The sequence below is a fragment of the Erysipelotrichaceae bacterium 66202529 genome, assembly GCA_017161075.1.
In the GTDB taxonomy this organism is placed as follows: Bacteria; Bacillota_I; Bacilli_A; order Erysipelotrichales; family Erysipelotrichaceae; genus Clostridium_AQ.
Genome location: CP046174.1, coordinates 980,415 through 1,211,100, shown reverse-complemented (window position 1 = coordinate 1,211,100; position 230,686 = coordinate 980,415). Strand labels below are relative to the sequence as shown.

The 230,686-nt window shown below is 43.7% G+C and carries 194 protein-coding genes, 2 tRNA genes, 23 pseudogenes, 1 riboswitch and 1 other annotated feature (1 of these 221 running past the window's edge); of the genes and pseudogenes, 65 read left to right on the top strand and 154 right to left on the bottom strand.

Annotated elements, in window-relative coordinates:
* The 6 genes in view from dat to GKZ87_05725 are tightly spaced (at most 25 nt apart) and all read right to left on the bottom strand, a layout consistent with a single transcriptional unit that may run on beyond the window.
* A protein-coding gene (gene dat / locus GKZ87_05750; protein ID QSI25020.1) for a D-amino-acid transaminase crosses the window boundary here: on the bottom strand, positions 1 to 351 show its start. 537 nt of this gene lie to the left of the window's left edge; the window shows 351 of its 888 coding nt (coding positions 1-351); it begins with the start codon at positions 349 to 351; its stop codon lies off the left edge, out of view.
* Positions 352 to 367: 16 nt separating this feature from the next.
* On the bottom strand, positions 368 to 793 hold the full coding sequence (locus GKZ87_05745; protein QSI25019.1) for a PTS N-acetylglucosamine transporter subunit IIC: 426 nt from the start codon (positions 791 to 793) through the stop codon (positions 368 to 370).
* A 13-nt stretch (positions 794 to 806) separates the two neighbouring features.
* Complete coding sequence (locus GKZ87_05740; protein QSI25018.1) at positions 807 to 1,283, bottom strand: PTS mannose/fructose/sorbose transporter subunit IIB; 477 nt, start codon at positions 1,281 to 1,283, stop codon at positions 807 to 809.
* A gap of 1 nt (position 1,284) precedes the next feature.
* Entirely contained in the window at positions 1,285 to 1,941 is a 657-nt protein-coding gene (locus tag GKZ87_05735; protein QSI25017.1) for a 2-dehydro-3-deoxyphosphogluconate aldolase, read from the bottom strand.
* A 25-nt stretch (positions 1,942 to 1,966) separates the two neighbouring features.
* On the bottom strand, positions 1,967 to 2,815 hold the full coding sequence (locus GKZ87_05730) for a PTS system mannose/fructose/sorbose family transporter subunit IID (GenBank protein QSI25016.1): 849 nt from the start codon (positions 2,813 to 2,815) through the stop codon (positions 1,967 to 1,969).
* Positions 2,816 to 2,818: 3 nt separating this feature from the next.
* A complete protein-coding gene (locus GKZ87_05725; protein ID QSI25015.1) occupies positions 2,819 to 3,586 on the bottom strand; it encodes a PTS sugar transporter subunit IIC in 768 nt (255 codons plus the stop codon).
* Between the two features lie 360 nt (positions 3,587 to 3,946).
* Here GKZ87_05725 and GKZ87_05720 point away from each other — a divergent pair, with 360 nt between their 5' ends.
* Positions 3,947 to 6,292, top strand: a complete 2,346-nt coding sequence (locus GKZ87_05720) for a PRD domain-containing protein (GenBank protein QSI25014.1) — start codon at positions 3,947 to 3,949, stop codon at positions 6,290 to 6,292.
* A 77-nt stretch (positions 6,293 to 6,369) separates the two neighbouring features.
* On the opposite strand, the gene GKZ87_05715 is transcribed toward GKZ87_05720, so the two are convergent.
* The 5 genes and pseudogenes from GKZ87_05715 to GKZ87_05695 all read right to left on the bottom strand — a co-directional run bounded on the left by GKZ87_05715 (position 6,370) and on the right by GKZ87_05695 (position 11,003).
* On the bottom strand, positions 6,370 to 7,830 hold the full coding sequence (locus tag GKZ87_05715) for a glutamate--tRNA ligase (GenBank protein ID QSI25013.1): 1,461 nt from the start codon (positions 7,828 to 7,830) through the stop codon (positions 6,370 to 6,372).
* A 123-nt stretch (positions 7,831 to 7,953) separates the two neighbouring features.
* Positions 7,954 to 8,029 (bottom strand) — tRNA-Gln (locus tag GKZ87_05710).
* A gap of 140 nt (positions 8,030 to 8,169) precedes the next feature.
* A pseudogene (locus GKZ87_05705) lies at positions 8,170 to 8,595 on the bottom strand (transposase).
* 77 nt (positions 8,596 to 8,672) lie between these two features.
* Positions 8,673 to 9,170 carry a hypothetical protein gene (locus tag GKZ87_05700; protein QSI25012.1) on the bottom strand — a complete coding sequence of 166 codons (498 nt, stop codon included), beginning with the start codon at positions 9,168 to 9,170 and terminating at the stop codon, positions 8,673 to 8,675.
* Positions 9,171 to 9,290: 120 nt separating this feature from the next.
* Positions 9,291 to 11,003: a diguanylate cyclase gene (locus GKZ87_05695; GenBank protein ID QSI25011.1), complete on the bottom strand. Its 1,713-nt coding sequence runs from the start codon at positions 11,001 to 11,003 to the stop codon at positions 9,291 to 9,293.
* 496 nt (positions 11,004 to 11,499) lie between these two features.
* Here GKZ87_05695 and GKZ87_05690 point away from each other — a divergent pair, with 496 nt between their 5' ends.
* Positions 11,500 to 14,733, top strand: a complete 3,234-nt coding sequence (locus GKZ87_05690) for a helicase SNF (GenBank protein ID QSI25010.1) — start codon at positions 11,500 to 11,502, stop codon at positions 14,731 to 14,733.
* A gap of 333 nt (positions 14,734 to 15,066) precedes the next feature.
* On the opposite strand, the gene GKZ87_05685 is transcribed toward GKZ87_05690, so the two are convergent.
* From GKZ87_05685 to GKZ87_05665, 5 genes and pseudogenes are all read right to left on the bottom strand, one after another.
* Entirely contained in the window at positions 15,067 to 16,443 is a 1,377-nt protein-coding gene (locus GKZ87_05685) for an aminopeptidase (protein ID QSI25009.1), read from the bottom strand.
* 78 nt (positions 16,444 to 16,521) lie between these two features.
* Positions 16,522 to 17,301: a glutamate racemase gene (gene murI, locus GKZ87_05680; protein ID QSI25008.1), complete on the bottom strand. Its 780-nt coding sequence runs from the start codon at positions 17,299 to 17,301 to the stop codon at positions 16,522 to 16,524.
* Between the two features lie 232 nt (positions 17,302 to 17,533).
* Positions 17,534 to 18,040: a hypothetical protein gene (locus tag GKZ87_05675; protein QSI25007.1), complete on the bottom strand. Its 507-nt coding sequence runs from the start codon at positions 18,038 to 18,040 to the stop codon at positions 17,534 to 17,536.
* 29 nt (positions 18,041 to 18,069) lie between these two features.
* Positions 18,070 to 18,763, bottom strand: a pseudogene (locus tag GKZ87_05670) (AAA family ATPase).
* Positions 18,764 to 19,068: 305 nt separating this feature from the next.
* Positions 19,069 to 19,278: an AAA family ATPase gene (locus tag GKZ87_05665; protein ID QSI25006.1), complete on the bottom strand. Its 210-nt coding sequence runs from the start codon at positions 19,276 to 19,278 to the stop codon at positions 19,069 to 19,071.
* A gap of 473 nt (positions 19,279 to 19,751) precedes the next feature.
* Here GKZ87_05665 and GKZ87_05660 point away from each other — a divergent pair, with 473 nt between their 5' ends.
* Complete coding sequence (locus GKZ87_05660; protein ID QSI25005.1) at positions 19,752 to 21,629, top strand: iron hydrogenase; 1,878 nt, start codon at positions 19,752 to 19,754, stop codon at positions 21,627 to 21,629.
* Between the two features lie 574 nt (positions 21,630 to 22,203).
* Here GKZ87_05660 and GKZ87_05655 read toward each other — a convergent pair.
* From GKZ87_05655 to GKZ87_05410, 50 genes and pseudogenes are all read right to left on the bottom strand, one after another.
* Positions 22,204 to 23,121, bottom strand: a complete 918-nt coding sequence (locus tag GKZ87_05655; protein QSI25004.1) for an exopolyphosphatase — start codon at positions 23,119 to 23,121, stop codon at positions 22,204 to 22,206.
* Positions 23,122 to 23,633: 512 nt separating this feature from the next.
* The gene (locus GKZ87_05650; GenBank protein ID QSI25003.1) at positions 23,634 to 24,884 is read right to left on the bottom strand and encodes an alcohol dehydrogenase catalytic domain-containing protein; all 1,251 of its coding nucleotides are present in this window, start codon (positions 24,882 to 24,884) and stop codon (positions 23,634 to 23,636) included.
* 1 nt (position 24,885) lies between these two features.
* Positions 24,886 to 25,824 carry a 1-phosphofructokinase gene (gene pfkB, locus GKZ87_05645; GenBank protein QSI25002.1) on the bottom strand — a complete coding sequence of 313 codons (939 nt, stop codon included), beginning with the start codon at positions 25,822 to 25,824 and terminating at the stop codon, positions 24,886 to 24,888.
* On the bottom strand, positions 25,821 to 26,588 hold the full coding sequence (locus tag GKZ87_05640; protein QSI25001.1) for a PTS mannose transporter subunit IIA: 768 nt from the start codon (positions 26,586 to 26,588) through the stop codon (positions 25,821 to 25,823). Before GKZ87_05640 ends, pfkB begins: the two co-directional genes overlap by 4 nt.
* A 12-nt stretch (positions 26,589 to 26,600) precedes the next feature.
* On the bottom strand, positions 26,601 to 28,688 hold the full coding sequence (locus tag GKZ87_05635; GenBank protein ID QSI25000.1) for a PRD domain-containing protein: 2,088 nt from the start codon (positions 28,686 to 28,688) through the stop codon (positions 26,601 to 26,603).
* Between the two features lie 27 nt (positions 28,689 to 28,715).
* Complete coding sequence (locus GKZ87_05630) at positions 28,716 to 30,080, bottom strand: PTS mannitol transporter subunit IICBA (GenBank protein QSI24999.1); 1,365 nt, start codon at positions 30,078 to 30,080, stop codon at positions 28,716 to 28,718.
* Between the two features lie 354 nt (positions 30,081 to 30,434).
* Positions 30,435 to 31,862, bottom strand: coding sequence for an MATE family efflux transporter (locus GKZ87_05625; GenBank protein QSI24998.1), 1,428 nt, complete (start codon positions 31,860 to 31,862; stop codon positions 30,435 to 30,437).
* A 16-nt stretch (positions 31,863 to 31,878) separates the two neighbouring features.
* Positions 31,879 to 32,304, bottom strand: coding sequence for a MarR family transcriptional regulator (locus GKZ87_05620; protein QSI24997.1), 426 nt, complete (start codon positions 32,302 to 32,304; stop codon positions 31,879 to 31,881).
* Between the two features lie 507 nt (positions 32,305 to 32,811).
* Entirely contained in the window at positions 32,812 to 33,294 is a 483-nt protein-coding gene (locus GKZ87_05615) for a hypothetical protein (protein ID QSI24996.1), read from the bottom strand.
* A gap of 726 nt (positions 33,295 to 34,020) precedes the next feature.
* The gene (gene thiC / locus GKZ87_05610; GenBank protein ID QSI24995.1) at positions 34,021 to 35,340 is read right to left on the bottom strand and encodes a phosphomethylpyrimidine synthase ThiC; all 1,320 of its coding nucleotides are present in this window, start codon (positions 35,338 to 35,340) and stop codon (positions 34,021 to 34,023) included.
* Positions 35,341 to 35,442: 102 nt separating this feature from the next.
* Positions 35,443 to 35,549, bottom strand: a riboswitch (TPP riboswitch).
* A gap of 268 nt (positions 35,550 to 35,817) precedes the next feature.
* A complete protein-coding gene (locus GKZ87_05605; protein ID QSI24994.1) occupies positions 35,818 to 37,383 on the bottom strand; it encodes an ATP-binding cassette domain-containing protein in 1,566 nt (521 codons plus the stop codon).
* Positions 37,384 to 37,900: 517 nt separating this feature from the next.
* Positions 37,901 to 38,458, bottom strand: a complete 558-nt coding sequence (locus GKZ87_05600) for a GNAT family N-acetyltransferase (protein ID QSI24993.1) — start codon at positions 38,456 to 38,458, stop codon at positions 37,901 to 37,903.
* A gap of 325 nt (positions 38,459 to 38,783) precedes the next feature.
* A complete protein-coding gene (locus GKZ87_05595; GenBank protein ID QSI27896.1) occupies positions 38,784 to 39,344 on the bottom strand; it encodes a GNAT family N-acetyltransferase in 561 nt (186 codons plus the stop codon).
* A 281-nt stretch (positions 39,345 to 39,625) separates the two neighbouring features.
* Positions 39,626 to 40,447, bottom strand: coding sequence for a pyrroline-5-carboxylate reductase (gene proC, locus GKZ87_05590; protein QSI24992.1), 822 nt, complete (start codon positions 40,445 to 40,447; stop codon positions 39,626 to 39,628).
* Positions 40,448 to 40,512: 65 nt separating this feature from the next.
* Positions 40,513 to 40,776, bottom strand: a complete 264-nt coding sequence (locus GKZ87_05585; GenBank protein ID QSI24991.1) for a transcriptional regulator — start codon at positions 40,774 to 40,776, stop codon at positions 40,513 to 40,515.
* A gap of 409 nt (positions 40,777 to 41,185) precedes the next feature.
* Positions 41,186 to 43,678, bottom strand: a complete 2,493-nt coding sequence (locus GKZ87_05580; GenBank protein ID QSI27895.1) for a diguanylate cyclase — start codon at positions 43,676 to 43,678, stop codon at positions 41,186 to 41,188.
* 422 nt (positions 43,679 to 44,100) lie between these two features.
* Positions 44,101 to 44,955 carry an ABC transporter permease gene (locus tag GKZ87_05575; GenBank protein QSI24990.1) on the bottom strand — a complete coding sequence of 285 codons (855 nt, stop codon included), beginning with the start codon at positions 44,953 to 44,955 and terminating at the stop codon, positions 44,101 to 44,103.
* Positions 44,952 to 45,863 carry an ATP-binding cassette domain-containing protein gene (locus GKZ87_05570; protein QSI24989.1) on the bottom strand — a complete coding sequence of 304 codons (912 nt, stop codon included), beginning with the start codon at positions 45,861 to 45,863 and terminating at the stop codon, positions 44,952 to 44,954. Before GKZ87_05570 ends, GKZ87_05575 begins: the two co-directional genes overlap by 4 nt.
* A 429-nt stretch (positions 45,864 to 46,292) precedes the next feature.
* Positions 46,293 to 46,496 (bottom strand): hypothetical protein, encoded by a 204-nt coding sequence (locus GKZ87_05565; protein ID QSI24988.1) that lies wholly within the window; start codon positions 46,494 to 46,496, stop codon positions 46,293 to 46,295.
* Positions 46,497 to 46,580: 84 nt separating this feature from the next.
* A pseudogene (locus GKZ87_05560) lies at positions 46,581 to 47,560 on the bottom strand (DUF1016 family protein).
* 382 nt (positions 47,561 to 47,942) lie between these two features.
* A pseudogene (locus GKZ87_05555) lies at positions 47,943 to 48,749 on the bottom strand (DUF1016 family protein).
* Positions 48,750 to 48,764: 15 nt separating this feature from the next.
* Positions 48,765 to 49,087: pseudogene (locus GKZ87_05550) on the bottom strand (type IV secretory system conjugative DNA transfer family protein).
* Entirely contained in the window at positions 49,074 to 49,271 is a 198-nt protein-coding gene (locus tag GKZ87_05545) for a hypothetical protein (protein ID QSI24987.1), read from the bottom strand. Before GKZ87_05545 ends, GKZ87_05550 begins: the two are co-directional and overlap by 14 nt.
* Before the next feature lie 15 nt (positions 49,272 to 49,286).
* Positions 49,287 to 50,150, bottom strand: a pseudogene (locus GKZ87_05540) (hypothetical protein).
* Between the two features lie 5 nt (positions 50,151 to 50,155).
* Positions 50,156 to 50,967, bottom strand: a pseudogene (locus GKZ87_05535) (DUF3801 domain-containing protein).
* Positions 50,930 to 52,015, bottom strand: a pseudogene (locus GKZ87_05530) (relaxase/mobilization nuclease domain-containing protein). The pseudogenes GKZ87_05535 and GKZ87_05530 overlap by 38 nt, the downstream one beginning before the upstream one ends.
* A 137-nt stretch (positions 52,016 to 52,152) precedes the next feature.
* Positions 52,153 to 53,424, bottom strand: a complete 1,272-nt coding sequence (gene ltrA, locus GKZ87_05525) for a group II intron reverse transcriptase/maturase (protein QSI24986.1) — start codon at positions 53,422 to 53,424, stop codon at positions 52,153 to 52,155.
* A gap of 528 nt (positions 53,425 to 53,952) precedes the next feature.
* Positions 53,953 to 54,276, bottom strand: a pseudogene (locus GKZ87_05520) (relaxase/mobilization nuclease domain-containing protein).
* Positions 54,276 to 54,604, bottom strand: a pseudogene (locus GKZ87_05515) (ribbon-helix-helix protein, CopG family). Before GKZ87_05515 ends, GKZ87_05520 begins: the two co-directional pseudogenes overlap by 1 nt.
* Entirely contained in the window at positions 54,567 to 54,716 is a 150-nt protein-coding gene (locus tag GKZ87_05510) for a DUF3789 domain-containing protein (GenBank protein QSI24985.1), read from the bottom strand. The pseudogene GKZ87_05515 and the gene GKZ87_05510 overlap by 38 nt, the downstream one beginning before the upstream one ends.
* 145 nt (positions 54,717 to 54,861) lie before the next feature.
* Positions 54,862 to 55,158, bottom strand: a pseudogene (locus GKZ87_05505) (hypothetical protein).
* Between the two features lie 73 nt (positions 55,159 to 55,231).
* On the bottom strand, positions 55,232 to 56,215 hold the full coding sequence (locus GKZ87_05500; protein ID QSI24984.1) for a DUF3991 domain-containing protein: 984 nt from the start codon (positions 56,213 to 56,215) through the stop codon (positions 55,232 to 55,234).
* Between the two features lie 88 nt (positions 56,216 to 56,303).
* The gene (locus GKZ87_05495; GenBank protein QSI24983.1) at positions 56,304 to 57,773 is read right to left on the bottom strand and encodes a hypothetical protein; all 1,470 of its coding nucleotides are present in this window, start codon (positions 57,771 to 57,773) and stop codon (positions 56,304 to 56,306) included.
* On the bottom strand, positions 57,770 to 59,092 hold the full coding sequence (locus tag GKZ87_05490) for a hypothetical protein (protein ID QSI24982.1): 1,323 nt from the start codon (positions 59,090 to 59,092) through the stop codon (positions 57,770 to 57,772). Before GKZ87_05490 ends, GKZ87_05495 begins: the two co-directional genes overlap by 4 nt.
* 20 nt (positions 59,093 to 59,112) lie before the next feature.
* Positions 59,113 to 61,311, bottom strand: a complete 2,199-nt coding sequence (locus tag GKZ87_05485) for an N-6 DNA methylase (GenBank protein QSI24981.1) — start codon at positions 61,309 to 61,311, stop codon at positions 59,113 to 59,115.
* Positions 61,312 to 61,521, bottom strand: coding sequence for a helix-turn-helix domain-containing protein (locus GKZ87_05480; GenBank protein QSI24980.1), 210 nt, complete (start codon positions 61,519 to 61,521; stop codon positions 61,312 to 61,314).
* Positions 61,522 to 61,707: 186 nt separating this feature from the next.
* Positions 61,708 to 62,037 (bottom strand): hypothetical protein, encoded by a 330-nt coding sequence (locus GKZ87_05475; GenBank protein ID QSI24979.1) that lies wholly within the window; start codon positions 62,035 to 62,037, stop codon positions 61,708 to 61,710.
* Positions 62,038 to 62,114: 77 nt separating this feature from the next.
* A pseudogene (locus tag GKZ87_05470) lies at positions 62,115 to 63,013 on the bottom strand (helicase).
* Complete coding sequence (locus GKZ87_05465; GenBank protein QSI24978.1) at positions 62,980 to 64,911, bottom strand: DUF4368 domain-containing protein; 1,932 nt, start codon at positions 64,909 to 64,911, stop codon at positions 62,980 to 62,982. Before GKZ87_05465 ends, GKZ87_05470 begins: the two are co-directional and overlap by 34 nt.
* 54 nt (positions 64,912 to 64,965) lie before the next feature.
* Positions 64,966 to 65,157, bottom strand: coding sequence for a stage II sporulation protein R (locus GKZ87_05460; protein QSI24977.1), 192 nt, complete (start codon positions 65,155 to 65,157; stop codon positions 64,966 to 64,968).
* A 70-nt stretch (positions 65,158 to 65,227) separates the two neighbouring features.
* A complete protein-coding gene (locus GKZ87_05455) occupies positions 65,228 to 65,458 on the bottom strand; it encodes a hypothetical protein (GenBank protein ID QSI24976.1) in 231 nt (76 codons plus the stop codon).
* Between the two features lie 45 nt (positions 65,459 to 65,503).
* Positions 65,504 to 66,358, bottom strand: coding sequence for a ParB/RepB/Spo0J family partition protein (locus tag GKZ87_05450; protein ID QSI24975.1), 855 nt, complete (start codon positions 66,356 to 66,358; stop codon positions 65,504 to 65,506).
* Positions 66,359 to 66,366: 8 nt separating this feature from the next.
* A complete protein-coding gene (locus GKZ87_05445) occupies positions 66,367 to 67,332 on the bottom strand; it encodes a plasmid recombination protein (protein ID QSI24974.1) in 966 nt (321 codons plus the stop codon).
* Positions 67,333 to 67,338: 6 nt separating this feature from the next.
* A complete protein-coding gene (locus GKZ87_05440; GenBank protein ID QSI24973.1) occupies positions 67,339 to 67,518 on the bottom strand; it encodes a hypothetical protein in 180 nt (59 codons plus the stop codon).
* Entirely contained in the window at positions 67,430 to 67,816 is a 387-nt protein-coding gene (locus GKZ87_05435; protein QSI24972.1) for a hypothetical protein, read from the bottom strand. The genes GKZ87_05440 and GKZ87_05435 overlap by 89 nt, the downstream gene beginning before the upstream one ends.
* Before the next feature lie 32 nt (positions 67,817 to 67,848).
* The gene (locus GKZ87_05430; protein QSI24971.1) at positions 67,849 to 68,880 is read right to left on the bottom strand and encodes an AAA family ATPase; all 1,032 of its coding nucleotides are present in this window, start codon (positions 68,878 to 68,880) and stop codon (positions 67,849 to 67,851) included.
* A gap of 155 nt (positions 68,881 to 69,035) precedes the next feature.
* Positions 69,036 to 69,509 carry a sigma-70 family RNA polymerase sigma factor gene (locus GKZ87_05425; GenBank protein ID QSI24970.1) on the bottom strand — a complete coding sequence of 158 codons (474 nt, stop codon included), beginning with the start codon at positions 69,507 to 69,509 and terminating at the stop codon, positions 69,036 to 69,038.
* A gap of 76 nt (positions 69,510 to 69,585) precedes the next feature.
* Positions 69,586 to 70,017 carry a sigma-70 family RNA polymerase sigma factor gene (locus GKZ87_05420; GenBank protein QSI24969.1) on the bottom strand — a complete coding sequence of 144 codons (432 nt, stop codon included), beginning with the start codon at positions 70,015 to 70,017 and terminating at the stop codon, positions 69,586 to 69,588.
* Between the two features lie 95 nt (positions 70,018 to 70,112).
* Positions 70,113 to 70,622 carry a sigma-70 family RNA polymerase sigma factor gene (locus tag GKZ87_05415; GenBank protein ID QSI24968.1) on the bottom strand — a complete coding sequence of 170 codons (510 nt, stop codon included), beginning with the start codon at positions 70,620 to 70,622 and terminating at the stop codon, positions 70,113 to 70,115.
* Positions 70,619 to 70,819, bottom strand: a complete 201-nt coding sequence (locus GKZ87_05410) for a hypothetical protein (GenBank protein ID QSI24967.1) — start codon at positions 70,817 to 70,819, stop codon at positions 70,619 to 70,621. The genes GKZ87_05415 and GKZ87_05410 overlap by 4 nt, the downstream gene beginning before the upstream one ends.
* 71 nt (positions 70,820 to 70,890) lie before the next feature.
* On the opposite strand from GKZ87_05410, the pseudogene GKZ87_05405 reads away from it, so the two are divergent.
* Positions 70,891 to 71,116 (top strand): annotated as a pseudogene (locus GKZ87_05405) (hypothetical protein).
* Here GKZ87_05405 and GKZ87_05400 read toward each other — a convergent pair.
* The 11 genes and pseudogenes from GKZ87_05400 to GKZ87_05350 form a co-directional block, all read right to left on the bottom strand.
* The gene (locus GKZ87_05400) at positions 71,113 to 71,286 is read right to left on the bottom strand and encodes a conjugal transfer protein (GenBank protein QSI24966.1); all 174 of its coding nucleotides are present in this window, start codon (positions 71,284 to 71,286) and stop codon (positions 71,113 to 71,115) included. The pseudogene GKZ87_05405 and the gene GKZ87_05400 overlap by 4 nt on opposite strands.
* Positions 71,287 to 71,337: 51 nt before the next feature.
* Positions 71,338 to 73,257, bottom strand: coding sequence for a tetracycline resistance ribosomal protection protein Tet(O) (tet(O), locus tag GKZ87_05395; GenBank protein ID QSI24965.1), 1,920 nt, complete (start codon positions 73,255 to 73,257; stop codon positions 71,338 to 71,340).
* A 366-nt stretch (positions 73,258 to 73,623) separates the two neighbouring features.
* Positions 73,624 to 73,998 carry a TnpV protein gene (locus tag GKZ87_05390; GenBank protein QSI24964.1) on the bottom strand — a complete coding sequence of 125 codons (375 nt, stop codon included), beginning with the start codon at positions 73,996 to 73,998 and terminating at the stop codon, positions 73,624 to 73,626.
* Positions 73,979 to 76,213, bottom strand: a pseudogene (locus GKZ87_05385) (DNA helicase). Before GKZ87_05385 ends, GKZ87_05390 begins: the two are co-directional and overlap by 20 nt.
* Positions 76,214 to 76,223: 10 nt before the next feature.
* Positions 76,224 to 76,448 (bottom strand): annotated as a pseudogene (locus GKZ87_05380) (AAA family ATPase).
* Between the two features lie 120 nt (positions 76,449 to 76,568).
* Entirely contained in the window at positions 76,569 to 76,904 is a 336-nt protein-coding gene (locus GKZ87_05375) for a hypothetical protein (GenBank protein QSI24963.1), read from the bottom strand.
* Entirely contained in the window at positions 76,897 to 77,091 is a 195-nt protein-coding gene (locus GKZ87_05370) for a hypothetical protein (protein QSI27894.1), read from the bottom strand. Before GKZ87_05370 ends, GKZ87_05375 begins: the two co-directional genes overlap by 8 nt.
* Positions 77,092 to 77,698: 607 nt before the next feature.
* Entirely contained in the window at positions 77,699 to 77,947 is a 249-nt protein-coding gene (locus GKZ87_05365; GenBank protein ID QSI27893.1) for a winged helix-turn-helix transcriptional regulator, read from the bottom strand.
* Positions 77,948 to 78,060: 113 nt separating this feature from the next.
* Positions 78,061 to 79,038, bottom strand: coding sequence for a cell filamentation protein Fic (locus tag GKZ87_05360; protein QSI24962.1), 978 nt, complete (start codon positions 79,036 to 79,038; stop codon positions 78,061 to 78,063).
* 23 nt (positions 79,039 to 79,061) lie between these two features.
* On the bottom strand, positions 79,062 to 80,861 hold the full coding sequence (locus GKZ87_05355) for a DUF262 domain-containing protein (protein QSI24961.1): 1,800 nt from the start codon (positions 80,859 to 80,861) through the stop codon (positions 79,062 to 79,064).
* Positions 80,862 to 80,917: 56 nt separating this feature from the next.
* On the bottom strand, positions 80,918 to 81,130 hold the full coding sequence (locus GKZ87_05350) for a helix-turn-helix domain-containing protein (GenBank protein ID QSI24960.1): 213 nt from the start codon (positions 81,128 to 81,130) through the stop codon (positions 80,918 to 80,920).
* A 196-nt stretch (positions 81,131 to 81,326) separates the two neighbouring features.
* Between GKZ87_05350 and GKZ87_05345 the strand changes: the two genes are divergently transcribed.
* The 49 genes and pseudogenes from GKZ87_05345 to GKZ87_05105 all read left to right on the top strand — a co-directional run bounded on the left by GKZ87_05345 (position 81,327) and on the right by GKZ87_05105 (position 132,613).
* Entirely contained in the window at positions 81,327 to 82,934 is a 1,608-nt protein-coding gene (locus tag GKZ87_05345; GenBank protein QSI24959.1) for an N-6 DNA methylase, read from the top strand.
* 64 nt (positions 82,935 to 82,998) lie between these two features.
* Positions 82,999 to 85,914: an HsdR family type I site-specific deoxyribonuclease gene (locus GKZ87_05340; protein ID QSI27892.1), complete on the top strand. Its 2,916-nt coding sequence runs from the start codon at positions 82,999 to 83,001 to the stop codon at positions 85,912 to 85,914.
* Between the two features lie 27 nt (positions 85,915 to 85,941).
* A complete protein-coding gene (locus GKZ87_05335) occupies positions 85,942 to 88,359 on the top strand; it encodes an N-6 DNA methylase (GenBank protein ID QSI24958.1) in 2,418 nt (805 codons plus the stop codon).
* The gene (locus tag GKZ87_05330; protein ID QSI24957.1) at positions 88,352 to 89,851 is read left to right on the top strand and encodes an N-6 DNA methylase; all 1,500 of its coding nucleotides are present in this window, start codon (positions 88,352 to 88,354) and stop codon (positions 89,849 to 89,851) included. Before GKZ87_05335 ends, GKZ87_05330 begins: the two co-directional genes overlap by 8 nt.
* The gene (locus GKZ87_05325) at positions 89,844 to 90,923 is read left to right on the top strand and encodes a restriction endonuclease subunit S (protein QSI24956.1); all 1,080 of its coding nucleotides are present in this window, start codon (positions 89,844 to 89,846) and stop codon (positions 90,921 to 90,923) included. The genes GKZ87_05330 and GKZ87_05325 overlap by 8 nt, the downstream gene beginning before the upstream one ends.
* Before the next feature lie 73 nt (positions 90,924 to 90,996).
* On the top strand, positions 90,997 to 91,974 hold the full coding sequence (locus tag GKZ87_05320) for a tyrosine-type recombinase/integrase (GenBank protein QSI24955.1): 978 nt from the start codon (positions 90,997 to 90,999) through the stop codon (positions 91,972 to 91,974).
* A 30-nt stretch (positions 91,975 to 92,004) separates the two neighbouring features.
* Positions 92,005 to 92,625 carry a hypothetical protein gene (locus GKZ87_05315; protein ID QSI24954.1) on the top strand — a complete coding sequence of 207 codons (621 nt, stop codon included), beginning with the start codon at positions 92,005 to 92,007 and terminating at the stop codon, positions 92,623 to 92,625.
* A 13-nt stretch (positions 92,626 to 92,638) separates the two neighbouring features.
* On the top strand, positions 92,639 to 95,716 hold the full coding sequence (locus GKZ87_05310; protein ID QSI24953.1) for a hypothetical protein: 3,078 nt from the start codon (positions 92,639 to 92,641) through the stop codon (positions 95,714 to 95,716).
* 392 nt (positions 95,717 to 96,108) lie between these two features.
* Positions 96,109 to 96,615 (top strand): sigma-70 family RNA polymerase sigma factor, encoded by a 507-nt coding sequence (locus tag GKZ87_05305; protein ID QSI24952.1) that lies wholly within the window; start codon positions 96,109 to 96,111, stop codon positions 96,613 to 96,615.
* A gap of 290 nt (positions 96,616 to 96,905) precedes the next feature.
* Positions 96,906 to 97,232 carry a DNA ligase gene (locus tag GKZ87_05300; protein QSI24951.1) on the top strand — a complete coding sequence of 109 codons (327 nt, stop codon included), beginning with the start codon at positions 96,906 to 96,908 and terminating at the stop codon, positions 97,230 to 97,232.
* Positions 97,222 to 98,364: pseudogene (locus GKZ87_05295) on the top strand (DUF2800 domain-containing protein). Before GKZ87_05300 ends, GKZ87_05295 begins: the two are co-directional and overlap by 11 nt.
* Positions 98,357 to 98,929, top strand: a complete 573-nt coding sequence (locus GKZ87_05290; protein ID QSI24950.1) for a DUF2815 family protein — start codon at positions 98,357 to 98,359, stop codon at positions 98,927 to 98,929. The pseudogene GKZ87_05295 and the gene GKZ87_05290 overlap by 8 nt, the downstream one beginning before the upstream one ends.
* Positions 98,930 to 99,006: 77 nt before the next feature.
* Positions 99,007 to 100,947 carry a hypothetical protein gene (locus tag GKZ87_05285; GenBank protein ID QSI24949.1) on the top strand — a complete coding sequence of 647 codons (1,941 nt, stop codon included), beginning with the start codon at positions 99,007 to 99,009 and terminating at the stop codon, positions 100,945 to 100,947.
* A 124-nt stretch (positions 100,948 to 101,071) separates the two neighbouring features.
* Positions 101,072 to 101,509: a hypothetical protein gene (locus tag GKZ87_05280; GenBank protein ID QSI27891.1), complete on the top strand. Its 438-nt coding sequence runs from the start codon at positions 101,072 to 101,074 to the stop codon at positions 101,507 to 101,509.
* 4 nt (positions 101,510 to 101,513) lie between these two features.
* Positions 101,514 to 101,846, top strand: a complete 333-nt coding sequence (locus tag GKZ87_05275; protein ID QSI24948.1) for a hypothetical protein — start codon at positions 101,514 to 101,516, stop codon at positions 101,844 to 101,846.
* On the top strand, positions 101,846 to 104,119 hold the full coding sequence (locus tag GKZ87_05270; protein ID QSI24947.1) for a DNA primase: 2,274 nt from the start codon (positions 101,846 to 101,848) through the stop codon (positions 104,117 to 104,119). The genes GKZ87_05275 and GKZ87_05270 overlap by 1 nt, the downstream gene beginning before the upstream one ends.
* A 139-nt stretch (positions 104,120 to 104,258) precedes the next feature.
* Positions 104,259 to 104,540 carry a VRR-NUC domain-containing protein gene (locus GKZ87_05265; protein QSI24946.1) on the top strand — a complete coding sequence of 94 codons (282 nt, stop codon included), beginning with the start codon at positions 104,259 to 104,261 and terminating at the stop codon, positions 104,538 to 104,540.
* Positions 104,521 to 105,864: an ATP-dependent helicase gene (locus GKZ87_05260; protein QSI24945.1), complete on the top strand. Its 1,344-nt coding sequence runs from the start codon at positions 104,521 to 104,523 to the stop codon at positions 105,862 to 105,864. The genes GKZ87_05265 and GKZ87_05260 overlap by 20 nt, the downstream gene beginning before the upstream one ends.
* Positions 105,865 to 105,909: 45 nt before the next feature.
* Positions 105,910 to 106,329: a DUF1492 domain-containing protein gene (locus tag GKZ87_05255; GenBank protein ID QSI24944.1), complete on the top strand. Its 420-nt coding sequence runs from the start codon at positions 105,910 to 105,912 to the stop codon at positions 106,327 to 106,329.
* Positions 106,330 to 106,453: 124 nt separating this feature from the next.
* Entirely contained in the window at positions 106,454 to 106,813 is a 360-nt protein-coding gene (locus GKZ87_05250; GenBank protein QSI24943.1) for an HNH endonuclease, read from the top strand.
* A gap of 110 nt (positions 106,814 to 106,923) precedes the next feature.
* Positions 106,924 to 107,478 carry a terminase gene (locus GKZ87_05245; protein ID QSI24942.1) on the top strand — a complete coding sequence of 185 codons (555 nt, stop codon included), beginning with the start codon at positions 106,924 to 106,926 and terminating at the stop codon, positions 107,476 to 107,478.
* A gap of 1 nt (position 107,479) precedes the next feature.
* Positions 107,480 to 108,660: pseudogene (locus GKZ87_05240) on the top strand (methionine adenosyltransferase).
* Positions 108,644 to 109,879, top strand: coding sequence for a DNA modification methylase (locus GKZ87_05235; protein ID QSI24941.1), 1,236 nt, complete (start codon positions 108,644 to 108,646; stop codon positions 109,877 to 109,879). The pseudogene GKZ87_05240 and the gene GKZ87_05235 overlap by 17 nt, the downstream one beginning before the upstream one ends.
* Before the next feature lie 122 nt (positions 109,880 to 110,001).
* Positions 110,002 to 110,721, top strand: a complete 720-nt coding sequence (locus tag GKZ87_05230; GenBank protein ID QSI24940.1) for a virulence protein — start codon at positions 110,002 to 110,004, stop codon at positions 110,719 to 110,721.
* Positions 110,705 to 110,938, top strand: a complete 234-nt coding sequence (locus GKZ87_05225) for a DUF4314 domain-containing protein (protein ID QSI24939.1) — start codon at positions 110,705 to 110,707, stop codon at positions 110,936 to 110,938. The genes GKZ87_05230 and GKZ87_05225 overlap by 17 nt, the downstream gene beginning before the upstream one ends.
* Positions 110,931 to 111,107 (top strand): DUF5049 domain-containing protein, encoded by a 177-nt coding sequence (locus GKZ87_05220; protein QSI24938.1) that lies wholly within the window; start codon positions 110,931 to 110,933, stop codon positions 111,105 to 111,107. The genes GKZ87_05225 and GKZ87_05220 overlap by 8 nt, the downstream gene beginning before the upstream one ends.
* Positions 111,108 to 111,239: 132 nt before the next feature.
* On the top strand, positions 111,240 to 111,584 hold the full coding sequence (locus tag GKZ87_05215; protein ID QSI24937.1) for a hypothetical protein: 345 nt from the start codon (positions 111,240 to 111,242) through the stop codon (positions 111,582 to 111,584).
* Between the two features lie 13 nt (positions 111,585 to 111,597).
* Positions 111,598 to 111,840: a hypothetical protein gene (locus tag GKZ87_05210; protein ID QSI24936.1), complete on the top strand. Its 243-nt coding sequence runs from the start codon at positions 111,598 to 111,600 to the stop codon at positions 111,838 to 111,840.
* A gap of 140 nt (positions 111,841 to 111,980) precedes the next feature.
* Positions 111,981 to 113,546, top strand: a complete 1,566-nt coding sequence (locus GKZ87_05205; protein ID QSI27890.1) for a terminase large subunit — start codon at positions 111,981 to 111,983, stop codon at positions 113,544 to 113,546.
* Positions 113,547 to 113,562: 16 nt separating this feature from the next.
* Positions 113,563 to 114,936 carry a phage portal protein gene (locus tag GKZ87_05200; protein ID QSI27889.1) on the top strand — a complete coding sequence of 458 codons (1,374 nt, stop codon included), beginning with the start codon at positions 113,563 to 113,565 and terminating at the stop codon, positions 114,934 to 114,936.
* On the top strand, positions 114,821 to 115,567 hold the full coding sequence (locus GKZ87_05195; GenBank protein ID QSI24935.1) for a Clp protease ClpP: 747 nt from the start codon (positions 114,821 to 114,823) through the stop codon (positions 115,565 to 115,567). The genes GKZ87_05200 and GKZ87_05195 overlap by 116 nt, the downstream gene beginning before the upstream one ends.
* 15 nt (positions 115,568 to 115,582) lie before the next feature.
* Complete coding sequence (locus GKZ87_05190; GenBank protein QSI24934.1) at positions 115,583 to 116,758, top strand: phage major capsid protein; 1,176 nt, start codon at positions 115,583 to 115,585, stop codon at positions 116,756 to 116,758.
* A 75-nt stretch (positions 116,759 to 116,833) separates the two neighbouring features.
* Positions 116,834 to 117,109, top strand: a complete 276-nt coding sequence (locus tag GKZ87_05185) for a phage gp6-like head-tail connector protein (GenBank protein ID QSI24933.1) — start codon at positions 116,834 to 116,836, stop codon at positions 117,107 to 117,109.
* Entirely contained in the window at positions 117,109 to 117,441 is a 333-nt protein-coding gene (locus GKZ87_05180; GenBank protein ID QSI24932.1) for a phage head closure protein, read from the top strand. Before GKZ87_05185 ends, GKZ87_05180 begins: the two co-directional genes overlap by 1 nt.
* Positions 117,441 to 117,824 (top strand): HK97 gp10 family phage protein, encoded by a 384-nt coding sequence (locus GKZ87_05175; protein QSI27888.1) that lies wholly within the window; start codon positions 117,441 to 117,443, stop codon positions 117,822 to 117,824. Before GKZ87_05180 ends, GKZ87_05175 begins: the two co-directional genes overlap by 1 nt.
* Complete coding sequence (locus GKZ87_05170) at positions 117,817 to 118,134, top strand: hypothetical protein (GenBank protein ID QSI24931.1); 318 nt, start codon at positions 117,817 to 117,819, stop codon at positions 118,132 to 118,134. The genes GKZ87_05175 and GKZ87_05170 overlap by 8 nt, the downstream gene beginning before the upstream one ends.
* A 3-nt stretch (positions 118,135 to 118,137) precedes the next feature.
* Positions 118,138 to 118,737 carry a phage tail protein gene (locus GKZ87_05165; protein QSI24930.1) on the top strand — a complete coding sequence of 200 codons (600 nt, stop codon included), beginning with the start codon at positions 118,138 to 118,140 and terminating at the stop codon, positions 118,735 to 118,737.
* Between the two features lie 2 nt (positions 118,738 to 118,739).
* Complete coding sequence (locus tag GKZ87_05160) at positions 118,740 to 119,117, top strand: hypothetical protein (GenBank protein ID QSI24929.1); 378 nt, start codon at positions 118,740 to 118,742, stop codon at positions 119,115 to 119,117.
* 221 nt (positions 119,118 to 119,338) lie between these two features.
* Positions 119,339 to 121,861, top strand: a complete 2,523-nt coding sequence (locus GKZ87_05155; protein ID QSI24928.1) for a phage tail tape measure protein — start codon at positions 119,339 to 119,341, stop codon at positions 121,859 to 121,861.
* Positions 121,862 to 121,863: 2 nt separating this feature from the next.
* A complete protein-coding gene (locus GKZ87_05150; protein ID QSI24927.1) occupies positions 121,864 to 122,226 on the top strand; it encodes a hypothetical protein in 363 nt (120 codons plus the stop codon).
* Between the two features lie 13 nt (positions 122,227 to 122,239).
* Positions 122,240 to 124,258: a hypothetical protein gene (locus GKZ87_05145; GenBank protein QSI24926.1), complete on the top strand. Its 2,019-nt coding sequence runs from the start codon at positions 122,240 to 122,242 to the stop codon at positions 124,256 to 124,258.
* Positions 124,252 to 125,784, top strand: coding sequence for a hypothetical protein (locus tag GKZ87_05140; GenBank protein QSI24925.1), 1,533 nt, complete (start codon positions 124,252 to 124,254; stop codon positions 125,782 to 125,784). Before GKZ87_05145 ends, GKZ87_05140 begins: the two co-directional genes overlap by 7 nt.
* 14 nt (positions 125,785 to 125,798) lie before the next feature.
* Positions 125,799 to 127,202 carry a hypothetical protein gene (locus tag GKZ87_05135; protein QSI24924.1) on the top strand — a complete coding sequence of 468 codons (1,404 nt, stop codon included), beginning with the start codon at positions 125,799 to 125,801 and terminating at the stop codon, positions 127,200 to 127,202.
* A gap of 85 nt (positions 127,203 to 127,287) precedes the next feature.
* A pseudogene (locus GKZ87_05130) lies at positions 127,288 to 127,702 on the top strand (holin).
* Between the two features lie 2 nt (positions 127,703 to 127,704).
* The gene (locus GKZ87_05125; GenBank protein ID QSI24923.1) at positions 127,705 to 128,652 is read left to right on the top strand and encodes an N-acetylmuramoyl-L-alanine amidase; all 948 of its coding nucleotides are present in this window, start codon (positions 127,705 to 127,707) and stop codon (positions 128,650 to 128,652) included.
* A 171-nt stretch (positions 128,653 to 128,823) separates the two neighbouring features.
* Positions 128,824 to 129,018: a hypothetical protein gene (locus GKZ87_05120; GenBank protein QSI27887.1), complete on the top strand. Its 195-nt coding sequence runs from the start codon at positions 128,824 to 128,826 to the stop codon at positions 129,016 to 129,018.
* A gap of 47 nt (positions 129,019 to 129,065) precedes the next feature.
* Positions 129,066 to 130,622: a recombinase family protein gene (locus GKZ87_05115; GenBank protein ID QSI24922.1), complete on the top strand. Its 1,557-nt coding sequence runs from the start codon at positions 129,066 to 129,068 to the stop codon at positions 130,620 to 130,622.
* Positions 130,623 to 130,626: 4 nt separating this feature from the next.
* Positions 130,627 to 131,058, top strand: a complete 432-nt coding sequence (locus GKZ87_05110; protein QSI24921.1) for an integrase — start codon at positions 130,627 to 130,629, stop codon at positions 131,056 to 131,058.
* A 4-nt stretch (positions 131,059 to 131,062) separates the two neighbouring features.
* Complete coding sequence (locus GKZ87_05105) at positions 131,063 to 132,613, top strand: recombinase family protein (protein ID QSI27886.1); 1,551 nt, start codon at positions 131,063 to 131,065, stop codon at positions 132,611 to 132,613.
* 52 nt (positions 132,614 to 132,665) lie between these two features.
* Here GKZ87_05105 and GKZ87_05100 read toward each other — a convergent pair whose 3' ends face one another.
* The 9 genes from GKZ87_05100 to GKZ87_05060 all read right to left on the bottom strand — a co-directional run bounded on the left by GKZ87_05100 (position 132,666) and on the right by GKZ87_05060 (position 144,964).
* Positions 132,666 to 134,063 (bottom strand): hypothetical protein, encoded by a 1,398-nt coding sequence (locus tag GKZ87_05100; GenBank protein ID QSI24920.1) that lies wholly within the window; start codon positions 134,061 to 134,063, stop codon positions 132,666 to 132,668.
* Between the two features lie 227 nt (positions 134,064 to 134,290).
* Entirely contained in the window at positions 134,291 to 135,619 is a 1,329-nt protein-coding gene (gene rlmD / locus GKZ87_05095; protein QSI24919.1) for a 23S rRNA (uracil(1939)-C(5))-methyltransferase RlmD, read from the bottom strand.
* Positions 135,620 to 135,655: 36 nt separating this feature from the next.
* Positions 135,656 to 136,252 carry a hypothetical protein gene (locus GKZ87_05090; protein ID QSI24918.1) on the bottom strand — a complete coding sequence of 199 codons (597 nt, stop codon included), beginning with the start codon at positions 136,250 to 136,252 and terminating at the stop codon, positions 135,656 to 135,658.
* A 148-nt stretch (positions 136,253 to 136,400) separates the two neighbouring features.
* Positions 136,401 to 137,825 carry an Asp-tRNA(Asn)/Glu-tRNA(Gln) amidotransferase subunit GatB gene (gene gatB / locus GKZ87_05085; GenBank protein QSI24917.1) on the bottom strand — a complete coding sequence of 475 codons (1,425 nt, stop codon included), beginning with the start codon at positions 137,823 to 137,825 and terminating at the stop codon, positions 136,401 to 136,403.
* A complete protein-coding gene (gatA, locus tag GKZ87_05080; protein QSI24916.1) occupies positions 137,822 to 139,243 on the bottom strand; it encodes an Asp-tRNA(Asn)/Glu-tRNA(Gln) amidotransferase subunit GatA in 1,422 nt (473 codons plus the stop codon). Before gatA ends, gatB begins: the two co-directional genes overlap by 4 nt.
* 1 nt (position 139,244) lies before the next feature.
* Positions 139,245 to 139,538: an Asp-tRNA(Asn)/Glu-tRNA(Gln) amidotransferase subunit GatC gene (gene gatC / locus GKZ87_05075; protein ID QSI24915.1), complete on the bottom strand. Its 294-nt coding sequence runs from the start codon at positions 139,536 to 139,538 to the stop codon at positions 139,245 to 139,247.
* Positions 139,539 to 139,556: 18 nt separating this feature from the next.
* Complete coding sequence (locus GKZ87_05070) at positions 139,557 to 140,681, bottom strand: CamS family sex pheromone protein (protein QSI24914.1); 1,125 nt, start codon at positions 140,679 to 140,681, stop codon at positions 139,557 to 139,559.
* A complete protein-coding gene (gene ligA, locus GKZ87_05065) occupies positions 140,665 to 142,662 on the bottom strand; it encodes an NAD-dependent DNA ligase LigA (GenBank protein QSI24913.1) in 1,998 nt (665 codons plus the stop codon). The genes GKZ87_05070 and ligA overlap by 17 nt, the downstream gene beginning before the upstream one ends.
* Positions 142,663 to 142,672: 10 nt before the next feature.
* Positions 142,673 to 144,964, bottom strand: coding sequence for an AAA family ATPase (locus tag GKZ87_05060; protein ID QSI24912.1), 2,292 nt, complete (start codon positions 144,962 to 144,964; stop codon positions 142,673 to 142,675).
* A 192-nt stretch (positions 144,965 to 145,156) separates the two neighbouring features.
* Between GKZ87_05060 and GKZ87_05055 the strand changes: the two genes are divergently transcribed.
* Both GKZ87_05055 and GKZ87_05050 read left to right on the top strand, forming a co-directional pair.
* Positions 145,157 to 146,740, top strand: coding sequence for a transcriptional regulator (locus GKZ87_05055; protein QSI24911.1), 1,584 nt, complete (start codon positions 145,157 to 145,159; stop codon positions 146,738 to 146,740).
* Between the two features lie 293 nt (positions 146,741 to 147,033).
* Positions 147,034 to 147,192, top strand: coding sequence for a hypothetical protein (locus GKZ87_05050; GenBank protein ID QSI24910.1), 159 nt, complete (start codon positions 147,034 to 147,036; stop codon positions 147,190 to 147,192).
* Between the two features lie 332 nt (positions 147,193 to 147,524).
* On the opposite strand, the gene GKZ87_05045 is transcribed toward GKZ87_05050, so the two are convergent.
* From GKZ87_05045 to GKZ87_05010, 8 genes are all read right to left on the bottom strand, one after another.
* The gene (locus GKZ87_05045; protein QSI24909.1) at positions 147,525 to 148,835 is read right to left on the bottom strand and encodes a hypothetical protein; all 1,311 of its coding nucleotides are present in this window, start codon (positions 148,833 to 148,835) and stop codon (positions 147,525 to 147,527) included.
* A 6-nt stretch (positions 148,836 to 148,841) separates the two neighbouring features.
* On the bottom strand, positions 148,842 to 149,738 hold the full coding sequence (locus GKZ87_05040; GenBank protein ID QSI24908.1) for an aldose 1-epimerase family protein: 897 nt from the start codon (positions 149,736 to 149,738) through the stop codon (positions 148,842 to 148,844).
* A gap of 91 nt (positions 149,739 to 149,829) precedes the next feature.
* Positions 149,830 to 150,840: a gfo/Idh/MocA family oxidoreductase gene (locus GKZ87_05035; GenBank protein QSI24907.1), complete on the bottom strand. Its 1,011-nt coding sequence runs from the start codon at positions 150,838 to 150,840 to the stop codon at positions 149,830 to 149,832.
* Positions 150,841 to 150,946: 106 nt separating this feature from the next.
* Entirely contained in the window at positions 150,947 to 152,338 is a 1,392-nt protein-coding gene (locus tag GKZ87_05030) for a PTS galactitol transporter subunit IIC (protein ID QSI24906.1), read from the bottom strand.
* A gap of 35 nt (positions 152,339 to 152,373) precedes the next feature.
* Positions 152,374 to 152,649, bottom strand: coding sequence for a PTS galactitol transporter subunit IIB (locus tag GKZ87_05025; GenBank protein QSI24905.1), 276 nt, complete (start codon positions 152,647 to 152,649; stop codon positions 152,374 to 152,376).
* Positions 152,650 to 152,667: 18 nt separating this feature from the next.
* A complete protein-coding gene (locus GKZ87_05020) occupies positions 152,668 to 153,138 on the bottom strand; it encodes a PTS sugar transporter subunit IIA (protein ID QSI24904.1) in 471 nt (156 codons plus the stop codon).
* Positions 153,107 to 153,598 carry a PTS sugar transporter subunit IIA gene (locus tag GKZ87_05015; protein ID QSI24903.1) on the bottom strand — a complete coding sequence of 164 codons (492 nt, stop codon included), beginning with the start codon at positions 153,596 to 153,598 and terminating at the stop codon, positions 153,107 to 153,109. The genes GKZ87_05020 and GKZ87_05015 overlap by 32 nt, the downstream gene beginning before the upstream one ends.
* Before the next feature lie 244 nt (positions 153,599 to 153,842).
* A complete protein-coding gene (locus GKZ87_05010) occupies positions 153,843 to 155,870 on the bottom strand; it encodes a PRD domain-containing protein (protein QSI24902.1) in 2,028 nt (675 codons plus the stop codon).
* Positions 155,871 to 156,071: 201 nt separating this feature from the next.
* On the opposite strand from GKZ87_05010, the gene GKZ87_05005 reads away from it, so the two are divergent.
* A complete protein-coding gene (locus GKZ87_05005; protein QSI24901.1) occupies positions 156,072 to 157,673 on the top strand; it encodes a transcriptional regulator in 1,602 nt (533 codons plus the stop codon).
* 246 nt (positions 157,674 to 157,919) lie between these two features.
* On the opposite strand, the gene GKZ87_05000 is transcribed toward GKZ87_05005, so the two are convergent.
* The 3 genes from GKZ87_05000 to GKZ87_04990 are packed head-to-tail and all read right to left on the bottom strand — an operon-like array spanning position 157,920 to position 161,073.
* The gene (locus tag GKZ87_05000) at positions 157,920 to 159,155 is read right to left on the bottom strand and encodes a hypothetical protein (protein QSI24900.1); all 1,236 of its coding nucleotides are present in this window, start codon (positions 159,153 to 159,155) and stop codon (positions 157,920 to 157,922) included.
* A gap of 40 nt (positions 159,156 to 159,195) precedes the next feature.
* Entirely contained in the window at positions 159,196 to 159,876 is a 681-nt protein-coding gene (locus GKZ87_04995; GenBank protein ID QSI24899.1) for a ferrichrome ABC transporter substrate-binding protein, read from the bottom strand.
* A gap of 39 nt (positions 159,877 to 159,915) precedes the next feature.
* Positions 159,916 to 161,073: a hypothetical protein gene (locus GKZ87_04990; GenBank protein QSI24898.1), complete on the bottom strand. Its 1,158-nt coding sequence runs from the start codon at positions 161,071 to 161,073 to the stop codon at positions 159,916 to 159,918.
* 124 nt (positions 161,074 to 161,197) lie between these two features.
* Here GKZ87_04990 and GKZ87_04985 point away from each other — a divergent pair, with 124 nt between their 5' ends.
* A complete protein-coding gene (locus GKZ87_04985) occupies positions 161,198 to 162,079 on the top strand; it encodes an SAM-dependent methyltransferase (GenBank protein ID QSI24897.1) in 882 nt (293 codons plus the stop codon).
* A gap of 413 nt (positions 162,080 to 162,492) precedes the next feature.
* Here GKZ87_04985 and GKZ87_04980 read toward each other — a convergent pair whose 3' ends face one another.
* Positions 162,493 to 164,397, bottom strand: coding sequence for a diguanylate cyclase (locus GKZ87_04980; protein QSI24896.1), 1,905 nt, complete (start codon positions 164,395 to 164,397; stop codon positions 162,493 to 162,495).
* A gap of 201 nt (positions 164,398 to 164,598) precedes the next feature.
* Positions 164,599 to 165,597: a linear amide C-N hydrolase gene (locus tag GKZ87_04975; protein ID QSI24895.1), complete on the bottom strand. Its 999-nt coding sequence runs from the start codon at positions 165,595 to 165,597 to the stop codon at positions 164,599 to 164,601.
* Between the two features lie 489 nt (positions 165,598 to 166,086).
* Here GKZ87_04975 and GKZ87_04970 point away from each other — a divergent pair, with 489 nt between their 5' ends.
* Positions 166,087 to 167,403: an EAL domain-containing protein gene (locus GKZ87_04970; GenBank protein ID QSI24894.1), complete on the top strand. Its 1,317-nt coding sequence runs from the start codon at positions 166,087 to 166,089 to the stop codon at positions 167,401 to 167,403.
* Positions 167,404 to 167,546: 143 nt separating this feature from the next.
* Here the strand turns inward: GKZ87_04970 and GKZ87_04965 are convergent, their stop codons facing one another.
* The 14 genes and pseudogenes from GKZ87_04965 to GKZ87_04900 all read right to left on the bottom strand — a co-directional run bounded on the left by GKZ87_04965 (position 167,547) and on the right by GKZ87_04900 (position 183,834).
* Positions 167,547 to 168,029, bottom strand: coding sequence for a nucleoside-diphosphate kinase (locus GKZ87_04965; protein ID QSI24893.1), 483 nt, complete (start codon positions 168,027 to 168,029; stop codon positions 167,547 to 167,549).
* A gap of 66 nt (positions 168,030 to 168,095) precedes the next feature.
* Positions 168,096 to 169,886 carry a bifunctional homocysteine S-methyltransferase/methylenetetrahydrofolate reductase gene (locus GKZ87_04960; GenBank protein ID QSI24892.1) on the bottom strand — a complete coding sequence of 597 codons (1,791 nt, stop codon included), beginning with the start codon at positions 169,884 to 169,886 and terminating at the stop codon, positions 168,096 to 168,098.
* A complete protein-coding gene (locus GKZ87_04955; GenBank protein ID QSI24891.1) occupies positions 169,883 to 172,240 on the bottom strand; it encodes a homocysteine methyltransferase in 2,358 nt (785 codons plus the stop codon). Before GKZ87_04955 ends, GKZ87_04960 begins: the two co-directional genes overlap by 4 nt.
* On the bottom strand, positions 172,230 to 172,889 hold the full coding sequence (locus GKZ87_04950) for a 5-methyltetrahydrofolate--homocysteine methyltransferase (protein QSI24890.1): 660 nt from the start codon (positions 172,887 to 172,889) through the stop codon (positions 172,230 to 172,232). The genes GKZ87_04955 and GKZ87_04950 overlap by 11 nt, the downstream gene beginning before the upstream one ends.
* A gap of 36 nt (positions 172,890 to 172,925) precedes the next feature.
* Positions 172,926 to 173,175 (bottom strand) — a binding site (T-box leader).
* A 73-nt stretch (positions 173,176 to 173,248) separates the two neighbouring features.
* The gene (locus GKZ87_04945) at positions 173,249 to 174,106 is read right to left on the bottom strand and encodes a patatin family protein (protein ID QSI24889.1); all 858 of its coding nucleotides are present in this window, start codon (positions 174,104 to 174,106) and stop codon (positions 173,249 to 173,251) included.
* Positions 174,107 to 174,750: 644 nt separating this feature from the next.
* A complete protein-coding gene (locus tag GKZ87_04940) occupies positions 174,751 to 175,143 on the bottom strand; it encodes a hypothetical protein (GenBank protein QSI24888.1) in 393 nt (130 codons plus the stop codon).
* A gap of 291 nt (positions 175,144 to 175,434) precedes the next feature.
* Entirely contained in the window at positions 175,435 to 177,450 is a 2,016-nt protein-coding gene (locus GKZ87_04935; GenBank protein QSI27885.1) for a hypothetical protein, read from the bottom strand.
* Positions 177,451 to 177,456: 6 nt separating this feature from the next.
* A pseudogene (locus GKZ87_04930) lies at positions 177,457 to 177,879 on the bottom strand (2',3'-cyclic-nucleotide 2'-phosphodiesterase).
* An 87-nt stretch (positions 177,880 to 177,966) separates the two neighbouring features.
* Positions 177,967 to 178,389 (bottom strand): annotated as a pseudogene (locus tag GKZ87_04925) (2',3'-cyclic-nucleotide 2'-phosphodiesterase).
* Between the two features lie 87 nt (positions 178,390 to 178,476).
* Positions 178,477 to 178,857, bottom strand: a pseudogene (locus tag GKZ87_04920) (2',3'-cyclic-nucleotide 2'-phosphodiesterase).
* Between the two features lie 1,467 nt (positions 178,858 to 180,324).
* Positions 180,325 to 180,834, bottom strand: a pseudogene (locus GKZ87_04915) (hypothetical protein).
* Between the two features lie 157 nt (positions 180,835 to 180,991).
* On the bottom strand, positions 180,992 to 182,158 hold the full coding sequence (locus tag GKZ87_04910) for a transcriptional regulator (GenBank protein QSI24887.1): 1,167 nt from the start codon (positions 182,156 to 182,158) through the stop codon (positions 180,992 to 180,994).
* A 185-nt stretch (positions 182,159 to 182,343) separates the two neighbouring features.
* A complete protein-coding gene (locus GKZ87_04905) occupies positions 182,344 to 183,348 on the bottom strand; it encodes a diguanylate cyclase (GenBank protein QSI24886.1) in 1,005 nt (334 codons plus the stop codon).
* A 147-nt stretch (positions 183,349 to 183,495) separates the two neighbouring features.
* Complete coding sequence (locus GKZ87_04900) at positions 183,496 to 183,834, bottom strand: hypothetical protein (GenBank protein QSI24885.1); 339 nt, start codon at positions 183,832 to 183,834, stop codon at positions 183,496 to 183,498.
* Between the two features lie 171 nt (positions 183,835 to 184,005).
* Between GKZ87_04900 and GKZ87_04895 the strand changes: the two genes are divergently transcribed.
* Positions 184,006 to 184,731 (top strand): response regulator, encoded by a 726-nt coding sequence (locus GKZ87_04895; protein ID QSI24884.1) that lies wholly within the window; start codon positions 184,006 to 184,008, stop codon positions 184,729 to 184,731.
* Entirely contained in the window at positions 184,728 to 186,134 is a 1,407-nt protein-coding gene (locus tag GKZ87_04890) for a GHKL domain-containing protein (GenBank protein QSI24883.1), read from the top strand. The genes GKZ87_04895 and GKZ87_04890 overlap by 4 nt, the downstream gene beginning before the upstream one ends.
* A gap of 640 nt (positions 186,135 to 186,774) precedes the next feature.
* Here GKZ87_04890 and GKZ87_04885 read toward each other — a convergent pair.
* The 28 genes and pseudogenes from GKZ87_04885 to GKZ87_04750 all read right to left on the bottom strand — a co-directional run bounded on the left by GKZ87_04885 (position 186,775) and on the right by GKZ87_04750 (position 218,098).
* Complete coding sequence (locus GKZ87_04885; protein ID QSI24882.1) at positions 186,775 to 187,758, bottom strand: response regulator; 984 nt, start codon at positions 187,756 to 187,758, stop codon at positions 186,775 to 186,777.
* A gap of 125 nt (positions 187,759 to 187,883) precedes the next feature.
* A complete protein-coding gene (locus GKZ87_04880; protein QSI24881.1) occupies positions 187,884 to 188,600 on the bottom strand; it encodes a response regulator in 717 nt (238 codons plus the stop codon).
* Positions 188,593 to 190,533: a histidine kinase gene (locus tag GKZ87_04875; protein ID QSI24880.1), complete on the bottom strand. Its 1,941-nt coding sequence runs from the start codon at positions 190,531 to 190,533 to the stop codon at positions 188,593 to 188,595. The genes GKZ87_04880 and GKZ87_04875 overlap by 8 nt, the downstream gene beginning before the upstream one ends.
* A gap of 337 nt (positions 190,534 to 190,870) precedes the next feature.
* On the bottom strand, positions 190,871 to 192,409 hold the full coding sequence (cls, locus tag GKZ87_04870; protein QSI24879.1) for a cardiolipin synthase: 1,539 nt from the start codon (positions 192,407 to 192,409) through the stop codon (positions 190,871 to 190,873).
* 17 nt (positions 192,410 to 192,426) lie between these two features.
* Complete coding sequence (locus GKZ87_04865) at positions 192,427 to 193,380, bottom strand: hypothetical protein (protein QSI24878.1); 954 nt, start codon at positions 193,378 to 193,380, stop codon at positions 192,427 to 192,429.
* 111 nt (positions 193,381 to 193,491) lie between these two features.
* A complete protein-coding gene (locus tag GKZ87_04860; protein QSI24877.1) occupies positions 193,492 to 194,181 on the bottom strand; it encodes a response regulator in 690 nt (229 codons plus the stop codon).
* A gap of 202 nt (positions 194,182 to 194,383) precedes the next feature.
* Positions 194,384 to 198,979 (bottom strand): DUF1080 domain-containing protein, encoded by a 4,596-nt coding sequence (locus GKZ87_04855; protein ID QSI27884.1) that lies wholly within the window; start codon positions 198,977 to 198,979, stop codon positions 194,384 to 194,386.
* Between the two features lie 1,416 nt (positions 198,980 to 200,395).
* The gene (locus tag GKZ87_04850; protein ID QSI24876.1) at positions 200,396 to 201,058 is read right to left on the bottom strand and encodes a GntR family transcriptional regulator; all 663 of its coding nucleotides are present in this window, start codon (positions 201,056 to 201,058) and stop codon (positions 200,396 to 200,398) included.
* 21 nt (positions 201,059 to 201,079) lie between these two features.
* Positions 201,080 to 202,165, bottom strand: coding sequence for a DUF871 family protein (locus GKZ87_04845; GenBank protein QSI24875.1), 1,086 nt, complete (start codon positions 202,163 to 202,165; stop codon positions 201,080 to 201,082).
* A 34-nt stretch (positions 202,166 to 202,199) separates the two neighbouring features.
* On the bottom strand, positions 202,200 to 202,670 hold the full coding sequence (locus tag GKZ87_04840) for a DUF3284 domain-containing protein (GenBank protein ID QSI24874.1): 471 nt from the start codon (positions 202,668 to 202,670) through the stop codon (positions 202,200 to 202,202).
* A gap of 224 nt (positions 202,671 to 202,894) precedes the next feature.
* Positions 202,895 to 203,116 carry a hypothetical protein gene (locus tag GKZ87_04835; GenBank protein ID QSI24873.1) on the bottom strand — a complete coding sequence of 74 codons (222 nt, stop codon included), beginning with the start codon at positions 203,114 to 203,116 and terminating at the stop codon, positions 202,895 to 202,897.
* A 32-nt stretch (positions 203,117 to 203,148) separates the two neighbouring features.
* The gene (locus GKZ87_04830) at positions 203,149 to 203,460 is read right to left on the bottom strand and encodes a PTS lactose/cellobiose transporter subunit IIA (protein ID QSI24872.1); all 312 of its coding nucleotides are present in this window, start codon (positions 203,458 to 203,460) and stop codon (positions 203,149 to 203,151) included.
* A gap of 76 nt (positions 203,461 to 203,536) precedes the next feature.
* Entirely contained in the window at positions 203,537 to 204,958 is a 1,422-nt protein-coding gene (locus GKZ87_04825; GenBank protein QSI24871.1) for a PTS sugar transporter subunit IIC, read from the bottom strand.
* 92 nt (positions 204,959 to 205,050) lie between these two features.
* Positions 205,051 to 205,353, bottom strand: coding sequence for a PTS sugar transporter subunit IIB (locus GKZ87_04820; protein ID QSI24870.1), 303 nt, complete (start codon positions 205,351 to 205,353; stop codon positions 205,051 to 205,053).
* A gap of 577 nt (positions 205,354 to 205,930) precedes the next feature.
* Positions 205,931 to 206,425, bottom strand: a complete 495-nt coding sequence (locus tag GKZ87_04815; protein QSI24869.1) for a methylated DNA-protein cysteine methyltransferase — start codon at positions 206,423 to 206,425, stop codon at positions 205,931 to 205,933.
* A gap of 75 nt (positions 206,426 to 206,500) precedes the next feature.
* Positions 206,501 to 207,274 (bottom strand): hypothetical protein, encoded by a 774-nt coding sequence (locus GKZ87_04810; protein QSI24868.1) that lies wholly within the window; start codon positions 207,272 to 207,274, stop codon positions 206,501 to 206,503.
* A complete protein-coding gene (locus GKZ87_04805) occupies positions 207,271 to 207,837 on the bottom strand; it encodes a TetR family transcriptional regulator (GenBank protein ID QSI24867.1) in 567 nt (188 codons plus the stop codon). The genes GKZ87_04810 and GKZ87_04805 overlap by 4 nt, the downstream gene beginning before the upstream one ends.
* A 262-nt stretch (positions 207,838 to 208,099) precedes the next feature.
* Entirely contained in the window at positions 208,100 to 208,744 is a 645-nt protein-coding gene (gene dhaL, locus GKZ87_04800) for a dihydroxyacetone kinase subunit L (protein QSI24866.1), read from the bottom strand.
* A gap of 5 nt (positions 208,745 to 208,749) precedes the next feature.
* Positions 208,750 to 209,757 carry a dihydroxyacetone kinase gene (locus GKZ87_04795; protein QSI24865.1) on the bottom strand — a complete coding sequence of 336 codons (1,008 nt, stop codon included), beginning with the start codon at positions 209,755 to 209,757 and terminating at the stop codon, positions 208,750 to 208,752.
* A 14-nt stretch (positions 209,758 to 209,771) separates the two neighbouring features.
* Positions 209,772 to 210,221, bottom strand: a complete 450-nt coding sequence (locus tag GKZ87_04790; GenBank protein ID QSI24864.1) for an RpiB/LacA/LacB family sugar-phosphate isomerase — start codon at positions 210,219 to 210,221, stop codon at positions 209,772 to 209,774.
* Positions 210,222 to 210,372: 151 nt separating this feature from the next.
* A complete protein-coding gene (locus GKZ87_04785; protein QSI24863.1) occupies positions 210,373 to 211,287 on the bottom strand; it encodes a cupin domain-containing protein in 915 nt (304 codons plus the stop codon).
* A gap of 16 nt (positions 211,288 to 211,303) precedes the next feature.
* Positions 211,304 to 212,326: pseudogene (locus tag GKZ87_04780) on the bottom strand (PTS sugar transporter).
* A 37-nt stretch (positions 212,327 to 212,363) separates the two neighbouring features.
* A complete protein-coding gene (locus GKZ87_04775; GenBank protein ID QSI24862.1) occupies positions 212,364 to 212,666 on the bottom strand; it encodes a PTS fructose transporter subunit IIB in 303 nt (100 codons plus the stop codon).
* Positions 212,667 to 212,701: 35 nt separating this feature from the next.
* Positions 212,702 to 213,184, bottom strand: a complete 483-nt coding sequence (locus tag GKZ87_04770; GenBank protein ID QSI24861.1) for a PTS sugar transporter subunit IIA — start codon at positions 213,182 to 213,184, stop codon at positions 212,702 to 212,704.
* A 21-nt stretch (positions 213,185 to 213,205) separates the two neighbouring features.
* On the bottom strand, positions 213,206 to 214,078 hold the full coding sequence (locus GKZ87_04765; GenBank protein ID QSI24860.1) for a ketose-bisphosphate aldolase: 873 nt from the start codon (positions 214,076 to 214,078) through the stop codon (positions 213,206 to 213,208).
* A gap of 31 nt (positions 214,079 to 214,109) precedes the next feature.
* Positions 214,110 to 214,970: a TIM barrel protein gene (locus GKZ87_04760; GenBank protein ID QSI24859.1), complete on the bottom strand. Its 861-nt coding sequence runs from the start codon at positions 214,968 to 214,970 to the stop codon at positions 214,110 to 214,112.
* A gap of 15 nt (positions 214,971 to 214,985) precedes the next feature.
* Positions 214,986 to 216,944, bottom strand: a complete 1,959-nt coding sequence (locus GKZ87_04755) for a PRD domain-containing protein (GenBank protein ID QSI24858.1) — start codon at positions 216,942 to 216,944, stop codon at positions 214,986 to 214,988.
* 743 nt (positions 216,945 to 217,687) lie between these two features.
* Positions 217,688 to 218,098 (bottom strand): hypothetical protein, encoded by a 411-nt coding sequence (locus GKZ87_04750; protein QSI24857.1) that lies wholly within the window; start codon positions 218,096 to 218,098, stop codon positions 217,688 to 217,690.
* A 386-nt stretch (positions 218,099 to 218,484) separates the two neighbouring features.
* On the opposite strand from GKZ87_04750, the gene GKZ87_04745 reads away from it, so the two are divergent.
* Positions 218,485 to 218,697, top strand: a complete 213-nt coding sequence (locus GKZ87_04745; protein ID QSI24856.1) for a DNA-binding protein — start codon at positions 218,485 to 218,487, stop codon at positions 218,695 to 218,697.
* Positions 218,698 to 218,765: 68 nt separating this feature from the next.
* Here the strand turns inward: GKZ87_04745 and GKZ87_04740 are convergent, their stop codons facing one another.
* From GKZ87_04740 to GKZ87_04730, 3 genes are all read right to left on the bottom strand, one after another.
* Positions 218,766 to 219,539: a DUF2812 domain-containing protein gene (locus GKZ87_04740; protein ID QSI24855.1), complete on the bottom strand. Its 774-nt coding sequence runs from the start codon at positions 219,537 to 219,539 to the stop codon at positions 218,766 to 218,768.
* A gap of 39 nt (positions 219,540 to 219,578) precedes the next feature.
* Complete coding sequence (locus tag GKZ87_04735; protein ID QSI24854.1) at positions 219,579 to 220,235, bottom strand: HAD-IA family hydrolase; 657 nt, start codon at positions 220,233 to 220,235, stop codon at positions 219,579 to 219,581.
* A 70-nt stretch (positions 220,236 to 220,305) separates the two neighbouring features.
* Complete coding sequence (locus GKZ87_04730; GenBank protein ID QSI24853.1) at positions 220,306 to 220,776, bottom strand: hypothetical protein; 471 nt, start codon at positions 220,774 to 220,776, stop codon at positions 220,306 to 220,308.
* 493 nt (positions 220,777 to 221,269) lie between these two features.
* Here GKZ87_04730 and GKZ87_04725 point away from each other — a divergent pair.
* Positions 221,270 to 221,360 (top strand) — tRNA-Ser (locus GKZ87_04725).
* A 514-nt stretch (positions 221,361 to 221,874) separates the two neighbouring features.
* Here the strand turns inward: GKZ87_04725 and cysK are convergent.
* Positions 221,875 to 222,819, bottom strand: a complete 945-nt coding sequence (gene cysK, locus GKZ87_04720; GenBank protein ID QSI24852.1) for a cysteine synthase A — start codon at positions 222,817 to 222,819, stop codon at positions 221,875 to 221,877.
* Between the two features lie 276 nt (positions 222,820 to 223,095).
* Here cysK and GKZ87_04715 point away from each other — a divergent pair, with 276 nt between their 5' ends.
* Together GKZ87_04715 and GKZ87_04710 are read left to right on the top strand one after the other, a co-directional pair.
* Positions 223,096 to 223,509 carry an Rrf2 family transcriptional regulator gene (locus tag GKZ87_04715; GenBank protein ID QSI27883.1) on the top strand — a complete coding sequence of 138 codons (414 nt, stop codon included), beginning with the start codon at positions 223,096 to 223,098 and terminating at the stop codon, positions 223,507 to 223,509.
* Entirely contained in the window at positions 223,506 to 223,898 is a 393-nt protein-coding gene (locus tag GKZ87_04710; protein ID QSI24851.1) for an Rrf2 family transcriptional regulator, read from the top strand. Before GKZ87_04715 ends, GKZ87_04710 begins: the two co-directional genes overlap by 4 nt.
* 248 nt (positions 223,899 to 224,146) lie before the next feature.
* Here GKZ87_04710 and GKZ87_04705 read toward each other — a convergent pair whose 3' ends face one another.
* The 6 genes from GKZ87_04705 to GKZ87_04680 all read right to left on the bottom strand — a co-directional run bounded on the left by GKZ87_04705 (position 224,147) and on the right by GKZ87_04680 (position 228,706).
* On the bottom strand, positions 224,147 to 224,533 hold the full coding sequence (locus GKZ87_04705; GenBank protein QSI24850.1) for a hypothetical protein: 387 nt from the start codon (positions 224,531 to 224,533) through the stop codon (positions 224,147 to 224,149).
* Between the two features lie 185 nt (positions 224,534 to 224,718).
* A complete protein-coding gene (locus GKZ87_04700) occupies positions 224,719 to 225,531 on the bottom strand; it encodes a zinc-ribbon domain-containing protein (GenBank protein ID QSI24849.1) in 813 nt (270 codons plus the stop codon).
* An 83-nt stretch (positions 225,532 to 225,614) separates the two neighbouring features.
* Positions 225,615 to 226,394, bottom strand: a complete 780-nt coding sequence (locus tag GKZ87_04695; GenBank protein ID QSI24848.1) for a hypothetical protein — start codon at positions 226,392 to 226,394, stop codon at positions 225,615 to 225,617.
* A gap of 3 nt (positions 226,395 to 226,397) precedes the next feature.
* Positions 226,398 to 227,168 (bottom strand): zinc-ribbon domain-containing protein, encoded by a 771-nt coding sequence (locus GKZ87_04690; GenBank protein QSI24847.1) that lies wholly within the window; start codon positions 227,166 to 227,168, stop codon positions 226,398 to 226,400.
* Between the two features lie 120 nt (positions 227,169 to 227,288).
* Positions 227,289 to 228,107 carry a hypothetical protein gene (locus GKZ87_04685; protein ID QSI24846.1) on the bottom strand — a complete coding sequence of 273 codons (819 nt, stop codon included), beginning with the start codon at positions 228,105 to 228,107 and terminating at the stop codon, positions 227,289 to 227,291.
* Positions 228,108 to 228,154: 47 nt separating this feature from the next.
* Positions 228,155 to 228,706, bottom strand: coding sequence for a hypothetical protein (locus GKZ87_04680; protein ID QSI24845.1), 552 nt, complete (start codon positions 228,704 to 228,706; stop codon positions 228,155 to 228,157).
* 152 nt (positions 228,707 to 228,858) lie between these two features.
* Here GKZ87_04680 and GKZ87_04675 point away from each other — a divergent pair, with 152 nt between their 5' ends.
* Entirely contained in the window at positions 228,859 to 229,179 is a 321-nt protein-coding gene (locus tag GKZ87_04675; protein ID QSI24844.1) for a helix-turn-helix domain-containing protein, read from the top strand.
* 6 nt (positions 229,180 to 229,185) lie between these two features.
* Here GKZ87_04675 and GKZ87_04670 read toward each other — a convergent pair whose 3' ends face one another.
* The 3 genes from GKZ87_04670 to GKZ87_04660 form a co-directional block, all read right to left on the bottom strand.
* The gene (locus GKZ87_04670) at positions 229,186 to 229,497 is read right to left on the bottom strand and encodes a hypothetical protein (GenBank protein QSI24843.1); all 312 of its coding nucleotides are present in this window, start codon (positions 229,495 to 229,497) and stop codon (positions 229,186 to 229,188) included.
* 42 nt (positions 229,498 to 229,539) lie between these two features.
* Positions 229,540 to 229,881 carry a hypothetical protein gene (locus GKZ87_04665; GenBank protein ID QSI27882.1) on the bottom strand — a complete coding sequence of 114 codons (342 nt, stop codon included), beginning with the start codon at positions 229,879 to 229,881 and terminating at the stop codon, positions 229,540 to 229,542.
* Positions 229,882 to 230,118: 237 nt separating this feature from the next.
* Positions 230,119 to 230,505, bottom strand: coding sequence for a hypothetical protein (locus GKZ87_04660; protein ID QSI24842.1), 387 nt, complete (start codon positions 230,503 to 230,505; stop codon positions 230,119 to 230,121).
* Between the last annotated feature and the right edge of the window lie 181 nt (positions 230,506 to 230,686).

Sequence of the window (230,686 nt, the reverse complement as noted above, 5' to 3'; positions counted from 1 at the left end):
GTTTTCCAGCTCAGGAAATAAATGATTCCGGACTCCCTCATCCCCTCTTGTCAGCTGCATATACACATAGCCGCTAATCAGCTGATTTTCCTCTACCAGCTGTTGGAAAAAGCGGCAGAATTCCTCCCTAGAATAATGCAGATTAAACTGCAGGATTTCTGCCCCCTGAAACAGTCGGTCAAGATGGCGGCTCAAGCCAAACAGCTTCCCGTTGTATACACGGACAACCTCATACAGGCCGTCTCCAAACACATAGCCACGATCCTGCAGAGAAATATGGATATCCTCCTCCCTGACGATTGCACCCTTCCATAAATATAGATCCCCTACACCTTTTTTTTCTATTTCCATTCTTATACCCTTCTTTCTATTCCTCACATGCGGAATACCTGATTTTAGAGCTCAGCACACCATACGTATCCTGAAATATCTTTTCCATATGCTCCTTCAGCTGATCGAAATCCATAAAGCTGCGCGATGTGACTGCTTCCAGAAAAATTGGAAGATTGATTCCATAAAAGCATTCCAGCTTTCTGTCCTTATACAGACTGCCAATCGCCCTTGCACTGACATTGCAGGGGGAGCCTCCTAACAAATCTGTCAGTACGATGACGCCATCTCCCTCATCCGTCTGTTCGATTGCCCTGCGTATCTTTATTTCAAATTGCTCTATGCTGTCACCGTGGAATAATCCAAGCTGTACTACGTTCCCTATATTTCCAACAATCAGCCTTCCACTGTCGACAAATGCCTCTGCCAAAGACCCATGTGTGGCAACCACTAACCCTATCATACTGCTCCCCCTTCTAGGCAGCGTCTTTAATTTCGACCCGCTTATCATCCGGTACGACTCGAATATAGACGTCCATGCCTTTGCTTTGCATAGCTTTGATACTGTTCATTTCTTCTTCATTTACTGCGATATTCCGATATAGCTTTCGACGGTCTGCCCTGGCTCCGATCCCGCCGATTCCAACTTCCTGTATAGGAACTCCTGCATCATGCAGATCCATAAATACCATCGGTGTCTTGGCCAGTAAGAAGATTCGTTCATCCTCTCTGCCCTCCTCCTTCAAATATGAAATCGCGCTGCTTACGGAGAGAACCTCAAGCTCCAGATTGCTTGGCATTGCGGATTTCATAATCATTTTCATGAAGGAATCCCTGGCAGCCTTATCATCAACGATAATTACCTTACTGGCTCTGGTATGTAAGACCCAGGCAGTCATCACCTGACCATGTACGAGACGATCATCAACGCGCGCATAAACAATATGTTTCATACTACTCTACCTTTCCCTTCTGCAATCGTGCAAGGAATACCTCTGCGCGATGCTGTAATTCCTCAAAGTTTCCTTCCGCTATAACATGCTTGTCCATCAAGCGGCCGCTGATTCCATAGCCTGTACAGCCAACATTCGCAAATTCTGTTATGTTATCCTCATGAATACCCGCTGTGGCAATAAATTTCACATGCGGCATCGGCCCCATGAGATCCTTGATATACGCAGCCTTCATTCTGGCAGCCGGAAACAGCTTTACATAATCTGCACCACAATCATGTGCATTCAGCACCTCCGTAGGACTGAGTGCCCCGGGAATAGATACCATACCCAGTTCCTTAGTTTTGCGAATAACCTTCTCATTTACATTCGGTGAAATGATATAGGCGGCCTGTGCCTGATGAGCCAGCTCAACTTGCTGTTCATTAACCACAGTGCCTGCCCCGATTGCCATCCTTCCGCAGAAATGCTCATTCAACATCCGAATGGAATCCAGCGTATCCGTATAATCGTCACTTCGCTGATCGAAGGTGACCTCGGCTAGGCGAATCCCTCCCTTATATAATGCTTCCATCGTTTTGAGGAGGGTGTCATTGTAGACACCCCTGCATATCACAATAATTTTGTGCTCCTCTATCATAGCTTTGATTGTATCCATATCCGTTTTCTCCTTATCGTACAGCCTAGAAAAATCCAATCAATACACCGATGACGGCGATTGCGATCAGAATCAGTATAATTTTTGAGGTTGAGAATTTCTTCTGTAGCAGGAAGTAGGAAAGAAAGACAAAGCCCACAGGCAGCAGTCCCTTAAAGATGGCATCAAAGATTGTTTCCTGAAGAACCATATCCGAGCTTCCCAAATGCAGAACCGTGGAGGATGTTACCGTAACGGTGGTAGCCGCAAGACCGCCAAGCGTGATGGCACCTACAGCAGTAGCCAGGGTCATAAACCGTTCCAGCTTTCCGCTTGCGAACAAGCCGTTGACAGCCTCCTTTCCTTTTTTATAGGAGGTTTGAAACATCCAATAGCAGGGTACCATGACATACAGCACCGTGACGATCATATAGAAAATCGGGCCAAAGAAATTACCATCCATTCCCATACCGATAGCAATGGAGGCGACGATCGGGATAGCAGTTCCCTGCCGCAGGGCATCAAACACCCCTGCAAGCGGCCCCATCAGCCCGGTTTTAATCGCACTGATATCCTCCCCCTCAATCGGCAATCCGTTGGCACGTTCCTCTTCCAGTGAGCAAACCAGCCCCATAATAATAGAACCGCCGTAATATCCTGCTGTATTGAAGAATTCCATGTGTCGCTGACAGGCATTTACAAATTCCTCTTTATCATCCCCGTACAGCCGCTTCAATACCGGCCCCAGACATCCAAGGACGCCGGGAGCCTGCAATCGCTCATAGCTCAGGGTTGCTTCCCCAAGCAGATGCCAGAGAAGAAAGCATTTATTCAGATCCGTTTTGGTTAGCTTTTTTTCCGCCAGAGCCTGGTTATCTGTTATCTGATGTTCCATCGTCTACACCTCTTCCTTTACTTTATGAAATTTCAAATCTGCATACAGGGACGCAATAATGAAGGCGACCACTGCAATGACGATCATCGGTACATTGCCATAAATGGATAATACAAAGCCAAGCATGAACAGCTGGATAATATTGGGACGGTTTGATAAAAGCCGCAAAATAATCGCAATTCCCATCGCCGGCAGAATTTGTCCGATAACGGTTAGAATCTGCATCGGTGTTCCTTTTAAAGCATCCAGTACCTGTGTTGCCACATCAGTTCCGAAATACAGGATACCAAATACCGGAACCGCCGAAATACAGAAGGTGGCAATCTGTGCCAGTACAAACTGAACGAAATATATTTTTCTCATATCCCCCTGTGCAGCCGCCTTATCCACCATATGTACAAATACGGAATTGATCGTACTGCGCAGATTCCAGACGATCGTTCCAACGAGTCCAAAGGAAACCGCAATTGTGACAGCCACCTCCGGTGTTGCGCCTGTGGCGATGGCCAGCGATGTTCCAACAACTCCCGCTATTCCGGGATCACTTGGGATTGCCCCTCCGACATTCAGAAAGCCTAGTACAACGGTGTTGATCGTCGCACCGATAATGAGTCCGTTTTGCGGATCCCCCAGAATCAAACCGACAATCGTGCCCGATACCAGTGGCTGACGTATAGATACATGTACGATGCCTGTGAGCCAGGGTGGTGAGCATAACGTCATATAATACAAAATCCCAATGAGTGCTGCCTGTAAAAAGTTAATTTCCATGTTTTTTCTCCTCTCAGATTTGTGAAACTAAGTAGCTACTGTCTGTTTACACCTCTACTATAAACGCTCGGAAAATGTACGTCAAATTATGAGAAATCACGTTTTTTTCTACATTCGTGTCATCATAAATGGCATAACTGCAGGCAGATATTTCCATTTTTTTCTAATTCTACCGTTTTCATCCTATGTGTGCTTTTTTTCTCAGCAATTTCATATCCGTGTTATAATAAGTGTGCAAAGTCAGAATAAGCGTGTATTCTGTATCCTCATTTTTCAGCACCAAAAAGTATGAAAAATAAATAAAGGCAGATATTTCTGCCAGCACCTTTACAGGATATACAGCTATGGAATGGAGGATTTATGAAAAAGGCACCGCGTACAAAGGATATTCAAAATCTCATTGCCAGCTATACCGCAAACGGGATTACCGCACACACCTATGATTTCAGTGGCTGTAATGCCCACGACATCGCCCTGATTCTGAAAATAGACCGCACAAATGTGTCCCGTGTTCTCAATCAGCTGCATCGTGAAAACCGCCTCATTAAGCTGCAGGGACGTCCCACACTGTATCTGGATGCCGGGGTGATCCATTCCTTTTCTACAGAGCCGGTTCCGTATACGCTGCCGGTAGGGAGAGGAATTCATGAATATCTGAACCAGGATAAGCCTTTACGGATACAGACAGAAAATAAAAACCGTAAAAAGCTGACCTACACAGGAATTCAGGCCAATGAATCACTCTATCCGCTCTATCAGGAGCTATTGGGAATTCTCCTGTATCCACAGACCTTTCAAAGCATTTCCCTGCATGCGGCCTATGGTGAGGGAAAGCATCATTTTCTGAGATTCTTTATAGAAAAGGCTAAGGAGCTTCAGCTGCTGGGAAACTATACGCAGGTGTTGGAATATATGGTAACGGATGAGCTGTCGGATAACGAACAGGAGCTCCTTCATGAGGTACATCCGGATAACACCACCATCTTTCTTATAGATGTCCAATGCAGTAACAGGTACAGGCTTTTTCAGCTGCATCAAAAATTGCAGCAGCGTCATGCGGGATTGCACAGCAGCTGGATACTCTGTTATCTGTTTTCTGATCAGGACAGTATAAAAGACCCTGTCCTGCAGCGGTTTATAGAATATCCGCTGCAATTTCCAAGCTATGAGCATCGTACGCTGAAAGAGCGCCTGGAGCTTATTTTCTCAGAAATTCAGAAGCAGTCCGATATTCTCAACGAAACCATCTGTCTGAATAAAAATGTAGTTACCTGTATCGCTCTGGCAGACAGCGCCTATACAACACAGGCCTTGCTGCGGGAGCTGCGCCATTCCATCATCCGTGCTCATCACAGCTTTGTACAGCGTAGAGCCAATATCATTGATATCACCTTTGAGCATCTTTCTGACGGTATGTTAAACAGCATACAGGATGTTTCCTCCCGTTTTTCCGAGCTGCACAGCATTCTGGATATGTTTGACGGTGATGTATTATATTTTATTGCGCAGACCACCTGCAGATTTTTCAATACCCTGCATACCGCAACACTGAACGAGCAGTATTTAATAGATAACCACGATAATGAGCAGATCATATCTATCTGCAATGCTATGCTGAAGAAAACGGAAAAGATTGAAATCAACACCATTCGCTCGATTTTTGTAAAGGAGCTTTATGATCTGATGTTCCCCCTGTTGTCAGCCACTCCCCTGAAGCAGAAGGAAACCATGATCTTTGTTTTATTTGAATATTTGCAAAAGCTCATTACCGAGCTGAAAAACAACACCTATCACTGCAGCTTTGCACAGTCTCGCGGACTAGGCACAAAACGTACAGATGCGATTTGTGATAATATTGCACAGATTATTGAATCGAAATTACAGGTTACCCTTCCAAAGGCAGAACGCACACTGATCAGCACCTATCTGCAGCTAGCTATGCAGAAGCTGGAAGCAAAGACGCCGATGCTGTTTCTCTGTCATGGAGAGGATATAGCCGCAAATTATGAAAAATATATACGCTCTGCCAATCTATATGAAAACTGTCGTTCGATAGATTATTCAGAAGCATGGAGAAAAAAGGAATTCCGTTTTTTTCTAGATTACGTATGCGATATCATCCAGCAGATCGACAATCATGAGACTCTGTTTATTTTCAGTGATATAGCACCGCTGACAGAAATCGGTGAACAGATCAGCAGCCGTCTCCATATCGACGTGCAAAGCTTTGCCCCTATATCCCTGCCATTGATTCTCAATACGATTACAGCTATGAATCACGGACAGCAGATGGAATACAGCCTTACACAAACGCCCAGCCTTCCCGCTGCCTCTCTCAGTGAAAATTCCCGCAGTCTGATTGATCGGATATCCCAACAGATTTTACAGCAATCCCTGGTATTCCTTGATGCAAACAAGGCCTCCTCCTCACTTATGGTCGTATTATTAAACATTCTGAAGCGCCTGAAGCTCAATTACAGTGATGAAATTACGATACGCTTTATCATTCATGGCGCATTTGTCATTGAACGGGCTGTGCGCAGCGATCCTCTGCCAAATAAAAAAACACGGGAAATTATCAATTCCCATGCAGATATATACAACACGATCAGTGAGGAGCTTGATGCGTTAAACAACATTTTCAATATCACGATTTCCAAGGCAGAAATTGCGACCATCACACAGATTTTTCTGGAATATATGTAAAACGCATTTTCTTCTACATACAAAAAAAGTGGACAGTCACACACACGGTGTTGTTATCCACTTTTTATTTATATCCTTTAAGCCAGCTCTTTCTTTAGCTTTTCGATTCCCTTGGCAATACGCTTCAGCGTTTCCTCTTTTCCAAGAATGTGCGCAATCTCAATAGCACCGCCAGGTGTGAACTGCTTTCCTGTAATTGCCGTACGAACCGGCCACAGAATTTGTCCGTTTTTCATTTCCATCTGCTTAGGCAGAGCCAGCAGAAGCTCATGCAGGGTTTCCTCACTTGACCAGTCATTCAGCTCTGTTAAGGCTTCCTGTGCTGCCTGTAATGCCTTTAATGCAATTTCATAGGTTGTCTTCATTTTCTTATGAATATACATTGCATTATCATATTCCGGCAGCTCATCAATGAAATCCAGGCTTTCTGGAATGGAGGTCAGAATATCGCATCGAGGCTGCAAAATACGGGCAACCGCCATCATATCCACCGCTCTGTGTACAGACTGTTCGATATAAGGCTTTGCAAGCTCACAGAACTGCTCTGTGCTCATGGCACGCAGATACATCCCATTCATCCATGTCAGCTTGTCAATATCAAAAATTGCCGGAGATTTGGAAATCCGTTTGATATCAAACACCCTGATCAATTCCTCCAGCGTGTAGATTTCCTGCTCAGTTTCCGGAGACCAGCCAAGCAAAGCGATGTAATTCAGGATAGCTTCCGGCAGATATCCCTTTTTCACCAGATCCTGAAAGCTCGCATCACCGTTTCGCTTACTCAGCTTATGCTGCTCATCCTTCATGACAGGCGGCACATGTACATAGGTTGGAATATCCCACCCAAAGGACTGATAGATCAGATTATATTTTGGTGTAGAGGACAGGTACTCATTTCCGCGTACAACATGTGTGATACCCATCTGGTGATCATCCACAATATTCGCAAAGTTATATGTAGGATAGCCGTCGCTTTTTAAAAGTACGGATTCATCCAGAATGCTGTTATCCACCTCGATGCGTCCATACACCTCATCATCGAAATACGTTTCACCGCCATGACGGATGGTCTGGCGAACAACATACTTCTCCCCGTTCGCGATACGCTCTCTTGCTTCTTCCACGGATACGTGCTTGCAAGGATCATCATATTTGAAAGAGATTCCAAGGCTTTCGGCCTCTTTTCTCTGCTTTTCAATTTCTTCCTCACCGCAGAAGCAGTAATGAGCGCCTCCAAGATCAACCAGCCGGTCTGCATATTCTTTATACATCGGCAGACGTTCAGACTGTACATACGGGCCGAAATCTCCTCCGACATCCGGGCCTTCATCGTGGCGCAGACCAACTTCCTTTAAGGTATCATATATGATTTCCACAGCGCCATCCACGTAACGCTCCTGATCGGTGTCCTCGATACGCAGAATGAAATCCCCATCCTCATGCTTGGCAATCAGATATTCAAATAATGCAGTTCTCAGATTTCCGATATGCATATACCCGGTAGGACTTGGTGCAAATCTTGTTCTTACTTTTTTCATACGGGCCTTCCTTTCCATTTTTATGGTTTTATGTATTGGCAGCAGCTTGGCATTTCCCGAAATGCTTCGGGAACGTACCCTCTGATAAACAAAAAAGTCGCCGAAGCGACTCTCGTTTTTTATTGGCTGGGGTACTTGGATTCGAACCAAGGAAATGCCAGATTCAGAGTCTGGTGCCTTACCGCTTGGCTATACCCCAATCTCTCAGCGGCAACGATGTTATTCTACTCGTTTTCCGTGCATTTGTCAATAGATTCTTAAAAAAATTCCAGGAAAATTCAAAAAGCTGGTAACTATTCAACGATAAGGATTAGATGTTAGAATGCCAAAGCCATCCTTTTATGATAGAAGGATGGCTTTGATTTCTTCAAGTGTATTTTTACCTTGTAAGGAACAGGTCTGTATTACTGTATGCATTGCCGCAAAATTATTTGCTGTTTCAAGGCTGAGACTCTGACCGCTGATCTTCTTTGCTTTCGTCGGACGCATTTGTCTTTCTGCTATGTTATTATCTGAAGATACAGTGAAATCTTTGATGAATCTTAGATGTTATTCTTTATACTCAACCATCCTTCTCATCAGTTTTATATATCCTAGTACATATTTTGCTTTTACTTTTTTTGAATGCTCAGCCGCATACTTTTCCAATTCTTGATTCAAGATATCTAGATATCTCTTTTCATATGACCAGATCTGTTTTTCATCCATCTTCATGATCCCTTGTCTGATCAATTCTTTCTTTTCATGGATCATGCTTTGGATCATCATATGCTTAACATCCTTTTCCATAAAGATATTATAATATACGTTTTTATACAGCTTTGTTTTGCCCTTTACATCGCTTATTCCTCTATGCTGAGCTTTTTTCTTATATAATCATCAGCTTCTTCCACACTGATCTGTGCACCAAATGCGATTTCCTCCAAAAGCTGCTGCTGTGCCTGTTCAAAAATGGAATGATCCGTGTAGGATAACTGCTTCCTGTTTCGCGCTTTTTCCTCCTTCACAGCATAAATTGTTTTCATAACCCGCACCAGCGCAATACAGTCCCCGCAGCGCAAGGCATTGCGAAACTCCTCCTCACGCTTTTTCTTATCCATAATCCAGTTTGTCTCAATGTCCGGCATTTTCGTGATCAGGCTGTCAATATCCTCCATGCTCAGCACCTTACGCAGCCCCGGATTATCCACCGGTGTCTCAATTCTCGTCTTAACCTGCTGGACTCCATATAGTACATAGCAGTCCTTCACAACACCGTTTTTGATTGTTTTTTGTATTTTATCAACAATTTGAAACAGACCAAAAGAGCCGTAACGAACATAATCATGAATCTCAAACATGATATCACCTCCGAAAATAAGAAAACGTGTCTCCCTGACAACTGGACTTACATCACCAGGAACACACGTTGCTTCGTTTCTATTTTATCACGATTTTCTAGCTCTCGTAAGTAATTTTTTTTACGTTTCGTGGACGGCCGTCTGATTTCTACCCTTGCGTTTTGCTTCATACATGGCCATATCAGCCCGCATAAACAAATCCTGATAGGAATCTGTTGGACGGCTGTATGCAATTCCGATACTCAGCGTCAGCTGATAATTATGCAGTCTGATACCGCGCGCTTTTTCATGAAGCTGCTGGGCATAGAGCTTTGCCTGTGCAATATGCGAATGCTCAACCAATAATAAAAATTCATCACCGCCAATTCGTGCAGTAAATATTTCGCTTCCCAAATCCTTTAGAATGCCGGTCATTGATAACAGCATTTCATTTCCAGACAGGTGTCCAAAGCTGTCATTGACAGTTTTAAAATTGTCAATATCTATAATCAGCAGCGCACAATCCCGTTGACATGCCAGTACCTCACTGATATGCTCCTGCGCACTGCTTTGATTATACAGATGTGTCAGAGCATCGCGTTTGCTGATGTCAATCAGAGAATCCATTCGCAGCTTTTCTTCCGTAATATCTTTCCATATTCCGATACAGCGTACAATTTCATCCCCCTCATAAATATAGCTGCACTGCACCTGAACCCATTTCCATTCGTCCTGAAGCCGCAGACGGATATCGATGCTTTCTGCCTGCAGCTTCGCAAGCATATAAGCCTTCAGCGTTCCGATATCATCCAGATGTACGCTGCCATCCTCCTCCATATGCTCTAAATAGGAGGCGATATGAATTTTTTCCACCGGATTTTGCTTATCATAATCGCGGCGCTCATATTTCACCAGTGCATCCTCTCGTAAATCATACTCAAACATAACATCGGTGATGTTCTCCAAAGCTATGCGGTAGCGCTCACGCTCCACCTGCCGGTCAAATTCCGCCTGCTTCATAGCGGTGATATCTGTCAGAATGCTGTTGATTTTTGTTTCTCCAAACGCATCGACGCTCTTTCTCCCGGTATCCAGCATCCATACAAGAGAGCCGTCTTTTTTACGAATCCGGTATTCTGCAGAATAGCTTGCGCCGTTCGCAAAGCAGCGTGCACAGGCCTGCAATGCTCCTTCCAGATCCGGTGGATAAACTGCGCCAACCGCCGTACCGTTACTCATTTCCATAAATTCATCATACGTATATCCCAGAAATTTACACAGTCCCTCACTCACATAAAAATAAGAAAACTGCTCATCATCATTACTTCCCTTTAATCCGCCATTGATATTGGCGCTGATCATATCAATGACCTCCGTTTTTTCACGCAGAAGCTCCTGCATATAATCATATGTCAGCTTCCCGACGGTTGTGGGGAAATATTCATCTGTTTCCTGCATTTCCTGATATATATTCGAAGTGTGCAGGTGTCTTACAAGCCAGCGCCCCTGATGCAGTTCAAACAGAAAGCTGCACCGCTGCCTGGCTTCGACGATAATGCTGTCTTCTCCCCGTGTACGAACAGTATAGGTTCCTGTAACGACGGCATGCGTATCATCCGTAATATCCTGATAATACGCGGTATCCTCCAGCAGACAGGAAGGAACCTCAGAACTGCCACTATAAAAATAATCGGATATCGCCTGCTTGCCTCGGAAAAATTCGTGCTCACAAGGTCCAATCCAGGTAATATCATCCAGAAACTGATTCAGCACAAAGTCAATATCGCGCTCTGCATAAAATGCCCGTATAATGGCTTCTGCAATTTTTACCGGCTCAATGCCCTGATTGTACATACGCACACACACCTTCCATTGTCTTAAATTCAGTATAATCCTTTTTCTTTTTTTTGTCTCCTTTTTTCACAAACGATTTTACGTACCTTTATCACAAATGCTTATACGTACTTTTTTTAGAAGTCTTTTCATAAAAAGCACCGTCATATGGCATCCTATATCTATAAGCTTCTCTTAATTCATTTCTAAACCGTTTACCCTTATCTATTTCCAAACCGTCAAAAGGGAAAAAGGTTCATACTGGCTTCATATTTCTTCATCACATGAATCATCCAATATGGTATAATCGGCTACCTGCAAGCCTATATGAAATTGATTGCTGTTCTCATGTACGGATTACGAATTATCCCTTTGTTTTGTCAGGTATTCGCATAGCCTAAATAGCGGTTTCATAATTCTGTGGTAAAAAAACACAGAAAGCGAATCAAAAGCAACTGTCATACTTTCGAACACGTATGTTTTCTGATACAATAACAGAAGAAACAGGAGGGGTCTCATGAAGATACTAGATTCTGAAATACAGCGTTATTTCAACACAAAAAACTGGAAGATCGCGCTGCGTTATCATGACCAGGATGTTGTGGATGAAATTGTAATAAGGGAAACAGTGCCCGGTGAGCTATATGATATAGATGCTGTTGTGACTGTTTACGGTTATAAGAATCGCTGCTCCATCGTTCTGAATGCGGAGGGCATACTGACGGATTTTTCCTGTGAGTGCCCGTATTGCGAGGATCATGAGATTGCCTGCGGACATATCGGTGTAGTTCTGCTTATCGTATATGAATTGAAGCCAAAGACCTTTCCCTTTACCTATAGCCCGCTTGAACAAAGACAGGATGCCTTTCGCCGTTATCTGGAGCAACAGATGCTGGAGCGTTCCCGTTCCTTTATCGACCGGTATGCCAGAAAGGATCTGGCTAAATTTCAGGCCAATACGCTTCTTGACAAGGTACAGCTGCGTGCGCATGCCACCTTTGATCAGGAGCTGACACTGGATTACAAGGTTGGAATCCAACGGTATTATGTTGTTCGCAGTATTATCAATTTCCTGGATGCCATTGACAGGCAGCAGGAGGTGGATTACGGCAGACAGTTGAAATTCACACACCATATCCAGGCCTTCGATGAGGCTGCGCAGGCACAAATTTACTTTCTCAGACAGTATGTCAAGGAGCATGAGTCTCAGTATTCCTATGGCTATGGCTCCAGCCGTAAGCAGATTACGATTGATAAAAAGTCTATGGATGAGTTTTATGAGCTATACAGCAATGATGCCTTGGATTGCATTGATTTGCAGTTTGCGGATGAGGACAGTCAGGAAATAGGCCTTCGCATTGATATGCAGGATGATTTTTTCGTTATTACCTCTTTGCTTTCCCTGGATCAGCTATTGCAGGGAGAATCCCGCTGGTATTATATGGAGAATGGTATCCTCCGACGTTTTTCTGCAGAGCTTAGTGAACAAATGCGGGATCTGTTAGAGGAGCTTTGTGCAGACCGGCAGATTCTTATTCATAAGGATGATATGATTCGTTTCTGTTCCTATGTCATTCCCGCAATTCGTGAGTATGTGCATTTTGAAGGTATCTCTCTGGAAACCTTCATGCCGTATCCGATGGAGATTGACTGCTATGTGGATGTTGAAGATCATGGCGATATTTCCATACGGCTTTTATATCATTATGAGGACAGCCCTTCCCAATATGCCTTTGCCCCGCATGCGGATTCCTCTCTGGAGCTGGATCATATCCGAGAGTTTGTTAAAACCTACGCCTCACGCATTGACGCAGACAGCCATATTGCCTATATAGAGGAACAGGCTCCCTATGCACAGAATTTTCTCAAGCAGGGTCTGGATTATATGAACCAGCTGTGTAATGTGTATATCAGTGATGCAATCAGGCAGATGGAGACACCAAAGAAGGTGCATATGAATGTTGGTGTGCGCATGAAAAACCGTCTGCTGGAGCTGGATGTAACAAGCATTGATATTCCAAAGGATGAGCTATACAGCGTTATGCGTTCCTATCGCAAAAAGAAGAAGTTCCATCGCTTGAAAAACGGTGATCTCATCTATCTGCAATCTGAGGGACTGCAAGAAACCGATGAGCTGCTGCAGCAGCTGCATCTGACACCGCAGGATTTGAAGAGCAAAACACTGGAGGTCGATGCCTACCACGCATTTCAGCTGGACGATTTCGCTGAACACAGCAGCCATGTCGATGTCAGTCGGGAAACAGCATTTACTGCGATGATGGAACAGCTGCGCCATGTGGAGGCTGTGCAGTATCCTCTTGATCCGCATTATGAGGCAATCCTGCGTGATTATCAGAAAATTGGCTATCAGTGGCTGAAAACGATGAGTGCCTATGGCTTTGGCGGCATTTTAGCGGATGATATGGGGCTTGGAAAAACATTGCAGGTAATCGCTATGCTGGAAAGTCTGCATGGCGGTCATGACATCCCCTGCTCTATTGTCATATGTCCGGCATCTCTGATTTATAACTGGAAGGATGAGATACAAAAATTTTCGCTTGATCTTCATGCGCTGTGTGTACAGGGAACCAATACACAGAGGATACAGAAGCTTCAGGAGCTGGATAAGTATGATGTCATCATTACCAGCTATGACTATATCCGCAGGGATTATGAACACTATGCCTCTCATAGCTTTACTGCAATTTTACTGGATGAAGCACAATATATTAAAAATCACACAACGAAAAATGCCATGGCTGTAAAACAGCTAAAGGGAAGCTACCGTTTTGCCCTAACTGGAACACCGATTGAAAATTCTCTTGCTGAATTGTGGAGTATCTTTGATTTTCTGATGCCCGGTTATCTATATAATTATCACCGCTTTCGTGAGCTCTTTGAACGGGAAATCATAAAAAACGGGAATGAGAAGGCACAGACGCAGCTGAAGCGAATGGTCGAGCCGTTTATCCTACGCCGTATAAAAAAGGATGTGCTGCAGGATCTTCCGGACAAAATGGAACAGGTGTATTTTCAGGAATTCAGTGCTGAGGAAAAGAAAATCTATTATGCCAATCTGGTATCGATCAATCAGGATCTTCAGAAGAAAATGCAGATGGAGGAGGTTGATAAATTTCAGGTGCTGGCAATGATGACCCGGCTGCGTGAAATCTGCTGTGATGCACGGCTACTGTATGAAAATGTCACCCTTCCTTCCACCAAGCTGAAGGGCTGCATGGATTTGCTGTTATCCGCAAGAAACAGCGGACGCCGTGTTCTTCTGTTTTCCAGCTTCACCTCCATGCTGGGGCTGATTGAAGAACAGCTGCGAACAGAGAATATCCGGTATCTGAAGCTGACAGGTGAAACAAAAAAAGAGCTGCGGCACGCCTACGTGGAGCAGTTTCAAAACGGGGAAGCAGATGTCTTTTTAATCTCCTTAAAAGCCGGCGGTACCGGCTTAAATCTGACAAATGCGGAAATCGTAATCCATTATGACCCATGGTGGAATCTGTCTGCACAAAACCAGGCAACCGATCGTGCCTACCGCATTGGACAAACAAAGGATGTTCAGGTGTATAAGCTGATTATGAAGGATTCCATTGAGGAAAAAATCATGAAGCTGCAGGAGCGCAAGCATATTCTGAGTGACACCTTTATCAATAGCAGTGAAACAAGCATAACCAGCATGAGTAAGGATGAAATCATGGATTTGTTTACCATGGAGCCGTTTGAGAAAGAGGCTTTGTAGGTATTGGTCACGCTTGTGATAGAAAAGATTGATTCGGATTTATCCAATACATAGTTTTGCTTCACCTCTTATACAGTATAAAGCAAGCCGTCTGTAGCCTCAGGTGGCTTTTCTGATACGCAGAATCACTGTCAATACAGTTTTATTATTGGGCTTAACTTTGTGTATTTTTGTAGTTTTATAATTGAGAGTGCATTTTTGTAAGTTCATCTTTGCGAGTGTATTTTTTGGGATTGATCTTTTGACTTTTTCTTTATGGCTTTATCCTTAGTTTTTATTCATAACGAAAAAGCTGCACAGATATTCACATTCTGTACAGCCTCTTTTCTTTGCTTATGCGTGTTTTAGGAAGGCTTTATAGCCCTTTGTTGCTTCCCAGATATCAATTTTGCTGGCAATTTCCCATGGTGCATGCATATTGTGCAATGCGATACCACTGTCAATTACCTCCATATTGTACTGTGCCAGGATATAAGCAATAGTTCCTCCACCGCCCTGGTCAACCTTGCCAAGCTCTGCTGTCTGGAAGGTTACATTCTCAGAATCCATAATATTTCTCAGCTCTGCCATATATTCAGCATTGGCATCATTGCAGCCCCCCTTGCCGCGGGAGCCTGTATATTTATTGAAAACCAGACCGTGTCCCATAAAGGCGGAGTTCTTCTCCTCATTTACAGCCGCATAGTTTGGATCGAATGCCGCAGATACATCACTGCTCAGCATCTTGGAATTTTTCAAAGCGCGGCGAACATTCAGCTCACTGTATTCTCCCAGACGATCCATAACCTCAGCTACCGTATTCTCAAAAAAGCGGGAGTGCTGTCCGGTAGCGCCTATGCTACCAACCTCTTCCTTGTCAACCAGCAGAGTTACAGCGGTACGCTTTACCGCTTCTGTTTCCAGCTGTGCCATCATAGAGGTGTATGCGCAGATACGATCATCATGTCCATAGCCAGCAATCATACTGCGATCAAGACCGTAATCTCTGGCTTTTCCGGCAGGTACAACTTCAATTTCCGCAGATACGAAATCATCCTCCTCAAAATCATAGGTTTCCTTTAACAGCTTCAAAATATTCGCCTTTACAGCATCCTTTTCCTCACCGTTCAGCGGCATACTTCCCAGCGTCACATTCAGGTCTTCTCCCTCAATGACATTGCTTGCCTTTTTGCTCATCTGATCTGCGGATAAATGTACAAGCAAATCGCTGATTCCAACAATTGGATCGTTATCATCTTCACCGATATTGAGTGTAATCATTGTACCGTCTTTCTTTACGACAACACCATGCAGTGCCAGCGGCAGTGTCACCCACTGATACTTTTTAATACCGCCATAATAATGTGTATCCAGCATAGCGAATTCCTTATCCTCATATAAAGGATTCTGTTTGATATCCAGACGCGGGGAATCCACATGCGCTCCCAGGATATTGCATCCATTGCTCATTGGTTCCTCACCAATCAGAAACAGCGCGAGTCCCTTCCCCATATTGTTGGCATAAACCTTGTCACCGCTTTTCAGCGTTTCCTTATTTCTGATGACATCCTCCAGATTGCGATAGCCATAAGCTTGCGCAATACGGATACTTTCACTTACACATTCACGTTCTGTTTTACAGTCGGAAATATATTTCTTGTATCCTTCACAATAGTTGAATACTTCCTTTAATCCGGCTTCGTCATACTTTTTCCAAGCATTTTCTCTCATAATCTACCTCCGTTATATACTGTCTTTTATTATAAGTCGTATCTCTGATAAAGACAACTCCTGTGCCATTGTTTTTCCTTATCTTTCCAAAAGCTCCCAGGACAGCTTCAAAATTCTATCCTCCTTCGAGGAATTGTATATGTGTATGCTTCCAACAGGTGCAGCTTTTGATTTTGCTTCCCAGCGTTCTTCCAGCAGCTGTCGTACATGCTTCGCTGTACCGGCATTACCGTCCACAAGCGCGATATGATCACCAATCAGCTGACGGATCCGGTCACGATAGAATACAAAGTGTGTACAGCCCAGGACGATACTATCCATGGTTTCCTTTTCATAGGGTGCCAGATATTCCATGAGTGCATGATCCACTGCCGCTACATCATCCAGTTTTCCGGCCTCCACAAGCTCTACCAGCTTTGGGCAGGGCTGACGGTAAATTGTATTATCCTTATCAAATTGGGACATCAGCTGTTCAAATTTTTTTTCTTTTAATGTAAACCTTGTTGCCAAAACAAGTACGCTTTGCTGATGTTTTCCGTTGACAGCAGGCTTCAATGCCGGCTCCATACCAATAATCGGAAGCTGTGGATACAGGGCGCGTAGCTCTTTCACGCAGGCACTGGTGGCTGTGTTGCAGGCGATCACGACTGCTTTTACACCCTTATTGATAAAAAACTCACAGATGTTACGGCAGCGCGCAGTGATTTCCTCTTTCGTTTTTACACCATAGGGCGCATAGCTGGAATCACCAAAGTAGAGATAATTCTCCTGCGGCATAAGAGATCGCAGCTCCTTTAACACACTGATTCCACCCAGGCCCGAGTCAAAGACTCCAATCGCCTTATCTATGTTGGACATATGTATCAACCTCCAAAATCATATACAATAAACATTATACCCTTTTTTTGGAAAGCTTGCATCTGTTTTAAAGAAAATGCATAAAAGGCCGTAATCCGATGTTACGTTAAGCTATTACAGTCAAATCTTTTGTAATATATATCGTCAAAATGCCGTATCCTTTTGATACGGCATCTCACGAATTTATATTCTTTCAATCAATGGACTTTATAATCCATTTATTATAAATCTTTCATGATTCACACAGACAAGCTGCCAATTCCAGTTCCTTACCGCGATGTGCAAGTCCGATTTTCAGTACGGGCAGGCTAAGCTCTGCTGCATAATTCTTATCATCAATCTGCTTTAATGCTATTTCTGCTAATTCCTTTAGATTCTGATTTTTATCCTTTGTATACTTAAATTCCATCAGCACGTGTAACTGATTTGCTCTACGTGCTTTTAAACAGATATCACTTCTACCGTTCCCGGCCTCTCGATTACTCAGTACCTCATAATCCTCATACAAAAATGCACACATACCCAGCATCATCATGTGATAGCTGTTCTCCCGTTGAAGATCAAAACTGGAAGGAAGCTTTAATAACATTTGACGATAAAACATCTCAAATTCACTCAGCTTTCCCTGAACCAATGCATTAAGCATAGTGATAATATCATTTTCTCCAACCTCCAAGAAGGCTGATACAATGCTTTTAAATTCCATGCGTACCTCTTCGTTCGGTATTTTCAATCGCATTTCATCTCCACGTAGGACACGCTCTATTTTCAAATAACCTGCATTAAGGCATTGCCCGCCGGTGGTGCAAACAATCCCCACAGACTCTCATCCGCCTCTTCTTCATAAAAGGAAGACTGCATCTTTGTATAAGCATCTACATATCCGTTTTCAATCAGATTTTGAAAATATATGCTAAACCCTAAGCCCCGTTTTCGTATAGAACTTCGTATCATTTTATTTTCACTGGTATTGACCCAGTATGCCTCCAGCCGTTTGGTACTTGCGTAATTGATAATTGACCAGGGATTGTATATTTCTATAGAACCAAATTGATATCCGTCACGCCATGGGTGGGCACCGCCTACATTGCTTTCACATGTTCATTAAGAGTTAAATCATAATCCTTTAATAGATGCTTCGTTTCCTCTGTTGTAAAACCAAAATATTTTGCATACTCTTCATCTTTGACAGTACAAACAAACAAATTATTAAGACCTGAAAAAAGGCTAAAGCCCGCCGGTGGTGTGTTCTCTTTCGCGATTCGCTGAATCCCTGTCATCATTGCTTTATTCAGATATGGATTTCCCTTTAAAGATTTAGACAGCATGGAAGAAAAAGTATCCTTCACCTCACTATAATAACCATGGATATGCGATTCAATAAATGGTGTATCACACCAGAGGCGGGCAATGCCTATTCATCCAGTATCAGATACACAGTCTTACCTGACACATTATATATCCGCTGCATCTGAAAGCTTAATGTATCATCCAGTCCGAAGACATCCTCATCCATGCAATCATAAAGTCTCGGCATCAAAAAATCATATAGGGATTGTTCCAGTCTGTTCATATCCTCACGTTTTAATACATCCTTATAACGTTCAAATTCGCGGGCGATTTCCAGCTTCATGTTTTTCACAAGATTCTGCTTACTTCCCTTGCACTCCTTAAAGCTCAGAAAAATCACCGGATGCTGATTCAATTCTGTCATATAGGTTGTTTTCATGATATCTGTATCTTCAAATAATTTTTTGCTTTCTTTTCTCATATCCAGGAATTCAGCAAGCACGCCAAGGGTGGGCACCGCCTACTTAGATTGATCGTTTTTCCGAATCTTCTAGGCCGTGTAATTAAAGTTACCTTGATTCCATTGCTAAGAAAATCCTTAATTAAATTGCTCTTGTCAACAACATAATAATTTTTTTCTTTAAGCTCTCTGTAATTATCAATGCCAATCGGTAATTCTCTTTTCATATTCCCACGACCTTTCCGTTTCTCTTATTATAAGCGATTTTGTCTATTTCAGCCAAATAAAAAGCACAAGGAATATGTAAATTCCCTATGCTAATTACATACATTATAACGCATACTGGATATCCTCCAGCATCAGCTCACTTTGCAGACAGTTTTTTTTTTCATGTTGGAGCTAGATACACCAGCTTCGAAATTTTGGACAGCATGGCGATATCAAAGATTCCCAGCCGTGTAACATCATTCACCCCCACACACATTGGCTGCAAACCAAAACAACGCAGGATTGTTGTTAAAACACAAATTCGAGAGAGTTCTAAGTCAATACACTTTTTTAATTTTTAACAATCTATATCCATCCAAATAAACATTATATAAAAGATTTTCTTATGTTGTTGACTTCTTTTCCATAAAAAGGTAAAATAAAAATACAAATTAAGAATAATTCTTAATTTAACTATAGAGGAGATAAACTTATGAGTAAACATTTATCCATGGATGTACGGGTTCCCATCGAGGAAGGGAATCCGGCCATTCGCAGAATTGAAAGTCTTTGTATACGATGCGGGCAATGCCGCGACGTATGTCAAAAGCAGATTTCCGTGGGACATCATTATGACCTGGTGAAAACGGGTGATACAGCAATCTGCATTCACTGCGGACAGTGTGCAAATGTCTGTCCAACAGGTGCTATTACTGAAATTCAGGACTGGATGCAGGTACAGTCTGTTATCCAAGATAACAGCAAAAAGGTTGTTGCTATCACATCTCCAAGTGTTCGCGTATCTCTGGGAGAGGAGTTTGGAATGCAGCCAGGAAGCTATGTGGAGGAACAGATGGTTGGCAGCCTGCGTGCACTTGGCTTTGATTATGTTTTCGATACAACTTTTGCTGCTGATCTGACCATTATGGAGGAGGCAAGTGAGCTGATAGAGCGGATACAGACAGATAAGCCGCTTCCCCAGTTTACCAGCTGCTGTCCTGCCTGGGTGAAATTTGTGGAAACCTATTATCCGGAGCTGCTTCCGAATATTTCCACCAGTAAATCACCTATTTCCATGTTCGCACCAACCATAAAGACCTGGTTTGCGGAAAAGGAAAGCCTTGATCCCAACGATATCTATGTCGTTGCCATCACACCATGCACTGCTAAGAAATTTGAGATTGTCCGCGAGGAGCTGAGTGATGCTGCAAATTATCTGGATAGAGAATCAGCACAGGACTGTGACCGTGTTGTAACAACAAGAGAACTAGCAAACTGGATGCGGGCAAGAAATCTGGATTTGGATCACATAGAAGAAAGCGATTATGATGCACTGATGCCAAGAGGAAGTGGAGCCGGTATCATTTTCGGTAATACAGGAGGCGTTATGGAAGCCGCAATCCGCAGTGCCTATTATTTTCTTACAAAGAAACAGCCAAGCGATGAGCTGTTAAAGCTGGAGGCAGTTCGCGGTATGGCGGGCGTCCGCAAGGCTGAGCTTGTCATTCAAAATATTCCGCTGAAGGTTGCTGTGATCCATGGTACTGATAATGCCAGAAAATTTCTCCACCATCTCAAGGTCAATAAAGAGCATTTCGATTTTGTCGAGGTCATGACCTGTCCGGGAGGCTGTATTTCCGGTGGTGGACAGACAAAGCATATCGGCGAGGATATGGATGTGGTACGAAAGGCAAGAATTCAGGCACTGTATGATAAAGACAGCAGTGTAGCTTTACGAAATTCTCATGATAATCCGCATATCCAAGAGGTTTATAAGGAATTTTACGGCAAGCCGCTAAGTGATCTTGCCGAGGCTTTATTACATACAAGCTATGAAGCAAGACAGGATTTGAATGAGAATCCTTCCCGTTATGAAGATATGTATCAGAAGGAAACGGCTGCCAAGGAAGCTGCGATAAAGGAAGCAGAGCGTGTGCAGTACCGCTGTACCATCTGCGGTTATATCTATGAAGGGGATATCACTAAGGAAAGTGATGACTATAAATGCCCAATCTGTACTGTACCGAAGGATATGTTCGTCAAGGTGGAGGATACACCTTCACAGGAGCCTGTACAGGAACAAACAGCTGATATTCGTTACCGCTGTACCATCTGCGGTTATATCTATGAAGGGGATATCACTAAGGAAAGTGATGACTATAAATGCCCAATCTGTACTGTACCGAAGGATATGTTCGTCAAGGTGGAGGATACACCTTCACAGGAGCCTGTACAGGAACAAGCAGCTGATATTCGTTACCGCTGTACCATCTGCGGTTATATCTACGAGGGGGATATCACTAAGGAAAGCGATGATTATAAATGCCCGATTTGTACTGTACCGAAGGATATGTTTGAAAAGCTTTCTTAATATAAACATCTAAATCATAAACAGGTAAAATGTGAGGTATATGGTTATCCTGAAGCAATGCTTTTCTATATGAGTAATTCCATAACCAAGCAAATAAAATCTCCTATTTCAGAGCATCATATGCATTTCATAAAAGGCTTTAAAAAGGTGGATGATTGTATGCATCTACCTTTTTTGTACCTATATTCAGCTGTATAGAAAATAATTTCATGCTGTATTCTCATCCTTCCTATATGATGGAACAGATATAAAAAGTATGATTATCTACGCAATTTCACTACTTCCATTTATGCTTATTTTATCAAAGAAATGCTTGGAAGTTCTATTGCTTTTAGATACAACGTCATATCTTCAATATATCCGCAAGCTGCGTGTTTTCAGTTATGCAAAACAGCGTTCTGTGTATGTAGAACTTAAATATGTTCAGTAAAAAATACAGATAGAAATAAAAAACACAGAGAATTATCAATTCACTCTCTGTGCCTTTTCCTATATTTCCATGGTTCAACAATCTGGCCGATATTCTTCTTTCATAGCTATATCCATACTGATTTATATACGAAAGCATTTTCAATCAGATATTCAGAGCTTTCATTTCCTCCAGCAAACTATTCAATCCGCTTTCCATATGTGCATCATCAAACTGGCAGGTACCGACAACTCTGTGTCCGCCTCCGCCATATTTCAGCATAAGAGCGCCGACATCAATTTCACAGGTTCTATTCAAGATACTGTAGCCAACTGCCGCAGAACACCCCTTTCCACCCTTTCCGTTTACAATCCATACAGAAATATTGGCTTGTGGATACAGGCTGTAAATCAGAAAACGATTTCCTGTATAAATTGGATCAACACCGCGCAAATCTGAAATTATGATACGGTTTTCCACAACCGTATGAGCCTTTACCATATCAATAAATTTATCATTTTGATCCCAGTAAAGCTCGATGCGTTCCTTTACATCTGCTTCCGCCATGATTTCATGAATATTTTTCGTATGACACCAGTTAATCATTTCTTCCATCAATGCATAGTTACTGATTCTGAAATCATGAAAGCGCCCAAGCCCGGTACGGGGATCCATAATAAAGCCGAGCAGAATCCATTCACTCGGATGCAGCACCTCATCAATGCTCAAATTAGCACTGTCAACCTTATCTACAGCCTCCAATAAATCATCATATTTTGGAAATCGCTCTTTACCGCCATAATATTCATAAATAATATGCGCACAGCTTGGTGAGGTTCTGCTTTCCCCTTTATATTTTCCTTTATATGCATTACGTTCCTCTTCACTGGAATGATGGTCAAACCACAAGCCGCAGCCTTCCACAAACGGCACATTCGCAAGACAGTCATCCTCACAAACCTCAACCAGACCATCCTGCAAATCCTTTGGATGCACAAATTTCCAATGATCGATAATACCCGCTTCCTTCAGAAAAACGGCACATGCCAAACCGTCAAAATCTGATCTTGTCAATAATCTCATGCGAGCTCCTCCTTTGATATATATACTATCAGTGTATCACTAAATACACTTGCAAACAAGCAAACAACTTTGAAATAATCCTTTCAAATACGAAACCTGACAGCTTTGCCCAAACAAGCGTCGCATACATATCGTTATGATCAGCATCTAACTAAGTTCTGAAAGCATTCTTTATAATTCTGTGCCATAATTTTAAAATCAATAAAAAAGCAGATGCTCAGAAAAAACATAAAAGCAGGTATAAAAATTTTTGGTTCAAATCTGTTTATACCCGTCCACACACTTTCTCCATCACTATTAAGTGCTTGCCTGTGACAGCGAGCTGTTACACTTTGATCTCATTTCCTATATGTAGAACTGCAATAACCAGCACAAGACTTAGGCAACCTGAATCAATCCTAATTCCTATGCGTTCCAGCGTTACCTGAAGATAGACGCATATAGCTTTTCCATACAGAAAAGCCGGGAAAATCTCCCGGTTATTTCCTATTCATATATTCGTACTTTATTCGTTACTGAAAGTGCTTCAGCAGCATATTCTCTGCCTCTGCACTCCATAAGCCCTTGTTCTTTTTGCATACGGCATCCAGCTCTTTGAAGAACGGGTCACTTTCCCCCAGCTTACCAAAATCATCAATCGCTGTCATCGGCATGTTAATATGCGTATATACCAGCTTCTTTCCACCTGGTACCTCCGGCAGATTCTTCGTCGTTTCCACAACAGAATCCAAACCACCGACATGTGTAATCATGACCGCAGATTTAATCAGTCCTTTTGCTTCCTTTTCAATCGCTTCCTTCATGTCATCAATCGTTCCTCCGGTGGACCCGATAATTTTACTTCTGGAATAATGACAGTCATACAGATTGATCATAGATGAGAATTTCATATCTGTAGGGCCTGCAAACAGATTCATACAGCCATCATATGCCATGATGCTGTTTCCCATTTCACATACTCCGCGGTTTGGAATATATACGAATACATCATCGTATCCCTTTCCATCTGTCAGCTCCAGCAGCTCCTTAACCTGATCCTGCATGGTAGCAGTATTTACATAAATCAGTTCAACACCGTGTGCAGCCGCTTCCTCCTCGCTGATAACCTCCCTTGCGCGATTGATACGCTCATCATTGATTTCCGTTACCACGATTCGCTTTGGCTTGTTCTCAAAGGTAAGACCATAGCTGATTGCGCCCAGCCCCATCGGGCCGCAGCCTCCCAGGATGATGATATTTCCCCCTGTTTTCGTCCCCATCACATGCTCATAGGTACCAGGAACTGTGTGATAGTTTGTATGATAGCCGCCGATTACACAGCTTACAGGCTCTGCGACACTGCTTGCGAAATAGCCGTCACCTTCAAAGGTCCAAAGACAGCCGGCTTCAATGATATCATTTGGAAAGATACAATACTGTGTATCCCCGCCGCACCACTGATAGGAATAGCCAGGACTTTCCATCTGTCCCGGAATTGCAGGCTGCTGTGCAAATTTCTGTCCGGGCTGAAACTGATCCTGCCATTTCTTCCCTACCTGCACGATATCTCCTGCAAATTCATGTCCGATGATAATCGGATGATCGTATACATCATCGGGAACACGTTTGTGCTTTGCCCCCTGTTTTACCGTTTTCCAGGTTGACATACAGATGCTGTCACTGACAACCTTGACAAGAATTTCATCATCCCTGATCTGCGGTAGCTCAAACTCCTCTAAGCGAATATCATCAACGCCATACAGACGTACTGCTTTTGTTTTCATATCAAATTTCCTCCAGTTTCTGAATTATAACCTGCTTCATCAATGTATCAACCACTGCCTGATCTGCAGGCTGCGTGCCTTTTGTCGTAACAGCTCCCGCACTGCAGGCTACCGCAAGTGCAATGAGCTGTTCCATATCATAGTTCTGTTCCAGGGCGTAAGCGATGGCTGCGACCATGGCATCCCCTGCCCCCACACTGGAATGTGCCTGAATATGTAATGCCTCTGCCTGATAAATACCGGCATTACTCAGGAAGATACTGCCTTCCTTTCCCATAGAGACAACAACCAGGCGGCATTCGTCATTTAACAGGGTTCTCGCCAGGGATATGATTTCCTCATTGGAGCATTCCTGCGAAATACCGAAATAGGTCGCAAGCTCATATTTGTTTGGCTTGATAACATAGGGCTTTGCCTGTATTCCTTCTGCGAACAGCTCTCCATCCGCATCCAGAACAACACGGGCACCCTGCTGTTTGACCAGCTCAATCAGCTCTCTGTAAATATTCTTACGGACACCATAGGACACATTGCCGCTTAAAACGACCAGATCATCCGGTTTGATCAGTGATAAGATTTTTTCTTTCAGCTGCTTAATTTCTGTTTCTGTAATCACAGGGCCTGCTTCATTGAGCTCTGTCAATTCCATATCATGATCCAAAACCTTCAGATTCGTGCGGGTCATGCCTTCCACCCAAACAAAATCGTTTTCAATATGCAATTCGTCCAGCACCTTTTGGATATACTCTCCCGCTGAACCTGCCAGAAAGCCTGTGGCGATACTTTTCCCATGCAGAGCCTGAATGGTTTTGGAAACATTGACACCCTTTCCGCCGGCGTCCTGCATCACATTTTTCAGGCGGTTTAAGCCCTGCGGTATTAGGACATCGACCTCAGCGGTCTTATCAATTGCAGGATTGAAGGTTACTGTAAGAATCATTCCACATCACCTGCCAGAATATCGTAAATTGTATCCACATCGCCTGTGACGACCTTTTCCACCATTTCCATTTCACCAAGCTTTTCTGCGATGTTAGCCAAAATTGCCATGTGATCATCATTTTTCGCTGCAATACCAATCACGATACGGACATTTCCATCCGCCCATTTGATTCCCTCCGGGTAAATCATGACGGCAATTCCTGTCTTTTTTACACAATCCTTGACTTCGTATTCCCCATGCGGAATTGCGATATCGTTTCCGATATAGGTGGTCAAGGAGTGATCCCTGTTCAGCATTCCCTGAATATAGCCTTCTTCGATATAGCCGGAAGCCTTCAACAGCTTTCCCATCGCAATAATCGCCTCATCACTGCTGTCAGCATGGCAATTTAACATAATATTGCTTTTTTCCAGTATATTGTTTTTCTTCTCTTCCTTTTTCTTTCTGAATATCATAATATCCTCCACGATTTGTTCATATTCTTCATCATTCATGAATCCCTGCACGCTATAGCAGCGGACATCCGGGAACTGTTTTTGTATGCGTTGTGTAAAATTACTGTGGGATACCAGGATTTGTGCATCCTCGGGTACTTCGTCAATAGCACAGTTTTTCACGCGGCAGATAATGCCATGTGCTTTCAGTTTTTTCTGCAGCTGGCTTGCGGCCATTGCACTGCTTCCCATTCCGGCATCACAGACAAAGTAAATGTGCAGATCCTCCAGGGCAGGTCGGTCTCTTGTTTTATGAAATAGTCCCATAAGAATTCCTTTCTACAGTGCAACTGCTGTATCAATATAATCCATAATCAGCTGACTCAGCGCTTCCTCTATCTTTTGTTGGTCCTGAGCAATTACCGCATGTAACAGCGGCTCGGATTCCACCAATCCTCTGGAAAAGACAGACAGCAGCTCCTTGCGTATCCTACTGGATTCAGTATGCAGTACCATGACCGCAACAAATTTCAGATTGTGCAGGTCTTCATCCCATGCCGTCTGGGGATATTGCAGAAGTATCTCCATATGATCCACACCAGGTGTCAACGCATGCAGCAATGCGAAATGCAAATCCTGCATAATCACTGAGCCCATCGCTTCCCGCTTTTGTAAGTCTTCGCGAATCTGCCCTGCTGTAATCTCATCACGCCCCAGATATTGCGCACTTTCCATCAGGATATCTGACAGCGTTGTCTGCTGCGTGGTATGCAGGTGAATATGGTCGAGCAGCAATAGGCTTTCTTCACTAATTTTATGAAGCAGCTGAAGCTGTACACGGAAATCGCTGATTGGCTGTGATGCTTTTTTTACAGGTTCCGGTAGTTCCTGAAGTTTTTTGAGTGCAAGACGTATATGCTGGATATCCTGCTGATTGAGCAGAGGAGTCACTACGATAACCTGCCGGTCGGTAACATCCAGGGCAAAGGTGGAAACAAGCAGCTCCGTATCCTCATAGGCATGCTGCAGCACATCCTCCATGGACAGCACCTGCAGGCGGACATCTGGATGAAAGCTTTTCTGAATTCTAGCCGACAGCATGGCACTCACACCTATACCGCTGGCACATACGACACCAATCGGTATAACACGGCGATACGCTGCTGTATGCTTCCCGCGTTCTAGGGAAGCTCCGATATGCATGGTGATAAACCCTGCTTCTGCATCACTGACTGCAACACCGCAATATTTTTCCAAAACAGTGCATGCCCGCTTTGTCTGCTCATACAATTCCTTATATTCTCTTTGAATCTGGGAAAGCAGCGGATTATAAATAGGGAGATCATGCTGAAGCCGTGTGATTGTTGGTGAAAGATGTGTGAGAAGTCCCTGAAAGAGCTCTTCATCCTCCAGCAGCAGATAGCGTTTTTCCTCATCATAGGTCTGCAGCATGGCATACAGAATATCCCGCAGCTGCTGCAAATTCGTATCATCGCTGTTCGCATACTCCACACGGCTGATTTTAGCGCCGCGGATATGCAGAGCGATAAAGGCAATTTCAACCTCCGGAATATCAATATCAAATTCCATTTCAAGTACGGCAGCCATTTGCTGTGCCTGCTGGTAGCTGGCATCATCCTGTACCATGGCAACCACATCACCGCTTTCCTTCAGCTCCTCGTTTTTCAATATCCGCTCCACGGCAATAACAAGATGAATAATCAGACCGATATAGGATGCCTGTGCGTAACGATCAAGATTCAGTTCGTGCTGATTGGTGTGGAATACCTCAAGGATACGTTTTAGAATATCCTGATTCAGCATATTCAGAATCCCGGCATCCTGATGGAGAAAGATTTCACTCAGCAGCGTCGAGGTATCCAGAAAATTTACACGTCCGTAGCTTTCCTGCTTTTGCAAATGCTCCTGTAAAATCTGTGTCATCGCCTTGCGCAGTACCGCTTCCTCTCCCTGAACCTCAACACCGACGCCCGGCTTGCGGATCAATGATAAATCATGCTGTGAAAACCACGGCTCTATACTGTCTAAATCATTTGATATCGTTGCCTCACTTACCTGAAACAAGGCACCGTAATGCAGCAGCTTTTGTACCTCATCGCTTCTAAGCAGCTCAAAGATCAGAAGATGCTGGCGTTCCTCTTTATTCAGATACTGAATCTGCTCGGTATTTAATTCGTGATACAACGCTTCCTTATCCTCTGCAGACCCTTCCATACAGATTCCCTTTCCGGCTTTTGATATCATCCGGACATGATATTCCTTCAGCTCCTCATCGATATGCTGAAGCTCTCTGAAAATGGTGCGAGAGCTGGTCTTCAATCGTTTGGCAAGCTCCTCCACCCTGACATACCCGTCTGCTTCCAATGTGATCTGTAATATTTTCTTTAAACGTGACGAGTATATCATATCGTTATTTCCTTTCTATGATGTTATTTATTTAGTAAGCTCTGCGACAATTTCATCATATTCCTTGCCACCCATAAAGTTGGTGATAGGAAAGATCATTGCATGCGGACAGCGGCTCTTTGCCCGCTCCACAAGTGATTTATGTGTTACGATGACCTCTGTATCCTTTGGTACATCATCCAGTGCAAAATGCTCTACCGTAACGTTCATACCAGCTGCATTCAGCTTCTTTGTCAGTGTAGTTGCCCCCATGGCACTGCTTCCCATACCGGCATCACAAGCGAATACGATTTTACTTACCGTCCCGGACGGCTTTGTTCCCTTTGCTTCCTTCTTCATAGAGCTGATTGCAGCACTGGCTTCCTCCAGTGCAGCAGCATCTGTGTTTTTATTGCTGAATTTCAAAATGAAGGAGGCAATGATAAAGGATACGGCTGCGGCAACAACGACGCTTAGTATCACACCGATATAGCTATCCTTGGCACACATACCCAAAATGGCAATGATACTTCCCGGAGATGCTGCGGACACCAGTCCGGAGTTAAAGACGCTGTTGATAAAGACACCGGACATACCACCTGCCATAACAGCCAGAACTGTCAGCGGATTCATTAGTACATATGGGAAATAGATTTCATGAATACCTCCCAGGAAATGAATGATAACCGCACTTGGCGCACTGCTTTTGGCTGCCCCTTTACCAAAGAAGCTGTAAGCCAGCAACAGACCCAGACCAGGCCCAGGATTAGCTTCGATCAGGAAGAAAATCGACTTACCGGCTTCCGCCACCTGATCCATTCCCAGTGGTGTAAAGACACCATGGTTGATCGCATTATTTAGAAACAGAATCTTCGCCGGCTCTACAAACAGTGAGGTGAGCGGCAGCAGACTTCGTTTTACCAGAAAGTCAACACATACTACCAGAACATCCTTGATTCCCACACAAAGCGGTTCGATTGCCAGACATCCGAATACGGCAAGCAGTGCTCCAAGAATACCGGCTGAGAAATTATTAACCAGCATCTCAAAGCCAGCCGGAATCTTTCCTTCAAATATTCCATCGACCTTTTTCATCAGCCAGCCGCCTAAAGGCCCTGCAATCATAGCACCGATGAACATCGGATCCTCCGTTCCTGCCAGAATACCGATTGCAGCAGCGGCACCAACCACACCACCTCGAACATCATATACCATCTTACCTCCGGTATAGGCAATCAATGTCGGCAACAGGAAGCGCTGCATTGGCGCAACCATCTGTGCAAGTGTTTCATTCGGCAGCCAGCCGGTTGGAATAAATAATGCAGTAATAAATCCCCAGGCGATGAATACTGCGATGTTGGGCATGACCATTCCACTTAGGAAGCGGCCAAACCTTTGTACGTTTTCTTTCATAATTAGTTCCCTTCTTTCTGTAAACCTTTCCTCTTTACACTTACAGTATAAAAGGGGGAGTGAGGAAAAACAACGAAATGAAATTCATGTTTGGCACAGCAGTGCATGACATTTTTTAACAATCTCAAATAAGCCTTTATTTGTCAGGTTTCTATTGTTTTTATTACTGTTATTATACTATGAAAACGCTATCCTGAATAGAGCTGTTAACGTAAAGCTGTTTCATATCTGCCACATATATCCGAATTTTTTATCCGATTTCTTATAGTCGCTCATATCTTTTCTATAGTGTGGAAGAATTCTTAGATGTAGTAAAAAAAAGATGCCGAAGCATCTTTATTTGCTATATAGAAATCAGGCAAGTGTCTCACTGTACACGCCAAGCTCCTCACCAGTCTCCTGGGCTATCTGCACATCCAGCTTTTTCATTTCATGATGGATAAAGAAGAAAATGATAACAGCACTCGTGATATCCGCAATCGGCCCGGCGTACAGGATTCCATCCAAACCGAAATGCAGCGGCAGAATCAGGATCAATGGAATCAGCAGCACAAGCTGTCGCAGGGAAGACAGGATACTTGCCTTCATCGGCTGTCCGGTTGCCTGAAAATATGAGGTTGATGTCACCTGAAAGCCTGCACAAAATACACCAAGATCAAAAATTCGCATAGCCTTGATTGCAAAGCTTGTAAAATTAGCATCCGCACTTCCAAACAGCATCAAAATGATATGCGGAATCAACATGAACATCGCCCAGCCAACCGTAGTAACTGCAGTTGCCGTATTGCTGGCCAAGCGGTAACACCGCTTTATGCGCTTTGGCTGATTGGCTCCTCTGTTGAAGCCCAGAATCGGCTGTGCTCCGATACCGATTCCGATACAGATGGAAACGATAATCATAGATATCTTCATAACGATCCCCATCGCAGATAACGCTACATCTCCTGTAACCGTCGTTTGATTTCCATAATATACAAGAGAATTATTCATTGCAATCTGCAAAATAGTAGAGGATAGCTGCGTAATGCAGCTGGAAATCCCCAGAGAAAATGCCATTTTACATATGGTCGGATTCAAACGGGTATGCGTCAGACGCAGCCGCATATTTCCCTTCCGCATAAAGTAATACAGCAGTACCACAGTGGCAATGATCTGTGAGGTTATGGTTGCGATAGCAGCCCCCTTCACACCCCAGTGAAATACGAAAATATAAATCGGATCGAGTATACAGTTCAATAAAGCACCCGCCACCATACTGTACATTGCAACATTGGGACTTCCGTCACAGCGTGCCATGTTACTAAGACCGATCCCCAATAAATTAAATACTGTACCGAGCAGAATAATACTCGCATAATCCCTGGCATAGCCCATATTCTTTGGTGTTGCGCCAAAAATTGTCAAAATCGGATCCAGAAAAACCAGACCAACCACCATCAGAACAATCCCAATTCCTACAAGCAGTATAAAAACATTTCCCAGTGTATTCTCCGCTTCGTCTTCCTTTTTCTCCCCTAGCTTGATTGCCGCATAAGCACTGCCGCCTGCCCCCAGCATCGTTCCCACAGCTAAGATAATTGTGACAATCGGAAAAGCAACCGTTGTTGCCGCATTTCCAAGATAACCGACTCCCTGTCCGATAAATATCTGATCTACAATGTTATAAACTGCATTGACCAGCATTGATATGACAGATGGAATCGCAAATTTCATTAACAGTCTTCCAATCGGCTGATAGCCGAGCGGATTTTTTGTTTTCATTTTCTTCATAGTTTGTTCCATAATTGTGCACTTCCTCTCATCGTTTCATATACAGTGTCGCATTCTCAGCAATTCGTTCCAACAATTCCTCTGCCTGTCTTTTTTCCTGCTCTGTCAATGTGCGACAGAGAAACCTATTCCAATTCGCAAGCATATCCTGGATCACGGGAACCAGCGTTTCCCCCAGCGGTGTCAGATACAGCTGAACACTTCTGCGATCACTGCTTCTTGTTTCCCGTCGAAGATATCCCAGCTCTTCAAGCTTTTTGACTGCCCTTGCACAGGTTCCCTTATCGAAGCTTCCTGTTTCTGCCAGCTCAAACTGGCTGATCCCAGGCTGCTCATAAATCCGCATTAGAAAAAACTGCTGTCCGCATCCTATATGATACGGTGCCAGGGTCTCATCGAAATAGGCCTGTGAGCTGCGATATACAATTGAAGTATGTTTACTGATATGTGCCATTGCTTTACCTCTCATAAAAAACAACTACCATAGTATACCAGATAATAGTTGCATGCGCAACAAATTATATGTAATATTAACCAGGTAGGAAGCGGTACTCTTAATAGCGTCATGAAATCTCTTTGTATGTATGAGAAAAGCACTCTAAAGAGGACATAGAGCGTGTTTGGATATCAAGCACATACGGGATAACAGCTGCAGGGTTATCAAGGGGAATACTGACATCAGTATTGCGTTAGCGCTTCAGCACATATATTTCCAGAAGCAGCTTTCCCTTTTTGATATATATGTATCCTTTACTTGTAAAAGGAAAACACTGTCACTTAACTTGCATTAACACTTCATCAGCTTTTATTACCTGAAGTCAATTACTGCTTCATACTATGTGTGTTCATCCTTGAAAAGGGCAGAAAAAAACCATAGCCGGTGAAATGCATCCACAAGGTACTATGGCTTCTTCAAGTACTACAGAGCGCATTTTTACAATGCTTCCACGTGCTGGATATGTTAAACGAGAGATGCTGCAGCCTTCAGCTCACTTTCCAACAGCTTCATGATATATGGATTGCTATCCTCATGCAGTGTAAGCAGAAAAGCCATATAGCGGCATTTTTGATAAACAACCTCATCCATTTCAAATGTATATCCCATCCTGCATTTCGGATTACAGTCCTTGGGATCGAGCAGTCTTTTGCACACAGAGGCTTTTCTGATTTCCTTTTTAATCTTTTCCGGGAAGGTGTTCAGAAGCTTTTGATATGCATGAATATGTTCCGCAAAAACACGTAGCTTCATCCCTGATTTACGACTTACAAAGGTGGCTAGTGTCCGTTTTGATTCCTTTTCTATATAAGAGACTACATAACCGCTTTTTGCCTCTTTTATATCACATTTGCAGCCCTGCCGCAGCAGCTCTTCGTGAATCTCTGAAACAAACTCCTGAAAACGCATGTCTACTGTTGTTAAAAATAAGTTAAATTTCTCATCCATACCGATACTCACTTTCCCTTTCTCTTTTTATCATTGTAATCATAATCTCCTGTTTCTTCCTCTCATTTTCCGCCGGATACGGATAGCTGAATATTGATTACACAAGGAGATTCCAAACAAACATCATATATACAATGATGATAATACCGAGTGTTTTAAATAATTCTTTATAAACAACTCTATCTAAAAACCAGGCATCTTGCATCTATATGATACTACAGTAAATGCAATTTGCCTCGTGGTAAGATATGGAAATTTATTACTTATAATATAGGTAGAAGAATGCTTTCATGGACAAGTATGCTTCTGTTCACGTCTTAGCTTAATCATATGCATACAGAGAGTGTGATCTATGCACTCGGTTTAGAGTAGGTATACCTCATGCTGTTATATATTGCTCACCTCATGCGAATAAAAGGCAAGATATCCGACAGGAGCTGCAATTACCGTAACCGGTTATATATTGCTAACCCCATGTGATTAAAAGGCTTTGTGCTGCTTGCATATACTTGCTTTCCATGGACATCCTACTGAACCCTCAACAATGTAGGGGCACCTATGTAGAAAACGGTATCTGTGAACGCGTACAGACACCGTTGTCTTCAATTTATACGATCTGCTGCATATGTATAATATCCTATTTCTTAGTTCAGCATGAAAGAATATTATTATGCATAGCAATTCTTAACGTATAAAGCATATAGAATCTGTTGCCCTTTCATTCTGTTAATGTACTGCCTGTTCATCCTCCATGATATCTACATTTTCTCCTCGCAGAATCTTATTCATGTTGCGGATAGCACACATTTTACCGCACATCGTACAGGTATCCTCCCGTTCCGGTGTAGATTGTGCCCGATATGTCCTGGCTTTTTGCGGATCCATGGAAAGAGAAAACATTGCTTCCCAATCCAGGTTTCCGCGTGCCTCTGCCATGCTGTGATCCCAGTCGATTGCCCCCTTTACTCCCTTTGCAATATCCGCAGCGTGAGCCGCTATTTTACTGGCGATAATTCCCTCCTTTACATCTTTCACATTGGGAAGCCGCAAATGCTCAGCCGGTGTAACATAGCATAGGAAGCTGGCGCCATAGGTTGCCGCCAAAGCGCCTCCAATAGCAGCCGTGATATGATCATAGCCTGGCGCAACATCAGTGACAATAGGCCCCAATACGTAAAATGGTGCCCCCTTACAGATCGTTTTCTGAAGCTCCATATTTGCCTGTATCTGGTTAAGCGGCATATGTCCAGGGCCTTCCACGATAACCTGTACATCCTGTTCCCATGCACGCTGTGTCAATTCCCCTAAAGTAACAAGCTCTTCGATTTGTGCTATATCACCGGCATCCTTTAAACAGCCAGGACGGCAGGCATCCCCTAGAGAAAGGGTGACATCATGCTGTCTGCATATGTGCAGGATTTCATTAAAATGCTCATAAAACGGATTTTCATTACCGGTGATTTCCATCCATGCAAAGATTATGGAGCCTCCTCGTGAAACAATATTTGTCATACGCTTCTGTTTTTTAAACCGGGATGCAGTCTGCTTGTTAATACCACAGTGAATAGTCATGAAATCAACACCATCCTCTGCATGCATACGGAATACATCCAGCCATTCCTGTGTTGTAATATCTTTCAAAGCCTTATTATAATAAACCACTGCATCATAGATGGGGACAGTTCCAAGGATTGCCGGGCACTCTGCCACCAGCTTTCTGCGAAATGTCTGCGTGTCCCCAAAGGAGCTAAGATCCATGATGGCCTCTGCTCCCATAGCAACAGCGCTTTGTACCTTTTCCATTTCCATATCAAGATCAAGACAATCCTTGCTTGTCCCCAGATTCACATTGATTTTGGTTTTCAGCATATGCCCAATTCCATACGGCTTCAGACAAGTATGATGCTTATTCGCCGGAATGACCAGTTGCCCAGCAGCAACAAGTCTGCATACCTCTTCCTCCTCCATCTGCTCATAAGCAGCGACAGCCTTCATTTCTCTGGTGATGATATGCTGTCTTGCAGCATCCATTTGTGTAGTATACATGTTGTTTATCCTCCTGTAAATGTAAAAAAGCTGTACGCCTGCTACGGTGTCAGCTTTTCATGATTTCTTTCGGATGACAAACAGAAACAGTCCTGCTCCTGTTGTGCTTTCGCAATAAAATCCCTACGCCGGCATTACCCGTATCAGGTTCCTTGGGTCCCGGATCAATATCCGATCTCAGCCATGAGTAGGCACCCCATTTATCTGTACGAAAATATTACAACACAGATTTCTGATTCTGTCAATGATGTTTAGCTTTCTATGCTTACGACTTCCCTTCATGTTTTAACATGATGTTTCCTACTTTCCTATCACCTTATATACGTTATATAATGCTTACAGCTTCATGTCATCCTATCGTTCGTATATGATACAGTGTAGCTGTAGCAGTGAATTTAGAAGCCATTACAGCCTGTCTCTTTTTACCGATTTACCATAACAAATGAAAATCCTGTTGCACAGTAAACGATTTAATTATCAAAGCTGTAGTTCTTCCAGAAAGTGGTCTGTGTCCTGCTCATACAGCCTTCCCTGCTCAATCAAAAGCACATGGTCGAATACTTCACGAATGAACAGCCGGTCATGGGATACTGCCAAAATGCAGCCGGTATAATCCTTCAGAATACGACGAACAACCGGTGCGCTCAATGGAGACAAATTGCGGGTTGGCTCATCAAGCAAAAGGACATTACAGCCGCACTTGATGAAACGAAGCAGGTATAGTTTAGCCTTTTGTCCTTCGCTCAACTGTGTAACCGTATGCTCCATCTCTTCCCGTGTAAACTTCATTCTTCCAAGCAGCTCTCGTGCTCTTGTCACATCCCTGGCATCTCCGGATTCCTGCAGAAAGGTTACAGGTGTATCCTGTTCAAGGAAAGCATCCGCATAATTCTGCGGCATATAGCCCAGTTTCATATCATTGACTGTACGCAGCTTTTCATAAATCTGTTTCATAAGCAGACTTTTTCCGCTGCCATTATCTCCGACAATCACCTTTTTCTGTTGCCCGTAAAGGGATATGTGAATTTCTTTAAGCAGTATTCTATCGTTTATCTTCAATGCAGCTTGCACGTATTCGAGGATACGGCGTCCTTTTGGAAATCCGTCCCCTTCAAAATACACATCAATCGCTTCTTCAACACTGTCCGCATGGGCAAAGCCTTCTTTTTCCAGTCTATGCTCCTGTGCCTTCAGATTTTTCATTTTAGTTTTTAAAGCTGCCGCATAAAACGGACTGCGTACGGTATCATTTTGTGCATCATGCACGGCATTCATAAAATCGTTCAGCTTCTGCTTCTTCTTTCGGTATTCGCGTTGCTGACGGGAAGCCTCATGAGCTTCCTTTTGCAGACGGTTAAGACGCTGCTCAACATAAGCAGAATACGTACCATGATAAATCGTATGCCGGCACTGCGTTTTCTTATTCAGCTGTTCCAGATGCAGAATGACCGTTGCACAGCGATTCAATAGTGTTTCATCATGGGAAATAAAGAGAACAGGAATATGCAGGTTTACTAAAAAAGCTTCCAGCCATTGCAATGTATGAATATCCAGATCATTCGTTGGTTCATCGAGAAGAAGCAAATCCGGCTTGCGCATCATGAGCTTTAAAAGACGCAGCTTCACCTTTTCACCGCCGCTCAGTGTCCTTATTTTCTGTTCTCCATAAAGAAAGTCACTTTTTAATCCCAGCTCAGCACATAGTGCTTCCATGCCCTGCAAATCATTGTATTGTTCCGGCTGGATTTCATCCTTACTGTGCTCCTTCAGTAAATATTCAAAAAGAAAAGCATCCTCCCATGTGCTGGAAAGCTGCTGTTCAAAATATCCTGTTTGTTTATAGTCTGTGTCTATTATCCCACTCACTGCTGCATAATCCTCTATGAGCTTGCGGTTGTATATTGCTTTCAGCAAGGTAGATTTTCCATTCCCTTCCTCGCCGATAATTCCTACCTTATCGTCATTTCCCAGGGAATAATTCAAGTCCTCTATCAGTGTGTGTTTTTTACTATCTTGAATTGTGATATGCTTTAGTATAAGCATGAGCATCGCCTCCTTAAAAAGCAGGCAGTAAGCAGATAATTGACGCATACGAAAACAGTTTATTTTAAACATTTCGATTGCAGGGTCGATTATCTATTTGCTCATTCTCTCACACTCCGTTCCCCTTTATTTTATGCAAGTATCTACAATCTGTCAATACGAAAACATCGTTTATCCACTTTTCTCATGAAGCACATAGGTTAGTGATAATGGAAAAAAGCAGGTATGCAGTGTTTTAGAAGGACAGAAATGAAAGCTATGCTCATGCCTAGAAAGAAGCGATTCCTAAGGGCGTAAGGATGAGGAACTATATGATTTAGCTCCCGTAAAAGTATTCCTTCACCAGCGAGTGGAAAGGAATAGCTTATGTTTCCTACAGCTTGCTCTACATATGGTCATAAACAAATAGACGACACAAGTGAATTCGTCTATTTGTTTAACAATCTTAATTTTACTTATTGCTTTCTTACATATGGTATGCCCTCTTTATGTCACAGGATTACCAGAGAAATACATTCTATTTCCGAGTTGCTTCCTCTTGCTTGTTCTGTTCCCATTCCTCTTTTGTAATAAAAAGGACATGCTCGGTCAATGTCTGATGAATCAACGGCCATTCTTTGATGTCACTGCGCAAATAATGAAAGCCGCATTTCTCCTGTACGCGTCTGGATTTATCATTCCCGTCAAAATATCCGCACCATAGCTTTTTTAGCTGACAGTCCACAAAGCCATAGCGCATCAGCTCTTTTGTTGCTTCGGGAATCAATCCCTGTCCCCAGTATGGTTCCCCAATCCAATATCCGATTTCCCCTTCATTTTCTGCAATCGACAGATTGCTCTGTTTTCCAATCATCAGACCGATACTGCCGATTGGTTCCATCGTTTCCTTTAATACAACCGCAAATGTATTTGGTGCGGATAATACAGTACGTATAATTTCACGACTATTCTCCACACTCTCATGCACCGGCCATCCGGCTTTTGGCCCGATATTCGGATTTTGGGCATATTTGTAACAGCTCTGTGCATCCTCAACCTGCCATGGTCGAAGGATTAGCCGCTTTGTTTCCAGCATAAAATCACTCTTTTCTATGATTCCCTTTATTATAGCAGATTCTTTTTTCTTAGCAAGAGCCTTTTTACAGATTTTTACTCTCGTATGAGCCTTTAAAACAGACCATTTATTCCATTATGTCAACATACTTCTATAATAATAAAATAGAAAATTACTATTAGTTAAAAAGCTAATGCTACTAAGCTGTATTTTTTTGCTTACCAGCATGTAATTTTTTCTGCTGCAGCCATAATTACAAGATTCTTACATCATTCCGCATTTATCCAAAGCTTTATCATTTTGTAAGGACGGAATTTATTAGTTAATGAGAAGAATTTATTATAATTTATAGGTTTCTTGCATTGGTTTCTTGATTTGATTGCTCCCACTCTGTGCGTGTAAGATACATGACATGACCAATCAAGGTCTGATGAAGCAACGGCCATTCCCTGACCTCACTGCGCAAATAATGGAAGCCGCATTTCTCCTGTACGCGTCTGGATTTATCATTCCCGTCAAAATATCCGCACCATAGCTTTTTTAGCTGACAGTCCACAAAGCCATAGCGCATCAGCTCTTTTGTGGCTTCAGGAATCAATCCCTGTCCCCAATATGGTTCCCCAATCCAATATCCGATTTCCCCTTCATTTTCTGCTATTGACAGATTGCTCTGTTTTCCGATCATCAGACTGATATTGCCGATTGGTTCCGTCGTTTCCTTTAATACAACCGCAAATGTATTTGGTGCGGATAATACAGTACGTATAATTTCACGACTATTCTCCACACTCTCATGCACCGGCCATCCGGCTTTTGGCCCGATATTCGGATTTTTGGCATATTTGTAACAGCTCTGTGCATCCTCAACCTGCCATGGTCGAAGGATTAGCCGCTTTGTTTCCAGCATAAAATCCCTCTTTTCTATGATTCCCTTTATTATAGCAGGTTCATTATAAAAGAGCTTCACAAAATATTGTAATTTTATCATGAAACGCTTCGTTTCTTAAAGGCGTATACCTTATACTTTATCAAAGATTTATGTAAAAGATATCGCTACCTGAGAAAATTAGTGCAAAAAACACAGCCAATCCAATATCGGATTGCACTGCGTCTTATTGTCGATTCTCTTGTAAAAAATAAATCATATATATAATCAGATGAGAAATGAAGCTGTTACCTTCACAGCTCTTATTTTAGTCGGTATTGTTCAATTGTATTGATTGCTGAAATCAGAGTATTGCGAAACCCCAGCCGTTCAAGCTCTGCAACCCCCTGTATAGTTGTACCCTTCGGGGCACTGACGCGATCCTTTAAAACAGCAGGATGCATACCCTGCACCATCAGCTGCTTTGCAGTACCTGTCAGCATTTGTTCACATAACCGATACCCTGCTTCCCGTGGAAGTCCATACGCAACCGCTCCATCTCCTACAGCCTCCACAAACATGGCCGCAAATGCAGGCCCGCATCCTGCCACTGTGGCTCCTATGGTCATTTGTTCGCTATCCAGTTTTTCAATGAGTGCAACGGAAGATAATAACGCTTCTACAAGTGCCGCTTCTGCTGCATTTAGTGAATTGTGCTGTTCCCATAAAATAATTCCTTCACATACAGATACCGGCATATTGGGAATGATACTCAGATGGTGTGTCTTTGGTAATAGCAGCAGCTCATAGGTATCATAAAACATACCTGCAGCGAGAGAAATGACAATTTTATCAGAAAGAAGCTCTTTCACAGAGCCTAAAACCTCCGGAATTTGATCCGGCTTGATTGCTATAAGGATGATATCACTTTGTAGGATGGTATCTTCCGCTGTTTTGCAGGCATGCATTCCTCTGATTTCAGTATTATGCTTCAGCTTTTCCCAATGCTGTGCACATGCATACAGCTGCTCCTTTTTTACAATACCGGCTGCAAGCAACCCGTCAGCCAGTGCCTGCCCCATGCTTCCAAACCCGATAAACCCTATTTTCTCTTTCAAATAATCACCTCTGTATATCGTATGCATAAAAACAGCAGTCTGGTACTATTGGTTTTAAAATAGTCCCAAAGCTGCGCTTTCATTTTACCAAATTAGTTTTTCCACCGCTTTAGCGTAGGAAAATACTGCCGCATCATTTCTCTTGCTGTATCCTCGCTCATAGCCGGATTTTCCTTTACCATGATTGGCACACAGAATGCAATCATTTCCTCCATTGTGCAATCTGATGTAAAAGCCCCGTTTTCATAACAGTATTTACAATAATCCTTTGACTTGGAACCATCCTGTTCCGTACCGTAAAGCTCATTTGTATCTCCCATTGGCATTCCACAACACTGACAATATTTATCTTCCATGATATGTCCTCCTTTATGGCGCTATCATACCATGGTGAATATGACAGCAGTGTGTCCTATTCAAAGAAAACATCTGCTATTTTTCTTATAGAACTAAGTAGCCATATAGAAATTATAAACGTATTACGTTAGCCGTTTCGTTGACTTACAAGTGATGTAAAACCATCTGAAGGAAAAACATAGTCAGTATAGAGCTGTGAGCTAGGAACAGGAGCTAAGCAAAAAAGCTAATAAATCAGAATAACGAAACCGTATTTATTATAAGCGTCATATAGGAAAAAGATGTATTATTGAAACCTTCTGATTCTAAGCATCTAAAGCTAATACATCCTCATTATTTTTATGAAAGCAATACCTTTCTCACAGCACTGTAATGCAGAAGTCTGTAAACCTTCAAACGAACAGATATTTATTTGATACATAGAAATGCCGGTTTATAATTCCAGATAATCGGCATTTTCTGCGCTTCATTTGGATCACGGAAGCAAGGCATACCTATTCTGAAATGCGGATACACATTCTGGAATTTTTTATTTGCATACAGCAGAGTGGAGGTGTTTTCTTCAATTACATAAATACATTCGTCAAGACTGTTGAGAACTGTCTGGTATTGAATCATCTCCTGATTAAGCTGCTGTGTTTTCTTGCGCTGCAAAAAGATTGATAGAATCTGTGAAATCAAAGACAGCGAGCTGATTTCCTCCTGTGTCCACAATCGAAGACCCGTACACTCATCAAACCCCACAAAACCGGAGAATGTATGGTTTTCATGAAATGCACATTGCAGTATGGAATGGATTCCCTGATCGGCAAACAGCTTCTCCTGCTTCTCGGAAAGTGTGTGAATATCCCGGCAATAGAAAATAGAATCATCACCAAACAGCTTTTCATAATCTCCCAGCTCATGATAATCGACCTTCTGCAGAACCGCTTTTTGTGAGTCAATCCCTTTGTTACACCATTCATACGTATTACAGGTATAGCGGTTATCATCCGAATTTTCAAACACATAGGCTCTGCTCACATCAAACTGTCTGCCGACAACTTCAAGCACCTTGCAGATTGCTGTATCAATATCCTTTGTCTGATAAAGCGTTCGAAACACAAGCCGCGTCAGACTATCCGAGCTTTCTGCATAACGCTTCTCTGAATCTATAGCCGTTCCCAGGGATGAATAAGACACCTTTCCCATACTTTCAAGCAGCTCACGGTCATATACAAAGACACAGTTCTTTCCTTGCATTTTAGCCTGATACAAAGCCTTGTCAGCATTGGAATATAATTCCTTAAAGGTATGTCCGTCGCTAGGATAAAAGGCTATACCGATACTGCAGGATACCTTCATCGGACTTTTTTCACTGTCAAACAAGTGTCCAAACATATGCAGAAGCTCCTGTGCTTTTTTCTCAGCATCCTTCCGCGATGATATATCCTTCATGAAAACGGTAAACTCATCACCACCAATGCGGCCTACGATATCACTGTCACGCATTAGTCTTTTCATTCCATTAGCAAGCTCTGCCAAAACGACATCCCCTACCATGTGTCCCTCCGTATCATTGATCTGCTTGAAATTATCCGTATCAATCATGAATAAGGCACCCTTGGAATGCAGATTTTCAATCAGATACTTCTTAATCTGCTTTTCAGTTTCCGCGCGATTATATATACCTGTTAGAGAATCCTTTTCCGCTTTAGACTGAAGGGTTTCCAGCTTTTTCCGTTCCTGTGTAATGTCAAGCCCGAGACTATAGAAGGAAGGAATGCCATCCCAGCTGTCTTCCCCGCTTATATAGCATAATGTCATTGTCCATATACGCTCCTGCTTTGAACGCGTATAGGCTCTGGCTTCCAGTACAACATTCTCCCCGGATTCCTTAAGATCCTGAGCAAGTATCTGTGCACGCTTATAGTCATCCGGATGCATATAGGTACAACGGCTGTGCAGTTCTTCCTCAAACTGCTCCTTCGTATAATCAATCATGTTTAAAAATATATCATTGTACCATAAAACAGAGCGGTAATCCCTTGCATCTATACGGATCATTCCCGCTGGTATCGTTTTTAATATGGCTTCTCTTTCCTGATCCTTTTTTGCCAGTTTATACTCTGCACTATACATATCATAGGATAATTCCAGGCGTGCCTTGTGTCCCTTCCAGTTCAGCATGCGGTCTTTGATAATAAAGGTTCGCTGTAAATTCGCATTATAAAATTCCCATTCATAGGTTTCATCCACCTGCAGTCTGTGATTGGTACAAAACGGGCATGGGGAGGTGCGTCCCTGTATCACCTCGTAGCACTTTTTACCAAGCACCTGCTCAGCGGTAACCTGCAGTGTCCTGCATGCATGCGTATTCAGATGCAAAAGCTCATAGGTTTCCATATCACTGATATAGACATTGCCTCCATACTCCGATAGCATCCATGTGAAATTATTCTCCCGCTCCTGTAATTCTCTTTGTTTCTTAATCAAATCACTGATATCCGTATACAGAAAACAAGCCTCACAATCCGTTTCTGTAACAGAGTGGAAAAACGCTGTAATTCGTACCCAGATACAGGAGGAAGCACCCTTTAAGCGAAGCTGATGTTCACAGCTCTGTTTTCCTTCAGCCCGGGCAGCCCGCAGCTTCTGCAGCAGCGTGTCAAATTCACAACGGTAACGAAGATCTGCTTCATAATATTGCTGAAAGCCTGGAAAGTGGGAACAAAAGTCTTCTTTTGATACTCCAATCAGCTTGTAAAAGGCAGAATTGCTCCAGATAAAGGTAAGATGATCATCCAGCCGGTGCTTGCTGAACGCGATGTCCGAGCCTTCCATCATAGCATCAGGCAGCAGCATAATGCTATCCTTCGCTGACTTGTTTCCGTTTCCCTGTGTACTCTTTTCTATCCCCATTGCTCCATCCTCCTGTACAAAATATTTCATGTTGTATAAATTAGTATATCACAAATTAACGCTCTATATCTTAACAATAACAGAAGTCATTTACAAAGTACAGTGTATCCTTCATATTGTCCTATTTATTTTGATAAAGCAGAAACGCTCGAGGATATTCTTTTATTCCTTTTGTGAAATTCTTCTATGGTCGAAGTTGTTTTTCTTCTTTGCTATGTGAAGAGTATGCAAAGATTACAGGCAGCTTTTCTAGATGGGTAGAGCTTGGTAAGAAAAAGCCTTCCTTTGGACATGTACGTACGCATAGGAAGGTAGATCAGGCTGCTGGCTAAGCAAAGATGTAGCGGTGATATCATTTTGTTTACCACGTAACAATATGGATATTCACATCGCATGCCCTCTTTGCTTGTTTTCAGTTTTATTTAATCGCGACGCTGTTTCACATACTGAAGCAAAAGAAACAGTAGTCCCATAGCAGTGATAATCAAAATATTATCCAGTATATTCGTAGTATGGCTCCCGTATGTGTACAGCAATCCAAACTGCTTTTTAAAGGCGCTCAGGGCTTCGGGTGGAAGGGCCTGAAAGGTTCGCTGCAGAACATCCTCCATCATAATATTGCGAAATAAGGCAGCACAGTGACTTGGCGGAAACAGTGATATGACAGTTTGCAGCAGCTTAGGGAGTGCGCCTACTGGAACATAGATGCCCATAAGAAATCCGGATAATGTTCCGATGATGGTTGTTATATTACTAAAGGCTGTTGCGCTTTTGAAAAAGGACATGAAGAAGAATAGCATAGAGGTACAGGACAGAATAGACAGCAGCATACAGCCCAGCACCTTACTCAATGCGGATAGCGTTAAAAATGTTCCCCCGTAAGCCACAATATAAAGCTCACCGATAATCAGAGTTACGACAGATACCAGAAATGTTATACATATGGTGGAGAGCAGATAGGCACTTGTAACCTTCATCTGTGATATCGGTGCAATATAAAAGTCATTGAGTATGGACTTGCTTTTATCCTCAATAATGATTCCTAGTACACTTAAAGAGGTTGTCAGGGAAACAATTCCCAACGTTCCAGCCATGATCCAGGTATCACTCAGCTCTCTTGCGGTATTCGGAAAATCCTGCTTTAACGGCTGAATCATCATATCACCGAGAAAACATACATACAGTCCCAGCACGACAAATACTGCCATAAAGGAAAAAAATACCGAGGTTTTATCCTTGAAGAACAGCAGTATGTTTCGTTTTATTAAAGAAATCATGCCTGTTCCTCCTGAAGCATTTGCAAATAAAGTTCTTCAATATTACCGGGATGATTTTCAAAACGCTGAATATAGCGTTCGCAAAGGCGCAGAACAGACATGGTTTTCAGCATACCGCCTGTTTGTATGCAAAGAGCCTCGTTATGCTCATGAAATGGTATATGATGTCGGTTCAATTCTGTAATCAGCTGTGCTTTACTGGCTGGATAGAGCAGCAGCTGCTCTGCGGCAAACTGCTTATGTACCTCCTGCATAGGCTTATCAAAAATGATGATTCCCTGCTTAATAATACACAGATGATCTGCAATTTCTGCTTCCTCCATATAATGTGTGGTCATAAATACGCTCATATGCCGTTCCTTATGCAATGCGCAGATCGTGTCCCAGAGCTGCTTTCGCGCCTTGGGGTCAAGACCGGTGCTCGGCTCATCCAGTATGAGTATTTCTGGTTCCGGAATCAGTGCTCTGGCTATATCGCAGCGTCTTCGCTGACCACCGGAGAGCGTTCCTACCGGCTGTTCCATAATGTCATGCAGACTGCATATTTCACATAGCTTCTGCACACGCTGGTATGCCTGTTTAAATGGTAAGTGATACAGGGCACTGCGCAGGATCAGGTTCTGCTTAACAGTTAGCAAATCATCCAAAACGCTATTTTGAAAGACGATGCCAATACCTGATCGAATACGTTCATCCTCCTGTCCAAGATGACAGCCGTTGATTATGACAGTCCCGCTATCCTTTTTTAATAAGGTGCTCAAAATGGAGATTGTTGTAGATTTCCCTGCGCTGTTTGGCCCCAGAAAGGCGAAGATTTCTCCTTTTTTTACTTGAAAGCTGATATTTTTAACAACCTGTGTTCCCTGATAGGATTTGCAGAGCTGCTCGACACGGATGCTTGTTTCCATGATAGTCCCCCCTTCCTTACATACTTTATCAATGAAGTATATGCGAGAAGGGTGATAGATATCTCTGAAAATAATGGAGAACTGAAGATAATGTTTGCTGTAATATGGGTTTTACAAAAATTGTCCCTGTGCTTTAACAATATGTATGATTATTCTTTCTAGTTGATACTTACAAATTGTATAAGAGATATAATCAAATCGAGATTATAGTGTATTGTATTATAGCTTTTTCCATCAGCTGCAGTTGTTCGGAAATTCCAAATAACTGATTTTTCATCTAACTCTTCCTCTTCAAAAATATGCTCATTAATGTTGGGTTTACTGGTTTGGTAGAGTTCGAATAATTGTGCCTGCGTAAGCCGGACAGTCTCGTCTTCCAATTTAACATCAATTTTGGTATGTCCGTCTTCTGTTTTATAGATGATGCTTCTACTTTTTCTTATCTTCGACCATAGTTTTTATATCAGCTTGTATTTCAGGAACTTCATCCCATTTCCCTTCAGAATCCAAATGACTGGGTAATGCCTTATAAAAATCTGTTTCATAGTATTCTGGCAACATCATCTTTGCCAAAATCGCAAGTTCCAGTTCGTCTCCAAAGCCACGATTCTTAGCTATCTCATAACGTAACAAGAGCATATTTACAAACCTTTTTATTTTTCTAGGATTTTTATCAATAAATTTATTTCATTATTTTATCTAGTCAGTTTCAGCTAATTAGATATATTCCTTTAGTTTTCTCTGTAGCAGGCTCTTATCAATTAGTTTCAAATTAATTCTGAAACCATTGTTGGCGACAAACTACAACTAAGTGCAAATTCTACAACTTTATCATCTTTACTTGCACAAAGAATCACTCCTCCACTTGGATTTTCATTTTCCTTTTTCACTTCACGATCTAAAGCTTCAAGATATAGATTTATCTTACCAACATACTCTGGTTTGAACTCTCCAATTTTTAATTCAAAAGCTACAAGGCAAGAAAGTCCTCTGTGATAAAACAGTAAATCTAAGTAGTAATCGTGCTTACCAACTTATAAACGATATTCTTCTCCAATAAAGGTAAAGTCCTTGCCGATTTCTAGAATAAAATCTTTTAAATTTCGTATAATAGATTTCTGCAAATCACGTTCAGAAACAGTTTCCGGTACATCAAGGAAGTCAAATACATAATTATCAAGAAAAACATTTCTAGTTGCTCCTTTTGATTCTTCAATAGCAGGTGTCAGTGGTTTTTGTGATAACATATATCGTTCATAATAGCTACTATCTATTTGTCTTTCTAACTCTCTTTTTGAAAGTCGCTCTTTCACACACATATTCATGTAAAAAATACGTTCTTCCATTGTTTTGCACGCAGACATAATCTTTAAATGATTTGTCCAGCTCAATTGTGTCACCAGTGGTGACACTTTTTCTTCGTCTTTGTACATCTCATAAAATTGCTTCATTCTATACAATCCACGACGATTAAATCCTTTTAATTCAGGATAATTGTCTGCAAAGAATTCAGCAAGTCTTTTTACAAAAGCATCTCCATATTCCGCACTTTTTGACTCTCTACTGATATATTCACCTATATCACGATACATCAAAATCAGTTCTTCATTCACTTTACGATATGCTCTCTCTTTGGCTGATTCAATAATATCGATGATTTTTTTAAACTGCTCGCCTTGATATACTACATCTTTCATATAATTCCTCCTTCCAAACAATTACCCTTATAATTTTAAATCATCTGAAAATACCTGAACGCATCTTTTATTGCTTCTTCATTTTTCTATTGGATAAATAAATAGCTTTAAATTATCATTTTTAGGTTTCTGATAGGCTTCTCTTTATTTAATTCCACATTTTCTTTCACTTGTGCTATATATCAATTTGAAACCTTAAATCTGTACTTATCAAAAACATGTTATATTATATTGTTCTAAGTAGCTTTACTCTCTGAAGAAATCAAATCCAATTCATCAGCATATAAATCAATGTTGACATGTTTTGTTGTCATGGTTTGGAAAGCAACACGACAGTCTCAACATAAGTACCAAAATCAAAACATATCCCCACAAAATCACGTACTGCTGATAAATAGAAAGACAGCTTCCCTGCAAACTCTGGCTCAAATTCCACCGTTTTTAATTCTACTACGAAATAACAATGCAATTTCACATTGTAAAATAATAAGTCAATGAAAAACTCTCTTTTTCCAACACGAATCGGATACTGCCACTCCATAAAAGCAAAGCCTGACCCAAACTCCAACAGCAGCTTTGTTATTTGCTGAACAAGGGCATCTTCTAGCTCAATCTCTCTAAGCTTTTTCGCATTCGGTATAAAATCAAAAATATAAGAATCTTTTATAATTTCTTCTACTTGTTCACTAAAAGGATTAGCTAACTGTTCCTTAAAATTTGTTGTTTTATCTGCTAATGCCTGTCTATAATACAAACCACTTCTACCTGATGTGAAAGCACTGTACTAGACCATCCATTTTCCAGACATTGCTGTGTATACCACATATGCTCTTCTAGATTATCCGTCTTATCTATCAACAATTTTATTGCACGCCAACTAATTTTTGCACCACCCTGATGCAAAATTTCTTCTGATGGTATTCGTCGCGCAAACTGTTTCATATAATTAAGATTTCTAACAAAATATCCTTCTCTACTAGGATAAGCCATTCTCAAATCATTTAATAGCGTTTCAACAAATTTATTTCCCCATTGGCTGTATCGAAGAATTACGTTCCCTATTAAATAAAATATTGCGTTCGACATTTGCATTTTTCATTACCTGGTACTGTGCTTGCATAATTCGCTCTTTTATCTTTTCCAATACATCAATATATTCGTCCATAACTATCTCTGTTTTCTTCACCATTATGTTCATCTCCATATCCTTATCCTTGTACTTTTTATTTAAAGCACTTGCATTGCCCCATTTTGCCGAGCCGTGTTCCTCCCGCCTGCGGTAGTTCCTGCGTGTGGAAAGAAAGATACCGATGCCCATCCCATAGGCAAGCAAAAAAAGAAGGATAGTCTTTACGCTGTCCTCACACACCGTTATGGAAAACGGATGATTTACTGCCACGGATAGACCATTCACTATCTCCACGATGCCTTGCTGACATAAGGGGCTGTCAGCAAGGCAAGCCACACAACAGGAATGACACCGCAGAGGGAAAGTATCAGACTCGTTTTGTTTTCATCGTTCCTCATTACACCTGCACGAGATGACCCTGACCTTTCTTGTCGGGGCATTTGCTACCTTGTCAATCAGCTCGTCCACAGGGTCGGTGGGGCGTTCCTCCTGCAACTGCCGTGTCCGCAAGGTGTTCAAGGCATTGATAACGATATTCTTGTCGTACTTATCAAGTGCGATGTGGTATCGTTCCTCTTTCATAGGCTGTACCTCCGATTAGCGTTCCTGCTCTTTGTTCTTCGGCGGCTTGTTCTTTTCAAGGCTCTTGAACATATCGCTCTGGATTTCCCCGAGAACATCACGCATCGAGCCAAGCTCGCCTTTGAATACCTGCGTGTCCATTTCCGAAAACTCCTGTGGCAGTCGGTCAAAGCTGAAACCTCTGGTATCCACGCCGTAACGGGTGCTGACCATATAGGCAACACAAAACGATTTGAAGTCGGATGCATCACGGCTCTGCCCGTGCTTAAAGTCAAAGACCGCCGCCGACACTTCCTTTTCCATGCTGACAAAGAGCTGTTCCTCCGTAAGCCCTGTCTTAATGAAAATGGTCTGCTGCTTGCTGTCATAGTAAGCAGGGATTTCAAGGTCATCAACGGGAACAAAAGGAACAGGTCTTGCATCAATCATCGCCGACACAAGCTCACGCATGGTTTTCGGCTCCTGTGCCTGCTGCCTGTCTTTTGCCGATGTTTCGGAAATATCATAGACCACCTTTGCGTTGTAACCCACCGCTTTCGTGCCGTCCTCACGGGTGTACTCCTTGCTCGGCTCAAGGATAACGATTTTTTCCGCATCCTTATTCACATAAACACGGCTCTGCTTCCAAGCGTTGTAGTCTTTGAGCTGTGTCGCTTCGGGCATCTTTGCCGATACTAAAACGGCATTTGCCACCGAATAGCGGTCAAACCGCCCCTGCACATCAAGATACTGGCGGAAGCTCTCACCGTCTGCCATCATTTCCGAGCAGGTATTGTCAATCAGCTCATAGGCTTCCTGCCGCTGTGCCTGCTTCTGGGCAGCCTATTCCGCTTTGTCAAAGGGCTTGCTGCCGCCGCTAAATACATCATAAATGCTCATACTGTTTACCTCGTTTCTTTCGATTTTGGTTTTCGTTTCCGCTTCTGGGGCTGCTTATGCTCCGTCTTGCCTGCGGGCGGTTTCTTCGCCCTGTCAGAAGCAGGGCTTTTGTCCAGGGCAGAAGAAGCATCCGCTTCCTGCTCCTTTCGGCTCTCCTTGATTTTCCGCAGTTCCTCTTTGACTGATGGTTTGTCCTTAGTCGTAGTAGCCCCCTCTGCGGATTTCTTTGGCTGCTCTGAGGTAGGCTCGGACAGAGGAGATTTTTCGGTCTTTGCCACCGAGGGGTTTGGGGCATTTTCCTCCTTTTGGATGGGTTTTCCCATCAAAGTATCTAAAAGCTTGTCTTTCTCCGCCTTTTCCTGCACACCGATGTCTGGCTCTGGCTGACCTGTTTTTCCTCTTTGGATTTCTCCACATCGGTCACAACGGAAGCCGTGGTTTCCGATGCCAGCTTAAACCGTTCTGTAATACGGCTGATTTTCGATGCGTCCTCTGCACGGGCAATCACATCCACTTCCGCATTAGGGTCTTAGTTCTTGCGATCTGCCAACACGCAGTAAAGAACGCCGTACTTTTTTGCTTCCTGCGTAAACTTCTTTAAGTCACAGTTCTTCACGGTAAATACCTTCAGCTCCTTGCCAGAACGCAGCATATTGGTAAGCCTTGCCTTGCCCTTTGTTTTCTGTTCCTCCTTGAAAATGGACTACAGAAGGATTGCGATATTCTTCGCACCTGCACCTGTGATTTTGACAGCGACCTCAAATCCCTCCAAGCTCATCCTAACGATTTGTTCTGCCGCTTCGCCGCCTGTGTTCATTTGTCATCAGCTCCTTTCCTTTTTGCTCTTGTTCATCTGCCCGTATGGTCGATAATTTTTCTTTGAGGGTATCTTTACGGGCTTCGATACCCCCGCACAATCTGATCTCCTTCCGCAAGACTTTCATTCTCTCTGTGATTTCCGTAAGCCGAGCTTTGACCGCTTCTTTTTCTTCCCCGCCTGATTTGCGGGATAGAGAATAAAGGCCCTTTCGCTGTTCGGTCAACTCTGCCATTTCTGTTTCCAGAGAGCCTTTATATGACAAGAGCTGCTCCACCGTATCAATCCGATTGCGGCAGAGCAGCCTTGTTTCCTGTGAGATAGCTTCCATCTTCATCAGGTCATCTTTTAGGAGATAGTGAAGCCTTGCGACATTTTGTTTTCTTCCTTTTGGCAGGATGCCGAGCCTGTAACAGTAGTGGAGATACAGACCACGCAAGCCCCCGATTTTCTTTGTTCCAGACAATGAGCCTTTGAGCCGATAAACTCTAATCTATTTCTGCGGCTCTGCAAATCTGGAAAATTTCACGGCATAGGAAATTTCCCTGATACGTTCCGTAATCCGCTCATTGGTATAATCCTCTCCGAGCTTATATAACCGCTTCGGGCGTTTCCATCCTTTGCCGATTATCGTCCAATATTTGCGGTTGGGGTCAAAGCTCACACGGTAGCCCATCTCTGCCATCTGGCGGTCAAAGTCTTTGAGCGTGAACGATTTGCTGATAGCTTCGTCCACCGCCTGCCGTGCTACATTATCCCTTGTGGGCATCCCATTCTTTTCTGCCTGATACAAAGCATAGGGTTTCTTTTTCCCACTCGGATGCTCAATAACGGATAAAGCATACTCCCTGCAAAGCTCATCGGAGCGTTGACGGAGCAGTCGCAGGTTGGCTTTGTTATCGTGGTAGTACTTCCCGTCCTGAAAGGAAACTGAATTTACCACAAAATGGTTATGCAGGCACTCGGTATTTAAGTGGGTGGCAACGATGACCTGAAACCTGTCGCCCCACATCTTCTCGGCAAGTTTTACGATTGGGTAAAGGTCGTGCAAATACATAGTCTTGACCATTCAACACCAGTTTTAATATGTTCTATATTTACCGATGGTGACCTTGTATTGCTGACCCTCCCCTCGGAACTGTACGTGCCCTATTAAGGCATACAGCTCTTTACACAGTCTTTTGCCTAGATTGTATGATAAACTTTCGGCTTTACGACTGAATTATATTCTATCGTTTCGTTGAACTTATCCCATGTCATTTTAGCCTTTTGCGAACGTCTGTTGAGCCATACCTTTAGTCTATCTAACACGTACCATCTGAACATCTCTAACTTATCATAGTTTCCTGTGATACCGTAATATCGGTAGTGTCCTACAAGTTTGGTGTTTAGTTTCTTGATAAGTTCATTGACAGGCATATGCATATTTGCACGTATCCATTCATTCGCTGCTTTCATCTTAGCACTCATTTTCTTTTTGCTGGTCAACCTTATCGTGCGATATCTCCCTTTACGGTCTACACCACTGATGAAAGTAAATCCCAGAAAATCAAATGTACCTTTATCATTACCGGTATTTCTGCCAAAACGAATGATTTTGCTTTTGTTTACCTCTATTTCCAGTTTGAGTTTAGCTAATCTTTCTTGGAGTCTTTTGTAGAACTCTCTTGCTTCTGTTTCATATTCAAAACAGCACACAAAATCATCTGCATAGCGTATCATACCACTGTACCCTTTACAGTATTTCTTTACCACTACTTCAAACCACATATCTAGCGCATAATGCAAGTACACATTTCCAAGTATTGGCGAGATTAATCCGCCCTGTGGTATATTTCTGTTACTTTCTATTCTTTTTCCATCTTCCATAATTCCTGCTTTCAGAAATCGTACGATATATCTCAGAAAGCTTTTATCTCCTATTTCTTCTTCAAGAAATTTTATCAGCGTCCTATGGTCTACATTGTCAAAGAAGCCTTTGATATCCGCATCCACTATGTAATTAACGCTGTTTCTGTAAATCATATTTGTGAGATGTTTAATTGCCTTATGGCAATCTTTATCTTTTCTGAAACCATAGGAAAAATCATAGAATAAGGGTTCATATACTTCATTTAGTATGTCTGCCATAGCCCCCTGTACCAGTTTATCCTCATAGCTTGGTATCCCTAGGGGACGCATCTTCTTGCTTCCTGCTTTTGGGATATACACTCGCTTTGTTGGGTGTGGTCTATATGTGAACATTCTCATTTTAGACACTAACTGGTTCAGATTATTTGCCAGATTCTGTTCGTAGGCACCTTTACTAACTTGGTCAACACCCACTGCTTTCTTTCTATCTAGTCGTGCGTGCACCTCTAGCAGATTTTTGACATTGACGTGATGAATTAAGTTGATGTGCTTACTGTCTGGATATTTTAATCTATTTTGTGCTATTCTTTCAAGTCCTGTTATCATTTGATTTTCACCTCCTCTCGGGTGGTTCTTAATGTTTCCCTTGAAAAATTGACTGTGCATTAGTCCCTTGGCTCCACTGGTTTTGACAGTTTCATTGCTACTATGAACTAATCTGAGATCTGCCCTGTGGGTACTTCCTAATCGCCATTTGCACTAACTTGCTTCTTAGGGCTTGATAGCACATTACCTCTATTTGTGGAACGATAGGACCTCTCAGGTACCCCGAAAATAACTATGTTATGCTCGCCACGCTCTACGCCTCCGATGGAAACATACATCCTTGCCATTACGTTTGTATGTTGTTGTCTGCTATCGGCGGGACGATATCGACTTCCACTGTTTCACCTTAACGAAGGTCTATTGCTTCACTCCCAACTTTTCATTGGGCTATTACGGCTCGCATACTTTCTGTCCTACGCTTAAATGCTTACGTTACCGTTGGCACTCCAAGGACTCGATACTAGCGATTGGCTAAATCTTACTAGACGGGATTTCCACCCGCTATATTTTCGGCGCCTAACTGACGCACCCCACCTCATGGGCAACCTCTGGCGTGACCTCGCCGTGCTTAAAGTTCTGGAAACCGTGATAGCAGACAATCTCGCTTGTATCATTCCACTGTGCTTTGGCAATAATCATTTCCTCTCTGGCGGTGGCAGTATCGCAGTTGACCCCCGTAACGAAAAATCTCTTTTCCGTCTTATCCTTGTTGGTGGCATACTCCATGACATCCACCAACGCCTGCAAGTCGGCTTCGCTGTATTTGGGGGTGGCGGTCTTTTCAGGATTTTCGGCATAGTCTATGGGGTGATCGAGCCTGCCTTTGACATCACAGATTTCACACACCGCCATTACGATACCTTTCGAGGAAGCAGATATTTTTTTCGGACGTCAATCTGAAACTCATGCCACTTCCTCGCTTCCTCACGGAGCATCGGCGCGTCGATAAAGTTCAGGGCGTTTGCTTTGGCGGCAAGCTGATTGATACAGTTACCGATGGCAGACAGCTCACGCATTATCTTGTAAACTCTGGGTCTGGCTTTTCGCAGAGCTGATAGCCCTTTACCATTTCTCTAAGGAACGCTTCTTTGGAGCGACCCGATTTTCGCACAAGCTCATAGAACTGCTCGGCTTCCTCCTCGTTAAGACGAAAAAGTATCTGGATGCTTCGTTCTCTCATGCTCCACTCCCTCCCTTTTGGAGAGCCAGTTAATCTGCATGCAGCACATCAGCACCACCCCCATAAGACCGCCGAGCATTGTGCCGATGGTAAAAAACAAAAACTCACTCATTCTGATAAACTCCTTTCTGACCGCCGCACCTTTGGGGCATCGGTCGGCAACATTCTTTTTTACGGGGTATTAGGGGCAGCCCCCTAACAAGCGAATTTGGTATCCAAAGGCATTTGGATAATCAAATTTAGTGCTTAGTAAGCCATTACTTTTTGCCATCGTCCTCATACAGACATTCTCCGCACACGGGGCAGCGATACGGATATCCCGAACAATCATCGTCCTCACTCGCATCCTTTTCCTCGGCGGTATTACAAAGACCGTCCTTTCCATTATCGGAAATGGCAGCTTCGCCGCCGATAAAATCCTCGTCCGCAAAGTCCACAAGGTCGGTGTCAAACAGGATGATTTCAATCATCTCCTTTGCCTGTTCGGGGCTTTCCGCATATACGGAAATGGTCTTTTCATAGTGTCCTGTCTAGGTAACTTCATATTTTTTCAATCTTCTTTTCCTCACTTTCAGCATGAATTTTGTTGTAATTGAGTTGGTTTCTTAGGGAAACATCAGCAGGCAATCAACGGACATCCCTCCTTTCACGGCTTACACTCGGTCTTGCAATCCCCAGATAGGACAACAAAGAATCGTTGAAGTCCTTACCGGCAGGCGGAGGATCTTCAACGATTTGGTAGTCTTTTTGCAACAGTTCTTTTAAGGCGGCGGTATAAAGCCTGCCCGTTCTGTCATTATCTAGATGCAAAACGATGGTCTTAATATGGGGATTAGCGTTCAAAAATGTGATTAGTGCTATGGGGATTTTACTGTCCTTTATCTCTTTCTTTGGCTGATACATACCCGAAAGAGAGAGCAGATTTTCTGATTGATAGTCCTTTCCCTCACACTTTAGATAGGTGGCGTAGGACAATAAATCAATGGCAGCTTCAAATAAACGCACTGTATCAGTCGGCTCTCTTGCCAGAAGTCGGAATGAATACCGCTTATCGCTTCCTGAAGCGTCACCCTTAAAGGAGCTGCCTATCGTGCCACGGTAGGCAACATACTTGGACGTTCCGCTCTCGTCCTTTCCGATAAACACGGCGCTGTGGTACTTGGCACTTTCAAAAATCATACCGTCTCCAATACAGTCCTCAATGATAGAAAGGTCAATCCTACGTCCGAAAAGGTAGTCGGTCACTCGGTTACAGTCACGATTTTTCGGCGGCAAGAGCAGCACCTTTGGCTCATCTTTGGGAACGGAAACAGGCAGCGACTTCCAATCGGCGGTAATGCCTGTGAGCATTTTCACGGCTTCCACAAAGCTGTACTCCCTGACCTTAATGAGATAATCAAGGGCAGAAACGCCGCCGAAACCTCTCGACCACCAATACCACTTACCATTGGAAATCTTCAAGCTGTCATGCTCTCTGGTACAGTAAACATTCCCTGCCACACGCTTTAAGTTGCTTGGCTCATACCTCTGCAAGTACGATAGCAAGTCCATTTGCCGTGCCTGCTCAATCACAGCAGGGTCAAGCTGCACATAGGGTCGGTTACTTTTCATTCAATCATCATCACCTCCAGAAATGAAATAAGCCGAGGGGCTTTCGATTAAGAAAACCTCTCGGCTATGTATGTCACACTTATTTATTTTACAATGAAAATCTATCTTTTATTTTTTTAAGTAGTCCCTTCCTTAATTCACTATATGTAGTAAATCTTAATTGGTCATGCATTGAAAGGTTAGACCCAATCTCATCTGATGCTGATGCACCTTCTCGATTTTGATATATCAATAAAACTTTTTTCCCCTTCCCCTGAGCATAACCAATTTCATGGTGAACATTTTTATTTCCATATGACAAGTCCGCAATAAGTAAATCACAACTATCAATACCTGCAATAATCCTTTTGCTAATTACATCCGAATACCCATCTTTATGCTCGTCCACTTTTATAATATCAATTTCAACATTATAATTCCTAGCTACAATCTCTTTAACATCCTTCACCTGATTATACGTATCCTCTGTTTTTTTATTAAACCACATGGACATAAATACTCTTTTAGGCGAGTTGTCATATATTTTGTTGTAAATATTAATAATATCACAAATATGAATGTCTGAAATTTGAGTAAGATTATTTTTCTTTACCCATTTTAAAAACTCATCTGCTTTACGTTCATCTGATAGCTTGTAGTATGAAAAAGCACCAATTACCGCTAGATTATTTGGAACTTCAATTAAAGCCGCAGTTTTTAAAGCATCATCAATTTCTTTGAGTGCTGTTGTTACAGAACACACGCCTTCTTGATCTTTTTTTATAAGTTTATTGTCAAGTAGCAATTTTAGCACTTCTACAAAATATGTAAATTTACTATCCGCTATAAACAATTTCAAAAAAGGATACTCCGACAACTCAATATGCTTTATTATCTGTCTGGTCAAAAAATAATTTTCACCAAAAGAAGGATCCTTTAAAAGAGTATCATCATCAAAAGCCTGCTCACTTTCAATAATAACTTTTAAGTTTTGCTCCATTTTTAACGGTATCTGTTTTGTGTTAATATTGTAAAATAATGCTCTACAAAACTTGTCCGTTTCTTCTGCGTTTCTGAATAGCAAAAGGCAAAATGGAATACGCTTATGAGCATAAGTAGAACCTTCATTTACTGCACTTAATCGATGATTACCATCAATGCGTAAAAATTCTTTTCCAACTAAAGAAGCCTTATCAAACTCCATAATTATAGTTTGCGTGACATCAAAAGCCATATTATTATTTTCCTTTTTAACAGCATTTCGTTTAATAAAATATTTAATCCCGTTAATAGTGGTTCTTAAAGGTTTGCTTTCAGCATGTACGGTTTCTCTTAAAATGCTTATTTTTTCTTTGTCCATCTCTGTACCATACATATTTGCCCCAAGAATTACCTCTGGAAAAAATGTAAATTTACCGCCAGATAAAAATACTTCCATTTCTCCACGGTGGTCATCTATCAAATCTCTTTGAATATCTTCATCAGGCTTCGATATTTCAGACAATTCTAACATAGAAGCAAATCCTCGAACACATAAAAAATTATCCATTGTGTAATCAATTATTCCTGTAAGTCTCATAGGTTGCCTCCTAAAAGTATTTTTTTAAGTTGCTGCTTGGCAATATCAACAGCGTTTTGAGCTTCTTGTTCAAACTTTCGGGCTTTTGCATAAATCTGATTGATTTTCGAAGCTATATTAGTTTGTACTTGCAATTCTGGCAAAACAATCGGAATTTTGTTTACCGAGGATTGTGTTAATTTTGGTATCACACCACCAGTTACTAGATAGGAATAATCCCAAAAGTCTAGAAATGCTTTCACATAGTCATAGTTACATAACTTTGTATTTAGTTTAATAACCCAATTATGATTACTTGCCCAAAACTTACCATTTATAATATAATGATTGCCAATGTAACCATCTTGACCTATTACTAAATACTGACCATCATGTGTATATTCATCCATATAGCCAATAATTCCATTTGCACCATAATATGGATACATACCATTTTCAGCTCTGAAATCCTGACGAACGGGCAAACCAGTTTGCATGCTAATTATTATATCCCTAAATCTTACTCTCTTAAATATAGATGTGGGATTTTTATAAAAATTAGATTTTTTAGAGTAACCAACAGGATCAAATCTATCACCTAAAACTTTAGTAGAAGATACATAAAATATCCTATTTTTAAGTGTATTTTCTTCATCTGAAGGTATAATAACGCCAAGCTCTTGCGATAAATAATCCTTAATACTATTTAATAACGCTTGTGCATTATTTTCTTTTATTATTTTTTCTGTATATGCTTTTTCCATGATAGAAACAATCCACTTCTGAGTATCCATATCTGGAACAACAACAGGTAACTTGCTCATCTGTTTAAGGTTAATGTTCTTTTGAGCTGCTTGTGGAGCAAGACGTTCAATGTAATCACGTATATATCGTATATACACATTCAAATACTCTAACGATATGGAATTATCCTTAACTGTGAGTGCTACAAGACTATCGGGAAAACATGCGGGATAGTCAAGAATAGCAGAGTAGCCAATATTAGCAGCAATAGTAATTACTACAACTTTTTCCTCAAAAAGTCTACTTGTTGAAAGTCCGAATTCATTTAGCGTTTGAGTGAACTCAATTTTTTCATTTGTTGTGCTTGCTTTTACTATGTTTCCAGTTTGTATAAAGGGGTATATTCCATCATAATATCTTGGGTCATTTCTTGGTCTATGCCCGAATCGTCCACGTTGCATATTCACTTTTTGTTTAAATGTACTGACTGGGTAAGCAGATTTAAAAACTATATTTTTATTAAGCAACATTATGTTTAAGTAAAATGCAGGGTCTAAACGCTCGTCAATCTCGCCCCAATTTTTCAAGAAAACCATGCTTTGATCAAAATCGGGGCTTATTGAAAAAAATAGTCTTTTCCTTCTTCTATTGCTTTGATAAATTTCGCCAATTCTTCTGAAATAGCAGGCAACTCATTCCCGTTTGTTTCTTTGCCAGTAGCGTCATAGCCTATATCCTCCGCAATTGCCATAAAAATAGGATAACCATTTAACGCCTGTTTGTATTGTTCTAAAAATGCATCTGAAAGATTTTCTTTTGTAATCTCAATTTGTTCATCATACTCTTCAGTAATTGCTTGCTTTCTATTTTTTAATATTTCAATTTCTGATTTATTTTCTGCTTTTTCTCCCTGCTTAATTTGCTTGTTTATTTTAGCTATTTCTTCTTTCTTTTTCTTAAAAAGCTCTAACAATCTAATTCCATCATCAGAATTAGAGATTAAATTATTCTGTGTAGTATTTCTTAAATCGATACGAGCTTGTTTATCTGATGCTGAATATTTTTTTAAAAACATTACAGAACTTTTTACACCTGCACCATTAGCAGAAAAAGCAGTTTGAGGCATAGAAACTACAGCAACAATTCTAAATGTGTCACTAATATAATCTCGTACATATTGCATACTTGAATTAGTTAATACACCATCAGGCACAACTATAGCCAAATACCCACCCTCAACAAGATATTTTTCTGCTTGTTCAATAAATAAAACCTCTGTGCTTTGACTAGGTCTTTCAGAAGCTTTACTATTTGGATTAAGCCAATCAGTGTCTTTAACTCCTAACTTATATTGATGTAGATAAGCCTTTTCAGTTTGCTTCACGATTGACCCAAATGGAGGATTAGTAATAATATAATCAAAAGAATTTTCTTTGAATCCATCATTATTTGTTTTTAAGCGTAAATCATTAGGAGAAATAAGTCCATCTGCAGATACAACATTTGTGTGTCCATCATCATGGATTATCATATTCATTTTGGCAGTTCTTGAGATCTGCTCATTTATCTCAATACCATACAAGTTATACTCGGCAAAATCATGCCATTGTTCATGACATTCTTGGGTTTCTTTTTCCCCGTCTTTTATCTCGTAAAATTCTCTGGTCGTTTTTCTAACTTTATCAAGAGCATGAAGTAAAAACCCTCCACTACCACATGAGGTGTCAAGAACACGCTTACTTTCATCTATTGGCAAGCTATCAACAATAAAGCTTACGATATTTCTTGGAGTAAAATATTGTCCAAAATCGCCTCTAAAAAATGATCCCATAAATGTTTCAAAAGCTCGTCCTTTACTGTCTAAATCAGTGTTAAGTAAATCAACTCCCTCTAAATAACTTACTACTGTACGTGCTTTAGCTGCGGTTAGTTTAATGCCTTCTCTAAAAATCTCTGTATCGTTTTTTCTCTCACCAATCAATTTTCCGTCTTCATATAACGAAATCAAACGTTGTAAAAGGTTCTCACTTGTTTCCTTATCTGCTTTTTCAATATCACGCTTATCTCTACTTCTAGGTTCAACCTTGATAATTTGAAAATCGTAAGGCTGTCCATTTTTACGTTTCTTTTTTTCATCAAAAATTTTACAAAAAATCAATTTATCCAGTTCATCAAAAGCTTCTGACGGATTTAATTCTCCACCGCCCCAAAGTGCTTGGTGTGCTTGTTTAAAACGATTAGTCAACTCTGATTCTTCCACCGTGTAAAGTGCAGAAAGTTTTTGACCATCTTCAGTAATGCCACCATTTTTTGCAAATTTATAGCTCGCTAATTTAGCCACTTTATACTGTGGTATATCGGTTACACTTTCTCGACTATCCATCTCCTTGTCGAAAGCGTAATATTCATCTTTAATGCCTGAAGTAACCCATATATATTTGACTGTTCCAGCGGTAGCAAAAGCATAAGAATAAGCTTGCCGAACAGCTTGTTTGAATTCTTGTTCTGTTATTTCCTCTTTCTTACATTCAACAATAATGTGCGGACGCTTGCAGTCGCTATCATTATAAACAATAATATCGGCTTCTTTTACATCCGAGCCAACTGTCACTTTTACATATAGTCGTATGTTTTCAACAGGGTAATTATAATTTAAAACCAATTCACAATATGTTTCTGCTTGAACCCATTCTTCGGGATTATTATAATTTCTTGAAATGTTTTGATTTAGATATGTAATAGTCGAAACATCATTGCTTACTTTTATTAATCCTTTTTTTTGACCTTCAATAATAATTTCTTTTAAAGCATCCATTTATATATTCTCCTTCTTGTAGTCAATAATATCGCCAAAATTGCAATTTAGTTCTTCACATATTCTCTCCAACACCTCTAAGCTTACACGCTCATTTTTTCCTAGTTTAGCCAATGTCCCTGGTCCCATACCCGTGGCTTCCCTTAATTGAACCTTTGACATTTCTTTATCTATTAATATTTTCCACAACTTGTTATATGTAATAGCCATTGCACATACCTCCCCTAATTTTATTAATATTATACCAACAACGCATTCTTGAATCAATATTATATGTTCATATAATAATACTTTTTATTCTACTATCAAAACAGTTTCTCAATCAATATATTTACTTATTACATTTACTATATGTCAAAACGGCATCAGCTCCACGCCAATGCCGCCTTTTCTCGGTTATAAAATTCCTGCTTTTTTGAGATACCCTACGCTGTTATAGCAGCCACGAAAGTACACCGACTGCATCTCCATATCAACAAGCCTATTCTTTAGCTCTATTACTTTGATAACGGCGGCACATTCTTCCTGTGTCAGCTCCGCCGCCCGTTCCATATCAAACATACCTAATACTTTCGGATACTGCTGATACAGGCTCTCAATCTCCTCCTGAACGGCTTTGTATTCCTCATTTTCCTTAGAAAGATTGGCAATGGCAGAGTTTAGATATTCGTTAAATATATTGCTGTGGGTATCTACAAAGGTTTCAAATCTGAAATCTCCAGACATCGCTTACACCTCCGACTTGTTCTATCTGCCCTCTATTATACTTCCCCAAATGGGGCAATACAAATCTGCAAACGATTTTATCGCTCCCGATTTGTACATTTTCTTTCGGGCTGTTCCTCGTTTTGCTCTGGCTCGGCATCGAGTACGGCTGGGTCTTTCTGGTCTAAATTCAATTCAATATTGAGGACGTTTAACCGTTCCGACTTCTCTTTCAGCTCCTCCTCAAAGGCAAAAGGCTTTTGTATCTCTACCTTTGCGGTTTCAAGCTTTGCGATGGTTTCCTCTTTTTTGTCTTAGCAGCTTCCAGTCTGGCAGGGAGCTTGGAAAGCTCATTCTCAATTCGGGTCAGATTTCCCAGAGGGTCTGTGCCTAAATCCACCTTGTACTTTGCTTTTCCACAAAGATTTAGACAATAATGGGCGTTGACCGCATCATAGAAAACTTCCATTTTGAAGCCACGGTAGCTGCCGATTACGGTAGGAGCAGACAGGGGATATTCCTTGTAAACGGCAAGGATCATATCCCCTGCGGCTGCCTTTTCGGTGTACTTTATCCCTCGCAAGTTCATCGGACAGAACTTTTCCTCGCCCTGCGGCTTGTTCTGTTCGGAAAGAATGGCATCAGCTTCATAGCAGATGATACGCTGTTCATACTCCTTAATGGTCTGCGGATAGTATTTGAGTATCCTGTCCTCAAGGTCGTAATGCTCGGAAAGATAACTCTGCTTCAAAACTTTGAGCTTGGAAACCTGAATGTCCAAATCCATTTTTTCCTTAAAACGCTCATCGACTGTGGCAAGCATTTTGACCTCCGCAAAGGACAGGGCAACCTCGTCCACATCTTTGGCAGAACGGACAGGGCTTTTGCTCGTCATTATCTGGCTGATGAATTTTTGCTTACTCTCCACCAACTGATAGAGGTACGCATCAAAGGTCTGCTCCGTCACATAGCGGTAAACCTCAACCTCTGAGAACAGATTACCCTGCCTTTCGATACGCCCCTGTCGCTGCTCAAGGTCAGTCGGTCATTTTTTGCGGACAGTTCAATACATGCCTGTCTGTTTCGCTCCCTGCTCCTGCGTTTGCTCTCGTTTGATTTCTCCCTCTGTATCTTCTTGGCACAAGCAGGACAATACTTCGATATGCCAGAGCGGGGAACATATTCAACACCGCACACCGTACAATTCTTAGGCTTTAACGCAGTCCACCGCTTTGTCGGTGTGATATGTAATTCACCGACAAAGCCGATGAATTTATAATAAATCTTGATTTCCTGCCGCACCATTCCGTCTGTAAGTTTCTCACGTTCCGAAACAAGTATCTTGTCTATAAGTGCGTTTATGATGGTTGCGTCCAGTTCCTTAATGCCTTGATAGTTGCGGATTAGGGAGAGGAAATCACGGACACCCTGCGTCTTCTCATAGCTGTCGCTGAGCGTTTCCGTTACCTCTTTCAGCCTTGCTTCAATTTCAAGCTGTTCTTTCTGGTATTTTCCCGACATCATCTCAAAATTCCGCTCGGTAATACGCTCCATCACCTTATCTTCATAGAGTGAGGAAAACAGCCTGTCCAGTTCTGCAAGGCGTTTGTTCAGTTTTCTTTGCTCCTTTTCCAGTGCCTTTGCCTTGCTCTGGTCTGTTTCCGTGAGCCGCTTTTCAATCGCCCTCACTGCCTTTTCATCATTGACTGCCATATCCGCAAATCGGTTGATGTCGGTGAGGACAGCGTTGAACAAGTCCCTCGCTTCAATGCTGTGTGCGGTACACATGATATTACCGTATCTGCCATAATTATTGCAGGAATATTGTACGCAGTCGATGATGTCGGGGCGTTTCCTCCTGTTGGCACTCATAGCCCGCATCGCATAGCCGCAGTCCGCACACTTAATAACGCCTGCAAAGATGTTCTCAAAGCCGCCCTTGTTTTCTGGTAATCTGCGGCTTGTAATAAGCTGCTGTACGGTATCAAATTCCTCCTGCGTGACTATCCCCTCATGGGTGTCTGGTATCACTTCCCATTCTTCGGGCAGCTTAGAGGGGCGTTTCTTGCTTTTCATGTTGGCGGCAATCCGCTTGTAGCCTGCAAGGTTTCCCGCATATATCGGGCTTCTTAAAATGCCCCTTACGCTGTTCTCGCTCCAAATATAACGGTTCTCCTCATTCTCCTCAAAATACCTCTCATAGCCTGTTGCCCCCTGCTCCGCCGCATAAGCGGCGGGGCGTAAGATATGCTGTTTGTTGATGTGCTTGCGGATTTTGGCGATTCCGTTGCCCGCTAACGCAAGGTCAAATATTTCCCTTACCACATGGGCAACTTTGTCATCTATCAGCAGATGGTTGTGGTCGGCGGGGTCTTTGACGTAACCGTATGGTGCTGTCGTCCCCATGAATTTCCCCTGCTGAAACCTCGCTCGGTACGCCGATTTTATCTTGACCGACACATCGGCGGAATACATTTCGTTTAGGATGTTGCGGAAAGGCGTGATGTCCATAGCGGATTTATTGAGCGTGTCCACGCCGTCATTGACCGCTATATACCTCACATTATGCTCTGGGAAAAACACTTCCAGATACAGTCCGCAATCAAGATAGTTCCTCCCCAGACGAGATAAATCTTTCGTGATAACGCAGTTTATCAGACCGCTTTCAATGTCCTTAATCATGTTCTGGAAACTTGGTCTTTGGAAATTTGTACCAGAGTAACCGTCGTCCACATACGTTTTTGCTAAGTGCCATCCCTGCTTTTTCACATAATCCGTGAGGATGGATTTCTGTGTCGCAATGCTCGCACTCTCGTTATCCGTGCCATCGTCTTTTGACAAGCGGCAGTACATGCCGACTTCATAAATCTTGTTCTCCATTCTTATTCCTGCCATACTGTAAAACCTCCATATCTGTCCTATCTGTTTTCATGTTCCATTGCGTACATTCTAAGCGGACAGCCCCTCATTGTCGAAGGTGTCGCCCTCGGCAATCTTCTTCCGAATATCCTCGGAAATAATCGGGATAAACGCTTCTGTGACTGTCTGCGTGCCGACATATTCACGGCTGATTATCATCTGAACTGGTGCTTTCGGCACGATACGCTTTCTCTTTTTATCTGCTTTCTTATCCTCGCCCATACTTAAATCTTCCTTTCCAGACAGGGCAGGAGAACGTCTGGAAACGCCCCGCCCTGTCAATCAGATACCATCAATCCCCGCTGTTTACTTCTTTCTGTAATGCTTCAAGGAGTGCTGCTGCTTCATCAGCGTTCAACGTGATACCCTTTCCGCACTTCTCACGGTTCGGGGAAAAGCTGCGGATGTCATATTTCGGCTCTCTTCCGTTCCATGAGATAAGATTGATTTCTTTTGTGTAGCCGCTGTCGCCCTTAGACAATACGGCGATTTCCTTTACAATCTCATACTGGATTTCTTTCATTCTTCATACCTCAATTTTCTGCATTTACCTCCCGAAAAGAGAAGATTAGCGGCTGTCCCTGCCCCGTTTCCTCTGCAATTCACGCTCCAAAAGTTTAATGATGGTTTCCTCCATCTGCTTCGGCGTTGTGTTCTTCGGAAAATACTTTTTCAGCTTGCTTGTGTTGATTTTCAAGGTTTCTTTCTGGTTTCCCTTTTCCTCCGTCATAATTGCAAATATCGTATCCATGTCAAGCCGCCCGCTCTGGCTTAGGCTTTTCATCCGCTGTGCCTGTGAGAGTGAGGGCGTTGCTTCTTCGCTCTCCATCGTGGCAAAGAGGTTTTCCTGCTCGTCTTTCTTCAAAAAGGACAGTTCCACCGCAGGCGTGAGGGCGATTTTCCCCTCGTCCACCATCCGCAAAATCGGCGGTATCAGTTCCGTCAAACGGATAAATCTTTGTACGGTCATCCTGCCTACGCCGAAGCCCTGTGCCACCTTGTCGTCCGTCCGCAACTTCGTCACAACTTGTGACGAGGTTAAGTCTGTGCGGAAACCCTGCCGCTTCATGGCTTCGGATTTCATCTTGTAGGCAAACGCCCGCTCTGATGGCAGGATATTCTCACGCTGTAAATTACTGTCTACAAGGGTGATGATGGCTCGGTCACGGTCTAAGGGCAGGACAAACGCAGGCACGGTATTTATCCCTGCAAGTTCAGACGCACGGACACGCCGCTGCCCTGCAATCACTTCATAGCCGTTCCCGTCCTCTTTCGGGCGTGTGATTATCGGCGTGACAATGCCAAATTCCTTGATGCTTTCCGCTAATTCTGACAGCGTTTCATCCTCTGCCACATGAAACGGATTGTCGGGAAACGGGTACAAGTCTTTGGTCTTTAACACCTTAAAATCCTGTTTCTTCATTCACATATCTACCTTTCTTTCGCTCTGCTTTTATGGTTTTTCTGCAATTCTTCCAACACTTCGGGCGGTATCTTTGAGAGCAGCCGCCCCATCTGCTCGTTGGTTCTCTGCAACTCAAATATCTTCTGGTTCGCTTTCTGCACCTTTAGTTCCTGCTCATACTTTTCATCACGCATACGCCCCGCATAGTCTGATTCCTGCCCGATTTGCTCCTTTAGGCTATTGATATAGGCACTCTGCTTACTGATTTCCTTTGAGAATTTCTCCACGTCTGGGAGCCATGCCGCAATCAGTTCCAGAGCCTTGTCACGCTTCTTCCCTGCATTAAAGGCGTTGATGTCGGACAGTGCAGACACAATTTCCTCATACTGTTTATCAAGCCTGCCGCCCAACTTATAGAGCCATGTGGGGACATGTTTCCGCTTCGTTTCCATTGAGGACTGACCTCTTTCAAGCTGATTCCACCGTGAGGACATCCGCTCATGGTAGGCGGTCTGCCATTCGGACAGGCTCTTTTGATTGCCTAAAATTGTTTTGGCAGACAGCTTATTGTCTGGTGTAATCGGCACAAAACAGAGGTGCATATGCGGCGTTCTCTCGTCCATGTGGACGACTGCGGAGAGGATATTTTTCTCCCCGACACGCTCTGAAATGAAATCCAGAGCCATCGTAAAATACGCTTTCTGTTCTTTGGGCGGCAGGCTGTTCATAAATTCTGGCGAAGCCGTGATAAGCGTTTCCACCATCATCACGCTATCTTTCCTCGTCCTGCACCCTGCTTCGGCTACCATGCGGTTAATCTCTTTCTTGTAGGTGTACCTCGGCGGATTCACAAGATGGTAGTTATCTTTCGAGCGTTCCATATCTATATCTGGATTGCTTTTATAGGCTTCTTTTTTACGCTCGTTGTGGCGTTCGCAAGCCGCAACGCCGCCCGCTTTGCGTTTCTGGAAACGCAGGATTGCATAGGGCATAATTCATCATCTTCCTTTCTTCGGCGGGTAAACTGCCCTTTGGGTGACAGCGGTGACGGCGGTGACAGCAGTTTTGGGATACCCCCTACCGACTGCCTCAACTGTCACCCTTATTCCCTGCATGACGGTCATGTCGATGATGACGGTGTTTTTGGAATACCCCCTCGCAAGAGCCGTCACCGTCATGCTGCCATTCTTTTATCCGAAGCGTGGAGCGTAGGATAAGCAGGGCGTAAGACCTGCCATAAGGGAGTCCAGAGGGAACGTCTGGCACACGACTTTGCAGGGCAAAGTGTAGTGTGTTACACCCTGTAAACGCAGTCGGAAAAATCGGAAGGATTTTTCTGACCGCAGGGGTGGTTTTACACGCCGAAAAGGGCGGGTAAATCCTACGCCTGCACTTTGCGTTTACGGGGTGTTCTCCCGCAGGGATGACAGCGGCAGGGTATCCTAAAATCACTGTCACCGCCGTCACCGCTGTCACCCGCAGGGCAGAGTCGCCAGCTTTACACGGCTTTAAGCGTCAATGACAGTAACAGGGGGTATCCCAATATCGCTGTCACCACCGTCACCGCTGTCACCCGCCCGCTTTGCAAGCGAAATCTGCCTGCCGTGTTTTTTGCGGCTGTACTGATAAACGATATGGTTCTCATTTAAAAATGTGGTGCGGTATTCATTGAGCCATTTCGTAATCACCGTGGGTATGGTTTCCGTTTCCCTCATAGCGGCTAACAGCTCCGTTGCCGTGCCTGCCCATTCTTCCTTATCCCTCATAAAATCCACCAACCGAAAAAGGACGTCTGGTATCGTTTCTTTCGCAAGCTGCTCCTGCGTTTTTCTCTCCACAAGTTCCCAACTGCAATCACGGAAACGCAGCGTGTATTCCTGATAGGGCGTGTCCCTGCCCGTCACATACAGCTTGGCGGTGTCGGATGCCCGTTTCTCCTTTTCCAGAACAAAGGTAGCGTCCGCACTCCCCGTTAAGCCTGTCGTCCCAGACACCTTGTTGAACACATCGCTGTCATTCTGCTTTCGGATGTGGTGTACGACAATGACCGCCAATGAATGCCTGTCGGCAAAGTCTTTGATTAGTGAGATGTCCCCATAGTCGCTTGCGTAGGCATTGTCTTTTGAAGCTGTACGGACTTTCTGCAAAGTGTCAATGACAATAAGCCTGCTGTTTGGGTAATCTTTCAGATAATCTTCAAGCTGCACGATAAGACCGTCTGACAGCTTGCAGCTTGCCACGGCAAAGTGAAGCCGCCTGCTCGCTTCGTTCGTCAATCGGAACAGCCTGTCCTGTATACGGCAGAACGTGTCCTCAAGGCAGAGGTAAAGCACGTCGCCCTCCATTGTCGGCATATCCCACAAGGGAAGTCCCTGCGACACGCATAAACATAGCTTCAGCATGAGCCAGCTCTTTCCTATCTTCTGTGAGCCGCAGAACAGCGACAAGCCTGTGGGGATAAGGCTGTCCACCACAAAGGACGGCTTCTCAAGCGGTTCATAAAGGAGCGTTTCGGCGTTGACTGTCTGTAACTTCTGCATGGCTTTCCTCCTTTCGGGCGGTGTTTTTGTTTTCGTTGCACATAGGCGTTGACCTCCTTAAAAATAGATTTACTCCCACGAAGAAAAAGTGAGAGTATGTAATGCCGCCAATCCCACACAAATAAAAAACAGATTTCTTTTTCGGGCGGTGTCGGTCACGGTTGGAGATACTTCCTCATTTCCGCCTTTACTTTCTCCTTTGCAATCGCAACAGATTTCTGTATTGCCGAAGCGGTGCAATGCTCCATAGCGGCGATTTGGTAAAAATTGAACTCATACTCGTAGTAGAGCAGGAAACGCCGCCTTTGTATCTCTGGCAGTCCGTCAACCGCCTTACAGAGCAGTTCTGCCCGTTCTGCCTCAATCATTTGTTCCTCTATGCTCTTAGGCAGCTTCAACGCCCGCCTGTTCAGCGTTTCGTCCCATACTTCCGAAAACTCCCTGTGCCGCTCGTCCCATTGGAGGAGATTCCTGTTCCTGCGTTCCATCTGCCGAAACTCCATAAAGAACTGTTCCGACACTTCCAACTCGTGGGATTTGCCCTGCCCGTCCTTAAAGCTGATAAAATACCTTGTGCCGCTTTCCGTGGATTCCTCCCGAAGCGTGTACGCCTTAACTCTGTATGCCATCCCGCTTGCCTCCTGCAAAAAATAAGTGAGGGGATTTCCATCCCTCACCCAGTAGCCCGCAGGACGGCAGGCTGTTTTAGACGCTATAAAATTTTCGTAGCTTCTTCCGCAGATGGTCTAACCTCGCATAGATGGCACCAGTCGTCAAATGCACGAGCGGGGCAATCTCCTTTGTGGAATACCCCTGCATTTTCAGCAGGACGATTTTCAAGGTACGCCCGTCCACCGCGACTAATACTTGATAGAGATTTTCGCTCTCAATCTCGTCCAGTAACTCCGCAACCGTACCCACTTCCGTCTGCCGCTCCCTGTCTGCCATGTCCTCAAGGTATTCCGCAATGTCATTCGTCCATCGGTAAAACCGCCTGTTGGAATTGAAGTCTGCCCTGTCCGCAATGCGTATCTGCTCAATGGTCGCTTCATCAACGCCGCACTCACGCAGCAGCTTTTCCTCCGCTTCTTTCCAGATACGCCATTTCCTGTCCTCCCGTCCGTGGTTATATGCCATGCTTCTTTTCCTCCAATCAGAATTGATTGAGAGGGCAGAGAAAAACCCCCTCATTTTCCCAAAGGAAAAAACAAGGGGGCTGAACGCCTTAAATTTTAATTTTCTATTATCTTTCTTAGTTTTCTTAGGATTCTGGCTTTGCGTTTGTTCACAACGCTCTGGGTTATGCCGAACCTCGCCCCGACTTCACGCTCAGAAAGTCCGTCAAAAAAGATTGCCTGTATCAATTCCTGTTCACTATCCGACAGCAAAGGCAGGGCGGCTTTCAGCCTGTCCACCATAACCGCATTGACAACGGTTTCCGCAATGTCTGCCGCTTCATCAGCGATAAAGTCTAAAGGCTTCCCCTCGCTGTCCGTAAATCCATCCAGAGAAAGCAGGCTGTTCTTCGTATCTAATTTTTTCAGATAACGCCACCGTTCCTTATCTCGGTAGAAGTCCGTGTATTGCTCCCTCACGACTTCAAGCAGACAGCCTTGAATGGGGATAAACAGCTTGTCCATATAGGTCTGGTCGGATTCCCTGCGGCGGCAGAAATCCGTATAGGACAGTTCCACATATCTGCCGCTTTCCTTGATATATACCTTTCTCGGTGCGTATTTCACTGTAAGTACCTCCCATCTGAATTTTTGAAATGTTCAAAATCCAGATGGAGAGGTGGCGAACGACACCTAACACCACTAATAGCCCTATGGCACTTTCCAACAAAAATCGACAAAAGAAAAACCGCAAAGGCTCTATGACCTTTACGGTTATGGGAAATATTAATTCTGTTGTATGGAGATTGTACTTCTACATTCAAGGCAGGAAGTGCCGTTGCATAGGCAGAAATTTTTTTAACTGGTTTCCTGCCGTTCTCTGATATGCTATGTATTGATAAATTTTGCTTCGTATGAGCAGATAGATAACTGCCCGAAAAAAGGACATAAAAAAATCCCTCCAAATTTAAAAACAAATTCAGAGGGTAATTTAGGGTATAACAAAATAACCCACCCGAATATCGTTTTTTTTATTTGGTGAGTTTGTTCTTTCAAATACGAAACAAAAAGAGCCGATGATTCGTGAATTGTTCCACAATTTCATCGGCTCTGCGTCTTAAGCGTCTGGCTCTTTGATGACAGTTATCTTCAAGTTGTCAACTTTAATCAATCTTTCTTGTCTGCATTTTGGACAATAAAGGGGATAATTCTCCAAAACAGTGTCCTTCCTAATTTTATTACGGGTTTTGTTCCCACAAACAGGACACAATATCCATTCGCATTTCATCATAATTAGTCTCTAATCCTTTCAAATCTCATTTTATATGACTTTTGCAAGCTGTTAAGCTAACTTGTGGAACATATGCCGAACCTTATCTATACGGCTATTCGGGCGGCGGGGTTGGCAAATAAATTTACCAATAGCTGGCTGGTATCCTTTTAACTCTGTCAAGCAGACTCCCTGCCCATTTGTGAAATAAGTTAAATCGTTCCTGTATTCTTGAATACATCTAGCAGGGATTTCTCCTTTCAGAATGACCTCGTCATTCTTTATCTGAGTACTTACAATATCTGCACAATACCTTGGAGCATCATGATACGCCCGTGAGAGATATTCCTGCGGTGCATAAATTTCAAAGTGGAGATATGGCTCTAATAGTTCTGTCCCTGCTTTTTTTAAAGCCTGCTCCAATACGATAGGGGAAAGCAGCCGAAAGTCTGCGGGGGTACTTACAGGACTATAATACAATCCATATTCAAAACAGATTTTACAGTCTGTCACTTTCCATCCATACAGCCCCTGCTCGCAGCCATAAAGAACCCCCTCCATAACCGCATTTTGGAACGATTGATTTAAATATCCAAGTGAAACTCTGCTTTCATACTGCACTCCGCTTCCAATAGGGAGCGGCTCTATGGACAACCCGACAGAAGCCCAGAAAGGATTTGGCGGGACTTCTATGTGGATGGTATATTCTGCTTTTCTAAGCGGTCTTTCCATATATATAACAGTAGGCTCTTTTATTTCTGCCTCCACATGATATTTTTCCTCAAGGATGGCACAAATGACTTCCATCTGCACTTTCCCCAAAAAAGAAAGTATAATCTCATGCGTTGTAGTATCCACATAATATTTTAAAAGAGGGTCGCCATCTGAAATTTCTGTAAGTGCCCCAAGCAATATTTCCCGCTGTTCAGATTTCTTTACTGCAATCGTTGTTTGGAGCATAGGGAGAGGATTTTCAATAAATTTTCTCTGCGGCAACAGTATTCCGTTCCCCAAAATACTGTTTAGCTGCAAAACATCATTTGGTAAAATTACAATATCACCAGAGCAGGCTGTATCGGATGAATATAATTCACCGTTTGTCGGAACACACATCTCTGTGATTTTTATTTTCTCTTTTTCAGATATTCTAATAACATCCCTCAAATGCAATGTTCCGCTATATATACGCACATAAACAAAACGCCGCCTTTTCTCTGAATATTCAATCTTAAAAACCTGCCCGCATAGTTCAGATTGACCTTCAGGCGTTGATGAATAAAATTTACTGGCAATCACTTCTATAAGCTGCCGAATCCCCAGATTGTTTTTAGCGCTTCCGTGATAAACGGGAAATAACGTTCCGTTTTGGAATCTCCTGTTTTCTTCCTGTTCCAGTTCTGACATTTTAAACGGTTTCCCTGACATATATTTCTCTAATAGTTCATCGTTTCCCATAATTACCGCATCCCACTGTTCCATATCGTCATTGTCCGTTACATTTATATGGGGATGCTGCCCAACCTTTTGCTTCACTATAATTTCCGAAGAAAGCTTTGCTTTCATTTCTCGATATACCATTGGCAAATCAATCCCCTCTTGGTCAATTTTATTGATGAAAAAAATTGTCGGAATCTTCATTGTCTGTAGTGCATGAAACAGTATACGGGTCTGTGCCTGTATGCCATCCTTTGCAGAAACTAATAATACTGCTCCGTCTAATACGGATAAAGAACGGTATACTTCCGCCAAAAAATCCATATGGCCTGGCGTATCTATAATGTTGACTTTTACATCCTCCCACTGAAAAGATGTCACTGCTGTCTGGATAGTGATTCCCCTTTGACGCTCCAAATTCATTGTATCTGTCCTTGTTGTGCCTTCATCTACGCTCCCTAGTTCTGCAATTGCACCACTGGTATACAATAAACTTTCCGTTAATGTTGTCTTTCCTGCGTCAACGTGAGCCAGAATGCCTAAGTTAATTATTTTCATGTGATTTTCCTCCTATCAACACCCAAAAAAGGGCATAAAAATACCCAGTGATAAATACTCCTATCACTGGGTAAATAACTCCAATAGCCCCAAAACACTTATATGTTTTCGGGCATATAAAATTACATGATAAAAGTATTCTTAAACTGGGTACAAAAAACTAAGCCCCATATTAAAAGTGAAACGAGACTGCTACTTTTTGTTCCCACTATCAAATTGACAGTTTATTTAAGAATACCTTGCCGCATATTTATTAACTCCTTGTATAATACTGAATCTAATTATATTCCTTAACCCTTTATTTGTCAAGCTGACAAACTAAAGCAGAAAAAGCGGCAGGATTTCCCCCTGCCACTAATCATCTGTTTATGCAAAAATAATTTCCTTTTCCACAATCTCCCTCGCACAAGCCCTTATGTTATTGAGGCATCCTGTCCATTCTAAGGCGTTTTCTGCCTTTAGCTGTTCCGTTATGCCCTGTGCCTGTTTCATACCCTCTATGAGCCTTTCAAAGCGTTCCTGTGCCTGTCTGTTGATGTCGGCAAGGTAGGCGTTTAGCCTGCCGCTTGTAAGAAGATTGGTGTATGTAACTTTACGGTACTGTTTTAGATAATCTAAATGCCGTTGCCCCCAGATGCCTATTGCCTGTTCTTCTTCGGCGGGTACAGTTAAGCACGGTATCAAATAATCCCCTTGCCTTTCGTATTTGCCGCCCAGTTCCTCAAATAATGATTTTGCCATTGTCTGTTACCTCCACATTCTTTTTTATTTTGAATGTCCGCAAAATCCGTCCTACATCAGAGGGTCGCCACGGACAATCTAAATTATGAATAGCGATAAGCCTGTCTTGGACATTTGTGCCTGCCCCCATCTTTGGAGTAGAGCCTAACAGGACACGGACTTCGCCGCTTCTGACCTTTGCAAAAAGCTCCTTTTTCTGTGCATCAATGGTGGCTTCGTGGATAAACCGCACCTGTTCGGCAGGAACACCACGGGCGATGAGCTTCTCACGAATATCATCATAGACATTAAATGAGCCGTCATTCTTTGGGGTACTAAGGTCGCAGAATATAAGCTGCGTTGCCTTTGTGTCAGTGTGTTCCTGTCAGATACGGTACACATGGTCGATACAGGCGTTGACCTTACTGCTTGGGTCATCAAGCAGCATCGGGTCAATCATCCTCTGGTCGAGAGCCAATTTACACCCATCATTCGTGATTTTCAGCATATTGTCGATATTCGGCTCTACAAGCCTTGCCCTGACTTTCTCCGCCCGCTTTGCAAGGGAAGCCACCATTTCCGTCTGTATCTCGCTCGGCTTAGTCTTTACGTTGTGGTAATTGACCTTTGGCACAGGGAGCTTTAGCATATCGGCGGTCTGTATATCCGCCACCTCACGGAACATTAACATCAGCTCTGGCAGATTAAAAAACTTGGCAAAGCGGGTCTTAGCTCGGTAATTCGTACCCTCTGGGGCAAGCTCCAAAGCCGTGACCGTTTCTCCAAAAGTAGAAGCCCAACTGTCAAAATGCTGCAAGCCGTTCTGCATCAGGGTGTCATACTGCAAGTACCTCTGGATGGAGTACATCTCGACCATTGAGTTTGAAATCGGCGTACCTGTGGCGAATATCGTGCCACGGTTGCCTGTGAGTTCGTCCAGATAGCGGCACTTCATAAAGAGGTCAGAACTTTTTTAAGCTTCGGTCTGGGCAATGCCGCCCACATTTCTCATTTTTGTATACAAATACATATTTTTGTGAAAATGGCTCTCGTCAATAAAAAGCCTGTCAACGCCGAGCTGTTCAAAGTCAATAACCGTATCCTTTCGCTTGGTATCGTTGAGCTTGTCGAGCTTCATCTTAATCCCTTTTCGGGTTTTCATAAGCTGCTTAACCGTGAACTGTTCTCCTTTGCTTGCCTGCACATCGTCAATACCACGCTCAATGTCATCAAGCTGCTGTTCAAGCTGTTCCCGTTGCCGTTCAATGCTCATTGGGATTTTTTCAAACTGCGAATGTCCGATAATGACCGCATCGTAATCACCTGTGGCAATACGGGAACAGAACTTTTTGCGGTTGCCCGTTTCAAAATCCTGCTTTCGTGTCACAAGGATATTGGCACTCGGATATAGACGCAGATACTCAGAAGCCCATTGACCGACAAGATGATTTGGAACAACGAACATCGCTTTATTGCAAAGTCCGAGCCGCTTGCTTTCCTGTGCGGCGGCGACCATTTCAAAGGTCTTGCCTGCCCCTACCTTGTGGGCAAGGAGCGTATTGCCCCCCATAAAGGATATGGGCAATGGCATTGACCTGATGGGGTCTTAGGGTAATCTCTGGGCTGATACCACCAAACGTGATATGGCTTCCGTCATACTCACGGGGGCGTACTGAATTAAAGGTATCGTTGTAGTACCTGACAAGGCAGTTTCGCCGCTCTGGGTCTTTCCATATCCAATCCTGAAACGCCTTCTTGATAACCTCCTGCTTTGCCTGTGCCGCTGTGGTTTCTTTTGCATTGAACACCGCTTTTTTGTTGCCGTTTTCATCATACACATAATCAAAGATACGGGTGTCACGCAGATTTAGGGTATCCTCAATAATACGGCCCTCTTTGTACCGTAGGTGCTGTCCGCCTTGATATTCCCAAAATTGGAACTCTTATTCTCAATAAACCAGTCGCCGTTCATCGGGGTGTAGCGTACCTTGAGCCTGCCCATTGCATAGCTTGACGGGGTTAATAGCTCCACCACAAACCGCTGAATATCCTCCTGCGGTATCCATGTTGTACCCAGACGGACGGAGATTTCAGCCGCAGACAGGTCTTTCGGTATGACCTGCTTTAAGGCTTCCACACTGACCGCAAGCTCTGGATTGTCCTTTGCTGCGGCTTCTGCGATTAAGAGCTTTGTCCGCACATTCCCCGATAAATACTCATCGGCAGTCACATATTGATACATCAAAAGATTTATCGTCTATGATACTTTGCATCACGGTGGAGAGGGTTATAGGAATATCATCAGGCTTTTTATAGCCCAGAGCCATTGTGAGATTTGCCTGTGCATCGGCATCAATGAGTAGGACTTTCTTGTCCTGCTTTGCCAGACCCACACCCAGATTGACCGCCGTGGTTGTCTTTCCGACACCGCCTTTCTGGTTTGTCAGAGCAATCACTTTGCAATTTGACATAGGTGCGTCCTCCTTTCGCATTTATTTAGCCGCTTTGTCAAGGCGGCTATGTAAAGTTCCTTAAAACGAAGAAAAGCCGACTGGCTATTACACCAATTGGCTATGTAAAATCTTCTGTATTCAGTTTTCATTGAGGGATAAGGCTTTCTGTATCTGCTCCATATCCCACTTATCAGGGAATAGAGCTGCTAATATGCGGAACGCATCATATAAGCCTGCTATATATGAATAATCGGAGTATTCTAAGTTCTGACTATCCCTGCAATCCAAAAGCTCTTGACAGACCTTTCGCTGTTCCTTTATCAGTTCAAGCTCGTTATATTGCTGCTCCGCCCATTCTCTCGCATCTTTTTCCTTTTGATACTCTGGACTAAGCTGTATCATCTGAAAAACGGTATCATCTTTCAGTTTTTCCACCGCCACCTTTACAAGCTCGGTAAATCTTTCATCATACATCGCACCCTCCTGTCAGTCTTACTTTCAGTTTCTTAACAGGTGCATTTATGACCTTGAATATCAGCTCGTCAACGCAGTCCGTATATCTGCCCTGCTGTATGAGCTTATTTTTCAGCTCCACAATGCTATGTAAAACTATCTGTCGCTCGTGGTTATCCAAATATGCGTGATATGTTTTTTCTCTCATCATCAGCACCTCCATTTCTTCAATTCCATTATATGTAGAAACGGAAAGCGGCTCAAATGTGCAATTTGAGCGAAAAAATAAGCGTACCACTATTTCTAATGATACGCCTATCTCAATCAATTTCCAAACATCTGTTGTCTGCATTTTTACTGTAATATGGACACTACATAGATATGTGACCTTTGAAAAATCCCTATTTTTCGTTTGTGTTCCCCCCCATATCAACAACCACCGAAACATCAAAATAGTTTTTTAGGTGTTTATTGCGACTATTTTTGCCCTCTGGTGAGAACACGAAATGCTTCGCAAAGTGCCTAAAATAAAGGATTTCTACGAGTTTTTCTTTTGTATCAACACAGTAGTCTCCACATGGCACGATACCTCGATTATGATGTCGGTTTATCGTAGTAGTCGCTGCCTGTTTTCGGAAACATATCAATGCGATTTTTCGTTTGCGGGAACTTATCCAAAACCACATTCCTACTTATATTATATACGGCAGGGGAATAGGGCTTTTTTTGCAACCGTCTCAACTTTGATTTTTGACGTCTCAACATGAACTATCCGGGATTTCCGGATAGTTCGAGTGCAGTTATAAAGGATTTCTTTATAGCTCGTCAATTATCCACCGACCTTTCTTAGTTGAGCCAGTCCTTTTCAAAATCCCCTCATCCTGCAATTGTCTCATGGTATATCGAATGCCGCTATATGACAACCCCACTTTTTCAGCTAACTGTTTTTGTGTGATAACAGGATTGCACTTGATTTCTGTTAATATTCTATCCCTCGCACTTTTTTCTTCGCCAGTTTCTGTGTCAGTTTCTGTGTCAGTTTCTACGTTAGTTTTTGTGTCAATTTGCTTGCCGGATAAATTTCAGTTGTAGAATAGCTTGTTTCTCTAACATCCTGTTTCCTGAAATTTCTGTTTTCCTTTTCCCATTTTTCAACGAACATAATAATGTCCTCCAATCAATGCTTTTTTCCTTTTTGCTCCAGTAACTTGATGCTATCAAGATAATCCTGCTCCACGCTGCTGAGCGTTTTTGCCTTGTATTTCTTGTATTCTGCCTGTGCTTTATCCATTGCCTGGTTATGACTAATGGAGCCGTTTCCAATTAAAAGATTTTCTCCTGTGGAAGTCAGGATTCCATCAAGGTGTTTTGCCCAATCTTCCATAGTCATTGGAATTTCACGCTCTGCCTGTCTCTCAGCAAAATCAAGATATCCTGAAACAAGTTGGCCCATAGCACGAAGTTCTTTCTCGTCTAAATAGTTCTTAGCAACCTTCGCTTCACGCAAAGTTGGCTGGTCGCCGGAAAAGGTCATCAAACCCATGAAATCCTTCTCTGCATCCGCACGATGGTAGATAACCTCTGCTGCAGTTTCACCGGAAATCGCATAATGGATTTTATTTTGTACCCGTTTGAAGAACCGAATGGAAACTGCTGCTGTCGGGTCATAGTCAACACTGGTCGCATAGATTTCCAGCACCTGACGGTAGAATACTTTCTCCGATGCACGGATATCACGGATTCTTTCCAGTAATTCCTTAAAGTATCCGCCACCACCCAGCTCTTTCAAACGGTCATCATCCATCGCAAAGCCTTTTTTGATGTACTCCTTTAGGATGTTTGTGGCCCAGATACGGAATTGCACACCACGCTGAGATTTAACTCGATAGCCAACGGAGATAATGACATCGAGGCTGTAAAAATCAACTGGCTTGTCAGAATTAGCAATGTGCAAATTTTGCACGTTGCTTTCTGGAGACAGTTCTCCTTCTTCAAATACATTTTTAATATGCTTTGAAATAACGCTTCTGTCTCTTTGAAACAGTTCTGCCATCTGACTTTTTGAAAGCCATACAGTATCATTTTCAAAAGACACATCTATCTTTGTCAGACCATCTTCTGTCTGGTAAATGATTATATCTCCATGCTCGTCCACGCTGTTATCCTCCTATTCTAAGATTAGTCCAGTGCTTCATAGTATTTCTTCACGAACTGGGCCATCAAATATCTACGCTTCTCAAGGAACTCTGGGAAGCCCCAGATGTCCATATCCATAAATTCCTCTGGCACACAGTTCTCAGCCAGATTGCGCTTCAGGTCATCTTCGGTAGTAATGCCACCGTAAGATAGGTCGCCTCCTGCAATCTGTTTCTTCATCAATTCCATATACACGCAAGGAGCATCGTCCTTGATTTTGATATTGATTTCAGACTGTGTGTACACATAGTTGGCAATCTGGTTATAGTCTTTCCGGTTATTGACACCATTTTTCTGCAGGTACTTTTTCGGGAAGATATGGTGAATGTCACCTCGCTGCTCGATAAGTGCCTTTACATCAATCTGCTCGGACAGAAAGCCTCTGGAGCCAGCCTTAACCTGCGCCATAAGGAACACAAGGAAGTACGGGCTGCTTGCAACGGAGGTATCCAGTCTGGTAACCAATACGCTGTTCCAGAAAGCATCGGAAAGTTCACCGGCCTCTGTATTCTTGATGAACTGTACCGGGTCTTGCTCAGAGAAACGCTTGATATCATAGTCAATGGCAGATTCAGCGGAGCCAGAATAGCGACCTGTTAGCATAGAGAGCACAAGCCATTTTCTAACCAGTTTCTCAATAACCCCAGCATCCAGCTTCTGGTCTTTCAATGTCAGATACAAAATGTAGCCGAAGTTCAGTACGTTCTGAGAACGCACCAGCGAAGCATCGATAATTCCTGCTGACTTCACAATCATAATGTACCGCTGGAAATTCGTCTGGTTTACGAAGGCCTCAACGCCCTGACGCAATGTTGCAAAAGAGCTCTCAGCGATAGCTTCCAAGTTCTCTCTGGTTTCAAAATCACGACCAGACAGCAAGCTCACCAAATCAGAAATCTTACCACGCTTGAACTTATGGGTGAACGATACACGCAGCACATCCGTGTAGGAAGGCACATAGATATCCTCTGTTTCCTTCACAATCCACTTAATTTTCTGCATGGCTTCTGTCTTAGAGAAATCGGTATCGTTCTCTGCAATCATCTCATAATCAGCAGGTCGCTGCATGAAATGGCAGAAGTAATCTATCATCTTCCTTATCTCGTTACCGCCATATTTGTCATCGGCAGAGATTTTGGACATGGCAAAGTCCGCCTGCGATAGGACAACACCCTGCGAATTGATGCGGATAAAAATATCGGTAACCTCGTCAATAGAGAGGCCCTGATTCAAATCCGTAACGCCAAGATTGATGTCCATCACCTTTTTCAGCTTTCCGATAATCTTGGAGATTGCGCTCTCCTGACCCGGCAGATCGTTATCCTTACAATACTGGATGATAAACTGGAACTCCTCAAATGTCGGCTCAAACACCTTAGAGATGTCAGGAATCCATTTGCAGTCTTTTTCAATGGCAGGATTCAGCACCTCAAAAGCCTCCGTCTGCGGATTGAATGCAATGCGGATGGGCTTGCGCTTGTAGTTGGCGTCAGTAACCAGCATTCCTTCGATGGCGGCCTGAAGCGCTGTTACACGCTGCTGCCCATCAATGAGGATTTTCTTGCCAATGGAGATAGTGCCGTCCTTCAAACGAACATCTGGATTTTTCCAGACAATGATGTAACCAATTGGAAAGCCTTTATATAGGGAGTCCAACAGGTCACGCACTTTGGTAGAATCCCACACGAAGGGACGCTGAATTTCAGGAATAGCAATTTCGCCTGACTTAATCCAGCTGATGATATTCTGTACTGATGTGCTGTAAACATCAAATTGTGACACGATGCACCTCCCTAGCATCTGTATCTTTTAATTATTCAGTATTATTGATAGTTTTTCTAATCTTCTCGTTTCACATAAGTAAGTTCAACATCGTAGCCCAGCGCTTCCAGCATCTGCACAAAAGTCTTATTTACAACACCGTCCTGCTTTTTGATGATGCGATTGACATACGGACTTGTAGTTTTAATCTTTTCAGCAAGCTGTGATTGTGTCATGCCTCTCTCTATACATTTCACTTTAACATCAACTTCTATATTGTTTTTCAGCATTCGGACTCCCTCTATCTACATCAACTTTAATAAATTATACATATCAGATGATTTATTATATCTTATTTTTGGAACTTTTTCAATACCTCTGCAAAAAATATGAGAAAAGAAGAAAATCGCTTCGTTTTCAAATTTAGTATTGACATACTAAATTTCAAGTGTTATAATACTCTTGTAAGATAAAGGAGGTATCTGTATGAGCAATCGCGTATCGTATGATAAGAACATTTTTAACGCCATTGATATTTTAAAAAGTTACGGATTCAATAGTCAGCAAAGCTTGATCGACATCCTGTGCCGAGTTATAAGAACCAAGAAAGCTTTGGTAATCGAAGATGCCGATGCCGATATTGTGTATCGCACAATGCAGGAAGAAACTTCTTCAATGTCTCGTTTTCCCGGAGACGCCGAACTATTCTATAAGCTTTATAACACCCTCTCTTCTATCGATGGACGCGCCGTTCTTTCATATCTAAATTTATCCAACGAAGGACGAGAACTGATCGCTCCAGAAGCATTGATAAATAAATTTACAGAATACATCTCAGATAAGGTCAAAAGTGTTCTCATCACTGAATGTGAACAATACGGGCCTGAATTATTGGATATTATCCAAAACCACCCAAACGTCACCTTCTCTCTAACCTGCAAACAAGAGTTCAAATACGAGCTACTTTCATCAGTCTACGAAACGTGCAGCAATGCAAGACTCCAAGTGGCTGATATATACAGCTACGGTTTCACTTCCGAACGGTTTGACCTCATTATTGCCATTCCGGTTTTCGGCGGTCGAATGTTAGTAAACGGCGAGGATTTCATCAGCCGAGAGCCCGACTTGATTGCGGTCCAGAATTTGCTCTACCATATTAATATAGAAGGTGAATTGGTAATTATTTTGCCCGCCAAGATAACCTTTGGTGGTGGCAGCGCAGCAGCACTCAGAGATTATATAGAAAGCAACTATAAAATCAAAGAAATCTGCGCTTTGCCTACTGGCCTATTTACTCCCTACACAGCAATACGGACCTATCTGTTTGTACTTTCTACAGGCACAACAGACGATGTGGTTTTGAAACAATATGAATCCAATAAGGCAATCCGAAAAAATTCCACCTGTAAAAAGCTCATCGTGACAAACGAGCAACTGCTTTTCAATGATGAATTTGCAGGACTAAATGGATGGAACATTGATATAGCATTCTTGGAAGAAGACGATGATATTAGAGCCTTTTCCGCATCTCCAGTAAAAAAACTGCCTCTAAGGGATGTTTCTACTATTTTCAGAGGCAAAGCAATAAGTTCTAAGGCATCAAGCGGGAATATCGGTGTCATTAACATCTCGAATATAACAGACACAGGTATCGACTACGCCAACCTCGACTATATCGTCGACGAAGAACGCAAAGTCTCTCGATACATTTTGCAAAATGGTGATGTTCTGGTTACCGCCAGGGGCACAACAGTAAAAATTGCAGTATTCGAAGAACAATCCACTATTTGCATTCCGTCTGCAAACATCAACGTAATCCGGCCAACAGAGTTGCTGGATGGAACTTACCTGAAACTTTTCCTCGAATCACCTGTTGGGACGAAGATGTTGAAAAGTTTGCAGCGTGGAACCGGTGTCGTAAATATCAACTTTAAAGATATGAACGAATTAGAGGTCCCTGTGCTTCCTTTAGAGGCCCAGAAAGCTCTTGTTCAAGAATACAACACTGGTTTAAATCTTTACAAAGAAACCATCGCCGCTGCCGAAGATGGCTGGCGTGGCGTTCAAGAGAAAATCAAATCAAAGCTCTATTAAGTCCAATGTTTAGGGCAGCTGCTTTGATACAATAAAAGATATGGAGGAATATAAAATGGTTACTATTTTTAATGAAGATAACACCATTGAGCAGATGATACTTTCTACGCTTCAAAAAAATGGCTGGAAATACATTCCCGCCGAGGAGCTCCCTCGTATGTATTCAGACGTGCTTGTGGAACCGATGGTAAAAGAGGCACTCATTCGCCTTAACCCTGAAATTGCGGAGGACCCTTCTCGTGCTGATGAAGTCATTTATAAGCTCAGAACAGTTATTTTATCTGTTCAACCGCATAACCTTGTAACCCAGAACGAAGTTTTCAAGAAGATGGTATTCGAAGAAAACTCATACCCGTTTGGCAAAGATGGACGTATGATTCCGATTCGTTTTTTTGGCACTATGTGCAAAGAGGATCTTGCTCTCAACGAATATATTGTAACCAACCAGTGGATTTATCCCCAAACTGAGGGCGGCAAGCGGCTGGATATCGTCCTCCTGATTAATGGGTTTCCAATCGCAATTGGTGAGTTAAAGACGCCTGTGCGTAGTGCCATTACCTGGCTGGATGCAGCTGGCGATATTTCTGCTTATGAAAAAAGCATCCCGGCTATGTTCGTAACCAATATTTTTAACTTTGCGACTGAAGGTAAGTGCTACCGCTACGGTTCCATCAATATGCCTATCAACATGTGGGGCCCGTGGCACACTGCCACACACAAGGTTGAAGGTGGCCTAGCTGATGTAAAAATTAGTATAGAGGATATGATTACGCCGGAAAACGTCATGGATATTTTCCAGTTCTTCACGATGTTCGCTACCGACAAGAAGTACCGTAAATATAAAATCATTTGCCGTTATCAGCAGTTTGAAGGCGCAAATATGATTGTCAGCCGTGTTGTGGCTGGCTATCCTAAGAAAGGACTTATTTGGCATTTCCAAGGGTCCGGTAAATCTCTATTAATGGTATTTGCAGCACAGAAGCTGAGAATGATTCCAGAGCTTAAAAATCCAACCGTCGTAATTGTCGATGATCGTATCGATTTGGAAACTCAGATCACAGCTACATTTAATGCATCGGATATTCCGAACTTAACCAGTGCCTCCACCAAGGAAGAATTGCTCTCTTTCTTCCGTGGAGATATGCGAAAAATCCTCATAACCACAATTTTTAAATTTGGCGAGGTCAGCGGAGAACTCAATCCTCGTGACAACATTATCGTCATGGTTGACGAGGCCCATAGAACTCAAGAAGGCAATCTGGGAGAAAAAATGAGAACTGCTCTGCCGAATGCATTTTTCTTCGGTTTAACCGGCACTCCTATCAACCGAGTTGATAAAAACACCTTTGCAACTTTTGGTGCTGAAGAAGATCGGACCGGCTATATGAGCCGTTATTCTTTCTCTGACTCCATCCGAGATGGTGCTACACTTCCTCTCCACTTTGAACCAGTACCTGTGGAGCTTCATGTGGACAAGGACAAACTGGACCGTGAATTTGAAACTATGACTGATGAAGCCGGTCTTAGTAAAGATGAAAAGAATGAGCTCTCTCGCAGAGTGAACATGAAAGCAATCATGTATAACCCTGCCCGAATCCGCAAGGTATGCGAACATATTGCTAAACACTTTAAAGAAAAAATTGAGCCAAACGGCTATAAGGGACAAGTTGTTGTTTATGACCGTGAGTGCTGCCTGATGTATAAGAAAATCCTTGATGAATTTCTCGGAGAAGAAGCCAGCACAATCGTCATGGATACCAACAACGACAAGGAAGATCGTTATAAAAAATATCGTCGTGACCGTGATGCGGAAGGAAAAGTTCTGGATACCTTCCGTGACCCTGCAAGCCCATTGAAACTTGTTATCGTTACAGCAAAATTATTGACCGGTTTTGATGCACCTATCTTGCAGGTAATGTATTTGGATAAGCCAATGAAGGATCATACTCTTCTGCAAGCAATCTGCCGCACGAACCGTACCTATGATCAAGGCAAGACGCACGGCCTTATTGTTGACTATATTGGTATTTTCGATGATGTTGCACGAGCTCTGGATTTTGACGAAAACAGTATGCGCAAAATCATCACCAACATCGAAGAAATCAAGAAACAACTTCCTGCACTGCTCAAAAAGTGCTTGAGCTATTTCATGGGTATCGATAGAACAGTTGAAGGCTGGGAGGGTCTCATGGCGGCGCAGGAATGCTTGCCTACCAACAAAGAAAAAGATGCATTTGCTGCCGACTACCGTGTACTGAACCGTGCGTGGGATGCATTGTCCCCTGACGGTTTCCTGAACGCCTATAAAACTGATTATCAGTGGCTGGCCCGCGTTTACGAATCCGTAAAACCGACAGACGGTCGTGGCGGATTGATCTGGGCCTCTCTGGGTGCGAAAACCATCGAGCTCGTTCATCAGAACTTGTTCGTTGGTGAAGCCAACGAGGATATGGATATTCTTGCAATGGATGCTGATTTGATTGATGATTTCTTGGAAAAGCAAAAAGACCTGAAGAAAACCACCAAAAAAGTCGAAATCAATCTTGTGGCCAAAATCCTGAATCACACCAAGGACCCGAAATTCATCAAGCTTGGTGAAAAGCTGGAGACGCTGCGAGAAAAACACGAGCAAGGCCTTCTGACCAGTATTGAATTTCTGAAACTTCTTCTTGAGCTGGCCAAAGAAGCTGCACAGGCAGAAAAAGAAGTTGTCCCGGATCAGGAAGTCGATAGAGGTATCGCTGCACTCACTGAACTTTTTAACGGCTTGAAGAACCGCAGTACACCTGTCATTGTAGAGCGCATCGTCGCTGACATCGACAGTATCGTGAAAATTGTACGTTTTGATGGCTGGCAAAGCACCACCGCCGGTAAGCAGGAGGTTAAAAAAGCGCTCCGCAGCGTTGTTTGGATCAAATACAAAATCAAGGATAAAGACGTCTTTGATAAGGCCTATAACTATATCGAGCAGTATTATTAATACCACAAAAGAAAGTGAGGAAATCAAATGATCGGAGCAATTATTGGCGACATCGTCGGTTCCAGGTTTGAATGGGATAATCATAGATCAAAGGATTTTGATTTTTTGACTCATAAATGTTTTTTTACCGACGACTCTGTCATGTCTCTGGCTGTGTGCGACGCACTGTTGCATTCCCAGCCAGACTATAGTGATTTAAGTAAATCAGCGGTCGAATCCATGCAGCGTATTGGGCGACCGTATCCACAGTGTGGTTACGGCGGTTCTTTCCACCAATGGATGTATTCAGATGATCCGCAGCCATACAACAGCTACGGCAATGGTGCTGCAATGCGTGTTAGCGGATGTGGTTATGTGGCTAATTCCATCGATGAAGCCATATCGCTGTCAAAGGCCGTCACCTCGGTGACACATAACCATCCAGAAGGTATCAAGGGGGCTGAAGCTACTACTGTTGCAGTGTACCTTGCCCGCACTGGAAGCAGCCTGATGGAAATTCAGGATTACATCGTGAAGCACTACTACCCAATCAACTTCACACTTGACGCCATCCGTGATACCTATAAATTCAACGAAACCTGTCAAGATACTGTCCCGCAAGCACTTGAAGCATTCTTTGAATCTACCAGTTTCGAAGATGCTATCCGAAATGCAATCTCGATCGGTGGCGATAGTGACACTTTGGCAGCTATCACTGGTGCTGTAGCGGAAGCATATTACGGTGTTCCTACCAGCATTAGAAAACATGCACTCACTTTTTTAGACGAGTGTCTCCTGAAGATTCTGCTGGAATTCGAAAACAAATATCCGGCTAAGTTTGAAAAAATCCAGGAAAGTGGTAGCGTAGATGTAAAGCCATCTACCGGCAAGAAAATAAAGACAGGAGGTCGCGCTGAAATGATACAATCTGCAATGGATGTCGCCGATATGGAACTTGAAGCCAGCGTCGCTCATCCGGAGGAAACAACCAGTCAGAAGCTGTTTTCTCACCTGTTTGAAGCATGCAACATTCTGCGAGGCCCCATCAATCAGGACGAATACAAGAGCTATGTGACACCGATTCTCTTCTTTAAGCGCCTTTCCGACGTTTATGATGAAGAAACTCAAGTTGCACTTGAAGAATCTGGCGGTGATGAAGAATATGCCAGCTTCCCGGAAAACCATCGATTTGTTATCCCTGAAGGATGCCACTGGCAAGATGTCCGTGAAGCCAGCGAGAATGTTGGTGTAGCTATTGTTACCGCAATGAATGGAATTGAACGGGCCAATCCCGATACCTTGAGCGGCGTATTCAGTAGTTTTGATGATGCAAACTGGACTGATAAAACTAAACTTTCTGACGAACGCCTAAAGGATCTGATTGAGCACATGTCCAAGATTAAAGTCGGTAACAATAACTATTCTGCCGATGTTATGGGGGATAGTTACGAGTTTCTTATCAAGAAATTCGCTGACCTCTCCAAGAAGAATGCAGGCGAGTTTTATACGCCTCGTTCTATCGTGAAATTACTCGTCATGTTAATGGCACCAAAGGCTGGAGAAACCGTTTATGATCCTGCCTGTGGTACGGGAGGTATGCTGATCGAAGCTATCCGATACATGCACGATGACAAATTGACCTACGGCAAAATTTACGGCCAGGAGAAGAATCTTGCCACCTCTGCTATTGCACGAATGAACCTGTTCCTGCATGGCGCACGAGATTTCAAAGTCACACAAGGCGACACCCTTCGCTCTCCCAACTATCTGGAGCGCGGATCTTTGCAGACATTTGATTGTGTAGTAGCAAATCCTCCATTCTCACTGAAGAATTGGGGCTCTGAACAATTTAGCAGTGACATTTACGGCAGAAATATCTGGGGATGCCCAACCGATTCCAACGGTGACTTTGCATGGCTTCAGCATATGATCAAATCCATGAAACCAAAAACAGGTCGTTGTGCAGTGGTATTGCCTCAAGGCGTACTCTTCAGAAATGGTAAAGAAGGCGAAATCCGTAAACAGCTTGTTGAGTCTGACAAGTTGGAAGCTATCATCACTATGGCCAGCGGTGTCTTCTACTCCACCGGTGTTTCCGCTTGTATCTTGTTTCTAAACAATAGCAAGACTCCTGAACACCGTGGTCGCATTTGTATGATCGATGGTTCTGGCATCTACATTCCCCAGAGAGCGCAGAACATCATGACCGAGGATGATATTCAGACCGTGTTCAACTTTTATACTGAATACGAAGATGTCATCGAAAAAGTTAAAATTGTTACGATACCTGAAATCCGGGAGAAGGACTTCTCTCTCGCCATTAACAACTATATTGAAAAGAAGGAGCAGGAAACCGTTCCTCCGGCAGAAATCCGCAGGCAGTATTTTGAAGCCTATGAAGAAATGATTGCTGCCGAAGAGAAGATGCGCCAGCTCTTATTGGAAGGAGGCTACATCAGTGAGTAAAAGAATAACAATAGAAGAACTCCAATCTTACCTTTGGAATGCAGCAGTTCTCTTGAGAACCAACATTGATGCCGGTGCCTATAAGCAGTATGTGTTCCCACTGCTGTTCTTCAAACGTATTTGTGATGTGTACGATGAAGAAACTGCTCTTGCCATTGAAGAATATGGTGACGATGCAGCCGAATTTGACAGCGACGAAATCCACACCTTTGTACTTCCCCAGGGCTATCACTGGAATGATGTTCGTGCGGTGTCTGAAAACGTCGGTGTAGCCATCGTTGAGGCATTTCGCAAAGTTGAAAACGCCAACATTGATAAGCTGCAAGGCATTTTTGGTGATGGTGCATGGACCAATAAAAACAGACTCCCTGATAGACTGTTAAAGGATTTACTGGAGCACTTCAGCACCAAGACGCTTTCCGTTGAAAACTGTCCAGAAGATGAGCTTGGTCAGGGATATGAGTATCTCATCAAAAAGTTTGCTGATGATAGCGGCCACACAGCACAGGAGTTTTACACAAACCGTACTGTTGTGCATTTGATGACTGAAATGCTAAAGCCTGAATCCGGCGAATCTATCTACGATCCAACTTGTGGCAGCGCCGGTATGCTTATCTCTGCAATAGCATATCTCAAGGAAAAGAATAAAGAATGGCGTAATGTAGCTGTATATGGTCAGGAAATCAACGCTTTGACCTCCGCCATAGGAAAAATGAATCTGTTCCTTCATGGTGTTAAGGATTTTAGCATCGTTAACGGCGATACGCTCAAAGCACCCGCTTTCGTTGAAAATGGTAGATTACAACAATTTGACCTGTGCTTAGCTAATCCGCCTTATTCGATTAGTCAATGGGATCGTGCCGCTTTTGAAAGCGACAAATACGGTCGTAACTTCTTAGGTGTGCCGCCGCAGGGCCGTGCTGATTATGCATTCCTTCAGCATATTATCGCAAGTCTGAAGGAAGAGACTGGTCGATGTGCTATTCTGTTCCCTCACGGAGTTCTTTTCCGCAACGAGGAAAGTGCTATGCGTGAAAAGCTGGTACGCAGTGACAAAGTGGAATGTGTCATCGGACTTGGGCCAAACCTATTCTACAACTCGCCTATGGAAGCCTGCATTATGATTTGTCGAATGACCAAACGCCCTGACCGCCGTGGACAGGTGCTGTTTATCAATGCAATAAATGAAGTTGAACGTAAAAATGCGCAGAGCTATCTGGATGAACACCACATCACTCGAATCGCAGCAGCGTATGACAACTATGCTGACGATGGCGATTTTGCAATGGTGGCCACCATTCAAGACATCGCTGATAACAACTTCTCCCTTAGTATTCCGCTGTATGTTAAACCCGAAGTGAACAAAGCGGATATAGATGACCGTACCGTTCAGGAACATTATGATAGTTGGCTTGCAGCTTCCGAAATGATGAAGCTGAGCTACGAGAAACTAAACGCTTTATTAGGAAAGGAGGCGGTTGTCAATGAGTAAGGTTTTGCTTGGTGATGTCGCCGTAGAACGCAAAGAGACCTGCAAAGGCAGCAAGGATGGCTATCCTATTGTTGGCTTGGAACACCTGATACCGGAAGAACTTGCTTTGACTGCTTGGGATGAAGGGTGTGAGAACACCTTTACGAAAATGTTCCGCAAAGGCAACGTGTTGTTCGGCCGCCGTAGAGCATATTTGAAAAAAGCTGCTGTGGCTCCCTTTGATGGGATCTGCTCCGGTGACATCACCGTTATCGAAGCGAAGCCGGATCGTATTCTACCGGAACTGCTACCGTTTATCATTCAAAATGATACTCTTTTTGACTTTGCTGTTGGCAAGTCCGCTGGCTCACTCTCTCCTCGTGTTAAGTGGGAACACCTGAAAAACTATGAATTTGAGCTGCCGGATATGGAAAAACAAAGAGAGCTGGCCTCACTGCTCTGGGCTATGGATGATACAAAGAAATCCTACCAGAAGCTAATTGCCGCTACGGATGAACTGGTGAAATCTCAATTTATGGTGCAGTTTGGTGATCCAAAGAGCAATCAGAATTCAGTGAGCTTTGAAGCGGCATTCACTATTCGTGATGATCTGCGCAAACCAATAAACGATGCAGTTCGTTCCGAAATGCATACCGGTAAACTGTACCCATATTATGGTGCTAACGGACAGGTTGATAGTATCAACGACTATCTTATGGATTGTACAGCTATTTGTTTAGCAGAGGATTGCGGCGCATACGGCGCTGGAGAATCCACTTCTTACATTGTTTCTGGCAAATGCTGGGTAAACAACCACGCTCACATATTAATTCCAAAAGAATGCTGTGACATCGAATTCGCTAATATATACTTTAGAATTTTGGATATGTCTGAATACGTAACTGGAACTACCAGGCTAAAACTAACGCAAGGAAAGATGAAAACACTACCGATGATATTGCCACCGATGGATCAGCAAGAGCAATTTGCAGCCTTTGTCCGTCAGAGCGATAAATCAAAATTTGAACTCGAACAAGCACTTGCTGAGCTGTCCGCGACCTATAAACGTATTATTACTGAGAATCTTGGCTAACTGAAATGATCATGAAGTTTCCTCCGGCTCGTGAACAACCGGATAACGGAGGATATGAAAAGGAGGAAATACCATGATCAATCAAATAATCACAAACATACAGCAGGATTTATACGAAATCCTGACCGAGGACCAAATGAAAGCGCTATCTCAGGCCCTCAGCAAGCATCTATCTACACTTGATATGGACAAACCCGCAGAAAATAACACAAAGCCCGATATGCTTCCGTTGTTTATTGCTGCAAAACGTGTGGAGGGCTGTTCTGAAAAGTCTCTCCGCTATTACGAATCAACCATTCGTAATATGCTGGAAGCTATCAGCAAGCCCGAATGCCAGATCTCCACTGAAGATCTGCGAGGCTACCTTGATACTTATCAACGCCGTGGCACCGTCAGCAAGGTAACATTGGATAATGTAAGACGTATCCTATCTTCTTTCTTTGCATGGCTTGAGGACGAAGATTATATCGTAAAGAGCCCAGTGAGAAGGATTCATAAGGTAAAGACCGGAAAAACGGTCAAAGAAACCTACTCCGATGAATCACTGGAACTCATGCGAGACCACTGCGATAACACACGTGATCTTGCCATGATTGACCTCTTAGTTTCTACCGGCATCCGTGTCGGCGAACTTGTAAAGCTCAACCGCGATGATGTGGATTTTGAAAACCGCGAATGCATCGTCTTTGGCAAGGGCAATAAACAACGGAAAGTATACTTTGACGCCAGAACGAAAATTCATTTGCAACGTTACCTCTCGGAGCGTGCAGATGATAACGATGCTTTATTTGTATCATTGCTCAAACCGTATGATAGGCTGCAAATCAGCGGCGTAGAAATACGGCTTCGCAAAATTGGGCGTGAATTGAACTTCCACAAGGTGCATCCGCACAAGTTCCGCAGGACCCTAGCAACAATGGCTATTGATAAAGGTATGCCCATAGAGCAGGTTCAGCAGCTTCTAGGCCACCAGAGCATTGATACTACTTTACAGTATGCTATGGTCAACCAGAACAATGTGAAAGAATCGCACCGTAAATACATCGGATAAGAATATATAGCTGTTTGCAATTCTCAATTTATGGAGCAGTTTGCCTCCTTTATAGAGGGCAACAAAAAGTGCTCTACCATTGAAAAAGTGTGCACGCTATTCGCAGATGGTGACTGGATTGAAAGTAAGGATCAGTCTGATGCTGGCATTCGCCTTATTCAGACAGGCAATGTCGGAAACGGCGTATATTTGGATAAAGGAGAGCGTGCAAGATTCATCGATGATGCAACCTTTGACCGCCTGCATTGTACTGAGGTTTTGCCTAACGATATCCTCGTTTCAAGGCTTCCAGACCCTGTCGGACGTGCCTGTGTGATACCCGAAGGATTAGGAAAAACGATAACCGCTGTCGATTGCAGCATCGTGCGATTAAAAGAAACCATTCTACCGGAGTTCTTTGTCGTATACACGCTTACACCACTATATGCGTCCCAGATAGGTACTTCGGTAACAGGTAGCACTCGTAGGCGTATCAGTCGCAAGAATCTCGGACAAGTCATTCTCCCGGTTCCAAGTTTGAACCTTCAGGAGCAGTTTGCAGCTTTTGTCCGTCAGAGCGATAAATCAAAATTTGCTGCTCTGAGATGTTCAAATCTCAATTTATCGGGCCAGCAGCCCGCATGGATTTCTCCGTTCATGCTCCTCTCTTAAGGAGGTGTGCATAATGGCGAAATATCGATTTGAGCAGATTGCAATCAATAGCACAGAAAAGAAAAAGCCGGTCGAAGAAGACCGTTTCACATATCTTGGGCTGGAACACCTCGATTCCGGCAGCTTGAAAGTAACTCGCTTCGGATCTGACGTGGCTCCTATCGGCGAAAAGCTCGTGATGCGCAAAGGTGATGTCCTGTTTGGCAAGCGTCGTGCTTATCAGAAGAAGGTGGCCATCGCTCCTTTTGATGGAATCTTTTCTGCGCATGGTATGGTGCTTCGACCAAAAGAAGATGTTATCGACCCGGATTTCTTCCCACTGTTTATCAGCTCGGATTACTTTTTGGATGCCGCCATCAAAATCTCTGTAGGCTCACTTTCGCCGACAATAAACTGGCGTGACCTGAAAGTGCTGGAATTTGACCTTCCGGATTTGGAAACTCAGCGCAAGCTGGCAGCAGTATTGTGGTCCATAAACGAAACGATGGAGTCCTATAAAAAGCTGATTTCTGCCACAGATGAACTCGTTAAGTCTCAATTTATGGTGCAGTTTGGCCCTAATGCCATAGCTGAAAATAAATGGCCATTATTACCCGTAAGCAATGTGGTTTTTAAGCCAATTAGCGGTGAATGGGGCAAAGATGATCTTTCAGGTACTGGAATTAAGGTTCTTAGAACTACGAATTTTACAGATGGCGGTTATATTGATTATACCAATGTTGTAACAAGATGTATCGAACCGAAAAAAGTTGAAGCAAAAATAATGCAAGACGGTGACATTCTCATCGAAAAGTCTGGAGGTTCCGACACTAAGCCAGTTGGCCGTGTGGTTTTATATCACGACACCTCTGAAAGCTATTTGTTCAACAATTTTACAGCGCTGCTTCGTCCGAAAGATTGTTCAATAAACAGCATTTTTTTATTCATGTTCTTGTTTGTCACCTATTGGAGTGGTAAAACGAAGTTGTATGAAAACAAGACTACCGGCATTCACAATCTGAAGCTTTTAGATTATTTGGATAATACAATGATTCCAATGCCGCCGCTCGACCTTCAAGAGCAGTTTGCAGCTTTTGTCCGTCAGAGCGATAAATCAAAATTATTAGTCTCGAAATTAACAAGTCTTATAGTAAAAAACAAAATGAAAGGCATGGAGGTGGTCACCCTGGCACTCAAGGATAAAACTTTTGCAGCATATTTGGAGAATGAATATTATGACATGATGTTCAATCAAATAAAAACACATGTATATCAAAACAGAAGCAGGCTTAATTTGTATACCAGCCTTGTTCCTGATCCCAGCTATGTTGCGCTTGATGATCTGCATGTAATGGGGGTGACCTTTAAAGAAACCGAAGATGATCGAATCATGTTTCGTGCTGCGATTCAAGCCGATATCGTCATCAAAGGTAAAACTTACCGTGATTATGAAGAAGACATGCCCTGCTCATGGTTCGCCGTATCTTTTACTGGCATTCTGCGTTGTGGACTTACTATGGTCACAATTACCGCTGTAGAGGAATATACCAAGGAAAAATTCTGTAAAGAAGATGCCCTCAGCAAATTTCTGGTTCCTTATGTGTATGCCAAGGACCTAGACAGCCATGCTGAGAAGTTTTTGCAGAAATACTGTCCTCGCGCCTTAGAGGCTCCCATTCCGCTACCCATAAAGGAAATCCTTGATGCTATGTGTCTTACGGTTTATTCTGCTCCTCTCCCTGATGGGATATTTGGCCGTACATACTTTAATAACGCCACCGTAGATGTTTATGATGAGGGAAATGTCACTTCCATCGATATTGATGAGGGCACCATACTGGTTAGCCCGGAAGCTTTTTTCATGCGCAATATTGGTTCCATGAACAACACAATCATCCACGAATGCGTCCATTGGGACAAGCATTATAAGTTCTTCGAGCTTCAAAAACTCATAAATCCTGAGCTCGCCTCAATTTCTTGTAAAGTGGTGGAACAATATAAAAAAAGCAAAGATGAGCTATCCAGTGAGCTTGAGTGGATGGAATGGCAAGCAAGCGCTATTGCTCCCAAAATTCTTATTCCAGCTCGCACTGGCCGCATAAAGCTAAACGAAATTCTAAATCACCTGACACGCACCCTCAAAACCACTCGAAGAGCTTCGAATATGGAGCTTGCAATCAGCGAATTCGCAGATTTCTTCAAGGTGTCAACCACAGCAGCTAAAATCCGTGCAATTGAGCTCGGTTTTGAACAGGCTGCAGGTGTATTCAATTTCGTCGATGGACACTACTATCCTCCATTCTCTTTCAAAAAGGGGGCTCTGAAAAAAGGTCAGACATTTATTGTCGACCGTAATAACGCTATTTTCGAGTCAGCTTTTAACGCAGACCTTGCAAACGTATATAACTCTGGCCGCTTCATTCATGCTGGTGGCATGTTTGTTATCAATGACCCGAAGTATGTACATATTCAAGATAATGTTGAAGCGGAATTGACAGAATATGCTCTAGAACATGTCGATGAATGCTGTCTGGTCTTTGACCGAGAAACTCGTGTCAGTAAACACTACGATGATTCCTTCTATAGGATTTGCTTTCTCTGTAGGGATGCTGATTCAAAAAGCTTTGTCGAGGCGAAATACAATCCTCGTGAAAGTCAAAACGAAGATGTTGTTAAAAGAGCCCAGGAAATGTCTACTATCATGGCCGAGGCTAAACGTGTAGCTGAAATTCTCGCTGAAATGCCATCTTCTTTCTGTGGCACTCTCGACTATCATATAAAACGCCGTGACTATACTAACGAAAAAATGGAGGAGTGCACCGGCATCAGTTCACGAACGATTCAGGACTATAGAAACAAGCGCGATGCGAAACCCACTCTTCCAAGTGTACTCGCATTATGTATTGGACTCAATTTGCACCCTGTCTTCGCCTATGACCTAATTACAAAAGCTGGTTACAACATCATGATTCCTGTGGAAGAAAATCTAGTTTATCGTTATTTGATAGACAACCACCACATGGAAAACATACATATGTGGAACCAGAAGCTTCAAGAAGCAGGAATTTCACAGCAGTTGCCTAAGAACGGTAACAAAAATACCGTTTCTTAAAAATAATTCGGAAGCGCCACTTCCGATAAAAAATCCTATACTATCAAGGCGTTCACGCTCTCAAGACGTGGACGCTTTATTTTTTTGCCCGTTTTGCGGGCTTTTTTAGTTCTATGACCGGAAATGGCACTTCCTCGTGCTTTCTGCTCTTCCCGATTACAATATAGCTGTGAGATGAAAAAGCTCACTCACACCATCATTGATTGTACCAATTGATCACTGGTAGCTCAACGATCTATGATGACAACTTAATATCAACAGCTGCCTTTTGAGCGGGCCGCTGCAATCCAGAACGGAGTAATTCCGTTAGGACTGCGGTTCATTTATTGCGCCCTTTTGCAGCTGTGCCAGAGTTCCTCCGTTCTGAGAAATCGTCAACGGAGGAATTTATTATGGCATTCAATGAAAATCAAACCACTCGCTTCATCTATCTTCGCTCCACCAAGGAGAAAATTCCTTGCACAGAACAGCAGTTTCAGGACTTCTACCGTATGGCCGGAGCCACTCGTAAGAAGGAGCAATATCACCATCGCTGCAAATGTCCGAAGCAATACTTCTGGGCCTGCGACGGTGACTGCGAAAACTGTGAACACCATCTCGGTTACGGAACGCTCTCGCTCGATGCCTCAAACACCGACGACGATGGCACACTTCTTGATACCGAGCTGACCGAAACTGTCAGCATGGAAGACATCTATGCCGACCGTGCTCTTTTGGCACAGCTGTTCCAGCGCTTGCAGGAGCTTGACCCTGATGCCGACCGCATCATCGAACTCTGGACTTCAAATGAGAAGATTTCAGACCGCAGCATTGCCGAGGCTCTGGGCCGCAAGCAGCGCACCTTTGCTGACCAGATGAAGCGCATCCGCACTGAGCTGCGTAAAGTGCGTGGTTATTAATAGGTAATAGCCTTCTCTCCGGCTGGGCCGTTCTCGGTCGGAGAGAAAACTTTTTTGAAAAATATCCGCTCAACTCTGCAACTCCTCTCCAGTGGGAAAGTATGAGGCACAACAAAACAGCCTCTCAGAAACGGAGGTGAGCAATATGACACAGGCTTATCACAGAAAATGCGGTACCGACACCGAGTTAGTTGAAGTACTCACAGCAATCAGTCAGGTATCCGCAAGAATGGCGAGAAATCTTAGAATCCTCGCCGCCACAGGACAATCCGAGGAAGGAGGAAGATACCATGAGCAAAATGAACGATATGGTCATGACCATCGAAGAACTACGCAATGCAGCTGCCGCTATTAAGGATGCAGCCGATTGGCTGGCTCAGCAGTTCAGCGGTACTGCCGAGGAGCAGCCAGCTGAAGAAGCCACAAAACCAGAGCCTAAGCCGCAGCTGACGCTGGAACAGGTACGAGCTGTACTGGCAGATAAATCCCGTGCCGGTCATACTGCTGCAGTTCGTGAGCTACTTCTAAAATACGGTGCCAGCAAGCTATCGCAGATTGACCCGGCAAATTATGAAGCCCTCTTAAGGGAAGCGGAGGTGCTTGGCGATGCCACCTAATAAAGGACATGCAATTCTATCCGCTTCCTCCTCAAATCGCTGGCTTCACTGTCCGCCTTCTGCAAGGCTTGGTGAAAGCTACGAGGATAAAGGAAGCGACTACGCAGCAGAAGGCACCGAGGCACACAGTCTTTGTGAATATAAGCTCCGCAAGGCGCTGGGCCAAAAGGCTAAAAATCCTACCAAGGGCCTGTCCTGGTATAGTGAGGAACTGGAGGATTGTGCTACCGGCTACGCTGCCTACATCCTTGAACAGGTCGAGTCCGCAAAGCAAACCTGCGCTGACCCCGTCGTCCTGATTGAACAGCGAGTAGACTTCTCTCGTTGGGTAGAACAAGGCTTCGGTACAGCAGACAGTATTGTCATTGCAGACGGTACACTTCGAATTTGCGATTACAAGCATGGTTTGGGTATCCTCGTTTCTGCTGAGGACAATCCGCAGATGAAATGCTATGCGCTTGGTGCACTGGAGCTGTTCGATGATATTTACGATATCGATACGGTCAGCATGACCATCTACCAGCCCAGACGCCAGAACATTTCTACCGTCGAGATTACCAAAGAAGAGCTTTACCGCTGGGCCGAGGAAGTTCTAAAACCAACCGCAGCTTTAGCTTTTGCCGGTGAGGGCAGCTACCTCTGTGGTGAATGGTGTGGCTTCTGTAAGGCCAAGCATGAATGCAGGGCCAGAGCTGAAGCAAATCTCTCACTTGCACAGCACGACTTCAAGCTGCCACCTCTATTAGAGGATACGGAAATCGAAGTCATCCTCTCCCGTGTGGACGAACTGGTAGCGTGGGCTTCCGACATTAAGGAATACGCCCTACGACAGGCAGTCAGCGGTAAGGAATGGAACGGCTGGAAATTAGTCGAAGGGCGCTCCAATCGTAAGTAATCTAATGAAGATGCTGTTATTCAGGCTGTTACCGATGCAGGCTTTGACCCTTATGAGAAGAAGTTGCTCGGTATCACAGCAATGCAGAAGCGTCTCGGCAAATCCAGATTTGATGAGCTACTTACAGCTTTCATTGAAAAGCCACAAGGTAAACCAACACTCGTGCCGGAGAGCGATAAGCGCCCGGCAATGAATAACGCAAAAAATGATTTTATGGAGGAAAACGATTATGAATAAGAATGTAAAAACTGCAAATCCCATGAAGGTTATCACTGGGCCTGACACCCGTTGGAGCTATGCCAACGTCTGGGAGCCTAAATCTATCAATGGCGGCACTCCGAAATACAGTGTCAGCCTTATCATCCCGAAGTCTGACACAAAGACTGTCGCTAAAATCGAAGCCGCCATCGAGGCAGCCTATAAGGAAGGCGAAAGCAAGCTCAAGGGTAATGGCAAGTCCGTACCGGCACTATCTGTTTTGAAGACTCCGCTGCGTGACGGCGACCTGGAACGCCCGGATGACCCTGCTTATGCAAATGCCTACTTTGTAAACGCCAATGCGACCTCTGCTCCTGGCGTCGTAGATGTAGACCGCAATCCTATCTTGACTCGTTCCGAGGTTTACTCTGGAGTATACGGTCGTGCAAGTATCAGCTTCTATGCCTTCAACAGTTCTGGCAACAAGGGCATCGCCTGCGGCCTTAACAATCTGCAGAAGGTGCGTGATGGAGAGCCTCTTGGTGGTAAGTCCAGCGCTGAGTCTGATTTCGCAACGGAGGAAGCCGAGGATTTTCTTGACTAACAATAGCATCTGAGTTACTGGCAGGGTGGCGGAGAAATCTGTCACCCTGTTTAGCACTTGCGGAAAGGACGTGCTTTATGAAAACACTGAGTATTGATATTGAAACCTACAGTAGTATCCAGCTTCAAAAATCTGGCGTATACCGCTATGTGGAAGCTCCCGACTTTGAAATACTGCTCTTTGGCTATAGCGTGGATGCTGGCCCGGTGCAAGTTGTTGACCTTGCCTGCGGTGAAGCTATCCCAAAGGAGATACTTGCTGCCTTGGAGGATGAGACCGTAATCAAGTGGGCTTTCAATGCCACCTTTGAACGTATCTGCCTCTCTCGCTTCTTGGGCTATCCGACTGGAGACTACCTTGACCCTGAAAGCTGGCGCTGCTCTATGATATGGGCGGCCACAATGGGACTGCCGTTATCCTTGGAGGGTGTCGGTACCGTTCTTGGTCTTGAAAAGCAAAAGCTTTCAGAGGGCAAAGACCTCATCAAATACTTCTGTCAGCCCTGTGCGCCTACAAAAACAAATGGACAGCGTACCCGTAATCGTCCCTTCCATGCACCAGATAAGTGGGCCGATTTCAAGCGTTACAAGCTTCGTGATGTAGAAACTGAAATGGGGATTCAACAGAGGCTTTATAAATTCCCGGTGCCTGAAATGGTCTGGGACGAATACCATCTTGACCAGCAGATAAACGACGCCGGTGTAAGGCTTGACTTAGAGCTGGTGCAACAGGCCCTTGAGATGGATGAACGTTCAAGAAAGGAGCTGACCTCAGCTATGCAGCATATTACTGCACTGGAAAACCCGAACTCCGTCCAGCAAATGAAGCAGTGGCTGGCCGAAAACGGAATAGCCACCGACAGCTTAGATAAAAAGGCTGTATCTGAACTTTTGAAATCAGCACCGCCAGAGCTTTGTGAGGTTTTGACTCTGCGTCAGCAGCTGGCAAAATCCTCTGTTCGCAAATATCAGGCAATGGAAAAGACCGTATGCGCTGATGGACGTGCCCGTGGCATGTTTCAGTTTTATGGGGCCAATCGGACAGGCCGCTTTTCCGGACGCAACATTCAGCTGCAAAATCTGCCACAAAATCATCTACCTGATTTAGCAGAAGCACGTGCTCTTGTACGCTCCGGCGACTTCGAGGGTGTAAAACTTCTATACGAAGATGTCCCTGACACTCTCTCACAGCTTATCCGTACTGCCTTTATCCCAAGGGAAGGCACTCGCTTTTATGTTGCAGACTTCTCTGCAATTGAAGCTCGTGTCATCGCCTGGTTTGCAGGTGAAATCTGGAGGCAGGAGGTCTTTGCCAAGGGCGGTGATATTTACTGCGCCTCTGCCAGTCAGATGTTTCGAGTACCGGTAGAGAAGCATGGCATCAATGGCCACCTGCGTCAAAAGGGTAAAATCGCAGAGCTGGCCCTCGGCTATGGCGGCAGCGTCGGTGCACTCAAAGCAATGGGCGCTTTGGACATGGGCCTTACGGAGGAGGAGCTTCCTCCACTGGTTGATGCCTGGCGACAGTCTAACCCGAAAATTGTCGAATTTTGGTGGGCCGTTGACCGGGCCGTTATGGAAGCCGTGAAGTATAAACACACCACTACCGATTACGGACTGACCTTTTCCTGCCGCAGCGGTATGCTCTTTATTACGCTTCCCTCCGGCAGAAAGCTGGCCTATGTAAAACCAAAGGTCGGTATAAACAAATTTGGTGGCAGCTGTATCACCTATGAGGGTGTTGGCGGCACTAAGAAATGGGAACGCTTAGATTCCTACGGGCCGAAATTTGTCGAAAACATCGTCCAAGCAACTGCTCGTGATATTTTATGCTATGCCATGAAAACACTGCGCTGCTGCTCCATTGTTATGCATATCCACGATGAATTGGTTATCGAAGGCGACCCTCGCATGTCTCTTGAGGCAATCTGTGAGCAGATGGGCCGCACACCGCCTTGGGCAGAAGGCCTGTTACTTCGTGCCGATGGGTATGTTACAGATTTTTATAAAAAAGACTAATAAATATCCGCTCAAAACGAGCGTTCATCTCCAGTGGGAAATTAGAGGTGGACGCTCTTTTTCTATGCCACCCAGAAAGGAGGAAGCGTGCAATGAGCATCAGCAAATTTAACAACGAGGAGTGCTGCTCCCCAGTGGGGAGCGTCAAGCACCGACCGAACCGGCAGGTGAGACCTTTTGGCCCACCGCCTATGGCGCACTGTCTGTCATCGATAAGGAAGAACGAGCACGACCTGCCTTCAGGCCTATCGTCTACATCTGCTCTCCCTTTGCCGGAGATATTGACACCAACCTAAAAGCTGCCAGAGCCTACAGTCGCTTTGCCGTAGAAGCCGGATACATCCCTATCGCACCACACTTGTTATTTCCGCAGTTTCTGAATGGCGCAGACCCACAGGAACGAGAGCTTGGGCTGTTCTTCGGAAATGCCCTAATGAGCAAGTGCTCCGAGGTCTGGGTGTTTGGCAAACGTATCTCATCCGGCATGGAAGCTGAAATTGAACGAGCCAAGTGGAAGAACTACCGCTTGCGCTACTTTACTGAAAATCTTGAGGAGGTCTAAGACTATGTACGAAGTAATCGAAAAAAGAAAAAGACTGCCAGACGGCACTGAAATAAGCACCTATACCCGTGAGGTAATAAGCTGCAACATTCTCGAAGCGGAAGCTGGCACAACTGGCTATCAGGGTGGGGACACTGGTCATGGCGGACGCACCTATTTCCGTATTCAGGATGCAGGATGCACTGATATGGACATTCATGTACTACGAGACCGCTTCGGTGATTCCACAGGCTTTGAGGTTTTCCTTGGCGGCGACTGTGAGCTTGAAACCACTATTCGTGCTCTGAAATTCATCACCAAGGTACTGGAGGAAGAAGCCAAGGAGGTGTTTGACTAATGTTTACACTTTATTCTGCGGACGTTACCGGAAATCCCGGTAACTGCTCCTACCCTCATAAGCAGGTAGTTTTAGATGAGGCAAGCCTGAAAGCTGCTATTTGCCACGATTATGTTTGTGCCGAGTATCGAAACAGCTATCGTAATGGCGAAAACTTCCTCGGTAGCGACTGCCTGCCGGTAGACTGCGATAATGACCACTCCGAAAATTCTGAAGACTGGATTACACCGGAGGATGTTCTGCAGGCTTTTCCAGGCGTGACCTTTGCCATTCATTACAGCCGCTTTAACCAGCGTGAGAAAAATGGCAAGGCTGCAAGGCCCAAATTCCATGTGCTATTTCCCATTGAGACCGTAACCGATGCTGGCCTGTACAGCGATATGAAGAAGCTGGTCAATTCCATTTTTCCGTATTTTGACACACAGGCGCTGGATGCCGCACGTTTCTTCTTTGGAACTGCTGCTGCCGAAGTAGCACTGTATCCGGGCCGCATGAACTTGACTGAGTTTCTGGACGATGACCTATTCGATGAAGGTCTGCCGGAGGGGCAATACGATTCTTCTGTTATCCCGGAGGGCAGCCGCAATGCAACGCTGAGTCGCTTCGCCGGTCGTGTCATCAAGAAATACGGCGATACGGACAAGGCCTACCAGACCTTTCTTGAAGAAGCCGCCAAATGTGAGCCGCCGCTGGATAATAGCGAGCTTGGTACTATCTGGCACAGCGCCCAGCGTTTTTACGCAAGGCTCTCCAATCAAGAGGACTATGTGGCACCGGAGGTTTATAACGACCCTTCCTGCTATAAGCCGGGCGATTATTCCGATGTTGGACAGGCTGAGGTGCTGTCGAAGTATTTTTCAAAAGAGCTGCGCTATTCTCCGGCCACCCACTTTATCCGCTACTCTGACCACTATTGGCAGGAATCGGAGCCCGGCGCACAGGCTGTTGCGCATGAACTGACCCGTCGCCAATTAAAGGAATCGGGTAACGACCTGCTCTCCGCTTTGGAAAAGCTGAAGAACTGTGGTGCACAGGCGATTTTGGACAGCGCCTCCAAGAGCAAGGCCGAACAGCTGATGAATGAGGAACAGCTGCAGGCGTTTCAGGAATTTTCCGCAGCCAAGGCCTATCAGGCGTTTGCAGTCAAGCGCCGTGATTCCAAAAACATCACTTCAACATTGAAGGAATCGCACCCAATGCTGGAGATTTCGCCGAGAGATTTGGATGCCGACTGCTTCGCTCTTTGTACCCCTGAAGCTACTTATGACCTTCGCAAGGGTGTGGCTGGAGCCAGGGAGCATCTGCCGGAGGACTACATTACCAAAATCACCTCTGTATCACCGAGCCAAAAGGGTCAGCAGCTTTGGCTGGATAGCCTTGACCTTATCTTCCAGAGTAATAGGGAGCTTATCGATTATGTGCAGATGATTTGTGGTCTGGCGTCTATCGGCAAGGTTTATGTCGAGGCCCTCATCATTGCCTACGGTGATGGCCGAAATGGTAAGTCTACCTTCTGGAATGCAATCTCCAGAGTGCTTGGCTTGTACAGCGGCAATATCTCCGCCGACACCCTGACCGTAGGCTGCCGTAGAAACATCAAACCGGAAATGGCCGAGGTCAAGGGCAAGCGTCTGCTTATTGCAGCAGAAATGCAGGAGGGTGCCCGTTTGAACGACTCTACCGTCAAGCAGCTCTGTTCCACAGATGATGTGTTTGCTGAAAAGAAGTATAAAGACCCCTTCTCCTTCAAGCCCTGCCACACGCTGGTGCTTTATACCAACCATCTGCCTCGTGTCAGTGCATCCGATGATGGTATCTGGCGTCGCCTTATCGTCATTCCGTTTGGTGCCAAGATTACCGGCAACAGCGACATCAAGAATTACGGCGAGTACCTGTATGACAATGCCGGTGATAGCATTCTGGCGTGGGTCATCGAGGGTGCCAAAAAGGTCATTGAGCTGGATTACCAGATTCCCGTACCGGCCTGCGTACAAAAGGCAATCGACGAATACCGTAATCAAAATGACTGGTTTGGCCACTTCATGGAGGATTGCTGCGATATTGACCCGACCTATAAGGAAAGCTCCTCTGGTTTGTATCAGGCGTATCGCAATTACTGCTTGGATACCAATGACTATGTGCGTAATACGGCAGACTTCTATCTTGCCTTGGAGAGCGCTGGTTATGAGCGTGTCACGCTGAATCGCAAGCGCTACTTTAAGGGCCTGCGCCTGACTCAAAGAAACGATGCTGAGGAAGATTTCTTGAGCTGATTTTTAATAATGACAAGGTGTATCAAGGTCATATACAAAAATTCTCTTAGCACTATAAAAAAAGCTATAAGAAAAAGTTAGGAAAAGACCCTTGATACACCTTGCAGCTCTTCTTAAAAAGCCTGACGGGAGGACAAGTATGCGAGAAAAAACGATAGAAACCAAATTAACTGTGGCGGTCAAAAGGGCCGGTGGCATCGCTGTAAAGTTCGTGTCTCCGAGTTTCGATGGGATGCCCGACCGACTTATCTTATTACCTGATGGCGTAATCGCTTTTGTAGAACTGAAGGCATCGGGAAAACGTCCACGCCCACTACAGGAAGCAAGGCACAGGCTGCTGCGCTCCTTAGGCTTTCGTGTTTATGTCATCGATAACCCTGAACAGATTGGAGGAATGCTTCTTGAACTTCAAACCTCATGATTACCAAACCTATGCTATCGACTACATCGAGGAGCATCCCATAGCTGCTGTGCTGCTGGATATGGGCCTTGGCAAAACGGTAATTTCCCTGACTGCCATTGCAGACCTGTTATTCGATAGCTTTCTGGCCCACCGCATTCTGGTGGTCGCCCCACTTCGAGTGGCTCGTGATACCTGGCCAGCAGAGCTTGAAAAGTGGTCTCACCTAAAAAACCTGACCTTTACAGTTGCTGTTGGCAGCGTGAAAGAACGCCGAGCAGCTTTGATGACTGCAGCAGATATTACCATCATCAACCGTGAGAATCTTGGATGGCTGATTGAGGACAGCGGATTTTCCTTTGACTATGATATGGTGGTCATCGACGAGCTCTCCTCTTTCAAAAATCACCAGTCGAAACGCTTCCGTTCCTTGATGAAGGTACGGCCCAAGGTCAAACGCATTATAGGTCTGACAGGCACGCCCAGCTCCAACGGCCTTATGGATTTATGGGCTGAGTTCCGGTTACTGGATATGGGCAAGCGCCTCGGTCGCTTCATTACCGAATACCGTAACAATTATTTTTTACCAGATAAACGAAATGGCATGATTATCTATTCCTACAAACCGCTGCCCTATGCAGAGGAGCTTATCTACAGGCAGATTTCAGATATTACGATTTCTATGAAATCCACTGACCACCTGCAGATGCCGGAGCTGATTTCTTCGAAATATGAGGTGAAGCTCTCCGAGGAAGAGCGCCTGCGCTACGAGGAGCTGAAGAAGGATTTAGTATTGCAGCTCCCAGACGGTGAAGTGACTGCTGCAAATGCTGCCTCTCTTACCGGCAAGCTATCCCAACTGGCCAATGGTGCAATTTATGCCGATATCGGCGATACCATTGAATTTCATAACCGGAAGCTGGAGGCGCTGGAGGATATTCTGGAGGCTGCAAACGGCAAGCCTGTTCTGGTGGCCTACTGGTTTAAGCATGACCTGGAACGTATCAAACGGCGCTTCCCGGTAAGAGAAATCAAAGAAAGCCGGGATATCACCGATTGGAATGCAGGAAAAATCCCGGTAGCTGTTATTCATCCTGCTTCTGCCGGTCATGGCCTGAATTTACAGGCTGGCGGCTCCACCCTTATCTGGTTTGGGCTGACCTGGTCACTGGAATTATATCAGCAGACCAACGCCCGATTATGGAGGCAAGGCCAGACATCCGGCACTGTGGTGATAGAACACCTCATCACAAAAGGCACCATCGACGAGCGCATCTTAAAGGCCCTCTCCCAAAAGGAGCTGACCCAGACCGCTTTGATTGATGCCGTAAAAGCCAATCTATGACAATCAAAGACAATCCGAGGGAAATAAAAATTCCGGAGGTATCGTATGACAGAAAAAGAATACTTACTACAGGCCCGTTATCTTGACGAGCGTATCAACTCTAAAATCCAGCAAATTGCTTCCTTGAACGAGCTGGCCACCAGATGCACCTCTACGATTTCAGATATGCCGAGAAATCCGAATCATGGCGGCTCCCGTATGGCTGATGCTGTAATCAAGATTGTTTCTCTGCAGGAAGAAATCAACGAGGACATTGATGCACTGGTTGACCTGAAGCATGAAATCATGGGTGTCATCAAGGCAGTTCCCAATGTGGAATACCAGACCCTTTTAGAAAAGCGCTACCTGTGCTTTGTCACCTGGGAGCAGATAGCCGTGGATATGAACTATTCCATGCAGCACATCCACCGCATGCACAGCGCTGCACTAAAAGAAATTACTGTGCCGCCAAAGCATGAGAGCTAATGTGATAGAATGAGAATCCCTTCCTATGATATTATTACAATAGCGAAAAGCGAAAATCACAGAGAGCCTTGTAGGTCACCCCGACCTGCAGGGCTTTTCTTATGCCCAAAGGAGGTGAACGCCAATGCCAAGAAAACCCAAACGACCGTGTTCTCATCCCGGTTGCCCCAACCTAACAGAGGGTCGCTACTGTCCCGAACATGAAAAGGAAGAGAACAAGCGCTACGAACGATACGACCGTGACCCTGCTGTCAAGCGACGCTATGGACGGGCTTGGAAACGTATCCGTGACAGCTTCGCTGCTGCCCATCCACTTTGTGAGCAGTGCCTGAAGGACGGACGTTACGTTGCGACCGAGGAGATACATCACAAGCTCCCACTCTCACAGGGTGGTACGCACGATAGAAGTAATCTCATCGCCCTTTGCAAAAGCTGTCATGCGAAGCTCCATGCCGAACACGGAGACCGTTGGCACAACCGGTAGGGGCGGTCTACTTCTCTACGGTGAAGTTCCCGTGGAACGGGCGTGGGCTCTTACGCACAAAGTCGCAAATTCAAACGGGGTATACAGGCCCCAGAACAGGAGGTGTGAAAATGGCTAAGGACGGTACTAACCGTGGCGGTGCTCGTATAGGAGCTGGAGCCAAGAAAAAGCCCTTAGCTGATAAGCTCGCCGAGGGAAATCCGGGCAAACGAGAGTTGACTGTCATTGACTTCGATAACCAATCAGCCGATTTAGAAGGTCAGCCGATGCCCAAACCCTCCAGACTATTATCCGCAAAGCAAAAGGACGGTAAAAAGCTGCTTGCTCCGACAGTTTATAAAAAAACATGGGAATGGTTGCAGGAGCGCCATTGTGCTTCCTTGGTCTCTCCAGACCTTTTGGAACGCTATGCTATGAGCGCTGCCCGGTGGATTCAATGTGAGGAAGCCATCTCGGAGTTCGGCTTTTTAGCCAAACACCCCACTACCGGCAATGCAATCCAATCTCCCTATGTGGCGATGAGTCAGAACTTTATGTCCCAGACCAATCGTCTCTGGATGGAAATCTATCAAATTGTAAAAGAGAATTGTGCCAACGAGTACAACGGTGCCACTCCAATGGATGACACGATGGAACTACTGCTGCGTGCACGGAAAGGAAATTGATATGAACATTACTTATAAAACTGCAGAATCTGTCTGCGAAGGGCATCCTGACAAGCTGTGTGATAAAATTGCCGATGCAATTTTGGATGCATATCTACGAAAAGACAAAAGTGCTCATGTTGCTGTGGAGGTTATGGCCGTTGGCCGTCGCATCATTATTGGAGGTGAAATTAGCTCCACTGCCAAGGCAGCCTTCAGGCTGTCGTCTGGCGTGTGCTGGACGATATCGGCATGAAATCTTGGAGGCGCCTGCTTCAGGTTTATATGAGAAAGCAGAGCCCGGACATCGCTGGCGGTGTGAATTACTCCTTAGAAAGCCGTAACGGCGACGACAGCTGGTATTCCTCTATAGGTGCTGGCGACCAATGCACTGTTTATGGTTACGCCATTGATGAGGGCGGCTATTGCTACCTTCCTCTTCCACTGCTCTATGCACATGACATCTGCAAGAAGCTGGATGAATGCCGTAAGTCCGGTCTTGTTCATGATATTTTGCCAGATGGCAAGGCTCAGGTCACTATTGAATATCATGACGGACAGCCTGCTCGTGTGAAGGCCATCGTGGTTTCTATCCAGCATAAGGAAAGCGTACAGCTGGAACAACTACGCAGCGAAATCATCTCCAATATCCTGTGGCCCGTTTTTGAGAAGTTCCCGTTTGATAACGATACCGAGATTTTGGTGAATCCTTCCGGTCGCTTCGTCAAGGGTGGCCCGGATGCTGACACCGGCCTCACGGGCAGAAAGCTGATGGTGGATAGCTACGGTGGTCTTGCTCATCATGGCGGTGGTGCCTTCTCCGGCAAAGACCCCTCAAAGGTTGACCGCTCCGGTGCCTATATGGCTCGTTACATTGCCAGAAACCTCGTCTCCTCTCGAATTGCGAAGGAATGCGAGGTCAGTATCTCTTATGCCATTGGCAAGGCTGACCCTGTGGCCTTCACTGTGAATACCTTCGGTACCAGCAAGTATTCGGACGACGCAATCTGCAAGGCCTGCCTTGAGGTCTTCAACCTGCGTCCTGCAGCCATTATCGAAAAGCTGTGTCTGCGCAATGCTGATTATGAAAAGACTGCCACCTATGGTCATTTTACTGGTTATAACACTTGGGAGGATACGCTCTCCCTGAAGGAAGATATTCGTTTGGAGGAGGTCGTGAAAAAGTATGCAGATTGCGATTAAAAATGTAAAAGACCTGCTCCCGGCAGAATACAATCCTCGTAAGGATTTGAAGCCGGGCGACAAGGAATATGAAAAGCTGAAGCGCTCCATCGAGCAATTTGGTTATGTGGAACCTGTCATCTGGAACGAAACCACCGGTCGTGTGGTCGGCGGTCACCAGCGCTTGAATGTGCTGCAGGACATGGGCCTGTCCGAAGTGGACTGCGTCATCGTCCAGATGGACGAAGAAAAAGAAAAGGCTCTGAATGTGGCCCTCAATAAAATCAGCGGCGAATGGGATAATGACAAGCTGGCCTTACTTATCTCAGACCTGCAGGGCTCTGACTTTGATGTTTCTCTTACTGGTTTTGAGCCGGAGGAGCTGGAGGACTTGTTCCGAGAGGATACGAAAAGTGGCGTAAAGGACGATGACTTTGATGTGGAGGCTGAGCTGCAGAAGCCGACCTTCTCCAAGGCCGGTGACCTTTGGCTGCTGGGTGACCACCGTTTGGTCTGCGGCGATTCCACCAAGCCAGAAACCTATGAGCTTCTGATGGCCGGAAAGCAGGCAAACCTCGTAGTGACCGACCCACCCTACAATGTCAACTACGAAGGCTCTGCCGGGAAAATCAAAAATGACAATATGGGCAACGATGCCTTCTACCAATTCCTGTTTGATGCTTATACGCAAATGGCTGCTGCAATGGCAGACGATGCCAGCATATACGTTTTCCATGCAGATACTGAAGGTTTGAATTTCAGGAAAGCCTTCACGGACGCAGGTTTCTATCTTTCCGGCTGCTGCATTTGGAAAAAGCAGTCCTTGGTGCTGGGCCGTTCACCGTATCAGTGGATGCATGAGCCTGTGCTCTATGGCTGGAAGAAATCCGGCAAACACCAATGGTACACCGGACGCAAGGAAACAACCATCTGGGAATTTGATAAGCCAAAGAAAAATGGTGACCATCCTACTATGAAGCCGATTCCGCTTCTGGCTTATCCCATTATGAATTCCAGCATGACCAATTCGCTTGTCCTCGACCCCTTCGGTGGCAGCGGCTCCACACTGATTGCCTGCGAACAAACCAAGCGCAGCTGCTACACCATTGAGCTGGATGAAAAGTTTTGCGATGTTATCGTAAAACGCTACATTGAGCAGGTCGGCTCCGCTGAAAAGGTCTCTGTCCTTCGTGAGGGCTTGACCTACAGCTACGAAGAAATCACTGCTGTGGAGGTGTAACCGCCTTGGTACAATACACAATTCTAAAGGCACATCTTTGTCACGTTTATTCTCGGAATTGACTTGCTAATATGTGCCTGTAGAGTGATTAATGTAGTACCAAAATAAAGGAGGTACACACCATGAAAGTTACTTACAATCTTACCGACAGAAAGCCTTTTTTAAAGGCCCTTGAGGAAATCACAGGAGTCAAGGCAATCTACAAAAAGACACCGACCTACGCCTACGAGGTAGATTATTTCACCGTTACCAGAGAAGGTAATCTTACCTTCAACGACATGGCCGACAGCAAGGAAATCGAGCGAGTGTTGGCGGCCCTTGCAGAGCACGGCTTCACCTACGAAAGCATTGAATACGATGAGCCTCAGCCGGAGCTTAGCGAACAGGAACCTTTGGCGGATTGCCCTCCAGCCTATGCTGCTCCTGAAGAAGAAACCGGACTGACCGTCTGCTTGCCGCTGGACAAGGTCGCAGCCGGAAACCTGACAAATCTTCTGGACGCTAAGGGCAGCCTCATTAAAGCAGCGCTGAATATTGAAGAAACACCAATCTTCATCACCGAGGAGACGATTTCCTTCCCTTGGTTTCACAAGCTGCCGGAGCCGGACGAGATCAAGGCCTACACCCACTTCATTGCAGCCCTTTGCCAGATGAGCAAAAATCAAAAGCGCATCAGCGCTACGGAAAAGCCCGTGGAAAACGAGAAATACGCCTTCCGCTGCTTTCTCCTTCGACTTGGCTTCATCGGTAACGAATATAAGGAAGAACGGAAAATTCTCCTGCGCAGGCTTTCGGGCAATAGCGCCTTCAAAGGAGGTGAAGGCCATGCGATTTCCGAATAAAGAAACGGTTGACCGTGTTCGACGCCAATATCCAACTGGCTCCCGTGTGGAGTTAGTTCGGATGGAGGACGTGCAGGCCCCACCCATTGGCACCAAGGGTACCGTTACAGGTGTGGATGACACTGCATCGATTATGGTTTCCTGGGATAATGGCTCCAGCTTGAACGTGATTTATGGCGAGGATATTTGTAGAAAGGTTGTGGAGGAGCATGAATAAAAAAGTACGAGAACAAATTATGAAGGTGCGTGACACCGCCCTCATCAATATGCTGGACTTTTCCGGAGTGCAGAATGTCGCCAATGAAATGGGCTTTCTGGAGCTGGTGGTTTACATCGAGGAACACCCAGAAGAATACGGCAATTTCATCCTGACTGGCGAGGTGTAAGGTACACCAAATAGCACACAATCCACCGCTTATGTTTGTAACATATATATCTCCAAATTGACTGGATATATGTGCTTTACAGAGGTAATATGCTACTACCGAAAGGGAAAAACACATACGGAGGAAACGAAAATGAAGGAAATTAAAGCATTCGAGGAAGCAAGAAACAACAAGGACAGCAAGGTAAACCGCACAGTCTTCTGGGCCTACGAGGCCGCCAAGGAAGCCGGAAACGACCTGCTGGATTTCAACGAGGTTATTTGGGAACAGGACATTCCTGAAATCCTGAACACCTGCAAGGAACACGGCATTTCCGAATTCACCATCAGCTCAACCTTCTCCAGCTTGATTGCCACCCTTGCCGAGTTCGAGAAACTTGGCTGCCACATGGCCGGGCTTACGGAAGTCAACGCTCGCTACACCGACTACCGCACCGGCGAAAAGCAAATCATCCCTGCAATCAAAATGAGCCTGTAAGGAGGAAGAAATTATGTGGAGCGAAGGAACAATCGGAATTCCAGCTGAAGGCAGCAAATATACCGCAGTGCATTATTGGGTAAAGCATTTCGAGGAGCCAAGCGAAGAATACGGCATCAACAGCGGCAAGATTTCCAAGCTGATGCTGAAGGCTGGCGGCGAGGTCATCTGCAACTACGATAGAGGCTGGGACATCAAGCCCACCTGCAAGGAAGCCGAGCTTGCGCTTTGCATCCTCTTGAACAACTACAACTAACCACCTGAATACAATCAGGCAGGACGGAGCCGAAGGGCTCTGTTCCTTGTACACAAAGTCGCTGACAGGCGGCTATTTTTTATGCCAGAAAGGAGGCTGCACCGTTGAGAAAACTAAAAAACCACAAACCCACGCGCTTTATGGCTGCGGACTCCACCTACAATAAACAGATGGCGGATTACGCAGTCAATTTTATTGAATGCCTCTGCCATACCAAAGGCACCTGGGCCGGAAAGCCCTTCGAGCTGATTGATTGGCAGGAACAAATTATCCGAGACATCTTCGGCACCCTCAAGCCCAACGGCTACAGACAGTTCAATACCGCCTATGTGGAAATTCCCAAGAAGATGGGCAAGTCCGAGTTGGCCGCTGCGGTGGCCCTGCTGCTTACCTGCGGCGACGGTGAGGAACGTGCGGAGGTCTACGGCTGTGCAGCTGACCGCCAACAGGCGACCATTGTATTTGATGTGGCCGCTGATATGGTGCGTATGTGTCCTGCACTCAATCGCCGAGTGAAAATACTAACCTCACAGAAGCGTATCGTTTACCAACCTACCAACAGCTTCTATCAGGTACTTTCCGCAGAGGCCTACAGCAAACACGGCTTCAATATTCACGGCGTTGTCTTTGATGAGCTGCACACCCAGCCCAATCGAAAGCTCTTTGATGTTATGACCAAGGGCTCTGGCGATGCTCGTATGCAGCCGCTGTATTTTTTGATTACCACTGCCGGTACCGACACCAACAGCATCTGCTATGAAACACACCAGAAGGCCAAGGATATTCTAGAGGGCCGCAAGCTGGACTCCACCTTCTATCCGGTCATCTACGGTGCTGATGAAAGCGACGACTGGACTGACCCGGAGGTCTGGAAGAAAGCCAATCCCTCCCTCGGTATCACAGTCGGCATGGATAAGGTAAAAGCAGCCTGTGAATCCGCCCAGCAGAATCCCGGCGAGGAGAACTCCTTCCGGCAGCTGCGACTCAATCAATGGGTCAAGCAGGCAATCCGCTGGATGCCGATGGACAAATGGGATGCCTGCTCCTTTAAGGTGGATGAGGAGGCGCTGGAGGGGCGGGTCTGCTACGGCGGCCTCGACCTTTCTTCCACTACTGACATTACCGCCTTTGTGCTGGTGTTCCCACCGGAGGATGAGGATGACAAATACTCCATTCTCCCGTATTTCTGGATACCGGAAGAAACCATCGACTTGCGAGTGAAGCGTGACCACGTTCCTTATGATGTTTGGGAGCGACAAGGCTTCGTGCAGACCACCGAGGGAAATGTCGTGCATTACGGTTATATCGAAAAGTTCATCGAGGGCCTCGGTGAACGCTTCAATATCCGTGAGATTGCCTTTGACCGCTGGGGCGCTGTACAGATGGTGCAGAACTTGGAGGGCATGGGCTTTACTGTTGTGCCCTTTGGACAGGGCTTCAAGGATATGTCGCCTCCGACCAAAGAGCTGATGAAGCTGACCTTGGAGCAGCGGCTGGCCCACAGCGGTCATCCCGTACTCCGCTGGATGATGGATAACATCTTCATCCGTACCGACCCGGCTGGCAACATCAAGGCCGACAAAGAAAAATCCACAGAAAAGATTGACGGCGCTGTTGCTACCATCATGGGCCTCGACCGAGCTATCCGCTGTGGCAACGACGCAGGTGCTTCTGTTTATGATGACAGAGGCATTTTGTTTATCTGAAGGGAGTGATTTTTATATGAGCATTATTTCTGGTCTGTTCCGGTCAAGGGACAAGCCTACCAACAGCACCTCCGGCAGTGCCTACCGATTTTTCTTTGGCGGTTCCACCTCTGGCAAGCCTGTCAATGAACGCTCGGCGCTGCAGATGACTGCGGTCTACGCCTGTGTGCGTATTCTGTCAGAAGCCATCGCCGGGCTGCCGCTACACCTTTATAAATATCGTGAGGATAGCAGCAAGGAAAAAGCTCTGGAGCATTCCTTATATCGGCTCCTGCACGACGCACCAAATCCAGAGATGACCTCCTTTGTGTTTCGAGAAACTCTGATGACGCACCTACTCCTATGGGGTAATGCTTATGCGCAGATAATTCGTAACGGCAAGGGCGAGGTTATTGCACTGTATCCGCTGATGCCAAATCGAGTGACCGTTGACCGGGATGACAAAGGCAAGCTCTACTATCAATACCAGATGCAGGATTCGGATGCGCCTACCATGAAGGTCGGCACGGTCACACTAAAGGCCACCGATGTGCTGCATATTCCGGGTCTCGGCTTTGATGGACTTGTAGGCTATTCTCCCATTGCGATGGCAAAAAATGCTATCGGCATGGCAATTGCCTGTGAGGAATATGGTGCAAAATTCTTTGCAAATGGTGCGACACCCGGCGGTATCTTGGAACATCCCGGTACGGTGAAAGACCCAGCAAAGGTTAGAGAAAGCTGGAACAGCGCCTTCGGAGGAAGCTCCAATGCAAACAAAGTAGCTGTGTTAGAGGAAGGCATGAAATACACGCCTATCTCCATTTCACCAAATGAAGCACAGTTCTTAGAAACCCGAAAATTTCAGATTGATGAAATAGCTCGAATTTTCCGAGTGCCGCCTCACATGGTCGGTGATTTGGAGAATTCGAGCTTTTCTAATATTGAGCAGCAGTCCTTGGAATTCGTGAAGTACACCCTTGAGCCTTGGATAGTCCGTTGGGAGCAATCCATCAACCGTGCACTTCTCTCCGAATCCGAGAAAGCTGCTTATTTTGTAAAGTTCAATGTGGACGGCCTCCTCCGTGGTGATTACCAAAGCCGCATGAATGGCTATGCAACAGCCAGACAGAACGGCTGGATGAGCGCCAACGACATCCGTGAACTTGAAAATCTCGACCGCATCCCCACCGAGCAAGGTGGTGACCTATATCTCATCAACGGCAACATGACCAAGCTGGAGGATGCCGGTATATTCGCAGCGACCACTGCTGCAGGAAAGGAGGAAGATGACCATGAAGAAATTCTGGAAGTGGAAGAATCAGACAGCGACAAATCAGGAGGCTCAGGAGGAAATGCTGGAGAGGACGCTGTTCCTAAACGGCACCATCGCCGAGGACAGCTGGTTTGACGATGATGTCACACCAAAGCTCTTCAAAGATGAGCTGCTTTCTGGCAGCGGTAACATCACCGTCTGGATTAACTCTCCGGGCGGCGACTGCGTAGCTGCAGCACAGATTTACAACATGCTGATGGACTACAAGGGCAACGTTACGGTAAAGATTGATGGCATTGCTGCTTCGGCAGCTTCGGTCATTGCAATGGCAGGTACAAAGGTATTGGTCTCTCCGGTATCTATGCTGATGATTCATAATCCGGCCACTGTAGCCTTTGGCGATTCCGCAGAAATGCAAAAGGCCATCGCTATGCTGGACGAGGTAAAGGAAAGCATCATCAACGCTTACGAAATCAAAACCGGTATGAGCCGTGCAAAGCTCTCCCATCTCATGGATGCGGAGACCTGGATGGATGCACATACGGCTGTGGATATGGGCTTTGCCGATGAAATCCTGATGCGTCCAAGTGACACGCCTATTGAGAATAAGGCCGATGGCCCGATGCTCTTTTCCCGTGCTGCTGTTACAAATTCCTTGCTGGATAAGCTAGCCGCAAAATGTCGTATCCAGCCGAAGCCCGTCGAAACCGAGCGTTCCGTTAATACTCTTATGGAGCGCCTTGACCTTATCAAACAATACATTTAGTGGAGGTATTTTATTATGACTATTTTAGAACTGCGTGAAAAGCGCAACACTGCATGGAATGCTGCAAAGGCATTTCTCGATTCCCACCGTACCGAAAAAGGCACCTTGACTGCCGAGGATGATGCTACCTACTGCAAAATGGAGCAGGAAATCTCTGATCTCGGCAAAGAAATCAGTCGTTTGGAGCGTCAGGAGCAGCTGGAGGCAGAGCTTTCTAAGCCTGTAAACACTCCTCTTACTTCCAAGCCTGCTACCGGCAAGCAGCCTGAAATCAAAACCGGCCGTGCCTCTGATGAGTACAAAGCCGGTATGCTGAAGGCACTCCGCTCTAACTTCAAGCAGGTGTCCAACATTCTGCAGGAGGGCGTGGATGCTGATGGCGGTTATCTCGTTCCTGAGGAGTACGACCACCGCTTGATTCAGGCGCTTACTGAAGGCAACATCATGCGTCAGCTGGCCCACACCATCACTACCAGCGGTGAACACAAAATCAATATTGCTGCAACAAAGCCTGCCGCTGCCTGGATTGAGGAAGGTGGAGCGCTTCAGTTTTCCGATGCAACCTTCTCTCAGATTTTGCTGGATGCTCACAAGCTCCATGTCGCTATCAAGGTGACCGAGGAATTGCTCTATGACAATGCCTTCAATCTGGAGAGCTACATCATCGAGCAGTTTGGTAAGGCACTGTCTAATGCCGAGGAGGATTCCTTCCTCAATGGTACTGGTACCGGTCAGCCTCTTGGCCTCTTTGCTGAAACCGGCGGTGGTCAGGTAGCAGAAACTCTTACGGCTGCTTTGAAGGCAGATGACCTGTTCAATCTCGTTTATGCTTTGAAGCGCCCTTACCGTAAAAATGCGTCCTTCATCATGAATGACCGCACCATTGCTACTATCCGCAAATTTAAGGATAACAATGGTGCCTACATCTGGCAGCCTTCTTATCAGGCCGGTGAGCCGGACAAGGTGCTGGGCTATGCAGTTCACACCTCTGAGTTTGCACCTGAGAACGCCATCGCCTTTGGTGATTACAGCTACTACAATATTGGCGACCGTGGTACTCGTTCCTTCAAACAGCTCACTGAGCTTTTTGCTGGTAACGGCCTGATTGGTTATGTGGCCAAGGAGCGTGTGGATGGTAAGCTCATCCTCCCTGAGGCAGTTCAGATTTTGAAGCTCGCTGACACAAAATAAGAAACCCTGTGATAAAGGCAGTGCCCTTTCAGCAAGTGGCACTGCCTCTTTTATGAGACCGAGGTGGTGATAAATATGCTTGTAACACTTGCTGAAATGAAACAATACCTGCGTGTGGATTACGAGGATGACGATGAACTTTTGGAAACGCTGCTAAACAGTGCTGAAAAGCTCTGCATGGATATTCTTCGCACAGAGGATTCCGCAACGCTGGAAGCCGTAGAAAACGCCAAGACCGCCATCATGTATACGGTCGCTTATCTTTACGAGCATCGTGAGGAAGCCGACCATCATGCGCTGACGCTGACCCTGCGTTCACTCCTCTTCGGCAGCAGACAGGAGGGCTTTTGATGAACATTGAACTTTTGAATGTCCGCATCAAGCTCCTGCAAAACGCTGTGATAGTGGATGAAATCGGGAATCACAAAAATGGCTGGCAAGAATACTACTCCTGCTATGCAACGGTCAGCGCTGAGGGTGGCAAGGAAGAAACTGCTGCGGCCCAGACTGTGGAGGCCGATACGATTGACTTTACGCTCCGCTATTGCAGGAAAACTGCTGCTCTCACTTCTACCGGTTTTCGTGTGGAATTCGCCGGTGAGCCCTATGACATTACCGCCGTTGACCACATGAATTTCAAGCGCAAGTGTATCAAGCTCCGCTGCCAGAAAGTGAGGCGATGATGGCAAATAGCATCCGCATCGACCATCTGGCTTCCGAGGTGATGAAGGGCCTGACAGAATATGCCGACCTTGCTACCGACGATATGAAAAAGGCTGTAAAAAAAGCCGGTACCACTGTTCGTAAGGAAATCGAAGCCAACGCTCCGAAGAACAAGGGCACCTATGCCAAGAGCTGGTCTGTAAAAAACACAAGGGAAACCTCCAATGCGCTGGAAGTGACCGTCTATTCCAAAAATCGCTATCAGTTAGCGCATCTTCTGGAATTCGGTCATGCCAAGCGTGGCGGTGGCCGTGTGGCCGGAAAGGCGCATATCGCTCCTGCAGAGGAAATTGGTGTAAAGCAACTGGAAAAAGAAATCGAAAGGAGCCTGCAAGATGGATGATATTTTAGCAATGCTCCGGGAGCTGAAGCTACCTTTTGCTTACGACCATTTTGCAGAGGGTGAAGCTCCGGAGCCACCCTTTATCTGTTATCTCGTTCCTGGCAGCAATAACTTTGCTGCTGACGGGCGAGTGTATTTCAAGATAAATGAATATCATATCGAGCTGTATACTGACGAGAAATCCCCAGCGTTAGAAAGCAGCTTGGAGGCCGTGCTGGATAATCACGGCATTTTTTATAACAAATCTGAAACCTGGATTGAGAGCGAAAAGCTCTATGAAGTCCTATACACATTTGAAATGGAGGTCTGACAAATGGCTGATAAAAACAATAAGGTGAAATACAACCTTAAAAATGCGCACTATGCGCTCATTACCATTGCAGAGGACGGCACCTTCTCTTTTGCCACTCCTGTTGCAATGCCCGGCTCCGTATCCATCTCCTTGGATGCCAATGGTGAGCCGGAAAACTTCTACGCTGATGGCATCGCCTATTATGTCATCAATAACAATATGGGCTACGAGGGCGACCTTGAGCTTGCGATGATTCCTGAATCCTTCCGTACCGACGTGCTGAAGGAGGAACTGGACAGCAAGGGTGTTCTGATTGAAAACTCCGAGGTGGAGCTTGCATCCTTTGCACTTCTCTTTGAGTTTGATGGCGACCAGAAGCATATCCGTCACATCATGTATAACTGCTCTGCCTCCCGTCCTGGTATCGAAGGTAAGACCAATGAGGACAGCAAGGAAGTACAGACGGAAACCTTGACCATCAAAGCTACGCCGCTTTCTAATGGCATGGTTAAGGCAAAGACCGGTGACACCACTGACGCTACTGTCTACGGGAATTGGTACAAAGCCGTGTATATCCCGACTGCTGCTACTGACACCGCAACTACGGAAGGAGAAGGTTAATCATGAGCATGAAACAGAACATCGAAATTGATGGTAAGCAGGTGCCCTTCAGGGCCTCTGCTGCCATTCCTCGTATTTACCGTATGAAATTCCATCGTGACATCTATAAAGACCTGCGTGCCTTGGAAAAAAGTCTGGGCGAAGGTAATCCGGAGGAATCCTCTCTGGATATGTTTTCTCTTGAAATGTTTGAGAACATCGCCTACATCATGGCGAAGCACGCAGATGCTTCCGTTCCTGATTCTCCTGAAGAATGGCTGGATGGATTTAACACCTTCTCCATCTATCAGGTACTTCCGAAGCTCATCGAGCTGTGGGGCCTCAATACCCAGACGGAGGTTGAGTCTAAAAAAAAGCTCGCCCAACTGACCGGGAAATGACAACACCGTTGTTCCTGCTACGCTGTGTTCAGCTTGGACTTTCCATTCGTGATTTAGATTTGCTTACAATTGGCATGGTCAATGATATGTTCGCAGAAAGCCGGAACGATGATTGCAAATATGCGACCCTGGCCACTCAGGAGGATTTCGACAAATTCTAACAAATTACTGCCCGGAGCAATCCGGGCTATTTTCATATTCACAGGAAGGAGGTGCTTTTCGTGGCCGCAAATAGAATCAAAGGTATCACTGTTGAAATCGGCGGCGATACCACCAAACTCCAGACTGCCCTAAAGGGTGTTAATTCAGAAATCAAAAATACGCAGGCACAGCTTAAGGATGTAGACAAGCTCCTAAAACTTGACCCCGGTAACACAGAACTGCTGGCCCAAAAGCATAAGCTCCTCGGTGATGCCGTTGCGGAAACCAAGACGAAGCTGGAAACTTTAAAAACGGCTGCTGAACAGGCAAACACGGCTCTTGCAAATGGCGACATTTCGCAGGAACAATATGATGCCCTTCAGCGTGAAATCTTAGAGACAGAGCAAGACCTGAAAAAGCTGGAGGAACAGGCCAATCAATCAGCCACCGCTGTTCAGAAAATTGCTGCCACCGGTGAAAAGCTAAAAACCGTAGGTAACAATGTCTCCTCAGCTGGAGAAAAGTTGCTGCCCGTCACTGCCGCAATTGCCGGGCTTGGAACGGCAGCCGTAACCACTGCTGCAAACTTCGAGTCCTCCATGTCGCAGGTACAGGCCACGATGGGCATTACAAAGGATTCCATGTCCACCGTTGATGGCCAATCCGTCAACACAATGGATACGCTCGGAAAGCTCGCCAAGAAAATGGGCTCCGAGACTGCCTTCTCTGCCAGCGAATGTGCCGAGGCTCTGAACTATTTGGCCCTCGCCGGTTATGATACGCAGGAAATGTGCGATACACTCCCGACCGTACTGAACTTGGCCGCTGCCGCAATGGAGTCTCTTGGCGTACAGGTTTACGATTCGCAGGGTAATATGCGTAGCATGAATGACATCCTCGGTGATTTGAACACCAGCATGGATGGAATGACTTCTGCTGAGAAGAGTAACATCATCAGCAATATCTTCAATAAAACTGACCTATCTTCCGTAAACGCACTGCTTGCGAACACAGGCAGCACCTGGAATGATCTGCAAAAATCCATCGTAGATAGCGGTGGCGCTGCTCAGCAGATGGCCGACACGCAGCTTGATAACCTACAGGGCCAGCTGACAATTTTGAAATCCGCACTGGAAGGTCTCGCCATTTCCTTTGGTGAACTCCTAATGCCTGCCATCAAACTGATTGTAGGCTGGATTCAGAAATTTGTGGACTGGCTCAATGGCATGGATGAAGGTACAAAAAAGGTAGTCGTTACAGTGGCACTACTCGCCGCTGCACTCGGCCCGGTATTGATTGTTGTCGGCAAGGTCATCTCGGCCGTTGGTACAATTATGACGATTGTTCCCAAAATCGCCGGTGTTATCAACGTGGTTAAGGGAGCCTTTGCTGCGCTGAATGCCACAATGCTGGCAAACCCCATCATACTGATTATCGCAGCGATTGCTGCTTTGGTAGCGGCCTTCATTTATCTCTGGAACACCAATGAGGACTTCCGTCAATTCTGGATTGACCTCTGGAACAACATCAAGGAGATTGCTGTTGCTGTATGGAATGCACTGAAGGAGTTCTTCGCAGCGGCATGGCAGGCAATCGTAGACGTTGCCACAACCATCTGGAATGGACTGGCGACCTTTTTCACTGGTCTGTGGGAAGGCATAAAAACGGTATTTACGACAGTGGTCACCGCTATTAGTACCTTCCTCGCCACCGCCTGGACTGCAATACAAACGACCGTTACCACTGTCTTTACTGCCATCCAGACCTTTATCACAACAATAATTACAGCGATTCAGACCTTCCTTACCACCGCTTGGAATACCATAAAAACTGTAATTATCACTGTGCTCACTGCGATTCAGACGGTTTTCACAACTATCTGGAATGCAATCAAAACTGTGATTACTACGGTGGTTAACGGCATCAAGACCACTATCACCTCCGTTTGGAACAGTATCAAAAGCACGGTCATCTCTGTGGTAAATGGAATAAAGACCGCTGTGTCCTCGGCCTTCAGTGCTATGTGGAACGGCATAAAATCGACGATTACCGGTATTTACAACACCATTAAAACCGGCTTTGACAATGCTGTAAACTTCATCAAAAATCTGGCCTCCTCAGCCTTTTCCTGGGGCTCCGATATTATCAATGGTATCGTCAACGGCATCAAAAGCTGCATCGGCAAGGTTAAGGATGCGGTCGGAAATGTAGCCAATACGATTAAATCCTTCCTACACTTCTCTGTGCCAGACGAAGGGCCTTTGACGGATTATGAGAGCTGGATGCCGGACTTCATTGGTGGACTGGCAAAGGGCATCGAAGGCAGTCGAGGTATGATTGAAAAGGCCGTCTCTGGGATTGCCTCAGATATGGTTATCAATCCTAAGATTGGCACAACGGACATCTCTGCTCTGACCGCTGGTGGAACTCCCTCCATAGCAGATACAGCTTCCGGACTTGTGGCTGCCATCAAGGATACAGTCAGTGGTCTTTCGGGCCAGAACAGAGATATTGTTATCCCTGTTTATCTTGGCGGAACCTTGCTGGATGAGGTCATCGTCAATGCACAGCAAAGAACAAATTTACGAAGTGGAGGTAGATAACTATGGCATTTATTCAATATTTGGTTTTTGACCAAGACAAGCTACCTCTACCCAATTCCTACGATATGGAGCTTTCCTCTATCGAGGCAGACTCCAGCGGAGAAACCGAGGCGGGAACAACCCAGCGTGATATCATACGCACCGGTGTGGTAAGTATCTCCGCCTCTTTTTCTGTAACAAAGGTCTGGCTAAAAAAGCTGACGGCCTACTCTAAGAAAGCCAAAATTCCTGTGCGCTATTTTGATACCGAGAATTTGGAACTCAAAGAAAGCGAAATGTATATCGAGGGCTTCAAAGCCAAGCTGGAAAAGGACACCTCCTATAAAAGTCTCTGGACGGTGTCCTTCACACTAAACGAAATGTAGGAGGTGAGAATGCGTGTATCCAGTTTCCGATGCCTTTATGGCTACCATAGAAAGTAACTCAAGAAATTATTATTGGACGGGCAGCATCACCACCAAAAATCATGTAACCTATGACTTCACCAATCAGGACATCGTGAAAGGCTCCGGCTATATTACAAGACAGTGCTGTTGCAGCACTGAGATTGAGCTTGGAACAGTCTATGCCTCGGAGCTGGGTATCACACTTCTCTCCGATATTGACCGTTATACCTTGGATGATGCAGAGGTTCGTCTGTATTTTCATTTGGTGCTGCTGGACGACTCTGTGGAATCCATCCCAATGGGAATCTTCGAGGTCAGCGAAGCCAACCGGCACATCAAAACGCTGGAACTCAAAGCCTATGACTATATGCTCCGTTTTGAAAAAGCATTGAATTTGACGGCATCCGGCGGTACGGCATACAGCTTTCTTTTGATGGCAAGTACAGAGTGCAATGTAGCACTTGCCCAGAGTAAGGCAGATATTGAAGCTCTGCCAAACGGAAAAGAAACGCTGGGCATCTACTCGGACAATGACATGGAAAGCTACCGTGACCTCATTTTCTATGTGGCACAGCTGCTGGGCTGTGTCTGCCAAATCAATCGTGAAGGCAAGCTGGAGCTTATTCCGTATGGAAACTCTCCTGTGGCGGAGGTGACCAGCCGACACCGCTTTGACAGCAGTTACTCTGATTTTGTCACAAGGTACACGGCGGTATCCTCCACAAACCTTATCACGGAGGAAGCAGAGTATTATGCCCTCGACCCGGATGATGCTTTAACGCTGAATCTTGGAGTCAATCCGCTTTTGCAGTTTGGTCTGAAAACCACGAGAGAAAGGCTGATTACAAATATTCTGAATGCCATTTCCGTGGTGGATTATGTACCATTTGACAGCACCACCATCGGCAATCCGGCATTTGACCCAATGGATGTGCTGCGGTTTTCAGGCGGTCATGCGGATGAAAAACAGCTGTCCTGCATTACGAACATTACCTATAAGATCAACGGAAAACACAGCCTGAAATGTGTGGGCAAAAATCCAAAGCTGGCAGCTGCAAAAAGCAAGAATGACAAGAACATCACGGGACTGCTGAACCAAATCGAAGCAGGAAAAATCGTGGTGTATAACTTTGTTAATGCATCGCCCTTTACCATTGGCAGTTCCAATACAGAGATTATGGCGATTGCCTTTACTTCAAAGGAAGAAACCACAGCCAGCTTTCTGGCTGAAATATTATTTGAAACAGTCAACGATGAAGTAGAGCGGACAATTCATGGAACGGTGCCAACTGTTGACGAGGAAGGCACCGAGGGCAGCAGAGAGGTTGATTTTACATTTACAGAAATCGGGCATTCGGAACTGACGGTTACCTACAAAATGAATGACGAGGAAGTCAAAACTTTTTATCCGAAGAAAACCTGCATCAATGGAAAGCACATACTGACGCTTTTTCTGCCTATCACACAGGTTATTGCCAACAGTGAAAACACACTGGCGGTCTATCTCAAAATGACAGGCGGTACGCTGACCATCGGAGAATCCCAAATCCGTGCAACCATCAACGGACAGGGACTTGTGGCAGGTATCGGTGATTGGAATGGCCGTATCAGTATATCCGAGACCATCGACCGTATTCCGATTGCACAAACTGCCTTTGGTTACGATGCCTTTACGGATACCGCGGCTGTGGTATTCCCAAGGATTATTCTTCGTCCGATTACGCAGACCATGACACGCATCCCAATTCAGGAGACAGCGTTCACATACCATCGTCTGAACGAGCGAGTGACAGCTGTGGAGGTTATCAAGACCTTTACAATGGATAAGGACTTCCCGCCGCATTATGACCAAACCGTTGTGGAGGTCAATGAAAGCGGCGCGTTCTGTATGATCAATGATTATGTGTTTGTATCCTCAGCAGAAGAAATCAATGCCGGACAGCTGCAGCATCTGAAGGTAAATACAGAGCCATTCGAGCGCGTGGAAAAATTGGAGGTGACAGTGTGCTGATAGATGAAACAAAATATATCTGGTCGAAGTGGCAGCAGCCTGTTTTCACGGACAATGAAACGTGGGGCATGGTTTCTGCCGCTTCTGTGCATAAGGTGGAGGGTCTTGATTACTCAGAATATCATGCCTTGGATGAAAATGCGGATACCCACTGGGAAAGTGAAGAAGGTGTAACCGATACTCCGTTTATCTGGAATTTTGACAAGCCGCTGAAAATCTATCGGATAGAGCTGGTCAATAAACCCACCAGCAATATTCATATCACGAAAACCGTGGAGATTTATGCGGACGAAGAAATGACGGAGCCAATCATCACAGGAGAGTTCCCGCCGGAATCAAAGGGCGAGTGCGATTTGGAGCCGGCACAGCCGTTCTCCTGTGACAAGCTGGTGCTTCATCTTTTGGCAGATGCAGAAGCCGGAGTAAAGTATGTCGGGCTTTCGGAAATCCGTTTGATTGCAGAGGTCGGGCAGGAAAAGACGGTACTGCTCCCATTTCTCAACACGGCGGATAATATGGATTACATCAGCAATGGCTACAACGATGATGGAACATACAGCACGGAGGGATTGGATGGCTTTATGTTCAACGGCATCGCCACCAGTCCGCTGTATATCTCCAGCAATCACTGGATCGGATTTGGCACAGGCTCGGAGCAGCTTAGAATCCTGCGCAGGGACGGCTGCTCCACTGCCATCTATCGTCAGCTTGGAGAAACCACCAATGGACTGCAGTTCTTAAAAATCCGTTTTGAGGGATATACAGCATACAATAATCGAGTGGAAGCCATAAGGCTGATATTTGAACTGTTTCTACTCTCCAACAATGATATGTTCCTCAATGTCATTCAAACACCAACGAACACAGGATATCTGGGAACATCGGATATGATATGCGGTGGCACTACCACAGCACTTGATTTGGCAGACGGTAGTGGTGCAGGCACACAGGTCAGCTTTTATCACGGTGACGATAGCGGTCGTACATGGAATATCATCTATGCCATGTATGAGGAAACGGATACCTTTTCCTTTGCGTATCTGGTACGGCAGGGTGATACCTTTTACACCTATGCGGACGTAGCATTGACTGCTGTGCCGATTGAAACGCTGACGGCGGCGATGTTTCTGAAATACGGCTTCGAAGAAATTCCTCCCGCAGAAGTTCTGACACCAATCGACAACCTGCAGATGTATCTGTGGAAGGCGGGCGGAACGGAGGAACTCTTAAAAGCCAATGTGAAAGCCTATCCGTATCCGCAGGTTCTTGACGCTGTGGCGGATATGAGCCATATCTCCATTCTTGGCATCAAAATGTTGACGGCTGAATATTCCGGGGATGTTACCGTGTCGATTTCTGTCGATAACGGACAGATTTATTCGGAGGATATGCCACTTGGAGAGTGGCTGAACACCGATGTGGAGGAACTTTATAACAGTCTCAGTGAAGAGAAACGGCTGCTTCTGCGTTTTACGCTCCATGACAATGCTGCTATATCACGATTTAAGATTACCTACATCAACTAAAGGAGGACGAGAAAATGCTGAAAGGCTCAATGAAAATAGAAATGACGGATATTCATACAGGCAAAATGGAAACGGTGCTGGAACAGAATATGGTAACCAATGCATTGGCGAATATCTTTAAGCCGATGGGCTTGGATAAATCGCCTGCCAAAATGCTGAATGGCATGAACCCCTATTATCAGACCGTGCTTGGCGGAATTTTGCTGTTCGATTCGGAGATTGAGGAGAACGCAGACAATCTGTACCCTCCATCCTGGGTCAATCTGATAGGCTGTGCGTCTTATGGAGTACAGAACAACACCACGGGAACTCTGCGGGGCGGATTTAATCAGACAGAGAGCGAACTGAATATGGCAGACCATTATATGAAATATGTGTATGACTTCACTACTTCGCAGGCAAACGGCACGATTTCCTGTGTCTGCCTTACCCATAAAAATGCAGGCTACAGTTCCTATGGTGGTAAGGATTCTCCCTTCGGCAGTAACTATCCTCTTGGTATGCAGGTCTGCGATGGGCATCTGCAGTATGTGTACACAAACTATACAGGCGCAAATACCGGAGATAAATATTCCGGCTGTACCATCGGAACGACAGAGCTTATTTTCCTCATCAATATGGACGAGGATGCGGTGTGCTATTTCAGAATTGACAACTCCACAAAGATAACCATTGTCAAGCGCAGGGCTTATATGAAGTCGGTGTCGGTGCTGGAAAATCCATATTCCACAAAGCCGCTCATCGATTCCTTTGAGCTGGAGGAACTGAAAACGGAACTGCCGACCAACTACATCTCCTATAACTTCGACCCAGCGGACAACTGTTTATATATAGTGAACAGCGCATCCAGTTACCTTGATGCAAATGGGACTTTTTATATCACAAAGGTGGATGTCTCCAATTGGAAGGTAACGCAGTACGCCATGACAAATACCACTTCGGAGCGAATCACTCTTGGCGGTATGCGTACTTCCTATGTCCACAGAGGATATATTGTGGTTCGTGGGTATAACAATGCCAATCACCTTTTTAAGATGGAGATTGGCAACTCAGCAAATGTGGAACAGCTGCGGCTTGTGAATTTTACGAGCATCACAGGTTCCTTTGCACTGGGAATTAACGGCAGGATTTATATTGAGGGCTACAGCAGCAGCACCTACTATCTGTATGTCATTAACCTCGATACCAATGAAATTCTTAAAGTAGAAGCTTCACGTATTATCGGCGGAAACCACTACCCATGCTACACTCCGGTACTGAATGAGCCGATGCTGTGGTATGGAAGCTATGGGAACTATTCGACCATTGGGTATTTTATCCTGTCCAACTATCTGGCAACCATCAATAACCTGTCTGAGCCTGTGACAAAAACGGCGGACAAGACCATGAAGGTCACATACATCATTCAGGAACAGTAACAATTTAATACTTTGGGAATGAGGACTATCCAATTTTGGACAGTCCTTTTTTCATACAAAAATCAAAGAAAGAGAGGAATTTATCATGAAAGAATTCTGGAATACGATTCAATTTGTTTTTGCAGTCATCGGAGGATGGCTCGGCTGGTTTTTGGGCGGCTGTGACGGCCTGCTCTATGCACTGCTTGCCTTTGTAGTGGTGGATTATATCACGGGAGTGATGTGTGCCATTGCAGACCATACCTTGTCCAGCGAGGTCGGATTCAAAGGTATCTGCCGAAAGGTGCTGATTTTTCTGCTTGTAGGGATTGCAAATATTCTTGATGTGCAGGTTATCGGCAGTGGTTCGGTGCTGCGTACTGCTGTTGCATTTTTCTACATTTCCAATGAAGGCATTTCCCTTCTTGAAAATGCAGGACACCTTGGTCTGCCTATCCCAGAAAAAAATGAAGGAAGTATTGGAACAGTTGCATGACCGCAGCGAGAAAGGAGATGAGTAATTATGGGTTATACAAACAGTTCTTTAGTAGCTTACACAGGGTTGAGTCCAAATCACTCCGGGCAGAGAACCCATTCCATTGACCGTATCACACCTCATTGTGTGGTGGGTCAGTTATCCGCAGAAACCATCTGTGCCTGCTTTCCGGCAGGACGAGATGCAAGCTGCAATTACGGCATCGGCACCGATGGCCGTGTATCCCTTTGCGTAGAGGAAAAGAATCGTTCTTGGTGCACCTCCAGCAATGCAAATGACCAGCGTGCTATTACCATCGAGTGCGCCAGCGATAAGATAGAGCCCTACACCATGAATGCTGCTGTTTATGCAACGCTTATCAAGCTCTGTACCGACATCTGCCAGCGCAACGGAAAGACTAAGCTCCTGTGGCTGGGCGACAAGGACAAGACCTTAAACTACGCTCCAAAATCAGAGGAAATGGTTATTACTGTTCATCGCTGGTTTGCGAATAAGAGCTGTCCGGGCGACTGGCTCTATAACCGTCTTGGAGATTTGGCAGCAAAGGTTACTGCTGCTCTTGGCTCTACTCCGGAGCCTATCCCTGAAAAATCAATCTGGTACCGTGTCCGTAAGACCTGGGCCGACAGCAAGAGTCAGCTTGGTGCCTACAAGGTACTGGCCAATGCAAAGGCGAAGGTTGACGCCAATCCCGGCTATGCGGTTTTTGATGAAGAGGGCAAGGTCGTCTACGGCAACACTGCTACCGTCACCGAGGGCTTTACTCCCTATATGGTCAGTGTCACCATTGATAATCTAAACATCCGCAAAGGCCCTGGCACGAACTACAATACAGTCGGAAAGTTCACCGGAAAGGGCTGCTTCACCATCGTGGAGGAAGCCACTGGACAGGGTGCTTCTAAATGGGGCCTTTTGAAATCTTATGCCAATGGACGTGATGGCTGGATTTCCCTTGACTATGCCTCACGAATTTAATACCGATATAGCTTTGGCCTGTGGGAGAATCCTGCAGGCCTTTTTCTTTTTGTCCGCTCAAAATCAAATTTCATCTCCAGTGGGAAATTAGAGAATTTCTCAGATTGGAGGTCAACTATGACAAACGAACAAAAAGTATTATTAACACCGATTTCTCTTGAAGCGCTTCCGATGGTGGCACCACCAACACCACCCACAACAGAACAATTGCAGCGTGATGCCGGTTACCACAAGGCCGAGTTACTGCTTCAAAATATGCTGGATTCTGGACTTATTTCCTTGTTGGAATACAACAAAATAACGCTCCTAAACCGCAAAACTTTCTCCCCATATCTGGTCGAGATTATGCCCGATATAAGTGGATAATAGACGCATTCAGAGGTAATATGTGACACTGACAAGGAGGTGATAGCTTGAAAACAATCACAAAATTGCAGCAGGTGAAAGCTCCTGCTGAAAAGAAAAAGCTCCGTGTAGCGGCCTACTGCCGTGTATCAACCGGCAGTGATGCACAGCTTGAAAGTCTGTATACGCAAAAGACATACTTTGAAAATTACATCAACTCCAGAAATGACTGGGAGCTTGCCGGTATTTACTACGATGAAGGTATCACCGGCACCAAAAAGGAAAAAAGAACGGCCCTCCTTCAACTCATGTCAGATTGTGAAAATCATCAAATCGATATGGTTATCACAAAGTCACTGAGCCGCTTTTCCAGAAATACAACAGATTGCTTAGAACTGGTCAGGCGCTTACTTGCGGTGAATGTTCCTATCTTTTTTGAGAAGGAAAACCTAAACACCGGCTCAATGGAAAGTGAGCTAATGCTGGCAATTCTAAGCTCGATGGCGGAGGGGGAGTCCACCTCCACCTCTGAAAATACCAAGTGGGCCGTTCAGAAGCGTTTCCAAAATGGTACCTTCAAAATCAGTTATCCGCCCTACGGTTATGACTGGGACGGAGAAGAAATGAAGGTGAATCCAGAACAGGCAGATATAGTGAAGGAAATATTCCAGGCCTTCCTGTCTGGCATTGGCATTAACCAAATTGCCAAGGATTACAACGCCCGTCAAATACCCACAAAGAAAGGTGGCAGGTGGTCACACGGCACCATAAAGGCGATTCTGACAAATGAGAAGTACACCGGCGATACCATCTTTCAAAAGACCTATACAGATGTACAGTTCAATCGGCACCAGAACAACGGTGAAAAAGACCAATACTTCTGCGCTGAACACCACGAAGCAATCATTAGTCACGAGGACTTTGAACTGGCTGCACGCCTTTTGGAACAGCATAGTATTGAAAAAGGTATTGTAAAAGGCTGCGACAAGTACCTACAACGTTATGCCTTTTCGGGTAACATCATCTGCAGCGAATGTGGTGCAACCTTCCGCAGGCGAATCCACACCTGTAAGGGTCACAAATATGCTGCATGGACTTGTAACACGCATCTGGATAATGTGAAAGCCTGCTCCATGCTGTATATCCGAAACGATGACCTTGAGCATGCTTTTATTACTATGATGAATAAGCTCATCTTCAGCAGGAAAATGCTTCTGGCTCCACTTCTGGAGCAGCTCAAAAACACCTCAGAGGATGGCGGCATTTGCCGCATACGAGAACTGGAAAGGCAGCTATTGCAAATCACAGAGCAGAGACAAACCCTGCAGCGCTTGATGGCACAAGGCTACCTTGACCAGATTATTTTTACCCAGCAGAAAAATGAGCTGATGACGCAGACGGAAGCGTGCAAAACAGAAATTGAAATGCTTCAAAACAGTAGCGGTCAGGCCTCAACACGAATTGCAGAGCTTCAAAAGCTCCTGCATTTCACCGAGCACACTGATATGCTGCAGGAATTTAGAGAAACTTTATTTACAGAATATGCAGACCACATCATTGTTTACAGCCGTGAAGAAGTCGGCTTTGAACTGAAGTGCGGATTAACACTGCGAGAAAGGATGTGATTATATGGGCCATACACCCTACGGCTATCGTATAGAAAATGGAAAAGCAGTTATTGATGAAGCTGCTGCCTCCACCATTCGAGCACTTTTCGAAAATTATTTATCTGGCATGGGACTCAGCGATGCTGCGAAGAAGTCAGGTCTTGAACCCTACCACGGTACAGCTAAACGAATGATGCTTAATAAGCACTACCTGGGTGATAGCTTTTACCCAGCGATTATTGACAAAGCGACCTTTGATGCGGTTCCTGTCGAGCTTGAAAAGCGTGCAGGCAAATTAGGTCGACTTGATAAAGTGTCCAAGCAACATGTGAAATATGTTCCTACCGACTTTCTTATGAGTCAAGCCGAAAAGGAACTGCCGAATCCGCTTAGACAGGCTGAGTACCTGTACAGCCTCATCAGAACGGAGGTGATTACCAATGGCACAAAGTAAGGTTATGGTCATACCGGCAAGGCGTCAGATCGGCAACACCATCAAATCCTCTGAAAAGCCGAAGCTCCGAGTCGCAGCGTACTGCCGTGTCAGTACCGACAGCGATGAGCAGGCCACCAGCTATGACGCACAGATTGAACATTATACAGAGTATATTTCCAAGAATCCAGAATGGCAGCTGGCAGGCATTTTTGCTGATGACGGTATCTCCGGTACCAACACCAAAAAGCGTACCGAATTCAATCGTATGATTGATGAGTGTATGGCTGGCAACATCGATATGATTATCACAAAATCCATTAGTCGCTTTGCCAGAAACACGCTGGACTGCTTGAAATTTATCCGCCAGCTTAAAGATAAGAACATCCCGGTTTACTTTGAAAAGGAATCCATCAATACGATGGACGCCAAGGGGGAAGTGCTTCTTACCATTATGGCTTCTCTGGCCCAGCAAGAAAGCCAATCCATGAGCCAGAATATCAAGCTCGGCTTGCAGTACCGCTACCAGCAAGGACACGTTCAAGTCAACCATAATCACTTCCTTGGTTATACGAAAGATGCTGACGGGAAACTTATTATTGACCCGGAACAGGCCGAAACGGTCAAGCGCATCTACCGTGAGTATATGGAAGGCTATAGCATGGATAAGATTGCCGCCGGGCTTATGGCCGACGGTATTCTCACCGGCGCAGGCAAAACCAAATGGTGGACAAGCACCATCAATAAGATTTTACGCAATGAAAAATACATCGGTGATGCTCTCCTTCAAAAGACCTACACCACCGACTTTCTCAGTAAAACCAGAATCAAGAATAACGGCACCGTTCCTCAGTATTACGTTGAAGGAAATCACGACGCAATTATTCCAAAGGAAATCTTCATGCAGGTGCAGGAAGAACTGGTACGCAGGCGAGTAATTCATACCAGCGCCAATGGCTGTAAGCGTAGCTACAGCAGTAATCACTGTTTCTCACAGCTCATCTTCTGCGGAGAATGCAAGGAGATGTTTCGCCGAATCCACTGGAACAACCGTGGCTGCAAATCCATCGTGTGGCGCTGCGAAAGTCGCCTGCAGAACACTGGCATCGCTTGCCGGGCCAGAACAGTCAATGAAGAGCTTTTGCAGGACATCATCCTGAAAGCCATCAATGAGATGATACTTGACAAAAGCGGCTATATGAAAATGCTGCAGGAGAACATTGCAACGGTCATTCGCAACGATGCCAGCGCTTCCACCGATGACATTGACGCCAAGCTGCTGGAGCTGCAAAAGGAGCTCTTGCAGAAGGCCAACAATCGTGATGATTACGACTCCATCGCCGAGGAGATATTCCAGCTCCGTGAGCTGAAATCAAAATCAGAAACCGACAGCGTCATCCGTGATGAAAAACTTGCTCGCATTACCGAGCTTTGCGATTTCCTAAAGGAACAGCCCAGCGGAATAACAGACTTTGATGAAAGCCTTGTCCGCAGGCTGCTGCAGAAAATCATGGTATTCGATGACCACTTTACGGTGGAATTCAAGTCTGGCGTTAGCGTTGATATTAAAGGTTAATGCCTATAGATGCACGAAGCCTTCTCGGCCATGATGGCTGGGAGGGCTTTTTCTATTTATCTTCTTTTTCGAATAACCGCTTATACTTGTCCTTATAAAATAATGTTCGTCTTTCCACCACATTTTTTAATTCCGGATTAAGTAACTCTATAACATATCTTGCAATAAGTTCTAATAGAATGTTCACATTATTTATGTGCATATAATTTTTATCATAATCGTACTGCATATTTCGTTCACCACGTGTTCCTGAAGCCCCATGCACAGTAAAATTTCTACCTGTCAAATATATGATTTCACCTGTCGTCTTATGCGATAAATACGGAGCCGTGGACCATTCATTCAATATTCTTTTTGCTTCAGACTTTAATACTGTAAAGAAATTACAGAGCTTTGGTTTAGCATTTTCACTCCCGAAATCTATGAAATACAGTGGGTTAGGATTATAATTCATGGCTAAATTCAAATAGTATTCTATTGCGTCTTCTGGTTTATATTGTACTGGGTTAAATCGGGTTTTATAATGATTTGCCGCAGCATATTCAAACACTCTATATAAGAAAACACATCTTGGCAGCGGCTCAAATTGTTTTAGTGTGGCATGATATAAATCCAAAATACCTTCGTGTGGCATCTTATCAAAAGCTATGATTTTACGTCCCCGTTTATTTTTAAGTATTGGCAATTCTAAATATATAGGCTTTTCTACATCAGATTTCAAGTACTTCGGATGTCTGAGTCGAATACAGTCAAGCAAATCAAATTTCTGATATAGGTCATCCAATTTTTGATTAACTCGTGTATTATTTAGAAATTCAAAATTAGGGCATCCATTCAAATAAGCAAAAACATTTAGAATAGAACGCTTATCTATATCAGATGTTCCATCATTAACATAAAGCTTAAAATGATGCATCCCATCGGTTAGTAGATTTACTTTGTTGTAAATTATCACTTCGTTTTCATAGCGATAATTAAACTCACCACCTATATAAGAATCTGAATAGTTATAATATACTGATGGATAATACCGGAGTAAATAGATTTCCTCTTCAGTATCGCATATCACTCTCCTGATGCAGGCTGCTGCATAACGATATACGTTTTCAGCGTTCGAAATTGAATCATCATATCGTCGACTATCTCCCCAAAGGCTAATCATTTCTTCCCTTGTTGGCTCAGGAAATATAACTGTAGTTCTGTTTTCGACCTTTGCTAAAATCGCTTTTAATTTTTTTCTTTGCGCAAAATAAACTTGCTTGTATAGCGGAATGAACTTCATTCTATCTTCTGTAATTTTATATTTATCTCGTTCGATATTTATATCCACAATAAGGTTTTTATACGGCATAGGCTCGTACAACATTAAACTGGTCAGCCCATACTCCAAAAAGATTTCACTTTCTGAATACTCATCATCAATCGCTTTAATTCTATCTCGTATATTCAATATATAAAACACCTCCTGTGACATCCAATCCACTGCCTAAACTCTCTCTGACATCTAAATCACTGCTTCAATGCCCGACATCTAAATCAGCGCCTAAACTATACACAATTTTTAGGTAACGCCTCTTTGCCCTGTTTCCGCAGAGCGTTAGGTTTAGACCTTGGATTGAATGTTTTCATATTCCTGATAGCAAAAAAGACCTGAAATCAGGCCTTTTTCACACATAATTACCTGACCTTAGACATCAGAACTACCGTCTCCACATGATGCGTAAACGGAAACATCTCAACAGGCTGCACTATCTCGGTATGATATCCCTTCTCCTTTAGCAGCTTCAAATCTCTAGCCAGTGTACCCGGGTCACAGGACACATACACGATCCGCTTTGGCTGCATCATCACCATACTCTCTATCGCCTCTGCATCACAGCCCTTCCGCGGCGGATCCACAACGATCACATCCGGATGCATCCCCTGCTCACACAGCTTCTTCGCATAACTGGCTGCATCACTGCACACAAACTCTATATTCGCTATCCCATTCAAAGCCGCATTCTTCCTCGCATCCTGAATTGCCTGCGGTACGATTTCAATCCCTGTCACATGACGTGCTTGCTGCGCTAAAAACATGGAAATCGTCCCCACACCGCAATATAAATCCAGTACTGTCTCCTTACCGGTAAGCTGTGCAAACTCCAGCGCCTTTCCATACAGCACCTCCGTCTGCTTTGGATTCACCTGATAAAATGACTTTGAGGATATGGAAAATTTTAAATCATGAATACTGTCAACAATCACACGTTCCCCATACAGCAGCTTCTCCTTATCCCCCAGGATAACATTATCTGTACGCTGATTCAGATTCACTATTATACTTTTCACAAAAGGCAGCGCCTCACTCAGCTCTCGAACCATTTCTTTCTCATGCGGTATCTGAAAAGAACGCACGATCCAGACAACCATTACCTCATCACTGGAAAACGCATGCTTAATCAATAGATGGCGGAACACCCTTGCATTATTATATGTTTGAAGCAATCTGCGCATTTCCTGCAATACCTCATTGATTCGCTCACTCTGAATCAGACAAGTATCCGTATCTATAATGGAATTGGAATTGATGCGATAAAACCCTGTCACAGTTTTCCCCTTATCCATACCAACCGGAATCTGTCCCTTATTGCGGTAATGCGTATACTCCTGCATTCCCAAAACATCCTGTACTTCAACATCCAGGTGGGCAATCCGCTGAATCACATCCTGTACCTTCTGCTTTTTAAACCGCAGCTGTTCACTGTAGGACATATGCTGAAGCTGACAGCCTCCGCACTGCTTTGCGATTGGACAGGGCGGTGTAACACGCTGTGGAGAAGTAACACTTCGCTTCAGCAGTCTGCCATAGCCGAAGGTTTTCTTTGCCATCGTTACAACAAGATCACCTTCCTCCCCCTCCAGCATTCCTTTCACAAACAATGGGAAACCATTCACCTTTACAACACCGTGTCCATCATGAGTATACCCGCTGCAGACACCGTGTACCTGATCATTTTTCTTCATACTCTCACCTCATGGAAAAAAGGGCAGCCGCCCTTTTTATTTTGCTTTCTTTGCTGCTTCTTCCTGCTGCTTCAACAGCTTCTCTGCGACGGATTTATTTTTCGGAGAAGAAGGCGTTGATACATTAGGCTTCTTAGCTGCAGCCGTTTTTGTCTTAATCATATAAATCTGATCATCCGCAGAATGCTTATCATCCGGAATGAAATTATATACATGCACTTCCAGATCATACATCTTATCGGAATCATTATTTGTAAAATACTTCTTGATCGGCAGAATATCGTTCACCTTATCATAGGCTTCATTCATAATACTCTTTACCTTTGAACTACTTGCATTATCCTTTGTATCAATATTGATACGCAGAGTGGCACTGATCAGGTTGACCTCAACACTGTCCACACCATCAAACTTCATTGCTGACTTCACCTTATCCAGCTGCTCCTCGGTGATAGCCGGGTTCAGGGAATTGTCAAAACGGCTTCCTACGGTAGGACTTCCACTGCTCTCCTTGGCACTCAGATAGATCCATCCAAGCAACAGAAGCGGGATCAAAATAACGATACCGGCTATCCAGTACAGAATCTTACTCTTTCCGCTGCCACCTGATTTTGTTTTTTTCTTTTTACTCATGGGGTTCACTCCTGACTCTATAGACAATGAGCATTCTCCTTAGGAGTCATGCCTGCTTACACATTTGTGTTTTTAGTATAGCACATTTACCAGTATAACACAAAGCCGTGAGAATTACAGCGGAAATCTTCTTACGATTTCCTAAAATCTAGCGTTTTTTCAACTCCTCCTGAATCAGCTTATTCGTCATTGCCGGATTTGCCTGCCCCTTGCTGGCCTTCATCACCTGACCAACCAGGAAGCCGACAGCACGGTCTTTTCCGTTTTTGAAATCTTCAATGGACTGCGGATTGTTGTCCAGCACCGTTGTCACCATCGCAAGAAGCTCACTGCTGTCACTCATCTGCTTCATTCCCTTTTCTTCAACGACCTTCTTTGGATCCTTGCCCTTCATGATTTCTTCAAAAACAACCTTAGCCTGTTTGCCGCTGATTTCTCCGGCATCGACCATATTCACCATATCCGCAAGATGCTTAGGATCACATGGGTTGTCATTCAGCTTTATATTCGCTTTATTCAACGCAGCCGGTACCTCTACAATGACCCAGTTAGCGGCCTTTTTATAGTTTTTGGTATGCTGGCAAACGGCATCAAAGAAATTGCTCAGCTCACGATTCGCAACCAGAACATCCGCATCGTATTCCTTTAATACATAATCGCTCATATAGCGTGCCTTACGCTCATCCGGAAGCTCTTCCATATGCTCCTGGATATCCTTGATCCATGCCGCATCCAGACGGATTGGCGGAATGTTTGGTTCCGGGAAGAATTTGTAATCAACATTCCCCTCCTTCTTCCGCATCAGGATGGTTGTTTTCTGTGTTTCATCATAGCGGCGGGTTGCCTGAACAACCTGTTCTCCGTTTTCCAAGAGCTGCTTTTGACGCTCCACCTCTGCATCAATCGCCTTTTGTACATTGGAGATAGAGTTTAGATTTTTAACCTCTGTTTTGGTACCTAATACATCACTGCCCTCCGGGCGAATGGATACATTGACATCACAGCGCATGCTTCCTTCTTCCATTTTCACATCGCTGACACCGAGATAATATAAAATACTTCTCAGCTTTTCCACATAGGCTGCCGCCTCAGCACCGTTTCGGATATCCGGCTCACTGACGATTTCCACTAGCGGTGTTCCTGCACGATTATAGTCCACCAATGTCCCTGCATCACTATGAAACTGCTTTGCCGTATCCTCTTCCATATGAATACGGTTAATGCGGATATCCTTCATGCCTGTATCCGTTTTAATGGTAATTACACCGTGAGAGCCGATTGGATGGAACTGCTGTGTAATCTGAAAGCCTTTGGGAAGATCAGAATAGTAATAGTTTTTCCGATCAAATTTCACAAGGGGATCAATTTCACATTTTAATGCTGTCGCTGCCAGAATAGCGAGGCGTACAGCATCCTTATTTACACATGGCAATGTACCGGGATGTCCCAAATCCACCTCATTAACGCAGGTATTCGCCACCTCGCCAAAGGATGTGGGAGCACCGGAGAACATTTTGGTTTTCGTTTTCAGCTCGCAGTGAATTTCAATTCCTATGACTGTTTCGTATTTCATGCGTCTACCTCCACATCATTTCCTTTAAGTCCTGTTTCCTCTTCAATCGCCAGTGCGATGTTAAACAGTGTCTGCTCATCAAATGCCTTGGCAGTCATATTGATTCCGACCGGCATTCCTTCAGAAAAGCCTGTAGGAACCGTTATACTCGGATAACCGGAGAAGTTACCGAGAACCATATGATTTTCCGCAACATTGTTATCTGCACCGAGATGAGAATCCGTTGATTCACTTCCATGTGGCGCAATCGTTCCGGCCGCAGAAGCTATCACAACATCGTACCCCGCAAGAACACGGTTTAGCTCCTCCACAATCAGGCGGCGGACCTTTTGTGCCTTACGGAAAATCTTATCCTGGTTTTCCACAAACAAAGAATAGCTGCCAATCACAAAGCGCTTGCGGACATAGGAACAAAATCCCTTAGTCCGGGTGTTGATCATGACGTCCTCAACGCTTTCCCCATCCTCACGCATGCCGAAGCGAATACCGTCGAGATTGGAATGATTTGCCGTTGCTTCCGCATTGGCAATAATATAGTAGGTTGGCATGAGTGCCTTCATCAGCTTATCATCCATGCGGACATGCTCTACAACAGCACCGCGCGCTTCCAGCTTTTTCAATAACGCTGTTAGATTTTCACGAATCTGCGGATCCTGTACCGCTTCCTGTACATTATCCAAAACAGCAATCCGTTTTCCACGCAAATCGCTGTTCAGATTGGCCGCATATGCTTCAACCTCTTTGTGGGAGGAGGTCATATCACGATCATCCCGGCCGGCAAGAACCTCCAAAGCCGTCGCTGTGTCCTGCACAGATGTCGCAAAGTAGCCTACATGATCCAAACTGGATGCATAGGGAATAATACCATAACGGGAGATTCTGCCATAGGTCGGCTTCATACCGATGATTCCCTGATAGGCAGCCGGCTTGCGCACACTGTCTCCGGTATCGGTTCCGATGGCAAAGGGAACAATGCCCGCTGCCACAAGAGCCGCACTTCCACCGCTGCTTCCACCAGAAATCCTGCTTTCATCCCAGGCGTTATGCACCGGTCCTGTATAGGCATTGCGATTGGTACCGCCCATGCCCAGCTCATCCATACTGGCCTTGGCAATCACAACAGCCCCTGCCGCTTGCAGCTTATCCACGATATGTGCATTGTATACCGGTACATAGTTATCCAGAATACGGGAGGATGCCGTTGTACGGATTCCCTTTGTATTTACGTTGTCCTTTAAGACAATCGGCATACCGTACATCGGTGCATCTGCATCAACCGATGCTAGATGTTCCAGTTGTTCCTTTGGATCTACAAAGGTCACAACTGCATTCAGCCGTTTTTGAGATTCTTTTGCTTTTTCCAAAGCCTCCTGAATGCGGCTTTCCACATCCTGCTTTCTCGCTCTTTCGAAATCCATCCTACTTCACCACCTTTGGCACGTGCACATGCCCTGCTTTTACGCTCTTCACATTCGCAAGCGCTGCATCCTGTGAAATCACATTATCTACGCTATCCTCACGCAAAAACGTTGTTTCCGCTTCAAACGGATAGATCATTTCCTCGACACCCTCTGTATCAATGCCGTCCAGTAATTCGATTTGCTGTAACAAAACCTTAAACTCATCCTGCAATTCACTGACCTCATCATCCTTCAGATCGAACATGATATCATGTGCCAGCTTCTTGAAATATTCTGCACTAAATTCTTCCATGATTCTCCTCCTTCTACATCAATATAGCAGTGTCTGTGCAACGGTAGTGCTTGTACCCTTGTTTCTGGTAATCGTCGCTACATCCACATCATCTGCCTTAACAACCACCGTAATCTTGAAATTATTGCTGGAAAAGATGGATAGCCGCTCATCCAACAGCTGTACCGCCGCAATGACCTCATCCGCACTTTTCGCATGCAGCTTCACATTGATGCGCAGTGCCTCTAACTCGTTATCCATGAAATGACCCTTTCCGATCATATCGATGTCCTGTCCCAGAAAATCCTGGAAGCTTGCCTTATAACGGTCAAAATAGGTTGCATTTGTTCCATCCAGTTTGGTTGCTGTCGAGGTTGGGAATAATGCCCATTTCTCGTTGATCGTTTTAAATTCTGCATTTGTCTTGGATTCAAAATACGCTCCCTCAAAGAAGGTTCCCGGTAAGGTCGCATCCTCGCTGGAGGTGTTATACAGCGCTACATAAATCGGTGTATTGCTTCCGATTTCCGGCTTTGCCTTGCGCAGATAGTTCACCAGCTTTCTGGCGCTCTCCTCTCCATATAGCTTCATTTTATCGCTGTTGATCGTTGCCTCATCCGGTTCTGTACCTATTTTATCATTCAGTACCAGAGCTAGTGATAAGCCCTTCAGCTCCTTGTTCTGATACCAGTCATATTCAAATATATCCAGCAGCAGAATATCATTGGCAGTGATTTTTTTATCTCCGTCATCGGTTGGAAACACATCCCCGACAGCCGGATTCAGACCGTTTGCATTTTTCTTGCTCGTTCTTCCCAGCAGCCCGCTTTGATCCGCAGAAGCATCCAGCGTATTATAATCCAGATACTTACCGCCGCGAAATGCATAGGTCTTACTGGAAAAGTATTCCTTGGAAAGCTCCATCAGGCCGGTACCGATGGTCAGTGTATCACTCAGATTTGTCTGCATCTGTGCATGCTTCTGTCCGGCATCACTCGCTGAAAACGGCAGCAGCGCTGAGTAATCCCCCTCGTTGATAGCCTTTGTTTCCTCACTGCTTTTATCATTATCCGCCTTGTTTTTATCCTCTTTACTGCACCCGCCAAGCAGTCCCAGCATCGCACATAGAAAAGCGATTGACAGAGCTCTAGGTTTCATTTTCATTTCCGCTCACCTCTTTCATGAAGGTATCCTCATCCATGGTCATGACACCAAGGGAATTGGCTTTTGTCAGCTTGCTTCCGGCAGCTTCACCATAAATAACCAAATCCGTTTTTTTAGAAACAGAACCGCTGACATTGGCGCCGAGGGATTCCAGCAGTGCTTTGGCATCATTCCTCGTCATCTGTGTCAGTGTTCCGGTTAATACGACTGTTTTTCCACTGAATTGGCTCTCCTGAATCTGCTCAGCCTCTGTATCCATACGCAGACCATAGCCCTTCAGGTGGGAAATCAGCTCCATATTTTTTGGTTCATGGAAGAAGGCAGTAATACTTTCCGCCGTGATTTGTCCGATATCCTTAATTGCGACAAGCTCCTCCACAGACGCAGCCATCAATGCATCCATCGTAAGAAACTGCTTTGCCAAAACCTTTGCAGCCTTTTTACCAACCTGCCGGATTCCCAGTCCATAGACCAGATCCTCCAGCGGATTCTGTTTGCTGTCCTCGATTGCATCCAGCAGCTTCGCAACAGATTTCTCCTTGAAGCCCTCCAGATCAATCAGCTCCTGCTTATGCTCCTTTAAGCAGTAAATATCCTCAATCGTATTCAGAAAGCCCTGTTTATGGAAAAATTCTATTTTCTTATCTCCCAAGGTATCGATATCCATCGCATCCCGGCTCGCGAAATGGATCATGCTTTCCACGACACGGGCAGGACAGTCCTGATTGATACAGTAATGTGCCGCTTCCTCCGGAAACCGTACCAGCTCACTGCCACAAATTGGACAGTGGGTTGGGAAATGATATATCGCCTGGGTGTCATTTCGACGCTCGACAAGAGGACGAACGACCTCCGGTATGATATCTCCCGCCTTTCGCACAACAACATCATCCTGAATACGGATATCCTTTTCCTTAATCATATCTTCATTATGCAGCTGTGCCGCAGATACCGTTGTTCCGGCAACCCGTACCGGCTCCAGCACCGCATTCGGTGTGATTCGCCCAGTTCTTCCTACTGTTACGACGATATCCAGCAGCTTTGTGACAACCTCCTCCGCTGGAAATTTATATGCAATCGCCCAGCGGGGTACCTTGACGGTGGAGCCCAGACGATTTTGAGCATCCAGATCATCCACCTTGATTACCATACCGTCAATCGCATACGGTAACGTATTTCGCTGCTTGGTAATTTCCTCGATAAACGCCCAGACCTCAGCAATGCTGTCACATACCTTACGCAGTGGATTCACCCGCAGATGCATTTCACTCATTTTTTCCAGTGCTTCCTCGTGTGAGTGAATATCATACTCCTGTGCATTCACGAAGTAATACCAGAAGGCGTCCAGCTTTCGCTTCGCTGCAATCGAGCTGTCCAGCTGCCGAATACTGCCGGCCGCCGCATTGCGCGGGTTCGCAAACAGCTCCTCCCCGTTTTTCTCACGTTCCGCATTCAGCATATCAAAGCTCGCATTGGGCATATACACCTCACCGCGAACTTCCACCTCTCCCTGTAAAGGAATATTCATGGGAATGGATGCAATCGTTTTTACATTGTGGCTGACATCCTCGCCAACTACACCGTCTCCCCGTGTCAGCGCCTGTACAAAGCGGCCGTCACGATAGATCAGTGACATCGCAAGTCCGTCAATCTTCAGCTCCACAACATAACGCACCCTGGGAACCACTTCCCGCACACGCTCATCAAAGGCGTGCAGATCATCCAGATTGAATGCATTGCCTAATGACAACATGGTGCGCTTATGCTCCACCTTTGTAAAGGCGTCCAAAACGACACCGCCGACACGCTGTGTGATGGAATTGGGATCGCGGTATTGCGGATATTTCTCCTCCAATGCGACAAGCTCCTGATAATAGCGGTCATATTCCTGATCGCTCATACTCGGCTGATCCAATACGTAATACTCATATGCCAGTCGATCCAATATTTTACGTAACTCCAAAATCCTCTGCTGACTCATTAGAAACCTCCTATTTTTTCGATAAAGCCGGATGGTCGATCTTGATCTTTCGGATTCCGAATTTCTGTTCAAAGGCGATCGTTGCCAGCTGTTCCTCCAGCTTGATAACAACGCCGTCTCCGAAGCTCTCGTGATGAACAAGATCTCCTTTTCTTATTTTACCCCTTTTTTTAGGTTTCCTATCCTCATTTGTAACCGGAGCATCATCAAAGGAATCGCTGATGCGGATATCCGAGAGCTTTCGCTGTGCCTGCTGTGCATATCCACTGGTTTCCTGTGGCCGGTGCTGTACGATATCATTGCTGTGCATCGACAGAAAATCACTGCCGCTGTATGTATCAATATCACTGGAGAAGGTATTGCGCGGCTTTGCCCCGACATCCTCAATACACTCCTCAGGTAATTCCTTTATGAAACGGGAGGTCGTTTTGATTTTATCCAGGACATAGCTGTAGCCGTAGGAATCGGATAAGAACAGCTGCTTCCTCGCACGGGTAAAGGCAACATAGGCAAGACGCCGTTCCTCCTCCAGTGCCGGCTGTCCGCCCTCTCCCACAGAACGCTCATTTGGGAAAATTCCTTCACACAGACTGTAAACAAATACATTATCAAATTCCAGACCCTTTGCGGCATGTATTGTCATCAGCTGAACAAAATCTCCGTTTTCCTGCTCCTCTTTATCCGAATACAAGGAGATTTCCTGCAGGTATTCATTCAGGGTACCCTCGGGATGCTCCTCTACATAATCCGAAATATCCCCAATCAGCTCCTTGATATTTTCCAGGCGCTCAATTTCCTTATCCTCACGCAGCATATCCAGATAGCCGCTGTCCTCCAGCACCTTCTCCAGCAGCTGGTCGATGCTGATGGTATCCACCAATGCACGGCATTCCTCAATCATCGCCACAAACGCCTGTATATTCGCTTTAGCCTTGCCCTTTCCAATTTCATATTCACACAGGATATCATACATATTCGTATCATCATGCTGCGCCTGCAGCTCTATCGTTTCCAGCGTTTTGGCACCGATTCCCCGCTTTGGTGAATTGATGACACGCTTTACGGCAAGGTTTTTATACAGCGCCTTAGGATCCTGTTCATCAAAGGGAGCCAAAAGACGCAAATAGCTTAATGCATCCTTGATTTCCGCACGGTCGTAGAAACGTATACCGCCATAGATGCGGTATGGAATATGAAAATCCAGCAGCGCCTTTTCCAGTCCTCTTGACAGGAAGTTGGAGCGATACAAAATGGCAATATCCCGGTAGTTCACATGATCATGATGCAAGGTCATAATTTTGCTGGCAACCCAGACCGGTTCGTTCGCATCATCCATAGCAGAGAAGTGTATGATTTTATCATCACTTTCCACACGGGTAAACAGATCCTTGTCGATACGGTTTCGGTTATTTTTAATCAACGCATTGGCACCGTTCAGAATCTGCTGGGTGGAACGGTAGTTCTCATTGAGCACAACCGTATGGCTGTCTGGGAAATCCTTTTCAAAATTCATGATGATATCCACCTGGGCACCACGCCAGGTATAAATTGTCTGATCGGGATCACCAACTACACACAAATAACTGCCCTCTTTTACCAGCAGCTTAATAATGGCATACTGCAGATTATCGACGTCCTGAAACTCATCCACATGCAGATAATTGAATCGGCGCTGCCATTTGGCACGTATTTCCTCATTGTTCTTTAAAATACGGTAGGCAAAAATCAATAAATCATCGAAATCCAGCGCATACATTTCCTTTAAACGCTTTTCATAAAACTCATAAACGTCCGCCTTTATCTGCTCTCCTGCCCACTTTCCCGCACTTGCCTTAGCCATTGCGGCATCGATAAAATTCGTTTTATTGTTGCTTATGTACGAAAGCACACTGTTGTAGCTGTAGCTTTTTACATCAATATGCATCTGCTTGTACGCATCCCGCAGAATACTTTTCTGATCATCGGAATCCAGAATCGTAAAATTTCTCGGATATCCCAGCTCCAGAATATCCTCCCGCAGTAACCGTACACAAAAGGAGTGTATAGTGGAAATCGTAACTGCCTTGGCTACATCCCCAAGCAGCGCTTCCACACGCTCTTTCATTTCCCTAGCCGCCTTATTTGTAAAGGTGATGGCTAATACTTTATTCGGATATACGCCGCAGTTATTGATCAGATATGCAATTCTGGTCGTTACCACCCGGGTCTTTCCACTTCCTGCCCCCGCAATGATCCGCAGGTGATGATCCACACATTGTACTGCCTCTAACTGATGTTCATTTAATTGATCTAAAAACGACACAAAATCACCTCTTATTTACCTTCTCGGTTATTATACTATACTTTGTCTGTATTTTCTTCACGAAAACAACTTCAATTATAACCTAAATCGCCATGGTACTCTATAGTTATTACGAAATTTTCAGAAATCCGCCATAGTATTTTAATTTTGTTTATACTATAATGTAGACTGACTAACTGAGGTGTGATACATATGGCAAAACAAAAACCGAAACGATACTATACACGTACCATTGACCTGCTGTTTTTACTGGTCTTTCTGATTGTGAGTATCGTATCCTTTTACATAGCATTTACGTTCGGCATCCTTCCGGTAAAATGGACAATGGCTGCCGCTGGTATCTTGCTGCTTATTTTCCTTATATTATTTATGCTGTCCATGAAGAAGCTTCCCAAATGGGCGGTTATCGTAAAGCGTCTATTTATCATTCTGTTAACGGTGATGATTGGAACCGGCGGATATTTCCTGGATAAATCACGCAGTACCCTGCATAAGATGAGCAAAAATGCGGCAGGCTCTACAACAGAAATCTATGTTGTTGTGAAAAAAGGTAGTGGAATTGATTCTCTTTCCCAGCTGGAGGGAAAAACCATCGGCTACCAGAAGGGCGTTGATAAAATCAATGCAGCCTATGCAAAGGAACAGGTTGACAAAGAGGTAAGTAATACTACAGCTAAGGATGAGCTGGATTACACAACCCTGTACAGTGATCTGAATTTAGAAACTGTGAATGCGTTTGTTATTAGCGATTCCTATTATGATATGTCCAAATCCAATATTGACGGCTTTGCGGATAGTGTAGATATCATTCAGACATATAAAAGGAAAAATGATACTGCAAGTGGACCGGATATTGATGTCACAAAGGATACCTTTACCGTCTATCTAAGCGGATTGGATAATATGGGTAGTCCGGATCAGCAGACACGAAGTGATACCAATCTGATTCTGATCGTCAATCCGAAGGCAAATCACATTGATATGGTTTCCTTGCCAAGAGACGGGTATATTCCAAATGCTGCCTATAATTATCAAAATGACAAGCTGACACATACCGGAAATGACGGAATCGAAAACAGTGTAGAAACAATACAAAATTTCTTCGGTATTCCGATTGATTACTATGCCCGTGTGAGCTTTAATTCCCTGATTGAAATTGTGGATACGATTGGCGGGATTGATGTGGATGTGGAGATCAGCTTCTGTGAGCAGGATGAAAATCGGAGCTTTAAGAAAGAGGATCTGATTTGTCTGAAAAAGGGAAAACAGCATTTGAATGGAAAGCAGGCACTTGCCTATTCCCGTCACCGTAAGACGAAGGGCTATGACAATGCCGGCAGAGAGCGTGCGCAGCAGCGCATCATCAAGGCGATTATCAATAAGCTGATTTCCGCAAACGGACTGACCAAGGTAAATGATTTAATGGATATCGCACCGAATTATATTATTACGAATATGCCTGCTGAAAAAATTGCAGATTTTGTATCCGGAGAGCTGAATGAGCTGAAGCCGTGGACAATTTCTTCCATTACCAGTGATAATGGTGTTTATGAGGATCTGTATGTCGCTAGTCTGGATCCGTCTCTTGGGGCAAGCAATGTATATCTGTTTAGCCGTGATGAGGTGCATGCAGTAGTTAATGCATACGATGGTGCACGAAAGCAGCTGAAGCTGAACAGCTTTGCGTTTGATTTGAATAATCTTTATGCGAATACACCTAACATCAATACATCAGATAATATCCGTTATGCAGATATGGCACAAAATCCGCAGTAATCATCTGTCTGTCAGTATAAAATTACCCGGAAACATCATATGAAATAAAAACAAGGATATATACGAACCATAACGAAATGGCAATTTGTATATATCCTTTTCTTATGCTGTTGGAAAATAAGCTACCTAAAATTTCAAGCTATCTTCTGAAATTGAATTATAAATCTTATGAATAGGGATAATCTTACGATAACAGCTTACTGTATTTCTATATAAAAAATTTCTCTTTTTTCATATTATTTAGGAATTTCACACTTTTTACTCGTATATAAGGGTGTAGGAGGTAATATACCATGCGAAGATTTATCTTTTGTCGCACTGGGATGAAAGGAGGAAGAATGCATTACATAACAGCCATTCTCATTGTGCTGATCTGGAATACTGCAGATATCACAAGAGAGCTTGGTCATGTTCTGGATATCATTCTTAAAAACAGACGGCGGCATAAGTAGCGATTGATAGATGGAATTACACCATCCTGATATTGCGAAACGGAAAGGAGGTGAATTTACCGCCAATCGTAACTCCCGGAATTTTGGTGCCTCTTACACGTCTAAAGGGACAGAGTCCGATCAAGTAAGCTCTGTCCCTTTCTTTAGGCTTTTCAGCCTCAGAATTTTGGCACCCTCATTATAAAATATTACGGCCTTCATTGCAATAGTATTTTTTTAATCTGTCGATATAACTTAGCAATCCCTATCATTCACACACCACTGCTTGAATTTCAAAAATTGTATAAACAGCTTAACATAGTCAGATAAATTCTTATATCCAATAATCATACTTATACACGCTCTCTACTCCTTCGATAGATAGGAAAACTCATAATCAGCAGTATACAGAAATCACCAAATAAATGAAAGCGAGACAATACAGTGAAAAATAATAGAAAGGGATTTCCAAGGGCAAGAGTAGTAATCAACTGCCCTTTAACACCAAGTTCCACACCAGTACCTGCGCAAAGCTGTGTGAAATAAGGAGCAGCCCAGCTTGCAATCCATAACACGATCGGCATCATAAAAGCACAGGCCAAAAACCGATGACCTCCCGTCCCCTTTATCAGCACTGCTCCATAACAAACATAATAGGCTGCAAATGGCAACTCTCCCAAAGGCAGTGTCGTATTTCCGGGAAGGCATACAGACAATAAAAGTAAAACAGGTATCATACAAAAGCCCAAACGCAATACATCCTGATTAGCCGCAAGCAAAGAGGATCCAATGCCGATGCGAACATTCTTTAGCTTCAGCCTGGAGGTAAAGAATACAGATGCATGATTGGAAATTGGAAGCAACCCGTCAATTAGAAAATGCAGCATTTCCGGAAACAGCACCATCATCGCAGCGGTTTTCATAGCTACCTGTAACAGCTCAGCGAACCCGCAGCCTGCCAGCAAAGCAAAGGCCGCACCAAACAGCAGTCCAATACATGCGGGATTATTCCATATACCGGCGATACGTCCGACTTTCCTAGTATGCTTTTTCGGCAGTATCCTCATAAATAAACGATTCAGTCCGAGCAACAGCGGAATCGTAGCTGCAGCAAAGCCATGCGGTACGGAAATATTGTTCATCCCCGTAAAAGAACACACCTGCTCAGCGCTGTAATCTGCAAGCAACAGCGTTATTACAGAGTGAGCTAACGCCGCAAGAATTGCGGTAGCCAGACTGCCGCTGACCTGATACGCAAAGCCTGCAGTGATCAGATAAAACCAGTAATTAAACAAATCAATGTGCAGCGTCTGTACCCACTGCTTCCGTACCAGAATTAAATTAATTCCCAGCAACAGCGGCAATAAAAGCGGCGCAAACGGTAATGAAAACGCTGTTATGGAGGCTGGTGCACTTCCGATATCAAGTGCCTGATACTGCAGATGCCAATGCTGCTGTACCTGTACAACCAAAGGAGCAAGCGTATCAGAAAGCAATGTACTCACACAGCTGACTCCAAGCAATCCGGTTCCTACCCATACACAGCAGGGAAGTGCCTTTTTTGGATGCATCCGCATAACCGTGCACATAGCCAGCAGAAACAGCGGAAGAAAGATATAGCTTTTTAACTGAAAGAGCCCGCTAATTATGGAAATCAACTGCATTTCAGCTTATCCACCACTGATACCCTGACTAATTTCTATTTCATAATCACAGGAATATGCTTCCCCTGCACGCAAGCTCTGCATACCATGGCGCTGGCTCAATTCCCCATGAAAACCAACAAAGTCCGCATGTCCCAGCCATGGCTCCAGACAGATAAAGCGTACCGGCTGCTTTCTGCAGGGTGACCAGATACCAAGACCATCAAAGCCAGAAAAGCGAAGCGTTACCGCCTTATCATTGTATAGATTCCGTATAGAAACAGCCTGCGATTTCACATTCTGAAAGGCCAGTGCCTCCTTCAGAAACAGCTCTCTGCGAATAAAAAACCGCCGTTCATCCATAAAAAACTGCCGCTGTACCTCTGTCAGCTGTCCGCTTTCACATACCTCATAAATCCATGCGTTTTCATTCTCTTCAAACTCTACATAATAATCGTTGCTGGACTCACCTTCCTGCAAAGGAATGCGAAAGCCCGGATGCCCTCCGTAATTGAAATACATCGGCTTATCATCGTCGTTATATATATCCGTATGCACCTGCAGACAGCGCCCGGATAACGTAAACGTCAGAATCACATGACAGTGAAACGGATACTGTTCATATGTTTGCTTTGTAGAGGTAAATTGCAGAATGGCTTTTTCGCAATCCGCAGAAAGTACCTGCAGCTGCTCATAGCGGATCAAACCGTTTGAGCGCATGCTGTAGTGTTTTCCGTTTAAACGGTATTCCATATTATTCAGCTTTCCTATGATAGGAAAAACAACAGGAGCTGAGCTGTTCCAAACATCAGGATCCTTCTGCCACAGATATTCCAGATCGTCCTGTTTCCCATATATACTGTTTAGCTGCGCACCAAAGGGATCAATGCTTACCGTCAGGTGCTCTGATTCAAGCTGTATCATAATTCATATCCTTTCTGAAAAAGGGCAGGACGATACCGGATATTTGTAGTATACTATACTTGCAAGATATCAGTACGCACTGCCCTGTTCTTTATAATTGTATGACGCTGCCGCTTTGTGCAGATGCATGCACAGCCGCTGCAATTCTCGTTGCCTGTAAACCATCGTAAGCATTTGTCCGGAATGCTTTCCCGTTTACAATATCACTGACGAATTCCTGCATCGGCTCCAGTCCGAAGCCGCTTGCATGGTGCTCATCAAAGTTCATGAAGATATAGTTTGGCAGGCTTGCCTTTTTGTCAGTATAGGTCTTAACCCCGCGATAGGATTCATTTTTCAAATACTTGTGCTCCGTCACGATCACAAGCTGTCCGTCATTTGACTTCGGATAGGTATTTGGCAGAATCCAGGAGTTTTCGACCGTCCAGTTGCTTCCGTCCTCCATGGTCAGAATTGCCTGGATATTGTCATAGGTCTGATAGCCTTGCTTTTTTAATACCTCTTTGTTTCCAACAGCGTATACACGTTTCACCTCGCTGCCGCTCAGATAGCGTATCAAATCATAGCAGTGCACACCCAGAAACCAGGATGGCGAGGATTTGTCTGTCCAGGTAAACCAGCTAGTCGGAACATCAATCACATCGTCCAGTGACATATAGCCGCGGATGATGTTTTCTTTATCCTTCTGAATCTCATCCCGCATATTGTTATAAGCCGGATCCCAGCGCTTGTGAAAATCCACTGCGATCTGAACGTCATATGCTTCTGCCATTGCAATCAGCTGCTCACATTCCTCTACGGTTGTCGCCAGCGGCTTTTCAATCATCAGATATTTGATTCCTGCTTCCATGGCATCCTTTGCGGGCTCAAAATGGTATGGATCAGGAGTGGCGATGCTAACGGCATCCAATGCTTCAGCCTGTATCATTTCCTTAACACTGGCATATCCTGTTACATGATAGCGTTGTGCCGTTGCTGCTCGGCGTTCCTCGTTCAAATCACAGAATACCACCTTTTCCACATGCGGATCACAGGTATACGTATGGATATGATAGTTTCCGTAAATACCGGCACCTACCACACCGATTTTAATTTTTTTCATTTCTTTTTTTCCTCATTTCTTTCATGATATCCCCGTATGAAATACAATGTTGTTTCATTTTTCAATCTTTAAAGCAATATAGAAAGCATGTTCATCAAGTCTTTGCTCATTCGTAATATTCTGCTTCAAATGCCGCATCTTCCTTCGCATAATAGCGCTCAATGAATTTACCGCCAAACAGAACTGCGATATCGATAACAATCAGGATAACTGCACCGATGAGCGGAGTCTGTGCCAGTACGGTCGGCAGCCAGATAAACATATTTCCCAATGCCATGGTGGTAGCCTGCTGTCCTGCCTGTACATAGCTGAGTCCCGCATTGGAGGCAAGCTCAGTAAACAGCGGTGCAGCCCAACTGGAAATCCACAAAACGATCGGTATGAAAATCAGACTGGATACGATGGTTCTTCTGCGGTTGCCGCGGTGTACGATGGTCGCAAAGCAAACATAGAAGGCCGCAAACGGTACCTCGCCAAGCGGCAGTGTCGTATTGCCCGGAAGGATAGCCGCAAATACCATGAATACAGGAATCATCAGAAAGCCTACACTGATAGTTACCGGATGCCCAATCGTTACCGCGGAATCCAGACCGATATACAGCTCTCTGTCCTTGAAATGCGTGGTAAAGAATTTCTTTGCCTGGTTGGAAATCGGAATCAGTCCGTTGACGATCATTTTTACCATGGTTGGAAACAGCATCATGATGGCGGCGGTTTTCATGGTGACATCCGCGATCCCCTTAAAATCATAGCCGGCAATAACTCCGAACAGCAGGCCCATAATCAATCCCAAATAAATCGGCTGACCAAGTACAGAACCGATCAGCTTACCGATGCCATGCCCTTCTCCATTTTCTTCTTCACTTTCTTTGCGGTGCTTCAGATACGGAATCCGATCATACACCTTATCCAGTACCATGAACAGCGGAGCACTGGCTGCCGCAAAGCCGTGCGGTATGGAAATCGCGTCGATACCAATGATTTCCTGTGTACGATGCGCCATAACGTCCGCTACCTTCAGCCCTAAAATAGCATGGGTCACACCTGCTAAAATTGCCAGCCAGTAGCTTCCTGTCAAAAGCTGTACAAAGCCTGCGGTGATAGCGAAATACCAGAAATTATAAATATCCACATTCACGGTCTTGGTCAGCTTCAGGGCAACCAGAACGATATTGGTAATTAAAATGACAATAATCAGTGCTGCCCCCAACAGACTTCCAAAGCCTACCGCTGCTGCCGGTGAACCGCCGACATCGATAGCGGTCAGATTCAGATGCAGCACCTTGACCATTTCGTTTATGACTGGTGACAGGGAATCCGCTGTCAGGGTGGATACGATGCTTACGCCGATGAGTCCGATTCCTACGGTAACTCCGGCTTTGATGGCCTTGGAGGGCTTCAATCCAAAAATCAATCCGATGATACACATCAAAATTGGTACGAATACATAGCTCCCCAGATCGACGATATACTGAATGATATCTAATACTGTCTGCATAATGTTTTCTCCTGTTCTTTCCTGTTTTCCTGCAATTACGCAAGAATATCCATAATCTGCTGCGTTACAGCGTCCTCATTGATTCCTGTCAGATAGGCGCTGCCATGAACGAGTGGTGACGTAAATTTCTTTTTCACCTTCATTGTGGTGATGATGAGATCGACCTGTCCGTCATATCCCTCCACCTCATGCAGGGTGCACTGAATAATTTCACATGGTATTCCATGCTTCTTCAGCTCTTCCTCCACCTTTTCACGCACCATACTGGATGTTGCCAGACCTGCACCGCAGGCGATTACAATTTTCTTCATAATAGCTTCTCCTTTTTGTTATGATTTCTGTCCTTCTATAAATGCATTCAGCTGACTGCATACAGCATTTGCATCATGCAGCTTTACAAGCCGGGTAAACAGGGTATCATCCCCCAGCATCTGCATAATTGTTTTCAGCATTTTCAACTGCTCGTGAGCACTGCTGATTGCCATAAGGAATACCATGTCCACCTCAATTTCGCTGTCCATGTCTTCCATATTGTAAAAGCGAATGGGATGCTTCAGTATTGCCAGTGCAACATGATTCCCGCTGATTCCGGGATCAAAGGCATGCGGTATGGCAATCGCTGCACATTTGGTACGTAAGCCGGTTGGATATTCCTGCTCACGCATCAATACCTTGTCCGCATAGGACGGATTGCTGAAGCCATGAGCCTGCAGCTTGTTCGCCAGATAACGGATAACCTCTTCCTTATTTTGTACCTGCAGGTCTGTCTCAATCAGCTGCGGTATGAATTGAAATCCCATCTTCTTTCCCTCCCTTCCATTCCTTTGCTTGAAAACATTGAAGCAGTCTTTGCGGGGTATCGCTTTTCAGCAGACTCCGCAGCACTGTTTCATCCGTTAACACACTCGCCAGTAGTTTCAGGATTCTCAGATGTGATTTTGAATCTACAGAAGCCAGAATCATCAACAAGCGGATCGGTACCTTTCCATTGTCAAAATAAACCGGTTTTTTTATTGACAGAATGGAAATCTGATTCTTTTTCACACCCTCCTCCGGTCTTGCATGAGGAAGAATGATGTAGGGGCCGGCCATGAAATAGGGCCCCCATGCTTTGATATTTTTTAAAATGGCACGGGTATAATTCTCCTCGACAAAGCCATTTCGTATCAGTGGCTCAACCGCCGTTTTAATTGCGGCTTCCCAGTTGTCTATCGCTTGCAATACCTGAATATTATCAATGCTTAACAGCTCTTCTTTCATCGCCTTCACCTCCACGGTTGAAAGATATGCATCTCTTTACATGTACATTATACAGACACAAGGGGATAGAAAAAAAGTCCAACCTGGCAGAACTTGAAAGTACAAGTCGTTGGACTTCTTTGTTATCGTTTATTGGCAGCACGGCGTTGTGTGGTACCTGCAATGACTGAAAATGGATACACCATACACACCACATCAGCCTGCTTTCTCCTGTATCAAAGCTGTAAACAGCACCTTCTAAGGCTCAGGAAAAGGCAGATTGTAAAATATGCAGAACCTCCTGTGCACAGGAGCATGCATCCAGCTGCTGTAAAAGCGTACTGCTTCTACTCAGCTGCAGGATTTCATGCAGAACGTTCAAATGCTTATCATGGGCTGCATCCGACAACACAAAGAGGTAGCGTACAGATGACACTTCATCAAAGAATACCTCTTCATGACTTACCAGCAGAGACAGCCCCAATCGGAATGCGCCATGCTCCGGCTTTGCATGGGCTACCGCAACCGCATTGGCAAGTAAAATATAAGGACCATATTCATCCACCAGATGAATCATCTCCTGTACATAGCTGCTTTGAATGATGCCACGGTTCAGCAGCGGACGGGAAGCCGTCTGTATCATATCCTTCCAGGAACCAGCGTGCTCCACGACCTGTATATTCTCCTCACTCAGGATATCCAGCAGACCGATATGCGCTTGATCACGGATACCCACAAAGGAATTTCCATGATTTAGATATGCCAGCACATCCCGTTTCAATGCATCCATATCCGTATCCTTCACATAGGCTGCTATAATGGAAAACAGACCACCCAGCTTTTCATTGTTAATTTCATAACAGTCGAAATTCAGCATCATCATAGAGGCAATCCTTGCCTTATCCTCTCTGGTCAATATCGGATGTACCTGAATCACAGGTACTTCACTTTTCACATCTATGGTAGATACGATAAAATCCACCTGCTGCTCATAATCCTGAACATGATCCAGACTCGCCGTATCCACAACCCGCACATTTGCATATAAGCCTTCAATCTCCCGCTTCAAAAGTGTAGATGTGGAAATACCGCTTGGACAGACCACCAGAATGCGGATTTCATCATAGCAGCGAACTCCCTGCTTCAAATGACCGCCGAAATGCATGGTCAGATAGGCGATTTCACTATCCATGATCGGCATCTGAAATAAATCACGAAGATCCTCACAAACCAGCTGTGTAATCATATAGATGTCTGTATATTGCTTTTGTATCTCGTCAATGAGCGGATTCACCACCTGTATTCCCAGGCGATTATAATACATGGAAAGCTTTAGATGCATATAAATGGAATTGATGAGATCATTTTTATCATCAAAGGACACACAGGCTGTACGTTCAAAGGATTCCACCAGTCTGCTTGATAATTCAAAAATGCGGATATCATGTTCATCATCCTGCGGATTCAGCTCTCTGCTCGCCTTGGAGCCAAGCAGGTGCAATGCCAGATACAGGCGCTCATGTACATTCAGCTCCTGAAAATAGCGGTCAATCAAATCCAGCTCCTGTGTTTCGCACAAATCACGCAGCTCCATCAAAGAAAAATCATACTGTTCGGGAGAATCCCGTATGATACTGAGCATACAGGCAATGGACAACAGATTGTCCTTGCGATACTCATGCTCCCGTTCACTGGAGATTTTCAACAATCTGTCATAATAATCATCCACCTGCTCCATATCGAGAAACGGCAGTGTATGCACATCGACCTCATTGAGTAGCTGCTTCAGAAAATAAAGCAATACTGCCCGCTTATTGAATGCCTTACCTTCAACCCCATAGCCGTTTTTCAAATCAATGCGCAGCTCCAGACCATAGGCTTTTAACTGCTCCTTTACATTCTTTAAATCACTGAACACCGTATTGCGGCTGCATTTTAGCAGCTGCATGATATCCTCCACATGAATAACGGATTTTGGATAAATCATACAGCAGATCAAAAAGCTCACACGCTGTTGTGGTGTCAGTACCTCACTGAGCAGCTTCTTTTCATTTTTCAGTAATTCAGAAAGCCGCTGCTTTTGTTCCTCCTTCAGATAATATCCAGCCCCGCGTTTACAGAAAACCGGCTCCAGTGCATTCATTTGCAGAACCTCGTTTGTCTTATTCACGATGTAATACACACTGCGTCTGCCTGCCTCCAGAAGCTGTGACAGCTCCTCAAAGGCAACAGGGGAGGATCGATTCATCAGCAGCTGAATCAGCTGTAACTGTTTTCCCGTAAACGGTATCATAGCGAACACCTCTTTTAAATTTTAATACTGTTATTTTATAATACAATGCCTCGAAAAAGCAAATTCTTCCTTTTTTTCTATGATTTATGTAATTTCCCTGCTGTTTTTCAAAAATTCACAAAACGTTCACATAGAGTAATTACAGGTAATCTGGAATTTCCGCATCTTTTATACTATAATGTAGATTATTGAGGTGTTTTCATGGAAAATAAAAAAGTTAAACGCAGAAGCCTGCTGATCGACATCAGCCTGCTTGCTGTATTTCTTATCGTAAGTATCATTTCATTTTACATCGCCTACAGCTTTGGGCTTCTTCCCTTTAAATGGATTACCATTGCGGCAGGCATCTTCGCAGTTCTGTTTCTGATTCTGCTGCTGCTGGCATTTAAACGAATGCCAACCTGGGGACTAGTCATTAAACGCATGTTTCTAGTGCTTCTTGTCGCATTGATTGGAACCTTCGGCTACTTCATGGACAAATCCCGTACGACCATCAACAAGATGAGTAAGACCACAAAAGTAAATGATGACGGTACCACTACCATTACCACTAACGTGTACCTGATTACAGCGAAGAACAGCAATATCAAAAAGGAAGCCGATCTGTCCAACAAGGTCATTGGCTTTCAAAACGGCAGCGATGCGGATAACCTTGCATTTGCCAAGTCCTCTGTATCAAAAGACATCAGCGAATATACTGCAAAGGAGGAGCTGGATTATACAACCCTGTATGACCAGATGGAGCAGGGCTTTGTTTCTGCCATGGCGATTTCCGAAACTTTCTATAACATGTCAAAGGCCAATATCGAGGATTTCGAAAAAAATGTACAGATTCTAAAGACCTACTCTAAGACTGATACGGTAAAAACCAAGGAACAAAAGGATATCACAAAGCAGACCTTTACTGTATATTTAAGCGGTCTGGACAGTACCGGTTCCCCTGACCAGCAGACACGTACGGATACCAACCTGCTTTTGATTGTCAATCCAGTCGCAAATCACATCGATATGGTTTCCATACCGAGAGACGCCCTGGTACCAAACACTGCATTGAACAATGCCAATGACAAGCTGACACATACCGGTATTTATGGTATTGATACGAGTGTGGATACCATTTCACAATTCTTTGGAATCCCGGTTGATTACTATGCCCGCGTCAGCTTCAATTCCATGATTGAAATCGTGGATACGATTGGCGGTATTGATGTGGATGTGGAAATTGATTTCTGTGAGCAGGATGAAAACCGCAGCTTCAAAAAGAAAGACTTAATCTGTCTGAAAAAGGGAGAGCAGCATCTGAATGGGAAGCAGGCACTGGCCTATTCCCGGCACAGAAAAACCGAAGGCTATGACAACGCCGGAAGAGAGCGTGCACAGCAGCGCATTATCAAGGCAATCATAAACAAGCTGATTTCCCCATCTGCACTCGGTTATGTGAACGATCTTCTGGATGTGGCGCCGAATTATGTAATTACAGATATGCCGGCTAACCAGATTACAAAATTTGTTTCGAGTGAGCTTGACAATATGAAGCCCTGGACGATTTCCAGTGTGATATCGGATACCGGTGTTTATGATTCCCAGCAGGTGGCTAGTCTGAATCCGCTGGAAGGCCCGTATGATGTGTACCTCTTTAACAAGGATGAGGTACATGCGGTTGTCAATGCTTACGACGGTGCCAGCAATCAGCTGCAAATGGCAGATTTCCATTTCAATATGGACGATTTATACAAGGATACCCCTGCTATCAATGATGACCCGACTATTCTGTGGGATACAATGGCAAGCAATCCGCATTAACAGATATACAAAGCATCCTTTGAAAAGAAGGTGCTTTTTTTATGCCTTGAACAGCTGATTTTGAATGCTTATGCTGGCGTAAAGAAAAAAGATATGAGAAAGGTCTGTACGAAAAGGGGAATGCTCATCCCTCAGTGTACAGCCTAACATGCTTTAATAATCAAAAAGATACCAGATTAAAAAAAGAGCTGTATGGAAAAAGGTGATGTTCCTTCCTCAGCATACAGCCTGACATGCTTCAATTATTTAACTGTGCAGCTCATCACTGAGCGTTACACAATGCCGGATTCCCTGACACCATTCCTTTATCATGGCTACATCCTGCTCATCGCGCACGATACATTCAAGAAACAGCGTGTCCTTTTCACAGTTTGCCTGAACGACAACCATGTAATACTCATCCATATTTTCAACGATTCCCTTACAGCTAACTGTTTCCTTTTCAAAGCTGAAGGAATCCATAACATCCTGCGGATTTTCCAGCTTCTCCAAAAAGGTTGGAATTTCTTTTTCAAATGAGTAAGCATTTGCCTTCATCATCCATTTCCATGGCTCATCCTGCTCCTTATATGGCGCCATAAAATGCATCGTCTGCGTCGTTTCATCAAAGCTTTTTTCACAGCAGCCATGAGCAGGAATACTCCAGCTGCCAAAATGATAGGAAACAATACCATTGCGATAGCCCAGATTAGCAACCTTTAGCTCATCCGCATGATGTATCAGAATTTCCCGCTTAATTGCCGTACAAATACTTCGGTACGCATCCATGGGCAGCGGCAGAAGATCATCCTTTTCGTATGCCGCCTCCAGATAATCTATAATACTGTTCGCCACCTTATCAGTATACTCATTCATAGAGCTGTATGTAAAATAGCATTCCTTCCATAACAACACCATAGCACAGTTGCGGTAATACCGTGCCGTACGCTCGAAATCATTCCATACAAAGAAATCATCCGCCAAATCCTCTACATCTCTGGTACGAAAATCCTCCTTATGTATATATCCCATCGGCGTGACTACGAATCCATCTCTCCACACCGGATGATAATACTCCTGCGGCCAGGAAATACACAGCTCCTTTTCCTCTTCCATATGCTCCAGCACATAGCCCTGGATATCCTTTAACCAACGGTAAAAATACTGATACCGCAAGGTTTCAAAATTACGGTCTGTATAATAACCGGTTGGATCACTTACCTCCAGCGGAATCTGAGAACCGCTGATGATGGCATCGAATACAGTACACACATAGGCATGAAAGCCCGGCCCTGCGACATTGGTCTGTGCCGCAATGCTCACAAAACGATCCTCATATCCGCATTCGATATACCCTTCCGGACAGATATCTATCATGATACTGGTATCGTAATCCTCCATTTTCAGTTTTTTATCATCGCACACCTGCTTCAGAAAAGCACTGAATTGCTCTCTGTCTGATTCCTTCTCCAGTTGTCCTTCCAATACAATTTCAATAGACATGTCAAAACCCCTTTCAAAAAGGAACTGATTTCTCAGTCCCTTACTCAACTGCCAATATACGGTAAACATTTTTCATTTCACCATCGTATACGACATCCTTTTTGTAATTCTTTGTACGGTCATACTCATAATCCTGAATTTCAATCACACTGATCGTCATGGATTTCTTCAGACTCTCCACTTCCGTATCCGCATATGTCAGGGATAGCCTGACATCATATCCTCTGCAGGCAGAGCCGTTATAGGTGAAATCCTTTTCCTCGACAGCTTCTACCTTATAGCCGGTTACCTCAGGGAGACTTTTCTTACCGTATTCGTTTACGATGGTTGGATAGTTTCCGTAATAGTATGCCTGTGCAAACTCCATAAAGTTGCGAATCTTGTCACTTGGAATAAACTGTAATCCACCAAGATCCTGGGCATCCTCTTTATTGGATAGTGTGAAGAAATCAAATGCAAAGCTCACTGCCACCATCGTGGCCTCTTCTTTTTTATTTTCGCTGGTAATTGCTTCCGACAGCTTGTTATATGCTTTAATCTGAGCTTCGGTAGGGTTCAGCGGTTCCACATACAAATCATTGGCTACCATCTTCACTTCCGATTTCTCTTCATTTTTTGCTGTCTCTTTTTTCTTGCTGCTGTCATCGGAACTGCATCCGCTCACCATGGTAACCGATAAAATTCCAACGCAGAGAAGTAGTTTCTTTGCTATTTGATTCATACAGACCTCCATAAAACTTAATTAGTATATCATAGATTTTCAGGAAAACCTATGCGTTTTGACAAATTTAATAATTTCTTCAGAATACATACCGCCACCCTGAGAAAGCTGCCTGTTACCGCCGCCCTTCAGATGGTAGGCATCCGCAATTTCTTTGAATACCTTTGCGGAATCAAAGTCCATATCCTTATGGGCGGCTACGACAACATGAACATTGTCATATGTCTTTGCCACAAAGATAACAGCCTTTTTATAATGCTCGGTTACGTATTTCGCGACATCCGCTTCGGATTTCACATCAATATCATCGAAGAAATGAACGATAACATCCTCTGTGCACTGACCAAGCTCCTTCGCAAACATTTCATAATATTTCTGCTTCCAGACAATGACATCCCGGTTGAGCTGACGAGTTTCATTGATCAGACGGTTTACACCGGTATTCACATAAAGATGGGAAACCGCCAGAGAACGGCTTGCCTCATCCAGCACCTTGTAGCGTCTGGTCACACAGTCAAGCAGCTGGTCTCCTACCAGATATTTAATTTTATACCCCTTTGCTGATTTTTCATACCCGCTGATGTACAGCATCTGCAGATAACGCAGGGATGGTACATGCATACAGCCGCACATATTATAATCCAGAGCTCCGATGCGCACAACACGCAGATCATCGCGGTCTATGTTTTTCCCCTTGGCCATTTTGCTTGCCTCTACCCGGGTCGGATACTGGATACTGACATCCAGATCATCACGGATCAGACCATTGCACAAAACCTGCAGCTCAAATGCCATCTTATCTGTAAAATCCTCAAAGTTAAATTCAATATCGTTTTCCTCATCACCGACATGGTGCGCCAGTGTTTCCACCTTATAAACATTGCCGAGAACTGCACTGATCAGATGCTGTGCCGTATGAATCTGGCATTTGCGAAAGCGTTCATGCAGATTCACACTCATAAAGACAGTGCCTTCCAGCTTCGTATCCAGAAGATGCCACATATGACCTTCTTCATACTTCAGATCCAATACCATGTGCTCATCGATCATACCGATATCACTCGCCATTCCACCGCCTTCTTTATAGAAGATGGTGTCCTTGCAGGCATGCCAGAACAGGCCGTTATCTTCCCGGACTTCCAGAACCTTTGTGGAAAGCTCCGTTGTAAAACAATTATCATACAGTTTGTTGATCATAAGTATCCTCCTTTTCCGATGTGTTTTCTTATATTCTACCACACTTTTCCGCCTTTTTCTCAAGAAACTCATGTAACTAACACGCAATCTCATGCTATAATGGTATGCGTCAGGAGTTGATGAAATGAATCAGGTAGCGAAACACTGGAAGGATTATGAATGCATCGATGCCGGCAGCGGAGAAAAGCTGGAACGATGGAAAGATATTATTTTGCGTCGTCCCGATCCGCAGGTGATCTGGCCGATGGAAGAAAATGAAATGTGGAGACATCCCCATGCCCATTACCACCGCTCAAAAAGCGGAGGAGGAAGCTGGGAATTTAAAAAGAAATGCAAAGAGAGCTGGACAATTTCCTATGGTGAGCTGCGTTTCAAGGTTTCACCGACAGGCTTCAAGCATACAGGTCTGTTTCCGGAGCAGGCAGCCAACTGGGACTGGATGATGGATACGATACGGGAAAGCGGACGAAGCGACCTGCGTGTTTTAAATCTATTTGCCTATACCGGAGGTGCGACCATGGCATGTGCAAGTGCAGGTGCTGCAGAGGTCGTTCATGTGGATGCCAGCAAGGGAATGGTGAACTGGGCAAAGGAAAACATGGTGCTTTCTCACCTGGAGCAGCATAAAATCCGCTTTATCGTGGATGATGTATTAAAATTTGTCGCAAGAGAAAAGCGCAGAGGCAGAACCTACCACGCCATCATCATGGATCCGCCAAGCTATGGCAGAGGCCCAAATGGAGAGATATGGAAGATTGAGGAACAGCTGTACCCGCTGATTTCCGCCTGTATGGAAATTCTGGATGACGATCCCCTGTTTTTCCTTGTGAATTCCTATACCACAGGATTCCCGCCAACCGTCTTATATAATCTCTTACGTACAACCGTAGGAAAAAAATATACAGATGGCACAATCCATGCCGGAGAAATTGGTTTGCCGATTACAACTGGAGACAGTGTTCTTCCCTGCGGTATCTATGGGAAATGGGTAAAAAACAACAGATAAACAATTACTGAAACTGCCAGATCAATCTGGCTTTTTTTATGAAGCAAAGCAGAATGCGTATTCTTTTACTTGTTCTAATATGAATGTATGAGCATTATCTAACGTATATATTATATACGGGCAGTACATACATCGCTATCTTAGACACGACCAATATAACTTCAGCATTTTGACAGCTCTATGCATACTTCGTAACGAATTCTTGTTAAAGCCTTTATCACCATCATAATTAAGAGCTTTGTCAGCCACCATACAAAAGCTGTGAAATCTTTCGTGTCTGGAAGATACCACAGCTTTATTTGCATCAAATTATTACTGACTGAATAAGCAGCGAACGCACGGAGGAACCCTTTCCACATAACTTCCACATAGCCTTTTACGAAATGAGTGGTAAATCCATACAGCCAGCCTGATTACTTTTCACCGAAATGCCCGCTATGATATACGCAAAATCCGTTTTTGCCTTTGACCTTTGTCTCATACAACGCCTTATCTGCACATTCATACAGTGTTTCAAAATCACTGCCGTGCTTTGGTGATAGTGCAATTCCAATGCTTGCGGACATATGCCATGATGCCTGCTTCCGTTCACACTGCATAACCAGATCCTGCGAAAGGACATGAACACGGTTCATCAGCTGCTCATATGTTTTATATTTACACAGCACAACAAATTCATCACCGCCGACTCTTCCTAAAATATCCCCCTTACGGAAATGCGTCCGAATCGCTTTCGTAAACTCCGTGATACAGTAATCACCAAATGCATGTCCAAACTGATCATTCGCCTGCTTAAAATTATCAATATCAAACAGAAGGAATGCATAGGCTTCCTCCGTACGCCGTTCCAACCGTATTGAAATTGCTTCAACACACGCCTTTCTCGTATAAAAGCCGGTCATATCGTCAATGGCGGCAAGCCGCTCTCTGTTCTTTTCAGCATTGATATTTTTGCGATAGGTAAACATATGGATACAATTATCCTCTGTTGAAAGAAAGACATAAGCATCGATCCGCATCCAGAAATAATCACTGCCTTCCTCCGAAATCATAAAATCATATTGGAGATGGTTGTTTCCCGCTTCATACTCCTGTATCACATGCTCCGGTGTAAACAGCGATACATAGCCGTCACGAAATTCCTCCTTAATCTGCTTTTGGGCAATAACCGTCAATACTTCATCATAAGGCAGTCCCTTTGCGCCCAGGCTTTCAAAATAATTTGCCGTACGTTCACCGACATAACTGTTTTTCGTTATATTCAGCTCATAAATGTTATCATACAGCTCCTCTGTTGCCTTTCTAAAAATGGCCTGCTTTTCTTCAATCAGTGAGGTGATCTGCCGATTGAAGCTGCGAATTACAAACGTAATGATTGCCAAAACAATCAGGATGACCGCAAGCATCATCAAGGCGATATGCAATAGCTGCGCATACATCTGCTGCAATACCGTTTCTGTATTCTGCTGAACGATCAGATGCCAGGACAGCTCCGGCACATAGCGTGTCACTAGATAGCTTTTTTCACCATCCTGCTTCGTCCACAGCTCCAGATTCTTCTGATCCTGCTTCCACTGCAAAATTTCCTCCTGGTTTTCCTGCTGTTTGTATTTTGCGAACCAGTTCACCTGTTCCTGAGCGCTGTTTGCCGTTGAAACCTGTATATTTCCTGTATCATCGACAAGATATGCTTTGATGTTATACTTTTTCTCATAGGCAGCCAGCAGCTCCCTCAGATTTTTTAAGCGAATGCCGACGCCGACAACACCAATCGTATTGTGCGCTTCATCCGTAATTCTGCAATTCACAAATACGGTAATCTCATTTCCTGCTCCATCTACTTCATCATTATCTACGTGAAGTGAATATTCATCCTTACTGTACAGCAAATCATAATACCATGCATTTTCCCTGTTCTTTTTATCAAGTATACGGTCCAGACCGTTGTAGCTGTAATATCTTCCGGATTTACAGGATACAAGGAACACCGAATCAAACTTATATTTTTCCTTATATGCATATAAATATGTCCGCAATGCATCTATGTAGCTTTGATCTGTAATTTGTTCATTTTCCTTTGCCAGATGCTCCTTCAAAAAGCTGTCATGAGCCATGGCCAGGGAAGTATTGACAGGACGGGTAAGCATGGAGGTCAACTGATACTGAATTCCTTCTGAGGAAAGAGAGGAAACCTGTTCAATATTGTTCAGCGATGTCTGATAATTCGCCTGATATGCCAAGCATGCAGTAAGAGCAAAGCCTGTAAGCAGTACAAGGCCTATCAATATATTTGTTTTCACCAGTCTGTTTTTCTTCATTCCTTCACCCTCTTCTGCAAATGCGTGCTGCATATACAGTATCCTATGTATCATTATATCACCTGGATTTTACCGTAAGTATAAAAAAACGGCACCCGCTGCTTTTTTTTACACAAAATGTAGTGATACAGGACAATAAAAGATTCCCATGTGACACTTTGTCATAAAGGAATCTTTTTTCATATCCTATGATACAGCCATTTAGCCTTTGAATATCAGACGTTCATCCTTTTCAAATGGGACGCTGGAAGGATTGCCCTCACTGCGCCATACCTGTTTAGCCGTCACATCATACAGACTGCTCCAAACCGTATCTCCGCCTCTTTGACGGTCATACTGACACAGGAAGCCAAGCTTACCGGACAGCAGCTGCCGCATATAGCCTTCTGAAAACCGCTTTGGATGCTGCATGGCCCGCGCTACAGTCTGCCAGCGTATCTCACTTCCCATATCATCGATATTATCTACATTGTAATGCAGCATATCGGGATCGTGAAACCGGTTCGTTGCCCATACATGGGAATCGGATGCTTTTATACGTATACGCTCGCAGTTGCATTCCACTACCGCCATTTCCTTTTGATCTGCAAGCGTAATCGTCTGTGCACTGGCAATCGGCAATCTCTGCAAAGCCTTTAGAGCCTCTTTAACACAGGTACAATGCTCCAGCACATAGCGAATCAGAAATCCGGCATGCAGACCCGGCTTGCGGCATACCGGGGCAATAAACGTCAAGCCTGCCGCAAGTCCATACGCATTGATACCATCCTCATACTGTATACAGGCGGTGGTATTGCCGATAAAGGCGATCCTTGCCGGGATTGCTACAAGATTGGATTCATACACCTCCTCCATAGCAGTAAAGAAATCACTGTTTCTTCCTAAATATACATGTCCGTCCACAGCACGAAAAGCAACACAGGTACAGCGGATTTCCAGAGGAAATGCGTACATACACAATAATAATTGTTCCAGCTCCTCCACCGCGATCTGCTGGGCATCCGCAAGCCCCTGCATCTCCTCCAATACAGAGGGATACCATGTTTCATAGCATTTTCTGCACTCCTGCGCAAAGGCCCTGCGCTCATCACTTTTCACCATCCGCAGAGTTTCCGTAATACTGCGGTGTTCCTTGTTTAATTCGTTTCCATATGCGAAGCCTGCCGCATAGGGATCTTTGTTCCAGTTATAATGCTTCATATATTCAGCTCCTTCATAGAGCCGGCGCCAGCTATATGCTCATTATGCCGTATTAAAAATTTTATGTCAACAGCTTTCGAAAAACAAAAGAAAAACACCCGATTTGTGAGGAAATCAGAATATTGGCTCTACAAAAAAACGATGAGCGGTGCCAATCACTTTTGAGGATAATAAGTTGCTTGTGATTGCATCAGATGCTCTTATGATTTTGAAATCATCCAAACTACTCTAGAATTCGCAAGAAAAGCAAGGTCGCCGCAAAGGATAGAAATAAAGATGAAGAATTCAGGGATAGATCACAAGCACTGGAAAGGCTTTACTGAAAAATCACTCTATCATATTTATTTTAAGTCCTCATGAAAGCTTTTTTCTCCTATTAAAATAAACATTCTTCTCTTTAAGTGAACTTACTATGCGAACACAACAGCATTTATATTATAATGAAACAATGATATAATAGTACATAGAAACAGACGGGAGAGCAGCGGGATGAAAAATACAGCGGACATAAAGGACGAATACAGAGATTCTATTACAGGCGGAGGTAATGAGGCCTGGCTAAAAGAAATGTATGATACACAGCAAAAGCAGCAATCATCCTCCTATGTTTTTATAGATATGAATATCAAACGCTTTCAGTATATGAACAATAAATATGGCAGAGCCCATGCGGATCGTGCTTTAAAGCATTTATATGATATCACCTCACAATTTCTTTCAGAGCAGGAATATATCGCAAGAATCTGTGCTGATGATTACAATCTGCTTTTACATTATGACACCATGGAAGCTATGTTTGAAAAATTTTTGATTCCTTTTGTAGATGCTGTATTCGATGATCCCGATCCACTGTTCTTTCATAATATCTATTTATCCTTCGGCTTCTATTTTCTGGAGCAGCAGCCCTGTGATTTTTATGAAGCACAGAACCGGGCGCAAATTGCCAGAAAAGAATGCCCACAGTTAAAACGTCGTACCTTTTCCTATGATATTTATCATGCCGATATGTTTCATGAATATATCCGTGTGCGGGAAACTGCGGAACAGGTTACCAGGGCACGCTTCGCACATGAATTTATTCCCTATGTACAGCCGAAAATACGGTTATGTGATGAAGCAATCGTCGGTGGTGAAGTGCTGCTGCGCTGGCAGGATCATGAGGGAAATCTGATTCCCTTATCCTCCTTTCTTCCTGTGCTGAATGCGAACGGGGATATCTATATGGTTGATTTGAATCTCTTTGATACCGTCTGCGCCTACCTGCACACCGCACTGGCAGATGGTGAGCCGGTAGTACCGATGAGCTTCAATATTACAAATACCTCATTATTTGATGAGGATTTCCTACATGACTATCTGGATATATTTCATAAGTACAATATCAATGAACAGCTGATTGAGTTTGAGTTTATGGAAAATATCCGCTTTGATTACTACGATCAGGTAAAGGATATGATCGATGCCTTTAAGCAATATGGCTTTACCTGCTCTCTGGATGATTTCGGAAGTGGATATTCCTCCTTCAACATCCTGCTGGAAAACCTGGTTGATATATTGAAAATAGATAAGATGTTTTTTGAGAAGCCACTGGATGACAAAAATAAAAGCATCATTCAGCATATTGTGGAAATTGCACATACATTGAATATGCAGGTGCTTGCGGAGGGGATTGAAACAAAGGAATGCCTGGATTTTCTAAAGGAAATCGGCTGTGATATGGTACAGGGCTATTATTATTACAAGCCGATGCCGCTTCACGATTTTCATAAGCTGATAAAGAGCAGAAAAAGCGATGTAAAAGCCTAACAGCATATATCCGGCAAACGGAGGCAATGCGACAATCATTATTACATATAGGAGAGGTAGAAACACCTTTCCTTTTTCTATGCCAGCTAGAGCATACCTCATCCATAAACAAAAAGAAAGACAGATTACTCTGCCCTTCAAGGTTATTTCAGATAGGAATTCCAGATGCTTAATTCCCGCTGTGCACTTTCGTGAGAATCCGATGCATGGATTACATTGTTTACAAGACGGACAGCGGCAGAAGCCTTATCATAGCTGTCATCGCTGTATTTTCCACGAATCGTATCCGCTCCTGCATCCTGTGGATTGGTCTTTCCTGCCAGTGTTCTTGTAAGTGTGATGATATCCTCATCGCCTTCATAGGTGACCTCCATCGGCTGAATGGTATGCGGGCCGTCATAATAAAAGGAATTAAAAAGTTTTCCCGGGAAATTAAAATCCTTACTCATGGAATCAATCACACCTGCATAATGATCAATCAGTGTTTTCATTACCTCCATGGTAACGGTAAGCGTACAGCTTTTTTCAATCACAAGACCATGTGCGCGAAGCTCCTTTAAAACCTCCTGTGCATGATTGCCTGCAAATGCGTCGGGCTTCAGCATCATAAATGTTTTCTGTTTCATAGTGACCTCCTGTTTGTATTTAGTATACACTATTTATCAGAAAAAAGGATGTCGGATTCCTGATTTCTATTGCTTTTTGGAAGTGACCTCTTCCTGTCGATGAAGATGTGCGACGATATCAGCGATAATTTCAACCCGGTTAAACGGTGTGATCAGATAGTATCCGTCAACATAAGGACGCATTTCATCAACACTCTGACAACTAATAGTAACGGCCAGCCGCTGTGCTTCCTCCCTTGTTGTCCCCTCATACAGGGAAACGATTTCCTCATCCACCTCGATGCCTGATATCTCATTGTTCATATAGACGGCATTGCGGTGTGAAACGATGGGGAGAACACCTCCCAGCAGGTAGGCATCCAGCTCTGCGTGTGCCCTGCGCAGATTTGCAAGTGCCTGATGTGAGTGTACCGGCTGTGTTAAAAAGCCCTCCACCCCCTGCTCCACCTTGCGCTTTGCCTTCATCAGCTCTGCTTCAAAATTAACCGCATTCAGATTCAGTGCACCGAATATCATGAACGGCTCGGAAAACATCGTTTCATTCAAATCGTGGATGTAGCCTGCCAGAATCTGTGAATTGAAGTTAAAGACCCCCTTTACCTCCTGACGGTCTTCACTGGGAATCGGGTCTCCGGTGACAACAAGCACATTGCGGATGCCTTCAATCTGAAGACCGAACAGCAAGGCCTTGGTCGCATTGATATTGCGGTCACGGCAGGTCATGTGCGGTATCACCTCCAGGTCGAGCTCACGGTGCAGCTTGCATGCCAGTAAGGAGCTGTCCACTCTTGCACGGGCTATTGGACAATCCGCAATGGTGATTGCATCCACCCCGGCTTCCTTCAAAAACTCGGCATTGTTTAAAAAGCGTTCGATTTCACAGTTTGCAGGCGGATCAAACTCCACGGCGATGACCGGCTGCTTTTTCTGCAGCTTTCTGCGCAGCGGATTGCAGTCCCTGCGGGTGATGTTCTTTTGTGCAGGTACAGTTTGAACTACAGCCTCCATCTGTTCCTTACGCTCCTGCAGCGCATCCTTTAGTTTACGGATATAAACCGGTGTGGTTCCACAGCAGCCTCCCAGCAATGCAGCACCCTTTTCCAGAATCTCCTTCATCTCCTTCGCAAAATACGTAGAGCTGTCCCGGAAATAGGTCCTGTTTGCCAGAATGGTTGGATAACCGGCATTCGGCATAATAAGAATCGGCTTCTTCGTCTTGTCAATCGTATCCAGAAGCCGCTTCATATGCATCGGTCCGCAGACACAGTTTAAGCCGCAGGCATCCACATCATCATCCGCAAAGCAGTCCTGCAGCAGTTTGCTCATAGCGATGCCCTGTCTGCTGTAGCCATCAGCTGTAACGGCAAACGATACAACGATCGTGGCATTGGGACACCTTTTTTTAATATAGGCACTTACTTCATGCAGTGCATGCGTATTCAGCAGGGTTTCAAACAGAAAGCAGTCTGCCCCCTCTTCCAGAAAAACATCTATGATGCGTTTGTACTGTGTGAACAAGGATACATTTTTCTGTTCCATGATTGGTCCGATATCGGCAAACACCAGGGCCTGATCCTGTGCTACGTTTTTTGCGATGCGATATCCCTCCTGCAGGAGCCTCCGTATGATATCCCAGCTGCATTCCAGCTGCTGCTCGTTTGCGGAAAAGGTATTCGTTTTAACAGCATCCGCTCCGGCTTCAATATACTCCCGATGAATATTGGCTACACGCTGGGGATGATACAGATTCGCCAGCTCACACGGCTCCTGATCGTCCTCATATTTCTGTGCATAATAGGTGCCAAAGGCCCCGTCAAACAGAAAATAGCCCTGTTTCTTTATATATTCTGTAATCATCCCAGCACCTCCCTTGCGATATCTGCACTCTCCTTGGCATCCTTCGCATAATAATCCGCATGTATCTGCTTTGCATATTCCGGTGAAACAACTGCCCCGCCGACCATGATTTTACAATCATGTCCGCTTTCATGCAGAGCGGTAATCGTATCCTCCATCGACTGCAGCGTCGTGGTCATCAGAGCGCTTAACCCAATCAAATGCACCTGTTCCTTAATGGCGGTATGTACAACAGTTTCCACAGGGACATCCTTTCCCAGATCAAACACCTGATAGCCGTAGTTTTCCAGCACGACCTTAACGATATTTTTACCGATATCATGCACATCCCCCTTTACCGTCGCCAGTATGATTTTTCCTTTGGATATCGATTCCTGACCGCTGGATTGCATATGGCTGCGTATTTCCTCAAACGCACACTGGGATGCTGTCGCGGCATTGATCAGCTGCGGCAGATAGATTTCCTTTTTTTCATACCGGTTTCCCACGGCATCCAGCGCCGGTATCAGATATTCATTGACAATCTGTAACGGCTCCTTCGTTTTCAAAAGCTCACTGCAAAGATGCCGTGTTTCCTCTTTTAAGCCGCGCATAATGCTTTCCTTAATATCCAGGTGAGAGGAGGCAACCGGTTTTTCTTCTGTTTTTTTCTGCTGTGCGTAGGCAAGTATGTATGCCTGCGAGTCCGTATCGATTCCCTGCAATACACGAAAAGCACGTACAGCATCCATCATCGCTGTCTGATTTGGATTCATAATCGGCATGCTGAGTCCCGCCTGCATCGCCATTGTTAAAAAATTCTGATTTAAAATGATACGGGACGGCAGTCCAAAGGATATATTGGATACACCCAGCACTGTATGAACACCAAGCTGTGAGCGGATTGCACGTAAAGCCTTCAGTGTTTCACGAGCACCGCTTTGCTGGGCTGAGACTGTCAGGGTCAGACAATCCAGAAAGACACGCTCCTTTGCGATACCGTAGCGCTGCGCTGTTTCTACAATGCGTGCTCCAATGGCAAGGCGTTCTTCACAGCTTTGCGGTATGCCTCCCTCATCCATCGTCAGTCCGACAACATTGGCTCCGTATTTTTTAACATCTGGCAGAATGCTTTCCATTACCGCTGCTTCTCCGTTCACGGAATTGACGATTGCGACACCGTTAACTGCACGCAGAGCAGCCTTGATCACCTGCGGATTGGTGGAATCAATCTGTAAGGGAAGATCAATGACGGATTGCAGCTCCTTGATTACCTCCACCATCATTTTCTCCTCATCGATTCCCGGCAGACCGACATTCACATCAAGAATATCGGCACCGCCTTCGACCTCCTCCATAGCGATTGCCAGAATCTCATCCATGCGGTGTTCCTTTAAAGCTGCCTTCATCCGCTTGTTTCCGGTTGGGTTGATACGTTCTCCAATAACATGAACATCCTGAATACAAAGACATTTTGTCGGTGTACAGGCATAGGAACCGCTGCGCGCCTTCTTCTTCGTCCTATGCACCGTTTCAGGAAGAGCTTTCTTCAATTCCCGTATAAACTGCGGTGTGGTACCGCAGCATCCTCCGACATACTGTACCGGAAGCTTGGTGAAGGGAAGCAGCAGCTTCGCATATTCCTGTGCATTCATGCTGTAGGTATTGGTAAGGGGATCCGGCAGACCTGCGTTTGCTTTCATAATGAGCGGCAGATTTGACATCGCAGCCAGCTCATCGGCAATCGGCAGAATCTGGTCAGGGCCAAGAGAACAGTTGATACCAATGGCATCCGCTCCAAGGCCCTCGGCACATAAGGCAAAGCTCGCTGTCGTACAGCCGGTAAAGGTTCGATGGTCTGCCTCAAAGCTCATCGTAACAAATACCGGCAGAGCGGTGTTCTCCTTAGCCGCAAGGATTGCGGCCTTCACCTCATACAGATCGCTCATCGTTTCAAATACGATTACGTCAGCCCCTGCCTGTTCTCCTGCGACCACCTGCTGCCGAAACAGCTCGTATGCTTCCTCAAACGGCAGATACCCATTCGGTTCCAGCAGCTCTCCGATTGGCCCGATATCAAGGGCAATGCGCACCCCCTCTTTTTTACGGGCGGCAGACCTTGCCAGCTGCACCCCTCTGGTTATGATTTCCTCAACTGTATAGCCTGTATTTTTCAGCTTCTTTGCATTCGCTGTAAACGTGTTGGTATAAATAATATCGCTGCCGCTTTCAATATAGGCTGCGTGTACCTCCTCTACGATCTCTCCATGCTCCATCATGAACAGCTCCGGAGACGCTCCGGCAGGAAGCCCCTTCGCCTGAAGCTGCGTCCCCATGGCACCATCCAGAAACTGGATTCTATTTTCAATTTCCACAGAATTTCCCTCTCTTTCGATATTCACACTGCTTCGCCAGCAGGCAATGAGCGCACCCGCGCAGCACAGCCGGCTGTATCCTGTCCGCAATGCCGATAATTGCAGTCACACTTTTCATAGGCACAAGCAGACTGCTTTCATTAACATGCAGGCCGATTAGCTTTTGGGCATCCAGAGCCTGGATGAATGACGATTGCAGGGTAATGGGCAAATCACCATAGCCGCAGGAATAACGATCTGTTAAATACGGATACTGCTCATTCAGCTCACGCTGCATATCATCACACACCGCCTCAATGGCCGCACTGGCACAGCTGTCAAACAGCACTGCCTTCATCATATCCTGCACCTGCAGCTTTTTCATTTCCCTGTCAATTCGGGAGCCAAGCGTTGCCGCCATAAAGATACAGGCATGGCTTTCCTTCAACAGACGCTTTATATCGCTTCCGCTAAGGTCAACCTCACAGCCGACAGGCTGCATATTCAGTAAATCAAACACACGGTATACTACACGCGGTTCACTGAATGATAAAACAAGCTGCTTCATTTCCTGCAGGACGTAAGCTGTCTGTTCATCCGGCAAAGCCTCTCCATAGCCAAGAAAATGCAGAATTTCCTTTTCACTGATAGCTGTTAATTCCCTACGCATAACCGGCATCCTCCTTATAAATAAAAAAGCTCTCTCCCATAGGACGAAAGCTGTATTCCGTGTTACCACCTATTTACAATCCGCCTAAGTCTGGCGAATCTTCTCCAGTACGCCGGATACATCCGGTTATACCTTTGCGCTGTAACGGGCGCTTATTCGTCATGAACTCCGATTGCCCATGCGACTCCAAGACCATCTTCCTCAGGGATTCCCTGTTTCCTTACACCATAAGCGGAAAACTCTCTGTAAGCTTCACCCTGCATACTCTTCTCATCCTTGTCTTTGATTTTGTTACATTTTATCATGATAATGTTTTCACGTCAATGAAAACAAATGAAAAGAAAAGCAGATTTCTCTGCCTACTTCTCCATGAATTCCCGAATCATATCCAGACGGTTTTTGGTGTCCTCATACCCAAGATCAAACCAGCGTCCCAGCAAATCTTTATCATGAGTATAGCGTGTTACCCCGTAATCTGCACTTGGACGGAGTACGAGCGCATTCCCCTGCTCCTGCAGATCCTTTACAATCTGCCATTGCTTCTGATAATTGATATGACGTATTTTCAGATTCTCCCGGATTTTCTTATTCCCCGGATACATCAGCTTCGCCAGCTGTATCTGCCATCCGGGAGCCGCCTTACGCACATAGTTTTCTTCCTTAGTGGAAATAAAAACATGCTTTGTATTCCCTGCACGGATGCTTTGTTCAATGGGAATCATATCCACCAGACCTGCATCCATATACGTATGTCCCCGGAATTTATATGGTCTTGTCAGCAGAAACAGCGCACAGCTTGCCTGCATCAGAATCTGATCTTTGGGATCGAAATATTCCTTTGGAAAATACTCAACCTCATTGGTATCCATATTATATACACCAATATCCAGCTTTGTTTTGTTTTTCATAAAGGCTTCATAATCAAGGGGTGCATGCTCCTCGATAAATTTGCATACATAGCCAATTCCGAAAACACCTTTTTCATGAATCAGCGGAGATACTCCGATTGCGCCTGACTCACATGCCGCATCCACTCCCGTGACACGTAGACGATCCTTCTGTTTTGCGACAAACGGCAGCAGAACCTCTGCACCGGCACTGATCCCCACGGTATAGGGAAATTCAATATCATAGTCCAGAAAGCACTGCAGAACACCGCATGTATATGCAGCCTTTGTGCCTCCGCCTTCGCAAATCAAACCAATTTTATCTGCCATTTTTCTACACCTCGCAGCTATTTTATTATACTATGAGCAGACGGCAAGGTAAAGGAATAATTACAAGGGAAATAATAATAGGGAAAAATTTACCATATTGCCTAGAAGCTTACAAGCCCAAAGCTATCTTTTTTACTCAGAAGCATACAGGTACGAAATTAACCTCTCTTTTTCTCAATGCACGCACATTACAGCTGGTATACAGCCTTTACAATGCTGTAAAATCCTTCTGCCTGACCACGATGTCTGCAGAGACAGAAGCCATTTATAATAATTACAATGCTGTTTCCTTATCCCTCTGTTTTCATAGCTTACAGTCCTGTTAACATATATGCATTATGTTTTCCTTTTACATGTATCTATAATATTTATTTGTAAAATTTACCTTTCGTATACGTAAACATTCATTTTCCCAACTTAATTACTCCTTTTTGAATCCCCAAGATAATTAGAGCAGCCCCTTTACCTGCCATAACCCTACGATAATTCAAGACCCTAATACTTAAAGGCCTGCCTCAACCATCACTCAATCCTGCGTTAATCTATAGCTTTTTTCAAAACCCTACGTTAATTAGAGACCCCAAATAAAAAGCGGGAGTCACATATATCGGCAAATCTATGAGTATCCCGCTAATCCGCTGTATTCAGCAGTAAAACATAACATATTTCTGTTCCCGTACCGCCCGTTCCAGAAGCTGTTCAGCATCGGCAAGTCCGTTTTGAATGCTTTTTCTTGCGGTTGCATCATCCATATAGAGCTGCTTCGGTAATAAGGCTTCCCACCTGTATATATTTTCCTCTTTATGAATATTCTGTAAAATCTCATTGATTTCCTGCCAGGAGCGGATCATCAAAATACGGTTTTTCCTCGCGGTTTTCGCATAGCTTTGTATGATTGGAAACTCCTGCATATCAATTAAATGCCGATAGAAATATTCTTCATGGAGAATTTGATAACTGATTTCTTCTTTTTCCTGCTTTAAAAGCTGGCTGGCAATATTATCATCTATAATAAACAATGCACAGATATTCTTCATAATTTCCTCACCTTGCTTTCCTTTATTATGCAGTCATATAGGTAGGGGTTAGGGTTGATAAGCTTTCTGCCAGGGAGCATAACAGCTATTACGCCAGGCTTCACAAAATTCCTATGTAGGAAAACAGGGCTTTCCAGCAAAGCCGCTGATCTCATAAGGGAAAGCGGGCAGTAACACCGTATCAGGATGCCTGCCCGCCTTCATTCTTAACAATCCAAATCACTTTTCCACATATCGTATGCTGTTAAGCAAAGCTGATTTGCATTTCACAATAGTTAAATTTTGTTATCTTTATGAATGTGCTGCCTCCGTATTTTCCGCTTTTTCATCCAGCTCTTTCCATTTTCTACCAAATAGAACGAAGATAATCTGAATGATCAGGAAGGCTGCCATCAGCAGTGTCCATTTGTCAATCAGTACCATTGCAAGAGACATATCTTCCGTTAGGAAGAATACAATGACGGATACAACTGCCGTTACTGTACTTACAGCACGCAGCCATTTTCTTCTCTTGTAACGTTCAGACTGCTTGTTGTTTCCATTGCGCATTGCTGCTGTCTTATCTTCTTCCTCATCCTCTTCCTTCTTCAATTTGGAAAGCAGAAGAATCAGACCCAGAAGAACTGTACCGCCGGAGCATAACAGATTGATTAGTGCCCATGAACCTTCAGAACCAGCCTTCGCTGTCACATTTTCATCGACTTCCTCAGTTTCTTCAACCTTTGGCCGTTCAGGTTCATTCTCTTCGACCGTTGGCCCAGGTGCAGGAGCCGGAGCAGGTGCAGGAACTACCGGTACCACTGCAGGTGGTGTTACAAGCGGTGCTACAGGAAGAACAGGTGCAGGCGGTGTTACTGTCGGTGATACTGCCGGTGGTGTAGGTACAACCGGAATCGGGACAACCGGTACAGGAACGGCTGCAAAACCTGCGGTAAAGACTGTATCGCCTGTGAAATAGGTATTTCTGATTGCATCGGTATTCAGATAGACATTTCCATCCGCTGTCCAGTTTACAAAGCTGTATCCATCATCAGCAAGAGCATCAACCAGTGCCTGTGGTCTTACCGGTGCGGTTGTCACATGGCCCGGACGTGTTACATATTCAATCACAGTTCCGTTAACACTGCCGTTTTCAGCCGCTGTGTAAGCAAAGCGTACCTGATATTTATCCGGTATTCCATCGGATGTATTATCTGGATTGCCTTCGCCGCCCTTGGTATCTACAGAGTAATAAACATTTACAATCGCATGATCACGTTCAATGATTGCCGTATCCGCAGTGGTAAAGGCATAGCCCGTGATAGCAATGCGGTGTGCTGCACCATTGAGAATAAAGCCGTGTTCAATTCCATTGATAGTTTCAGCAGGTGCAATCTCAGTACCGTTATCTTCGTCTATGAATCTCACGGTTGCACTATACGTGTTGATTGCATGATTTGCAGTGAACGCTGCCCCCTGCTTTGTAATACTTCTATCAATCGCTGGTTCCATAGGAGACCAGTTCACAAAGTGATAGCCTTCATTCGGAGTTGTTGTCGGTATCTGCTGATTGGAAAGGAATCCAATGCCCTTTACTGAATATACATTGTCCATATATAAGGTTACATATGTTCTGTTAAAGCTTACAGCTCCATTTACTGCTGCGAAGGTTACCTCTGCCTGGTATTTATCAGGTATTCCATCCGGCTGATCCGGATTGTTTGGATCGGTTCCAACGACATCGACACTGTAGTATACATTAACTGCCATATTGTCCTGGGTAATTGTCACTTTTTCTGCTTGTGTAAATGCATACCCATCAATCGCTTTTGCATATGTATTTCCATCGAGCTCCTTATCGTGCTCAATATCCGCAACAGGGGTTGCTGGTGCAATTTCTTTTCCACTATCCTCATCAATGTAGTTTACAGTTGCGGAATACGTATTGATTGCGTGATTTGCTGTGAACGTAGTAGTGCCATTCCTAGTGATCTTTGTTCCTTCCACAGGCGTTGCCGGTGTCCAGTTCACAAAGTGATAGCCTTTATTCGGAGTTGTTGTCGGTATCTGCTCTTTTGTAAGCTGACCAACACCATCTTTTGCCCATTCACCTTCATTGTTGAATAAAGTTACATATACCTTATCAAAGCCTACTATACCATTTACAGCCTTATAAGTAACAATGGCTTGGTAATCATCAGGTACTACATCCTTGTTTTCGTCCAGTCCATAGTACACTCTGATTACATTCTTTTCAACATTGCTGGTGATCTTTAAAGGGTTGTTCTCCGTCTTATCAAGTGCATATGTCTTGTTTTCATATTCCACTGATTTTTTCGGTGTTACTGAAACTTCCTTCTCAAATTCCACTGCATCTTTGTTGTCTGTCGTTCCAAGATTTCCATCATAGTAATATTCCACGCGGTACTTGAAGTAGTCTTTACTAAAGGTTGCCTTGAATTCGGTATCGCTGTTCAGCTTCAGTAATGTTGTTGGTACATCCGGTGTCCAGTTCAGACTATTCTGCGCATACCCATTGGCTGCTGTTGCGGTTGCAATCTGATCCGCTGTCAATGTGCCGATGCCGCCATCCTTCGCGGTTGCCCATTTTCCATCCTTGAACAGAGTAACATGATAGGTCTTTCCGGCATGTGCGCTGTCGATGGTTCCATTGACTGCACTATAGGTTACCTTGGCCTGGTAAATATCAGGTACTACGTCCTTGTTTTCATCCAGTCCATAGTAGACCTTGATCACATTGTTTTTCTCATTGCTGGTGATCTTTAAAGGGTTGTTTACCGTTTTATCCAGTGCATATGTCTTGTTTTCATATTCCACTGATTTTTTTGGTGTTACTGAAACTTCCTTCTCAAATTCCACTGCGCCTTTATAGTCCGTCGTTCCAAGTTCTCCATCATAGTAATATTCCACTCGGTACTTGAAGTAGTCTTTACTAAAGGTTGCCTTGAATTCAGTATCGCTGTTCAGCTCCAGTGAGGTTGTCGGTGTCTTTGGAGTCCATTTCAGACTATTCTGTCTGTATCCGTTAGCCGCTGTTGCGGTTGCAATCTGATCCGTTGTCAATGAACCAACACCGCCGTCAGCTGCTGTTGTCATTTTACCATCCTTGTACAGAGTAACGTAATGAATCTTTCCTGCATGTGCGCTGTCGATGGTTCCGTTGACTGCACTATAGGTTACCTTGACCTGGTAAATATCAGGTACTACATCCTTGTTTTCATCCAGTCCATAGTATACCTTGATCACATTGTTTTTCTCATTGCTGGTGATCATCAGCGGGTTGTTTACCGTTTTATCCAGTGCATATGTTTTGTTTTCATATTCAACTGATTTTTTTGGTGTTACTGAAACTTCCTTCTCAAATTCCACTGCGCCTTTATAGTCCGTCGTTCCAAGTTCTCCATCATAGTAATATTCCACGCGGTACTTGAAGTAGTCTTTACTAAAGGTTGCCTTGAATTCGGTATCGCTGTTCAGCTTCAGTAATGTTGTTGGTACATCCGGTGTCCAGTTCAGACTATTCTGCGCATACCCATTGGCTGCTGTTGCGGTTGCAATCTGATCCGCTGTCAATGTGCCGATGCCGCCATCCTTCGCGGTTGCCCATTTTCCATCCTTGAACAGAGTAACATGATAGGTCTTTCCGGCATGTGCGCTGTCGATGGTTCCATTGACTGCACTATAGGTTACTTTGATCTGATAATCGTCTGGAATATTGTCACCATTATCATCCTTACCAAAGTTTGCCGTATATGTTCCTGCAACATTTTTTCCTTCAACCTTAGCTGGCTTGAACTCTTTTTCCCAGCTTACGATTTTGCCGTTTTGATCCGTCCAGTTTTTGAAAGCATAGCCCTTTTTAGCTGTCGCAGCACTGCCAATTGCAATACCTGTTTCTTCGCCTAACCTCTCATATGTAGGATTAACAGTCCCCATATTCACATCATTAGACTTATATTTTATTATAACTGTACTTTCTTTTTTCTCAAAGTTCGCATAATATACACTGTTTGAATATCTTATTCCGTCAACCTTTTGAGGTATAAATTTTGCATTTGTGCCAACTTCATTTCCTTCTGCATCTGTCCAGTTCACGAATTCATATCCTGTATTAGCAGCAGCAGTTGATCCCTCTGGTGTTCCTGTATATTCGTTAATTGTTTCATATGTTTTACTAAGTTTACCGCTATTATCAGGATTCACAGCATATCGTATCGTAACTTTTTCATCTTTTATGGCACTACGATCAGCAAATACAGCATATAGATGCACATCATCCTTCAAAATGCCTAGGGTATCTCCAGGATATTTGATTTTGCTTTTGATTTTGTTCCATTGATTAGAATTACTTATGACCTGTGTTCCTTTATATCCATCAATGCTGGTAACCCATCCAACAAATATATGCTTGCCGCTTTGATCATGATCATTCGGCAGTGGATCAACTTTTTCAACCACGATGTTCTGATCTATACCATATTTAAAATATTTTGGAAAGTTATCGTCATTGCTTGTCGAATGATATGTTGCCTTAATCTCTGTTACTGGATTATATTTATAAACGAAAACTGTAGTTCCATTAACAGTATACTCCTTTGGATCAACCTGTTTTGTTTCTCCTTGCAATGTCCAATATCCAGATTCCTGCATATCAGGAACCTTCATGGGTTTTGTGTTTTCTAAAACAGCTTCTTCTCCAAGGAATTTATCATATTCATCCGTATAGGTTACCTTGTAATAATTTTTATCTTCCTCCTCACCATCATATTTATCACAACGGATATATGTAATTTCATTAGAGCTTGGAGAATATTTAATTACAACATAATGAATATTTCTTGGTCCATATGTTCCAATATACATATTCTGCTGACAATTGTTGCTGCTCTGCCCTGGAACAAATGCAACCGTATGTGGTTTATGTCCGCTTGGTCCTAATGTATCTGCATTCAGATAAACAGGATACTCGACACCCTTTTCATCCACATAAGTTCCATCTGCTTTATAACAGTTTTTCGTTATGGATACAGAGCATTCCCCAGCTTTTGCATTTGTTGTTGTCATCCTTGCTTTTGGGGCAGGAGATACTGACTTTTCATACTTTACTGTTATTTCATTATATACTTTTGTTAATGTAAAATCTTTTACTTTCTCACCCACGGCTGTGTAGCCTTCAATAGCCTTCGCCTCAATCGGTACTTCCCCATTCAGCTTACCCTCTTTTACATCATCTGCCGCAATCGCATGACCGTTTGCATCCTGATAATGAATGGTGAGAGAAGCTTTTGTGTAAACATTAACGATAAGGTTCTTTTCGTTTTCGCCAACCTCTCTGTTATATCCAATACTGCCGTTGAATGCTTCACCATCCAGTGTTACAGATTCAATAGCGTACCCGTCGTTGGCTGCGATCTCTGTTTTCGCAGGATCGGTACCGGATGTAAAGGTAAGCAGCTTTGTATCCTTCACTGTACCATCTACATTTACGGTAACATTCAGCTTTTCAACACCTTCCGGTATGTCACTAGACGCTGCTTCAAAAGTTCCCGCTGGTTGATTTTCCATGCCGATTTGTATGTATTCACTGCTGTACGCTACACTGTCATTGGCAATTATTGTTCCCAATGACGATGGCGTCAGCTGCAAGGTCATGGCTACAGCCAGAAGTAACTTACTGAACCGTTTTTTCATATACATCCTCTCCTTTCTCTTACTTACTTCATAAAGTATTTCCCACTTTACGGTTTCATTATAGGTTTGGTCAAGTTAGAATTTGGTTAGAATAAGATTTTAGCCAAAAAAAGAAAAAGAAAAAAATACAGCCTTTCAAAGCTGTATTCCTGTTATCCTATCTGGTTGTCTGAATATAGTAATGCAATCGGTCTTTTCGCCTGCGAACCTTTATCTGAAAGCTCGTAGATATCCGTTGTGCAATTCTGTATGCATCATCCTCTTTGGCACAAGGAAGCAATACAAGATATTGATAACGATTCAGTCTTGTGAAAACATCACCGCTCCGCAATGAGGTTTGTATACAGTTTTTCACCTTATTCATGAGAATTTCCTGATGATGCTCATCACCCTCTGATTTAATTTCAAAAATAAACAGATAGTATTTCAGGTTTTCGCGAAGTGCATTCCGCATACTGATTTCATATATGTAATCAAATGCCGTGTTATCACAATATAAGGCGCCATGTGATATTTTCTTATTTCTATAGTATGATGCAATTCCTTCAATATTTTTCTTTTCCTCATTCTTATTTACGATATTGGCATATAAGTCTTTCATACGTTCAGAAAGACTTACCGCATATTCACTAACCAGCATTCTCGTAGATTTATTGTAATATTCATAGGCTGATGCATAATCTCCTTCGCTGATCAACGCCTGGATGTAATAAAAATGATTTTCCTCTACGGAAGGCTCCAGCGTAGCAGCTTTCAATGCAACGCTTTTCAAATCCGCATAATGCTTTTGCTTTAAATAATATTCACATAATTTTTTTACTACGGTAAGATAAATATTTCTGAAATATTCAACCTTTTGTACAAACCATAGCTGTTCTGCCTCCTGATAAAGATTACCGTCATATAAATCTGTGAGAATTCTTGCATGAATGACCGCATCCTCCTTATAAGTCTGCTGCTTCTCGATTTTTTCATATTCCTGTTCAAAAATCGTTGTATCTATAATCGTTTCGACCTCCGGCTGAAAGCGGTAACCGCCTTTTTCCGTCTGAATGATGTCAATGTCCTGAAATACCGCAATTTCCTTCAACAGCTTCCGTAAACGGAAAATATTGAATTTTAAGGAGCTTAACGGGTTATCGCTGTTTTCCCAAAACAGCTCCATTAAAAACTCTCTTGAGATATTCTTTTGATTATGTAAGACAAAAACCTCCAGTAAGCTTAAAGACTGGCGGGACAGATGCTCACGCATATTGAGTATCTCACCCTGATATTCAATTGTAAAGCTATCAAACAAATGAATATACATTTTTGCGGCATCCATAGAAATTCCTCCCTCTTCATGACTAATGCACATAAACCTATACATTTAAACATATAGGGAAATGCCGCAAAAATGATGCTTTATATGTAGAAAAAGGATAAAAAAAGCAGCAAATCATGCTGTTTCAGCAGTATTTCATATGGTATACCTTTATATACGTTTAACAAAAACCAAAATCTATACAGCTATTTTAAAGCTCCTGCAGGCTGCAATGGATAACAGTGATGCAACAGAATATTATCTTTACAAATAACGTTTCTTGCGTAAAACGAGGTGTTGATTCTTTCTGCAATCAGATCTGCCTGCTGCTTCTCCACATCTGCCGCCATCACAAGAAACTGACAGCTGCTGTATTGTGTAAAAACATCTCCGGCGCGAAGTGAATCCTGTATCTGTTGCTTTAAATATTGCATCAATAGGTCTCTCTCTGATAAAGATGGAAACTCTCTTTGTTCGTTCGTCAATGTCAGAAGAATGATATAGGACTTGCTGTCCATACGCTGCATACGGCGTTCCATAAACCGGTAAATGCTCTTAAAGGTTTCATAATCCTGGCAATAGGCACCTGCTGCAAGCTCCTGTTCCGACAGCTCCTCCTGTATACATTTCATGTCCATGGATACGCCTCTGCACATGATATCTGATATATCCATCGGCTCTCCTGTTTTCCTTCCACGCCTGCGACTGCTTTTCTTAACAAGCAGCTGCTGGTCTGCCCGGTCAAATAAATTGCTGTAATCGTCTCCCGGGCGGTAGGAGCTTCCCGCTGCCGTAACAGAAAGTGTTATTGCCGGAGTACTGTTTAGATACAGCTCCTTTACTCTCTTGTGAATTTGACGGCATCGGTTTTCCACAAATTTTTCATCCTGCTGTATCGGCATAAAAATTACGAACTCATCGCCCCCTACCCTACCAACAAGATCATTATGCAAAGTCAGCTGCTTTAGCATGGATGCAAGTCTATTAAGCAAACGATCCCCGATAATGTGTCCAAAGCGGTCATTCACCTGTTTGAAATCATCCACATCGACAACAATCAATACGCCTGCTTTTTGTTCCTTCAAAAACTGATTTATTCTTTTCTCTGTAAACTCTCGGGTATATACGCCTGTCAGCCAGTCGCATTCACAGGCTTTATAACCTGAATCGGGTACCAAAACTGTATCTTTTTCAGATTTCATCTCTTTCATTATATAATCCCTTTCTTTCCATATACATAAAGCTTGTATCCCAATGTCAGCTTCGCAACTACATATTCCATATAGAAATATCACATCGAATAACAGCTTCTAATTCCTTTTATATTGTAAGATTTCCGGGCTTCATTCCTTTATATATCAAAGGTGATCCAGCACGAACTTCATTTTCTCCAATGTTATCGGCTTCATGCTGAAATGTGGAATACATAAACGATACGCCTGTACAGCGAAATCAAGATCAGAAAACCATATGATTTTCCCGGAAGTAAGTTTTAAACCCGTTATGATATCAAGACCTTCCGTTCCATTCTGTGCAATAATTACCGCATCGGCATTTCTCTCCCTAATCTGTTTACTTAATTCCTGCCAGTCCTTACAGCATCGTATCTGCACATCACGATTGCCATAGTAGATACGGATATAAGTTTCCAGCAGACTGCATTCTTTATGTATCCTGTCACATATGATAAAATCCATGCTGCACGCCTCCTCTTATTACTGTTCCTCTATTTACAAAATAACAGATTGGCAGAGAATAACAAGATTTTGGCTTCATCACGCAAGTTTTGGCCGCAAGTTGCATTGTTTGTAACACGGCAATCATGTAAAATAAGATTGAACAGAATAATGAAGAAAGCGGGGATAGCTATGAAAGCAGCAATCATTGACGATCTGTCCGAATGCAGAGAAGATATACAGACATGTCTAAAGCAATATCTTTCAAAGCACTGTGCAGACGATGATATAACGATTACAGGATTCAGCAGCGGGGAACAGTTTTTATCGGGATTTGTCAAGGATACATATGATTTGATTTTTATTGATCAGTACATGAAGCAGCTTTCCGGTATTGATACAGCGAAACAGATTCGGCAAGAGGATCCGCTTGTCATTCTGATATTTATTACAACGAGTAGAGATCATGCCATTGACAGCTATCAGGTACGCGCATCCGGTTATCTGCTGAAGCCATTTACCTTTACAGATTTTGAATATACCCTGACAACAGCAGGAATTACAAAGCTGAAAAATGCAAGATTTATTGAAATAGAGAATGAAAAGATTCTGCTGCGTGAGATACTCTGGTGCAATATCGTTGGACATTATATGCAAATTCATACAGAGCAGCGCGGTATCATGCGCATTCGGATTCCATTCACAAAGGTATCTGAGCTGCTTTTGAATTATCCGCAGTTTCTGATTTGTTATAAGGGCTGCATCATAAACCTGGACCATGTGGAACAAATGTCTGAGCTTGATTTTATTTTGACAAATAAAGAGAAGATTCCTGTTTCTAAAAGGGATCGGAAAAAAATAGAATCAGATTACCACACATATCTGTTTCAGAAAGCAAGAGAGGAGGAGCTTTTATGACAGACACCATAATGACGATATTGTTTCCATACCTTGACTTTATACCCTTTGCAATTCCACGCTATTTAATGTTTCAAAATAAGCTGCGGATACCATTTAAATATATAATGTTTTTGCTGTTCGCTGTAGCAACAGTAAACAGTTTAACCTTTTATTATATCAATGCCCAGGGATATGATATGGCTATGCGATGGACAACTGTCATGCGCTACGGCTTCATGCTAATAAACCTTATTCTATCCTTCACCCTGATAAAGGACAGCTTTTCAAAGCTCATGTTCACGTATCTGCTGCTATTTTCATGGTCCTTTTTCGTATTTGGTAATGCCAATTATATAGAAAGTAAATTTTTCTGGACATTTTCCGATGAGCATCCTTATCTAATCTATAATATATGCAGAATCATCATTTATCTCATTACCTGCCCGTTTATGCTCCGCTTTTTCAATCATACAGTTTCCGAAGCGATGCAGATTCAGGATTCCGATTTATGGCGGCATCTTTGGAAGATTCCTTTATTTTCCACTCTGTTTGGCATGCTGTATTGCTTCAGTGATGACATTTATGCCTATGCCACCTGGGAATTTCTCATTTCCCGCTACCTCATGCTGTTTGGTACCTGTTATGTATCTTATGTTGCTTTAAAAGTTTTGGAAGTTTCAAAAAAACGAACGCAGCTGCAAGAGGCGCTGAAATACGCAGATCAGAGTATAGAAGCACAGAAGAAGCAGTTTAACAGTCTTGCTGATCATATGGACGAAATGCGAAAGGCAAGACATGATGTCCGGCAGCATCTGGCTGTTATAAGCTCCTATATTGATAAGGACGATAAGGAAGGATTGAGAACCTATATCGAAATGTATCATCGTGAGTTACCCCCTGACGTTATGGAATTATATAGCCGCAATGATGTTATAAACGCAATTATTTGTTATTATGCAGGTATATCAAGGGAACATGGCATATTCTTTGATGCGAAAGTCGATTATCCGGAGGGCTGTTCCATCACAGAAACGGATATGACTGTACTAATTGGTAACATGCTTGAAAATGCAGTAGAAGCCTGTCAGCGGAGCATAGATTCTACCCCATTCATCAAACTTCGCATACGGTGTCACGGTAGCAATGAATTACTTGTACTCACAGATAACAGCTGTTTAGATCGCATACAGTTTCAAGACGGAAAACCTTTATCCTCAAAACGAAACGGTGTGGGAATCGGTACTGTTTCCATACAGGACATTGCACGGCGCTATCATGGAAGCGCACGTTTCGAATACAGGGAACATGTTTTTTATACCTCTGTGATTATGCACTATGAGCAAAGAAAGTCCATTCAGAAGCAGGTCGCTGCACAGGAATATGTACAAAATGATACAATTCAATCAAAAGCAGCTGCCTGATATCTATGAGTCCGACCTTCCACGGGAAAGGATTTTACATTCATTAAGCACTATGACTTTTAAAAGATATAGCGTGATTACGACTCGCCTCCCTTCAACAGACAATATGAATATTAGTCTTATGCAAATTCCTTGGTACATATGATGCTATATGCTAAAAAATCACCAAGTTGAAATCAGCCCTGCCTGTATAAGCTTTTATGCGCATCTTCATCCCTAACACATGTTTCAGTTAAACAAGTATGGATGCTCAGCAATTCTGACATAGAAGGATGCTCATAAGGTGGATACGTACATATCCCCTTCTCAATAATCGCCTGATGCACATAAACCTATACTATATGAAATATTCATTTTTTCTGTAAAAAGTGTCTGTTTTCTTATTTTTTCGGGGGAAAAACTTGTAAAAACAGAGGAAAACAGGTAGTATAAAAACGTATACCTTTTCAAACAGATGAGTCCTTATAGATTGTGATAATCATTTCCTTTCTACATGTACGGCAGGCTATTATAAATCGGTCAAGCTCACTTGCTCGATTTATATGCTTTGCTTCTATGTCTTATCTCTTTTATTATTTCATTAGAGGCTTCGTTATGAAAACAGACCACCGCAGTTATTATGATATGATGTAAACAACCCTTATGAACTATTATCATTTATCGCGGCTGCCACCGCCTCCTGTAAATCCACCAGTTGATACGGCTTTGTTAACACTGCACAGCCTCCTGCCTGCATTCCCTCCCGCACTGTCCATTCATCACAATGTGCAGTCAGAAATACAATAGGAATTGCCCTTCTCTCGTGCAGCTTCCTGCAAAAATCAAGACCGCTGCCATCTGGAAGATCAATATCAGATATGACAGCATCCGGCATTGTATCCATTAACACAGCCTGTGCCCTCTGCAATGTTTCCGCACACAGAATACGGTATCCCTGCTGCCGAAGGATGCGCTCATTCAAGCGCAGCAATTGTGTACTGTCATCTATGAGCAGTACTGTTTTATCCTCATGAAGGTGTATATTTGCTTCTGATGCTTTGATTGCTATGGCAGATTCTTGAAAGCGGGTTAATTCTCTTTGACTTACCAGGGAATATACAAAGTAAGCCAATACATCAAATACTATAGAAATATGCTTTAAATTCTCTGCTGGAGGATTATCCGCTCCCAGCAGTCCGTACATTTTCCCTTGTGCCCGCAAAGGACTTAAGATAATGGAATGAATATTTTGGGCCTTTAATATATCATAAATATATCGCTCATTTTCTTTTAGACTTTCGACATCCGGTTCTATGATATTACCACCATTGATCAAATGCCCATACCATGGAAACAAATCTTTTTTTGTTACATAGGGAAGCTCCTCCATACCGGATGGAACACCGGGTCTGCACCATTCATACGTATTACGAATATTCTGTCTATCCATTTCTTCAAAGACGTATACCCTGTCACACTTCAGCTCTCTGCCCAGATACTGCAGCAGCTGCCGCAGTCCGTCTTCAGCACTAACTGCCTGCATAATCAGCTTCAGGCATTCTCCAACAAAACGTTCATTATACTCCGCCTTCTTCAGATGATACATGCGGGAAGCATACTCTGACGGATTTGTAAGTAATTCCATGATCTATCCCTCCTTTTTCTAATCGTTTAACACCACTTCCACACGTTCAGCATAACAGATGAATACAGGAAAAAACGTGAACCTTACCAAAATGTCAGGTTCACGTTTTCTTTTTTTATGTATGATTACGTATGATGAGATATGATTTCCAAAAGATAGCCTTCATTCCGAAAACTCAACAAGGCTATTTCGCCGTCTGCATCCGTCAGCTTATTTTTTAATCTTGATATACTTTTCCATACTGCATTAGCATTTCCGGACATTGGCTGCTTCCATACATTTTCATATATATCCTTTGCTGGAATTGTTTTTCCCTCATTTTTTAACAGATATAGCAAAATGGAGAATTCCCGAGAGGTAAGCAGCATATCCCTGCCATGAAGGAACGCCCGCAGGGCTACGGTATCCACAGATAACGGGCCCCGTGTAATTGTCTTTATCTGTTTGATTGCCTGTTGATTCATTCTTGCCAGACGCAGCTGTGCATTTACACGAGCAACAAATTCATCTACATCATAGGGCTTCGTAATATAATCATTCCCTCCGGCTACAAGTCCCTGGATTATTTCATTTTTCTCATCCAATGCCGTTAGGAATAAGACAGGAATTGTAGTTTTCGGGCGAATTTTTTCACAAAAGGCAAGACCGCTTCCATCCGGCAGCATGATGTCAAGTACCAGCACATCCGGTGTATGCTCATTTAATATTTCATAAGCTTCCTGCAGGCATGCGGCACAGTATACATAAAATCCCTCCCGTTCCAGTATTCTGCGGTTAATACGCTGAATATTTGCATCATCCTCCACCAGAAGAACGCTTCCTGTATTGTTCATATCACGCATCCTCCTTTACCGGCAGGGTAAACCATACCTGTGTTCCTTTTCCTATTACACTTTCAATACCGATTTTTCCATGATGCTCCTCTATGATTTTTTTACAGATTGTCAATCCAAGACCTGTTACGCCTTCTTCACCACGCTGATAGCGCTCAAACACATGAGGAAGCAAATCAGCTTCTATACCGCTGCCATTATCTGTAACATTCACACGTACTTCATTCGTCAGCTTCTCTATGCTCACTACCACCCTTCCATTTTCTGTATGGCGATTGGCATTGCTAAGCAGATTGATTAAGACCTGTATCAATTGATCGGCATTACCTTCCACACTTGGATTATGCGGATCCGTTTGCGCAGTCAATACATTTTTCTGTCTTGCAAACATAGATTGATAGATACGGACTGTTTCTTCTACAAGCGAGTTCACAGAAAGCAGATGCTCTTTTACAGTAGTACCCTGCATTTGCCCAAGACCTACTAGACTTGTTACCATCTGTGCAAGTCTTTTCGCCTCTGTGGAAATCGCAGTTACATCGGCGATTGTTTCTTTATCTATAGTGCCGCTTTCAATATTCTGTGCAACAAATTGCGCATTGACAGAAATTACGGTAAGCGGTGTTTTCATTTCATGAGACATGTCGGTATAAAATTGATTCTTTAAGTGATTCAATTCCTCAAGCATATCTCTTTCCGCACTCATGCGTTCCTCACCTTCCTTTGCTTTGCGAACCTCCTGCATGGTTCCAAAAAACATCGCTGTCATGGAATACAGCACAAATACAGCAACTGCCATTTCAGATATGGCAAAGCGCATTGCCGAAAGGATATAAATGTCACGATGATAGAGCATGTCCCAGACAGCCGCAATAAGCAGAAACACAAAGCCGGATAATACTGCAGCCTGCTCAATATTCATATGTGAGTGGTACTTGATAAGGCGAATAAAGAAATACAGGCCAATCAATCCCAGAATAACAATTCGACAGATTGCAGTATACGACATCAGCAGTGTAGGGCCAAACAGATCAATCGCCGCAAAGCAAGCACAGAAAAACGTGGCAGCCAAGACGAATCGTCTTGGCAGGATGCTTGGAAACAGCTGATACAGCAGCCATACAAGCAGGATACCACTGATTGGCATTGTCAGATATTCTAGGCGAAAAATTGTCGTCCAGGATAGAGCTGGAAATACAGCTCCAAGTAACCGCTGTCCACTCACACCTGTCCGGATAAACCATGTAAGACAAAAAAGCGAGAACAGAAGATTTGGCTTATATCCGCGAATCATTAGAAACAGAATCAGATGAACAAGGAATAACAAAAGGTATCCTCCCATGAGAACCGCCTCCGGCCATTCATTGCGTGTTACGTACTGATTTATCAGCCTGGGTGCTCCAAGATAGAGAGTTCCATGTGTACCTCCGTCTTTATGGGTAAAGTTAGATACCTGCTGAACAATAACGATATCACCGTTTGCATCCGGTACTGCAGGTACCACATAATATTCCACACCCGGCAATGCCTGCTTCCGGCTGCTTCCCGGTTTTCCAGCTTCATAAACAAGCGTACCATTTACATACATACGACTTGCAAAATCAACACTATAGCCGCAGATGAGATAGCTGCCCTGAGGAACCTTGATATGCATTCTACTCGTAGCATACTGCACCACATCACCAGGCTGTCCCAATTGGAAGTCATCACGCTTTGAAAAATCCTGAGGGCTCAATAGCGCATTCGGTACATATTCCACTGTTCCGGAGAGTTTTACCTTCTCCTGCATAAGATCCATATGCGTTAAATCCCATGTACCATCCTTTGACGTAATGATCCTTGTTTCATCCGCATGAGGCTTCACACTCCATACAAGCAGCATTAAAACCGCAATCAGTGGTAAAATAAGTTTTAATATTCTTTTTTCTGATTTTTCTGACATAGCTTATACCCTGCTTCCTTTTTTGATTATAACAGATAATCCCATATGCTGTAACCTGCTTCTTTTAATTTATATAAATGAATAATAATTACCTATCTAAAAGCTGTATCACGGACATACTGCCTTTAATCACTTTTATACCGGATTAACAAAAATTCATCCAGCTGCATACCGATAGAAATTGGTATTTCAGCTATTTTATAGGAAAACTGCATAAGAAAAGGCTGCCTCCAGGGAAATGATCCGTTGTTCAATTAACGATCATGAGCCTGCTTACAGCCTTTTCGAATCCTCTATTTTAACTTTATTGTTATACGCCCAATCATACCCTCCGTAATCACATCATTGGAGAGAAAAGATTCAGAATCGCACGCATAATGCGTATAGGCAAGCGAACCTGATGGCATTCCTCCAGCGTTACCTGATGGCTCTTAGCGAGTGTATCCAGGTAATCCCTTTTCACATCCATAACCACCTTGCTGCGATAGAACCACACACCGCATTCATAATGCAGGTAATAAGAGCGGTAATCCATATTGACGGTTCCTACGATTGCCATTTTGTCATCCACAACAAAGGTCTTTCCATGAACAAAGCCAGGAGTATATTCATAAATCTTAACGCCACCCTCAATCAAATCCTTATAATTGGAACGGGTAACCGCAAACACATACCATTTATCCGGTATATGCGGTACAAGAATACGTACATCTATCCCGTTTTTGGCAGCCAGCAGCAGCGCCGTTTTCATTTCATTATCTATCACCAGATACGGCGTCGTTGCATATACGTAACGATTTGCACTGTTGATCATATTGATATGCGTGTATTCCCCTACATTTTCTTCATCGGTTGGAGAATCACTGTATGGCTGCACATAGCCGTCATTGCGAATATCCGCAAATACCCGAAAATCCGGCTTATAATCGAATACATTATCCTTTTCTTTTTCATCATAATTCCAGAATTGCAGAAACATCAGCGTCAGATTCCATACCGCCTCACCGCGAATCATGACACTGCAATCCTTCCAGTGCCCAAAGCGTTTTTTCTTATTGATATACTCATCCGCCAGATTGATACCGCCTGTCATTCCCACCTTGCCGTCAATGACAAGAATTTTTCGATGATCTCGATTATTCATCTGCATGGCAAGCCGCGGCTTAATTGGATTAAACACCTTCGCCTGTATACCAAGTCTGCGTAGGGTCAGATAATAATCCTGAGGCAGTGTTGTAATACAGCCGGCATCATCATACATGACTCGCACTTCCACACCCTGCTTAACCTTATCTATCAATATATCCAGAATCGTATCCCACATAATACCGGGGGCAATGATGAAATATTCCATAAATATAAATTTCTCAGCCTTTTTCAATTCCTCTATCATTGCCTTGAATTTATCCTCACCGACTGGGAAATAGGTGGTTTCTGTATGGTTATATATCGGAAAGATAGCATTTTTCCACAGATAATTTGCCTGCTTATGTGCAAGCGGATCCTCAGCCTCCAGTGCTTCCATGATTTCTGTATTCTGCCAGGAAATCTCCTGATAATTCTCCATCGCTTCACTGTCGCGCTTACGAAGCTCCTTGGGAACCTTCTGACCGCCAAACAGCAGATAGATCAGACCGCCGAACACCGGTACCGCCATAATGAGCAGAACCCAGGTCAGCTTATAGGTTGGATTGTCATTTTTATTGATAATATAGATGCTCATGCAGAAGCTTAATGCAATCAAAATAAAGTAGATTGCCACAAAGTACTCACTGAGCTTGAACACGATACCAAAAAATACAAATAACTGAATCAGAATCAGTACCGTTACGATCAATATCTTATTATGTAAAAGGGACAGTAATTTACGAATCATGCAGATCCCTCCTTTTTTTATTTCTGATTATGCAGATATTCCTTCACCATGGTGATATTGCCATCCAGGGTATCCAGATCGATATGCTTATCCTTACCCGTTCCGGTACCGTAAACACAAAGACTTCCGGCGTCATCCAGTTCTCCGCAGGCAATGACGACAGCCTTTTTAAAATAAGCCATCGCGCTTTGTGTGCGCATATCCTCACTTAATTTAATAACATCGATTGCTTTCTTTTTGGGATGATATTTGGCAATTTCGTTTGCCAGCTTACGGTTTTGCGGGTTGAAACCAATCTGTACAGTGTCTCCCTTACCAATGCAGTCCAGACAGATCAGCGTTGGATTTTTCCCTGCATTTGCAAGATCCTTTGCGGCTGCCTCTGCACCGATATACCGCATTTTATTTTTATCTGTGAACAGGAAGCCTGTTTTCTTACGCTCATCCCTGCTCAGACCTCTTGCAATTTCCACCGCTGCGGCAATCGTTGCTGAATTGCGGTTATAGTTATGTGAATTATGAAAGCCGTGCATCATCCAGTACATCAGCATGACCGTCAACAGAAACAGTCCAAACGATATCAGCGATGCCAGCCCTGTAGAGGTAATCAGCGGCTGCAAGCCATACAAACCGCCAAAGATCAATGCGAAGAATATAAAGATAGGTACATAGGTAGCCACCATGGTCTTATTCGCCGTCTTCGTTCCGTCAAAAGGAAAGTACAGCACCTTTTTCCAGAATTTTCTTTCCGGTGTATCATAGGGTACAACGATGATCGTCTTGATCTGCTTCATGTTTCCATACAGATAGTTATGTGCACGGGATAACAGCTTCTTGCCTTCGATCATTGTGGATTCATACCCCAGGGAATGAAATTCCTGATTCAAATCTTCAATGAAACGTTTCTTCTGCCGTCTGCTGAAGCGGGTGCCGTATGTCTTTGTATATTTCTCTAATACTGTTTTATCCATATAAGTGCCTCCTGAAACCAATTAGTTTTATTATACTAGAAATAGAAGAAAAATTACAGTAAATACTGGAGTTACATGAAAAAAGAGGATTCTTTCTTACTGAATCCCCTTTCATTTCACAGTATAAGACTGTAGCTGCTTTCCGTTTTGTAAATACCAGATTGCCAGCTGTGTACGATCGCGCAGCTGAAGCTTTTCCAGAATAACGGTCAGGTTATTGCGAATTGTCCCTTCTGTAAAGATAAGCCTTCTTGCTATTTCACGATTCGATAGTCCTTCTCCTATCAGCTGAATAATCTTCCATTCGCGCTTATTCAGCTTCTCTGTATTCACTTGTGCACAAGCCGCTGCGGATCCCGCTGTACATTTGGATGCTTCCGCCGTCTTTTGCATCATAGCAATCATACGCTGTGCAACCTCAGGATCAAGTATACTGCCTCCTTCGAGGACAATACGTACTGCCCTGCGCAGCTCCTGTAAGGATATTCCCTTCAGCACATAACCGCTTGCCCCGTGCAGCAGCGCCTGCATGACAAGCTCATCCTCAACAAACGTTGTCAGAATCAGAACGTGAACATCCGGATAGCTTTCCTTTATCCGTCTTGTACACTCCACCCCATCCATGACCGGCATACGGATATCCATCAGGATGATATCCGCTCTTTGCTGCTTTAATGCCTGAAGCACCTGTTCACCATTTTCCAGTGCTGCGACAACTGTATATTCAGGCTGGCTGTCGATAATGATTTTCAGACTTTCTCTGATCAGCTGCTGATCCTCTGCGATCATGATTTCAATCATACTGCATCTCCCTTTCCCTAAAGCCTTACTGCCCCTTTCCTAAAAACATTATAAAGCAGTCATTTTTATATGTCCATTTACATATGTAAACGATTTCAATTCATGGAAGAAAAGTGACTTGATCTCGTTATATTTGCATACGGGATCAAGTCTGCTTTTTCTATTTCATTTCTCCAGCAGGATCAAAGAGCTCCTTTCTCTCTTAATCTGCTTTTCTTCTTCTGCGAAGAAGAATTACCCCTGTAATGCTCAATAAGCATAATGTAGCCAAACCAGCTGTATTGCTGTTATCCCCGGTGTTTACATTCTCCATCTTATCGCCGTTTCCATTCTGTGAGACTTCTGGATTCTTGGTTTGTCCAGCATCCGAAGGAGTCTGCATATCCTGATTTTGCGGTTTATCACCAGGTATTGGATCTGGATGTTCTGTTCCTGGCTGATCAGAAGACTGATCCTTATAGGTTACGATTGCATACACGGAAAAGTGCGTAATCGCTGCCTGTGCGTAGCCGTCCTTCACAGTTGTTTTTAATACATCAACATCTCCGCGCTCATTAAGATAAGCAATATACACCTTCTCTTTCATCAGGGCAGAGGAAAGCTTTAATCGAAGCAGAATAGTTCCATCCGGCTGATATGTCTGATTCTCCCTTAATAGCTCGATATCATATGCCTGATGCACTTGGAAAAGCAATTTGGAATTTGCGTTTAGTTTATCTGTCACAGAATCCGAAACATCCTTCATATGAAGCTCAACGTTCTCCGGAAGATCGCCAATCAGCTGCACGACTGCTTTTTTATCACTGATTGTTAAATCTGCTATTTTTAGATTTTGTACCGCTGCTTTCAGCTCTTGCAAAGCGGCTTTTACCTCTGCTGCATGAGCAAATTCTTTATCCGTGACACGCTTTGCTTCCGCAATCGCTTTTTTCAAAGCATTCCAGCTTTCTTCTGTGTATTTTTTATTCGTTATGGCCTCTGCCGCTTTTAATTCTTCCTGCAAAGCGCGCTGATCTGTTGTAATAACAGCTTTAATACGTATGGATAATCCGCTTTCTGTCACACCTGTAATATCATAGGCACCCGGTGTTTGAAATGCTACCTTATCAAAATTCCAGGTAATGGATTCTTCCTTTTCTATGCCGTTAACATCCTCAACCCGTACCTTTCCTGGAAGCAGTTTTTGTGCGTCCGCTTTCTTTTGATCATCACGCAGCTGGATATCCTCAATGACACTCACTACCTTGATGACAGGATAGCCATCTCTTACATAAATATTGGAAACCTCAACCTCAGCGTTATAGATACCGAAGCCAAACAGCCCTTTTGAATACTGACGGTCTGCGGCCTCAATCGTATGTGTTAATACCGTTTCACCATTGATTCGTACGATAATTGTTGTATCGTCCTTGGTAATATCTATATGATATTCACCTGTATCCGAAACCTTCTTCATGCTTGCTTCTGCAAATGTATGGTCATTGCGGAAATCAAACAGACGTACGCTACGTTCACCACTGCGCAGCTGTACCGCATAGCTTCCGGCAAATGCATCAGGCTGTGATTCCATAATCATATTGAAGATTCCCTTTGTCATTCGGATATCTGCGGAATAGGTGTAAACCCCTGTTTTGGCTTTCGTATCCGCAAGGGTAAAACCATTCTCTCCGCCAATCGAGCCGATGTATTTCTCCCCGTCAATATACCAGCCGTTAGCTGTTGTTTTAAAACCGTCCAAATTTGTTTTCAGGGCATTTTTCCGAATTGTTACCTTGCATTCCGCTTTCACAGAAGGTGCCTTCGCACTTGCGGCTGTAATTGTCACAAATCCTTCCTTTAATGCAGTAAATTCTGCCTGGTTTCCCTTTTTCTCAAGCTTCAAGGCAGCAGGATCACTGACACTCCATAAAATATCCTGTGGCTGTGTAACTGGCAATACATAGGCATTCAGCTGGAAGCTGTCCTGAACATAAGCGTCAACAGCAGTTTTGTTTAAACCAACCTTCTGAATATCTGTCACAGCTTCTTTTGCTTTCCAGATACTGTCTAACGGGTAAATGGTAATATTCGCTTTTGTCTTGCCGCCGATACTGAATACCTCAGCTCCCAGGCTTGTCGGTGTCGGAAAAATCTGATTAGCCCCTGCAACTGTATAGTCATTCGCAAATACCTCGACACTTGCTTTATCTACAAAGATATGCAGATCAATAGAACCATCCGCTTTTTCAGAAATCGTCTGTGCGTCTATCTGTGCAAATTTATCAGAAAGAATAATACCTGACCTGGAGCGGTCAATGGATAGCTTTTTGCTGGATATATCATAGCTAATGACAGTTTCTTCCTTATTTCCTGTGCGTACCTTAAAGCCTACCTTATGCGTTGCACTGTCCGGTTTCAGATTTGCCACGATTTCATAGGTATCTCCCTTGAAATCCTTCAGGATATTATTATTTTCCTCAATCACTGCATTCTCGAATGAAACTGGTGTTCCCCGCAGTTTTTCATATTGTTTAACAGGCTTCTGTGTCAGCACATATTTACCATCTGCTGCTTTTGTCAGCCCCAGAGTCAGATTCAGATTGAATGTACCGTTAAAGGTATCATTTCCTGTTTTATCCGCAACACTGTTACAATAATCATCCCAGGTATTCATCCAGTTCAATTCAACGAGCTTAGGCAGTGTTGGGTTTTCCTCTGTTCCAAAATCCTGAACATAATATGTCATTGCGGCATAGGAATCCTTACCAAAATTCATGATTCCATCATTTGCTGTGTCATTCCCTTCATATTGGGAATCTGCCACAAATTTCCATTTTCCATTATCTTCCTTGAAATCACCAACCTTATAGTATCGTCCCCCTCGTGACAATACCCACTTCACTTTACCATCGGAGGACTTGATTGGATACAAATCCGGACATTCGGTATGCAAATCCTTGTACGTGGATTCCACCTTCCAGTCCAGCAAATTTTCAGAGGAGTAAATGCGCAGCGGCCCTCCGGCTACAACCATGAACCACTTGCCTTCCCACCGGAATACCTTAGGATCACGAAAATCTCTGCTGTTTAACGGATCCTTTGACCAGTCAGCTACAATTTTATCTGTCTTTTTCCATGTCTTTCCTTCATCCGTACTGTATGCGAGCTTAATCCGCTGTCCGTTTCCATTTGCTGTAATAAGGGCTACAAGTCCTCCTGTATTTCCATCACCAAACAATCGGCTTGTGTTGTGTTCATCCACAACGATACAGCCGGAGAACATAGAGCCGTTCTCATCTGGATAAAATGCAATCGGCTGTTCCTCCCAGTAAAGCAGATCGGTGCTGGTCGCATGTGCCCAGTGCATCGGCCCCCACTTCGTATCACTGTAAAACTGATAGAACATATGATACTTTCCGTTATAGTACACAAGTCCGTTAGGATCATTCGCCCAGCCTTCTTTTACCGAATAGTGATACTGGTCACGATATTCCTCATTGTAATATGCTGCGGAGTCCTTTCTGCGAATGATGATTACCTTATAGGTCAAGGTAGCATTACAGTTATCGTCAGTTACTGTTGAAGTCACTGTAATAATATTTTTACCTACCTTAACAGGTATGTTCTGCAGGCTGCTGTAGGTCTTTCCATCCTCTGTTTCCGCCTTTAGCACAGCATTTGAGGATTTTGGGGAAGCCTTCAGGTTTACCGTAGCTGCTTCATTGGACACATACTGCATATATACACTTTCTGTAGGTTGAAACTGTCCGGCTGCCTCTACCGTTCCCGTGGAGGCAGTAACAGTCAAATCTTCCAGTAGAGGTGTAAAGCTATCATCGAATTCTTTATAGTAGGTGTTTTGGAAGCTTACTTCACCATTAAAGTTCAATAAACCAAAATACCCTTTATCCAAGTACGTGCTTTGTCCCAAATCGGCATTCTGAATTGTATAATCGCCCGTATTTCCCACAAGCTGTCCGTCAAGATAGTAGGAAATCCAGCCGTTATACGCTACAACCTCCAGCTTATAGGTGTCTTTTACTTCAACCTGACGACTGTCAATCATTTGATAATCGTCATTATTTTGCCATCTCCAGAATTTATAGGAACCACTGCCGCCGTCGATATTCACTGCATAGTTGTTTTTATTTTCTTTATCCTCCGTACTGCGAAATACAAGAGCTGCCGCACCCTCCGGTTTATGGAACTTCACATCTGTACGGTATACGAAGTTTGCTCCTTCACTTTTTGTATACAGGAAGCTGTCACCCTTACCGGCTGCATTGGAATATAAACCATCCTCTCTGATTTCCCAGGTTCCGCTCGTATAGCTTAAATCATTTAGGTTTGTATGATATCTGTCATCCAATGCCACCTCATTATTTACAACATTGTAATCTGTTCTATTTTCAAATGCCACATTGGAGAAGACTGCTTCCGAATCAAAGGTAAGCAAGCCGACAAAGCCGCCCTTCCAGTCAGGAATTTTACCATTTATAGATTTCATACTTTCTCCGCTGTTACCAAAGGTATAGGTAAAATTTCCATCTGCTTTGACATCAATACAAAGATGCATGGATTTAGAAAGATCGATATCTTCTAATCCAGCTTTATATTCGGTCATTCCACCACCGAAAACACGAATTTTTTTATCATCAGCCTCTTTCTTATCGAAATTCGCACCATACCAGGTCGTACTGTTTCCAGTCTTGCTGGAAGCACCAAACACAAGTGCTGCAGAACGTGAATTTTCTCCTGTAAGCTGAACATCTGCTTCTAATTTAAAATCATTTGCCTTCTTAGAAAGACCGTCATACATTGCGAAGTGGTCGCCGCTTGCGCCTGATAGAGTTACCGTTTTATTATCTTCATCTACAGTAACTTCCCCTTCCCCAATATTGGTAAAGCTCGTAAGTCCCTGTGCCTGATTTGTGATTGTCACATTTGAAAAGGCCGCAGAGCTGTTAAAGGTCAAGGCACCAAGATAACCACCTGTATAATCCTCCAGTTTTCCGCTGATTGCTGGATTTTCATTAGCTACTTCCTTATTGTAGAGATAATACTTGAAATTACCTTCTGTATCAACATCCAGTTTCATGTGAACCGTTTTTGCCATATCAAGAGAAGTAATCGTCGCCTCTCCAAAATTGACGACCTCTTTTCCTTCCTCCACATGGAATACTCTGGCTTTTTGACCGTCAAAGTTTGCAGAAAACCAATTCTTCTCTGGCTTGTCTTTATCCTTTATTCCAAAGGTTAGGGCAGCGGACTGCCCTGCATTCATAGCAACATCTGCTTCATAGGTAAATGCAGTCATCGTTCCCAGAGCTTCATTAACGGTATGAGAATCTCCAGATAAGCCACGAATGACAAAGCCGTTTTCATCATGTTCCACAGTGCCATAGGCTACATCATTTACTTTGATATTGGAGAACACTGCTTTTGAGCCGTAGGTCATAATACCAAGGCGTCCTCCTGCATATCCATCCTTTAACGTTGCTGTTCCTACTGTCACTTCCTTTTTATTAAGATTGTTAAGCGTATACGTTACTGTATTCTCCGTAATGGAAACTTTCATGTGTACCGTTTCCATAACATTTATGCCGTTTTCAAAAAACCATGTATTGGCTTGTCCTTTTTCCCCTGGACATGTAATCTCTCTTTCTAATGCATCCCCCCATATTCTGGCCGGTTGTGTCCAATCAATTTTTTTATGAAAATTAGCTCGAATAGATGTAGCGTCTGTGATGTCATCACTCGTAATGCCAGCTATTAAAGCTGCGGATTGTTCTTCATTGGAATCGGTTAATGTTACATCAGCTTCAAATGTAACATCTCCCTCATAAGATCCTAAAGAATCCAGAATCAGCATATTATCCACACCCATATTCTCCATCGTAATCTCATCAGAAAATTTCTGTGTATAGTTGTTTTGATAATTTTCTGCAGCCTTCAGCCACAGAGCTTCCATGTGCATCCCACTTACTGCAAGCAATGTGCACATGCTCAGTTTTGTTATTTGTCCCAAAAATCGCCATCGCATACAACAATTCCTCCTTACCTTTCTCTCAACATCAGTATATCAAACAGAGTGAATTGTTATAAAGTGAACTTTGTAACCTCTTACACTAACAATTGTAATCGTTTTTATAGTTAAACCATCATAACTGTATCCAATATGACCTTCTAAATAATAAAAACACCCGGCTGGGCGTACCGGGTGCATCTCATCAAATTATAATGTAATTTCTATCACGTTTTCAAAAGGGTTATTATAGGCACGAACGTATACAAGCGGCTTCCCGCTCATACTGCTGATAACCGACTCCACACAAATAATAGGAGTATTCATTTTGATTTTCAGCAGATTTGCGAACTGTACCGGAACCAGCATAGGGATAAACTTCTGTGTAACACGTCCGTTCTTTACATAGTCATTCAAATCCAGCAGATTTTTCAGATTCTTCATATCCGCATCGGATATCTGATTACGGATAAAGAAAATTTCCTCAACACTCGTTGGCTTAGAATTGACGGTATTCAACCGGACAACACTCAGCACCTGGTCATCCTGGTCGATTTCCAGGATAGGAGCAATATCTGCGGCATCCTTTACATTAAAATACATAACGATGAACTCGCTGATTTCTTCCTGCAGCATTTCCGCAGCTGTATTCTTCTTTAACAGCTTCCGGTCAGCCACAAAGGTTCCCTTGTTTTTATCGCGGTAGAGGAAACCCTCCTCAACAAGCTCATCAATTGCTTTTCGCACAGTCATACGGCTCGCATCAAAGCGAACCGCCATATCACGTTCTGAATCAATCGGTGAATTGGCAGCCTTATCCTCAATTTCCTGCATAATCAGGTCTTTGATTTTCCGGTAGATAGGAGTTGCCATACTTTCACCTCTTTCCTGATTCTAGCGCATAAAGCCGAAGGATTTCCATGGTTTGATGTAATCCAGCAGCATGGTCTCATTTTCCGGTATATGCCCGATGACATTCTTTCTGCCATCATTCGGCATATCCTTCAACACAATATGCAATTCTCCTTTGTAACGGGAATATTCATCATTCACAATGACAACATCGCCGCGTTTTAAATCTCTGGTATTTTTTGGCGGAACACTTTCCTTCGCATAGGTAACACGCGGCATCGTGCTTCTCGCCATATACTCGCTCATATCTCCGCGGACAAAATGCGGATGCTCGTAGATAATTTTTTCTTCTGTCGGGTGAAGCTCTGCCTCAAAATCAATCTTAAACGTTAGCTTGCCAGGATCAATTTTTGAAAGCGTAGAGAGTTCTTCCTCACTCGCATAAGCATTTGCAATGATGACATCATCCACCAGCCTTGTGGCGAACAGATGTCTTGCCTGCACATCAATCGGCAGGTCACGGTGTATTTCTAAAGTGCACAGCCCCTCGTTAACTGGCCATGGGCCGTAGGTTCCCTCTTCCTGGGAGGAAACAAAGGCTGCCACTTTCATATTCAGATTCTTGATATCCTGACTGCATTTTTCAAAATGCGCATAACTGATTCCACTGTAACGCTGCGGATAAAAGTTATGACAGGTAATGATGTTATCCAGCTTTGGATAATGGCTCATAATATTGTCCAGATATTTCGTACCCAGACTTGCATTGATTTCGATTTTCAAGTTTTGCGGGTTGTAGGTCATTAAGGATTCCTTTAAGGAATCAAATCCCTCATCCAGACGGATACCGTCGGCATGCATTTCGGCGAAAAACGACAGATCATCATAGGAAACCTGCAGCTTTTCAAATACAAACGGCGCGACGTCCAGTATGACTTCCATTCCATAGGAATGTGCGTGGTCAATCAATTCTCTGAATTCTGAAAGAATTTCCTCCCGCTGTTTTTCAACACTCAGCAGACAGGTAAAAATTCGTTTAAATCCGTATTTTGCGGCAAGTGTTACATATGCCTTATCTTTTTCCAGAGTAGAATGCTCCGGATAAAGAGAAATTCCTAATCTAGCCATGATTAGCTCCTCCTTTGACAAGCAGCCAATACTATTACGATTCGGTTGCTTCTGACTTCTCTTTTGCTTCGTTCTGAATGTAGCTTTCCATATTACGCAGAAGCTTTACTGCCTTTTTCTTTGCGCCGCGGTTATAAAAGAAGGACATAATTTTAAAATTCACACTCTTTGCCCCACTGGCTCCGGAAAAATCCTCCATATACGTTACACCGATATGATCCTCATCCAGCTGTTCGATTTCATAGGAAATCGTATTGATACCCTGACTGCTTTCAAATTTCGCCTTATAGATCCTTGGAGCTTCAAAATCAGTGATGGTAACCTTAACCTTGCCTTCACGCTTCATTTTGTTTTTCATTTCCTTCATGTAGGAATACCCCTTATGAATCTGCTTAGGGCGAACCTTCTTGCCTGTGGATGCTGTGACATCATATGCGACAGATTCTGCGATTTTCTCGAAAAACACATCTGCATTGACATATAATTTTTCTTCAACTTTGATCATGCTGCTTCTCCTTTTATTTCTTTTTTACATTCTTTTTGTCCTTGTACACCATAAAAGCTCCAAGACATACAACAGTGACTCCACAAATACAATACAATATTTTTTGTGAAAAGTCATTATAAGTTTGAGAATACATCATGATGATGCAGCCGATTGTTACAGCAAATAAACCCCAGCGTGTCATAAATATCACCTTTTTCCTATTTTGTTATCGCTATTTTTCGTTATTTCGTTGTTACCTGGAAATACATGACACTGCCGATCGGCGTTGCCTTGATGGTTTTCTTGGCAATAGCACATGCCTTGTCTAGATCCTCTGTGGTTACATGAAATGCAAGCTTGATTCCCGTTTTACCCTCGTATTTGAAGCTGACGCCTTCCTCCGTCGTCTTCTCCAGCAGATCAATAATAAATTCCTGATTTAATCCGCAACTGATGTATATCATTCTGTTCACCTCTGGTTTCCCTTATTCTTTTCTTACTTTCTGATTTCCTTATATAAATCCATAAATTCCTGAGACAGGATTTTGAATGCCTCCGCACTCATCAGCTGATCCTCTGCATGTGTCAGCAGCAGTGTCATTTGGGTAGCCTCTCCGCCGGCTTCCTGCTGAATCAGCTTTGCATGGGAATGATGTCCCTCGGTAAAGGATTCATCACCCTGCTTAATAAGCTCCTGTGCCTGTTCAAAATTACCGGCCTTAGCTTCCTGAATAGCTTCGATGTATAAAGAACGCGCCATTCCCACGCTTGAAATAATTTCAAAACAGATCAGTTCTAAACCTTCCATATTGTCCTCCTTATAGTAAGTAAGGGAAGAGTAAATATCCTCTTCCCTTTCTATTTACTTTTGTTGCTATAGTTTTTTATTCTTCTACATTGTTCATTCTGTTTGCCACAAGAACGAATGGAATCCAGCAAAGCACTGCTACAACCAGGTTGATTGCGGCGATAACTCCGGCCATCAGACTACCACCTGTTGCCAAGATTGCGTAGATTACTGGTGGAACAACCCAAGGTACTGTGATGAATACCGGTGGGATCAATCCGGAAGCTGTTGCCAGATAAGCGATTACTGCAAGAATAACCGGGGTAATCAGCCAAGGGATGAAGTAGATTGGATTTAATACGATTGGCAAACCGAAGATAACCGGCTCGTTGATGTTGAAGCAGCCCATTGGCAGACTCAGCTTCGCAACAGCTCTTGCGTCGTCTCTCTTAGAGAAGATCATAATCGCAATCAGCAGTGCAATCGTACATCCGGAACCACCCATCCAGACAAAGGCATCGAAGGATCCACGTGTCCAAATGAACATCTGATCAACCACATCATTCAAAGATTTTCCTGCAGCCATAGCTGTATTGTAGATGTTGGTGTTGTCGTTCAGCAATGGGATATAGCCGCCATCCAGGATCGGTGCCAGTACATTTGGTCCGTGCAGACCGAAGAACCAGAATACCTGTACAGCAAATACAAGAATGATGATAGCGCCAAGTCCCTGAGACAGATTCTGGAATGGAACCTGCAGATACTGATTGATCAGCTCTGGCAGACCGTTACCTAAGAATTGTGTGCAGAGGTACTGGATGATACCAGCTGTATAAATTGCAATCGTACCAGGAATAATAGCAGCAAATGCTTTGGATACTGCTGGTGGTACCTGCTCCGGCAGCTTGATTGTAACCTTCTTAATCATCAGTTTAGCATAAATGATAACAGAAATCAGTCCGATAATCAATGCAGAGAACAGCCCGCCTGAATTTGTCCATGCATATGGCAGGAAGCCCCATCCGGTCGCATTGTTCAGGATAATTGCATCCTTGGTATCATTCAATGCAACATCAAGTCCTGCGCTCTTTAAGGTGTTCAGTGCATCAACTGCAACGTCAGGAAGCTGATAGTTAAATGTAGCGCTCTGAGATAAGATTGTAATGAAGGAAGCCAGTGCAACAAGACCTCCAGCAAGCGGGTTCACATCATAGGCCTTTGCCAGATGGTAACCGAAGGAAAATGCAAATGCAATGGCCAGCATTGCCAGTGTTCCCCACCATACATTTCCGTTAATGCCGATCAGCCACTGAAACGTTTCTGCTATATGCCAGTCTGGCAGATAGTTATTCGGTAGATCACGGAAGAATACGTTCAATAAGGTAGCGACAGCACCTGCCATGGTAATTGGCATAATACCGATGAATCCATCACGAATCGCTACCAGATGTTTTTGAGAACCGATTTTTGCCGCGATTGGCACAAAATGTTTCTCCATCCACGCTGTGAATTTTTCCATTTTTTCTTTCTCCTCCTAAAAAATGAATTATTTTACACTGTCCGGCAAAGGAGCCACCTTATACCGATAGTGACAATGCCACTGTGAGGGAACTACATCCCAAGAAGCTTTAACGCCTGTTCCAGAACCTTTTTACCGTTCATGGTTCCGTATGCCTGCATATCGATAACAGCCACCGGCTTACCACCTGCAATCCCTTTCATTTTGGATTCCAGGAAACGAACCTGAGGTCCAAGAAGCATCACGTCCATTTTTTCTACATTGTTTACAGCGTCCGCATCACCGACAGCCCAGATTTCTGCTTCGATTCCTTTTTCAGCCGCTGCTTCCTGCATCTTCTTAACCATCATGCTGGTAGACATTCCTGCAGAGCATACAAGTAAGATATTTGTCATGAGTTTTACCCCTTTCTAGTGGTCTATACCACTTGGTACACTCATATGATACAACACCCTTTTAAATAATGCAAGCGTTTTCTTTCTAAATTTCTATTTTTTTCTATACAGATTCCTCTTCCATTCTATAGGATATGCAAATAACCCTTTATTTATCGCATTATTTTAAGATTTAAAAATTTCTTTATGAGCTAAATAAATGTTGCAGCTTTGTGACAATATGACCTGAAAACGCTTTTATGTATGGATTATACCATGGTCTAAGTGGTCTAAACCACACGCACCTTTCGCTGTACCATATGGTGCAAGCATAGGAATGCGACAGAAGAGAGAAAGCTCACTGTATCGGTTCATTTTCCTCCTGTATATTGCGTTGCAAATAAAAAAAGCAGCAAATTCAATGCTTCATCAAAGCTTGCTGCTATCTACTTCTTCTCCTCTTCCAGCTTAACGTTTTTGTAATGGTTCTCATAGTCCTGTTTTCATGAAAAGCCGATGCATTCCTGTGTGAATACGCCGTCGTTAATTCCAGTAACGGTATGCATTTCATAGCCTGTATCCTGTTATCAGGTGTAGATCATTTACAATCCGCTTCCTCCAGCTTGTACAGGACTGCTTCATACTCCTTTACAAAATAACGGATATTCGTTCTTCCTTTTTTGAGGATACAATGTCCTTCAGCCTCCAGCTTCTCTTTTTGTGCCTCCACACCACCGGGGTATTTTGGATTCAATTCTCCATTTGCCTTCAATGTTCTCCAATAAGGTGTCTCATCCTCACTACGCTGATAACTCGCCCAGGCTGCAATGGATACAAAAATTCCCGCTGTGATCGGATCTGTAAAATCCGCATGATTCACCTTTGCAAAATAGGCGCGTATTTCTCCTACTGTAATGACCTTGCCATATGGAATCCTTCGCATAACCCTGTCATAATCAATCGGCGGTGCAAAATACATATTGCTTCCTCCGTAGCGTTCAATGCTTTTGGCATCCGTTATGATTTGAAGCTTTGGCATATCCTTACTATCATGCAGCATGGCATTGAAATCCTTCGTATTCTCCTGTGCCATTTTATCACCTCCTATAACAAGCATAGTATGTTTTCCTTCTGTATGCAATGAGACGGTTTATAAAATTTTTATCCTTTATCCGTTTGCGCAGTGCTCTTCTTCATATTCTGTATATTCCCTTTGATGCTCTTTCGCCCAGCGGATCCAGTTTGACCATTCCACAGCAAGATGCTTCTGATGCGCTTTTACGATCATCCTGGGACAGATGCCGGGAAATTCCACAAGGGTTCGTACCTCGATACCTGCTTCTGTATTCTTGAATTGATGACGGACACCGCCAATCAGTGTGCCATCCTTCAGCTTTGCCACCCCCACAGACTGGAAGGGATAGGAAGCATCCCGCGGCTCCTGTATTCCGCTTTCCTCGTGAAAGGTGATAAAAAACTGTGTGGGAACCGGAGCATTTCCTGTGGTCTCAATCACCTCCAGGGTGTCATTGCGTGGTATCAAGGCATAGTGATCCGGATATGCTCCTACATTCACCCGCCGATGTACTTCATTGTCCTGCAGCATTAACGCTTCTATGATAGGGTGCAGAGTCTCTGCCTTTATTCCATCCGCATAAATCATCGTTATTGCCTTCCTTCGCCTTTTACCGGAGCACAGAGCCGCCACCTTCATCGCAATACTGCCCACAGCCAGCCGGATATGGATACAGGAGACGATGTCCTCATACGACATATGCAGCTTCCATTCTGTCAGCAGCTCGCATAAATGATCTGCATCGCTTTCCTTTGGCATTTGCTTTTTCAAAATGCGAAAAACCTTTTTGGCCCGTTTTCTTTTCCATGCATCGCATTCAGCTTTTGTAAATTCCTTGCCTTCGATATATATTTTCATTTCCATCATCCCTTTAATACCTTATATATAAGCTGTTTGATATGCTGAAGACGTTGTTCACTGACCTCTGTATCCGCATCGAACATACTCGTTAAGCCATGCAAGAGAAAGCCTGCTGTCAGCTCTATGTCCTGCAGGTTAAATTCCTGCTGTGCCTGTCCCTGAAGCAAAACCGTACAAATCCTTTTTTTAAGACGGGCAATCAGCTTTTCCGTAAGTACATAATGCCGCTCTGTATGAAATGCCCTGCTTGAGCGATGCGGTGCCATTTTTTCTGCATACGCAAAATAGGCATTGCATACAGCGTCCAGCTTCTCTAAAGCCGTCTGGTCTTCCGTTACCAGCAGCATTTCCATCTCCTGAATTTCCTTATCAATATAGTCGTTTAACGCCTCATCGAGAAATGCATCCTTTGAGGAAAAGTAATAGTAAAACAGACCGGTGGCAACGCCTGCCTGTTTCACTACCTGCTGGATGCTTACCCCCTTTTCCCCAGCTTCAAAATACAGTCGCACTCCGATATCCAGTAATTCCTGTTTCCGGATATCCGGCTGTTTTACAATTCTAGTCATTACAGCACCTCCACTGAATATAGTTCAATTATTACATACTGAATCATATTCAGTCAAGAGAAATTCCTTTTGCACCTTATATGTTCACGAAGGCAGTTTTATCACAGACAACTATACAAACGGCATAGACGAACATGGCGATAGCCACAAGGCTTCCTTATTACCGCTTTTATACTTCCGTTATAAAAAATCATTCCTATCACTAGGCACTTTCCAAAAAAAAGATACAGTCTTCACCTTCGTGATTCTGTATCTCTTATAGCTAGTCTGTCTCAATGACCTCGCACAGCTTTTCTGCCATGGTTTTTAATAAAATCCAGCAGCTAGTCGCTCCTGCATCCAGATAGCCACGGCTTCTCTCCCCCAGCCTTGCCGCTCTTCCGATTTTTGCGACAAGCTCCTTTGTATGCTCCTTCCCCTCCTGAGCACCATCACATAAGGCCTGCAGGCATTGGGCAAAGCTGCTTCCTTCCTTTACCGCCTTCTCAAAGGCCCGGGTTGCTGGCGCAAGGGTATCAATCAGTGTCTTATCCCCCTCCTTCGCTCCAGCCAGCTCCTGCAGTCCCAGCAGCGCATCCTGCAGTGCTTTTAAAAATACTTCCCTAGTGATCCTTTCTTCCTTTTTTGTCGCCTTGCTCAGCCTTGAAAACATCGTTCCGTAAATCGGACCCATGCTTCCGCCGATATCCATGACCAGGGTACGGGAAATTGTTTTCATACTCTCCGTAAAACTCATATCCTCCATCAGGCGCTCCTTCGCCATCAGAAAGCCCTTGTTCATGTTGACTCCGTGATCTCCATCTCCCGTTGCCCCATCGATCTCGCTCAGATAGGCCGCATGCTGATGGATCGCATCACACATGGCTAGAGCGATCGCTCCCTGCTTCTCATTTCTGATATATTCCATTATGATTATCTCCTCACCTGTGTCAGTCCCACACATGCACAATCCATATCCAGACATTCCTTCAGCTCCTCATCCAGCTTCATCACCGTTAATGTTACACCGTTCATTTCCAGCGATGTGAAATAGTTTCCCACATAGGATCGATATACCGAGATTCCTGCTTCCTTCATACAGCGCTCCACCTCATCATAGAAGATATACTGCTCCATCACCGGTGTTGCCCCCAGACCGCTGACAAGTACCGCTACCTCATCACCACTCGTAAACGGCACATCCCCAAGAACCATATCCACCATTTCCTTTGCCATTTCCTTTGCTGTTCCCAGCGGTTCCACACGTACCCCGGGCTCGCCATGATGTCCGATACCAAATTCCATCGTACCCGGTTCGATATGAAAGTTTGGCTTTCCATTCGCAGGAATGGTGCACGGGCCAAGACCCACACCGACACTTCGCGTATGATCGATCGCCTTTTGTGCCGCTTTGATAACCGCATCCAGATCCGCCCCCTGGCTCGCCTTCGCTCCGCCAACCTTCCACAGGAAGACTTCTCCGGCAACCCCTCTGCGCTTGGCGATATCTTCCTTTGGCGCACTCGCCACATCGTCATTCGCAACAACGGTCTTTACCTCGATGTCATCATCATCTGCAAGCTCCATTGCCATCTTCACATTCATATTATCCCCGGCATAGTTACCATACAAAACCGCTACCCCCATGCCTTGATCCACTGCACGGATACAGTCATAGAAGCTCTTTGCGGTCGGTGAGGAAAAGATTTCTCCCACTGCCACAGCATCCACCATATGCTCTCCGCAATAGCCGATGAAGGCCGGTTTATGACCGCTTCCTCCCCCGGTCACGATTCCCACCTTTTTCTGCTTGGCAAAGGAATTGCTGATAACGACTCTTGGATTGTGTTCATCCACATGAAGAATATCCCGATGACATTTTTCAAAGCCCTTCAGCATATCCTCAACGACCATGTTTGGATCATTTATTATTCTCTGCATTGTATCTGCCTCCCTTATTTCCGGTAATCCTGTTCAATTTCCATAATGCGCTCTACCTTTTCCGCACTGGCTCCACCGGCAAACGTACACTCCAGCCAGCGCTCCACCAGCAGCTTTGCATATTGCGGCGCAATGACTCTGGCTCCCATGCAAAGCACCTGACAGTTGTTGGATTTGATACTGCGCTCCACAGAAAACAGATCATGCCCAACAGCAGCGCGGATACCCGGTATCTTATTGGCGGTGATAGCCATTCCAATTCCTGTGCCACAAAGCAGAATGCCCCGTTCACAGCTATGATCCGTAATTTTTTCACACAGTCTCTGTGCGGTATCTGGATACAGGGAAGGCTCTTCATTATACACCCCGATATCGGTAACCGTATGACCTAGCTCTTCTACATATTCCTTTATTATTTCCTTCAGGCGGTATGCCGCCTCATCACATCCAATGACAATATTCATATATCCTCCTTATCCGTAACACTACTGTATCCCTTTGCTTTATGGATACGTTGCTATAAGTAATCACCTGCTGTACCTGCAAATGCAGACCATGCCTTCCTTTGTCTATAAGAAAGGCCGCAGCAATCGCTCACGGCCGTTTCCTAAGCTATTATAGTTTCGTGATTGCGAAAACAGTTTTTACAGGATGATTTTCAAAGTTCACAAGCTGATATTTCACACCTGCCGGAATGAAGAAGGTATCCTCCGGCTCCAGTACGAAGCTTTCCTCCAAATCCACCAGATTCACCGTCACCGGACCCTCTACACAATACAGGGCTGCATCTCCCTCATGCGTATCCGGATCCGAGCATCTTGGCCCATAGCCGCCTGCCGGCAGTATGAATTCTCCAAAATGTCCGTAATCATTGCTGGTAATGAAGCGCATCAGCATCGGGTGCTTGGTACCATGTACATTGTTCAGCTTTTCAAAATCTCTGACAGCATAGACTGCTCCGGTCTCTCTTGCCTCTTTTGGATCCACCGGCCATGCACCGATATCATCCGTGCAGCCCTGACGGGAGATATCCTGAATCTTTCCTCGCATATCCGGCAGCTTGTCATTGTTTGGTCCCTTATAAAATTTCGTTTCCTCATCGCTTGGAATGACAGCAGGCGGAATGGATTCACTCCATGCCTTTGGCGTGATGAAATACAGGATTCTAGCCTTTTGATCGGAGAAATTGTGGCAGCAGTGCCATGCGCCCTCTGGCATGAACAGACCCTCACCTGTTTCCAGGTAAGCAAACTGTCCGTTGCCGCTTCGCTGTACGACAGGGCCGTTCAGGATATAATAGGATTCATCTCCTGGATGAATATCCAGCGGTGCAAATACGCCGCCCGGTCCCAGCTCATAGATACCGAGCATAAAGGTATCCGTTGTCACCATAGTAAAGGTGTTATCGGAAGTAAATGCATTGTTTGGCGGATACAGAGCCGTTGAGTAATCACTCTTGCGGATCAGTGTCGGCTTCTTGTCCTCCACCTTGAAGGGGAAATTCCCCATGATATCAAATAATTTTGCCATAGCTTGTGTCCTCCCCTTATTCTTCTTCCGTTACCGGCTTACGCAGCAATACAAGCAATGCTGCACTGACTGCACCGGCAATCAGCAACGCCACGATAAACAGAATCGCATTATTTAAAGCAAACAGTACAAACAGACCTCCATGCGGTGCACGCATTGTCAAACCGAATACATAGGATAATGCACAGCCTACAGCAGAGCCTGCCATCAGAGAAGGAATGACCGTTAACGGATTAGCAGCTGCAAATGGAATGGCAAATTCTGTAATCATACCAAACGCTCCGGCAAACAGACCTGGAATAGCTGCACGTTCTTCCTTTGTAAATTTCTTTTTTGCAACAAGAGCCGCAACAGCGATAGCCAGTGGAGGTGCCATACTTCCGATGAAGTTCGCAGCCATCGGCATATAGTTTCCGGCATCCATGGCAGCCAGTGCAAAGGCATAGGCAACCTTGTTGCAAGGACCACCCATATCAAATGCAAGCATGCAGCCCTGAATGATTCCCAGCAATACAAGATTTCCGGTTCCCAGAGAGTTCAGCATATCTGTTAATGCAGTTGTTAAAGCGGATAATGGTGTACCGATCACATAGACCATAATCAGACCGATAGCCCCTACCCCTATAATTGGAATGATGAGTGTTGGCAGCAGAGATTTCAATGCCATTGGCAGATTGATTTTCTTTAACAGATTTACAAGGTAACCGGCAATGATACCGGCAATCAATGCGCCCAAGAAGCCAGACCCCTGCATATCCGCAAGTGCACCGCCGACCATACCGACAGCAATACCTGGCTTATCAGCAATCGAATACGCAACATAGGCACCCAAAACCGGAACCATCAGTGCAAATGCCTTTTTTCCTAACCAGAAGATCGTGGATGCAAAATTTCCGTATTCCTCCACGGAATTTGGAATATCATAGCCGCCGATGGCAAATCCCAGGGCAATCAGGATACCTCCGGCAATAACGAATGGCAGCATGTAGCTGACACCTGTCAACAGCGCCCCTTTTATTTCACTAAGTTATTCTTTCATGACTATTTTCGTCCTCCTAAATAACATACTGTATGAATTATTGCAGTGTTTCAAAGATGATATCCGGCTTCTGAATCACCTGATGCGGTGTATGTCTGACGATTTTCTCCTTATAAGCGTCAAAGCGTTCTGCCTTACTGATTCCCACGTCATTGGCAAAAACGATCAGGTCAGCCGTTTTGATATCCTTTTCCGAGAGCTTGTTTTCAATCCCTAAAGCTCCCTGCATTTCCACCTTGCACTCATACCCCCTTTTTTTGCATTCCTTTTTTATAGCCTCTGCGGCCATATACGTATGAGCGATTCCCGTGGCACAGGATGTGATCGCAACGATTTTCATTTGATTTCACCTCTTTTTCTTATCCATTGTGTTCCTTACGCACAATTCGATTGCAGGGTATTGATAGCCTGAATGATTTCTTCATAGCTTTGTGCATGCTCCAATACTTCGAGAAATTCCTCATGTGTCAGCAATCCTGCCAGTGTGGCAAGCACCCGCAGATACTGATCACCGCTTTGACTGCCGGCAATCGCCAGCATGAACACATAGCGTACATCGCCCTCCTCATCATGGGAGCAGTAGCGAAAGGTATGCTTGCAGCGACAGAAGCCTATACCCGGTTTTACCACTGCATCACATTTGCCGTGCGGTAATGCGATCAGGTTTCCCATATAGGTGGACCCCAGGGTTTCCCTTTCTTCCAGCGCCTTGATATATTCCTTCGCATTTGTAACGATACCTGCTTCTTCAAATTTAGCTGCCAGTGTCTCAAACATGGATTCCTTATTCGCAAACGGCTCCACATCCAGCATGACGGTATCTCTGCTCAGAACCTCTGATAAATTTACTTCGTTCATAACGATACTCTCCCCCTGCTGTTACTTTCCGTTTTTGAATACAGTCAGTACATCCTTTGCATATTCCTTCATAAAGCGATAGCTTTCTTCCTCCACCTCATGCCAGAAGGCTTTGCCGTCACGCTCATTCAGATACTCGCTTATGTGCTTACTGGTGGCTGTTGCCATATAGCTGTAGTAATTAACCTTGGAGCAGCCTGCTGTGATAGCGGCACGTACCTGTGCTTCGTCTACACCGCTGCCGCCATGCATAACGACACGGGATTCCTTTGGCATAGCCGCACGAATCGCCTTTACACGCTCGATATCCAGCAATGGTGGTTCCGCATAAATTCCATGTGCGGTACCAAAGCATACCGCCAATGCATCCACGCCGGTATTTGATGCAAATTCCGCTGCCTGCTGTGGATCGGTGAATGTCTTTTTAATGCTCTCATGTGTCCAGCCTACACTTCCTCCATGAGAGTCCTCCTCCGTACTCGTCATAATGCCAAGCTCTGCCTCCACAGTGATATCCAGTGCATGAGCAAGCTTCGTAAATTCCTTCAGCTTTGCCATGTTTTCTTCATACGGCAATGCACTCAGATCATACATGATACTGGAGAATCCGCAGCGAATCGCACGCATAACGAAGCTGTAATCACTTCCGTGATCCAAATGTACACATACCGGAACCTTCGCCTGCTTTGCATATTCAACCATCTTCGGTCCGATGCTTTCGATTGGAATCAGTGGATCATGTACCTGTGCATGGTCAATGATAATCGGAACGTTCAATTCCTCCGCTGCATCCACAACCGCACGCAGCGTTTCCATATTCGGTGTATTGATACAGCCGATGGCATATCCCTTTTCTTCTGCTTCCTTCAAGATTTCTTTCATGTTTACTAACATTTTCTATACTCCTCCTTAATAAGTGTGCTGTTTATACGCCCAGCTCGGCGGCAATGCGTTTCAGATTGGCAAGTCCCTGGACGGCCAGCTCTTCTCCGGTATCCGCAAATTTACGCCATATGGCACAATTCGCATTCAGCTCCTCGAAGCTTGGATCAAAGGACTCAATCACACAGGGGCCTTCGTATCCGATATCATGAAGCGCTGTGAAAAATTCCTTCCATGGAACCAGTCCGGTTCCCGGGATACCGCGGTTGTTTTCACATACATGCACATAGCCCAGATATTCCTTTCCACAGGTAAGAACCGCTTCCCTATAGCTGGTTTCCTCCCGGATCATGTGAAAGCAATCCAGATGCACGCCCATGTTGCCGGTGCCTACTGCCTTGCAATAACGAACACCCTCCTCGGCAGTATTGATGAAGTGGGTTTCAAAACGGTTTACCGGTTCCACACAGATGCGCAAATCCGGATGCGTTCTCTGTGCGTATTGCGCAACCTCCCGCATAGCCTCCACAGAATGCTTCCATTCCTCATCCGTCTTTGGTTTGCCGCTCAGACATCCCCAGCCTGCATAATTCACACCGCCGAGAATAGTACTGCCCAATTCTCTGTTGATATCCACCAGCATTTTCAAAGCCTTCACTCCATTTTTACGAATTGCTTCATCCGCCGATATCAGATTCGTCTGTGCATCCAGTGTCGTTGTTGTGACTACCTCCAGCTTTGTCTTTGCCAGCTCTGCCTTTACAAGCTGCGTCGGAAAGCTTTCCGGATGGGCAATGGCAATATCGATGGTAGAGAAGCCCAGCTCCTCCGCCTTAGTGATGACCCATATATCCTTTTCTGAAAATACCTCACTCCAGATAAAGGTATCTACTCCAAATCTCATCGTATCCCTCACTTTCTATGCGGTGATTCCGCTCTGCTGCAGAATCTCCCAGATTTCCATTTCATCCCGTGCATTCTTCAGGGCCTTGATATTTGATCGATCATCGATGAATGCATAGAACTGCTGGAAAAAGTTATATACTTCAGACTGCGTATTGAAATCAATGGCCATTAAAAATACAATTTCAATGCGATCCTCGTATGTCCAGTTGATCGGGCGCTTTAAGCGCATGACGACGATACCGCTCTTTTTCACATAGGCCTTATAGCCGTGTGGAACGGCGATGCTGTTCCCAATGGAGGTCGGAGTTGTTTTCTCCCGCTCCCATATTTTTTTCTCAAAGCCTTTCTTCACATATCCTTTTTCATACAATAGCTGACAGCCTTTGGATATGACATCCTCCTTGCGCTTGACATTCACATCACACAAAATCAGCTTGGGATCAAACAGATGGAAGGATTCATCCAAATCTGCGACCTCGATATTCTGCTTTTCCGAAATCGCACGGCTGATATTTTCAATATCCTCATCACTAATTTCACGGCTGACGAGCAATACGTTTTTCTTCAGCTCCAGAGGCACCGTTGTGATAATCAGCTCAAATTTTGTAATAGAGCTTTCCCGGATATCCTCATAATGCAGAATTTTACTGATTGTCAGATTTTCCACATTCCGCATGATTTTATTCGCCTGATACTTGGATGTATGGAAATCCGCCGCCGATATAAACACGGTATTGATGGGATGATCCGATTCATCGATTGCATTGTTGATCAGCATGACAATATAGGCGATATCATCATCCGTAAAGCTGATTTTCAAACAGGATTCCACTTCCTCAATCGTTGTCAGTGTAATGCCGTACAGACTTGGAAAGCGATGCTTGATATCCTGTCGGAAGTCATAGCGCTTGGATATGGCAAAGGTTTCCTGTGCTTTTTTCTTCTGTATGAACAGGCTCACATCATGGACAAGACCCTCGCTGATCACAAAGCGTTTGTTGGAGACGATGGCTTTTAAATGCTCCAGAAATTCGCGGGTGATTGCGTCAAAGTATTCCATATTGATCTCATCATCCAGACCATGATTACTGAAAACGATGAATTGTGCTGCCATACAGCGGATTTCCAGGCCCAGATATGCCTGCAGACCACTCACAGCCGTATCAAACAGATTTTTCGCTGCAGTATATTGTTCGTTGTTCACATTCAGCTTGTTCATGATGTTCTTTTCTACGATGACATTTCCTTTGCGTACTCTGCGAAGGGTGACAGCCACATATTCCATAAGCTGCCAATAATCGGTATCGGAGAACGTCAGCTCCAAATCATCCTCCACATCCTTTAACAGCTCTTGTAAATATAAAATGTCGAAATCATCATACATTTCCAGGAAATAGTTATAAAACTTTTCCGAGATACGATAGTCCATGCCCTCAGGAACAGCGGCATTGCCGTATACTTCATGCATAAATTCCTTATTATTTTCCAGGATTGCCTGCCGGATATTAAATTCTCCACCTTCAACCCCGATTCCCATATTGCGCTTTTTCACAATCTTTAAGTCGAATTTCAACAACCATTGCTCCAAAACCTCTAAATCCTTGGCAATGACATTGCGTGCAACATTCAGTTCCTCGGCAAACAGCTGTATCGTATAGCTGGAATTGTATTCAAATAAAACATCGAGGATATATTTTTTCCGGTAATTATAGGAGGAGGAATGATCACTGTTTTCCTGTAGAAGCTGCAAGACAGCCTTTCGCTGTGGTTCATCGGCCGACAGCCAGACTCCCTTGCCCGGTATGGAATGCAGCAGTACATCTGCCTTTTGCAGTGTTTTCTTTACGTAATCCAGATTATGCTTGATACTGCTTCTTGAAACACCGATTTCATTCGCAATCACGGATGTGGTGATTGGCTCTTTTTGTTCCAGCAGCAGTCGTATTGTTTTTTCGGTCATCCGGTCAATCACGAACGATTCCTCCCTTCGTTGTATGCGGTTTCTTTTTGCACCTTTATCTTACCGTAAACAAATCAGAATTGCTATGGCTCATAAAGTCTCTTTGTGCACCATCTTGGTGCAAATTGTAAGCGTTCCCAGAATTTGCACCAAGCTTGGTTCTTTTTCTTAAACAGCTAAAAAAAGCCTGTTTTATCAGCTTTCTTTATTCCAGGTGAAGGATTGAATAACTGCTGAAGCAGGCGAAATTTCATTCGTTTAATTAAAAAATACATGGGGATACAGGAGATGCATTGTAGGAAGAAACCTATATAAAATTCAGTGAGATTATACAAGCAGCAATACAGAAGTCTGTATGTATCGATATCGCACAGGGGTATGTCCAGCTATTATGGCGAATGACGGTTTTCGCTTGTACATACATAAGCTAATCATACGGCTGCAGGCCGATTATCTTTCCACTTACAAATTGGTTGTAGGAGTATATCCCTACGCAGCATTTTACAGAAACACAGCTTCTTTTTGTTTCTTTTCCAAGAAAAGAAAGAATCAACGCCTGAAAAGCAGGCGAATAGAACATCGCCTGCCTTATCTGCTACAATTTTTAACAATGGAAATGCTTTTGAATAACTCATGAGCGCAAAGCGCAAACCCCGCTGTTTTTAGATATGAAACCTAACTTTTTTACTCAGTCCTTTGAATGCCGGTATTTTTCAGCGCTGACGAGCAGGAAGCCTGCACATCCTTATACCGGATCATGGCAGCTTAGCCTGTATATACTGCTGCGTTGGTTCATCGGCGAACTTTATAAGATATTCATAATTATGGGCCGATATGTAGTCGGTAATTCCTGCCGTATCCATCGTCTTTTTCAAAAGGCAGGAATACAGCTTTTGATCATCATGTAATAGCGAACTGATTTCCATGAAATAGTAATCCCTATATTCCAGTGAAATCAAATCAAAAATGTCTACAATCGAAGCACAGGCATCCAGCTGCTGCTTCAGCTCCTCACTGCGATAATCTTCTATGGACTTTCCTTCCTCCATAACGATATCATGAAATGGAAATACCAGCTTTTCATAATCGCCACGCTTTCTTTTTGCTCTTCCATATGTCAGAAGATACTTCCATAAATACTCCTTGTGTTTCTGCAAATCAAGCATAATCTCACCTCATTCTGCTATTATACAATATTTTAACAACAGCAATCAATGTTTACAGGTACCGTTAAAAGAAAAAACAATCCAGATTGTGGAAAATACGGGCAATCATTAGCTGAAATTATTCTTGTGCAAATGCAAAAAAAATTATTATTGTTTACTGACCATGAGGGTGTTCTTTGTTATGAAGAATAAGGGGTTGATCAATCTTGAAAGCCGTATGCGATGAAAAAACAATTCTCTATAGCGGATACAGCCTAGCATATATCTTGTATCATTGAAATAAAATACGGTATCTGCTGTTATCACTGAATGAAGAGGACAACTCGCAGGATGCTCTTTCCTTTTATAATGCATCATGCTATAATCAAAAAAACAAGGAGGCACCTATGGAGAAAAAGCAATATATCTGTCCAAAATGTGGAAATACACAGTATGAAAGCGATCAATTTCAGGCAACAGGTGGTAATTTTTCAAAGATTTTTGATATCCAGAACAAGAAATTCATCACAATATCTTGTACCCAATGCGGTTACACGGAATTGTATAAGCAGGAAACAGATGCCGGATGGAATATCCTCGATTTCTTTATCGGTAATTAGAAAAGCTGTAACGGATGACAGAACTGATCTTCCCGTTACAGCTTTTTATTTTCCAAATCATTGATCCTTTAATGCTTAACAAGCTCCTCCAGCTTTCTGCCAATTTTATGATACAGGCGCAGATATAACAGAAAAACAGCCAGTATCAGCAGCAGGATGATACCTGAAACGCGCATTCCTATAGTTGTAATGGAGGAAGCATTGACCCCAAGCCAAAGAAATGCAAGCAGCCCAAGGATAAATACAGAGCAGATTGCAAGCATTGTCAGCAGGGATCTCCAGCTTGTGAGCAGACGCTTATAGAGTGCAATTCTGGACATTCTGTCACTGAAAATTTTTGGTTCTGTTCCATCGTCCATCTCTGTTCGGAAATAATTCCACACACCGTCAAACTCTCCCTTTTCATGATAAATATTATCCCATCCAGCCTCTTTGTAATTCTCAACATATTGTTCCGGATCACGAATATCTTTTTCATAATATCCAAGGTGATAATAATAATTTTTTGGTTCGCCCTTTTTAAAAAGGTATTGAATACCGTTTTTACTTACAAAATGCAGACCGTCTTTGGACATCTTATGTAAAAATTCCGCTTCCTCATCCATATCAGATACAAAGAAAAGCTTATATTTTTTCACATTTTCTGCAGTCTCTGCCACTGCAGGCTTATCAGCTTCCACAGGTGGAGTCTGAACACTTCCATCTGCTTCCTCCTTCAGCTCCTCCATCATTTTATCAAGACTGTCTGCTGTAATCAATTCTTCCTTATCTTCGATTTCCGGAGCACTCTGTGTATTCTCAGCATCGGAAACTGTTTTCTTTTCGTTCTTTTCTTCACTCATGGCCTTACCTCCAACACTATATACTTCATATACTTCGATTTACTGCTTTTGTATGTATGTTGATTCATCTGATAAAAATAACTGTTCAAGCTCAGCAAATGAATTTACCCTAGCGGCATAGGCAGTTGCCTCTCCAAAGCCGAACGCCGCATATACAAAGGGAATACCGGCCTTCTCACAGGAAATCTGGTCTGTTTTGGTATCTCCGATATAAACCGGCTGCTGCAGATGGTTTCTCTCTTTTATCATGTTCAGATTTTCATATTTTGGTTTTCCTGTTCTTCCCGAACATTCATAATCCCTGAAATATGTTTGCAGTCCATGAACATCAAACATCGCTTCTATATAGCCATCCTGACAATTAGATACGATATATAACGGATATCTCGCTGACAGCTTTTTCAAAACCTCAAGAGCCTGAGGGTACAGTCTTCCACCATGCTTGCGCAGATAATCACACTCAAACGCACAGCATCGTTCTATAAGATGCATACGTTTTTCATATGACAGCTCAGGAAACAGCCTTGCGGCAATATCCTCATTCATAAGACCCATCACAGAGCTGAGAATCTCTGCAGTGATTACCTTATGTTCGATATGCTCCTGCTGCAGGATAACCGTATATGCCTCCGCAATCTGCTCTGTCGCATCCCAAAGCGTTCCATCAACATCAAATATGATTCCATCTGTTTTCATAATAACCTCATCTATTACACTGTAACCGTTAATTATCGTAGCATATTTTGCAGAAAATGGCTACACTATTTCACGGATTAACACAAATACGGACAAGAAAATTCGCATACCAGAAATACTCATCATGCACAAGATCCATCCGTATAATCTCATGCTCCTCCAATTGCAGCAGCTCAGTGGCAAGCGGCTTCAGCGTAACCGTATCTTTTCGATGGGAAAACTGCTTACCGTAATGAAGCGTCAGCCGATCTTTGTTAATGGTAAAGGATCTAGGACTCCATGTACTTGATTTATTATAGCCTGTTCTTTTTTGTTCTTTTTCCCTGTTATGCATTTTCAAAGCAAGCTGATACAGTGTCCATCGACTGTGAACTGCAATCGATTCTGCAATGCTTATATCTTTGAATTTTACATTGTAGGGATGTGTGCGCATTTGTGCTACAAGTGAATCCAGCTGCTGGTGATACTCTGCTTCATAAGTGAAAAGATGCTCCTTCTGTGCTTTGGTAGCCTTTAGTCTGATTTTGATTGTTCGATACATTTCCGAAAACCTCCTTATTCTTTATACTCTTATATACGAAGAAAAGAGGTGGAATTCCTAAAACAATTTGAAAGAATTGCATTTTTTTACTTATTTAATAAAAAGCAAGCTAAAATATACGGGTAATAGATTATAACTATGATTTCCTAGAATGGGTAGATGGAAGTCATAAAAAAGCGATGTTAGAATTCGCTTTGTGGCTGTTGGCAATGTAAAGAGACTCGCCGTAGCTGTCATTCGCTGTTTCCAGTTGGATTAGAAATGCTCCTATGATATTATGCTCGTCATTGTTTTTCCTGTTCCGTATTTCAGCTTCATGCATTCTGCTTATCTATAAATTAGTGCCAGTGAATGATACAAAGACGGTAGGTTACGCCTGAAAAGAGACAGAAATTTAAAAAATAGGTATGGACTTTTAAAAATGATTATGATATACTTTTATGGCAGTGAAATGAAATGGTTTTTATGAAACTAACAACTGCGAATCAGAACTGGAGTAGTACTCAAGCGGCTGAAGAGGTGCCCCTGCTAAGGGTATAGGTCGGGAAACTGGCGCGAGAGTTCAAATCTCTCCTACTCCGCCATTTTAAACAGAAACATCGCTATGCGGTGTTTTTTTCTGTATATTGTATTTATATGAAGCTGAGATTAAATTATCAGATTTAATATGCAGCAGAATTCCATTATAAATGTAAAGGCTGTATGAAGATAAGTATTATATGATGAGAGCACTTATCAGGAAACCTACTTACCAGAATAAATATAACATATGATAACGTACACGCCCTAATACTATAGGTCTGTTTTACATATTACATAAGATAAAATTTCACCTTGAAACAGATGCTTAAGGAATCATGAGAATGCAGTAATACAATGTGAAAAAAGGTATCACATAAGGTAATATGATACCTTCAGACAAAATAATTCTTTGCGGCCTTTCCATATTTGCATAGAAAAAAGAAAGTCTATTCCTGCAGATAATTCCGCTGGTATAGACTTTCCCACTTTTCAGGTGGAAGAAATCGGGCTTCTGTTTTTTGATTTAGAAAAGACTTTTTACACCGTTCCTCAACGATGCAACAGTGATCTCATGTTTTATATCCTTTCTATTCCTTCTTCCTCATAAAGCACTGTGGATAAGTAACGCTCTGCCGTATCCGGTAAAAGTACGACAATCCGCTTTCCTGCATACTCCTCTTTCTCTGCCAGCTTTAATGCTGCACACATTGCTGCTCCACTTGAAATCCCAACAGCAATCCCTTCCTCTCTGGCCAGCTTCTTTGCAGTAGAAACAGCCTCCTCATCACGAATCTGAACAATTTCATCCACCAGCTCTGCATGATAATTCCTGGGAATAAAACCGGCACCGATTCCCTGAATTTTATGAGGGCCTGCACTGCCACCTGACAAAACAGGAGAATTTTCAGGCTCCACCGCTACAATGCGGATTGCTGGATTTTTCTTCTTCAAATATGCAGCCGTACCGCTAATAGTACCTCCGGTACCTACCCCTGCGATAAATACATCAACCATTCCTTCTGTATCCCTCCATATTTCTTCTCCGGTATGCAGAAGATGTGCCTTTGGATTATTTTCATTCTCAAATTGCTGCAGGATGATAGAATTTGGAATCTCCTTATGCAGCTCTTCCGCTTTGGCGATTGCCCCCTTCATCCCCTTGCTTCCCTCTGTCAGCACCAGCTCAGCCCCATAGCCGCGAATCAGTTTTCTGCGCTCAATGCTCATTGTTTCCGGTAATACAATAATCAGACGAATACCGAGTGCTGCAGCAGTCATAGCCAGTCCAATTCCGGTATTTCCGCTTGTCGGCTCAATCAAAACTGTACTCTCATCCAGCTTTTTATCTCTTTTCGCCTCCATTATCATTTGATAGGCGATTCGATCCTTTACACTTCCTCCTGGATTAAAATACTCAATTTTTGCGAGAATTTCCGCTTTCCTATCTGCTTGCAGCCGATTGATTCGTATAAGTGGTGTATTGCCAATCAGCTCTGTAATACTCTCATAAATTCTTGTCATATAGTTTATCCTCCTTTTATAGCACCTCATTTAACGGCATATTATTATATGGCATGACGATGAAGCAACATCGTGATGTGTGATGAAACTTGACTGTGATGTGTATATGAAGTTTCATAAGTTCAACCCCTATCATTTTACTGGGATTATATGCCATTTTAATTGCAATGTCAATGAAATGATTCAAATATTCCTATAATTTCCGTATGATTTGCTTGTCTTTTCTATGTATTTCTACTAAAATATAAGTTAAGAGATTGATGGGAGAGATTTATGATGAAAATTTCTACAAAAGGCGTCTACGCACTGGAAGCAATGATCGAATTAGCATCCAGAGCCGATACTTGTGTCAGTATCCGTGATATAGCAGAAGCTAGAAATTGTTCTGTCAAATATCTGGAACAGATTTTTAAGCAATTAAAAAAAGCCCAGCTTCTTATCAGTATACGAGGGAAGGACGGCGGCTATCAGATTGCAAAAAATCCTAATGATATCACGGCCAAGGACATTATTTTAGCTGTTGAAGAAAAGCTGGATCCCGTTGTGTGCCTTTCCCACACCTGTATGCGTGCCGGTATATGCCGGACACAGCCTGTATGGATGGGGATGCAGGATGAAATTTATAAAGTTCTTGAGGGAAAGACCTTACGCTATTTAACGGATATTTATAAGAATGAGGTGAGTGCGTGAAATTATCAACGAAATCCAGATATGCGGCAAGATGTCTGATTGATCTTGCCATATATGGGAAAGAGCGTCCTCTGTCTATAACAGAGATTGGCAGTCGGGAACAAATATCTGAGCGTTATTTGGAATTGATTTTTGCGACATTAAAAAAAGCGGGATTTATAACGAGTGCAAGAGGTAGTCAGGGAGGGTACCAGCTTATCCGTCCCATTGAGAGTATTACCATTTATGAAATTATTCAACTGATGGAAAATGATACATGCATCGTCAGTAAACAGGATGAAACAGATCCTATGAAAAAAATGCTGATGCGGGAGGTTTGGACACCGATTGATGACAGTCTAAAGCTTTACCTGTCAGAGCTGACCATTGCGGAATTGTCCTTATCGTAAACGATATAACACATTGTATATTGCTTGAAAAGAAGATCATCTTCAGATAAGCCCTTACTCACTTTGACAAAAAGAGATTTCAGAATTTGTTGTTATACAACAGTTTGAAGTCTCTTATTTTTGAATATTCATGTTTGGGCAGGAGTCTTAATAGCATTCTCTGCTTTTTACATTATTGATAAATACCTCCAGTTGTCTTAACTTCATTATACAATTATTCGTCAATAAAAACTATAAAATTTATTAAATTATGCTGTCAAAAAAAATGTGGCGTCTGCGGTTTGTTCCACATTTACCACGTTTTCATTTAAGAAAAAAAGACAAACTCCAGAGTCATCCCCTGTGAGAAACAGCACAAAAAGGGAGACTCTTTTATTATCCTCAACGATTGTTTCTTCATGTCCCGGACAACGATCTACTAGGTTGAGAGTCTGTTTTATTTCCACAAACTCTTTCACGCTTTCTATAAGGAAAATTCTTGCTCCATAGCCTTTGTCTGTACCCCACTCGCTACCTATAGGGGATTCTGTTTCGTTTATTTTCAAATGTACTTCAACATGTGATTTTAATTCTGCGTAACCTCTAGCGACTAAGCAAGTGAGGACTTCCTGTCTATTTTTATCTGTAATTTCCATGACCTTATTCACTCCTTTTCTTTTTACGGAACATAGGAACTTAGAAAACTATATCTGTAAGCAACGTATTTGTGTTTAAAATCATCGTTTGGTTATTCTATGACTATTTGGGTGCATTCTTAACAAAATTGCTTATAACGTAAAAATAGAGCCAAAGCCATTTATCGGCTTTGACTCATCTGGTTTTATTTTGCCCACCACGGATACCATTCTTTTGGTATTTTCATTCCCTGAATCTGCTCTTTTGTGAACCTTCCACCTTTTACACGATATTGTCCACCACGGGCATCATTTCCTTGTTTAACAAATAAATTCCAATATTCATCTTGAGTATAAGTACCTACAACTCCATCTGCACCAATTAAAGTATGAGCATCATCCACATAATATGTGCCTGGTAAAGGTAAATAAGAAGGATACTCTTCTTTTTCGTCAATACTATGATTTTCTTCTTGAGAATCATAGTAATCTGTTAGCATTTGTTCAAATTTTGGTACTAAGACTGAACTATCCAAATTACCTGCCTCATACTCTTTCCAATAATCATCTTCAGTAAATAACAACGATACATCATCTGTTTTATAAACACTGATATCAATCTTTGATAGTTTTGGATAAGTAAATATTTTTGTATATATTCCATATTCTTTATAGTTAGTAGGATATGTAGAAGCATTTAATCTTTCTACATTTTCTCTAGGAGATTTCGAACTATCCTGATCTTTTTTCACTGTTTGTCCAACGTTATTCTGTATTTCTGCTATTTCCCTTTTTCCTTGTTGATTATTTTGATACTTGTCATAAATAATATATCCTCCACCACATGCTAAAACAGCAATAAATACAGCTACTACGAATTTGACAATATTCTTCTTTCGTGATTTTTTTATTTGTTGTACATTCGTAGATTCAACTAGATTTAAGGTATATCCACATTCTGGACAAAATCTCAAATTTTCTTTTTTTAATTCTTTACCACATTTGGGACAATATTTCATAATTTATCACTCACCCCATATTCAACCTTATTTCTGTATTTATATATACATATAAATACAATTTCAAAGTATGAATGATACTTTTATTGTTCATATTCAATCTTAACAGAATTTATGCTCATACCATCATCTAGTATCTTGTTTGAACCATATACACACTTTAATTTATTACCACTTTCATCTAATATATTTTTTTCTATAAATGATTTCGTTTCACTATCAAATTCGATAGTGGGCATATCTTGTGTAAATGAAAGAAAATCTTCTGAATAATATTCTGGTTGCAGAATCAATTCTATACTGTTTACAATTCCATCCTCATCAACAGTAATTGCTTCTACTATTGAATCTGAAACGATATATGTTATAGGGTTTGCTCCCAATTCTTGAATTTTAATCTTTTCTGCTACCTCAGCGTAAGGCTTACCTAACAAAGTGGCATATTCTTTGTATTTTCCGTTCTCCAAAGTATATATTGATGGTGTACCATCATTAACGTAATTTGGCGAATTTTCTTGTTGTTTATCATTGGTTTTCTGCTCCGTATCTTTTTTCTCTTGTTCATCTTTTTTCTTTTGTTCAGTAAGAGCCTGTTCTTTTGCTATTCGGTCTTTTTCTTGTTGATCTTGATACTTATAGAATGCAAAATAGCCAGCCCCACAAGCAAGAACAAGAATCAGTGCAATTAACACAATCTTGACTCCCTTGTTTTTGGTGGTTCTTTGTGGTTGCTTAACTAGTTCTGGTTGCTCCTCACTGACCACATTTTCCGCATCATTTTTTGGTAGTGGCGCTCCACATTCTGGGCAAAAGTTTAATTGGTTACCTTTCAACTCATTACCACATTTAGGACAAAATTTCATATATTAATCACCAACCTTAGTTCCACATTTCCCACAAAAAACTGTACCCTCGCTTAGTTCTGAACCACATTTCTTACATACACATTTTTCTTCTATTTTATCAGGTACAACTCTCTCACCGCAAGAGGGGCAGAACTGAACATTGTTATCTAACTCTTTACCACATTTTCCACATTTTTTCTTTTTAGGTTCCTTTGGCTTTGGTGTTCCACATTCTGGACAGAAGTTCATATCCTGTGCATATTTCGCACCACATTTAGGACATTTAATTGAATTATTTGATTTATCACCTAAATTAGATTCAACAGTATTCTTTACAGTACTAACAACTTCTTTTGTTTTTTGAGAAATGTTAGAAAATGTATCATCAATACTCTTATCTCCATTTTTATGACGGAAATAAGCAAGAGCACCACATACTACCATAATCACTGCACTAAGTAAACAAATATATGCACCAAAATCATGCTTTCCTACACCTTCAACCGCATTATAATCTGACATGAAATCAAATAACACTATAGCAATAGTTAGGATAGAAGCTCCTAACGTAAAAATATATTTTCTTAGCCACATGCAAATACATGCTAATATGCAAAGAATCAATGTGAATTTACCATCACCAGATATATAATTAACACTGCTACTCGCGCCTAATAAACTAATTGTATAATATGGCATGAATGTACCTAATATACAAATAATGCTTGATACATATAATCCTATTTCTTCTAATTTCATACTTTTTCCTAAAATAACATAACTCTTTTCCATTTTCTTCTCCTTTTCACATCATTAGCCATATTGAATTACTACAATTATTTTTTCTATTACATTACATTTAGGTTTATGCATAGTCTCCTATTTTGTACGTAAAATGAAAATAATTTTAGATTAATCCTCTATTTTATTCCTACATTTATTTGCTAATATGATTTCTAATTCTTTGATTTTTTCTGAATCAGTTTTATTCTCAGTATCTCTTTTATCATAATTTGGTAGTATTTCTGACTCAATATATGCGTAGTAAGCCTGTCTTTTAACTTCATTATTAACTGATTTTGCGACAAACTTTCCTTTGATTTCTTGCCCATTGTCACGTTTATCAAAAGTATTATAAATAGTCACAACTTTTTCACCCTCAGAAACTAAATTACAGTTATATGTTCTCACTTTAACTTTGAGTCCAGATTTTTCTTTATATTTGAATGAGTATAATTTCAGATTGTTGCTTTCAATATATTTATTCATCCATATATTTATATCTGTGAGATTTAAATCCTTAATCAGTTTATCAAAATTTGATAGATATGTATTGAATAATGAAATAAGTGTAGATATATGGCTTCGGTATAGAACTCCCTCTATTTCATCATCAGATTGCAAAAGCGTACCTATTGCCTGTTTTAAGGTTTTTAACTTATTCTTTGAATTCCTTCTATGAACTGAGTTGGGAACAAATTGTACTTTTACTAAGTCTAGGCCATGCACACTCTCAACAACAGTGTAGATATCTAAAACCGCATCTTTATGAATTTTAATAGTGAATACATAATCATTATCTTCTTGATCTACTATATGACAAGCAAGGTTATTTGCTTTGCAATAATCAAAGACTCCTAAAATACATTTTAGATAACCTTCTTTATTATAAATATATTCATAGACCATAAATACAGACCCCTTTTTCATTTCTTTTTTTATATCTGCCATATTGCTATCTACATAATTACTTACTATTTTTTCTACAATCTCTCTTTTCACAACATCAAATCATGTTGAAGATCTACAAGTATTTTACCTAAGGTGATTTTTAATGATTTCAATAAGTTAAACCTATCTTCACTAGTTTCAGTATCACTTTCTGCTTTTGCTAGTTCCTCTTCAATCTTTTTCAATCGGTCTTCTGCTTCGTTATACAAATCTTTTTTAACTTCTCTTAATTGTTTTCGTTTTATGTTTTTTGCTATTACTCCACCTGTTAAAGCAACTCCAGCCACAGGTAACGCACCTAGAACTAACACACCTGCAGCCATTCCACCGCCAACGATTGAACCAGCAGTTGCTAGTGCTGTAGTAATGCCAGCTGCTGACAATCCTGTTATACCTAAACCATATAATGCAAGAAATGAAACTCCAGCTCCGCCACCTGCACCTAAAGCGTTTGAAAGAACATCAATTAAAGGACTATCTTTAATCGTCCTTGTAGGGTCACCAAGCGTTATTGATGCTTCATTGATTACATCTACAACAGGTTGTAACGATTTAATATCCTTGAAAATCATATCCTCATTTTTCTTACTTTTCTCCATTTTTTCTCTCCTTTTCCCATACCTTAATGTAGTTATATTCATAAAACACTACACACAGTAGTTGATACAATAATATTACTACACTTGAGAGTTTATTTCAACATCGCACTACCATTTATTCTATAATTTAAGAACAAAGGGGGTGCAATCCTATGAGAAATATTGGAGAAATCATCCAGGACAATTTAGAGATGAAAAACATGACTCAATCTGAATTAGGTGAAAGACTAGGTCTTTCTCAGAAAGCCATCTCTAAATATGTAACAGGGAAGTCTCTACCATCCATTGACACCTTGGAAAAAATATGTTCAATTCTTGATGTCAACATCACTTCTTGCTTTAACTTAAACTTAATCAATTCTTTGCCACCCCAAAATAAGGATGAAATGGAAGTTCTGAACTACTACCGATTGCTGAACAGAAAAAATAAATCCCTTGTCAAAAATCTTCTGATTGCTTTACCAAAAGACTAATTCTTTTCAGCGTTCCTCAGGGAAGAGCATTAGTGTATGCTCTCCGTCATCAATGACCCAAACAGTGTACACTTGTCCTGCTTCCTCTGTTCCCACACTTGCCGTATGAAATTCAAAAGTAGTTTTGAATTCAGGTTCACTACTACTCTGTTCAATGATGATGTGTCTATCGGAATGCTTCACCTTGAACACTTGTAAATAATCTACCTTACTTCTCTTATCCCTCAGCTTGTCAATCATCTGCCAAATTAACAACTGAATGGTAAGGGGAACTTCAGAAGCTATTCCCCTTGTTAAGTAACGCTTATTATCAAACATATAAAAAATATCCCTTAACCGTTGATTGATTGGTTAAGGGGTTTATTTTTGATTGACGATGTTACGCAGATATTTCATGAATTCATCTGTAAATAATTTATCTTTAATTGCTTTTTCAAACAACTGGATGAACTCCATCTCAGTTAAATCGCACGGTCTTACAAGCATTTTGTTTTGAATGTTTCCTCCACGATTTCGCATATTCTTGTACAGACAAATTCGGATTTCCTCACGTTTTAATTCTTTAACGAAGATTTTCTCAAATGCATACGTATAGCCTAACCCGTCTTTATCTGCAATCTTAGTTGACTGTAACAAGGTGCAGTACTTTGTTTCTTTAACTTGTGGTTTTTGTGGATCTTCCTTGGCTACCTTTGCATTTATTGGTGCTACTGGTGCTTTTTGTTCTGTTTCTTTCATTGTTTTTCTTCTCCTTTATGTTTACCTAAATCAATTATTTCATTTACTACTATCAATGTGATTCCAATAATAAGACCAAGTATCTGAAAGTTATCCTTCTTCATTTTGATTTTTTCCTACAGATCGTCTTTATTTTGCTGTACTGATAGTAAAAGTCAACTGCCAATTTCAACCCTTGGTATATCAGCTTGTAATTTTGCATCAACTCATCTCCTTTACATTTGACTTTACTTTGCATTGGAATAGCAACATTAAATAAAATCCGTAGTATTCACTGATTTCCGAAGCAATTTCATTTAATGCGCTGATTTTAATAGATTCCAAACCATACTCCTTGTATTTCTTCAATGTGTAAGTAAACGAATAGGGGAGTTTTACAAGGATTTTAGAAACATCATACTGATTTTTAAATCTAAGTTCAAAGTTAAGATTCAGCTTGAAGTACTTATCTGTTTTCTCTGTTGTATATGCTAATGAGAAAGCTCCTTCGAAATCATCATATTCATCCTTATTATCAAACACTTGTATATCTTGTTTACCAACTTCAAGAATATCGCAACGTACGTATATTTTAGGCTCAAGCATCATTTTCACCTCCTTTCCTTTTAATTGGTGCTCCCTAACAAATGCCCAGCATCACCCCCTTTCTTTTTGTGGTGTCTGTGGTGTTAGGATTTCATGTTGCTTAAAAGTACATGAGTTTACTACTTTCCATGTTTTTCAGGACATATGCTTTCTGAAATCCTCGTTATTTGGACATGAAAAAAAG

Coding starts and splice junctions, on each gene's coding strand:
- GKZ87_05165 (QSI24930.1), top strand. CDS start 118,138: ATGGCTGATAAAAACAATAAGGTGAAATACAACCTTAAAAATGCGCAC.
- GKZ87_05170 (QSI24931.1), top strand. CDS start 117,817: ATGGATGATATTTTAGCAATGCTCCGGGAGCTGAAGCTACCTTTTGCT.
- GKZ87_04785 (QSI24863.1), bottom strand. CDS start 211,287: ATGGCAAAATTATTTGATATCATGGGGAATTTCCCCTTCAAGGTGGAG.
- GKZ87_05105 (QSI27886.1), top strand. CDS start 131,063: ATGGTCATACCGGCAAGGCGTCAGATCGGCAACACCATCAAATCCTCT.
- GKZ87_05545 (QSI24987.1), bottom strand. CDS start 49,271: ATGAAAGAGGAACGATACCACATCGCACTTGATAAGTACGACAAGAAT.
- GKZ87_05270 (QSI24947.1), top strand. CDS start 101,846: ATGTTTACACTTTATTCTGCGGACGTTACCGGAAATCCCGGTAACTGC.
- GKZ87_05745 (QSI25019.1), bottom strand. CDS start 793: ATGATAGGGTTAGTGGTTGCCACACATGGGTCTTTGGCAGAGGCATTT.
- cls (QSI24879.1), bottom strand. CDS start 192,409: ATGATTCGTAAATTACTGTCCCTTTTACATAATAAGATATTGATCGTA.
- GKZ87_04845 (QSI24875.1), bottom strand. CDS start 202,165: ATGGCTAGATTAGGAATTTCTCTTTATCCGGAGCATTCTACTCTGGAA.
- GKZ87_05255 (QSI24944.1), top strand. CDS start 105,910: ATGACAGAAAAAGAATACTTACTACAGGCCCGTTATCTTGACGAGCGT.
- GKZ87_05345 (QSI24959.1), top strand. CDS start 81,327: ATGAGCAATCGCGTATCGTATGATAAGAACATTTTTAACGCCATTGAT.
- GKZ87_05635 (QSI25000.1), bottom strand. CDS start 28,688: ATGATATACTCGTCACGTTTAAAGAAAATATTACAGATCACATTGGAA.
- GKZ87_05305 (QSI24952.1), top strand. CDS start 96,109: ATGGCATTCAATGAAAATCAAACCACTCGCTTCATCTATCTTCGCTCC.
- GKZ87_05465 (QSI24978.1), bottom strand. CDS start 64,911: ATGGCAGGAATAAGAATGGAGAACAAGATTTATGAAGTCGGCATGTAC.
- GKZ87_05050 (QSI24910.1), top strand. CDS start 147,034: ATGCGAAGATTTATCTTTTGTCGCACTGGGATGAAAGGAGGAAGAATG.
- GKZ87_04810 (QSI24868.1), bottom strand. CDS start 207,274: ATGATGGAAATGAAAATATATATCGAAGGCAAGGAATTTACAAAAGCT.
- GKZ87_04790 (QSI24864.1), bottom strand. CDS start 210,221: ATGAATATTGTCATTGGATGTGATGAGGCGGCATACCGCCTGAAGGAA.
- cysK (QSI24852.1), bottom strand. CDS start 222,819: ATGACAAGAATTTATGAGAGTATTACAGAGCTGATTGGCAATACACCA.
- GKZ87_04895 (QSI24884.1), top strand. CDS start 184,006: ATGAAAGCAGCAATCATTGACGATCTGTCCGAATGCAGAGAAGATATA.
- GKZ87_04910 (QSI24887.1), bottom strand. CDS start 182,158: ATGGATGCCGCAAAAATGTATATTCATTTGTTTGATAGCTTTACAATT.
- GKZ87_05370 (QSI27894.1), bottom strand. CDS start 77,091: ATGAGAGAAAAAACATATCACGCATATTTGGATAACCACGAGCGACAG.
- GKZ87_05495 (QSI24983.1), bottom strand. CDS start 57,773: ATGAGACTTACAGGAATAATTGATTACACAATGGATAATTTTTTATGT.
- GKZ87_04825 (QSI24871.1), bottom strand. CDS start 204,958: ATGGAAAAATTCACAGCGTGGATGGAGAAACATTTTGTGCCAATCGCG.
- GKZ87_05475 (QSI24979.1), bottom strand. CDS start 62,037: ATGTCTGGAGATTTCAGATTTGAAACCTTTGTAGATACCCACAGCAAT.
- GKZ87_04805 (QSI24867.1), bottom strand. CDS start 207,837: ATGACTAGAATTGTAAAACAGCCGGATATCCGGAAACAGGAATTACTG.
- GKZ87_04670 (QSI24843.1), bottom strand. CDS start 229,497: ATGTTTGATAATAAGCGTTACTTAACAAGGGGAATAGCTTCTGAAGTT.
- GKZ87_05035 (QSI24907.1), bottom strand. CDS start 150,840: ATGAAAAAAATTAAAATCGGTGTGGTAGGTGCCGGTATTTACGGAAAC.
- GKZ87_05510 (QSI24985.1), bottom strand. CDS start 54,716: ATGAGTGAGTTTTTGTTTTTTACCATCGGCACAATGCTCGGCGGTCTT.
- GKZ87_04660 (QSI24842.1), bottom strand. CDS start 230,505: ATGATGCTTGAGCCTAAAATATACGTACGTTGCGATATTCTTGAAGTT.
- ltrA (QSI24986.1), bottom strand. CDS start 53,424: ATGATAACAGGACTTGAAAGAATAGCACAAAATAGATTAAAATATCCA.
- GKZ87_05580 (QSI27895.1), bottom strand. CDS start 43,678: ATGGGGATAGAAAAGAGTACACAGGGAAACGGAAACAAGTCAGCGAAG.
- GKZ87_05490 (QSI24982.1), bottom strand. CDS start 59,092: ATGGTTTTCTTGAAAAATTGGGGCGAGATTGACGAGCGTTTAGACCCT.
- GKZ87_05665 (QSI25006.1), bottom strand. CDS start 19,278: ATGAAAAGAGAATTACCGATTGGCATTGATAATTACAGAGAGCTTAAA.
- GKZ87_05690 (QSI25010.1), top strand. CDS start 11,500: ATGAAGATACTAGATTCTGAAATACAGCGTTATTTCAACACAAAAAAC.
- GKZ87_05010 (QSI24902.1), bottom strand. CDS start 155,870: ATGATACCGTTTACGGGAAAACAGTTACAGCTGATTCAGCTGCTGATG.
- GKZ87_04730 (QSI24853.1), bottom strand. CDS start 220,776: ATGTATCGAACAATCAAAATCAGACTAAAGGCTACCAAAGCACAGAAG.
- GKZ87_04880 (QSI24881.1), bottom strand. CDS start 188,600: ATGCGTGATATGAACAATACAGGAAGCGTTCTTCTGGTGGAGGATGAT.
- GKZ87_05040 (QSI24908.1), bottom strand. CDS start 149,738: ATGATACAGCTTGAATCAGAGCACCTGACGGTAAGCATTGATCCCTTT.
- GKZ87_05020 (QSI24904.1), bottom strand. CDS start 153,138: ATGGGATTTCAATTCATACCGCAGCTGATTGAGACAGACCTGCAGGTA.
- GKZ87_05160 (QSI24929.1), top strand. CDS start 118,740: ATGAGCATGAAACAGAACATCGAAATTGATGGTAAGCAGGTGCCCTTC.
- GKZ87_04705 (QSI24850.1), bottom strand. CDS start 224,533: ATGGAAATTACAGATAAAAATAGACAGGAAGTCCTCACTTGCTTAGTC.
- GKZ87_04995 (QSI24899.1), bottom strand. CDS start 159,876: ATGAATCAAATAGCAAAGAAACTACTTCTCTGCGTTGGAATTTTATCG.
- GKZ87_04685 (QSI24846.1), bottom strand. CDS start 228,107: ATGGCAGATATAAAAAAAGAAATGAAAAAGGGGTCTGTATTTATGGTC.
- GKZ87_04960 (QSI24892.1), bottom strand. CDS start 169,886: ATGATTACAGAATATATAAAGAAACAGGGCTATTTTCTGTTTGACGGG.
- GKZ87_04795 (QSI24865.1), bottom strand. CDS start 209,757: ATGCAGAGAATAATAAATGATCCAAACATGGTCGTTGAGGATATGCTG.
- thiC (QSI24995.1), bottom strand. CDS start 35,340: ATGTATACTACACAAATGGATGCTGCAAGACAGCATATCATCACCAGA.
- GKZ87_05250 (QSI24943.1), top strand. CDS start 106,454: ATGCCAAGAAAACCCAAACGACCGTGTTCTCATCCCGGTTGCCCCAAC.
- GKZ87_05455 (QSI24976.1), bottom strand. CDS start 65,458: ATGAAAGAAATCCAGTATGAGATTGTAAAGGAAATCGCCGTATTGTCT.
- GKZ87_05570 (QSI24989.1), bottom strand. CDS start 45,863: ATGGAAACAAGCATCCGTGTCGAGCAGCTCTGCAAATCCTATCAGGGA.
- GKZ87_04980 (QSI24896.1), bottom strand. CDS start 164,397: ATGAAGAAAAACAGACTGGTGAAAACAAATATATTGATAGGCCTTGTA.
- GKZ87_05210 (QSI24936.1), top strand. CDS start 111,598: ATGTGGAGCGAAGGAACAATCGGAATTCCAGCTGAAGGCAGCAAATAT.
- GKZ87_04850 (QSI24876.1), bottom strand. CDS start 201,058: ATGGCAACTCCTATCTACCGGAAAATCAAAGACCTGATTATGCAGGAA.
- GKZ87_05660 (QSI25005.1), top strand. CDS start 19,752: ATGAGTAAACATTTATCCATGGATGTACGGGTTCCCATCGAGGAAGGG.
- GKZ87_04985 (QSI24897.1), top strand. CDS start 161,198: ATGAATCAGGTAGCGAAACACTGGAAGGATTATGAATGCATCGATGCC.
- GKZ87_05735 (QSI25017.1), bottom strand. CDS start 1,941: ATGGATACAATCAAAGCTATGATAGAGGAGCACAAAATTATTGTGATA.
- GKZ87_05285 (QSI24949.1), top strand. CDS start 99,007: ATGAAAACACTGAGTATTGATATTGAAACCTACAGTAGTATCCAGCTT.
- GKZ87_05090 (QSI24918.1), bottom strand. CDS start 136,252: ATGAGTAAAAAGAAAAAAACAAAATCAGGTGGCAGCGGAAAGAGTAAG.
- GKZ87_04820 (QSI24870.1), bottom strand. CDS start 205,353: ATGACAAATATCTTACTTGTATGCTCTGCAGGAATGTCTACCAGCATG.
- GKZ87_04950 (QSI24890.1), bottom strand. CDS start 172,889: ATGCGTAGGGAATTAACAGCTATCAGTGAAAAGGAAATTCTGCATTTT.
- GKZ87_05725 (QSI25015.1), bottom strand. CDS start 3,586: ATGGAAATTAACTTTTTACAGGCAGCACTCATTGGGATTTTGTATTAT.
- rlmD (QSI24919.1), bottom strand. CDS start 135,619: ATGAAGAAAAATGATCAGGTACACGGTGTCTGCAGCGGGTATACTCAT.
- GKZ87_04965 (QSI24893.1), bottom strand. CDS start 168,029: ATGAAACAGAAAACATTTATGATGCTGAAGCCCGACGCATTTGCAGGC.
- GKZ87_05595 (QSI27896.1), bottom strand. CDS start 39,344: ATGCTGGAAACAAAGCGGCTAATCCTTCGACCATGGCAGGTTGAGGAT.
- GKZ87_05300 (QSI24951.1), top strand. CDS start 96,906: ATGAGCAAAATGAACGATATGGTCATGACCATCGAAGAACTACGCAAT.
- GKZ87_05460 (QSI24977.1), bottom strand. CDS start 65,157: ATGGGCGAGGATAAGAAAGCAGATAAAAAGAGAAAGCGTATCGTGCCG.
- GKZ87_05200 (QSI27889.1), top strand. CDS start 113,563: ATGAGCATTATTTCTGGTCTGTTCCGGTCAAGGGACAAGCCTACCAAC.
- GKZ87_05125 (QSI24923.1), top strand. CDS start 127,705: ATGGGTTATACAAACAGTTCTTTAGTAGCTTACACAGGGTTGAGTCCA.
- GKZ87_05700 (QSI25012.1), bottom strand. CDS start 9,170: ATGTTTGAGATTCATGATTATGTTCGTTACGGCTCTTTTGGTCTGTTT.
- GKZ87_05205 (QSI27890.1), top strand. CDS start 111,981: ATGGCTGCGGACTCCACCTACAATAAACAGATGGCGGATTACGCAGTC.
- GKZ87_05655 (QSI25004.1), bottom strand. CDS start 23,121: ATGAGATTATTGACAAGATCAGATTTTGACGGTTTGGCATGTGCCGTT.
- GKZ87_04900 (QSI24885.1), bottom strand. CDS start 183,834: ATGGATTTTATCATATGTGACAGGATACATAAAGAATGCAGTCTGCTG.
- GKZ87_05585 (QSI24991.1), bottom strand. CDS start 40,776: ATGGAAGATAAATATTGTCAGTGTTGTGGAATGCCAATGGGAGATACA.
- GKZ87_04760 (QSI24859.1), bottom strand. CDS start 214,970: ATGAGATTTGGAGTAGATACCTTTATCTGGAGTGAGGTATTTTCAGAA.
- GKZ87_05440 (QSI24973.1), bottom strand. CDS start 67,518: ATGACGGTGACGGCTCTTGCGAGGGGGTATTCCAAAAACACCGTCATC.
- GKZ87_04890 (QSI24883.1), top strand. CDS start 184,728: ATGACAGACACCATAATGACGATATTGTTTCCATACCTTGACTTTATA.
- GKZ87_05055 (QSI24911.1), top strand. CDS start 145,157: ATGGCAAAACAAAAACCGAAACGATACTATACACGTACCATTGACCTG.
- GKZ87_05215 (QSI24937.1), top strand. CDS start 111,240: ATGAAGGAAATTAAAGCATTCGAGGAAGCAAGAAACAACAAGGACAGC.
- GKZ87_04840 (QSI24874.1), bottom strand. CDS start 202,670: ATGATCAAAGTTGAAGAAAAATTATATGTCAATGCAGATGTGTTTTTC.
- GKZ87_05615 (QSI24996.1), bottom strand. CDS start 33,294: ATGGATGAGAAATTTAACTTATTTTTAACAACAGTAGACATGCGTTTT.
- GKZ87_05045 (QSI24909.1), bottom strand. CDS start 148,835: ATGCAGTTGATTTCCATAATTAGCGGGCTCTTTCAGTTAAAAAGCTAT.
- GKZ87_05135 (QSI24924.1), top strand. CDS start 125,799: ATGCTGAAAGGCTCAATGAAAATAGAAATGACGGATATTCATACAGGC.
- GKZ87_04750 (QSI24857.1), bottom strand. CDS start 218,098: ATGCTTGATTTGCAGAAACACAAGGAGTATTTATGGAAGTATCTTCTG.
- GKZ87_05150 (QSI24927.1), top strand. CDS start 121,864: ATGGCATTTATTCAATATTTGGTTTTTGACCAAGACAAGCTACCTCTA.
- GKZ87_04875 (QSI24880.1), bottom strand. CDS start 190,533: ATGTCAGAAAAATCAGAAAAAAGAATATTAAAACTTATTTTACCACTG.
- GKZ87_04970 (QSI24894.1), top strand. CDS start 166,087: ATGAAAAATACAGCGGACATAAAGGACGAATACAGAGATTCTATTACA.
- GKZ87_05675 (QSI25007.1), bottom strand. CDS start 18,040: ATGCGATTGAAAATACCGAACGAAGAGGTACGCATGGAATTTAAAAGC.
- GKZ87_04770 (QSI24861.1), bottom strand. CDS start 213,184: ATGAACGAAGTAAATTTATCAGAGGTTCTGAGCAGAGATACCGTCATG.
- GKZ87_05180 (QSI24932.1), top strand. CDS start 117,109: ATGAACATTGAACTTTTGAATGTCCGCATCAAGCTCCTGCAAAACGCT.
- GKZ87_05740 (QSI25018.1), bottom strand. CDS start 1,283: ATGAAACATATTGTTTATGCGCGCGTTGATGATCGTCTCGTACATGGT.
- GKZ87_04830 (QSI24872.1), bottom strand. CDS start 203,460: ATGGAAGGTTTAGAACTGATCTGTTTTGAAATTATTTCAAGCGTGGGA.
- GKZ87_04975 (QSI24895.1), bottom strand. CDS start 165,597: ATGAAGCATTATAACTGGAACAAAGATCCCTATGCGGCAGGCTTCGCA.
- GKZ87_05730 (QSI25016.1), bottom strand. CDS start 2,815: ATGGAACATCAGATAACAGATAACCAGGCTCTGGCGGAAAAAAAGCTA.
- GKZ87_04740 (QSI24855.1), bottom strand. CDS start 219,539: ATGAGTGAAGAAAAGAACGAAAAGAAAACAGTTTCCGATGCTGAGAAT.
- GKZ87_05650 (QSI25003.1), bottom strand. CDS start 24,884: ATGAAAACAAAAGCAGTACGTCTGTATGGCGTTGATGATATTCGCTTA.
- GKZ87_05450 (QSI24975.1), bottom strand. CDS start 66,358: ATGAAGAAACAGGATTTTAAGGTGTTAAAGACCAAAGACTTGTACCCG.
- GKZ87_05015 (QSI24903.1), bottom strand. CDS start 153,598: ATGAAAGAAGAGCTGTTAAGCATTGATAATATTCAGGTATTGCAAGCG.
- GKZ87_05720 (QSI25014.1), top strand. CDS start 3,947: ATGAAAAAGGCACCGCGTACAAAGGATATTCAAAATCTCATTGCCAGC.
- GKZ87_05425 (QSI24970.1), bottom strand. CDS start 69,509: ATGGCATACAGAGTTAAGGCGTACACGCTTCGGGAGGAATCCACGGAA.
- GKZ87_05110 (QSI24921.1), top strand. CDS start 130,627: ATGGGCCATACACCCTACGGCTATCGTATAGAAAATGGAAAAGCAGTT.
- GKZ87_04745 (QSI24856.1), top strand. CDS start 218,485: ATGGAGAAAAAGCAATATATCTGTCCAAAATGTGGAAATACACAGTAT.
- GKZ87_05400 (QSI24966.1), bottom strand. CDS start 71,286: ATGATGAAATGCGAATGGATATTGTGTCCTGTTTGTGGGAACAAAACC.
- GKZ87_04885 (QSI24882.1), bottom strand. CDS start 187,758: ATGGAATTACTTACAAATCCGTCAGAGTATGCTTCCCGCATGTATCAT.
- GKZ87_05600 (QSI24993.1), bottom strand. CDS start 38,458: ATGCTGGAAACAAAGCGGCTAATCCTTCGACCATGGCAGGTTGAGGAT.
- proC (QSI24992.1), bottom strand. CDS start 40,447: ATGCATACGATATACAGAGGTGATTATTTGAAAGAGAAAATAGGGTTT.
- GKZ87_05225 (QSI24939.1), top strand. CDS start 110,705: ATGCGATTTCCGAATAAAGAAACGGTTGACCGTGTTCGACGCCAATAT.
- GKZ87_04855 (QSI27884.1), bottom strand. CDS start 198,979: ATGTATGACGGTCTTTCTAAGAAGGCAAATGATTTTAAATTAGAAGCA.
- gatB (QSI24917.1), bottom strand. CDS start 137,825: ATGAAATACGAAACAGTCATAGGAATTGAAATTCACTGCGAGCTGAAA.
- GKZ87_05500 (QSI24984.1), bottom strand. CDS start 56,215: ATGAAAAGTAACCGACCCTATGTGCAGCTTGACCCTGCTGTGATTGAG.
- GKZ87_04735 (QSI24854.1), bottom strand. CDS start 220,235: ATGAAAACAGATGGAATCATATTTGATGTTGATGGAACGCTTTGGGAT.
- GKZ87_05630 (QSI24999.1), bottom strand. CDS start 30,080: ATGAAAGAAAACGTACAAAGGTTTGGCCGCTTCCTAAGTGGAATGGTC.
- GKZ87_04905 (QSI24886.1), bottom strand. CDS start 183,348: ATGAAAGAGATGAAATCTGAAAAAGATACAGTTTTGGTACCCGATTCA.
- ligA (QSI24913.1), bottom strand. CDS start 142,662: ATGAGTCAGCAGAGGATTTTGGAGTTACGTAAAATATTGGATCGACTG.
- GKZ87_05190 (QSI24934.1), top strand. CDS start 115,583: ATGACTATTTTAGAACTGCGTGAAAAGCGCAACACTGCATGGAATGCT.
- GKZ87_05335 (QSI24958.1), top strand. CDS start 85,942: ATGATCGGAGCAATTATTGGCGACATCGTCGGTTCCAGGTTTGAATGG.
- GKZ87_04715 (QSI27883.1), top strand. CDS start 223,096: ATGAAAATTTCTACAAAAGGCGTCTACGCACTGGAAGCAATGATCGAA.
- murI (QSI25008.1), bottom strand. CDS start 17,301: ATGTCCAACATAGATAAGGCGATTGGAGTCTTTGACTCGGGCCTGGGT.
- GKZ87_04940 (QSI24888.1), bottom strand. CDS start 175,143: ATGAAGAATATCTGTGCATTGTTTATTATAGATGATAATATTGCCAGC.
- GKZ87_05235 (QSI24941.1), top strand. CDS start 108,644: ATGCAGATTGCGATTAAAAATGTAAAAGACCTGCTCCCGGCAGAATAC.
- GKZ87_04675 (QSI24844.1), top strand. CDS start 228,859: ATGAGAAATATTGGAGAAATCATCCAGGACAATTTAGAGATGAAAAAC.
- GKZ87_04775 (QSI24862.1), bottom strand. CDS start 212,666: ATGAAAATCGTTGCGATCACATCCTGTGCCACGGGAATCGCTCATACG.
- GKZ87_05120 (QSI27887.1), top strand. CDS start 128,824: ATGGTGGCACCACCAACACCACCCACAACAGAACAATTGCAGCGTGAT.
- GKZ87_04815 (QSI24869.1), bottom strand. CDS start 206,425: ATGGCACAGGAGAATACGAAGGATTTCAATGCCATGCTGCATGATAGT.
- GKZ87_05325 (QSI24956.1), top strand. CDS start 89,844: ATGAGTAAGGTTTTGCTTGGTGATGTCGCCGTAGAACGCAAAGAGACC.
- GKZ87_05185 (QSI24933.1), top strand. CDS start 116,834: ATGCTTGTAACACTTGCTGAAATGAAACAATACCTGCGTGTGGATTAC.
- GKZ87_05445 (QSI24974.1), bottom strand. CDS start 67,332: ATGCCCTATGCAATCCTGCGTTTCCAGAAACGCAAAGCGGGCGGCGTT.
- gatA (QSI24916.1), bottom strand. CDS start 139,243: ATGGATTTCGAAAGAGCGAGAAAGCAGGATGTGGAAAGCCGCATTCAG.
- GKZ87_05310 (QSI24953.1), top strand. CDS start 92,639: ATGGCGAAATATCGATTTGAGCAGATTGCAATCAATAGCACAGAAAAG.
- GKZ87_05350 (QSI24960.1), bottom strand. CDS start 81,130: ATGCTGAAAAACAATATAGAAGTTGATGTTAAAGTGAAATGTATAGAG.
- GKZ87_05030 (QSI24906.1), bottom strand. CDS start 152,338: ATGCAGACAGTATTAGATATCATTCAGTATATCGTCGATCTGGGGAGC.
- GKZ87_05175 (QSI27888.1), top strand. CDS start 117,441: ATGGCAAATAGCATCCGCATCGACCATCTGGCTTCCGAGGTGATGAAG.
- GKZ87_05070 (QSI24914.1), bottom strand. CDS start 140,681: ATGAAAATGAAACCTAGAGCTCTGTCAATCGCTTTTCTATGTGCGATG.
- GKZ87_05430 (QSI24971.1), bottom strand. CDS start 68,880: ATGCAGAAGTTACAGACAGTCAACGCCGAAACGCTCCTTTATGAACCG.
- GKZ87_05685 (QSI25009.1), bottom strand. CDS start 16,443: ATGAGAGAAAATGCTTGGAAAAAGTATGACGAAGCCGGATTAAAGGAA.
- GKZ87_04945 (QSI24889.1), bottom strand. CDS start 174,106: ATGGCAGATAAAATTGGTTTGATTTGCGAAGGCGGAGGCACAAAGGCT.
- pfkB (QSI25002.1), bottom strand. CDS start 25,824: ATGATTCTTACAGTAACCTTCAATCCTGCAATTGATAAGACCGCTGAG.
- GKZ87_05485 (QSI24981.1), bottom strand. CDS start 61,311: ATGGATGCTTTAAAAGAAATTATTATTGAAGGTCAAAAAAAAGGATTA.
- GKZ87_04695 (QSI24848.1), bottom strand. CDS start 226,394: ATGAAATTTTGTCCTAAATGTGGTAATGAGTTGAAAGGTAACCAATTA.
- GKZ87_05625 (QSI24998.1), bottom strand. CDS start 31,862: ATGGAACAAACTATGAAGAAAATGAAAACAAAAAATCCGCTCGGCTAT.
- GKZ87_05025 (QSI24905.1), bottom strand. CDS start 152,649: ATGAAGAAAATTGTAATCGCCTGCGGTGCAGGTCTGGCAACATCCAGT.
- GKZ87_05245 (QSI24942.1), top strand. CDS start 106,924: ATGGCTAAGGACGGTACTAACCGTGGCGGTGCTCGTATAGGAGCTGGA.
- GKZ87_05230 (QSI24940.1), top strand. CDS start 110,002: ATGAAAGTTACTTACAATCTTACCGACAGAAAGCCTTTTTTAAAGGCC.
- GKZ87_04700 (QSI24849.1), bottom strand. CDS start 225,531: ATGAAATATTGTCCCAAATGTGGTAAAGAATTAAAAAAAGAAAATTTG.
- GKZ87_05275 (QSI24948.1), top strand. CDS start 101,514: ATGTACGAAGTAATCGAAAAAAGAAAAAGACTGCCAGACGGCACTGAA.
- GKZ87_04860 (QSI24877.1), bottom strand. CDS start 194,181: ATGATTGAAATCATGATCGCAGAGGATCAGCAGCTGATCAGAGAAAGT.
- GKZ87_05000 (QSI24900.1), bottom strand. CDS start 159,155: ATGTCTATTGAAATTGTATTGGAAGGACAACTGGAGAAGGAATCAGAC.
- GKZ87_05005 (QSI24901.1), top strand. CDS start 156,072: ATGGAAAATAAAAAAGTTAAACGCAGAAGCCTGCTGATCGACATCAGC.
- GKZ87_05320 (QSI24955.1), top strand. CDS start 90,997: ATGATCAATCAAATAATCACAAACATACAGCAGGATTTATACGAAATC.
- dhaL (QSI24866.1), bottom strand. CDS start 208,744: ATGGAATATATCAGAAATGAGAAGCAGGGAGCGATCGCTCTAGCCATG.
- GKZ87_04865 (QSI24878.1), bottom strand. CDS start 193,380: ATGGATAAAACAGTATTAGAGAAATATACAAAGACATACGGCACCCGC.
- GKZ87_04990 (QSI24898.1), bottom strand. CDS start 161,073: ATGATCAACAAACTGTATGATAATTGTTTTACAACGGAGCTTTCCACA.
- GKZ87_05575 (QSI24990.1), bottom strand. CDS start 44,955: ATGATTTCTTTAATAAAACGAAACATACTGCTGTTCTTCAAGGATAAA.
- GKZ87_05375 (QSI24963.1), bottom strand. CDS start 76,904: ATGTATGATGAAAGATTTACCGAGCTTGTAAAGGTGGCGGTGGAAAAA.
- GKZ87_05195 (QSI24935.1), top strand. CDS start 114,821: ATGAAGAAATTCTGGAAGTGGAAGAATCAGACAGCGACAAATCAGGAG.
- GKZ87_05315 (QSI24954.1), top strand. CDS start 92,005: ATGGAGCAGTTTGCCTCCTTTATAGAGGGCAACAAAAAGTGCTCTACC.
- GKZ87_05220 (QSI24938.1), top strand. CDS start 110,931: ATGAATAAAAAAGTACGAGAACAAATTATGAAGGTGCGTGACACCGCC.
- GKZ87_05290 (QSI24950.1), top strand. CDS start 98,357: ATGAATAAGAATGTAAAAACTGCAAATCCCATGAAGGTTATCACTGGG.
- GKZ87_05265 (QSI24946.1), top strand. CDS start 104,259: ATGCGAGAAAAAACGATAGAAACCAAATTAACTGTGGCGGTCAAAAGG.
- GKZ87_05605 (QSI24994.1), bottom strand. CDS start 37,383: ATGCTTATACTAAAGCATATCACAATTCAAGATAGTAAAAAACACACA.
- GKZ87_04765 (QSI24860.1), bottom strand. CDS start 214,078: ATGTTAGTAAACATGAAAGAAATCTTGAAGGAAGCAGAAGAAAAGGGA.
- GKZ87_05420 (QSI24969.1), bottom strand. CDS start 70,017: ATGGCATATAACCACGGACGGGAGGACAGGAAATGGCGTATCTGGAAA.
- GKZ87_04835 (QSI24873.1), bottom strand. CDS start 203,116: ATGATATACATCAGTTGCGGATTAAATCAGGAATTTATTATTGATCTG.
- GKZ87_05390 (QSI24964.1), bottom strand. CDS start 73,998: ATGGCAAAATCATTATTTGAGGAACTGGGCGGCAAATACGAAAGGCAA.
- GKZ87_05640 (QSI25001.1), bottom strand. CDS start 26,588: ATGGGACTATTTCATAAAACAAGAGACCGACCTGCCCTGGAGGATCTG.
- GKZ87_05715 (QSI25013.1), bottom strand. CDS start 7,830: ATGAAAAAAGTAAGAACAAGATTTGCACCAAGTCCTACCGGGTATATG.
- GKZ87_05480 (QSI24980.1), bottom strand. CDS start 61,521: ATGGCTATTACATATAACAAGTTGTGGAAAATATTAATAGATAAAGAA.
- GKZ87_05695 (QSI25011.1), bottom strand. CDS start 11,003: ATGTACAATCAGGGCATTGAGCCGGTAAAAATTGCAGAAGCCATTATA.
- gatC (QSI24915.1), bottom strand. CDS start 139,538: ATGGAAGAATTTAGTGCAGAATATTTCAAGAAGCTGGCACATGATATC.
- GKZ87_05620 (QSI24997.1), bottom strand. CDS start 32,304: ATGGCACATATCAGTAAACATACTTCAATTGTATATCGCAGCTCACAG.
- GKZ87_04690 (QSI24847.1), bottom strand. CDS start 227,168: ATGGAAAAGAGTTATGTTATTTTAGGAAAAAGTATGAAATTAGAAGAA.
- GKZ87_04680 (QSI24845.1), bottom strand. CDS start 228,706: ATGGAGAAAAGTAAGAAAAATGAGGATATGATTTTCAAGGATATTAAA.